The sequence below is a fragment of the Sphingobium mellinum genome (genome assembly GCF_037860795.1).
Classification (GTDB): domain Bacteria; phylum Pseudomonadota; class Alphaproteobacteria; order Sphingomonadales; family Sphingomonadaceae; genus Sphingobium; species Sphingobium mellinum.
This window is the reverse complement of sequence record NZ_JBANRK010000001.1, coordinates 375,619-598,994: the sequence shown is the minus strand read 5'-3', so window position 1 is coordinate 598,994 and position 223,376 is coordinate 375,619. Positions and strand designations below refer to the sequence as shown.

Sequence of the window (223,376 nt, the reverse complement as noted above, 5' to 3'; positions counted from 1 at the left end):
AGAAGGCGGTCCCGGAAAAGACCTTCATCGGCGCGCCCGGAGCGGACGGCAACTGCAACTGCAATATCTGCCCCTATATGGCGCTCAATACGATGGAAAAGCTTTACCTTGCGCTCCGCGACCTGCGGCCGCGCATCGAAATGGACGAGCAACTGCGCCTTGCTGCCAAGAAGAGCCTCGACCGAATGCTCGAAATGGCGAGCAACACGGTCGGCCAGGGCGATTTGGGCGCCCGATGACCTTCGCTCTTTCGGGTTTCGACCTTGACGCCTTCGTCGCCTCGACCCTTGCCGAGGATCTCGGTCCCGGCGGGCGGGATGTCACCAGCGAGGCCGTGATCCCGGCCGACGCGGTGTTCGACGGGGTGATGGACAGCCGCGACGCGGTCACGCTCGCCGGCCTGCCCATCGCTGCCGCCTTCTTTCGCGCGCTTGACCCGGATGTCGAAATCGAACTGCTGAAGCAGGATGGCGATCGCGTTGCGGCCGGCACCGACATCATGCGCATCCGGGGAAGGGCTCGGGCGATGCTGACCGCCGAGCGGTCGGCGCTGAACACTGTGCAGCACCTGACCGGCGTCGCGACGATGACTCGGGCCTATGTCGACGCGATCCTGGGCACGGGCGCGATCCTGCTCGATACCCGCAAGACGATTCCCGGCCTTCGCGTGCTGGAAAAATATGCGACCCGGATGGGCGGCGCGACCAACCATCGCATGGGCCTGTGGGATGCGGCGATGATCAAGGACAATCATGTCGCCGTTGCCGGATCGGTCGAGGAAGCGGTTCGCCGTGCCGCCGCCGCCGGTATTGAACGCATCATCGTCGAGGTCGATCGCGTCGACCAGATCGAACCCGCGCTCGCCGCCGGAGCCACGCACCTGCTGCTCGACAATATGGACGCACCGACGCTGCGCGGCGCTGTGACGCTCGTCGGTGGGCGCGTGCCGACCGAAGCGTCGGGCGGCGTTACGCTCCAGTCGATACGCGGCAAGGCGGAAACCGGCGTCACCTATATCAGCGTCGGCCGCCTGACCCAGTCCGCGCCCGCCGCCGACATCGGCCTGGATTTCGCCTTTGCCTAGCCAGGCCGTTCGGTCGAAGATCTAACGTCGATCGTCGCGGTCGAGGGATGATGCCGATCGAGATGTCGGCGAATGATTCGCAGATTTTTCGTATTGGACTTGAACAGGAAGTCGAACACGTCGCCGGCGAAGGGGATGGCGCCGATCAGCGTGTCGACGCCGACATTGGCGGCCATGCGCGCCAGCTGCCATTTGGGCATGCCCAGGTTCCGGGCTTCCCATATGATCCAACCGCCCATCGCTGCGGTAGCAAGGTCGCCTACCACCGGAATCAGCCCGACCAGGCTGTCGAGGCCGACGCGACGCTTCGTGCCGGGAATGACGAACAGCCCTTCCAGCACCGCTTCCATCGCCTCAATGCGCCGCCGTACCGACAGGGGGTCGCGCCCGAAGCCGGGCAGATCGCCAACCAGCCGGTCGAACTGATCCTGCGAAAAGGCCATGCTTTCAATCCTCCTGGCACCCTAGGTGGGTCGGCGGAACAGATGGTTCAATGGGTGACGTGCCCGGGGGGAGGGGAGGAAGCCGGTCAGCCGTCGCGAGACGAGCGACCAACGGATCGGGGCGCCCAGCGCGATATAGCCGTTATGCGCCTGCATCAGGTTCGCGGCCTCGGCTACCCGCGCCAGGCGCTCGGCAAGGGTGGTGGACAGACTGGCCCCCTGCAGCTGTGCCTCGGCCAGGTCGGAGCAATGGACTTTCCGGGCGCAGCCGATTCGTCCCAGATACCACAGCGCGCTGTCATAGGCGGCAACCTCATCCACCAGCCGCAGGTCGGCATTCTCCTTCAGCGCCACCCGCTGGACCTGAAGCCCGATCAGCCCGAGGTCATGACGCAAAAGGCCGAACAGCATCGTTGCGCCCGGTCCTTCGGGGAGCGCCACGCGCAGGGCAGGCGGATCGCCATGTTCGCTGCGCCAGCGCGTGATCACGGCCGCCGCTTGCGCCCATCGATCCTCCTGCGACAGGTCCGCCCAGTCGGGCCGGGCGGGGGGTACGGGCAAGTCCATCTGCGTGGGCAGAATCTGTTCGGTGATGGCCCAGCCACCCAGCGGGAACAGCGTGGGCAGCTGGCTGCGATCGACCGCCATGTTGATCGCGCGGCGCACCCCGTCATCATTCAGCAGCGGACCATCGCCAGTCACGGCCAAACCCAACAACCCCTGTGCGGGGTCGATGCGAACCGCGTCCCTGTCGATCCCGGCGGGTAGCAGCAGCGGCAGATCGGCGAAGCGGCCGCCCAGCACCATGGCGGCCTTCCCCTCCCGAAAGCGGATGATCGCCAGCGCCGCGCGTTCAGCCCGCAGGATCCGCTTTTGCGAGGCTGGAGGGGATCGCTCCTCGCCCTCATCCGTCACGCTGCTCACCGGGGTCAGCGCCAGCCCCTTTCCCCAGCGGGTCCGCCGATAGGGTCCGGTGCCGCCGGCCCTTGAAAGAAGTCCCATCTGCGGCTGGGCAAGCAGTTGCAGCAGATAGGGCCGTGGCGCCGACAGCCGGATTTCAATAACCTCCCCGGTCATGGGCACGACTTTTTCGACCGCTTGCAGCGGGCCATCGGGGTCGACCTGCCGCAGCGACTCGATGCGCGCCGTCAGCAACCGCGCGATGTCACCGGCTGTCACCTTGTCGCCGTCAGGCCAGGTCGCGCGGCGCAGGCGAAAAATATAGCTGCGCCCGTCATCCTCCACGATCCAGCGCTGGGCGAGCGCGGGCAGGATTTCGCCGCTGGCGTCGAACGCGACCAGTCCCTGGGCCGTGGCTTCCATGATCAGCTTTGCCCCCGGATCGGGCAGGCGATCAAGCGGATCGGTGAAATCGGCGGCGCTGCCGATCACGCTGACGGTCACGGGCCCTCCGGCATCCTGCGAGCAGCCTGACAGAATTGCCGCGCCCAGCAGGACCGGACCGAAGATCATGCGTGGGAACGAAAAGGTCATGCGTGGGCGTAGCTTAGGCTGGATCAGCTTGCAGCTCAACCAGCGAAGGTCGCTCGCCGACCTCAGGCCGCGGGCGCGCATGTGGGCGAAAGGGTTTGCCGCCGACCTGTCCCATCGCGGCACAAGAGGTTGTTAACCATGGCTTTGCATTGGCCCGGCGGTCGCGGGCCTCTATGTCTTTCGATATGCGCATCCTGACAACCACGCTCCTTGTCTCCGCCGCAGTGGGCGCTACCGCGCTCGCGCAGGTCGTGCCGACACCCTTCACCGTGGTGGAGACCGGGCGCAGCTATGCCATGCTCAAGGACGCGGTGGCGGCCATTGGCAACGGGCGCGGAACGGTGCTGATCGCGCCGGGCAGCTATGCCCAGTGCGCGGTGCAGGAAGCGGGCGATGTCACTTTCCGCGCCCGGACACCCGGCAGCGTCACGCTGAACGGCATGCCCTGCGAGGGGAAGGCAGCGCTGGTGCTGCGCGGTCGATCGGCCAGCGTGGGTGGCATCATCTTCCAGAACCTGCGCGTGCCGGACGGGAACGGTGCGGGGATCAGGCTGGAAAGCGGCAACCTGACCGTAACCAACAGCCTTTTCCGCAACAGCGAGGAAGGTATTTTGAGCGGGGACTCGCCTGGCGGCACCGTCATCATCGATAAATCGACCTTTCGCCATCTGGGGCGCTGCGACCGCGATCTTGCTTGCGCGCACGGCATCTATATCGGCCGCTATGGCAGCCTGAAGGTCACGCGATCGCGCTTCGACCAGGGTGACGGCGGCCATTATCTGAAAACCCGCACGCCGCGCGTCGCCATCACCGACAACAGTTTCGACGACAGCGGCGGCAAGCTGACCAATTATATGATCGACCTTTCCAACGGCGCGAGCGGAGAGATCAGCCGCAACGAGATGGTGCAGGGGCGCGACAAGGACAATTACAGCGCCTTCATCACGGTCGCTGCGGAGGGGCGCGAACATGACAGCGCCGGGCTGACGATCACGCATAATCGTGCATCCTTCGTACCGGGCCTCCAGCGCGGCAGCAGTTTCGTCGCGAACTTCACCAACGATGCCGTCAGGATCGACGGCAACCAGTTGGCGAGCGGCATCAAGGTCAGCGACCGGCGCTGACCGCCGCTGTTGCATGGGGCCGTCGATAGCCCGATAATGGCGCCATGCGCACCACCTATGGCTCGGCGACCGTTCGCCTTTATTTTCTGAGCGACGGCCAGGACGGCGGCGCGGCGACGACGCTCTTCTACGGTCCGCTCGATGAAGCGCTGCGCCTTGCGGCCCAGCAGCCGGACGATGTGCAGGACGGGCTCTTCCTCGCCACTGACAATGATGTTGTGGCCTATCTCGACCTGATCGACCAGTGAAAGGGGGCGCCCGGCAGGGACGCCCTTTGTCCCGATCAGCCGTCGGCGAATCCGAACGGCGCGTAGCCACGGCGAAAATCTTCCGGCAGCAAATCACGTCCGATCGGCGGCACCGACCGGGCCATGCACTGGCTGCGGTGGCACAGGCGGCAGGTCACGCCGATCGGCGTCGGTTCGGGTGGCGGGACGCCCTGCGTGTAAATCAGCCGAGGGGCATGTTCGGCCGCGCAAGCGAGCGCTATGGCGCGTTCGACACGGCGCGCGCCCCAACCGCCGCCGCCCGCCGTCACGGTCCGTGCGATCGAAAAGAAGCGCTGGCCATCAGGCAATTCCAGCCATTGCGTGAGAACCTCGCGCGGCCGCTCGAAGGCATGATGGACTGACCAGAGCGGGCAGGAGCCGCCATGCCGCGCAAAGGGGAAGCCGGCGCCGTCCAGCCGCTTGCTGACATTGCCGGCCTGGTCGATCCGCAGGAAGAAGAAGGGCACGCGCTCCTGCCCCGGCTTCTGCAGGGTGGTGAGGCGATGGGCGGTCTGTTCGAAGCTGGTGCCGAACTGCCGTGCCAGCGCCTCGACATCATAGCGGCGCGCCTCGGCCGCCTTGGCAAAGGCGCCATAGGGCATCAGGATTGCGGCCGCGCCATAGCTCGCGAGAGCGCGCCGCGCCAGTCGTCGGCTGCCTTCACTGGCGAAATGCCCGTCCTTCATTATCAGGTCGAAGTCGTTCCGTAGCTCCAGATAGGCGATCTGTAGCGCCAGTTGGAAATCGGTGCTGGCACGGTCCAGCGTGTCGTCGATGAGGACGGCTTCGCGATGGCGGTCAAATCGCCGCATTGATCCGGCCATCACGTCCGCGGGCAGCCGCCGCACGCGCAGCCCGTGCTTCGCCTTCAGCCACTCGTCAAGGCCGCCGGCCTGACGCGCCTCATCCGCCAGACGTTCGCCGGCATCGTCGAGCAGCGGGAAGCTGTTGCGGCGGGCAGCCAGAAAGCGGCGCGATTCGGCGACGGGATCGGGCGCTTCCAAGGTCGTGTCGCCGCGTTCGACCCCGCGGTCGGCGAGCGCCATCTGCTCTTCGCGATACGCCGTGTGCAGCCGCAGCAACGCTTCGGTGATGCCGGGATAGTTCATGGCGACGTCTTGCGTGGCAAGGGCCGGCAGGTCGATGTCGGCGAACATCGGGTCCTTCAGCACGGCCTGGAGTCGCGCTGTCTGTTCAGCGCCGCCATCGCCGGCCAATTCGCTCATGTCCATGCGGTAGGTACGGGCCAGGCGCAGCAGCATGTCGGCGGTCAGCGGCCGCTGGTTGCGTTCGATCAGCGCGACATAGGAGGCCGAGATTTCCAGGTCCGCAGCCATGTCCGCCTGGGTCAGTCCCAATTCGCGCCTCAGCCTCCGCAGGCGCGGGCCCATATAGACTGGTCGATCCTTGGCCATGCCGGCAAGCTCCTGTGCAGTTCCTTACAACTGTACATGGATTTTCTGTAAAGATCGACAACTGAACCGCAGGGCCTCTGCCGCTTGCCGCAATGCCCGCCTAGATCGCCTTCATCCCCATATCGAGCGATCGAGGACCGAGAAATGAGCTACCAACAGGAAATCACAAGGGCAGACGCCACGATCGGCGGCCAAGGCCATTGGGACGGCATCGCGCCCGAATCGGTCGCGCGCATGCGCCTGCAGAACCGTTTCCATACCGGCCTCGACATTGCTCGCTATACGGCCGCGATCATGCGTCGCGACATGGCGGCCTATGACGCCGACCCCGCCAACTACACGCAGTCGCTGGGTTGCTGGCACGGTTTCATCGGCCAGCAGAAGATGATTTCCATCAAAAAGCATTTCGGCACGACCAAGGGCCGCTACCTCTATCTGTCCGGCTGGATGGTGGCTGCGCTGCGCAGCGAATTCGGCCCGCTGCCGGACCAGTCGATGCACGAAAAGACCAGCGTTCCCGCGCTGATCGAGGAGCTTTACACCTTCCTCAAGCAGGCCGACGCCCGCGAACTGGGCCTGATGTTCCGTGACCTCGACAAGGCGCGTGAGGCCGGCAACGAAGTCGAAGTGCACCGCCTGACCCAGGCGATCGACAATTACGAAACCCATGTCGTTCCGATCATTGCGGACATCGACGCCGGTTTCGGCAATGCCGAAGCGACCTACCTGCTCGCCAAGAAGTTCATCGAAGCGGGCGCGTGCTGCATCCAGATCGAAAATCAGGTTTCCGACGAAAAGCAGTGCGGCCACCAGGACGGCAAGGTCACCGTTCCGCACGAAGACTTCCTCGCGAAGATCCGCGCGGTCCGCTACGCCTTCCTCGAACTGGGCGTCGACGATGGCATCATCGTCGCCCGTACTGACTCGCTCGGCGCCGGCCTCACCAAGCAGATCGCCTTCAGCAAGGAACCCGGCGACCTGGGCGACCAGTATAACAGCTTCCTCGATGTCGAAGAGGTCACGGACATCAACAGCCTGCGTGGTGATGTGGTCCTGGCGCGTGAAGGCACGCTGTTCCGTCCCAAGCGCCTGGCGTCGAACCTGTTCCAGTTCCGCGCGGGCACTGGCGAGGACCGCGTCGTGCTCGACTGCATCACCTCGCTGCAGAACGGTGCCGACCTGCTGTGGATCGAAACGGAAAAGCCGCACGTCGAACAGATTGCCGGCATGGTCGACCGCATTCGCGAAGTCATCCCCAACGCGAAGCTGGTCTACAACAATTCGCCCAGCTTCAACTGGACGCTGAACTTCCGTCAGCAGGTGTTCGATGCCTGGAGCGCGGCGGGTAAGGATGTCAGCGCCTATGACCGCGCCAGGTTGATGAGCGTCGACTATGACGACACCGACCTTGGCCGTGAAGCCGATGAGAAGATCCGCACCTTCCAGAAGGATGCGGCGGCCCGTGCCGGTATCTTCCATCATCTCATCACGCTGCCGACCTATCACACCGCGGCGCTCAGCACCGACAACCTCGCCAAGGAATATTTCGGCGAAGCCGGCATGCTGGGTTACGTCGCTGGTGTGCAGCGTCAGGAAATTCGTCAGGGTATCGCCTGCGTCAAGCACCAGAACATGTCTGGCTCCGACATCGGCGACGATCACAAGGAATATTTTGCCGGTGAAGCCGCTTTGAAGGCTGGCGGTGTCCACAACACGATGAACCAGTTCGCGGCCTGACGGCTGCTCAAGGACCTGATCGCGGGCGTGCCCGCGATCCGGGTGGAAGGAAACTCGCGGCCCGGGGCATTCGCTCCCGGGCCGTCTTTTTGTCTGCCGCCCAGCCGCCAATCCCGGTACGCGCAGCGCGGCTATCGGCGGAAACATCAAATATTGAGGCGCTGCCCCCTTTCGCGCGATGCGCTGTGGGGGTAGGGGGATGAGGCTATGGTCAAGCCCCGCACCTTGTATGAAAAGATCTGGGACGCGCACGTCGTCGAGCGCCGCCCGGATGGAACCTGCCTCATCTATATTGATCGCCATCTCGTGCATGAGGTGACGAGCCCGCAGGCGTTTGAAGGCCTGCGCCTTGCCGGACGGAAGGTCCGCCGGCCCGATCTGACGCTGGCGGTGCCGGACCATAATCTGCCCACCACCCCGCGCCGCGACGCGCAGGGCCATCGCATTCCGATCGCCGATCCGGAAAGCGCGCAGCAACTCGCCGCGCTGGAAAGGAATGCACCCGAATTCGGCGTGCGCCTGATCGGCGACGCGGATCCCGAACAGGGCATCGTCCATGTCGTCGGCCCGGAACAGGGCTTTACGCTGCCGGGGACGACATTGGTCTGCGGCGACAGCCACACCAGTTCGCATGGTGCGCTGGGCGCGCTGGCGTTCGGCATCGGCACGTCCGAAGTCGAACATGTGCTCGCCACCCAGACGCTGCTTCTCAAGCAATCGAAAACGATGGAAGTCGTGATCGAGGGCGAACTGGGCCACGGCGTGACGCCCAAGGACGTGGCGCTGGCCATCTGCGGCCGCATCGGCACCGCTGGCGGCACCGGCTATGTCATGGAATATCGCGGCTCCGTCTTCCGCGATATGTCGATCGAGGGCCGGTTGACCGTCGCCAACATGTCGATCGAGGCGGGTGCCCGGTCAGGCCTGTTCGCGCCCGATGAAAAGACCTTCGCCTATCTGAAGGGCCGTCCGATGGCGCCCAAGGGTCCCGAATGGGACGCGGCGGTCGCCTATTGGAAGACGCTGCACAGCGACGAAGGCGCCGTGTTCGACAAGACCGTCGTGATCGACGCCGCCGACATCGTGCCCAACGTGACCTGGGGCACCAGTCCCGAAGACGTGGTGCCGGTGACCGGCGTGGTCCCCGACCCGGACAGCTTCTCCGACGCATCCAAGCGCGCCGCCGCGCAGAAGTCGCTCGATTATATGGGGCTCACCGCCGGTCAGCGGATGGAGGATGTCGAGATCGAGCATGTCTTCATCGGCAGCTGCACCAACAGCCGGATCGAGGATCTGCGCGCCGCTGCGGCGCTGCTCAAGGGGCGGCACATTGCGAGCGGCATCAAGCAGGCGCTGGTGGTGCCCGGATCGGGCCTCGTCAAGCGTCAGGCCGAAGCCGAGGGCCTCGACCGCATCTTCACCGAGGCAGGCTTCGAATGGCGCGAGCCGGGCTGTTCGGCCTGTCTGGGGATGAACCCGGACAAGGTGCCGGCCGGCGAGCGCTGCGCCTCGACCAGCAACCGCAACTTCATGGGCAGGCAAGGTCCCGGATCGCGGACCCACCTTGTCTCGCCGGCCATGGCAGCTGCCGCTGCCATCACCGGCCATCTGACCGACGTGCGCGAACTGTTGGGCGAAAAAAGGGGAGAGGTGGTCGCATGAAAAAGATATTCTGGGTGCTGGCGCTGGGCGCGCTGGCGAGTGCCGCGATGGCGGCGGGCCTGGGTCGCGCGCAAAGTGCGCCGCGCCCGGAGATCAAGCGGACGCATTGATGGAAAAGCTCAATATCGTCGAAGGGCGCGCCTATCCCTTCGGCATGAAGAATGTCGACACGGACATCGTGATCCCGGCTCATTGGCTCAAGACGATTTCGCGCGCGGGCCTGGGCAAGGGCGCGTTTGAGGTGCTGCGCAAGGAGCCAGGCAATGTGTTCGACGATCCGGACTATGCCGGCAGCCCGATCCTGATCGCGGGCGACAATTTCGGTTGCGGGTCGAGCCGCGAACATGCGGCCTGGGCGCTCGCGGATCTGGGCATCAAGGTCGTGATCGCGCCGAGCTTTTCCGACATCTTCTCCGGCAACGCCTTCAAGAACGGCATCCTGACGGTGGTGCTGCCGCAGGAGGCGATCGACCGGCTGCTGGCGGTCGCAAAGACCGATCCCATCCATGTCGATCTGGAACATCAGACCGTCACGACCCAGTTCCAGGATCGTTTCCAGTTCGAAATTGATCCGTTCCGCAAGCATTGCCTGCTGGGCGGGCTTGACGAGATCGGATTGACGCTGGGGCAGGCGGACGCGATCGGCGAGTTCGAGGCGAAGGATGCCACGCGGCGTCCCTGGCTCACGCCTGCCGTTGCGTAAGCGTCGCGATCGCCCTATTTTCAACCAGGTTTCCCTTTTAATCTTTTCCGTTTGCGACAGGGCACAAGCATGACGACTTTCGACGATCGCGAAAAAGCCTTCGAAAATATGTTCGCGCACGACCAGGAAATGCAGTTCCGTATTCAGGCCCGGCGCAACCGCCTGCTTGGCGAATGGGCCGCGGCGCGCATGGGCCTGACGCCTGAAGAGTCCGACGCTTATGCCAAGGCCGTCGTGCAGGCGGATTTCGAGGAAGCGGGCGATGAAGATGTCATCCGCAAGCTGCTGGGCGACATGACCCAGGCCGGCATCGATATCGATGAAGCCGGCGTGCGCAGCGCGCTGGAAGAGCAGCAGGTCGTTGCCCGCCGCCAGTTCATCGAAATCCAGTAACCAAAGCGCAGTAAGAAAGCAGGTTAGCGTCCATGCCGATGGCTTCTCAGGACATTGCGGACATGATCCGGGCAGCGATCCCGGACGCCGACGTGGAAATTACCGATCTTGCCGGCGACGGCGATCATTATGCGGCGCGGGTTGTTTCCGAAAGCTTCCGGGGCCTTAGCCGCGTGGCGCAGCAGCGCGCCGTCTATGCCGCGCTGGGCGGACGGATGGGTGGCACGCTGCATGCCTTGCAACTGACCACGGCCGTTCCCAACTAACTGCTTTCAATTTTGATGCGTCCGGCCGATCCGGCGCCTGACAGGATGGACTGACCCATGACCGACGCCGTGCAGCAGCGGATTGCCGAAATCGTCAACGGCAATGACGTGGTGCTCTTCATGAAGGGCACGCCCCTTTTTCCGCAATGCGGCTTTTCCAGCCGGGCGATCGCCATCCTTGAGCATCTGGGCGTCGCCTATGAAACGGTCGACGTGCTGCAGGATCAACTGATCCGCCAGGGCATCAAGAGCTTTTCCGATTGGCCGACCATCCCCCAGCTCTATGTGAAGGGCGAATTTGTCGGCGGCAGCGACATCATGATGGAGATGTACGAGGCGGGCGAATTGCAGCAGCTGATGGTCCAGGAAGGCGTCGCTGCGGCGAACTGATCACCCTTGTCGATCGAAGAGGAGCGCCTCGGCCTTGGTCGGGGCGCTTTCCTTTTTGGGCGAGGCCGGCAAGACAGGCCGCCGCGATGCAGCGGGCCATATACCTACCCGAGAGCGATGCCGCGCGGGATGCCGACGATTTCAGACCGCCACGATCTCCGGCAGTATGGCGTCGAGCAACAGCATCGCCGGCGCAGTGACGCGCAGGCGGTCCCCATCGCGCTCGACCAGGCCCATGCCCTTCAGCCTGTTCAGGGCCCGGCCGTCAACCAGATCGGCAGTCGCGATTCCGGACAAGGCGGCGATGCGGCCAAGATCGACGCCCTCCGCCAGCCGCAGCCCCATCAGCAGTGCCTCCCGGGCGCGGTCGGCATCGGCGAGCGGTTCCTCGCTCCGTAGCCCCTGACCGTTGCGCGTGACGGCGCTCATCCAGTTTTCCGGCTTCCTGTGCCGCACCGTCGCCATTCCGCCCCGCCTCCCGTGGGCGCCAGGGCCAATGCCGGCATAGTCGCCATAGCGCCAATAGGTGAGGTTGTGGCGGCTTTCCTGCCCCGGCCGCGCATGATTGCTGATCTCATAAGCGGGGATGCCGGCCTCCAGCGTCATCGCCTGGGTCAGTTCGTATAGCGTCGCCGCGTGATCCGGATCGGCGGGCCTCAGCTTGCCCTGCGCCACCAGCGTGGCAAAGCGTGTCCCCGGCTCGATCGTCAACTGATAGAGCGAGAGATGATCCGTGCCGAAGGACAGCCCGCGCAACAGTTCCGTCTGCCAGTCCGACTCGCTCTGGTCGGGGCGCGCATAGATCAGGTCGAAATTGACGCGGTCGAAGACGGACTGCGCCACATCCAGCGCGCCCAGCCCCTCGCGCACGTCATGCGCGCGGCCCAGAAAGTGCAATGCCTGATCGTCGAGCGCCTGAAGCCCCAGTGAAACGCGGTTGACTCCAGCCAGAGCAAGGTCGGCGAACCGCGCGGCCTCGACCGAACTGGGATTGGCCTCCAGCGTGATCTCGATGTCCCCCGTCGGTGTCCATTGCGCTGTTGCCGCCTCGATCAGGGCCGCCACGATCGCGGGCGGCATCAGCGAAGGTGTGCCGCCGCCGAAGAAGATGGATGACAGCGGCCGTCGCCCGTCGATCAGCGCGGCTTCATGCGCAAGATCGCTCAGCAGCGCGTCGCGCCAGCGATCGACATCGATATCCGCCCGGACATGACTGTTGAAGTCGCAATAGGGACATTTCGAAACGCAAAATGGCCAATGCACATACAGGGCCATGGGTTCGGGCGCGGTTGCCGGAGACTGGGGAGGAGGCTGGGTCATGAGCGGGAGCATGGTCCGACGGCTATGGCCGGCCCGGTCGGCAAGCCCGGGGGCATAGCGCGATACCCTAGAAGACCGCCGCGACCAGTTGCGCGAAGGCGTCGGCCCGATGGCTCATTGCATGTTTCCTGTCCGGCTCCATCTCGCCGAAGCTGATTATATGGCCATGCGGCTGGAAGATCGGATCATAGCCAAAGCCCTTGTCGCCCCGTGGCGGCCAGGTGATGGTGCCATCGACCCGGCCTTCGAACACCTCGACATGACCGTCCGGCCAGGCGAGGGCGAGGGCGCAGACGAAATGCGCGTCATGGCCCGCGTCCGGTCTCTGCGCCTCGATCGCGTCCCACACCCGCTGCATGGCCAGATTGAAATCCTTGTCCGGCCCGGCCCAGCGCGCGGAAAAGATGCCGGGATCGCCATTGAGCGCCTCGACACACAGCCCGCTGTCATCCGCCAGCGCGGGCAGGCCGGACAGATCGGCCGCCTGCAGCGCCTTCAATTCGGCGTTGGCAATGAAGGTCGTGCCGGTTTCGTCCGGTTCGGGCAGTTCCAGTTCCGCCGCCGACACCGCCTCGATGCCGTGGGACGCCAGCAGGTCGCCGATCTCGCGCACCTTGCCGGGATTGTGGCTGGCGATCACCAGCTTGCCCGGACCCAGCTTGCGGATCGCCTGTTCCTGACCGAAATCGTCGCTCATCAATCTGCCTTCGCTTCTTCGTCTCGGCCTTGGGCCGGGGTCCCGCTTCCTTCTTCCACCAATCGAGGGCAAAGGAAAGCGCGACCCCCGTCCAGCCGGGTTTGACGGTAGGGGTAGGGCCGCCCCTAGCGGCCCGAAGCCTTGTCCTGCGCGGCGAAGATCTGGGCGCAGCCGATACGGGCGAGGCGCAGCAGGCGCAGCAGCTCTTCCTCGTCATAGGTGGCGCCCTCGGCCGTGGCCTGCACCTCGGCGAACTTTCCGTCACCGGTCAGGATCAGGTTGGCATCCGCTTCGGCATTGCTGTCCTCGGCATAGTCGAGGTCGAGCACGGGGGTGCCCTTGTAGATGCCGCAACTGATCGCGGCGACCTTCTGCACAATCGGGTCCTCGGTCAGCGCGCCGCTCGCCAACAGCTTGTCGATCGCGATGCGAAGCGCGACCCAGCTGCCGGAGATGGCGGCCGTGCGCGTCCCGCCGTCTGCCTGGATCACGTCGCAATCGACGACGATCTGCCGTTCGCCGAGCTTCTTGAGGTCGACGACGGCGCGCAGGGACCGGCCGATCAGGCGCTGGATTTCCTGGGTGCGGCCCGATTGCTTGCCCTTGGCGGCCTCGCGGCTGCCGCGTGTGTGGGTGGCGCGGGGGAGCATGCCATATTCGGCCGTGACCCAGCCCGATCCCTTGCCGCGCAGGAATGGGGGCACCTTTTCCTCGACCGACGCTGTGCACAGCACCCGCGTATCGCCGAAGCTGACAAGGCAGCTCCCTTCGGCATGAATGGTGAAACCAGGTTCCATGGTGATATCGCGCATCTGGTCGGGCGCGCGGCCGGAAGGACGCATAAACTCATTCTCCGAAGCGTTAAGTCGGTGCGGCTTAGCGCCCACTGTGCCGTCATGCCAGTGGCGATGGCCGGGAAAGATGGTAGGAAGCGCGCATGCGGTTGCGATCGATGACGATTTTGGGCGTGGCGGTGCTGCTGGCGGGATGCGCCATGCAGAAGGCCGAGCTGGAGCAGCCCGTCACGGCGGGCGACACGATTCGCTTTGCGGCGGGCCCCTGCTTCGGCCTGTGCCCCAGCTACAGCCTGCGCGTGACGCCGGACGGGTCGGGCCTGCTGGAGCCTGAGCGCTTCACCGCCGTTCCGGGGCCGACGCGCTTTACCGTCACGCCCCTGCAATATCGCCGCTTTCGCGCGGCGCTGGTGCCGTTTCGTCCGCAGGCCGGCACGGTGAAGCGCATCACCCAGGGCGAGAATTGCGCCCGCTTTGCAACCGACATGCCGAGCTACACGATAGAATGGACGCGCGGCGACGCGCCGGTAACACGGCTCGAATTCCAGTCGGGCTGCATGGACCCTGTCTATGGCAAGCTGCGGGCCACCATCGCGACGATCCCCCGGATGCTCGATATCGCGCCGATGGTGAAGCCTTCCAATCGTCGTTAGCGCTTGCGGCTTGAGTGCGGCCGATTGCTTGCCTAGATAGGGGCCATGTCGGTCCCACCGATCACCGAACTGAATGAACGGGCGCGTGACGTCTTCCGTCTGGTGGTTGAGAGCTATCTCGGCACCGGGTTGCCCGTTGCGTCGCGCACGATCAGCAGGATGGCGTCACTCAGCCTCTCGCCCGCCTCCATCCGCAATGTCATGCAGGATCTGGAAGAATTGGGGCTTCTGGCCGCACCGCATACGTCGGCTGGGCGCATGCCGACCGAAACGGGCCTCCGCCTCTTCGTCGACGGCATGATGCAGGCGGCCGAGCCGTCCGTGGAGGAACGGCGCGCCATCGAGGCGGGCGTTGCCGAGGGCGGACCGATCGAGGAAGCGCTTTCCGCCGCCACTGCCGCGCTTTCGGGCCTGTCGGCCTGCGCCGGCATCGTCCTGGTGCCCAAGCGTGAGCCCGTGCTGCGCCAGTTCGGCTTCGTGCCCCTCAACCAGCGGCAGGCCCTGGCCGTGCTGGTGGGACAGGATGGGTCGATAGAAAATCGGGTGCTCGACCTGCCCGAAGGCGTCACTCCGATGATGCTCAATGAATCGGCCAATTACATGTCCGCCCGCTTCGCCGGCATGACATTGGCCGAGGCGGGCGAAGCGCTGCGGCGGGAGATGGAAGGCGAACGCAACGCGCTGCACGGCGCGGCGCGGGAATTGGTCGAACGCGGCATCGCCGTCTGGTCGCAGGATGCGGATGATCGCTCGGTCCTGATCGTACGGGGCCAGGCGCATCTGCTGGACGACGGGACGGCGGCGGACCTGGAACGGGTGCGGCAATTGCTGGAACAACTGGAAGGCAAACAGGAAATTTCCCGCCTGCTGGAAAGCGCGCTCGCGGGAAGCGCGACCAAAATCTTCATCGGATCGGAAAACAAGCTCTTTTCCCTGTCCGGTTCTTCGGTCATAGCCGCGCCTTATCGGGGGGGCGATGGCCGGGTGGTTGGCGTGGTCGGCGTCATCGGGCCGACGCGCTTGAACTATGCACGGGTGATCCCCATGGTGGATTTCACTGCGCAGACGTTGTCGAGATTGATGAGATGAGTGAAGAAAAGCAGAATATCGAAAATAGCGAACTGGTGGACGAACTGCCGGAAGACACGGCGCCCTCTGGCGACGCCGCGGCCGAGCGCATTGCCGCCCTGGAAGGCGAACTGGCGGGCGCGAAGCAGGAGGTGCTCTACGCCCATGCCGAAACGCAGAATGTCCGGCGCCGGCTGGAAAAGGAACTGGCCGACGCCCGTTCCTATGCGGCGACGGCCTTTGCCCGCGACATGCTGTCGGTAGCGGACAATCTGGGCCGCGCGCTCCAGACTATCCCCGCCGACCTGCGCGAGGACGAAAAGTTCAAGGGGCTGGTCGCGGGGCTGGAAGCCACCGGCCGCGAGCTTGAGGCGGTCTTCGGCCGCAACGGGATTGAAAAGCTGGTGTCTGTCGGCCAGCCGCTTGATCCCAACAAGCATCAGGCGATGATGGAAGTCCCCTCGGCCGATGCCGAGCCGGGCACCGTTCTGGTGGAAATGCAGTCTGGCTACATGATCAAGGATCGGCTGTTGCGCCCGGCTCTGGTCAGCGTGGCGAAGAAGCCGGACTGACCCCCGCCGCGCCTTGCTGAAGGGATAAAGGCCCGCCGGACATGGTTCGGCGGGCTTTTTTGCGTCCGGGCAGGCGCAGCGTAAAAAGGAAGGGCCGATGCCCGGACCATGTTCGACGTCGCCTCCCCCTCATACAACTTGGCCTAACGCGCTACACTGGCAAGGCTTCGTATCTTTTCCCATCAAGGAAAAGAACGTCATAGAGGGGTGGGTAGCGGAATGGCGGCTTTAGAAAGCAATTGAGCGATATCAGCCATCATATTTACTCGCTGAGGTGCATTTTCTCCCAAGTTGCGAAGGGTGGTGCGGGAGATTCAGAAGCGTAAGCGATGAATAATTCTCGCACTTCCTCGAAATCAAACAAATCATTATGGCGTTCGGCGAGTCGCAAATTATCGTTGGGGCGTAACGCGCGGAAATGCTCAAAACTCCCTCCATCTCGCTTTTCCACGATATAGGCACCGTCGCGAGAGGCAGTCTGTATGTAAGTTTCTGGACCTGCCTCCAAGATCACAAAACTACCGGTTCCAACCGCGATTAACGCATCATGGATCGCATTGGGCGTGACTACGCCTGAAAACCTCTCCCCTCCGATAGACATGACCAACTCTCTGGAGATGACGGCGGCGTCTGATTTCCGTCGAAGCGTTCTCCCAGAGACAGTTAGAGTGTCGCGAAGAAACCGGATGAGAGGTTCAGCTTCTCGTCTATCTTTGTGCGCCAACCAATAAATAAGTGGCGCTCCAAGAAGGAAAACCACAGCGATCACCAGTAACTGACGAAATGATGCCGTCCCGTCCAAAATTAGTTTGTATACCAAGAAAATCATAAACGGAATAAGGAGCGAAAACATGACCACGCCGTTGAGGTCGGAACCCGCTCTGCCGCGCACTCGCGTCCCTGCGGCATCGTTGGAAATCACCCCGAACAACATCGGGCCGTGTTGGTCAAACGCACTAAACCAGAGACATATCAAGGGTCCGACAATCCAACCGCGCGCTCCATTCTTGGCGTCGAACCACCCCTTCTTACGCGACTTAATGGCGATTTTTACTTCGCTCGGTAACATCGGCGAGTTGATTTCAAAGCGATAGCCAAAAGGTTCAAATGGCATATGATATTGGTCCCCAGACGCAACGTTATCCACATCTGAGCCAGTGGCCGGTTTCGGACAAGCACAAGGTGAAGCGGAACGGCAACAAATGGTCGTAACCCGACGCTCCTGCATCCCTGCCGCCGTTCTGCTTCGCCGAGTGTAGCCAGCCGGCAACGCCTCGTGCGAAATCCATCCTATTTACCCGCCCGCATCCCGTTCCTGGCTGTCCTACACGCCCTGGACGCGCCTATCCTCACCCCGTCTTTGAAATGTCGAATCTTCTCCGCTTCACGCCTACGCGCGCCCGCGCTCGCGCGCGCATATGGTGTGAACTTCGGCGGAAAACGGCGGCTTTTGCGCTGTTCGGGCCGGTAGGCGGTCCTATTTTCGCGGGATGCGCCGGGCGCTCGCGAGATGATGCGCGTGGGTGATCGCCACGGCCAGCGCGTCCGACGCGTCCGGTCCCGCGACCTTGGCGCCGGGCAGCAGCCGGGCGACCATCGCGTGTACCTGGTCTTTCGATGCATTGCCGACACCGACCACCGATTTCTTGACCAGCCGGGCCGCATATTCGCCGACTTCCATGCCGGATCGCGAAGCGGCCAGGAGCACGACGCCGCGCGCCTGGCCGAGCTTCAGCGTCGACTGCGGGTTCACGTTGACGAACACCTCCTCGACGGCGGCGGCGCTGGGCTGATGTTCGAGTATGAGGTCGGTCAATGCCAGATCAAGCACCAGCAGGCGGGAGGCCAGCGCCATCGCCACGTCGGTCTTGATCTGGCCGTTGGCGATATGCGTCAGCCGATTGCCGTCCGCGGCGATCAGACCCCAGCCGGTCGTGCCAAGTCCCGGGTCAAGGCCAAGGATGATCATTCAATCAGCTCAGCTTCTCCATGACCTCGTCGGACACTTCATAATTGCCCCAGACGGTCTGGACGTCGTCGTCATCTTCCAGCGTGTCGACCAGCTTCATGAGCGTGGCGGCATTGCCTTCGTCGACCTCGACCGTGGTCTGCGGCTTCCAGGCGAGCTTGGCGCCCTCGGCCGGGCCGAGCTTGGCTTCGAGCGCCTTGGCGACTTCGTGGAGCGCGTCCATCGCGGTCCAGATCTCGTGCTCGTCCTCATTCGACACGACATCCTCGGCGCCCGCTTCGAGTGCGGCCTCGAAGATCGCGTCGGCATCGCCCGCGCTCGCCGGATAGGTGATGAGGCCCATGCGGTCGAAGCCATGGCTCACCGCGCCCGACGCGCCCAGATTGCCGCCATTCTTGGAAAAGGCGGTGCGGACATTGGTCGCGGTGCGGTTGCGGTTGTCGGTCAGCGCCTCGACGATGATGGCGACACCGCCGGGGCCATAGCCCTCGTAGCGGATTTCCTCATAATTCTCCATGTCGCCGCCCGACGCCTTGTCGATCGCGCGCTGGATATTGTCCTTGGGCATCGACTGCGCCTTGGCGGCGTTGATCGCGAGGCGCAGGCGCGGGTTCATGTCCGCATCGGGCAGGCCCATCTTCGCCGCCACCGTGATTTCGCGGCTGAGCTTGGAGAACATCGACGAGCGCTTCTTGTCCTGCGCGCCCTTGCGATGCATGATATTCTTGAATTTGCTATGGCCGGCCACGGCCTGCTCCTAAACTTGTCGGTGATCTGAAGCGCGCTCTCTAGCGACCACGGCCGCCATGCGCAACTAGACGAGGATGGCGGTGCCCGACGCCGATACCATCAGCATCGACCCGTTGGACCCCAGCACTTCATAATCCAGGTCGACGCCCACCACGGCATTGGCGCCCAGGGTCGCGGCGCGCATTCGCATTTCGCCGATCGCCTGTTCGCGTGCGCGCTGGAGCACGTCCTCATAGGCGCCGGAACGACCGCCCACGATGTCGCGCACGCTGGCGAACAGGTCGCGGAACAGGTTGGCGCCCACGATCACCTCGCCGGTGACGATGCCGAGATATTCCTTGGCCGGCCGGCCTTCCAGCCGGCTGGTGGTGCTGACGATGATCTCGGACATGGGCGCTCTCCTTGTTTGGACTGGATGTTACTCCATCCCCAGCGCGGCGAGATAGGTCTGGAGGATCGCTTCCATTTCCTGTCGGTCGTGCTGCGGCATTTTCCTCAGCCGGACGATCTGGCGCATGATCTTCGCGTCATAGCCGGTTGCCTTCGCTTCCAGATACACGTCCTTGATATCATCGCCGATTCCCTTCTTTTCCTCCTCGAGCCGCTCGATGCGCTCGATGAGAAGGCGTAGCTGATCAGCGGCGACGTTGCCCTCGCTCATTATTCATGGTCTCCAGATGCGTGTGAATCGGTTTCGCCTACGCCTCTAATGCGTGTCGGCGTTCTTCGCCACACTCTCCTGCATGCGCGCGACCTGTTCCGGCGCGGCTTCGCTCTGATAGCGCTTCTTCCACTCGGCAAACGGCATGCCATGGATGATTTCGCGCGCCTCATCCTTCGTCAGCGTGCCGTCGGCCTCCGCGATCCAGTCGGCCAGGCAGTTGCGGCAAAATCCCGCCGTGCCCATCAGGTCGATATTCTGCACATCCGTGCGATGCTGCAAATGCGCGACCAGCCGGCGGAAGGCGGTTGCGGCGACGGCATCTGTGAGTATGGTGTCGGGCACGGCGATCCTTTCGCTGGTCTACATCATCCTGTCGTAAGCCACGGATAATCGAAAACGTCGCCCTGGCAAGCCAGCGGCTTCCCGACGATCAGGAGCATCGAGAAGAATGACGAAGCTGCCGCCCCGTTCGCGCAAGGTGCGTATCCTGGCGACCCTGGGCCCCGCGAGCGACAGTCCGGAGATGATCCGGGCGCTTTTCATTGCCGGGGCCGACGCGTTCCGCATCAACATGAGCCATGGCGCGCATGAAGACCATGCCGCCCGGATCACCGCGATCCGGGGACTGGAAAGGGAATTCAGCCGGCCGACCACGATCCTGGCCGACCTGCAAGGTCCCAAGCTGCGCGTCGGCACGTTCGAGCGCGGGCTGGCGGTGCTGGAACCCGGCGCGGGCTTCGTGCTGGATGGCGATGTGGCGCCGGGCGACGCGCGCCGCGTGAACCTGCCGCATCCGGAAATCTACGCGGCGGTGCTGCCCGAAACGCGGCTTCTGCTGGACGATGGCAAGCTGGTGCTGCGCGTCAAGTCGGTCACGCCCGACCGCATCGAAACCATCGTCGAAGTGGGCGGTACCCTGTCGAACCGCAAGGGCGTCAACGTGCCCGACGTGGTCGTGCCGGTGCCGGCGCTGACCGACAAGGATCGCCGGGACCTCGCCTTTGCAATCACGCAGGGTTGCGACTGGATCGCGCTCAGCTTCGTGCAGCGGCCCGAGGATTTGGCGGAGGCACGCAAGCTGATGGGCGGCTATGGCGCCCTCATGGCCAAGATTGAAAAGCCATCGGCGGTTCAGCGGCTGGAAGAAATCATCGAGCTGGCCGACGGGGTCATGGTGGCGCGCGGCGACCTGGGCGTCGAACTGCCGCCCCAGGCCGTGCCGCCCTTGCAGAAGCAGATCGTCGCGACGGCGCGGCGCATGGGGCGGCCGGTGGTGGTGGCGACCCAGATGCTCGAATCGATGATCAAGGCGCCGACGCCGACCCGTGCGGAAGTGTCGGACGTGGCGACCGCCGTCTATGACGGGGCGGACGCGATCATGTTGTCGGCTGAAACGGCCGCGGGCGACTGGCCGGAGGCGGCGGTGGCGATGATGGACAGCATCGCCCACAGCGTAGAGCGCGACCCTGGCTATTTCGCCCGGCTCCATTTTACCGAAACGAAACCCGATTCCACCACGGCCGATGCCCTGGCGGAGGGGGCGGCGGGCATCGTGTCGGTCGTGGGGGCGAGCGCGATCACCTGCTTTACCTCATCGGGCAGCACGGTCCGCCGGGTAGCGCGGGAGCGGCCGTTGACCCCTATATTGGCGCTGACCCCGCGCGCGGATACGGCGCGCAAGCTGGGGCTGACCTGGGGCGTACATGCCGTGCGGACCAAGGACATCGGCACGTTCGAGGAAATGGTCGGCAAGGCGCGGCGCATGGCGTTGCGGCACAACATGACCCATAAGGGTGGCAAGATCGTCGTGCTGGCGGGGGTGCCGTTCGGCACGCCGGGGTCAACCAACGTGCTGCATGTCGCCACCATTCGCGGCGATGAGCTCAAGGGGCGGGATTAGAGCGTTTTCCAGGCAGATGGCATCATCTGCTGACTTGGAAAATGCGGAAAATACAAGAGGAATTGAGCATAATCCGATCCAGTCAGATCGGATTATGCTCTAGAGCAGGCCGATCGCGCCCAACTGGCCGCGCAGCGTCGCCGCGTCCCGGAACTGATGCGATCGTATGCCGAGCGCCTGCGCCGCCGCGACATTCTCCTCGCGATCGTCGATGAAAAAGCTTTCGTGCGGCGCAAGGCCGAAGCGGTCGAGCGCCAGGCGGTAGATGGCGGGATCGGGCTTGACCAGTCCTTCCACGCCCGACACCAGTATGTCGCGGAATGGCGCGAACAGCTCGGCTTCGCGGGCATGGAAGGGCGCCCAGAACTCGGCACTGAAATTGGTGAGGCCATAAAGCGGCACCCCGCGCTGGTGCAGGTCGGCCACGAGTTCGGGCATTCCCGCCACGGCCGGCTGGACGCTGTCGATGAACCGCTCGCCCCACAGGCGAATCAGCGGTGCGTGATCGGGATGGCGGGCGATCAGTTCCGCGCTGGTTTCCGCGAAAGGCCGCCCCACGTCATGCTGGGCGTGCCATTCCGTCGTGATGACATCGCGCAAAAACGCATCGAGCGCCTGATCATCCTGGATCAGGCGCTCGTAGAGGAGCCGGGGCTCCCAATGGTACAGGACATTGCCGACGTCGAATATGACGGCGACGATATCCGCCAAGGGATCAGCCCTGGCGCGCCTTGAAGCGGCGATTCGTCTTGTTGATGACGTAGGTGCGGCCGCGACGGCGGATCACGCGGTTGTCCCGGTGACGGCCCTTGAGCGACTTGAGCGAGTTGCGGATCTTCATGGAAGCCAGCCTTATGAATCTGTACGTGATCGTAAAATCGAAGCGCAGCCCCTATGGGGGGGGCGGCGGAAAGTCAAGGGCGCGACACCGCTCTTTTGCCCGCGTTCATCCTGCGTGCAGCAAAGATAGGGCTTCACGCGTTGAGGGAAATGCCTGGCCGGCGCCGTGTATGGGGCAAGGCAACCGTCGGAGATGACCATGATGAAGCAGTTTCTTCTTCCTTCCATCCTGCTTGCTTCGCTGGCCGGCTGTGCGACGGCGGTGCCGCCCGTGGAAGTGACTCGCTTCCATGTGGGCGATCCGGCGCGCAGCGGCGCGATCGCGGTGGAGGAAATGCCCGGCAATCCGGACGTGAGCCTGGAATTCCGTACCTATGCCGCCGCCGTCGACCAGGAATTGCAGCGGGTCGGCTTCACCTCGGCGGCGCCCGGCGCGCGCAGTGACTATGTCGCTTTGGTGGGCTTCCGCCGCAGCTTCCGGCCGACCGGCTATGGCGATGATGGCCGCCCGGTCAGCGTCGGCGTTGGCGGCGCCGTTGGCAGCCGGGGCTATTCCGGCCTGGGCCTCGGCATTGGCATCAACCTGTCGGGACGGCCCAAGGATGAGGTGACGACAGAGCTTCAGGTGCAGATCCGCCGGCGGTCCGATTCGAGCACCATCTGGGAAGGGCGGGCGCTGACGCAGGCGCGCGAAGGCACGCCCGCCGCGCAGCCCGGCCTTGCCGCGCAAAAGCTCGCGGCGGCGTTGATCGGGGGCTATCCCGGTGAATCGGGGCGCACTATAACCGTGCGATGACCATCTCGATCACGAGCGCCTTCGACAGCGGCAATATTCGCCTCCTCTCCCTTTCCGAAACCGCCGCCGGCGTCCGGGTCGAACTGGAAATCCTCAAGGATCGGCAGAGCGACTTCTACCAGTGGTTCCATTTCCGCGTCGCGGGTGTCGAGGGGCGGGCAGTGGAACTGGCGATCCGCAATTGCGGCACGGCGGCCTATCCCGACGGCTGGCCGGGCTACAAGGCGCGCGCCAGCGAGGATCGCGAAAGCTGGCGGCAGGTCGACACCAGCTATTCCGGCGGTACGCTGACCATCAGCCTCAAGCCGCGGGTCAATGCGGTCTGGATCGCCTATTTCGCGCCCTATTCGATGGAACGGCACCATGACCTCGTCGCCTGGGCGGCGAGCCAGCCCGGGGTGGTGCACCGCGAACTCGGCCTATCGCTGGACGGCCAGCCCATCGACCTGCTGACGCTGGGGGATGGGCCGAAGAGGGTATGGCTCTACGCCCGCCAGCATCCGGGCGAAAGCATGGCGGAATGGTGGGCCGAAGGCGCGCTGGAACGGCTGTGTGATCCCGAGGATGCGGTGGCGAGGCTGCTGCGTACGAAAGCGACATTCTACATCCTGCCGAACATGAACCCGGACGGCAGTCGGCGCGGGCATCTGCGCACCAATGCGGCGGGCATCAACCTCAACCGCGAATGGCATGACCCGTCGATGGAACGGAGCCCGGAAGTCTGTCTCGTGCGCGGGGCGATGGATGAGGCTGGCGTCGACTTTGCGATCGACGTGCATGGGGACGAGGCGATCCCGGCCGTGTTCCTCGCGGGGTTTGAAGGCATCCCGTCGATCCGGCCGGAACAGCTCGCCCTCTTCCACCGCTATCGCGACACGCTCGCCGCGCGGACGCCCGACTTCCAGACGAAGCGCGGTTATCCGGTGGCGGCCAAGGGCAAGGCCAACCTGTCCATGTCCACCAACCAGATCGCGGAACGCTTCGGCGCGGTGGCGATGACGCTGGAAATGCCCTTCAAGGACAATGACGACTTGCCCGACCCCGAATATGGCTGGTCGCCCGCGCGATCGATGCAACTGGCAAAGGACTGCCTCGCGGTCCTGGCGGAGATGATCGACGCTATTTGAGCGGGGCGGGCGAGAGGGAGGCCAAGGTGGCCGCCATCAGCCGAACAGATCGCCAAGGAAATCCGCCATCGACCGGAAACTGCGCCGATCCGCCTCGGGTTGATAGGCCAGCCCCTTGTCCGGCATCTTCGCATCATGGTCAGTAAAGGCGTGGCCAGTGTGGCCATAGGCGTGAATCTGCCAGTCGCAGCCCGCCTCGGTCAGCTCCCGCGCCAGCGCCACGGTCGCCTCGGGCGGCGCGATCGGATCGTCCCAGCCATGGCAGATCAGCAGTTTCGTCCTGATCCGTTCGCTGGGAAAGGGAGGCGCGTCATAGACGCCATGGAAACTCACCCCGCCCGCCAGATCGGCGCCGCTGCGCGCGAGATCGAGCACGCATTTGCCGCCGAAGCAGAAGCCGATCGCCGCCGTGCGCGCAGCGTCCACTTCCTCGCGCGAACGAAGCAGGTCGTGCGCAGCGGTCAGCCGCTCGCGCAACAGGGAACGATCGGCATTCAGTTCGGCCATGTAGCGGCCCATGTCGGGGTCGGCGCGGCTGGTCCGCTTGCCCTGGCCATACAGATCGGTGACCAGCACTGCATAACCCAGGGCGGCGACCTTTTCGGCATGGACGAAGTCCGCTTCCTTGGTGCCGAGCACATTGGGGAACAGCAGGATGCCGGGACGCGGCCCGTCCGCCCGATCGTCGAACACCGCCATGCTTTCGAAAGTGCCGCCAGGAGCTTCATGAAGGACGACGCGGCGGGCGATGGTCATGGTGCTGCTCCTTGGACGTGGGCGAAGCGTCGAATTTAGGGACTTTGATGCCGGTGGCAACCACGGTTCGGGCCAGCCGCCCGTCCTGCCTCCGTGCGCGCCGATCCTGTCGAGGCGGGCCTCAGAGGCTCCCGAAGCCCGGCGCCTCGCCCCGTGCGCCGCTGTCGATGCGCCTCGGGCGCTTCCAGCCGATCCGGGGGCGCTTGCGCAGGCGCAGCGTCGGCCAGTGGCCCCGGTCGATCCGCTCGGCAAGGCGCATCCCCTGCGCGCGATAGGCGGCCAGCACCGCGTCCGCCTGGCCTTCGAGCAGCCCGGCGAGCAGGAGGGTGCCGCCTTCGTCAACGAGCGCGCAGAGCGAGGGCGCGAGTTCGATCAGCGGGCCGGCGAGGATGTTGGCGATCAGCAGGTCGTAGGGCGCTCGCGTGGTGATCGCGGGATGATCTGCCCCTGCCGCCGTATAAAGGGCAAGCTGGCCCTGTCCTCGCCCTGCCGCAACGCCATTGGCTGCGGCGTTCTGAGCGCTGATCTCGACCGCGACGGGATCGATGTCCGACCCGGTCGCATAGGCGCGGGGCCAGAGATGAAGGGCGGCGAAGGCGAGCAGGCCGGTGCCCGTACCGATGTCGGCGACATTGCCGAACCGCATGCCGATTCGCCGCATCCGATCCAGCATGACCAGGCAGCCTGCCGTCGTTTCATGTTGTCCCGTGCCGAAGGCGCGGCCCGCTTCTATGAGGAAATTGACGTGATCCGGCCGTTCAGGATCGCTGGCGAGATTGCGGATATGGAAGCGGCCGGCGGTGACGGCCTCAAGGCCCTGCTGGCTTAGCGTCACCCAATCCTCGTCGGGCAACTGCTCGACCGTTGGCCTGGTGCCCGCGGCGCTGGGGACCAGCGATCGCAGCAGCTTGATGGCGGCTGGGCTTGGCTCGCCTTCGAAATAGGCGTCAAGCCGCCAGGCATTGTCATCGTCGGGCGAGGCTTCGCTCGTCATCAGCACGGGCGGCCGATCCATGAGCGCGAAAGCGGCGATCTCGCCGTCCAGGGCCTCCGCTTCTGCACGGGTGCAGGGCAGGGTGACTTTCCAGCTTTGCGACGACGAAGGAGCGGCAAGTTCGGTCATGCCGCTGCCTCTACTCCAGCAAGGGCAGCAGGGGAAGCGAGTCGGTCGCCGCGCGGGTGGCGGCGAACCTCGCCTCAGGCCACCTGCCGGCCGAAGTCCGAAGAGGCGTGACGCAGGCTCGTCAGCTTGCCTTCCACGCTCATGAAGCCTCGTTCCAGCTGATCGATTTCGGACGCGACAACCTCTGTATCCTGCCGGATCGCGGATATGGTGGTCGACATCGAATCGGCGGCCAGCGCGGTTTCGTCCACTGCTGCGGTGATCATGGTCACGGTCTGCGCCTGGGCGTCCATCGCATGGCGGATCCGGTCTGCGCTCGCCTGCACTTCGCCCACCGTTTCGCGAATTCGTTCATTGGTTTCGACCGATTGGCGCGTCGACGCCTGGATGTCGGCGATCTTGCCGGCAATCTCGTCGGTCGCGCGCGCCGTCTGGTTGGCGAGGCTCTTCACTTCCTGAGCGACGACCGCGAAGCCCCGGCCGGCGTCGCCAGCGCGGGCGGCCTCGATCGTGGCGTTGAGCGCAAGCAGATTTGTCTGCCCGGCGATGTCGCGGATCAGGCCCAGGATCGATTCAATCGACTTGGCATGTTCCGACAGGGTGGCGGACATCGTTACGGCGTCGCCAGACTGGCGAGCCGCGCGTTGCGCCACGCCCGCGGCGCTTTCCACCTCGGTACGGGCATCCTCGATCGCCCGGATCAGACCGGCTGAGGTGCGGGCCGCTTCCCGCATCGCCAGCGCGGACTGTTCGGCGGCTGCGGCGACTTCCGATGCCTTGCCCAGCATCCCGCGGGTCGCGGCCGACGCGTCCTTCGCCTGTTCGCGCAGCGATTCGCCCAGATGCGAAGCGCTGTCGATCTCGCCCATGATGCGCTGTTCGAACATCGTGCCGAACCGTTGCCGCTCGCTGCGCTGTTCCGCCGCTTCGTCGAGCGCCTTCACATTGGCCATGAGGCTGGCATCGACCATGGCGACGTTCATCATGATGCTGACCAGGCGCCGCAGCGTCGCCGGGTCGTCCACGCGCTGCCACAGCAGGTCCACCATCACTTCATTGGCAAGCGACATCGGCAGGAGCACCGCCTTCAGCGGTGCGCCATGCTTGCGCGCGTGGCGCACGCATTCCGTTGTGGATAGTGCCCAGTCACCGGCTTCATAATGGTTAAGCTTCTGGCGCACATACTCATGCGCTTCGGTCTCGATCTTCGCGACGGTCGAGGCGGCCAGGCGTGAGCGCAGGCCGGTCTGTTCCATATAGGATTCGTAGAAGGTGCGCGCGGCCGCGGAAGCCTCGTCGCCGATGATCGCGCGTATTTCTTTCATGCCTTTGGCCAGATCGCCCTGGGCGTCTGCGTCCTTCAACATTTCTAAGATGGAGTTCTTGGACGTGGCGGAAGTCATGTGCGGCAGCATCCCAATCTTTTTCCCGTTGCTCGCCTGATAACGCAATCTGGTTAATCACTTCTTAGCCGCGATCGGCCGAACGCTCGGACGGGGCGGCTTGCCCTCTTGTCCGTTCGCTCTTAAGGGGACGGGAATCAGGGACAAGCATCAGGGACGGAATTGACATGGCGCGAACCAAGAGCCGGCCGCTCTCGCCGCATTTGACGATCTGGAAATGGGGGCCGCACATGGCGATCTCCATCCTGCACCGCGTGACCGGAAACGGCCTCGCCACCGTCGGAATCCTGGGCGTGGTGTGGTGGTTGATGGCAACCGCCATGGGCCCCGACGCCTATGCCCAGTTCGTCAGATGCGCCACCTCGCCGCTTGGCTATCTGGTAATGATCGGGATCAGCTGGTTCTTCTTCCAGCACATGATGTCGGGGCTGCGCCATTTCGTGCTCGACATGGGCGCGGGCTATGAACTGAACACCAACAAGACCTGGTCGCTTGTCATCCCGGTCCTGTCGACGCTTGCCACCGTGGCGCTGTGGGCCACCATCTTCTCGGGGAAAATCTGATGGGAAACGGAACCGGAATCGGTCGCGTCCGTGGCCTTGGATCGGCCAGGCATGGCGCGCATCACTGGTTGGCGCAGCGTTATACCGCCGTGGGCAACCTGCTGCTGGTCCTGTGGTTGATCTTCAGCCTGGTGAGCCTGCCCGGCCTGGACTATGAAAGCGTCCGCAACTGGATTGCCAATCCGCTGGTCGCCGTGCCCCTGATGCTGATGCTGGTCAGCATCTTTTATCATCTCCGCCTGGGCATGCAGGTCATGCTGGAGGATTATGTTCACGACAAGGGCCTGAACTTCTTCTCCATCCTGCTCTTGAACTTCTACACCATCGCCGGCGCGGCCGCCGGCATCTTCGCCATCGCGAAGATCGCATTCACGGGAGCAGCTTCCTGATGACCGAAGCCTACAAGATCATCGATCATACCTACGATACGGTCGTGGTGGGCGCGGGCGGTTCAGGCCTGCGCGCGACCATGGGCAGCGCCGAAGCCGGCCTCAAGACCGCTTGCATCACCAAGCTGTTCCCCACTCGCAGCCACACCGTGGCGGCTCAGGGCGGTATCGCGGCGAGTCTGGGCAATAATTCCCCCGATCACTGGACCTGGCATATGTACGACACCGTCAAGGGGTCGGACTGGCTGGGCGACCAGGACGCGATCGAATATATGGTGCGCGAGGCGCCGGCGGCGGTTATCGAGCTGGAACATGCCGGCGTGCCGTTCAGCCGCAACGACAATGGGACGATCTACCAGCGTCCGTTCGGCGGCCACATGCAGAATATGGGCGCTGGCCCGCCGGTGCAGCGCACCTGCGCCGCTGCCGACCGTACCGGCCACGCCATGCTGCACGCGCTGTATCAGCAGTCGCTGAAATATGACGCAGACTTCTACATCGAATATTTCGCCATAGACCTGATCATGGAAGATGGGCCGAACGGCAAGGAATGCCGTGGCGTCATCGCCATCTGCATGGAAGATGGCTCGATCCACCGCTTCAAGGCGCATGCGGTCGTGCTGGCCACCGGTGGCTATGGTCGCGCCTATTTCTCGGCGACCTCGGCGCACAGCTGCACCGGCGACGGCGGCGGCATGGTGCTGCGCGCTGGCCTGCCGCTCCAGGATCTGGAATTCGTGCAGTTCCACCCGACCGGCATTTACGGCGCGGGCGTGCTCATCACCGAAGGCGCGCGCGGTGAGGGCGGTTACCTCACCAACTCCGAGGGCGAGCGTTTCATGGAGCGCTACGCCCCTTCGGCAAAGGACCTGGCATCGCGCGACGTCGTGTCGCGTTCGATGGCGATGGAAATGCGCGAGGGGCGCGGCGTGGGTCCCAACAAGGATCACATCTTCCTGCACCTCGACCATATCGATCCCAAGGTGCTGGCCGAGCGTCTGCCCGGCATCACCGAAAGCGGCAAGATTTTCGCGGGCGTCGACCTCACCCGCCAGCCTCTGCCGGTGACGCCGACCGTGCACTATAATATGGGCGGCATCCCCTGTAACTATCATGGTCAGGTGGTGACGAAGGTCGGCGACGATCCGGAAGTCGTCGTGCCCGGCCTCTATGCCGTCGGCGAAGCGGCCTGCGTGTCCGTCCATGGCGCGAACCGCCTGGGCTCCAACTCGCTGATTGACCTTGTCGTCTTTGGTCGCGCGACCGGCCTGCACCTCAAGGAAACGCTCAAGCCCAACGGCGCGCACAAGCCGCTGCCCAAGGAATCGGCCGATCTGGCGCTGAGTCGCCTCGACCACTACCGCAACGCCAAGGGCGGGTCGCCCACGGCGAAGATTCGCCTGGAAATGCAGCACACCATGCAGAAGCATGCCGCCGTGTTCCGCGACAGCGCGCTGCTCGCCGAAGGCGTGTCCAAGATGGCGCACGTCAACCAGAGCTTGCAGGACGTGGCCGTCACCGACCGGTCGCTGATCTGGAACACGGACCTCATCGAGACGCTGGAACTGGACAACCTCATGTCCCAGGCGGTCTGCACGATGGTCAGCGCGGAAAATCGTAAGGAAAGCCGCGGCGCCCACGCGCATGAGGATTTCCCCAACCGCGACGATGAAAACTGGATGAAGCACACGGTCAGCTGGTTTGACGGCTGGGGCGGCAAGGGTGGCAAGGTGTCGCTCGATTATCGCCCGGTGCATGACTATACGCTCACCGACGATGCTGAATATATCAAGCCGAAGGCGCGGGTTTACTAATCGATCGCGTTCCTGTGACGGATGTAAAGGGCGGGCCGCAAGGCTCGCCCTTTTTGTTGCCGTATCGCGTTCGACGAGGAAGTCGGTCGCCGAGGTGAAAGATTATCCGGCCGATCTGACCGTGTAGAGCGTGGCCGGGAATTGACCTTCTCGACCCTGCCTACCTGTATTTGGGCCTCCGCGAACGCTGAACGACCATCTCGGAAATCGAAAGCACGGCCCCTCTGGCGCCAGTGCAATCCTCCGGCTAAATCTCTGGCGATGACGATTGATCCGCTGGTGTTGTTGCAGGCTTATGCCATCGGCGTGTTCCCCATGTCCGACGACCGCGACGCCGAGGATGTCTACTGGATCGAGCCCAAGCGCCGAGCGATCCTGCCTCTCGACGGTTTCCACCTGTCCCACTCGCTTGCCAAGACGATACGCCGCGACCGGTTTCGGGTGACCGCAAACCGCGACTTCACGGGCATCATGCGATTATGCGCCGAGGCAGCGGAGGATCGGCCATCTACCTGGATCAATGCAGAGATCGAACAGACCTATCGCCACCTGCATGATATTGGCTTTGCCCATTCCATCGAAGTCTGGGAAAGCGAGGACTTGGTGGGCGGGCTTTATGGCGTGGCCCTGGGGCGCGCATTTTTCGGCGAAAGCATGGTGTCGCGGCGCACCGACGCTTCGAAGGTGGCGCTGGCCTGGCTGACGGCGCGGATGCGCTTTGCGGGCTTCACCCTGCTCGACTGCCAGTTCATGACCGATCATCTGCGATCGCTCGGCGCGATCGAGATCAGCCAGCGCGACTATCTCTCGCTGCTGGACGTGGCGGTCGGCGACGTGCCGCTGGGTTCCGGGCGCGGCGCATTGGTTGGCGGCTCGGGCGTTTGCGCGGAAATGGCGTTCGCGCCACTGGCGGGCGCGGCTTGGTCCGGCGGCTCGCCCTTGGCGCCCAGCTTCACTGTGCCGGGGCCGCTTTCCGGCCAGGACATCGCGCAGCTTCTGACCCATAGGTCGTAGATCGGGTGCTGGACGACGTTGCGGTCCGGCCGTTCCTTGAACAGCCAGCCCGAAAAGTTGCGGCGCCACTTGTTGTCCGCGGTGCTGCGAACGTCAAGCTGGACGAAAGCGCCGGTTTCCTGGACATTTTCCCAGGGCGCGGTGGTTTCGCATGCCTGCAGGCGGACGATCGCGTCCCCTACGCGCAGGGCGTCCCCCGGTTTCATGCTAAGGTCGGTGGTGATGCCGTTGCGCTTGTTGAGCAGTCCGATCACCGCCACCCGCTCGGCCATCGGCGTGCCCGGCAGCGCACCATCCACGCCATTGCGGATCTTCTGCCCTTCGATACGGACCGGCCCGCTCTGGTTGGCGGTGGGCAGGTCGTCGCCACCGCAGCCTGCCAGGAACGTCAGGACGGCGACAGGCAGAATCGGCAGGAATGCCCCCGCCCGGCCGCGAATCATGACGCGTCGGGGCTCCAGGCCTCGTAATCGCCGGTTGCCTTCTGCCGCTGGCCGCCTTTCTCGAGCGCTCCTGACGGGCGATAGGCATTGGCCGTGCCGGTGGCGTTTGGCGTGAAATCCCTTTCCCAGATGCGCGGCGGCGGCAGGAAGCTTTCCGGCGTTCCCTCAATCGAATGATGCAGCCAGCCATGCCATTCTGCCGGCACGCGGCTTGCGTCATTGCTGCCGTTGTAGATTACCCAGCGCCGGGCGCGGCCGTTTACGTCCTTGCCGCCCTCATAATAGATGTTGCCCTGATGATCCTCCCCCACCTTGGTGCCGTTGCGGGCGGTGAAGAGGGAGGTGCCGACGGTGGCGCCGTTCCACCAGGTAAAGATCTTGCCAAGGATTCCCATGGCCGAAGCGCTTAAGCCCGGGCCAGGGGATTGGCAAGGCGGATATGGCGTCAGCGCGTCGTCGGCGGGCAGAAATCCCGATTGGCCGGCGGCGTCCCGGCGTCCCCCGCGCACTCCCCCCATTCGACCGTGTCGCCTTCCTTCGCGCCGATGGCTGCGGCGCGTCCACCCGCCAGCTCAAGGACGGCCGAAACAGGCACGCCCGCCGATATCGGCTCACGCGAATAGGGCATGGTGTTGGCCGCGATGAAGGCGATCGTGCCGTCGGTGCGGACGAAGACCATGTCGAGCGGAATGAGCGTGTCCTTCATCCAGAAGCTGGCCGTGCGCGGCGGGTTCATGGGGAACAGCATACCGCCCCGTGGGTCGAGCGACTTGCGGAACATCAGCCCCCGTTCCTGTTCCTGCGCCGTCTGCGCCACTTCGACCGTGAAGCGCTGCGTGCCGCTGGAGGTATGGATCGCCAGAGGCACGCGGGTGAAGGTCTGGGCGGTTGCGCGGACGGCTTCTTCCGCCTTGGGCGCCGGCTGCGAGCAAGCGCCGAGCAGGGCGAGGCACAGGATGGTCAGTCGTGTCATAGGTGAAGAAAACTCGGAAGGTCGTGAGGGGCGACATCGGGGTACAGCGCCAGTCTTAATCATCTCTTTCCGGTACTTGACCGGGCATCGCGTCGGTCCAGCGGCGGGCGATGGCGTAGCTATGCCCCGCGCGCAGGAAAGCGGCGATCCATTTTTCGCGTTGCGCGGGATCTGGGCGCGTGCTGGCAAACGGTCCCAATCGCTTGCGCCGGGCGAAGCGTTCGGCCGCCGTCCAGCTTTCGTTCATCGCCTGATCACCGGCCTGGGCGCGGTCGGACTCGCCTATGCCTGCCGCGCGCAGGCTTTCATCGACCCGACGCGGACCGTAGCCGCGCCGTGTCAGCGCCGCCCCCTTCATCACGGCATAGCCGTTGTCGTCGACATAGCGCAGCTCGGCAAGGCGCTCGACCAATTGCTCGGCATCGGGGGGGGCTTCATCGCTCCAGCCGCGTTCCTGCACCTTGCGTTGCAGATAGGCCAGCAGCTTTGCGCGGCTGGTGGCGAAGCGGCCGACATAGCGCAACGCCAGTTCGCGAAGGCTGTCCTGATCCAGTGGAGATACGGCGCGTTTGCCTTTCATACCGGTGATCATGCGCGATGCGCCATCTTTATGCCACAGTAGGGCCGGAATTTTACCGCGCCTTGTGGGGTAGAAGTCCAGGCTGGAACGCAACTATCCGGTGCAAAGCGCATGCAAAGCTGTTAGCGGCGCGCTGAATAGGAAAAATGATGACATTGGGTGACACCAATATGACGGGTTCGCGAAGCATGATGGCACCAACGCCGACGATCGATACGCTGCCGCGCCGCTTCTCGGATTTCGAGACGCTGGGCGAGGCGCTGGATTATGCGGCCCAGGGGCATCGAGGCCTCAATTTCCATGATGCGCGCGGCAATCTGGCGCGGCCCTATTCCTTTGCCGAACTACGTCGCGACGCCATCGCCTGTGCTCATCGGTTGATCGCCCACGGGGTCAAGCCGCAGCATCGGGTGGCGCTGGTCGCGGAGACCGGACCGGAATTCGCCCAGATGTTCTTCGGCATCGTCTATGCCGGGGCCTGGCCGGTGCCGCTGCCGCTGCCGACCAGCTTCGGCGGCAAGGAAAGCTATATCGACCAGCTCAACGTCCAGCTGTCCAGCTGTGACCCGATGCTGTTCCTCTTCCCCAAGGAACTGGAAGAGATGGCGGGCGAATCCGGCCGGCAGAAGGCGGTCGAAAGCATCGCCTTTGAGGATTTCATCGCGCGCGAGGTCGTGCCCTGCGAATTGCCGCAGGCGCAGCCGCACGAAATTGCCTATCTGCAATATTCCAGCGGATCGACACGCTTTCCCCACGGTGTCGCCGTCACGCACCATGCGCTTCTCAGCAACCTGTCGGCGCACAGTCACGGCATGCAGGTGCAGGACAGCGACCGCTGTATCAGCTGGCTACCCTGGTATCATGACATGGGCCTGGTCGGCTGCTTCCTGTCGGTCGTCGCCAACCAGGTATCCACCGATTATATGAAGACAGAGGACTTCGCCCGCCGGCCCCTGGCGTGGCTGGACCTGATCAGCCGCAACGAAGGCACGTCCATCAGCTATTCGCCGACATTCGGCTATGACATTTGCGCGCGCCGCATGTCCAGCCAGACCAAGGCGCAGGACCGCTTCGACCTGTCGCGCTGGCGGCTGGCGGGAAATGGCGCGGACATGATCCGTCCGGACGTCATGCAGAGCTTCGTCGACGCTTTCGCCGATGCCGGGTTCAGCCCGAAGGCATTTCTGCCCAGCTATGGTCTTGCCGAGGCGACGCTGGCGGTCACCATCATGCCGCCGGGCGAAGGCATCATCGTCGAGCTGGTCGAGGAAACGGACCTGTCCGGCGGCGACGCGACCGAGGGTCGCCCGCAGCGTTTTCGTTCGATCGTGAATTGCGGCAAACCCGCCAAGGACATGATCGTCGAAATCCGCGACGAGGACGGCGCCGAGCTGAACGAACGCCAGATCGGCAAGGTCTGGACAACAGGTCCCAGTCTGATGGTCGGCTATTTCCGGGATCAGGAGGCGACCGATGCCTGCCTGGTCGACGGCTGGCTCGACACGGGCGACATGGGCTATCTCAGCGATGGCTATCTCTACATTGTCGGCCGTGCCAAGGACATGATTATCATCAACGGCAAGAATCACTGGCCACAGGACATTGAATGGGCGGTGGAGCAGCTGCCGGGGTTCAAGCAGGGGGACATCGCTGCCTTTGCGATCACCACGCCCGGCGGCGAGGAAGCGCCCGCCGTCCTGGTCCACTGCCGCACCTCGGACAATGACGAGCGCACGCGCCTGCGCGACCAGATCCGCGAGCGGGTTCGGGCGATCACCGGGATGAACTGCGTGGTTGAACTGGTGCCGCCCCGCACCTTGCCGCGCACCAGTTCAGGCAAGCTCAGCCGGTCCAAGGCTCGCAACCTGTATCTGGCAGGTGAAATTCGGCCCTACGACATCGCCGCCTGATTTAGCTTCGAGCACAGGTTACGGATTGCTAACCGCTGCCTGCTAAGGCGGGCGGATGCTAGGCAAATATCGCTCGTCGTCCCATCAGGCTCCACAGGAACGTGTTCCCTTGCGTGCGATGATGGGTCTTGCCAGTGTGGCGAACGAGGCGGGTCTTCGCGTCATGGGTGCGCAATTGCGCTCGGCCGACAGCGCTGCCCTGCTGCGCCGATCGATGAACCTGTTCGGCATATTGTTCCTGTGGCAGGTTTTCGGCAGGTCGATTTCCATCCCCATATTGGCGGTGTGGACGGGTGCGATGATCCTGTCGATGCTGATGTGCATCATCACGGGCCGACGCCGAAATGGTCGCCCGCGACGAGAGGTCAATGCACGGGATCTGCGCCTCCATGGCCTGGGGGGGCTCGGCCAGGGCATTCTCTGGGCGAGCGGAATGTTGCTGCTCTCGACCGAAGGCGGTGCGACTCAGCTGGTGGCGATCTGGACGATCTTCAGCTGCATCATGGTGTGTGGCGCGATCAGCTATGCCACGACGCCGCTCGCAGCTACCGGCTTCCTGCTGTCTTGCATCGCCGGATTGCCGGCGCTGTTCCATGCGCCGGGCCATTTCCCGCTGCTGATGCTTGCTACGAGCTATGCCCTGTCACTGCTGGTCGGCTGCTTCCTCTACGCCCGCACATTCGCCCGCCAGCATAGCGCCAGTGTGCAGCTGGAAGAAAAAAGCGAGGTGGTCAGCCTGCTGCTGCGCGAATATGAGCAGGAGGGGTCCGACTGGCTGTGGCAGACCGACGCCAGCCGTCGTCTGAACAGCGTGTCGCCCCGCCTGGCAGAGAGCCTGGGCTGCGCCCCCGCCGAGCTGGACGGAATGCTGCTGGTCCAGATCCTTGCGGGCTCTGCCTGGGAAAGCGGCCTTTTCCATCCCGGCCTTCATGCCCTGGCCGACCATCTCAAGCGGCGCGAGAGCTTCAGCAACCTTGTCGTCCCGGTGGACGTGAAGGGGGCGAACCGCTGGTGGGAATTGTCGGCGTCGCCACGATATGATGATGCGGGCGTGTTCCTCGGCTTTCGCGGGGTGGGATCGGATGTCACGGTGCAACGGGAATCCGCCGACCGTATTGCCCAACTCGCCCGCTTCGATCCGCTGACGGGGCTGCCCAACCGCGTCCATCTGCGCGACGTGCTCGACAAGTCCCTGGCGGATTCGCGCAAGCAGCGGTCGATGAGCTGCGCCTTTCTGATGATCGACCTTGACCGTTTCAAGGCGGTCAACGACACGCTCGGTCATCAGGTGGGTGACAAGCTGCTGACCCAGGTGGCGCGGCGTCTGCGGCAAATCTGTTCGGGCGCCGAATTTTGCGGGCGCATCGGCGGCGACGAGTTCGCCGTCGTGATCCCTCAGCTTTTCGAGGAACAGGCCATAGCCCGCCTCGCCGGCGCCATCATCGGCGGACTGTCGGTTCCCTATCAGGTCGATGCGCACATTCTGCATGTCGGAGCGTCCGTTGGCTCTGCGATATCGCCGCAGGATGGCGCGGAATCCGAAGCGCTCATCCGCAGCGCCGACTTGGCGCTTTATCGTGCCAAGGGCGAGGGCGGGGGCACCCACTGCGCCTATGAGCCGCAGCTCCATGCCCAGGCGGAGGAACGGCGCAAGCTGGAACTTGCGCTGCGCGATGCGCTGGAGCGGGACCAGTTGCATGTGGTCTACCAGCCGGTGGTCGATGCCGAGGAGGGCACGGTCTTGGGGTTTGAGGCGCTGCTGCGCTGGACCCATCCGGAAATGGGCGCGATCTCGCCCGCGAAGTTCATTCCCGTTGCCGAAGAGGCCCGGCTGATCGCGCCGATCGGTGAATGGGTGCTGCGGACCGCCTGCATGGAGGCGGTGTGCTGGCCGGACCCGGTTCGGGTCGCGGTCAATGTATCCGCGGAGCAGCTGGTCCACCCCAGCTTCGTCGCGGCGGTGATGTCGGCGCTGGCGCAAAGTGGGTTGGATGCGCAGCGGCTGGAATTGGAAGTCACCGAAAGCGTGTTCATGAACGCCGATACGGGTGCGCTCAAGATATTGGACCAGTTGCTGTCGCTCGGCATCCAGCTGTCGCTCGATGATTTCGGGACCGGCTATTCCTCGCTCGGCTATCTCAGCCGGACGCGCTTCAACACGATCAAAATCGATCGCAGCTTCGTGGTCGGCGCGTCCAACAACAAGGCCGAAAGCCTGGCCATCATCCGCGCGGTCGTGACGCTGGCCGACAGCCTGGGGATGGCGACGACCGCCGAGGGCGTCGAAACCGAAGCCGAGCTGGCGATGGTCAGGCGCCTGGGCTGCCGCAAGATCCAGGGCTATTATTTCGGGCGGCCGATGCCGGCGAAGGAGGCGGCGGCGCTATTCCCGGCCGATCCGCTGCGGGCGCGGTCCTGAGAGAGGTTGGAATTACGGCCCTGTTATGGAGAACGGCTAGAGCATTTTCGAAGCAGATGAGATCATCTGCTGACTGGGAAAATGCGTTAAAGCAAAGATGTGGACCAGTCAGTCTGATGCAATCAGAACGGAAACGGCTCTAGCGGCTCAGCAACTGCCGTTCGATGCTCGTCCAGAGGCCCGAGAAAGCCTGCGCCGATGGAGACGACGCGGCGAAGGCCCCCAATGGCTTGCGGCGCACGGCCATTTGCTCGACCGCGCTCGCCATCGGGATTGCCGGCCAGTTGGGCTGCGCGTCCAGTGCCGTGCGATGCAGCGCCCGCCGGCGATCGACCATGGAATAGACCGGCAATATCGGCGGATGGCTGCCGCCGCGCTGGACGAGATAACGCGCGACTTCCCCCATCGCGCGTTGGGCGAGGGGGGATGGTATCACCGGAATGACGATGAGGTCGGCGGCGCGAAGCACCTGCTCGCTCGTTTCGGTCAGACCCGGCGGGCAGTCCAGGATGATGCGATCATAATCCTTGCCCAGCCCTTCGATCAGTTTGGCGAGTCGCTTCTTCTTGTCCATCTCGCGAAAAAGATGGTCCAGGCTGCGGAGCGAGGTGTCGGCGGCGATCAGGTCCAGGTTCTGTACGCTGGACGGCTGGATCAGCTTTCGGACGTCCACATCCTTGCTGAAAATCGCTTGCGCGGCATCGCGGCTTGCCAGGTCGGTGGAGAGCAGCCAGCTCGACGCTGCCTGGGGATCGAGGTCCCACAACAAGGTGCGTCGCTTCGAAATATTGGCTGATGCCCAGGCAAGGTTGATCGCGAAGGTGGTTTTACCCACGCCTCCCTTGAGGCTGTAGACGGCGATGGTCGCCAATTGCGGTTCCTTTGCCATGAGCGGAAGCTATAGGGATGCGCCGCCAAAGCAAGGGTCCAAATCACGGCCTTGTTACGTTCGTGTGACGAACTGTGGGCAATGAGGATGAAGGCCGCCCGACCCGTCGAGCGGCGCCATCAGGCGGGACGATGGATGGCATAGACTTTCTTGACATGCACGCGGCTGTCCCAGCTGCAATGCGCGCCCTGTTCGACCAGGAAGATGTCGCCCTTTCGGAACGTCCCTTCGCGACCGTCGCCGTCGACGAAGGTTACGCTGCCTTCCAGCAGCTGCATCAGTTCATAATGGCGATAGGGCATGGACAGGCGATGATAGGGGGTCGAATCCCAAGTGCCGCAGACAAATTCCCCGTCGGCCGAGCGATAGTCGGTGAAGTTGCGGCAGTCGGGCGTCGGACCCACAAGCAGTTCGGCGAGCGGAGCGGCCGACGGTTCCAGTGGCGCGTCCTGGTCGATCGGGATGACGGCGGACGACCCGCCCGGGCTACCCTTGCGGCGCATTGCGATGATCCGCGCGCCTTCGCGCGAAGACCAGGAAAATCCCGTTCCCTTGGTGATGACGAAACTCTGGTCCGGGGCGAACTGACGGGTGCGATCGGCACTCTTCAGCGCGAGAGCGCCGTCGAGCAGGATCAGAAATTCATCCTCGGGCAGCGCGTCGACGCGCCCGCGTCCTTGGGGCAGGACGATGAGGTTGATTGAAACGGACCCCTCCGGCAGGTCGAGCGCCACGCGGCTGGCGAGGAATGGGTCGCCCTGCGCGTCATCGGGAATGGTGGCGACCGCTGCAAAGGCGCGCAGATCGCGAAAGCTGCGGGTTTTGGTGGCCAGTGCTTGGGTCATGGGATCCTTCATCCTGTCAGGCAGGCTTCGGGATTAGACCGGAGGCAGCGATATTTTTCGCTCAAAGCCAGTGTCGCGGCTCAACATTGTGCCGTTTCGATCGGCATATGGGGACAGCGTGCTCCGGCTCGCGCAGGAGCACGCTTCCTTCACCTCATGCCGCGGCGCGGCGTTCCTTCAGTTCCTCGTTCAGCATTTCCGCGAGCAGGAAAGCGAGTTCGAGGCTCTGCGCCGCGTTGAGGCGCGGGTCGCAATGGGTGTGGTAGCGATCCGCCAGCCCCTCGTCGGTGATGGCGATGGCGCCGCCGGTGCACTCCGTCACGTTCTGGCCGGTCATCTCGGCGTGGATGCCGCCACCGAAGCTGCCTTCGGCCCTATGGACCGCGAAGAAGCCGCGCACTTCGGCAAGGATGCGGTCGAACGGCCGCGTTTTGTAGCCATTGGCGGCCTTGATGACATTGCCGTGCATCGGATCGCAGGACCACACCACCGGATGGCCCTCGCGCAGCACCGCCCGGACCAGCTTGGGCAGGCCTGCTTCGATCTTGTCATGGCCATAACGGGTGATGAGCGTGATGCGCCCTGCTTCGCGGGTCGGGTTCAGCAGGTCGAGCAGGCGAATGAGCGCGTCCGGCTCCAGGCTGGGACCGCACTTCATGCCGATCGGATTGCCGATGCCGCGCAGATATTCGACATGGGCCGATCCCTCGAACCGGGTCCGGTCGCCGATCCACAGCATATGGGCGGACGTGTCGTACCAATCGCCGGTCAGCGAATCCTGCCGGGTCAGGGCCTGCTCATAGGGAAGCAGCAGCGCTTCATGGCTGGTGTAGAAGCTGGTCCCGCCAAGCTGCGGCACGGTTTCGGGCGACAGGCCGCAGGCGCGCATGAAGTCGAGCGCCTGGCCGATCTGGTCCGCCATCGCCTCGAATTTCGCGGCCCACGGGCTGCGGCCCATGAAATCGAGCATCCAGCCATGCACCCGGTCGAGGCTCGCATAGCCGCCGGTCGAAAAAGCGCGCAGCAGGTTCAGCGTCGCGGCCGACTGGTTATAGGCCCGGACCATGCGCTGGGCATCGGGCTCACGCGCTTCCGGCGTGAAGGCGATGTCGTTGACATTGTCGCCGCGATAGCTGGGCAGCTCAATCCCGCCGATCGTCTCGGTATCGGCCGAGCGCGGCTTGGCGAACTGCCCCGCCATGCGGCCGACCTTCACGATCGGCAGCTTGGACGCGAAGGTCAGCACCACCGCCATCTGCAACAGCACGCGGAAGGTGTCGCGGATATTATTCGGATGGAACTCAGCGAAGCTCTCCGCACAGTCGCCGCCCTGTAGCAGGAAAGCGTCGCCGGTCGTGACCTTGGCGAGTTCGTGCTTGAGGCTGCGCGCTTCGCCGGCAAAGACGAGCGGGGGAAACTGGCTGAGCTGTGCCTCCACGGCGCCAAGCGCCTGGGCATCACGATAGACGGGCATCTGGATGCCCTTATGCTCCCGCCAGCTTTCCGGCGTCCACTTCGCCGCCACGTCGAGTCTCCTAAAGCTACAAAAATAGGGGCCGCACCTACGCTTATGTAGGGACTAAGGCAAGTTTATACACAAGCCGTGGCCAGCCCGTCTAACGAGCCGTGACGATCACAGTGATCGGCGTCATTTCTGGCACGGATAGCGGCTGTTGAGCGCGACGCTGACCAGCACCGACGCCGGTGCCTTGCGCTGGTCGGGATAGCGTTCGAGATAGCTGACGACCGTGCGGCGGACCTCGTCCGCATCCATCTGCGCCGGCCAGCAATTGGGCTGGGCGCGGCCGATGAACACATCCTTCTTTATGCCGTCCACCGCGCCCACGATGTAGGCCGTGCAGGCCAGCGCATATTCCGGCGCCTTGTTGCGGCATTTGGCAAGCAGGGTCGCGCCGGTTTCGAACATGAAATTCTGCGCTTGCGCGGGCGGTGGTGTCACGCTGCCAAGGGCGACGACCGCTATCGCCGGGAAAAGCCATCTCATGGCGGCGGAAGGTGCGCCTTCGCGCGTGGCCTGTCCAGATAAACCAACGCGGGTCCGCCTCGGTTCGTCTCATTGTGACGGAGGCGTAACACATTGGTAAACCGTGATTTTACTCTAATATCAAGCGCCAGTCCCAGCGCAGCGGATCACCGTCCATGACTTCGACGCCGCGCGCGAGCAGCCCGTCGCGGATCTCATCCGACAGCGCGAAGTCCTTGTCCGTGCGGGCGGCCTGCCGGCGCTCCACTTCCGCCTCGATCTCCTCGGGGGTGATCTGGGCGCTGCGGGGCTGGATCCGCAGATCGGCGCGGGTCAGTTGCAGCAGGTTCAGGCCCAGCGCCTGGTCGAAAGCAGCGAGCAGGCAGAGCTTTTCATCGACCGGCACCTTTTTAAGGGTAATCGCTTCCTCGAGCAGCGGCAGCGCGCGCGGTGTCATGAGATCGTCGCTGAGCGCGGCGTCGAACTGTTCCAGCAGCGGGGAGAGCTTGGGATGCAGGTTCGCTCGCAGATATTCGAGGCGCGGCGACTGCCAGGTGACGCCCTCCGCGCGCGTTTTCAGCGCCTCGACCGCCATGACGAGGCGCTTCAGCCGCGTGAGTGCGGCCCTCACGCTGCCGGCGCTGAATTCCAGTTCGCTGCGATAATGGGCGCCCAGGCAAAGCAGGCGATAGGCAAGCGGATGGACGCCGGCATCCATCAGCGAAAAGAGGGTGGTGAAGCCGCCCTTCGACTTGCTCATCTTGCCTTGGCGGTCGACCAGGAAATTATTGTGCATCCACCAACGCGCGCCGGTGAAGCTACCGGTTGCCGCGTCTGCATCGCCGCCGCAGCAGGCGGACCGGAAGGCCTGGTTCTGTGCGATTTCATTGGGGTGATGGATCTCGCGATGGTCGATCCCGCCGGTGTGAATATCGAACGGGTAACCCAGGCGCGCCTCGCTCATCACCGAACATTCCAGATGCCACCCCGGCGCGCCCTTGCCCCAGGGGCTGTCCCATTCCATCTGCCGCTGTTCGCCGGGGGGCGACTTGCGCCAGATGGCGAAATCGCTGGGATTGCGCTTGCCCGCGACCGGATCGATGCGGGCGTGGGCGGCGTCGTCGCGCCCACCGGCCAGCGCCCCATAATCGGGCACGCTGCTACTGTCGAAATAGAGGCCGGTTTCCAGCTCGTAGCAATGCGCGGGCGCGATCTTCTGCGCAAAGGCGATCATCTGCGGCACATAGTCGGTCGCGACCGTCCATTCGCTGGGCGGCAGGATGTTGAGGTCCGCAATGTTGCGTTTGAAGGCGTCGGTATAGTGCGCCGCGATGTCCCAGATGCTCTTGGCTTGAGCGCGGGCCGCCGCTTCCATCTTGTCGTCGCCGGCGTCCGCGTCGCTGGTCAGGTGCCCGACATCGGTGATGTTGATGATGTGCGTGACCGCCACTTCCTTCCACAGCAGGGTCCGGCGGAGCGTGTCCGTGAAGATATAGGCGCGCAGATTGCCGAGATGGGCATAGTTATAGACCGTCGGCCCGCAGCTGTAGATGCGGGCGTGATTGGGTTCGATCGTGGTGAAGGCCTCGACCGTGCGGCTCAGGCTGTTGAACAGGCGCAAAGGAGCGCCGATATGCTGTTGGGCTGGGGTGAACTGGTCGCTCATGCGGCAGCCATGCGGCGGTTCGTTGGAAGCGTCAACAACGGTGTGAATTTGTAACAAATTGTTGCTGGCGGGGCGATCCCTTGCATTGGCGCGTTGGCCCACCGATATTGTTGATGCGGGCCGGGCCCCTCTGGCGGTTGGACGAATTACCATGTTCAGCCGTGATGTCGGACCGCATCGAGTGTGCTCGGTGCAGGTTCGTGAGCGTTTTGTCCCCCCTCTGCCTCACGAAGACCGCGCCGGGCCACTCGATCCACGATAGACGTTTGGTTGGAGTATAGACGCCGTGAACAATCCCGTTCGTATGCCGGGCTATGGTGCGAGCCACACGGCGCAGACCGATGCAGGGCTGCGCGCGCACATGCTGGGCGTTTTTCGCAATATGGGCATTGGCCTGGTTATCACCGGGCTGGTCGCTGCCTTTATCGGCAATACGCCGCCGCTGGCCGCCGCGATTTTCGGCACGCCGCTCAAATGGGTGGCGATCTTTGCGCCACTCGCCTTTGTGTTTTTCTTCAGCTTCCGCATCGAAAAAATGACGACGGCGGGCGCGCGCCTGGCTTTCTACGCCTTTTCGGCGGTCATGGGCGTGTCGCTGGCGAGCATCTTCTTGGTCTTCACCGGTGGATCGATCGCGCAGGCCTTTTTCTCGGCTGCGGTGATGTTCCTCGCGATGGCGCTGTGGGGTTATACCACCGGGCGTGACTTGTCGAAGTTCGGATCGTTCTTGATCATGGGCCTGATCGGCATTCTGGTCGCGAGCCTCATCAACATCTTCATCGGCTCGTCGGCCATGGCAATGGTGATCTCGATCATTGGCGTGGTGGTGTTCACTGGTCTCACGGCCTGGGACGTGCAGCGGATCAAGTCGGAATATTTCAATTATGCCGGCCAGGAAGTCGCGCAGAAAATGCAGGTCATGGGTGCACTGTCGCTGTACCTGAACTTCGTCAACCTTTTCCAGATGCTGCTCAGCCTCACCGGCGAACGGGAATAAGCCGGTGCGCGATGCTCAGGCAGTGTCGGCGATGCTCTGCCCGGTCTGTCATGCGGCCCTCTCCATGACGGACCGGTAGGGACTCGAAATCGATTTGTGCCCGCAATGCCGGGGCGTTTGGCTCGACCGGGGAACTCGACAAGATCATAGAGCGATCCGGGCGGGACGCGGCGCTAGTTGCAGCTTCGACCGCTGCGTCCAGCTATCGCCGAACGTGACTATCGAGACGATCGGCGATATTCCACGAAGCGCAAGAAAAGCTTTCTCGAAGCGCTTTTCGACTGAACAGGTGAGCCGGGTGTGCATAGGTCCGGCTCTTTTATGTCGCCCAGTGAATGTGCCGATTGAAATGTCGTGCTTTTGCCGGTTAGACGGGTGGCTCATTCCCTCGCCGGAAGAGTTGATCCATGTCACATGATGCCGCCGTGCCAATTCAGGATGTTACGCCCGTCATATTGGCCGGGGGCAGTGGGACGCGGCTGTGGCCCTTGTCACGCAAATCCTATCCCAAGCAGTTCGTGCCGCTGCTGGGCGAGGGCACGCTGTTCCGCGCAGCAGCGTCGCGCCTGACCGGATCGGGCGAAAGCTTCGCCTTTTCCCGACCGATCGTCCTTACCAACTCTACCTTCCGATTCATTGTCGCCGAGCAGCTCGCGCAGGAAGGACTCGACGCGGAAGCGATATTGATCGAGCCGGCGGTACGGAACACGGCGCCGGCGATATTGGCGGCCGCCCTTTATCTGGTCGAGCGACGTCCCGATGCGATGATGCTGGTCGCGCCGTCCGACCATGTGGTGCCGAACGCGGCAGCATTCCGCACGGCCGTGGACAAGGGCGTTCCTGCGGCGCTCGCAGGGGATTTGGTCACTTTCGGCATCAAGCCGACCCGGCCGGAGACCGGCTACGGCTATCTGAAGCTCGTCGCCAAGCCGGATGTGACGGGCGAACCCGTCAAGCTGGCGCGCTTCGTCGAAAAGCCTGATGCGGAGCGGGCTGCGGCCATGCTGGCGAGCGGCGATCATCTCTGGAACGCGGGCATCTTCCTCTTCGCCGCCAAGGATCTGATCACCGCGTTCGAAACGCATGCGCCGGCTGTTCTGGATGCCGTCAGGGCCGCCATTGCTCAGGCGGAGGGCGATCTGGGTTTCTGTCGGCTGGGGACCGAACCCTGGGAAGCCTGTCCAGACATATCGATTGACTATGCGATCATGGAACGGGCGGCAAACCTTGCCGTGGTACCATATGCTGACCAATGGTCTGACCTTGGCGGGTGGGACGCGGTTTGGAGCCACCTGCAGCCGGACGAGCAGGGTGTCGCGCTGTCAGGCGCGGCGACGGCCATTGACTGTCGGGATACGCTGCTGCGGTCGGACAGCGAGGGGCTGGAACTGGTGGGTCTTGGTCTCGACAATGTCATCGCCATCGCGATGAACGACGCCGTGCTGATCGCCGACAAATCGCGGTCTCAGGATGTTCGCCTGGCTGTTGATGCCCTCAAGAAGAAGGGTGCCCCACAGGCGGAGAATTTTCCCAAGGATCACCGGCCCTGGGGCTGGTATGAAAGTCTGTTGGTCGGCGGACGCTTTCAGGTGAAGCGCATCACCGTGCTGCCGGGCGCTTCACTCAGCCTGCAGAGCCATTTCCATCGGTCCGAACACTGGATCGTGGTGGAGGGGACTGCGAAGGTCACCGTCGAGGAGGATAGCACGCTGCTGTCAGAGAATCAGTCAGTCTACATCCCGGTTGGGGCGAAGCACCGAATTGAGAATCCTGGCCGCATCCCGCTAGTGTTCATAGAGGTGCAGACCGGCTCCTATGTGGGCGAAGACGATATCGTCCGTTATGAGGACCGGTATGCGCGGGGATAGCACCGTTCGTCATGCCACTTCCCACGGTCATGATGGATGGGTCAATGTGCCGCGCCCCAGCTTGGTCCGTGGCCGATTTCGACGCCAAGGGGCACGCTGAGCCTGACGATCGGTTCGGCCGCTGTTTCCATCACCCGGCGAATGATGGCGCCCGCCTGGTCGACTTCACCTTCCGGTACTTCGAACACCAGTTCGTCATGCACCTGCAGCAGCATCTTGACCTGATGCAGTCCTTCGGCGGCCAGGGCCGGACCCATGCGGACCATGGCGCGCTTGATGATGTCGGCGCTGGTTCCCTGGATCGGAGCATTGATCGCCGCGCGTTCGGCGCCCTGACGCTCGTGCTGGACCGGCGCCTTGATGCGCGGGAACCAGGTTTTCCGGCCGAACAGAGTTTCGGTATAGCCGCGTGATCGCGCCTTTTCGATGGTCTCGCTGATGTAGAGGCTGATGCCAGGGAAGCGCTCATAATAGCGGCTGATCATGTCCTGCGCTTCGTCGGCGCTGATTTCCAGCCGTCCGGCAAGGCCCCAGCGGCTGATGCCGTAGAGGATTGCGAAGTTGATCGTCTTGGCCCGCCCGCGCGTGTCGCGATTGACCTCTCCGAACAATTGCTGAGCCGTGGCGGCGTGGATGTCCTCGCCATTGGCGAAGGCCTCCCTTAGCGCCGGGACATCAGCCATATGCGCTGCGAGGCGCAATTCAATCTGGCTATAGTCCGCTGCCAGGATGACGTTCCCCGGCTCGGCGACGAAGGCGTGGCGAATCTGGCGGCCGACTTCGGTCCGGATGGGAATGTTCTGGAGGTTTGGATCAGTCGAGGACAGGCGGCCGGTCTGCGCGCCGGACAGCGAATAGCTGGTGTGAACGCGGCTCGTGTCCTTATTGATCTGGGCCTGCAGAGCGTCGGTGTAGGTCGACTTGAGCTTGGTCAACTGCCGCCAGTCAAGGATCTTGCCTGCGATTTCGGCGCCTTGGACCTTCAGTTGTTCGAGGATGGTGACATCGGTCGAATAGGCGCCCGATTTGCCCTTCTTGCCGCCCTTGTATCCCAGCTTGTCGAACAGGATCGCGCCTAGTTGCTGGGTCGATCCAATCGCGAAGGGCTGCCCGGCAAGGGCGTGGATTTCGCTTTCGAGCCTCGCGATCTCCGCTGTGAATTCGGACGAAAGGCGGGAGAGCGCTTCTCGGTCGACCTTGATGCCTTCATGCTCCATGCCCGCGATGATCGACACGAGCGGCCGGTCGACAAGTTCATAGACACGATTAGCGCCTTCACTGGCGATCCGGCTCTTGAACAGCTTCCACAGCCGCAGCGTCACGTCGGCGTCCTCGGCGGCATATTCGGTTGCCTTGTCGAGTGGAACTGCGGCGAAGCTGATCTGGCTCTTGCCGGTGCCGCAGACCTCCTTGAAACTGATGCATTTGTGGTTGAGGTGAACTTTTGCCGCCTCGTCCATGCCATGGCCGGCCAGGCTTTGCCCGGCGTCGAGGTCGAAGCTCATGACAATGGTGTCGTCATAGGGCGCGATTTCGATCCCATGGCGGCGCATGACCGTCAGGTCATATTTCAGATTCTGCCCGACCTTGAGGACACTGTCATCCTCCAGCAGCGGCTTTAGTTTCCCGAGTACGAAATCCTTGGCGAGTTGCTGCGGCTTTTCGGCGAACATGTCCGTGCCGCCGTGGCCGATTGGTATGTAGCAGGCCGCGTTGGGACCGATGGCGAGGCTGACGCCGACCAGCGCGCAGGATACGCAATCGAGCATGTCGGTTTCGGTGTCCACCGCGACGATGCCCTCGGCATGAGCGGCGGCGATCCAGCGGTCGAGCGCTTCTTCCGTCACCACCGTTTCATAGAGGCTGCGATCAATAGGGGGGGCCACTTCAAGGACCGGGGCGGCCGGCGCTGTAACCTCGGTCACGGCGGCTGCGGCGGTCGCGATCGCTACCGCCGCGGCGGGCGCGCCTGCGCGAGCGAGCAGCGATTTGAAGCCATGATGTTCGAGGAAGGCTTGCAGCGGTTCGGGTGGAATGCCCTTGAGCGTCAGATCGTCCAGCGGTTCGGGCAGGTCCATTGCATCGTGCAGCGCGACGAGGCGGCGTGAAAGCCGCGCCATATCGGCATGGGCGATGAGATTTTCCTGCATCTTCGATTTCTTCATGGAAGGCGCCGCTTCAAGGGTCGCTTCCAGACTGCCATATTCACTGATGAGCTTCGCCGCGGTCTTGGGGCCGATGCCGGGCACGCCGGGAACATTGTCGACGCTGTCGCCCATGAGGGCAAGCACATCACCCAGTTGCTCGGGCTGAACGCCGAACTTGGCCATCACATAGTCGGCGCCGCGCCGCTCATTCTTCATCGTGTCGTACATGTCGACGCCGGGCTGGATGAGCTGCATCAGGTCCTTGTCGGAACTGACGATGGTGACGTGCCAGCCCTGCGCCACGGCGGCCTTTGTATAGCTGGCGATGATGTCGTCGGCCTCGAACCCCGCTTCCTCGATGCAGGGGAGAGAAAACGCGCGGGTCGCGTCGCGGATCATCGGGAATTGCGGGATAAGGTCCTCGGGCGGCGGCGGACGGTTTGCCTTGTACTGGTCGTACATGTCGTTGCGGAAGGTATGGCTGCCCTTGTCTAGCACCACGGCGAGATGGGTCGGCCCCTCGGCTTTGCCCAGTTCATCGGCCAGCTTCCAGAGCATGGTGGTGTAGCCATAGACCGCGCCGACGGGCTGGCCATGCTTGTTGGTGAGCGGCGGAAGCTGGTGATAAGCGCGGAAGATATAGCCGCTGCCGTCGACAAGATAGAGATGATTCTGAGGCATGGCGCAGGGGATAGCGGGTTATGCGGAGTGGCTCCAGTGGGGAGCCGATGTCGCTGTGCTTGGTTCGTGACGTTCTATATGGTCCGGGATCGAAAGGAATATGACATCATGAATGGGGCAAAGGCGCTGTGCGCCGGGATATTGATGGCGGCGGTCACGGCTCCCGCAGCCGGGCAGCAAGCAGACAGAAGCTTCTGCGCAGATCGCCCCGGTATCGGTACGCCGCCTTGTACCCTGTCCCCAGGCACGGCGCAGGCGGAAGTTGGCATTGGCGACTGGGCATGGGACAAGAGCAGGGACGGGCGAACTGACACCATCAGCTTGGGGGAGATGCTGCTGCGTCTCGGTATAGCGGACCATTTGGAAGCCCAGATGGGCTGGACCGCATATGGCCATGTCCGGGAGCGGGAAAGCGGATCGGTGGCGAACAGGGAAGGCGTTGGCGATGTAACGCTGGCCCTCCGACGCAACCTGCAGAATCCGGACGGATCGGGCATCTCGATCGCCGTGATGCCTTACGTCACGTTGCCGACCGGCGGGCAGGCGATCGGAGCGGGGGACTGGGCCGCCGGCATCCTAATTCCGTCCTCCTTTGATCTGGGCAATGACCTGAGCTTCGAAGCCACTGGGGAAGTCGACGCTGCGGTGGACAAGGATCGCACGGGGCGTCATCTCGCGTGGGGCGAGACAGCCGGCCTGCAACTGGCGATCAGCGAAGGGGTCTCGGCCAGCCTTGAGGCGTCCGCGCTGCGAGACGAAGACCCTGCCGGCCACGATACCCGGCTGCTCACCGGCGTGTCGATGGCTTGGCAGGCCTCCAAGATCGCTCAACTGGACGCTGGGGTGAACCTCGGACTCAACCGCGACAGTCCGGACGCAGAAATCTACATAGGTTATTCACGCCGGCTTTGATGCGTGAGGGGATTAGAGGACGTCGTTCACTCGTTCCGGGGGACGAGCGATGACGGCGCCCTTGTCGGTGATCAAGATCGCGCGCTCGATCAGGATGGGATGCGCTGCCATCGCATCCAGCACGGCTTTGTCATCCGTCACGTCGAGGCCGATTTCCTTGACGACTGCCTCGCCTTTGCGGACGGCCTCCGACGCACGGACGCCCGCCTTTGCCAGCACGGCTTCGATTTCGGCGCGGCTGGGCGGGGTCTTGAGATATTCCACCACCTCGACCTCAACCCCCGGTGTTGCTTCGAGGATCGCGAGCGCGGCCCGCGATTTAGAGCAGCGGGGGTTGTGCCAGATGGTCGCCTTCACGCCTCGTCTTTCGCCAGCCACTCTTCCAGCCACTTGATCGTATAGTCGCCGTTGAGGAAATCCGCATTCTTCAGCAGCTTCTGGTGGAGCGGGATCGTGGTCTTCATGCCCTCGATCACATATTCCTCCAGCGCGCGCTTGAGGCGCATGATGCACCCTTCGCGGGTGCGGCCATAGACGATCAGCTTGCCGATCATGCTGTCATAATAGGGCGGCACCCTGTAGCCCTGGTAGAGGCCACTATCGACGCGGACGTGCATGCCGCCTGGCACATGATAGCTGGTGACGGTACCGGGCGAAGGCGCAAAGGTGCGTGGGTCCTCGGCATTGATGCGGCATTCGATGGCGTGGCCGTGAAACTCGATATCCTGTTGCTCGACGGACAGCGGCTTGCCCTCCGCGACGCGGATCTGCTCGCGGACAAGGTCGACGCCCGTGATCATCTCCGTCACGGGATGCTCCACCTGCAGGCGGGTGTTCATCTCGATGAAGTAGAATTCGCCATCTTCCCACAGGAACTCGATCGTGCCCGCGCCGCGATAGCCCATATCGGCCATCGCCTTGCGCACGACTTCACCCATCCGGTCGCGCTCGGCGGCGGAAAGGACGGGGGAGGGGGCTTCCTCCAGCACCTTCTGGTGGCGGCGCTGGAGCGAGCAGTCGCGCTCGCCCAGATGGATGGCGTTGCCGTTGCCGTCACCGAAGACCTGGAATTCGATATGCCGGGGGTTGCCCAGATATTTTTCCATATAGACGGTGTCGTCACCGAAGGCGGCCTTCGCCTCCGAACCGGCCTGCTTCATCGAGGTTTCGAGCAGGTCTTCGCTGGGCACGACCTTCATGCCGCGGCCGCCGCCGCCCGATGCGGCCTTGATGAGGACGGGGTAGCCGATCTTCGCGGCCACTTCCTTGGCTTCCTCTACGCTGGAGAGCGCGCCGTCGGAGCCGGGGACCAGCGGCAGGCCGAGCGCGCCGGCGGTGCGCTTCGCTTCCACCTTGTCGCCCATGATGCGGATATGTTCGGGTTTGGGCCCCACGAAGGCGATGTTGTGCGCCTCGACGATTTCGGCAAACTGGGCGTTTTCGGACAGGAATCCATAGCCGGGATGGATTGCGTCGGCGCCGGAGATTTCGGCCGCGGAAATAATCGCGGCAATGTTGAGATAGCTGTCCTTCGCCGCAGGAGGGCCGATGCATATCGCTTCGTCGGCCAAGCGCACATGCATCGCGTCGGCGTCGGCGGTAGAATGCACGGCTACCGTCTTGATTCCCATTTCATGACAGGCGCGATGGATGCGAAGGGCGATTTCGCCCCGGTTCGCGATCAGCAGCTTTTCAATGGCCATGTGTGAAGCGGCCCTTATTCGATGACGATCAGCGGCTGGTCATATTCGACCGGCTGGCCATTATCGACCAGCACGGCCTTGACCGTGCCTGCATTGGGCGCGGTGATGGCGTTCATGACTTTCATCGCTTCGACGATCAGCACGGTGTCGCCTGCCTTGACGGTCGCACCCACCGGCGCGAAAGGCGCGGCGCCCGGTTCTGCGGCCAGGTATGCGGTGCCGACGATCGGTGAGCGGACGGCATTGGCGGCGACGGAGGTCGTCTCGGCAGCGGGGGGCGCGATAGGAGCGGCAGCGGCAACGGGGGATGCTGCCAACGGGGTGGGGGCATAGGCCACGGCGGCGCCGGCCTTCCGAGCGACGCGGATCTTGCGATCGCCGTCCTCGACCTCGATTTCCGTCAGGTTGGTGTCGTCGAGCAGCGCGGCCAAATCCCGCACCAACTGCACGTCGACCTGCATTGCGCCCTTTTCAGCCTTGTCGTTCATTTTCAGTCCCTGGACGGTGAATGTCGTTTATCCAGCCCGCGCCTATGCTGATTTGAGCCGGAGCGCAACTTTTGAGCGTCGAGCTACAGTTCGAGTGCCGCTTCCAGCGCCAGCATGTAGGACAGTGCGCCAAACCCGGCGATCGTGCCCCGTGCGGCCATGCCGACATAGCTTTTGTGGCGGAACGGCTCGCGTGCGTGCGGGTTGGAGAGATGCACTTCGATCACCGGCAGGCTGATCCCCTTGATCGCGTCGTGCAGCGCGATCGAAGTGTGCGTCAGTCCGCCGGGATTGAGGATGACGGCATGGGCGCCTTCTCCATGCGCTTCCTGCAGCCAGTCAATGAGATGGCCTTCATGATTGGACTGACGGAAATCGATCTCGACATGCGCTCGCTCTGCGGCGTCCTCCATTCGCTCGGCGATGTCGTCCAGCGTGTCATAGCCGTAGATTTCCGGCTCGCGCGTGCCCAACATGTTGAGGTTGGGCCCGTTCAGCACGTAGATTTTGCGCGGATCGGCCATGACGCTTGCCCCTTATAGTTGCGACAGGGGCCCCGTCGCCCCTATATGCGCGGTGATCATTAGCCTTTCGTGTCGCGCCAAGTCGAGACACGTTCTTTCGATTGAAGACAGGACAGAGCATTGCACGTCGACGGAACCGTTTCGATCCACATCAATGGCGAGCATCGCCGCGTTCGTGCCGGCCTGACCATCGCGGAGCTGGCGAGTGAATTGGGCTTCGCGCCCGAGAAGGTCGCTGTGGAACGAAATCTGGAGGTGGTGCCGCGCTCTACGCTGGGCCAGATCTGCGTCGAGGACGGCGACGAGTTGGAGATTGTCCATTTTGTCGGCGGCGGCGATGTTGCCACGGTCGATGAGGACAGCTGGACGGTGGCGGACAGGACCTTCCACTCGCGGCTGATCGTCGGCACGGGCAAGTACAAGAATTTCGAGCAGAATGCAGCGGCGGTCGCGGCGTCAGGGGCGGAGATCGTCACCGTGGCGGTGCGGCGCGTCAATGTGTCTGATCCCAAGGCGCCGATGCTGACCGATTTCATCGACCCGAAGAAGATCACCTATCTGCCCAATACCGCCGGCTGCTTTACCGGCGAAGAGGCGATCCGCACGCTGCGCCTCGCGCGCGAGGCCGGCGGGTGGGAACTTGTGAAGCTTGAAGTACTGGGCGAAGCCCGCACGCTCTATCCAGACATGGTGGAAACGCTGCGCGCGACCGAGGTCCTGGCCAGCGAAGGCTTCAAGCCGATGGTCTATTGTGTCGACGATCCGATCGCCGCCAAACGATTGGAAGATGCCGGCGCCGTCGCAATCATGCCGCTAGGTGCGCCAATCGGATCCGGCCTTGGCATACAGAACAAGGTGACAATCCGACTTATCGTTGAGGGCACAAAGCTGCCCGTACTGGTCGATGCGGGCGTGGGCACGGCGTCGGAAGCGGCGCAAGCGATGGAACTGGGCTGCACGGGCGTCCTGATGAACACGGCGATCGCCGAGGCGAAGGACCCGGTGCTGATGGCTGCGGCGATGAAGGCGGGCGTGGAAGCCGGCCGAATGGCCTATCGCGCCGGGCGCATGGGCAAGCGCATGTATGCCGACCCTTCCAGCCCGTTGGCAGGGTTGATCTGAGCGCCGTTGGCTACGGCCGCCGCGCTTATTAGGGGCGCGCACAAGCGGAATGAAGATCTGTTTCGTGCGCGCGGCAAATTGACCTCTCGCCTGCTTCCTCCTATTCGGCCGAGTCAGGTCAAGGAGGATGGTCGATGGTGAAGAAGCTCTACCCCGATGCAGCGTCTGCGCTGGAGGGTCTCCTCTTCGATGGAATGCACATCTGTTCGGGTGGCTTTGGGCTGTGCGGCATTCCAGAGCGGCTGATCGACGCCGTCCTCGAAAAAGGCACCAAGGACCTTACCGTCGCGTCGAACAATTGCGGTATCGATAATGTCGGGCTGGGCAAGCTGCTGCGTGCGCGCCAGATCAAGAAAATGATCGCGAGCTATGTCGGTGAGAACAAGGAGTTCGAGCGGCAGTTCCTGTCGGGTGAACTGGAGGTGGAATTCTGCCCCCAGGGCACACTTGCCGAACGTTGCCGCGCCGGTGGGGCCGGCATCCCCGGCTTCTATACCCGTACCGGCGTAGGCACTGCCGTTGCCGAGGGCAAGGAAGTCAAGGTCTTCGACGGGCAGGAATATATATTGGAACGCGGTATCGTGGCCGACCTTGCCATCATCAAGGGGTGGAAGGCGGACGAAGCGGGGAACCTGATCTTTCGCAAGACCGCGCGCAACTTCAATCAGCCGATGGCAGCCGCGGCGAAGGTCTGCGTCGCTGAGGTCGAGGAAGTAGTGCCGGTTGGCAGCCTCGATCCCGACGCGATCCATCTGCCGGGCATCTACGTCAAGCGCATGATCGTGGGCGCACCCTATGACAAACAGATTGAATTCCGCACTGTGCGCCAGAGGGAGACCGTATAATGGCCTGGACCCGTGATGAAATGGCCGCGCGCGCGGCGAAGGAATTGAAGGACGGCTTCTACGTGAATCTCGGCATTGGCATCCCGACGCTGGTGGCCAATCATATCCCGCCTGGCGTCGAGGTGACTCTTCAGTCGGAAAACGGGATGCTCGGCATCGGTCCCTTTCCCTATGAAGGCGAGGAGGATGCCGACCTCATCAACGCAGGCAAGCAGACGATCAGCGAACTGCCCAACTCCGTTTATTTCTCCAGCGCCGACAGCTTTGCGATGATCCGCGGCGGCCATATCGACCTTACTGTCCTGGGCGCCATGGAAGTGGCGGAGAATGGCGACATCGCCAACTGGATGATCCCGGGCAAGATGATCAAGGGCATGGGTGGCGCGATGGACCTCGTCGCGGGCGTCAAGAAGATCATCGTCGTCATGGAACACACCTCCAAGGACGGCGCACCCAAGTTCATTCCCGCCTGCACACTCCCGCTGACCGGCAAGAATGTGGTGGACATGATCATCACCGACCTGTGCGTCTTCCAGCGGCCCGATCATGACAACCCGTTCAGACTGATTGAACTCGCGCCCGGTGTGACGGCGGAGGAAGTCGCCGCCAAGACCACCTCGCATTATGTAAGCTGAGGTCAGCGGTATGAGCCTGGACGGCGCCTATGATGAGGGCAATGTCTTCGCCCTCATCCTGCAGGGCAAGATTCCTTCGACGCGATTGTACGAGGACGCTCATACCTATGCGTTTCTCGATATCCAGCCTCAGTCGAAGGGGCACAGCCTCGTCATTTCCAAATGGTCGAAGGCGCGCAATATCCTGGAGGTGGAGGATGAGGCGCTGTCGCAAGTGATGACGACAGTGAAGAAGGTCGCCAATGCCACCCGAAAGGCGATAGACCCCCACGGCATCCATATCGCACAGTTCAATGGCGCGCCGGCGGGGCAGACCGTGTTCCACCTGCATTTCCACATCGTTCCGCGCTGGGAAGGGCAGCCGCGGGGCTTCGTCGCTCATGCCCAGGGCGATTTCGCCGATCAGGCCGAGTTGGAAGCGTTGGCAGAAAAGATTCGCGCTCAATTCTGATGCGATATTCCATCAACACGGGGTGGGGCGCCTGACATGGCGCTCAAGCCCTTCAAGGCATCCAGCGCGTGGCTGGCGCTGCGCGCCAAGCGCGAAAGCCGGCGTCACTCTGGTGGCGAGCGGCCGGTTGAGATTATCCTCGACATTTCGATATCGTCATGAAAGTGCTGGGCGAGATTACCGCGACGCGGGTCGCTTGACCGGGGGGCTCGGGCGATCATGAAAGTGCTGGTGAATATTGCCTTGTCCGATCCGGCGGAAAGCCTGTGATGAGGGGGCGCCCTTTCCTGCGCTCGCCGCCCTTTCCCGGCATCGCTCCCTCGGTTGCGGCCGTCAGCCTTGCGGCTGATCGCAATCAGGCTTCGCCTCCCTCCGATCAGTTGCTGGACCAGATCGTCCAGGCTCGGGTCGGGGGTGAGTTCTGGGGCGCTCAACTAACCGGCGTTGTGTGCGTGGTGCGCGCGGGGGTGTCGGTCGCTCCTGAAATGCTGAAGGGCTTGGTGCCCGAACAGATTGCGGTGCTGCCGGGCCTGCCTGGCGGGCGAGTACCCGGACGGCGGCTTTCGGGACCGGTCGATCCATGGTCACTAATGGCTCAAGCGCGCTCCGTTCATGCGCCGCCCGACGATGAGCTGGCGATCGTCGCCGGCATGGTCGGCGTGCCGGTTCATGGCCCCGACGGCGCCGTGGTTTCGCCGGAGAACTTGCGGAAGGCGGCGCGCAGGGTGGTCGCCGCCGCTGCCTATCGCGACTGTTTCTTCGGGCTGCCAAGCGACGTGGCAGAGGTGGTGGAGCAGCTCGCCGACTGGCGACGGCATATCGATGGCAATCGCGGTATCGTGGCGGCGAGCGGAATGGCTTATTGGAAGCGGGAGGCGATACGCCATTTCCTCTGGGACGGGCGCAGATGTCCACCTTTCTTGTCCCCCCCCAAGGGGTTGCGCCGGGCGGAGCGGACCGGTGGAACGCTCGCTGTCTGGCCGTCGCGCGTGCCTACGACATTAGAGCAGGACGCCGCTCAGCGAGGCGTCGCGATCGCAAAAGTCGAGGACGGGTTCCTGCGGTCGAAAGGATTGGGAGCTGCGCTGACCCCGCCGGGTTCGATCGTGGTCGACAGGTCCGGCATCTATTATGATGCACGTTCACCCAGCGACCTGGAAACGCTGCTCGCAACCCATGACTTTGCGCCCGGGTTGATCGATCGTGCGCGGCGGTTGCGGGCGGCGATCTCTACGAGCGGCGTCACCAAATATGGACTGGAAGCGGGGCAGATGCCGGACCTGCCGACGGGCCGGCGCCTGGTGCTGGTGGTGGGTCAGGTGGAGGACGATCTTTCGGTACAGCAGGGCGGCGCCGGGGTGACAGGCAATCTGGACCTACTAAGGCGCGTCCGCAGCGCTGAGCCGGACGCGCACATCATCTATCGGCCGCACCCTGATGTGCAAGCAGGATTGCGCCGGGGGCATTTGAGCGAGGCAACGATATTGGAGCATGCCGATGTCGTAGATTCGGGCGCGCCGCTGATGACGCTGGTCCAGGTGGTCGACGAAGTGCATGTGCTCTCTTCGTTGACCGGGTTCGAGGCGCTGCTGCGCCGTCGGCCGGTGACGGTACATGGCATGCCGTTCTTTGCAGGCTGGGGTCTGACGCGCGACATGGCGCCGATCAATCCACGGCGAGGGCGGTCGTTGACGATCGATCAGCTAGTCGCCGGGGCCCTCATTCTCTATCCCCGTTATCTGGACCCGGTTACGCGCCTGCCATGCGGCCCGGAAGTCATGGTCGCGCGACTGGGCGGCGGATCGGCACCGCCGACCTCCTGGCTGAGCCGAGTACGGACGTTAGAGGGGAAGATCAGACGTTTTATGACATTGTCCGCTGAGTACCTACGTGGCTGATGTTCCAGCCAAGACCTTCGGAACTTTTCCCCCGACCCAGGAAAATCCAGTTGTCGCTTTTCTCATATAACAGGGTTTGTGGAGCTTCCTTCGGGGCTTGCGTGGTATCGGTCTATTCACCTTCCGCGCGCATTTGCCGATCGATATTTTGATGCTAACTGCGATCACTCTAAAATCTGGAGCTGGCTCATGAAAGACTTGATCGCCTTCGACCTCGACGGCACGCTGGCCGAAAGCAAGCAGCCCGTGGGCGAAGCGATGGGTGAGGCGATCGCTGAACTGCTTTCGGTCGCTCATGTCGCGGTCATTTCAGGAGGCGATTGGCCCCAATTCGACAAACAGGTTGCGAGCCGACTGCCCGCGCGTGCCGACCTGTCCCGTCTCTGGTTGATGCCGACCACCGGCACCAAGCTCTACATCCATGGTGAGCATGGCTGGTCATCCGTCTATGCCGAGCTGTTCGACGAGGCGCAGAAGGCCCGGATTTTGGCGGCCTTCGACGAGGCGCTCGAGGCGACCGGATTCGTTCCGGAAGAAACCTGGGGAGAGCGGATCGAGGATCGCGGCAGCCAGATCACCTTTTCCGCCCTGGGCCAGCAGGCGCCCGTCCACGCCAAGGAAGTCTGGGACCCCGATTTCGCCAAGCGCCGGATCATCCAGGCTGACCTGCGCCAGCGGCTTCCCGGCATGTCGATCAACATGGGGGGCGCGACGTCCATCGACATTACGCGGGAAGGCGTGGACAAGGCTTATGGCCTCAGGAAACTCCGCGACGCGAGCGGCATTGCGCTTGAGGGGATGTTGTTCATCGGCGACGCGATCTTCCCCGGCGGCAATGACTATCCGGCCAAGCAACTGGGACTTGATACCGTGCGTGTGCGAGATCCGCAGGAGACGCTTGCGGTGATCGACGCCATCGTCGCCTGCCAGCGATAAGGGCGCGTTCCGCTAACCCAGCCGGTTACGCGCGATGCCGCGCAGATGGTGCAGCAGCGTGTCGCCATTTGCTTCCCAGGTAAAGCGCAGCGCGGCATCCCGAACCGCTTCCCGCTCGGGCGGGTGGGTAAGGAGTTCGCCGATCGCGGCGGCAATTGCATCGGGGGCGCGCTCGACGATGCGGCCGGCCTCCGGCCGGTCCACCAGCTCGCGCGCGCCGCCGACATCCGTGATGACGACCGGCGTTCCGCAGGCGAGCGATTCTACCCAGGCATTGGCGAGGCCTTCTGACGAGGAGGGGAGCGCCATCACGTCGGCGGCGGCATAGATGCGCGGCAATCGGTCATGCGGCACGGATCCCAGAAAGCCGATGCGTCGGTCCACGCCAAGTTCTTCCGCCTGCTTTTCAAGCGCGCGGCGATGTTGCCCCTGTCCGGCAAACAGCAAGGTGATGCCGGGAAGGCGGGGGAGCGCCTCGACCAGCAGGTCTTGCCCCTTGCGCGGAACGAGCGCGCCGACGCACAGCACCACAGGACCCTCGAAGCCCAGCACGTCCTTGGCGGCAGCGCGGTCGGCGAGTTCGAAGCGGTCCAGGTCGACGCCGGTGTAATGAACGCGGATCTTGTCGCTGTCCATGCCCATCCGGGCCATGGAGCGGCGCATTGCAGCCGATACAGCGAGCAGCCCGTCGGCATCGTCCGCCGCGCGCTTGACCAGCGGGCGCGTGTCGCGCCGATTGCCCCAATAATGAATGTCGGCACCGCGCGCCTTGACCGAATAGGGGATGTTGAGCGCCTGTGACAGGCTCCGCGCGACCGGCCCGTCAGGAAAAAAGAAGCTGGCGTCGATGACGTCGAAGGGTTGTTCCCCGTGCAGACGGCTGACCAGCGGAAGGATCGCTCGCGTCATGTTCCCGACGTTGAGGCGGGCGCCGATCTTGGGGATGGTAGCGAAGGTCGGACGATAGACAGTGAGGTCCTTCCACCGTTCCTTGTACGCCAGCGCGCGCAGGGCGGCGTGCTGGCCGGAGGCGCCGAACGGCCAGATGGGAATGCCTAGAGGCGCCACAACTGTTACCTTTACGCCAGGCCGGCTAGCGAGCTCCCGGGCCTGTCGTTCGACAAACACGCCGAAGTTCGGCCGGCTCATGTCGGGAAACAGGGTCGATAATGTCAGGACATTCAGCGTCATGGCGCCTTCCTACAGCATCGCGGTTAATCGAGGGTTAGGGACGAAATGCGGGGCTGGCTATAATTGTCTTACCAATTGAACCGCGACCGCGCCCCATGGTGGGTCGGTGATGATCTGTTGCCGACTGCCACTGCCCAATGGCAGAATGTGCAGCCGGTCTCCCTCGCGCCCGATCAGCCGGCCGAAAAGAAAGCGTCCCGCATGCCGTGGCAGCAGCATGTCGCGGTTGATCGCGCTGGCAAATTCGTCGGGCGCGATTCGTCGGCACCAGATTTCATCACCGCTGCGGTAATCACCGATGCTGGCGGACACCTGCACGCCCACCATGGCATCCAGCGGCGCTGGCGGCGGGAAGGACAGGGGCCTGGTCGGTGCACGTGCACCGTCTGGGCCCAGCAGGGCGGCGACTGGGACCACTCGCTGCCCAGGTAATGCGACCAGATCTGAAGAGTCTACGCCGAGCGCCTTGGCGATGCGGTTCAGCCAGTTCACCGATACGGTTCGCGTTCCCGTTTCAAGCCGGCCGATCGTTTGCGCCGTGGTTGGTGGCTGACAGCGTGCCCCGACCTGTTCTAGCGTCAGTCCCTTTGCTTTTCGGACTTCACGAATACGGGTGATCATAGCCGATACATCTTTACCTATTTGGTTTTTAATCTTTCCTACAAAGCGGCGTTCGTGGCAAGGCCCATGTCAAGCAAAGTAGGAGGTGGCGAATGCGCATGGCCTATGTGGAACAGAAGATCGAAGATCCGGCAGGTCGTATTCAGACCCTGGCGGTGAATGTGGGCGAATCGCCGATCGCTTGGCTGCATTCGCGCGGCCATTTGTCCGACCGCCATTATCGGGCGGGCGAACAGCTGCGCGCCGATTGGGAGAAAGCAGGCCTTGGGCCGCAGGTGACGATGCGATGGGATGCGGCGGCGCCTCGGGGCAGCCGGAGCGTGGGAGGTGGCCCGGCCGATCCGACGGCGGCGCAGTTGGCCGCGCGCGACCGCTTTCATGCCGCAATCGCTGCTGCCGGCCCTGGCTTGGGGGACATATTGTGGCGGGTCGCCTGCGCGGGCGAGGGGCTGGTAGCGGCCGAACGTGCGCTTGGCTGGCCCAGCCGGGCCGGCAAGCTGGTGTTGACGCTCGCGCTTGATCGCATCGCGGCTTGGTACAAGGTGACATGAGCATGAGCCGTTTCGTCGGGTAGCGGCGCCGCGCGAATGTTCTTCTTCCTTCGGTGCGGGGGTGCACCACTCGCCCTAGGCGGCAATCCCCGCGCCCAGAAGAAGGAGAAGCTTCACATCGACGGCAAAGCCATCCGCGCGCCATGCGGCGACCTGATCCGCAAGGTCGTCAAGCCGTACGCGATGAACCTTGATATCCTCCTCGCCCACGCCGCCGCCTTCGCCCGTCCTGACCAGATCATGCGCGCGGAATAGCAAGAAGCTTTCAGACACCATGCCCGGGGAACTATAAAATTCCCCCACCATCTCCATCCGGCCAGCCCGATAGCCGGTCTCCTCCTCAAGCTCGCGTGCGGCGGCGCCGGCCGCTTCCTCATTTTCTTTTTCGTCACCGACCAGCCCGGCGGGCAATTCGATACAACGGCGTCCCAGAGGCACGCGGAACTGGTCGACCAGCAGTACGTGGCGCGTTCCGTCTTCATCCTCGTCGATCGCAAGGATGACGGCGGCGTGGATGCCGCCCGAGCGGCCGACATATTCCCACCGCCCCCGCCGCTTGGCGGTAATGAAGCGGCCGGCCCACATGATTTCCTCATCCCCGGCCATATCCTCTTCGATCATAATTCTATCAACCTGTCGGGCAGTTCATTGGGATTGTCGCCAGTGTTGGGAAAATGGCTGGCCAGTACGGCCCCTACCTGCCGTACCGCCTCCACCATGCCGTCGACAGCTTGGCCGCGTTTGACCCCCTCGATCAAGCTGGCCATGGCGTCGCCCCATGTTTCACCGTGGACTTTGGCGTTGATCGACGCATCGGCGACAATCTCCGCGCGATGCTCGTCGAGCGAGAGGTAGATGAGAACCCCGGTTTTCGCCCGCGTGCGTCCCTGGGCTACGGCGCGAAACAAGGTGATAGCTCGCCGCCGCACCCGGCGCGCCTTGGTGCTTTCGGGCGTCAGCGCGAGGCGCAACGGCATCCATGCGAGAGCATAGCGTACGACCAGGAATTTAAGGATGAGCAGGCCCAGAAGAATCGTCAGCAGCTTCCAATCCTCGACCTCATGCTCCCAACTCTGCAGCAGCCAGGTGCAAAGCGCCCGAAATTTCTGGGGGAAAGCCGCGGCGATCGACAACGCCACGAAAACGGCCCCTATGGCCCAATGCAACCCCGCATCATGATAGGCGTCTGATCGGCGCGCAACAATGGTGACGATCTCGCCATCTGTCGCCGCTTCTGCCTGTGCCACCGCGTCCGAAATGCGCTGATGGTCGGCGTCGCTGAATCGCGGGCGCATCACCAACTTCCCGATGCGCCGCCGCCGCCGCCACTTCCGCCGCCGCCGGAAAAGCCGCCTCCGCCCCAGTCACCGCCACCGCCGCCCCAGCCGCTACCTGACCCCCATCCAGGACCGCTTCCCGGCCCCCAGATGATGACCGGACCGCCGCCGCGATAGCGCCGGCCGCCGCGACGACCGAAGATCATCGGCACGATCACGAAGAGTGCGATTGCGCCCCAGAAGATCAGCATCACGCGACTGCCATTATCCGACGTCTGCCGCTGCTCCCGTTCCGCCGCCAGCGCGCGCGCGTGCGCCTGATCGGGCGGCAGTTTCAGGATCGTTACCAACGCGTCAGTGCCGGCGTCGATACCGCCGGCCAGGTCGCCTGCCCTGAAGCGAGGGGCAATGGCGTTGCGGATAATCTGGGAAGAGAGTGCGTCGGTCAGCGTTCCTTCAAGGCCGTAGCCGACTTCGACTCGTATCTTTCGCTCACTTGGCGCCACGATCAACAGCGCGCCGTCGTTGCGTTCCTTGCTGCCGATGCCCCAGGCGCGCAGCAGCCAGTAGCCATAATCGGCGATGTCATAGCCTTGGAGATTAGGCAGGGTGACGACCACGAGCTGTCGTCCGCTCTCCTGCTCTAGCGCCGCCAGTTTGCCGGTCAGCGCCTGCTCCTGCTCTGGGGAGAGCAAAGAGGCGTCGTCGACCACGCGGCCGGTCAGCTTGGGAAAGGTCTGTGCCTGCGCGGGCGGCGCATGTCCAAGAACCGCGGCGCCCGCTGGCATCAGGACCAGCAGGGCTACGATCAGGAGCAGGCGACGCAGCATCGCTCTCAGTTGCCGAAGTCGACCTTCGGCGCCTCCTCTGCCCCGGGCGTCGTCGCCTGGAACGGCGTCATCGGCTTGGCGCCATGGATAATCTTCGCGCCGATCGCGTCCGGGAACGTGCGTATGCGGGTATTATAGGCGCGCACCGCCTCATTATAGTCGCGGATGGCGACGGCTATCCGGTTCTCGGTCCCTTCCAGCTGGGATTGCAGGTCGAGGAAATTCTGGTTGGTCTTTAGGTCGGGATAGGCTTCGACCGAGGCCAGCAGCCGGCCAAGCCCTTGGCTCAACTGCGCTTGCGCCTGTTGGAACTGCTGCACCTTGGCTGGGTCGGAAAGGTCTGCGGCGTTGACCTGGACGGAGGTCGCCTTGGCGCGCGCCTCGGTCACGGCGGTCAACGTGGCCTGTTCCTGCTTGCCCGCCGCCTTAACGGTCGCGACCAGATTGCCGATCAGGTTGGCGCGGCGCTGATATTGCGCCTGGACATCGGCCCATTTGGCCTTCGCGACTTCCTCGGCCGCCGGCACGCTGTTGATGCCGCATGCAGAAAGGGTAAGGGCGAAGAACAGGGGCAGGATGAATACAGGGGAAAAACGGCGCAGGATCGTCATGGACCAACCTCGGCTTTGTTACGGCATCGGAAATAGGCGGTTGTGGACAGGCGCGCAACGGCCCATTCTATGTTCAACTTCAATCGGGGCGAAGGGTTCACCATGGGTCTGATTTCCGAATTCAAGGCATTCATCAATCGCGGCAATGTCATTGACCTGGCCGTCGGCGTGATCATCGGCGGCGCCTTTGCCACCATCACCAAGTCGTTGACCGACGACATCATCATGCCGGTAGTCGGCTATATTTTGGGGGGCGCCGATTTTTCACGCTACTTCATCCAGCTGGGGGACATTCCTGCCGGGTTCAAGGGCAATCCTCACAGCTATGCCGATCTTAAGGCCGCAGGCGTCGCCATGTTGGGGTGGGGGCAATTTTTGACCGTACTGGTCAATTTCTTGATCCTCGCCTTCATCATCTTTCTGATCGTGAAGCTCGTAAACCGGATGACGGCCAAGCCCCCGGAGGAGCCGGCGGCAACGCCTGAAAATATCGCGCTGCTGCGCGAGATTAGGGATAGCCTGAAAAAATAATCGTTTCTGCGACGAAAAAAGCGTGCGGCGGGAACCATCCATTGTGCGACCAGTTGATGGGCGTCAGGGTTCCGGGCGCAGGGCGCGGCCGAGGACCCGTGCCGACTGACGTCAGCCCTTGGGGGCGCAACAGGAGAAAACGCCGTGAAAACCATTGTATCAGTCCTCGGCCTGGCCAGCTTGATCGCGCTCGGTGCGTGCGATTCCAAGAAGGAGAATGCGGTCGAGAACGCATACGAGAACAAGGCGGACGCAATCGACAATCAGGCTGCTAATATGGAAGCAATGGCCGATAACCTGTCGGGCAATGCTGAAAATGCCGCTGAAAACGCAGCTGACAAGCTGGAGAACAAAGCGGATGCTACCCGTGAAGCTGGCGAGAAGGCTGCTGACAAGGTCGAGGAAAAAGAGAAGCACTAAGCTTTCTCCCAATTCTGCCGATCAGGGGCGCCGCGACATATCGTCGCGGCGCCCTTTTTGCTGCGGCGCCACCGTCTTTAACGGCCCTTTAACCACGCATCCTCATGTTGCCCTCTCGCGCGGATCCGTGAAGGCGTGGGGAATGGACGAACTACTTCAGGAATTCATAGCGGAAACGCAGGAGACGCTGGAGGCGCTGGCCGGAGAGGTCGTCGCCTGGGAAGCCGACCCCACGGACCGCGACCGGCTGGACGCCATATTCCGCTTCTTCCACACGGTGAAAGGCAGTTGCGGCTTCCTCAACCTACCCCGTTTCGAACGGCTGAGCCACGCCGCCGAGGACGTGCTGTCCGACATCCGCGCGGGCAAGCGGTCTGCTGATCCCGCGACGGTCAGCGGCGTTCTGGGCATCATGGATCGGATCGCCGAACTGGCCGAAGCGGTGTCGATCGGCGCGGCCCTACCGAGCGAGAATGACGAACATTTGATCGCTGCGCTGACTGCGCGACCTGATGAGCAGCCGGCACAAGGAGAGAACCCGTCGCTTGAGGCGCCGGCCCAAAATGTCCGGCAGGGTGGCGCCCAGGCAGTGCCCCGCAGCATCCGCCTGCCCTTGTCGCTGATAGACCAGATGATGAATGGCGTGTCTGACATGGTGCTGGCGCGCAACGAACTGTCACGAAAGTTGCGCGAGCGCGGCGTTGATCCCGAGCTGGAAAGCGCGTTTGAACGGCTATCGACCTGTGTTGCCGACATGCGCGACGCAATTTCTAAGACCCGGATGCAGCGCGTCGACCGCCTGTTCACGGCCATCCCGCGCATGGTGCGCGATCTGGGTCGCGATCTTGGGAAGCGCATCGACCTCCATCTGGACGGTGGCGATGTCGAGATGGACCGCGAGATGGTGGAGATGGTGGTCGACCCCTTGACCCACATCGTCCGCAACAGCATCGATCATGGCATCGAAACGCCAGACCGCCGTCGCGCGCTGGGCAAGCCCGAAGCCGGCACTCTCAAGGTCGAGGCGCGGCAGTCCGGCAATCAGATTGTCATAGAGATCAGCGACGACGGGCAGGGGATCGACACCGGGCGGCTGGTCGAAAAGGCTGTTGCGGCAGGCAAGCTAACACGTGAAGCCGCTAGCCGCATGACCGAGGCCGAGAGGCTTGAGCTGATCTTCCAGCCGGGGCTTTCGACCGCGAGCCAGATCACGGCCATTTCAGGGCGGGGCGTCGGGATGGACGTCGTGCGCGCGAATGTGGAGCGGATCGGCGGAATCATAGCTCTCGACAATCGACCCGGCGCGGGCTTGCGGATCATGCTGCGCGTGCCGCTGACCCTGACGATCATACCGGGTCTGATCATAAGAGCCGGGGGGCTGCACTTCGCGATCCCGCGCGCCGCAGTCGTCGAGATCCTGCACGACAATAACGAGACATTGCGAATCGCCGAGGTCGGCGGCGCGAAGATCGCGACGATCCGCTCGATTCGTCATTCGATGATCGACCTGGAAGATGTGTTGGGAATGACGAAGGCGGAGCAGCCAGGGCCGCGCGCGATCATGATCGTGCGCTCCGCGACAGGCGTTCCCTATGCGATGGGCGTGGCGGCGGTTGAAAATCATGAGGAACTGGTTATCCGTCCCGCTTCTCCGCTGATCATGGCGACGGGCGTCTATGCCGGCATGACCCTGCCAGACAATGGCAAGCCCATGCTGCTGTTGGATGCAGCCGGCCTGGCCCAGGCGGCGCAGTTGCCCAACATCGCGGATGACAGCTCGTCGCGATTGGCGGAGAATGAGCAGCAGGGCGTCAGCGGCGTGGAGATGGTGCCAGCGCTGCGCTTCGAGGAGTTGACCGGCGAGCGGCGGCTGATCCAGCTGTCCCTGGTTGAGCGGGTCGAGGATGTCGACGCCTCTCTTTTCGGGCGATCGAGCGGCCGGCCCTTCGTGAGACTGGAGGGACGGTTGATGCCGGTCGCCAACAGCGTCCAAAGCTTTGACGGCGCGAGCGTCTCCACCCTGCGCCTGCGCGACGGGCTGCGCGAGGTCTGCTATCCGGTCGCGGCCGTTATTGACATCGTGGACATGCCGGTCGTGCCCGATCTGGTGGCGATGCACGGCGTGTTGAGCGGCGTTGCCGTAATCGAGGGCGAACATCTGGAGGTCATCAACCCCTTCGCCCTGTTCGCCGCGCTCGTCGAAGGCGCTATCCCCGAACACTCGCGAAGCCGTTGCGTCCTGGCCGACATTGGGGACGGGTGGACCCGCGATATATTGGCGCCGCTGCTGCGACAAGCTGGGCATGAGGTTGTCATCGGCCTGCCTTCGGACGGCGCCGTCGATCCCGCCGACGTGGTGCTCAGCTCGACAACCGATGTCAGCGATGCGGCCGGGATGCTGGGTTGCCGCGTCGTTCAGCTGCGCGCTTCGCCAAGACCGGCGGGGCCGCAGGATGGCAGCATCTATCGCTACGATCAGGACGCCCTGATGGCAGCCATTTCCGGCACCCGCTGATAAGGAGGCAGCCCATGGACCAGCTTTATCTTCTTGCAACGCTGGCCGGCACCCGGGTCGCTGTCTCCACCCAGGAGGTCGAGGCGGTGGTGAAGCTTGCAGACATTTCCCACGTGCCGGGCATGGCGCCCCATGTCGCGGGCCTGTCGGCGCTGCGCAGCCGCGTGCTCACGATCATCGACGTGCCCGCGCTGATCCGCCGGGAGTCAACAACCCATGCCGACCGCTGTTTTGCCATCATCGCTGACATTAGCGGCCACAGCTATGGCCTGATGGTCGACGCTGTCCATGATATCTGCCAAGTGCCCGAAGGCGAACTACCGCTGCGGGGCCAGCTGGATCAGGCATGGGCGCCCTATGCGCGGGGCATCGTGGAACATGACGGCCAGCCTCATCTTCTGGTTTCGCTCGCTAGTTTCGTAGACATCGGTGCGCTTCCTCAGGCCGCATAAGAGCCGCCCGTCGTTTACTAATTGATCGGCTTTGTCCGCTAAGCCTGTTTGCCGGGACGCAAAACGCAAGGGACGCTTCATGAAAAATTGCCTGGTAGTTGATGATTCCAAAGTCATTCGCAAAGTCGCGCGCCACATACTGGAATCGCTGGATCTTTCGGTGAGTGAAGCGGTCGATGGCCAGGACGCGCTGACCCAGTGCGAGGCGTCGGCACCCGATGTCGTGCTGCTTGACTGGAACATGCCGGTGATGAGCGGGATGGAATTTCTGCAGGCGCTGGCCACGGCCAAGGTCAGCGCGCGTCCCAAGATCATCTTTTGCACTACTGAAAACGGGATCAGCCATATCAAGGCGGCGGTCGAAGCCGGTGCCGACGAATATGTGATGAAGCCGTTCGACCGGGAAACGCTCGAGAGCAAGCTGACGATCGTCGGCGTGATCTGATCAGGTCCAGCCCGACACTCTGAACATTTGATTCACTGAAGGCCCGTTGATGACCCTCGTTTCCCCGACCATCGCCCAGCAGGACGGACGGCTTACGGTCCGCACCATGGTCGTCGATGATTCGGTCGTGGTGCGCACTGTCATCGAACGGATATTGAACGCCGATCCGGGCTTTTCGGTCGTCCACAAGACCGGCAGCGCTGAACATGCGCTGGGCTATCTGGCCGAGCATGGGGTCGACTTGATCCTGCTGGATATCGAGCTGCCCGGACAGAGCGGGCTCGCCGCGCTCCCAGCGCTGCTGCGCGCCAATCCGCGCGGCAAGATCGTCATCCTGTCGGGCAATTGCGGTGAAGGGAGCGCTGCGGCTGTCGAGGCGCTGGCGCTGGGCGCGAGTGACATATTGGCCAAGCCTGGAAGCGGGAGTTTTGGCGAGCAGTTTCCACGATCCCTGATCGACCGCCTCTCGCGCCTGTTCGGCGGGCGGGAAACGGCGTCCAGTAACGAAGCCCCGGTGATCGCCGTCAACCCCAACCGCCCCCAGGCGCCGCTCGCCTGCCTGGGCGTCGGGGCGTCGACCGGGGGGATTCATGCGCTCGGGCAGCTCTTTGCCGGCCTCACCGAGCCGCTGGGCGTTCCGATCCTGCTGACGCAGCACCTGCCGGTGAGCTTCACCTGCTATTTCGCGCAGCAACTGGCCCGCATGACCAGCCTGCGGGTCAAGGTCGCTGAGCAAGGTGAAATGTTGGCTCCCGACGTCGTCTATGTGGCGCCTGGCGACGCCAATCTGCTGGTCCGGCGGAGTTTGCATGGTCGAGTGATGATCATGCTGGACGATCAGCGCACCCCAGCGGGTAACCTGCCCGGCGTCGACCCGATGTTCGCGAGCATGGCCGAAGCCTATGGAAAAGGTGCGGCGGGCATCGTGCTGACGGGCATGGGGCGGGACGGCACGATGGGCGCGCGCGAGATCGTTGCCGCTGGCGGCTGGATCGTCGCGCAGAATGAAGCCAGCAGCGTGGTCTGGGGTATGCCGGGGTCAGTCGCCGGAGCGGGGCTGAGCTGCGCCTTGTTGGAGCCTTACGCTATCATGGAATTCGTCGCGCGGCGCGGGAAGAGCAGAGGTTGAGGCATTGATCCATTCAAGCGAACCATCATCACCCGGAGCGGCCCGCGTCTTTTCTGCCCTGCTGGAGGCGCGCACCGGGCAGATCCTGTCCGAAAGTCGGTCGTGGCGCATGGAAACGGCATTGAAGCCGGTGATGCGGGCCTACGACATGTCGGACATGGATGAACTGGCATCAAGGTTGCTCAGGAAGTGCGATCCAACGTTGGAAAACGCGGTGGTCAACGCGCTGCTCAATAATGAAAGCAGTTTCTTCCGTGATCTCCAAATCTTCGACATGATCCACCGCCAGATCTTGCCCTCCTTCCAGGCGGCGGCGCGGCGAGAACGGGTGCTGCGCATCTGGAGCGCAGGGTGTTCGACGGGGCAGGAGGCTTATTCCATCGCCGTTCAGTTGCGCAATGACATGGCCCGCTGGCGGAACTGGCGGATAGAGTTCCTGGCGACCGACATTTCGACTGCCGCCATCGAGCGGGCGCGCGCGGGCGTTTTTTCGCAGATGGACGTGCAGCGCGGCTTGGGCGTGGGCGACCTCATCAAATGGTTCGAACCCGTGCGCGATGAATGGCACGCCAGTCCGGAATTGCGGCGGATGATCGATTTCCGCACCGACAATCTTTTCGATCCCCGCGCGCCAGCCGGAGAATATGACCTGCTGCTGTGCCGGAACGTCCTCCTCTATTTCACGCAGGAACGACGGCAGAACGTCTTCCGCTTGCTTTCGCGTCACAGTCATGAGGGGTCCGTGCTGCTGCTGGGCGCTGGTGAAACGGTAATCGGGCATAGTGAGGACTTCGTCCCGCACCCCGAATTCCGGGGCGGATACGGGCGGCGCCGTACCGCATCATCCCGCGAGCACGAGCCAATCCGCCGCGCTATCTGACGGTCGCGGCGTGGCGCGCTTGATAACAGCGCCGCTCTCGGCCATTCTTCGCCCGGATGTCTGTCGCAACCTGGTGCGATAGCGGCGAAGGTATAAGGGTGGTGACTGGCTGTTCCCAATGACCGACATTCCCATAATCGATACGCCGTCGCCCAATTTCGACGATCGCAAGCTGCCGGTGTCCATGTTGGTGCTGCACTATACCGGCATGCCCGACGCTGCGAGCGCTATACGCTGGATGGCCAGCCGGGAATCCAAGGTGTCAGCGCATTATGTGGTGGGCGAGGACGGGCAGATCGTCCGCATGGTCGAAGAAGGCAAACGGGCCTGGCATGCCGGACGGTCGCACTGGCGCGGCATCGACGACGTCAATTCCGCGAGTATTGGCATAGAAATCGTCAACCCGGGGCATGAATGGGGCTATCGCCCCTTCACTGATGCTCAGATGGGGGCTCTCATACCGCTTATGCATGACATCGTGCAGCGGCATCGTATCACGCGTGGCAACATCGTCGGGCACAGCGACGTGGCGCCCGCCCGCAAGCAGGATCCAGGCGAGCTATTTCCTTGGGGCCAGCTGGCGCGACTGCGTCTCGCTCTGCCGCGTCCAACCAAGAATCTCATGGACCCGCTATGGAGCGACAGCGCCTTCCTGCTGGCGCTGGAGCGATTCGGCTATGACATTGCCGAGCCGCAGGCTGCGGTGGTCGCGTTCCAGCGGCGCTTCCGCCCTGAACTGATCGACGGTATCATTGACGGCGAATGTCGCGCGATCCTGCTTGCGCTGTTGCTGCCCAAGCCCAGGGGCGACGAATAAGCAGGGTGACGCGGGCCTCGGGCATATGTATAGACGCCCGTGCCAGAGGGCTGGGCGGCCGCGGCGTGGCGGGTAACTGCCATGGCGAGGAAAGTCCGGGCTCCACGAAACAACGGTGCCGGCTAATGGCCGGCTGGAGCGATCCAAGGGACAGTGCAACAGAAAGCAGGTCGCTAGGGCCTAGGCTCAGCGAAATTGAAAGGGTGTGGTAAGAGCGCACCGCGTCTCCGGTAACGGCGGCGGCACGGTAAACCCCACCGGGAGCAAGACCGAATAGGGGCGGCGCGCAGCTTGTCTGCTAGGCCAGTTTCGGCCGAGACCGCCCGGGTTGGTTGCTTGAGGGACGGAGCAATCCGCCCCCTAGAGGAATGGTCGCCCATCCCCGGCAACGGGGTGGACAGAACCCGGCTTACAGGCCCTCTGGCATCATATCTTTCCCCCTCAACTGGAGGAGAGGGATTGAAGAACAACAATTTCATCGCTCGCCGGGGTGGCGCATCGCCGGCGGCTTGCCTAACTTGGACCGATGGCACGAAGCAGCCGATCAAATGACTGGGGCTTTCCCCGCTGGCGTGGCTATGGTTCGACGCGTGACGCACAGCAGGTGCGGCTGTGTGATCGCCATGGCTGCGACCGCGCCGGCGAGTGCCCCGCGCCCAAGTCGCCCAATAGTCGCGAACGCTGGTATTTCTGTTCCGACCATGCGGCCGAATATAATCGCAACTGGGACTATTTTCAGGGTCTGGACCAGGAGGAGCGGGAACAGCGTGAGCGCACTGAACGCCGGGACGCGAGCGGTTATCAAAGCAGCGCCTATCATGGCTGGGGCGGGCCGGGCGATGGCAGCAGGTCCCGGGACGAGCTTCACGCCCTGCAGGCGCTCGAGCTGGAGGACGACGCCGATTTCGAGGCGATAAAGAAGAGCTGGCGTCGGCTGGCCAAGGAAAATCATCCCGACGTAAGGCCGGGCGATGCCGACGCGGCCGTCCGCTTCCACACGATTCAAGCCGCCTATGAAGTGCTGCGCGCCGCAGAGGAGCGGCGCAGCTGGCGCCCGCGCGAGGCTGCCGATTGAAGGACCATGTCCGGTCCAACTGGCAGTCGGCGATCCTGATCTGTCGCAAATGTTCCAAGCGGCTGGATGGCGGTTTCGGTCGTAATGGCGACGAGCGCTTGGCCAAGGCGCTGCGTCGGCATCTTTCCTTCAAGAAGGGCCGACAGGCTGCGGCGGGGATTGTAGAGGTTAATTGCCTTGGCGTGTGCCCGCGCGGTGCGGTGACGGTGGTGAACGGGGCCGATGCGAGAGACTGGCTGTTGGTGCGCCCGGATGCCGATTTGGAGCGCTTGGCGCAGGAGCTGGGACTTACGGCCCAGGATTCGCGGTCGCAAGCGGCGTCCGGCTGCCTGTCCTCTCAATCCTGAGGATTGTTCACCGATGTGGGCCCGGCGGGTGCGGGGTTACTCTGCGCAAGCCAGGCCTGCCGCAACTACGCCGACTTGCTCATCGCCATCGCTTGGCGATGTGCGGCCTCGGCTATGGGGTAGAGCAGCCGTTCCTCCTGCTCCATTCGAGCCTTGAGCATCGTCAGGACGTCGCGCGTCTCGGAGCAGAAATCCGGCCAGAAACGAGCGATCTGATCGTCATTCCATCGCTGCATGTAAGCGGAGAAGTTCTGCGCGAGCATGCCCATCTCGGACTGGAGCCGCTGCGCCATCGTGCGGGCCTGCTCGTCCGCCGATCGCTGCACGGCTGGATAGAATATCCGGTCCTCCAGAGCGAGGTGAGACATGAGCTGGCGAGCGAGCTGCCATCGGATGGCGCCTACGCTCTGCTGGATCTGGCTGTCCTCAACAGCTTGAAGTAGCTGTCGGGAAAGCAGGCTCAACTGCTGATGCTGCCTGCGCAGTTCATCGACATCCATCTTTGTTTTCCTTTTGCGACCCTGCCAAGAGTCTGGTCACATCCGGGTTAACAAAGCATTGCGAGACCTATCAGTGGGAATACCGTCCGCCGGGCGATGCAACGACGGACGGCGACCCGCATCAGACCGTCTGGTCAGCCCGGCTTGCGCCCTGGCCATCGAGGTTCAGCGCGGCGAAATCCCAGTTGAGCGCGTCCTTGAGGATGCGGTCGGCATAATTGGGACGGGCGTTGCGATAGTCGATATAATAGGCATGTTCCCATACATCGACGATCAGCAAGGGCAGGTGACCATCATGCGCGACCGGCGTGTCCGCATCATGATAGCTGGTGACTTCCAGCTTGCCGTCCTTGAGGATCAGCGCGGCCCAGCCGCTGGCGAAATGGCCGACGGCCTCCGTCTTGAGCTTTTCAACCAGCGCCTCGACCGATCCGAAGGCTTCTTCGATCTTGGCCAGCAACGCGCCGCTCGGTTGCGTCTTGGTCGGCGAAAGCGACTGCCAATAGAAAGTATGATTCCATATCTGCCCGACCTGGTTGAACAGACCGCCCTTCGCGGTCTTGATCAGTTCGACGAGCGACTTGCCCTGCAGGGTAGGATCGGCCGCGACCAGTTCATTGGCCTTCACGACATAGGCGTTGTGGTGCTTGCCATGATGATAGTCGAAGGTTTCGGCAGACAGGATGTCGCCGAAGGCATCCTTTGCGTAGGGCAGATCGGGAAGAACAAAGGCCATGTCGAAACTCCTCGGGTTCTTGAATGAGATGGCCGCATAACGATGGCGCGGCCGGAAGGCTCCGTGGCCCTAGCAGCCTTATTGCGTTGCAGAAAATAGGATATTTTCATCCAAGCGGGTGGATTATCTATGTGACAGTGGCGAAACGATGACCTAGCATCGCTGGCCGGGCAGCCCGCTAGCGGCGGCCGAAAATGGGGGAAGGATCAATGGCAAAATTCTTTGGCAATTTGCATCTTGTGTTAGTCGCTGCGCTCCTGCTGGCGCTGGTGGTCATCTTCGCAGTGCCAGCAAACACGACGGGCGAGCAGGCCGTGTTGCGGTGGCTGCACCTGTTCTTCGGCATTACGTGGATCGGCCTGCTCTATTATTTCAACTTCGTGCAGATCCCGACCATGCCCAAAGTACCTGCGGAACTGAAGCCCGGTGTGTCGAAATATATCGCGCCATCGGCCCTCTTCTTCTTCCGCTGGGCAGCCGCGCTCACCGTGCTGACCGGCCTCATCATCGCCTGGCGGAGCGATTATCTGGTGCAGGCGCTCACGCTTGATCCAGGACATCGGCTGATCGGCATCGGCATGTGGCTGGCCCTTATCATGGCGTTCAACGTCTGGTTCGTCATCTGGCCGAACCAGAAGAAGGCTCTTGGCCTGGTGCCGGCGGAAGATGCTGCGAAGGCAAAGGCCGCCACCACCGCCATGATTTTTTCGCGCACCAACACGCTGCTGTCGTTGGCAATGCTGTACTGCATGGTCAACTTCAACGGCGGCTGACGCGCGAAACGAGAGCGCGCCCCCGCCGGTGGCGCGCTCTACCCCTGGGGCGGGGTGGTTTCGCCCAATTCGTCGCCGTCCAGCTTTTCGCCTAGCGTCAGCCCGTGGCGCATCAGCATAGGGATGTTGGCGGCGGCGAACAGGACCGACACGATCGTTACGCCCCATACCTTGATCGCCAGCCATGAATCGAAGCTCATCGACCGACGCATCGCTTCATTGACGATGGCCATGGCAGCGAAGAAGACTGCCCAGTTGCGCGACAGCTTGCGCCATCCTTCCTCGGTCAATCCATCATAGGCGGCCTGCAGCAGATATTTGAGCAGAGCCTTGCCGCGCAGGAGACCTCCGAACAGCATTATCGCGAAAAAGCTGTAGATGATCGTGGGCTTGATCTGGATGAAGCGCTGGTCGTGGAAATAGATGGTGAGCCCGCCGAAGAACAGGATCAGGAGTGCGGACAGCCACAGCATCGGCGATATGCGACCCAGCTTCACCTTGGAGATGATCACGGCCAGCACGATCGCCGCCATGAAGGCTCCGGTGCCGAACGTCATGGCTGTTATGGGATTGTGGGCGCCCCAAAGCCAGCCGGCGCCCTTGTAGGTCAGGAAGAAGACCAGGAGCGGGCCGAAGTCGAGGGTGAGGCTCAATGAGCCGCCATGAGCGGGCTTTTGGGGGTCAGCCATGATCGATATCCGTCAACCCTGTGCCCATGGTCTCGATCCGGACCAGGGCCGGGAGGATGCGGGGCCGGGTGGAGCCATCGAGACCCGAGACAGCAGCCTGCGTCGGCATGACGGACAGAAGATTAGCGCGCATAGGCCGTCCCCGCTATCGCCCGCGCCATGTCGCCCGGGTCGAAGGGCCGCAGGTCCTCGATCTTCTCGCCGACGCCGATTGCATGGATCGGCAGGCGATATCTGTCGGCCGCCGCCACCAGGACACCGCCGCGCGCCGTGCCGTCCAGCTTGGTCATGACAAGACCCGTCACCTGAGCAAATTCCTTGAATACTTCGATCTGGTTGAGCGCGTTCTGGCCCGTGGTCGCGTCCAGCACCAGCACGACATCATGCGGCGCGGCCGGATTCAGCCGGCCCAGCACGCGGCGGATCTTGGCCAATTCGTCCATCAGCTCGCTCTTGTTCTGTAGCCGTCCCGCGGTGTCGACGATCAGCACGTCGATGCCGGTAGCCGTCGCCTGCTTGACTGCGTCAAACACGATGCCGGCCGCATCGCCGCCTTCCTTGCCGGCGACGATGGGAACGCCCAGCCGATCGGCCCAGACCTTGAGCTGTCCGATGGCTGCGGCGCGAAACGTGTCGCCCGCTGCCAGCATCACGCCATAATCCTGTTCCAGGAACAGGTTGGCGAGCTTGGCGATCGTCGTTGTCTTGCCCGAACCATTGACGCCGATCACCAGGATCACCTGCGGCCGGGGAAAGGCTTCGATTTCCAGCGGGCGGGCGACCGGGGTCAGGACCTTCTCAATCTCCTCGGCGATGATCTCGCGCAGATATTCCTCGGTCAGTTCCTTGTTGAAACGCCCATCGGCCAGGCGATCACGCACCCGCGCCGCCATGGCCGGGCCAAGGTCGCTGACGATCAGCGCTTCCTCGATCTCGTCGAGCGTCTGCTCGTCGAGCGCGGCCTTGGTGAAAAGGCCGGTGAGGTTTTCCCCGAGCTTGTCGGAGGTGCGCTTGAGGCCGCCGAAGAGCCGGTCGCGCCAGGATGTTTCAGCCATGTCTATCCACCATCGTCATCCCCGTGAAGCCAGGGATCCATCCGCCACGCGCTGTCCCAAGCGGGACAGTAGGCAGTTGGGTTCCCGGTGTCGCGGGAATGACGGAAAATGATTGCTACTCACGCCGCCTCTTGCGCGATCAGCGCGCCATTCTCAAGGCCCGTGATCGTCGCCTGCACGATGGAGGAGGGCGCCTGCAGCTGGGTGAAACGCACGGGCGCGAAATTTTCCGCATGTCCCGAAACGCCGTTTCGCTCGACCAGCACCGACTGGGTCGAGCCCACCAGGCTCCGAAGCCAATGCTCGCGCTGCGCGTCGCAGGCCTCCCGGAGGCGGGCGGCGCGGGCCTTGATCGTGGCGCGATCGACCTGCGGCATGCGGGCCGCAGGCGTTCCGGCGCGCGGCGAATAGGGAAAGATATGGCCATGGACGATGGCGCATTCGCCGACCAGCCTCAGGCTATTTTCGAACATCGGCTCATCTTCTGTCGGAAAGCCGGCGATGATGTCGGCGCCGATGCTGATGTCCGGGCGAGCGCTTTTCAGCCGCTCGACAACACGGATCGCGTCGGCCCGCACATGGCGTCGCTTCATGCGTTTCAGGATCAGGTCATCGCCTGCCTGCAGCGACAGGTGGAGGTGCGGCATCATGCGTGGTTCATGCGCGAGGAGATCAAACAGACGCTCATCAATCTCCACGCTGTCGAGTGAGGACAGGCGGAGGCGGGGAAGGTTGGGCGCGGCTTTGAGGATACGCTCGATCAGCAGGCCAAGAGAGGGCGCGCCGGGCAGGTCCGGGCCGTAGCTGGTGACATCGACGCCAGTCAGCACGATTTCCCGATAGCCGCCGTCGACCAGTTCGCGGGCCTTGTCGATGACGGCACCGGCGGGAACCGAGCGGCTGTTCCCCCGGCCATAGGGGATGATGCAGAAGGTGCAGCGGTGATCGCAGCCATTCTGCACCTCCAGGAACGCGCGTGCATGTTCCGCGAAGGCGCTCGCCATGTGAGGCGCGGTATCGCGGACCGCCATGATGTCGGAGATGCGGACAGTCGCGGCGTCTCTTCCGCTTCGCGCGAAGTCGAAAGGACCATCGACGTCATTATTCCGGCTGTGCTCGACACGAACAGGGGGAGAGTAGGAGCGGGCCTCCATCTTCTCCCGGTTGCCGATCACCGCATCGACTTCGCGCATTGTCGCGAAGGTTTCGGGCTCGGTCTGGGCGGCGCAGCCTGTCACGATGATGCGCGCGTCAGGTTTGTCGCGCCGGGCTCGGCGGATGGCCTGGCGCGTCTGGCGCACGGCCTCGGCCGTCACCGCGCAGCTGTTGACGACGACCAGGTCCTCCCTGTCGCCCGCTATCTCGCGAATGGCCTCGCTTTCCGCGATGTTGAGGCGGCAGCCCAGGGTGATGATCTGCGGCCCGCCCATGGTCAGAAGCGCGCCCAGTCAGCCTCGCCGTCGAAGACATGAGTCGCAGGGCCGGTCATGTGGATGTGTCCGCCGGGCGCCCAGTCGATCACAAGGTCGCCACCCGGCAGGGTGACGCGCGTCGGGCCGCTCACCAGCTTGCGCCGCACCGCCGCGACGGCCGTCGCGCAGGCGCCGGTGCCGCACGCGCGCGTCAGACCGGCGCCGCGTTCCCAGACGATCAGGCGGATGTGATTGTCGCCCACAATCTGCGCGAAGTTCACGTTCACGCGTGCGGGGAAGAGCGGATCGGTCTCGATCAGCGGGCCGAGATGGCCGAAGTTCACACCGTCCAGAGTGTCCACGAAGAAGATGACATGGGGGTTGCCGACATTGACGGCGACAGGCGCGGGCAGGTCTTCCCAGCTGACGGGCATGGCGAGCGTGTCCATCGCGTAGGCGAGGGGAATCACGTCCCATTCCAGCCGGGGTTGGCCCATATCCACGCTGACGCCGCCCTCGACGCCCTTCGCGTCGAGCAGGCCCGCCCTGGTTTCGATCAGCACGTCCCGCCCGACGAACAAAGGCACGCAGCGGGTGGCGTTGCCACATGCCTCCACTTCGCCGCCGTCGGCGTTGAAGATGCGCATGGACACATCGGCCCTGTCGCTATTGCCAATCAGGATCAGCTGGTCGCAGCCGATGCCGGCATGGCGGTCGGCGATCGCGCGTGCGCGCGCCTCCGTCATGTCGACGCCCTCCGTTCGCGCGTCTATCACGACGAAGTCGTTGCCCAGCCCATGCATTTTCGAAAAACGGCCCATGATGGCCGCGCATGTAGGGGTTGCGAGGGCAAAAGGCCAGTCCCCGGCACGGCGGACCGGCCAGGCCGGTTGCATCGGCTGCTCCCATGCGCTAAGGGCCCCCCAAGTCATCGGGCGGTCCGCCGCCTGATACCCTGACAGATCCAGGACGCCCGCAGGGGGCTTCGGATGGACGCTGGCCGGCGAGTTTCGCCCGCCGGCGATTTTGTCGTTTGGCGGGGTAGGTGCTGTTTCCGGGCTTTTCGGCCCAATGAGGTGATGATGTTCGATTCGCTAAGCGATCGTCTGGGTGGAGTATTCGACAAGCTGCGTGGGCGCGGTGCGCTCACGGAGGACGATGTCCGCGCCGCGATGCGTGAGGTGCGAATCGCGCTGCTCGAGGCCGATGTCGCGCTTCCGGTGGTTCGCCAGTTCGTCGATCAGGCCACGGAGCGCGCGGTCGGCAGCGACGTGCTGCGTTCGGTTACGCCGGGCCAGATGGTCGTCAAGATCGTTTCGGATACGCTCACTGAAACACTGGGGTCGGAAACCTCCGACCTGCTGATCGATGTCACCCCGCCCGCCGTCATCATGATGGTCGGCCTGCAGGGTTCGGGCAAGACCACCTCCACCGCCAAGATCGCCAAACGCCTGAAGGAAAAAGAGCGCAAGAAGGTGCTGATGGCGTCGCTCGACGTCCAGCGCCCGGCAGCGCAGGAGCAGCTGGCGATCCTGGGGCAGCAGACGGATGTGGCGACGCTGCCGATCGTGCAGGGCCAGCAGCCGGTCGAAATCGCGAAGCGCGCGTTGCAGGCGGCGAAGCTCCAGGGTTTCGACGTGGTGATGCTCGATACCGCCGGCCGCCTGCACGTCGATCAGGCGCTGATGGACGAGATGAAGGCGGTCGCCGAGGTCGCCAACCCGGCCGAAATCCTGCTGGTGGTCGACTCGCTGACCGGCCAGGACGCGGTGAATGTCGCGACAAGTTTCACCCAGCAGGTCCCGCTGACCGGCGTGGTGCTGACCCGGATGGACGGCGATGCGCGGGGTGGTGCGGCGCTGTCGATGCGGGCTGTCACCGGCCGTCCGATCAAATTTGCAGGCACCGGCGAAAAGCTCGACGCGATCGAGCCTTTCCACCCGGCGCGCGTGGCGCAGCGCATCCTTGGCATGGGCGATGTCGTGTCGCTGGTCGAGCGCGCGGCGGAGACGATCGACGCGGAGGAAGCCGACAAGCTCGCCAAGAAGATGGCCAACGGTCAGTTCGACATGAACGACCTGCGCGCCCAGCTCAATCAGATGCGTCGGATGGGCGGCCTTGGCGCGCTGGCCGCCATGCTGCCCGGCCTCAAGAAAGCGCAGGCGGCGATGGCGAACAGTGGCGCCAACGACAAGACGCTGATCCATCTCGACGCGATGATCGGATCGATGACGCCCAAGGAGCGGGAGAAGCCCGCGATCATCAACGCCAAGCGCAAGATTCGCATTGCCAAGGGTTCCGGCCGCACCGTGCAGGACGTGAACAAGCTCCTGAAAATGCATCAGGAGATGGAAACGGCGATGAAGAAGATCCGCAAGATGGGCGGCCTCAAGGGGCTCGCCAAAATGTTCACCGGCGGCGGCATGGACAAGATGCTGGGCGGTGCCGGTGGGGCCCCCGATCTTGGCGGCCTCGGCGGACTGGGCGGCAACATGCCCAATCTGCCCCCGGGCTTTCAGAATTTCATGAAGAAATAAGCAATCCAACAGTTTGAAGTAGAAAGGTAAGGTCAAGGTTCATGGCAACGTCCATTCGTCTTTCGCGCGGTGGTTCCAAGAAGCGCCCCTATTATCGTATCGTCGTGGCCGACAGCCGCGCTCCGCGCGACGGCAAGTTCATCGAGCGCATCGGCAGCTACAATCCCGTCCTGCCCAAGGGCGATGAAAAGCGTGTCGTTCTGGACGTTGAGCGCGCGAAGCACTGGGTTGCCGCTGGCGCACAGGCGACCGACCGCGTCGCCCGCTTCCTGGACGCCGCCGGCGTGAAGGAACGCGCCGTTCGCAGCAACCCCAAGAAGGCTGAGCCGGGCCAGAAGGCCAAGGATCGGGCCGAAGATCGGGCCGCGAAGCTGGCCGAGGCCGAGGAAGCCCGCAAGGCCGCCGAGGAAGCCGCGAATGCTCCGGCCGAAGCGCCTGCTGAAGAAGCCGCGCCTGCTGAAGAGTCGGCTGAAGGCTGATCGACTTGACCGACAAGCCCGTCACTCTCGCCGTCATTATCGGCGCGCATGGGGTGACGGGCGAAGTCCGTCTGAAGCTCTTTGGGGAGGGTGCCGAGACGCTCAAATCCTACAAGGGTTTCGATGCCGCCGGACGCACGCTGACGCTGAAGTCGGTGCGCCCCGGCCCAAACGGCGCGGTCGCGCGCTTCGCCGAAATCGCCGATCGATCGGCCGTCGAAGCGCTGCGCGGGACGGAACTTACCGTGCCGCGTTCAGCCCTGCCACCGCTGGGCGAGGGCGAATATTATCATGCCGATCTCATCGGCTTGCCCTGCTTTTCCAGCGAGGCAGAGCCATTGGGCACCATCGTCGCGGTCGAGAATTTCGGCGCCGGCGACATCATCGAGGTCGAGCGGCCCACGGGCAAGCGTTTCATGGCACCTATGCACGCGGTCACGATCGCGGATGAGCGGGCGGTCATCGACGCGGCCTTCGCCGTCTGACGCAAAAATAGACGGGGCCGCTCCATGCCGAAAATCCTAGCCGCCCTCTATCTGCTCCTCATGGTCGCGGCTGGCTGGCGGCTGTTTTCGATGCCTTGGTCGCAAGCGAGGAAGGCGGCCGCGGCCCTGGGACTGGTCCTGCCGATCCCGATGTTCTTTCTGTTGCCGGCGCTCATCAATCCCGATCGGCCCTTCGCCGACTTGCTGCGCGCCATCGGCATCGCCTTGATGCTGGGGGGAGCGGTGTCACTCATGGGCGGCATGGCCGGGGCCTGGCTCAAGGCACGCAAGGCGTGAACTTTCGCGCGCAGATCCTGACCCTCTATCCTGAAATCTTTCCGGGGCCGCTGGGCCTGTCGCTGGCCGGACGGGCGCTGGCGGAGGGCAGATGGTCCTGCGACCCGATCCATATCCGCGATTTTGCCACCGACAAGCACCGTACCGTCGACGATACACCGGCGGGCGGCGGCGCGGGCATGGTGCTGCGCGCCGACATTCTGGCCAGGGCCGTCGATCACGCGATGGCGAAAGCGCCCGACCTGCCCGTCATTGCGATGACTCCGCGTGGCACGCCGATCACGCAGGGGCGCGTCCGCGAGCTTTCTGCCGGTCCCGGAGCGACCATTTTGTGCGGCCGGTTCGAAGGGTTTGACGAGCGCATTTTCCAGGCGCGTCCCATCGAACAGATCAGCATGGGGGACGTCATCCTGTCGGGTGGAGAGATGGGCGCGCTGATGCTGCTGGATGCTTGCATCCGCCTGCTTCCTGGGGTAATGGGCGCGCCTTCAAGTGGGGATGAAGAGAGCTTCGAAAGCGGCCTTCTCGAATATCCGCACTATACCCGACCCGTTGAATGGGAAGGGCGCACGATCCCTGAAGTGTTGCGATCGGGGGATCATGCGAAAATCGCCGCCTGGCGGAAACAAAGGGCGGAAGATGACACACGGCTAAGGCGGCCGGACCTTTGGGAACGTCATATCGGCGTTCGGGACCAGTCGCCCTCTGGTGCGCAACGCGAAAAGTAGGACTAAGCTCATGAACTTGATCCAGCAGATCGAGGCCGAAAACATCGCGGCCCTTGCCAAGGATATTCCGGATTTCCGTCCGGGTGATACGCTGCGCGTCGGCGTGAAGGTCATCGAAGGTGACCGCAGCCGCGTCCAGAATTATGAAGGCGTCTGCATCGCCCGCTCGAACAAGGGCATGGGCAGCAACTTCACCGTGCGCAAGATTTCGTTCGGTGAGGGTGTGGAACGCGTATTCCCGCTCTATTCGCCGAACATCGATTCGATCACCGTCGTCCGTCGCGGTGTCGTGCGTCGTGCGAAGCTCTATTATCTGCGTGGCCGCACCGGCAAGCGCGCTCGCATCGCCGAGCGTCGCGACGTGCGCAGCGAGGATTGATTTCCTTGCTCCGTCGCTGACGGGTGGAAAAAAAGCAGGCGGCGTCTCGATGGGACGCCGCCTTTCTTGTGGCTTATGCTGCTCGCTGTCGTTTGCCTGTTTGTGGCAATATCTTTGGCGGCCTTGTCGTATCCCGACTTCGCCTATGTCCGGCTGGTGAACCAGAGCCCGCCGAGGCTGATCGCGGCCGCCGCCGACATGTAGAGCCCGACCAACTGCACGCCCTGCACCTGGATCAGCCAGGTGGCGACGATCGGCGCCAGCGCGCCGCCGATGATTCCGCCGAGGTTGAAGCTGAAGGATGCGCCGGTATAGCGCAACTGCACCGGGAAGAGGTGCGGCAGATAGGCGCCCAAGGGGCCGTAGACGAAGCCCATCAGGAACAGTGCGAGGCTGAGGATCAGGAAGATCGGCAGCAATTGCCCGGTGCCCATGGCGGGGCCGAAGATCACGCCCATCGCTACCGTGCCGATACAGCCGACGACCAGCACGCGGGTCGGGCTGGTCTTGTCCGCCCACCAGCCGGCGATGATGATGCTGAGCGCCATGAACAGGATGGCGCCCAGCTGGATGCCCAGAAATGTCTCGCGGTCGATCTTGAGCGTGGTCGTTCCGTAGCCGAGCGCAAAGGCTGTGGCGATGTAATAGACAGCAAAGCAGGCGACCACCGCGAAGGTGCCGGCGATCGCCGCGCCCAGATGATTGGTCAGCAGGGTGCCAAGCGGCAGGGTGGGCGGCGGTGATTCGGCCTGAGCGGCGGCAAATTCCGGCGTTTCCGTGAGCTTGAGGCGCACCCACAGGCCGAGGAACACCAGCACCGCGCTGCCCAAGAAGGGCAGGCGCCAGCCCCAGGCGAAGAAATCCTTGTCGGTAAGGAATATGCCGAGGATCAGGAACAGCCCATTGGCGGCGAGGAAACCGACCGGTGCGCCCAGCTGCGGGAACATGCCGAAGCGCGCGCGCCACCCGGGCGGCGCGTTTTCGACCGCCAGCAGCGCCGCGCCACCCCATTCGCCGCCCAGGCCGAAGCCCTGGCCAAAGCGCAGCACGCACAGGATGAGCGGCGCCCACCAGCCGATCATTTGATAGGTGGGCAGAAAGCCGATCGCCAGCGTCGACCCGCCCATCAGCATCAGCGATGTCACCAGTGTCGCCTTGCGGCCGATGCGGTCGCCATAATGGCCGAACACCGCCGCACCCAGCGGCCGCGCGAAGAAGGCGAGGGCGAGGCTACCATAGGCGGCGAGCAGCTGCGCGGAAGGGGAGCTGGCCGGAAAGAAGAGCGGGCCAAACACAAGGCTCGCGGCTGTGGCATAGATATAGAAGTCGTAGAACTCGACCGCCGTACCGATGAGGCTTGCCGCCAGAACGCGCTTGTGGCGCAGCATCGCGCCGACGCCGCTCCTGTCCCCGGATTCCGTGCTCATCCCCTGTTCGCCCCTCACCATCATTTATGTCTTCGCCCGCTTCTGGTTCAGCAATTCATACGCCATGACCGCGCAGGCGACGGCGGCGTTCAGGCTGTCCGCCTTGCCCAGCATCGGCATCTTGACCAGCAGATCGCATTCCGCCTCATAGGCTTCAGGCAGGCCCTGCGCTTCATTGCCGACCAGCAGGAAGCAGGGGCTTTGATAGCGGGGCTCCTGATAGTCATGGGTGGCTTTCAGGCTGGTGCCGATCAATTCACCGGGTCCCTGTCGCAGCCAGTGCAGGAAGTCGTTCCAGCGCGCCTGGGTGATCGACTGCGTGAAAAGCGCGCCCATCGAGGCGCGCACCGATTCGACCGAGAAAGGGTCGACGCAATCGTCGACCAGGATCAGGCCGCCCGCGCCGACGGCGTCGCCGGTCCGCAATATGGTGCCGAGATTGCCGGGATCGCGCAGTGACTGGGCGACGATCCAGAGGTCGGCGCGCGTCCGGTCCAGCTGGTCGAGCGGGGTCAGCCGGTCGCGATACACGCCGACCACGGCCTGCGGATTGTCCTTGCCCGAAATCTTGGAAAGAATGTCCGGCGTCGTTTCGATGACGTCGCCGCCCGCCGCCTCCATCGCCGCGATCAGTTCTACGGCGAGCGGGTGGGTCGACCCGGCGTGGAACAGCATTTCGGGAAGGACGCCTTCCTCGCGCGCTTCGGTGAGGATCCGCAGCCCTTCGGCCAGGAACAGGCCTTCGGCCTTGCGGAACTTCTTTTCGCGCAGGGATCGGACGCGCTTCACCAGCGGGTTTGAAAATCCGGTGATTTCGCGTGCCACTAGCGCCCAGCTTCCTCTCAAGCGATGAAGCGGCTTCTCTATCGGGGAGGGACGGTTGGTAAAAGGCCTATTCTTCGCCGAACTTGTCTTCGACCAGGGTCACGAGCCTGCCCAGTGATGTCTCCGCTTCAGGGCCGGTCGCGCTAATGATGATAGAATCGCCCAGCGCCGCGCCGAGCATCATGAGCCCCATGATAGAGGTGCCGGTCACTTCACTGCCGTCCTTGCGCACGGTGATCTGCGCCGGCAGCCCGCTGGCCAAGGTCACGAACTTGGCGCTGGCACGGGCGTGAAGGCCGCGCTTGTTGCTGATCCGGACCTCCTGGCTGATTTCGCTCATGTAGTGCTACCCAACAGTTCGGACGCGACGCTGATATATTTCTGCCCTGCTTCGCGCGCGGCGGCAACCGCCTGTCGCACGTCCATGACCTTGCGGGCGCTTTCCAGCCGGATCAGCATCGGCAGGTTGATCCCGGCGATCACTTCGATCTCACCGGCCTTCAGCAGCGAAATGGCAAGGTTGGATGGCGTGCCCCCGAACAGATCGGTGAGCAGGATGACCCCCGACCCGTCATTGACGCGGGCGACGGCCGCGGCGATGTCGGCGCGGCGTACTTCCATGTCATCCTCCGGGCCAATGCAGATGGTTTCGATCTGCTGTTGCGGACCGACCACATGTTCCATCGCCACGACGAATTCGGTCGCAAGCTGCCCGTGAGTGACGAGTACCAGTCCAATCATCTACTTATCTGGCCCAACTGTTTCATGATTATGCTTTCGGGCCTCCCGGTTCGCGCTTCTCCAGTGCATCCTGGGGCGCTGATTCCATATTGCGGTGCGAGACCGTGGGCGAAAAGCCCGCATCTTGCAAGTATTTGGCGACGCGATCGGCGACATGGACCGACCGGTGTCGTCCGCCGGTACAGCCGAAGGCGACCGTGACGTAACTTTTTCCGCTGTCCGCATAGCGGGGGAGCAGCGTCGCCAGCAATTGCTCGATCTGGCGCAGCGATTCCTCATAGGCGGGGTCCTGCGCAACATAGGCCGCCACATCCGGGTCCAGCCCCGTCTTGGGCCGCAATTCGCGCTCCCAATGCGGATTGCGCAGGAAACGCATGTCGAACATCAGGTCGGCGTCCTGGGGCACGCCGCGCGAAAACCCAAAGGACAGGATGGTCAGGACCGGTGCCGATCGCTCTTCAAGCGAAAATCGCTTGCGTATTTCCTGCTGAAGCGCGTTGCTGTTGAGGCCGGTGGTGTTGACCACATGGTCGGCCCAGCGGCGGAGCGGTTCGGTCAGTTCACGTTCGCGAGCGATGCCATCCGCCGCCGGACGGTCGCTCGCGAGCGGATGGCGACGCCGCGTTTCGGCAAAGCGCCGTTCCAGCTCGCGGCCCGAACAATCAAGGAACAGGGTTTCGACCTCATAGCCACGACGGGTCCGCAGCGCCTTGATCCGCTGGACAATGGCATTGGCGTTGAAGCCGCGCGTCCGCGCGTCGATGCCAAGAGCGAGCGGCCGATCGTCCACCTCCTCATGGCCGGCGGGCGGCGGGGCGTCGAGCAGCCGTTCAAGCAGTAGAAGCGGCAGGTTATCCACCACTTCCCAGCCAATATCCTCCAGCGTCTTGAGCGCGGTCGTCTTGCCCGCCCCGGACAGGCCGGAAACAAGAAGGATGGTCTTTGGCGTGGGCGCGCTCACGGAAGGCCCATGGTCTTGAGCGCCAGTTCCACCTTGATGGGCGCGGATGCCTCAAAAGGGACGATGCGGACGACCGGAACGTCACCGCCCGCGATGGCGCGACGAGCGGGATCGGGGGGCATGCGCTGAATATCCTGGACAAGGTCGATCAGCAGCGCCACGCGGACGTGGTTGACGACGGGCATGTCGACGACACCCATACCGCGCACCTCCATCTTGCCGATGATGGTGGCGGGGGCGCTCGCCTGCAGTCCTCTGTTGCCCAAGGTCACGACCGTATAATCATCGCTGATGAGGGTTGCACCGCGGTCGATCAGGCGCAAGGCGAGGTCCGACTTGCCCATGCCGCTTGCGCCGAAGAGCAGCACGGCGCGACCGTCGATCGCAACGCTTGTCGCATGCACTGTTTCGGTTGTGTCTAGCCGCGCCATATGCCCCCGTCTTCTTAGCCCCTGTGCGGCGCGGTGGAAATGGATTTGACGCAGCGCAGAGCGGCGCTCCGCCGAAATAATCACGATGCGTCCTATTGCGAGACAATCTGTTCGGAGACAATGGCCGCTATTCGGAGACAATGCCGGGGTCACGCTCGACAGCCATGGGCAGCCGCAGCATGAAACAGGCACCGCGCTGATTGCCCTCGCGATCGGCGATGCTGATCTTGCCCTGATGCCCTTCGACGATCGAGCGCGCGATGGCGAGGCCAAGGCCGGAATGCTTGCCGAAGCTTTCGGTTTCGGGCCGTACGCTGTGGAAACGGCGAAACACATGCTCGCGCTGGGATTCAGGGACGCCCGGTCCTTCGTCCTCGACGCCGACCAGCACTTCATGGTCGGCGACGGTCGCGACGATCTGGACCAGGCCGCCTTCGGGCGAGAAGGAAATCGCATTGTCGATCAGATTGTCGAGCACGCGCATCAGCCGCTGTTCCTCGCCCAGCACCACAGCGACATTCTTGCGCGGACGGGCGAAGGCCAGACGGACCCCGCGCGGAACGCCCCGCGTTTCGCGCGCGACCACCATCTTTTCGATCAGCATGCCAAGGTCGATGGGTTCAAAGCGGGTGCGCGAGAGTTGCGCGTCGATCCGCGAGGCTTCAGCGATGTCGGTCACCAGCCGGTCAAGCCGCCGCACATCGTCCTGCGCGATGGCCATCAACTGCGCGCGCAGTTCCGGCTTGTCGACGCGGTCGAGAGCGTCGAGCGCGGAACGCAGCGAGGCTATCGGATTCTTGAGTTCGTGACTGACATCGGCGGCGAAGGCGTCGGTGGCGTCGATGCGCTGGCGCAGGGCATGGCTCATGTCGGAAACGGCGCGGGCCAGCATGCCGATTTCATCGCGGCGATCGGGCAGGCGCGGGACGGTGACCTCGCGCGCGCGGCCGAGGCGGACCCTGACGGCGGCGCGGGCCAGACGCTGCAGCGGCCGCACGATCGTGCGGGCGAGGAAAAGCGAGAGCAGGACCGAGGCGAGCACGGCGGTCGCGATCACGATGCCCAGCCGCAACCGTTCGGCGCGAACGGTGCGCGTGATATCCCGGGCGTTTTCGGTCGCCAGCAGGCTGGTGCCATCCCGTGCGCGCACCGCCGCCGATATCATGAAGGTGCGATCCGGCGCATAGCGGTTCATTGCCTGGGGCTGGCCGGTCTTGCGCGCGAGCACCAATTCGGGCCACGCATCGGCGCGATCAACTGCTGGTTCCTCGAAATCGGGGGGTCGGTCGGCCGAGACGATCCGATCGACCACCTTGTCGAGAAAGCGCGCGACATGGCGCTGCCATTCTTCTTCGGACGGCAGTCGCAGCCGATAGCGTGGTGCGTTCATGGTGAAGCTGTCGGCGATCAGCCGGCCATCCGGCGCGTATCGGCGCACGCGATCTTCGGTCTGACGCGCATAGGCGGCGATCAGTGCATTTTCCCGGTCAGGGGGCGCAATGTCCAATCCGATCGCCAGCAGCTTCAGCTCTCGCGCGGATTGTTGCAGACGTGCGTCGACGATCCGTGTGCGATAGCTGTCCAGGTAGAAGAATCCGCCCGCCAGCAACGCCAGGGCGAACACGTTCACGGCCAGGATGCGCGGCGTCAGGCTGATCCGCCCGGACCAGCGCATGCCCCGCTCCGCCGCGTCATTCTTCCGAAAAACGGTAGCCGGCGCCATAGAGCGTGTCGATTGCGTTGAATTCTGGGTCGATTTCGCGGAATTTCCGGCGGAGCCGCTTGATGTGGCTGTCGATGGTGCGGTCGTCGACATAGACGTCATCCTGATAGGCTGCATCCATCAGCTGGTTGCGGTTCTTGACCACGCCGGGCCGCGTGGCAAGTGTTTCGAGGATGAGGAATTCCGTCACCGTCAGGGTGACATCCTGCCCGAGCCACTTCACCCGATGGCGGGCAGGGTCCATTTCCAGCCGGCCGCGGACGATAGGTTCCGAAACCGGCTCGTTCGAGGAATCGGGGGTCCGGGTCGCATCCGCGCGGCGCAATATCGCGCGAATGCGAGCGATCAGCAGACGCTGGGAAAAAGGCTTGGCGATATAATCGTCCGCGCCCATCGCAAGGCCCAGCGCTTCGTCCAGTTCGTCGGCCTTGGACGTCAGGAAGATGACGGGCATCTGGCTCTTTTCCCGCAGGCGCCGCAACAGTTCCAGCCCGTCCATCCCCGGCATCTTGATATCGAATACGGCGAGATCCGCCGGATTTTCCACCAGCGCCTTGAGCGCCGCTTCCGGATCCGAATAGAGCCGCGTCAGAAATCCTTCGGTCTGCAGCGCGATCGAGACGGAGGTCAGGATATTCTTGTCATCATCCACAAGGGCGACGGTGGGAGTCATGCGTCTTTCCAACGATCGGGACAGCCAGAAGTCGGGCCTGCTTTCACGCGTTAGACGATGGCAGGGCCGCCCGCAAGAAAGGGGTATGGGGATGATCTTGCGGCGCAACCTACTTAATCTGGGATAAACGCGGGGTCTCGCGGATTTGACGGTCGGGCGTCAAACGCCTATTGCCTCCCCCGTCTGCAGCAAATGACGCCGCGCGGAATCGACCGCGGCGCTGAGGGGCGGATCGGTCGTGAACGCTAGGTGTTGCGGTCCGGAGTTATCACATCAGGAGCTAAGGCGTGCAGGCCAAATCCTCTATCACCCTCGAACAGCAGGGTATTTCGACCAACGCTACCCAATATTGGAATCTCGGCACCGCGCCGCTTGTCGAAGCCGCTCTCGCCAATGGCGAGGGGATACTGTCGAAGGATGGCCCGCTGGTCGTCAAGACCGGCAAGCATACGGGCCGCTCGGCCAGCGACAAGTTCATCGTCAGGGATGCCGAAACCGAATCGACCGTCTGGTGGGGCAAGACCAACGTCCCCATGACCCCTGAACATTTCGCCGCGCTGAAGGCGGATTTTTTCCAGGCGCTGGGGGAAAAGGACAAGCTCTACGTCGCTGACCTGTTCGGCGGTTCGCAGCCTGAACATCGCGTCAACGTCCGCGTGATCAATGAGCGCGCCTGGCACAATCTTTTCATCCGTACGCTGCTGGTCCGGCCGAAGGCGGAGGAACTCGCTGGGTTCGCGCCCGAATATACGATCATCGACCTGCCCACCTTCAAGGCCGATCCGGCCCGCCATGGCAGCCGCAGCGAAACCGTCATCGCCGTGAATTTCAGCGAAAAGCTGATCCTGATCGGCGGCACCAGCTATGCCGGCGAAATGAAGAAGTCGGTGTTCGGCATCCTCAACTATCTGCTGCCGACCAAGGGCGTCATGCCCATGCACTGTTCCGCCAATATTGGCCCGAACGGCGACACGGCTGTCTTCTTCGGCCTGTCGGGCACGGGCAAGACCACGCTGTCGGCCGATGCCAGCCGCACGCTGATCGGCGATGACGAACATGGCTGGTCGGACACGGCCGTCTTCAACTTCGAAGGCGGCTGCTATGCCAAGATGATCAACCTGTCGGCAGAAGCCGAGCCGGAGATTTTCGCCACCACCAAGCGGTTCGGCACGGTGCTGGAAAATGTCGTGATCGACGAGGAAACGCGCGAGATCGACCTCGACGACAACAGCCTCGCCGAAAACAGCCGCGGTTCCTATCCGATCGACTTCATCCCGAACGCGTCGGAAAAGAATCTGGGCCCGGTGCCCAAGAACATCATCTTTCTGACCGCCGACGCCTATGGCGTGCTGCCGCCGATCGCGCGGCTGACCCCCGATCAGGCCATGTATCATTTCCTGTCGGGCTACACCGCGCGTGTTGCCGGAACGGAAATCGGCGTGACCGAGCCGACCGCCACCTTCTCGACCTGCTTTGGCGCGCCGTTCATGCCGCGTCACCCGTCGGTCTACGGCAATCTGCTCAAGGAGCGGATCAACAAGGGCGGCGTCACTTGCTGGCTGGTCAACACCGGCTGGGCAGGTGGTCTGGCGACGATGCCGGGCATCAAGCGCATGCCGATCAAGGTCACGCGCGCGCTGCTCAACGCCGCGCTGGACGGCAGCCTCAACACTGTCGAGTTTCGCATCGATCCCAATTTCGGGTTCGAAGTGCCGGTGGCCGTGCCGGGCGTGGACACGACCATCCTCGATCCGCGCGCGATGTGGGCAGACAAGCCCGCATATGACCAAACCGCAGCCAAGCTGGTCAAGCAGTTCGTCGACAACTTCGCCCAGTTCGAGGATCATGTCGATGCCTCGGTTCGCCAGGCTGCGCTGACCGCCGCCTGACGCTGACCTTATGGTTGAAGGAGAGCCGGGGAGGGAAACCTCCGCCCGGCTCTTTTTCTTTTCAGAATGCTGGCGGACAATGCTATCCTGCCTTCGGTTGCCGGATGTAGGGACAGGACCATGTTTGACGAATTCTTGCAAGGCGCAGGCGGACTGCAGGCGGTGGCCGCGCAGCTGGGGCTGGAGCCCGAGCAGATGCAGGCCCTGATGACCGAAATTGGCGGCAAGATTGCGGCGGGGGAAACCGATGTCGCCGCGCTTGCGACGACCGCTGCCGAGCATGGGGTTTCAGCCGACAAGCTGCAGGACCTGTTTTCGCAGTTCGGCGGTCCCGAAGCGATCCTGGGCAAGATCGGCAGCCTGTTCGACCGGGATGGCGATGGCAATCCTCTCAATGAACTTGGCAATCTGGCCAAGGGGCTGTTTGGCTGACCAGCGCCGCGCCTGCCCCTGCTGGATGGAGCATGCAAGCGAGCTATTGGGCGCCCAAGTTTTTTCACCTTGCCTTCCTGGGGGGTGCGGGCCATTGCCGCGCATCGCTTATTGCGAAAACCACGCAACTGACGCTTGGCGATGAGGCGTTCGCAGAATGGATTTGGCAGGAGAGAAGGTGTTGAGCGACGTGACGACCGATAATCCGGTGCTGGAGCCCACTGGCGCCCTGAGCGTGGAGACCGTGCTGTCAGTCCGGCACTGGAACGAGCATCTGTTCAGCTTCCGCATCAGCCGCCCGGCCAGCTTTCGCTTCCGGTCCGGCGAGTTCGTGATGATCGGACTGCCGGGCGACAATGGGAAGCCGCTGCTGCGCGCCTATTCGGTTGCGAGCCCGTCGTGGGACGAGGAACTGGAATTCCTGTCGATCAAGGTGCAGGACGGGCCGCTGACATCCAAGCTGCAACTCATCCAGCCGGGCGACCAGATCTATCTTGGCCGCAAGCCGACCGGCACGCTGGTTACAGACGCGCTGCTGCCCGGCAAGCGCCTGTTCATGCTGTCGACGGGCACGGGCCTTGCGCCGTTCCTCAGCCTGGCGCGCGACCCCGACGTTTATGAATTTTACGAGCAGGTTGTCGTCATTCATTCGGTGCGCCGCGTCAGCGACCTGGCCTTTCATGACGAACTGGCAGGCAAGCTGGCGGAGGACCCGCTGGTATCCGAACAGGCCGCCGGACAGTTCCATTATGTGCCGACCGTCACGCGGGAGCCGTTCCGTAACAATGCGCGGATCGACAAGTTGATGGAAAGCGGTGCGCTGTTCGAAGGCATTCCGGGCGACCAGAAATTCAATCCGGAAACCGACCGGGTCATGATGTGCGGCAGCATGGAGATGATCAAGCAGTTCGGCGCCTATTTCGAGGAGCAGGGCTTCCTCGAAGGTTCGAACGCCGCGCCGGGCGCCTATGTGATTGAACGCGCCTTCGTGGGTTGACCAGCTGGACAGATTTGGAAAGGAAGGGCTGGCGGAAACGCCGGCCTTTTTTGATTGTCCGCTTGCGGCCAAAAGGCGACCTTATAGTAGCAGAGATGATGCCCTAAAAGCAGCCGCTCAGTCGTGCGCTTCAGATCAGGTCCGCGACTATAAATCCCAGAAATAGTACCGAGGACGCGACCATGACCGCTGTGGCCACCCACCCGAAGGTCATCTGTCGAAGCGACACAGTCAAGCGCCCCATTGCCCGGGGATTGCGAACGATCAGCATCATTACGACCATCAATGGACCGGCGAGAATGCCGTTCACCACTGCCGCCCAGTACAGTGCGCGCGCCGGGTCGATGCCAATCCCGTTCAGGGATGCGCCGGCCAGCGTCGTTGCCGCAATCGTCCCGTAGAATAGGCGGGCAGAGAGCGGCTTCGCATCAAGGCTGCCAGAAATCCCCGCCATCTCGGTGACGGCATAGGCAGCCGACCCTGCAAGCACCGGAACAGCCAGCAAGCCGGTGCCAATAATACCCACCGCAAACATTGCGAAGGCAAATTGGCCTGCGATCGGCCGAAGCGCCTCGGCCGCCTGTGACGACGTTGCGATATCCCGCACGCCATTGGCATGCAGTGTGGCTGCGGTCGCGAACACGATCGCGAGTGATATAAGTGTGCTGAACCCCATGCCGGTTAGCGTATCGATTTGAATTCGTTTCAGTTCGGGGCCTGCGGCGGATGCCGTCAGGCACAGCGGTTTGACATGATGTCTATGCTGTTCCTCGATTTCCTGCCCGGCCTGCCAGAAGAACAGATAGGGGCTTATGGTCGTGCCAAGGATAGCGACGAAGGCGGTGGCATAAGCGGCGTTGAATTGCAGCTCGGGAACCACGAGCGAGCGCAGTGCCTGCGGCCATGGTACGTGGGCAACCGCCACCACAGCAACGTACGTGAACAAGGAAAGAGTCGTCCACTTCAAAATCGATGCATAGCGCGGGTAGCTAAGCCCAACTTCCAGAAGGATGCACACGATCCCGAATAGCAGCGTGTAAAGCGCCCCTTTCCCGCCGATGAGAAGGGTAAGTGCCGCACCCATCGCACTCAGATCGGCCCCAAGATTGACGATGTTCGCGATAAGCAACAGTGAGACCATGAACCACAACAGGGGGCGTGGGTAATGACGTCTCAGGTTTCGGGCGATGCCCGCACCCGTGACGCGGCCAATCTCTGCCGCAATCAGTTGTATCGCAACCATCAGCGGGAAACTGAGGACAAATGTCCAGGCCAAACCATAACCGAATTGAGCGCCAACCTGGCTATGCGTGCCTATGCCGCTGGGATCATCATCAGCCGCGCCTGTAACGAGGCCCGGTCCCAGAGCCTTCAAGAAAGTCCTAAATCCGCGAGGGCGCCCAACGTCATTTGGTGGAGATTTATTCACACACTGATAGTCGCACGCGCTCCGTTGAGGAGCAACCAGCACACGCCGACGGATTGGGATCCTGCAATTGCACTGTCCGATTTGTGATGCTGACAATCGAAATCCGACCGTCCGCAATCCACCCAGAACAGCCCTAAACCAGTTCCACCTTCAGCACGGAAGCCTCGGCACCCACCACCCGCACCCGCGTCCCTGCGGGCGCGTCGGGCCCGTGGCACGACCAGACGCTGTCGCCCACCTTCACCCGGCCCCGGCCGTTATCGATCGGCTCGACGACCGTCACGACCTCACCGATCAGACGGGCGGTGCGGTCGTTCAGCAACGGGTCCTGCGACGCCACGGGATTGGCGGAATACCAGCGGCGGCCGCCCCAGACGGACACGAGGCAGAGAAAGGCAAAGACCAGCAACTGAACCGGCACGGAAATGGGGAGGAGCAGCGCGACCAGCCCCGTAACCGCCGCCGCCAGCGCCACCCAGATGAGGAAGATGCCGGGCATCATCACCTCGCCAATGCCCAGCAGCGCGGCGAAGACGAGCCAGCCCCAATGATCGTCGAGGAGGCGCAGCCAGTCCATCAGCCCTGGCCCTGCGTGAAGGGGCTGCGCCGGGGCGGGTTGGGAGCCGACGGCGCGGGCGGCGTGCCATCACCGCCCAGCGCTTCCTTCGCCAGCGCGCCGATCCCGCCCAGAGTGCCGATGAGCTGCGTCGCTTCGACCGGGAAAAGGATGGTCTTGGCGTTGGGCGATGTGGCGAACTGGCTCACCGCTTCGACATATTTCTGGGCAATGAAGTAATTGATCGCCTGCGCGTTGCCGCTGGCGATCGCTTCCGACACCATCTGCGTCGCCTTGGCCTCCGCTTCCGCCTCGCGCTCACGCGCTTCCGCATCGCGGAAGGCAGCTTCCCGCCGGCCTTCGGCTTCCAGGATCTGGCTCTGCTTCTGCCCTTCGGCCTTCAGGATTTCCGAGGCGCGCAGGCCTTCGGATTCCAGGATCAGCGCCCGCTTTTCGCGCTCGGCCTTCATCTGGCGGCCCATGGCGTTGACGATATCGGCCGGAGGACGGATATCCTTGAGTTCGACGCGGGTGATCTTGATGCCCCAGGCGTTGGTCGCATGATCGACCACCGACAGCAGGCGTGCGTTGATCTCGTCGCGCTTGGACAGCGTTTCATCGAGGTCCATCGACCCCATCACCGTGCGCAGGTTGGTGGTCGCCAGCTGCATGATCGCGACATAGAGTTCGGACACTTCATAGGCCGCCTTGGCTGCGTCGAGCACCTGGAAGAAGACCACGCCGTCGACCGACACCATGGCGTTGTCCTTGGTGATGATTTCCTGCCCCGGAATGTCGACGACCTGTTCCATCATGTTGATCTTGCGGCCGACCCCATAGAAGAAGGCGGGATAGAAATTGAGGCCCGGCCGTGCCACCTCGGTGAAGCGGCCGAACCGCTCGATCGTATATTGATAGCCCTGCCGCACCACCTTGACGCTTACCGCCAGATAGAAGAGCACCAGCATCGTCACGGTTAGCGCAAATGTCGTCAGCATCTCATTTCCCCCTTGAAGCGCTTGACTATGACGCGGAATCGTTAACGGGAAAAGGCAAACCGTCGCAGGATGCCGATGCCCCGAGGAGATATGTCATGCTGTTGCGCCATGCCCGTTCGCTGCTGTTCGTTCCTGCTTCGAACATGCGCGCTGTCGCCAAGGTCCGGAGCCTGCCCTGCGACATGGTGCTGCTGGATCTAGAGGATGCGGTTCCCTACGATCGCAAGGATGAGGCCCGGAGCCATGCGGTGGGGGCAGTGGCGGAAGGTTTCGGCCGACGCCTGACGGCGATCCGGATCAATGCGGAGGACACGGACTGGCACGGGGCCGACATGGTCGCCGTCAAACGTTCCACCGTCGATTATGTCGTGTTGCCCAAGGTCGAGACGGTCAAGCAGGTGCAGTCGGTCTTCAGCGTCTGTCAGAAGCCGGTCATCGCGATGATCGAAAGCGCTGTCGGGGTTCTGGCCGCCCCGGCCATCGCGGCGGCGGAGGGGACGAGCGGCCTGTTCATGGGCACCAATGACCTGCGCAAGGATCTGGGCATCCCTCCATCGGCCGGGCGCGAGGGGCTGGGCTTCGCGCTCCAGTCCGTCGTTCTGAGCGGTCGCGCGGCGCGGGTCGCGGTGTTCGACGGCGTGTTCAACCGGCTGGACGATGAGGCCGGGTTCGAGGCGGAGTGCGCGGAGGGGCACATGCTGGGCTTCGACGGCAAGACGCTGATCCATCCGAGCCAGGTGACGGTCGCCAACCAGGTGTTCGGGCCGGATGCGCAGGCGGTGGCCGATGCGCGTCGGCTGATCGATGCGGCGACGGGCGGGGCGGAGCGCTTTGAAGGACGCATGATCGAGAGCATGCATGTCGAGGAAGCGAAGGCGCTGATCGCCCGCGCGGACGCGATGATGAACTGATGCCGGAGCGCGGCTGACCGCGGGGACCGTGATGGGGCTTCACCCCTGAGGGTGACGTGCCGTCAGCAGATAGTTGATCGCCTTGTTGGACGACAGCGTAAGGCCCCGTGCCGGGTCGAAGGCGAGGCCGGTGATGTCGGTGACCTCCATCCCCGCATCGACCACATGCTGACGCGTTTCCTCCGGCGTCAGGAACTTGTTCCAGTCGTGCGTGCCCCTGGGAATCCCGCCGATGCTTTCACCGATGGTGATCATCGCCAGACGCGAGAGCGGGGTGCGGTTGGGTGTCGAGAGGAGGAGCAGGCCGCCGGGCGCGAGCTTGGCCGCGAGCGCGGCGATGAAGGCGGCGGGATCGGTGACATGTTCCAGCACCTCCATGGAGGTGACGAGGTCGAACCCGCCTTCGTCCAGCTGCTCGACCGGAAGAGCGCGGTAGTCGATGGTAAGGCCCTGGCCCGCCGCATGCGCGCGTGCCACGGCGATATTTTCCTCCGCCGCGTCCAGCGCCGTGACGCTCGCGCCCAGGCGCGCCAGCGGCTCGGCGAGGAGCCCCGCGCCGCAGCCGACGTCCAGCGCGCGCCTGCCCTCCAGCGGACGGAAGCTGGCCTCATCGCCATGCCAGTGCGTATCGATCGCCTGGCGGATGTAGCGTAGTCGGACCGGATTGAGCTTGTGCAGCATTGCGCTGCTGCCCTTGGGGTCCCACCAGTCCGCCGCCATAGCGCCGAAATGCGCGGCTTCGCGCGGGTCGATCGTGCTTGGAACCATATGTGCCATGCCGCCTGCCTATCAAGCTTCGCAATCTGGCGCCACGGGCTTCTACCTGCGGCGGGGCGGCGGGCCTTCGCCGTTCAGATATTTGTCCTCCTCGTCCAGCTGGCGATGCAGTGCGCGGGTGGCTGCCTCGGTGCAGGCGAGGTCATGGGGCTTTCTGTGCCTGCGGTTGCTCATCATCGCGAAGGCGAGCGCAGCTGCCAGCAGGATCGGCGCGAGGTGGAGTCCCCGGCATGGTTGCCATATCCGCCGCTGCTGCTATAGCGGCGCCGTTTTTCTCCCCAGTGGGGAGAGGCTTTTTTCTTTCCAGATAGCAGGCAGGCTCGACAAGCAGATGGCGCGCATCGTGATGAAATTCGGCGGCACCTCGATGGCGGGGATGGAGCGAATTCGCAATGTGGCCGCGCGAGTCAAGCATGTCGTCGAGCAGGGCCATGAAGTCGCCGTTGTCGTGTCCGCCATGGCGGGCGAGACGGATCGGCTGGTCGGCTTCTGCAAGGAAGCATCTGCGCTGTATGATCCGGCGGAATACGACGTCGTCGTCGCCAGCGGAGAGCAGGTGACGAGCGGCCTTCTGGCCATGACGTTGAAAGCCATGGGCGTGGACGCACGCAGCTGGCTGGGGTGGCAGCTGCCCATCCGCACCAACGACGCGCATGCCAAGGCCCGCATTGGCGAGATCGACACGACCGATCTGCTCGCGTCGATGCGCTCGGGCATCGTGGCGGTGATCCCGGGCTTTCAGGGCATGATGGAGGACGGCCGCATTTCCACCCTTGGCCGTGGTGGTTCGGATACTTCGGCTGTCGCTATCGCGGCGGCGCTCAAGGCGGATCGTTGCGACATTTATACCGACGTCGACGGTGTCTATACCACCGATCCGCGCATCGTGGCGCGGGCGCGCAAGCTCGACCTCGTCACCTATGAGGAAATGCTGGAGCTGGCCTCCGTCGGCGCCAAGGTGCTCCAGACCCGCTCGGTCGGCCTCGCCATGAAGGAAGGCGTGGTCGTGCAGGTGCTTTCCTCCTTCGATGATCCCACCCAGGACGACCTCCCCGGCACGCTGATCGTCAGCGAGGAGGAACTGGAAGCCAAGCTCAAGGAAGACAAGATGGAACGTCAGCTCATCACCGGCATCGCCCATGACAAGAATGAGGCCAAGATCACCCTGACCCGCGTGCCGGACCGGCCGGGCGCGGTGGCGCACATCTTCGGCCCGCTGGCTGACAATGCGATCAACGTCGACATGATCATCCAGAATGTCGGCCGCGACAAGGGCGAGACCGACGTGACCTTCACCGTGCCGGGCGCTGACCTTGCCCGCGCGCTGGATGTGCTGGAAAGCCAGAAGGACGCGATCGGCTTCAACCGCGTGATCCCCGATACGAAGGTCGCCAAGGTGTCGGTGGTCGGCGTTGGCATGAAGAGCCATGCGGGCGTGGCTTCGACCATGTTCAAATCACTGGCCGATCGGGGAATCAATATCCTCGCCATCTCGACCAGCGAGATCAAGGTATCCGTACTGATCGACGAGGATGAGACGGAACTGGCGGTGCGCGTGCTGCATACCGCTTATGGCCTGGATGCGCCGGTCGCCGCCTGACTGTTTCAATACCCGTTCGCTTCGAGTAGCCGTCGAATGTCGAGACGGCGGATCGAGAAGACTGCGCGGGCTGTCCCGATACGGGCTCTCGCCAGGCTCGATCCCACCTCGACACGAACGGATATATGATGAGCGTCAACGCCAAACTCACCTCCTTGATGGCTCGCGGCACCGAATTTCTGGGCTGCGAGGTTGCGATATTGTGTGGCGCGATGAGCTGGGTGTCGGAGCGGAACCTGGTGGCGGCGATGTCCAACGCAGGCGGTTTCGGCGTGATCGCCTGTGGCGCCATGACCCCGGAGCTGCTCGATAAGGAGATTGCGGCGACCAAGGCGCTCACCGAAAAACCTTTCGGCGTCAACCTCATCACCATGCACCCGCAGCTGTTCGATTTGATCGAAGTGTGCGCGAAGCATGATGTCGGCCATGTCGTTCTGGCCGGCGGGCTGCCGCCCAAGCGCAGCATCGAGGCGATCAAGGAGAGGGGTGCCAAGCTGATCTGCTTTGCCCCGGCGCTCGCCCTCGCGAAGAAGCTGGTGCGCTCTGGTGTCGATGCTCTGGTGGTCGAGGGTATGGAGGCGGGCGGCCATATCGGCCCGGTCGCGACCAGCGTTCTGGCGCAAGAGATCCTGCCCGAAATGGCGTCGCAGCTGCCGGTGTTCGTCGCTGGCGGCATAGGCCGGGGCGAGGCCATCGCCGCCTATCTGGAAATGGGTGCGGCCGGCGTGCAGCTTGGCACCCGTTTCGCTTGCGCGACCGAGAGCATCGCGCATCCCAATTTCAAGAAGGCCTTCTTCCGCGCTTCCGCGCGCGAGGCGATCGCCAGCGTGCAGATCGATCCGCGCCTGCCGGTGATCCCGGTGCGTGCGCTCAAGAATGCGGGCACCGAAGCCTTCACCGCCAAGCAGCGCGAGGTTGCCAACCTGCTCGACAGCGGAGCGGTGGACATGGGTGAGGCGCAGCTGCAGATCGAACATTATTGGGCGGGGGCCCTGCGCCGCGCGGTCATCGATGGCGATGTGGAGGGCGGGTCGCTGATGGCGGGCCAGTCGGTCGGCATGGTGACGAAGGAAGAACCCGTCGCGGAGATCATCGCGCAGCTGATGGACGAGGCCGCGGTGGCGCTGGCGCGTCGCGGCTGATCCCTTTTTTTCAGCGGCTTGGCTGACGGGATGACGCGATCCCCGGATCGGTGAGCCGAGCGGCTCGGGCATCGTCAGGAACGCGCGGCCCCGCGATGAGTTTTCTTTCGACCGTAATTTGCAAAGAGGATGCAAGGTGCCCTCGCGTGCCGCTTTTCGTCGCTCCTGGCAGCTGGGCTGCCTGACCGTTCTGGCGCTCGTCACAGGTTGTTCGACGCCGGAGGGCGGCCCGCCGACGCCCCCGCCGCCCGTGGTGCGGACCATAAAGCCGCTGCCTCCCATGGGAGCGGTGGAGGGCATGAGCATTCCCGAAGTGGATGCGAGCGGCAAGTATCTGACGCCCAATCGCGGTGTCACGGCGAATACAGCGCTATGGCATGTGCGGATGGCGCTGAATGTCGCGGCCCTGTCCTGCCATGGGGTGAACGAGCCGGCGCGGGTGCAATATAATCAGATATTGCATGTCCATGATGCCGTCCTGCGGGAAGCCAATGCGGCGGTCGATCGCAATTATACCGCTGCCTATGGCAGCGGCGGGTTGCAAGCGCGCGAGCTGCTCAACACCGTGGTCTACAATTTCTTTGCGCTGCCGCCGGTGACGAAGAGCTTCTGCCCGGTGGCGATCGAGGTTGGCGCGAAGATCCTGGCGATGCCTTCGAGCCAGTTGCTGGCCTATGCGCCCGAAGCGCTGGCCGCGCTGGAAAAGCCGTTCCAGGAATTTTACCAGGCCTATGCCGACTATCTGCGGCGCCTGGCGGAATGGCAGTCGCGCTTCGGCGGAACTGTCACGGTGGTGGTATCGCCCACGCCGCTGCCGCCGCCGCCCTTGCCGCCCAAGGAGATCGGCGCCGGATTCGTGCCACCCCCCAGCACGATCCCGATGCCACGGCCGCAGGAAGAAAGCGGGCGGCCGCTGGTGCCGCCGACGACACAGGTGATCGTGCCGACATTTCCATTAACGAAACCGTGAATTGAGCGCGAATCTTGCCGTCAGGCGGGAGGGTAGGTCGCGGGCGCCCGGGGTGGCAGGGGGAACAGGCGGACGAAGCGTTCGGCCAGGGTCCTGTCGCCCTCGACCACCAGCGCGCCGGCAACGTCCTGGAAGCGGGCGCCGCCATAGACGACGGCCGCCAGGGCATTCTGGTCGCCGCGGATGAGGGCGTCGGCCCCGGTGGCGGGACCCCGGTCGATGCGGAAGTCGCCATGCTTCAGCTGGACGAGAAATTCCTCCTCGCCGAAGCGGAGGCCGATGGTGGCGTCGAGATCGCCGATGCGGGTGCGGTCGATCATCGTGCGCATGGACAGGATGACCGACACGCTGCTCATCGGCATACCCGGCTGCATCGTCGGGGAGCGGCAGGCCCAACGGCCCAGCACCTGGAACAATATTTCCGACTCGCGACCCCAGTCGGTCAGTTCGTAGATCTGGCTGGCAGCGGGCGGGGGCAGGCGGCGGCGGACAAGCACGCTGGCCGCCTCCAGTTCCTCCAGCCGCTGCGTCAGCACGTTGGCGCTGATTCCGGGCAGGCTGGCGCGCAGATCGGTGAAGCGCTTGGGTCCCAGCATCAATTCCCGCATGATCGGCATCGCCCAGCGGTCGCCGATGAGATCCAGCGCATGCGCGGTGGCACAACCGTCCTGATAGGCCCGCTTCTTCACGTCCTGTTCCTTAGTTATATTTTATAACTTATATGTTGCATAAGATAATCATCGAGTTCACAAAGATCAAGGCGGTGAGTCGCTGTTCCTTTCGAGGACGCATGCCGCCGGACCAATCCCAAGGAGATGTGCGATGGTGCAAGCCACTACTCCCAAGATGATCTTCGTGAACCTGCCGGTGACGAACCTGCCCGCCTCAATCGCCTTCTATGAGGCGGTCGGTGCGGTGCCGAACAAGGACTTCGCCGACGAAAGCGCGCAGATGCTGAGCTTTTCCGAGACGATCCACGTCATGCTGCTGACGCAGGAGCGGTTCCGCAGCTTCACCCCGCGCGCCATCCCCGACGCGCATGCCACCGCCCAGGTGCTGCTGGCCCTGAGCGAGGCAAGCCGCGCCGATGTCGACACGACCGTGGAAAAGGCGCTGGCGGCGGGCGGCACCGAACCCAATCCGCAGCAGGATCATGGCTTCATGTACGGCCACAGCTTTGCCGATCCTGACGGCCATATCTGGGAAGTCAGCTGGATGGATCTGGAGGCGGCGCTGGCCGTTCACAAGGAAGCAGCGGCCTGAGCAAGCCTGCAATCCTGCCGAAGCATGCAATGAGGAGAGATGCGATGGCCTATATGGACGGGTTCGTGGTGCCTGTGCCCAAGGGCAACAGGCAGCGCTACAAGGAGGTGGCGGCCTATGCCGCGCCGATCTTCATCGAACATGGCGCCTTGCGCGTGGTGGAATGCTGGGCCGATGATGTCAAGCCGGGCAAGGTCAACGATTTTCGCACGGCGGTGATCGCCGAAGAGGGCGAGGAGGTCGTCTTTTCCTGGATCGAGTGGCCGGACAAGGCGACCCGCGACGCCGGCGCCGAAAAGGTGATGAAGGATCCCCGGATGCAGCCCAAGGAGGGGGAGGACATGCCCTTCAGCGGGGCGCGGCTGATCTATGGCGGCTTCGAGGTGCTGCTCGACGAGCGGGCCTGAACGGGAGAGAAAAGATGACCGATCTGAATGGCAAATTCTTCTGGTATGAACTGATGACCAGCGATCCGGCGGCGGCGCTGGCTTTTTACGGCGATGTCGTCGGCTGGACCGCGCAGGCCTTTGGCGGAGAGCATGACTATCAGGTGATCTCGGGCAGCGCGGGGCCGCTGGGCGGCGTCATGGCTATCCCGGCCGAAGCCAAGGCATGCGGCATGCGGCCCTGGTGGGGTGGCTATATCGGATCGGCCGATGTCGATGCCGATGCCCAGCGGTTGAGCGCGGCCGGCGGCAGCATCAAACGCGCGCCGGAGGATATTCCGGGCGTCGGGCGCTTCGCGGTGATGACCGATCCTGGCGGCGCCGTCTTCATGCTGCTCAAAGGGTCGAGCCCCGAGGGCATGGAGCCGGCCCCGCCGATGGCCAAGGGGCATGTCGGCTGGCATGAACTGTATAGTGGCGATTTCAGCGCTGATCTCGCCTTCTACACATCGCAATTCGGATGGGGCACGGGCGAGGCGATGGATATGGGCGAGATGGGCAAATATCAGCTCTTCTCGCTGTCGGGCGCGACCGATTTCCACGCCATGAGCGGCGGCATCATGCCGCGACCCAAGGAAGTGCCGATGCCGCTATGGCTATTTTATTTTGCGGTGCCCGATATCGACCTGGCGAAGGACAAGGTGGAGTCGGGCGGCGGCATGGTGCTGAACGGACCCATGGAGGTGCCGGGCGGTGCCTGGATCATCCAGGCGGCCGACCCGCAGGGCGCGATGTTCGCCCTGGTCGGCATGCGTCCGGGCCAGCAGTAAGGAGAGGATCAATGTCGAAGATTTCACCCTGCCTGTGGTTCAACGGGCAGGCGGAGGAAGCCGCGCGCTTCTATGTCTCCATCTTTGGCGACGGGTCGGTCGACGCCGTCAGCCATTATCCCGAAGGGTCGCCGGCGCCGGGGCCGTTCAAGGCGGGTGACGTGCTGGTGGTGGAGTTCACGCTGTTCGGGCAAAGCTATCAGGCGCTGAATGGCGGGCCGGAATTCGGCTTCACCGAAGCGTTGTCGCTGTCCGTTTCGTGCAAGGACCAGGCGGAACTCGACCGCTATTTCGACGCGCTGACCGCCGATGGCGGCTCGCCGGGCCCGTGCGGCTGGCTCAAGGACAAATATGGCCTGTCCTGGCAGCTGGTGTCGCAGGAGATCATGGACCTTTACAAGACCGGCAACGGGCCCGCCATCCAGCGGATGATGGCGGTGATGATGACCATGCAGAAGCTGGACCTCGGCCGGATGAAGGCCGCATTTGAAGGAGAGGCGCAATGAGCGGCGCGGAACATGAACTGTCGGTCAGCTGCCACATCGCGGCGCCACGGGACATTGCGTGGAAAGTGTGGACGGACCTCAAGGACCAGTGGTTCTGTCCCAAGCCCTGGCGCGCGGAGGTGATCGAGGAGGATCTGCGCCCCGGCGGGCGCAGCGCGGTGCGGATGTTCGGCCCTGACGGCGAGGATACCGGCCCGATGGAAGGCATCATCCTGGAAGTGGTGCCCGGCGAGCGGGTGGTGGCGACGGACGCCTATGCGGTGGGCTGGATGCCGCAGCCGCCGTTCATGACGTCGATCTGGAGCTTTGCCGACGAGGGCGAGGGGACGCGCTTTACCGCGACGGCGCGGCACTGGGATGCCGAAGCGCGCAAGCGCCACGAGGATATGGGCTTCCATCCGGGATGGGACCAGATGGCCGAACAGTTCAAGACCTTGTGCGAGACGTCGGCGGCGACCGCCTGAGGTATATCCCCCCCATGCCCGGCATGGGGGGGATTTTCGCCATGGTCAGGCCTTCATCACCTTGTCCACGGCCGCGCGGAACTTGGCCATGTCGTCGGCCGAGCCGACCGTCACGCGCGATACGGTGGGCCAGATCGGCCAGGCACGGCCGATCTGTATCTTTTCCGGCGTGGCCAGCATGGCGGCCTGCATGTCCTTGGCCGGCTTTTTCCAGTCCATCATGAACATGTTCGCCTGGCTGCCCGGCTGTACGGGGACGCCTTTCTTCATCAGCCAGGCGATGGTTTCCTCGCGATTGGCGATCATCTCCTGCCGCCGCGCCTTGATGAGAGCGGCTTCGGGATAGACCGCGTTCCCGCAGGCCATCGCCGTGATCGACAATCCGCCCGCCGTCGGACCGAAGAGCATGATACGCTTTTGCACCTCGGCATCGGCGAAGGTGAGGCCCAGGCGCACACCCGCCATGCCGAACAGCTTCGAGAAGGTTCGCATGACAATGATGTCCTTGCGATTCCCGATCAGGCTGACGGCGCTCGGCGCTCCGGAAAAATGGAGATAGGCTTCGTCGACCAGCAGCATGGCGTCGGCCGGCTTGTTGTCGAGCAGCCATTTGATGTCGGCGAGCGGCGTGATCGTGCCGGTGGGGTTGTTGGGCGAGCAGATATAATAGAGGCCCGCGTTGGGATTGGCGGCCAGCATGGCTTTCACGTCATGGCCCTTGCCGATTGTCTGGGGCGCCTTGGCGATGGGAGCCTTGACATAGTCGGCGGTGCGCCACGCGGATTCAAAGGTCGGATCGGCGGTCACGAGGCCCTTGGTAGGCGAGCAGTAAGCCGCGACGGCGCTGACCAGCGCGCCGCCCGAACCCGGCCATACCATCACCTGCTCTTCCGCAATGCCCTCTACCTTGGCGACGGTGGTGACGAGGTCGCCGCGATAATTGTCCGGATCATACCAGTTGCCGACCGAACCGGCCTTGGCGATCGCCTCCACCCCGGACGGGAAGGGGCCGGTCCAGCATTCATTGGCGCCGATGCGTACCGCGCCCTTGACGCCGCGCGCGGCCTGCTGCTGTGCGAAGGCGGGCTGCAGCAGCAGCGACTGCGCGGCGGCGCCCGCGCTCACCAAGGCCGCCACCCTGCCGATCTGGCGACGGGAATATCCGCGATCCATAAGGTCTTCGCGGGCATGCGTTTCCAACATCATGGTCATGTCGTCTGTCCCCTAGTTTCACCAACCGCATATGTTTCCGACTGGCGAGACGAAGCAGCCGGCCGTTTCCGCAATATGTCCGATGCCCTTTTATCAGATTTCTTGAGATTGAAGCGTGATTAACCCCGACTGCCCCTTGGAAAGCAGGCCCGCGATCTGATAGCGCATATAACATGCCCAGCACGCCCGCCGCCGCCGCCCGACAGATACTCGTCCGCTTGCAGGAGGTGATGGCCGCCAGGACCAGCGCCCAGGCGAAGCTGAACAAGGTTGTCGAGATCATCGGCGAATCCCTGTCGAGCGAGGTCTGCTCCATCTATCTGGTGCGCGAAGGCGTGCTGGAACTGTTCGCGACCCGGGGCCTGAAGCAGGAAGCGGTCCACGTCACCCGCATGGCGATGGGCGAGGGGCTCGTCGGCCTGATCGCGACCAATGTGGAGACGCTGAACCTCGACGAGGCGGCGTCGCATCCCGACTACAGCTATCGCCCCGAAACCGGCGAGGAACTGTTCCACAGCTTTGCCGGCGTGCCGATCGTGCGGCGGGAGCGGGCGATCGGGGTGCTGTGCGTCCAGCATGTCGAGCCGCGCCGCTATGAGGAAGTGGAGATCGAGGCGCTGCAGACCGTCGCGATGGTGCTGGCCGAACTGATCGCGCATGCCGAACTGGCGGACGACGGGCCGGCGGATTCGCGGGTGCAGGATACGGGCACGATCGCGCTCAACGGCCTGCAACTGGTGATGGGCATGGCGCGCGGCCATGCGGTGTTTCACCAGCCGCGCATTCATGTCGAGCATACGATGGCCGAAGATACCGAGGCCGAGCGGCAGCGCGTCATTTCCGCGTTCACCAAGATGCGCGAGCAGATCGACCGCATGACCGGGGCGGCGGAATTCGGCATGGAGGGGGAGCATCAGGAGGTGCTCGAAACCTACAAGATGTTCGCCTATGACGAAGGCTGGGCCCGGCGGATCAACGAGGCGATCGACAGCGGCCTTACCGCCGAGGCGGCGATCGAGCGGGTGCAGCAGCGCACGCGGATGCGGATGCGGCAGATCGACGACCCGCTGTTGCAGGACCGGATGCACGACCTGGAGGATCTGGCCAACCGGCTGCTGCGGATCGTGTCCGGGCAGCTGGGGACCGCGGCGCAGCTGGGCCTGCGGCAGGACGCCATACTGATCGCGCGCAATCTTGGCCCGGCGGAGCTGCTGGAATATGACAGGCGGCGGCTCAAGGGCGTGATCCTGGAGGAAGGGTCGCTGACCGCCCATGTCACCATCGTCGCGCGGGCCATGGGCGTGCCGGTGCTTGGCCGCGTGCGCGACATTCGCCATCAGGTGAACGAAGGCGACCTCATCCTGATGGATGTCAGCGCCAATGCCGTGCTCATTCGCCCGACCGCCGACATGGACGAGGCGTTCGAAAACAAGTTGCATGTGACGCAGAAGCGCCGCGCCGAATTCGCCGCGATGCGCGACCTGCCTTCGGTGACCACGGATGGCCAGCGCATCGAACTGATGGTCAATGCCGGCCTGCGCGAGGACGCGCAGGCGCTGGACCTGGTCGGCGCCGACGGGATCGGCCTGTTTCGCACCGAATTCCAGTTCCTGGTGTCGGCCACGCTGCCGCAGCGCGAAAAGCAGCAGCGGCTCTACAAGGATGTGCTGGACGCGGCGGGCGACCGGCCGGTCATCTTCCGCACGGTCGACATCGGCGGCGACAAGGCGCTGCCCTATATGCAGCGGGGCGAGGACGAGGAACTGGAGGACAACCCGGCGATGGGCTGGCGCGCGCTGCGCCTGGCGCTGGATCGCGACGGCCTGATGAAGGCGCAGGCGCGCGCGCTGCTGGAAGCGTCGGCGGGCAAGGTGCTCAACATCATGTTCCCGATGGTGTCCGAACCCTGGGAATATGAGCAGGCGCGCGCGCTCGTCGAGCACCAGCGGGAATGGCTCGTCTCGCAGAAGAAGAAACTGCCGGTCGCGATCCGCTATGGCGCGATGCTGGAGGTGCCGGCGCTCGCCGAGGTGCTCGACCTGCTGCTGCCCCGGCTCGATTTCCTGTCGATCGGCACCAACGACCTGACCCAGTTCCTGTTCGCTGCCGACCGCGCGCATCCCCGGCTGGCGGAGCGCTATGACTGGCTGAGCATCGCCATCCTGCGCTTCCTCGACCGGGTGGTGCGGACCTGCGACGCCTACAAGGTGCCGGTAGGGGTGTGTGGCGAGATGGGCGGGCGGACGCTGGAAGCCATGGCGCTGATCGGCCTGGGCGTGCGGCGGCTGTCGATCACTCCCGCATCGGTCGGGCCGGTCAAGGCCATGATCCGGATGATCGATGTCGCGGCGTTGCAGCAGCGGATGCGCACGTTGCTGGACGACGGCGTCGTCGACATTCGCGCCGCGCTGGTCGAATGGGCGCGCGAGCGCGGGATTGAACTGAATTGAACCTGTTAGGGCGGCTGTCATGCCAGGCGTGGCGTTGACAATCCCCGTCCCGGAATGAGACAAGGCCGGCACCAAAGGTCGCGGAGCAGCATGGCAGATCAACCTGAACTGGAAGCCGGCGCGACGCCGCCGGAAACGCAGCCCCTGACACCCGGCGCAAAGCTGCGCGCCGCGCGTGAGGCGCAGGGCCTGTCGATACAGGATGTGGCGACGCGCACCCGCATCGCCCAGCGTCAGCTGGAGGCGATCGAGCGCGACGATTATGACGCCTTGCCAGGCATTCCCTACGCGGTGGGCTTCGCGCGCGCCTATGCCCGTGCCGTCGATGTGGACGAGGTCGCCATCGCCGCCGACGTGCGTCATGCGGTGCATCATTCGCAGCTGGGCACGAACCGCTACGAAGCGTTCGAACCGGCGGACCCGGCGCGGGTGCCCTCGCGCCTGCTGGCCTGGACGGCGGCGGCCATCGTCATCATCCTGGTCGCGGCCTTCACCGTGTGGCGCACGCAATTGCTGACGCCGCCCACCGGCGAGGAAATCGCCGCGCGGGAAGAGGCGAAGCCCGCCGCAGCCGTCGCGCCGCGCGCAACGGGTGCGCGCCCGGCCGCCGCTGCCGTGGCGCAGGCGGTGGTGTTCACCGCCAATGACGATGTCTGGCTGCGTATCTATGACGAGGCCGGCGAACGGTTGAAGGACGGCCTTATGAAGAAGGGGGAGAGCTTCGCCCTGCCGGCCACCGCGCGCAACCCGATGATCCTGACCGGCCGGCCGCAGGCGCTGACGGTGACAGTGGGCGGCAAGCCGGTGCCGCCGCTGGGCGCGCCTGATCGCACCATTGCCGACGTGCCGGTTTCGGCCGAAGCCCTGCTTGCCCGCGCCGCGCCGGCCACTGCCCCGTCCGCGCCGGCGGCCGCGCCCACCAGGCCGGCCCGCGCCGCGCCACAGCCAGCGCCGCAACCCGCGCCCGGGGCCCTGTCTCCGCCGGCGGCGGCGACTCCCGCGCCCGCCGCGTCCCCCGCACCGGCGAGCACGACAGCGCCGGTCGCTGACTGAGGCGCCGCGCCTTTTGGCCCCTTGAGCCATGCCACGTCCCGCTTTACGGCGGCGATTATCGCCTTATGGTTAAGGTGGAGATGAGTTTTCTGCTCCAAGTCGGGGAATAGCATGCGTCAGGTCTTGTTTGCGACTACCGCCCTGTTGCTGGGGGCGCCGATGCTGATCGCGCACGCGCCGTCGGCGGCCGCCCAGAATGTGGCGCTGGACGTGCGGGTCGATCGGCTGGAAAAGGAAATGCGCGCGGTGCAGCGCAAGGTTTTCCCGGCTGGCACCCCGCTGGAGGCGGAAATCACCAAGCCCGCCGTCCCGGCGGTTGCGCCGGGCACGCCTTCGTCCGCGCCGATCGCCGATCTGACGGCGCGCGTCGCCGCGGTGGAATCGCAGCTGGCATCGATGACCGGACAGGTGGAGGAGAACAGCTTCAAGATCCGCCAGCTCCAGGAAGCGTTCGACAAGTACAAGGCCGAGGCGCAGAGCCGGGCCGAGGTAGCGGTGCCGCCCGCCGTCACACCCAACGCCCCGGCCGAGGCGACGGCATCGACAGCGCACCGATCGACACCGGCAACCAGCGGCAGCGGCGGCAGCGCGGCGCGCAAAACGGCGGTGGCGGCGATCGAGCGTCCGTCGACGGGCGATGCCGCCGCCGACGCCTATACGTATGGCTATCGCCTGTGGGACGCCAAATTCTATCCCGAAGCGCAGGCACAGTTGAAGGCGACGGTCGACAAATATGGGGATGCATCGGTCGGCAGCCGCGCGGCCAACCTGTTGGGCCGCGCCTATCTGGACGACGGCAAGCCGGCGCTGGCATCGGTCGCCTTCTACGAAAATTACCAGAAGCGGCCCAAGGGCGACCGCGCCGCCGAAAGCCTTGCCTGGCTGGGCGAGGCGCTGATCCAGCTCAAGAAACCCGCTGACGCCTGCAAGGTCTATGCGGAACTGGAGCAGGTCTATGGCGCCGGCCTGTCCGCCAGCCAGCGCGGCATGATGGACAAGGGCCGCGCCAGAGCCAAGTGCAGCTAAGGGTGCATGGCGGCGGCTGACCCGCCCGCGCCCGATCTGGCGGCGCATCTGGCGCGGAGCGTCGCTGCGCTGGCCGGGGATGGCCCGAAGCAGCGGTTCGGTGTGGCCGTGTCCGGCGGGCCGGACAGCATGGCGCTGCTTGACCTTGCCGCCGCTGCCTTTCCGGGGCGCGTGGAGGCCGCGACCGTCGACCATGGGCTGCGGCCCGCGTCGGCGGAAGAGGCGGCCATGGTCGCGCAATGGTGCGCCGCGCAGTCCATTCCGCACGTGATCCTGCATCCCGCAGGGCCGGTGGAGGGCAATATTCAGCACTGGGCGCGCGCGCAGCGTTATGCGCTGCTGGCCGCATGGCGCGGGGAGCGGCGGATCGACTGGATTTTCACCGCGCATCATGCCGACGATCAGCTGGAAACGATGCTGATGCGGCTCAATCGCGGGGCGGGCGTCAACGGCCTTGCCGGCATTCGCGCGCGGCAGGGACATGTGCTGCGGCCGCTGCTCGCGACACGGCGGGCTGAGTTGCTGGCCCATGCCGAGCGTCGCGGCCTGCCCTATGTAGAGGACCCGTCCAACCGTGACCTTCGGTTCGATCGCGCCGCGATCCGCGCCCGGCTGCGGAGCGAGACCTGGCTCGACGCGCAGTCAGCGGCGCGAAGCGCGCGGGCGCTGGCCGAGGCGGAAGAGGCGCTCGACTGGATAGTCGAGGGGCTGGAGGCGCGGCATGTGCGGGCCGAAGGTTCCGCCTGGCTGATCGACCGCACCGACTTGCCGCGCGAGTTGCTGCGGCGCCTGCTGTTGCGGGTGATGGCCCGGATCGACCGCCAGGCGCCCGCGCCGAGAGGGGAGTCGCTCGACCGCGCGATTCTAGTGGCGGGCGAGGGGGGGAAGACGAGCCTTGGCAACGTGCTGCTGCAGGGGGGCGAGCGATGGCTTGTAGCGCCCGCTCCTCCCAGGAAGGGGTCGTTACGGAAAGGTTCCACGGATTGACGCGTCTGGATCACGGCCTGCCGAATTGTTGCGATGCGGTGAGCTTTCCTTAACGGGCTTCATGCTTAATAAGCCCGACCTCGAACCGGGAAGATCACTATGTTTGAATTTGCGGCGCTGAGCTATGGCCTGCTTGCCAGCGTTATCCTTTCGGCGGCGCAACGTAACCGGAAAATGGCCCGCCCCCATCCGCCAATGCTGCTTTATGCCGGTTATCTGCTGTGCGGACTGTCCGCCGGCGTCGCGGTGATCCTGGCCTATATCGCCCTGTCGCAATTTGTCGGCGGCTGAACGCCTGTCGCGCTGCTGCGCCAGCTTGCGATTTTGCCGCGGCATCCTATCTTGCGCGGTGAAAGAGAGTGCTGAATGAACGACGAGAAGGACCCGCAGGGTAATCCCTGGATCAAGAGCGCCATGATTTGGGCGGGCGTGATCGTCGCCCTGCTGCTCTTTGTCTCTATGTTCGACAGCCGCACCGCTTCGCAGGCGGGCAGTGGCATTGCCTATTCCGAGTTCCGGTCGAAGGTGCAGGAAGGGCAGGTCAAGGATGTCGCCATCGCGACCGACAAGATCACCGGCACGCTGACGAGCGGGCAGCGGTTCAACACGGTGCCGGTCAATGATCCGGGCCTGACCGGCCTGCTGGACGACTATAACGTCAAATATTCCGGGCAGAGCGAGGAGCAGCCGAGCTTCTGGATGATCCTGATCTACCAGTCTCTGCCATTCCTGCTGATCCTGGGCATCGCCTTTTTCGTGCTGCGCCAGATGCAGAAAGGCGGCGGCGCGGGCGGCGCGATGGGCTTTGGCAAATCGAAGGCCAAGCTGCTCACCGAAAAGCACGGCAAAGTGACGTTCGATGATGTCGCCGGCATCGACGAGGCGCGCGAGGAATTGCAGGAAATCGTCGAATTCCTGAAGGATCCGAGCAAGTTCGCACGGCTGGGCGGCAAGATTCCCAAGGGCGCGCTGCTGGTCGGTTCGCCCGGCACCGGCAAGACGCTGCTCGCTCGCGCGATCGCGGGCGAGGCGGGTGTACCCTTCTTCACCATTTCGGGTTCCGACTTTGTCGAGATGTTCGTCGGCGTCGGCGCGAGCCGCGTGCGCGACATGTTCGAGCAGGCCAAGAAGAACGCGCCCTGCATCGTCTTCATCGACGAAATCGATGCGGTCGGCCGCCATCGTGGCGCGGGTCTGGGCAACGGCAATGACGAGCGCGAGCAGACGCTGAACCAGCTGCTGGTCGAAATGGACGGGTTCGAGGCGAATGAGGGCATCATCATCGTCGCGGCGACCAACCGCCCCGACGTGCTGGACCCCGCGCTGCTGCGTCCGGGCCGGTTCGACCGCCAGGTCGTGGTGCCGCGCCCCGACATCGAAGGCCGCGAGAAGATCCTGGCCGTGCACATGAAGAAGGTGCCGCTGGCGCCGGACGTCAATCCGCGCACCATTGCGCGCGGCACGCCGGGTTTCTCGGGCGCCGACCTCGCCAATCTCGTCAACGAAGCCGCCCTGATGGCGGCCCGTCGCGGCAAGCGTCTGGTCGCGATGGACGAGTTCGAGGCGGCGAAGGACAAGGTCATGATGGGCAGCGAACGCCGCTCCATGGTCATGACCGACGATGAAAAGAAGATGACCGCCTATCATGAGGCGGGCCATGCCATCGTCGCGGTCCATGAACCGGCGTCCGACCCCATCCACAAGGCGACGATCATCCCGCGCGGCCGTGCGCTGGGCATGGTGATGCGCCTGCCCGAGCGCGACAGCTACAGCTATCACCGTGACAAGATGCACGCCAACATGGCCGTCGCCATGGGCGGGCGCGTGGCGGAAGAGATCATCTTCGGTCATGACAAGGTGTCGAGCGGCGCGTCCGGCGACATCCAATATGCGACCAAGCTGGCCCGCGACATGGTGACGCAATGGGGGATGTCGGAAAAGCTCGGTCCGCTCCAATATGAGGAGCAGCAGGGCGAGACCTTCCTCGGTTATTCGCAGAGTCAGCGCGTCCATATGTCGGACGAGACGGCCAAGCTGATCGACAGCGAAATCCGTGGTCTTGTCGAGCAGGGCTATGCCCGCGCACAGGAGATCCTGAACAGTCATGAAGACCAGTTGCACCTGCTGGCCAACGCCATGCTGGAATATGAGACGCTGAGCGGCGACGAGATCAAGACGCTGCTCGACAAGGGCGAGATCACTCGGGACGACGGCACCACGATCAAGCCGTCGACCATGCCGGCGGCGGGGTCGTCCATCCCGCGGACCCGCAAGCGCAAGGGACCTTTCGGGGAGCCTTCGCCAGCCGGGATCTGAAGTGCGTCAGAAAGAATGAAAAAAGGGCGTGGCGGGTGCCGCGCCCTTTTTTTCATGGCTTGGGTTTCCTTTCAGTGCAGGCAACCCTGATGCTCTGCCATCTGAATCGGCGGACTGATCGCGCGGACGCACGGCGCCTTCCGCGCGCCAGCGAAGAAAATGCGATCCAAGGTCTGGCCGTATTGCTGGTTAATGGTTACATGGGCCGCCACGAATCCCAGCGGGCCCCGCAGGCTCGCACAGCAGAAAGTGGCTTCACATGGATATCCGCCTAGGCCTCACCTTTGACGACGTGCTGTTGCAGCCCGCCGAATCCGATGTGTTGCCGAGCCAAGCCGATACCAGCACCCATGTGACCAAGGCAATCAAGCTCAACATCCCGATCCTTTCGTCCGCCATGGATACGGTGACGGAAGCCGACATGGCGATCGTCATGGCGCAGCTGGGCGGCATCGGCGTGCTGCACCGCAACCTGTCGGTCGAAGAGCAGGCAGCGGCGGTGCGGGCGGTCAAGCGCTTCGAAAGCGGCATGGTGGTCAATCCCATCACCATCACGCCCAATGCGACGCTGGCCGACGCGCAGACGCTGATGGCCCGCCACAGGATCAGCGGCATTCCAGTGGTCGAGGCATCGGGCAAGCTGGTGGGCATCGTCACCAATCGCGACGTGCGCTTCGCGGAAAACCCCGCGCAGCCCGTAAGGGAATTGATGACGAGGGATAATCTGGCAACGGTCAAGGTCGGCGTCGGCCAGGACGAGGCGATGCGCCTGCTGCACCAGCGCCGGATCGAAAAGCTGCTGGTGGTGGACGAGCATTATCATTGCGTCGGGCTCATCACCGTCAAGGACATTGAAAAGGCCGTTACCTACCCGCAGGCGACGAAGGATGGGTCCGGCCGTCTGCGCGTCGCTGCCGCCACCACCGTCGGCGACAAGGGGCTGGAGCGCAGCGAGGCGCTGATCGACGCGGAATGCGACCTGATCGTCATCGACACCGCGCATGGCCACAGCCGGCAGGTCGCCGTCGCGGTCGAGGCGGTGAAGCGCCTGTCCAACCATGTCCAGGTCGTCGCCGGCAATGTCGCCACGGCCGAAGCGACCAAGGCGCTGATCGACGCGGGTGCGGATTGCGTGAAGGTCGGCATCGGGCCCGGATCCATCTGCACGACGCGCGTCGTCGCGGGCGTGGGCGTGCCCCAGCTGACCGCCGTCATGGACGCCGCCAATGAAGCGGCGAAGCAGGGGGTACCGGTGATCGCCGACGGCGGCCTGCGTACATCGGGCGACCTGGCCAAGGCACTGGCGGCGGGAGCCGGGTGCGTCATGGTGGGGTCGCTTCTGGCCGGCACCGCCGAGGCGCCGGGCGAAACCTTCCTCTATCAGGGCCGCGCCTACAAAAGCTATCGCGGCATGGGCAGCGTCGGCGCGATGGCGCGCGGGTCCGCCGACCGCTACTTCCAGGCGGACATCAAGGACCAGATGAAGCTGGTGCCCGAAGGCATTGAGGGCCAGGTGCCGTTCAAGGGCCCGGCCAAGGATGTCATCCACCAGCTGGTGGGCGGCGTGAAGGCGGCCATGGGCTATACCGGCAGCCGCACGATCAAGGATCTGCAGCAGCGGGCCCGCTTCGTCCAGATCACCAATGCGGGCCTGTCCGAAAGCCATGTCCATGACGTGACGATCACGCGGGAAGCGCCCAATTACCCCACGCGCTGAGCACGGCGCGGCATGACGCCCGCCGCCCGCGTGCAGGCCGCGATCGAGTTGGTCGACGCCATCATCGCGTCCGCGCGCGACGGCGGTCCGGCGGCGGACACGCTGATCGCGCGCTATTTCAAGGAACGCCGCTACGCCGGATCGCGCGATCGGCGGGCGGTGCGCGACCATGTCTATGACGCGGTGCGCCGGGCGGCAGAGCGCCCCGAGAGCGGCCGTGCCGCCATGATCGGCCTCGCCCGGGAGCGGCCGGAGCTTGGCGCGCTGTTCGACGGATCGGTCCATGGGCCGCCGCCGATCGCGCCCGGTGAGGCAGAGGCCTTGCCGGGCAGCGTTCCTGGCTGGCTGGAGCCACTGCTCGCCGCGCCGGTCGAGCAGGATGCGCTGCTGGGACGCGCGCCGGTCGATCTGCGGGTCAATCGGTTGAAGGCGTTGCCGGACGCGGTAGCCCCGCTGTTCCCCGAAGCCGTTCGCATCGCCGGACTGCCGGATGCGCTGCGCCTGCCCGAGGGCTGGCCGGTCGAGCAGAGCGACCCCTGGAAACACGGGCGGGTGGAGGTGCAGGATGCCGGAAGCCAGCTGATCTCTGCCGCCTGCGGCGCGCAGCCGGGCATGACCGTCATCGACCTGTGCGCCGGGGCCGGGGGCAAGACGCTGGCGCTGGCGGCGGCGATGGCGGGGCGAGGAACGCTGATCGCCGCCGACACGATCCGCTCGCGGCTGGCGCGGCTCGACCCTCGCGCCGTTCGCGCGGGCGCGACCTTCATCGAAACGCTGCTGCTCGATCAGGGGCATGAGGCGGGCGCGCTGGAGAGTCTCAACGGCCGCGCGGATGTCGTGCTGGTCGACGCGCCCTGTTCGGGCACGGGCACCTGGCGGCGCAATCCCGAGGCGCGCTGGCGGCTCAACCCGGCGCGGCTCGACCGGCTGGTGCGCGAACAGGCCCGCATCCTGGATTTCGCCGCGCCGCTGCTGGCGCCCGGCGGCGTGCTGGTCTACGCTACCTGCGCGCTGACCGACAGGGAGGGACGGGATCAGGTGGAGGACTTCCTCGCACGGCATCCGCGCTGGACGGCCGATCCGGTCGCGATGGCGGCGGGACGGCCGCATGGGCCAGGACGGCTGCTGACGCCGGGCCATGATGCGACGGACGGCTTCTATTTCGCCCGTCTAAAAGCGCCCGCGTGAAAGAGGCGATGGACAAGCCCCTGCGAAATGGTGACACTGGCCCGGAATCAACGCCTGAAACATGGCTGGAGTTGTGCATGCGTTTTACCCCTGCTTCGATCGCCCTGGCCGTCGTCCTTACTACCGTTTCCAGCGTCGGTCTGACCCAGCGCCCGGACACGCAGATTTCGCCGCTGTCGGTCGAATGGCAGCAGGCGGGCGCCGCCGCGCGCAAGGCCGGCAACTATCAGGCAGCGACCGATGCGCTGGAAACCGCGCTGTCGGTCGACCCGCGCAATCGCGGCGCCTATGTCGAACTCGCGCAGGTGGCGCGGGCGCAGGGCTTGCAGGGCAAGGCGATCCGCCTGTATCGCGAGGCGCTGCTGCTGGACCCGACCGACGTCAACGCGCTGGTCGGTCAGGGCGAAGCGATGGTGGAAAAGGGCGCCATTGCCAAGGCGCGCGAGACTCTCGCCCAGGCCAAGAGCCTCTGCAAGACGGACTGCGCCGCTGTCGGCAAGCTCGCCGCGGCGATCGAAAAAGGGCCGCCGTCGACGGTGCTGAGCGCGAAGGATGGGGTCGCGGTCCCGAAGGCCGCGACGACAGAGACGCCGTAAGACTGGCGGTCTTGCAGACCTGACATCGTCGAGCGACCATCGTTGTGGATGGCGAGGCGATGGCGCCATCGGGCTGAGCGAGGCGGCGGCTTGCGACCGGTTCTTGCCGTCGCGTTAGCATCCGAGCATATCTTATTGCGGACGGTTTGTATCATGATAGCGTGCGCGGATGAACATTTGGCGGATAATCTGCTTGGCGGCTTCCGCTATAGGTTTGGCGACACAGCTTTCGGCTCAGACACCTCCGCCCCAAGAGGACTTAAGCGACCAGATCATCACCGGAGCATGGGGCGATCCGGCGAAGTGTAATTTCACGAACGCCACACCCATCACGTTCATGGACGCGGCGCGAGATGGAGGAGCAGCGAACGGAGCCTGTGTTTCGATCACAGCATATTGGAAAGGCGGAGCGATCTACGCCACCGAAACCGATGCGGACCTGTCTAAATCTGTCGTGACACCTAGGTTGAAGGATAAGCGCGTTGGCATCTACGCAGACGAACGCACCTTTCAGAATGCTCCCCGGCGACCGAAACCCTTCACCGTCATCGGATCCTACGCCTCCTGTAAGACCTAGTGGTCCGGCGCAATGATGGTGCTCGGGTACTGTCATTTCTCAGATGGGCCGTTCTTGAAGGTCTCGCAAACCCGGCCCGCTCACCGACGCGATGTCCGCTAATTGATTTCCCCAACCGGAACCCAACAGTCTCCTACCCACCCTTTCGGGTCATACATGCCTTCGCCCGGATGACGGCATGGCATTTCCTCCCGTCCATCCCAACCCAGCGCCTTGCCTCAGGTCTGCCCCAACACCCGCGCGACGTTCACGAACTCTTCGACGCTGAGGGTTTCCGCCCGACGCTGGGGATCGATGCCCACCACGTCCAGCGCGTCGAGCGCGCCGGGCAGGCCCTTGAGGCTTTGGCGCAGCATCTTGCGGCGCTGGCCGAAGGCGGCGGCGGTAAGGCGTTCGAGATGCTTGAGCTGCACGCCTTCGGGCGCGGGCCGGGGGGTGATGTGGACGACAGCCGACATCACCTTGGGCGGCGGGGTGAAGGCGCTGCGGTGGACTTTCATCGCGATGCGCGCCTCGCCGCGCCATTGGGCGAGGACGGCGAGCCGGCCATAATGGTCGCCGCCCGGCCTGGCGACGATCCGTTCGGCCACTTCCATCTGGAACATGAGGGTGAGGGACGACCACCAGGGCAGGGGAACCCAGTCCGCCGACAGCCAGCCGATCAGCAGCGCGGTGCCGACATTATAGGGGAGGTTGGCAATGATGTGCGCGCCCTCGCCGGCTTCGGAGCGGGCGTCGACCTGCATCGCGTCGCCGGAGATGACGCGCAGCTGTCCGGGGAAAGCTTCCGCCAGCTGGGACAGGGCGGGCAGGCAGCGATGGTCGCGCTCGACCGCTACGAGCCGCGCCCCGGCGCGCAGGATGGCGCGGGTGAGGCCGCCGGGGCCGGGGCCGACCTCGAATGCGGGCCGGTCCCGCAGCGTGCCGGGTATCGCGGCGATGCGATCCAGCAACTGCTCGTCCAGCAGGAAGTTCTGGCCCAGCGCCTTGCTCGCCTGCAGCCCGTGCGCGGCGATCACCTCACGCAGCGGCGGTAGCGAAGGTCGGTTTTCAGCCGTCATGCGTCAGGCGGGCGCGTGCGGCTTCGGCAGCCATCTTGAGCGCCGCCATCATCGCGCCGGGATTGGCGCTGTCGGTGCCGGCTATGCCGAAGGCGGTGCCATGGTCGGGCGAGGTGCGCACGACCGGCAGGCCCAGCGTGATGTTGACGCCTTCATCGAAATGCAGCGTCTTGAGGGGGATGAGCGCCTGATCGTGATACATGCACAGCACCGCGTCATAGGTTTCGCGCGCGCGGGCATGGAACAGCCCGTCAGCAGACAGCGGGCCGACAATGTCCATCCCTTCGTCCCGCAAGGAGTCCACGGCAGGCCGGATGACATCCACCTCTTCGCGGCCGAGCGCGCCGCCTTCGCCCGCATGGGGGTTGAGGCCGGCAACCATGATGCGGGGACGCGCGATGCCGAAATTGCGCTGCAAGCCCTTGACCGTGGTGAGCGCGCGGGCGCGGATCAGATCGACGGTGAGGACCGATGGCACGTCCGCCAGCGGGATGTGAACGGTGACCGGCACAACCTTGAGCGAGGGGCCGGCCAGCATCATCACCGCATTGTGCGGCGCCACGCCGCAGCGTTCGGCGACGAATTCCGTCTGGCCCGGATGGGTGAAGCCGACGCCGTAGAGCTGTTCCTTGCCCACCGGAGCAGTGACGATGCCGGCGGCCGATCCGGCGCGTGCCAGGCCCACGGCGACTTCGAGCGCCTCGAAAGCGGTGCGGGCGCCATCCATGCTGGGCACGCCGGGCACGATTTCTCCCGCTTCGGCGATCTGAAGGCAGGGAAGCGCCGTGTCGAAGACCGCCGTTGCTTCCTGCGGTGTCGCGATCCGCTGGATCGGGCCGGCCCACACTGCGCGCAGCGAGGCGGCATCGCCCACCGCGAAGAAGCAAGGCAGGCCGCGCGCGGCGCGCATGACCCAGCTTTTCGCCACGATTTCCGGCCCGATCCCCGCCGGATCACCCAGCGTCACCGCGAAAGGCCGCAAGTCCGGCCGGGACGCGGCCGGGTCAATTATAGTCGATGACGGCATCGCGGCGAAGATCGCGCAGATAGATGCGCGCGCGCTTGTTGACCCGTTCTTCCTCAAGCTGGGCCATGATCTGTTCGGGATTGGGCGCGGCGGCGGATGACGCATCGTCGCGGCCGCAGACGACAAGCACGCGCACGCCATCCTTGATCGAACCGAAGGGCGGGGTAGCTTCGCCGACCTGCAGGTTCAGCAGGATGTCCTGCAACTGCGGCGGCAGGTCGCGGACCTTGACATTGTCATTGTCGACCACGTCGGCGCCCATCTTGCCGCCGATCTCATTGGCCTGGCCGCAACCCTTGATCGCCTTGGCCTGCGCAGCGAAGGCGGCCGCCTTTGCGCTCGCCTGCTCCTTCGTCGTGCCTTCCGGGAAGCTGACCGACAGCTGCTTGAGGCTCAGCAAGGCGTCGCGCGGATCGGCGGTCAGCACCTTGCGCTTGTCCATCACGTAGATCAGCGACATGCCGCCGGGCACCGGGATGGGACCGGCGATCTGGCCGACCTGCATTTGGGTCGCTGCCTTGGCCAGTTCGTCGGGCAACTGGGCAGGGCGCACCCAGCCCAGGTCACCGCCTACCGCGGCGGTCGATGCTTCGGAAAACTGCCGCGCATAGGCGGCGAAGCTGCCGCCCTGCTTGATCTGTTCGATGATGTTGCGCGCGTTGGCGGCGATCTGTGCCTGGTTTTCCGGGGTAGCCGACAGATAGATTTCGCCGATGCGGAATTCTTCGCTGCCCTTCGCGGCGTTCATCCGGTCGACCACCGACTTGACCTCGTCCGCCGACACATTGACGAAGGGCTGGATGTTGCGACGGAGCAGGCGGCTCCAGGCCAGTTCACCCTCGATCTGGCGCTTGATGCTGGCGGGCGCGCTGCCCTGGCTGCGCAGATACTGGTCGAACTGGGCGGGCGACTGGTGGAAATTGGCCGCGACCCGCTCATAGCTCTGGTCGATTTCCGCCGGGTCGACCTTGATGTCGTGGGCGGCCGCTTCCTGGATTTGGAGCGTTTCGTCGATCAGGTTGCGAAGCACCTGGACGCGCAGCCGCTCCTTTTCATCCGGCGAGACCTTGCCACCATTGGCGGTGATGATGAGCGCCAGGCGCTGGTCGACATCGGTGCCGGTGATGATGCGGCCGTTGACGATCGCCGTCGCCTTGCGCACGTTGGGATCGCTCTTGCCAAAGATCGTGACGTCCTTGGGCAGATTCAGCTGCTGCGTCGCGACCTTGTCGTCATCGTCAACCGTCTGCGCGGCGAGGTGCGTGACGCTCGACCCCAGCAGGATCGAGGACAGGAGCAGGGCGTGCACACCGGCGCGAACGGAACGACAGAGGCGGGAAGACGGGGAAACGACAGGCTGCATCGTCGGCTAAACTCTCCAATACGGTACGGCGCGTGATGCGCCGGTCCGCCTTAACCGGTCCTGAGCGGCCAGGACCGGCCCTGATCGGGAAGGCTGATCCTTATATGCCGATATTGCGAAAAGCCAGCCGTAGTTGGAAGCTGTTGCCCTTTCGCGCATCCCCGGCGGCGAGATAGTCGCGGCGCCAGGTGAAGCCCAGCGTCAGGCAGTCATCCTCATAGGCTATCCCCAGCCGATGGCGCACGGGCTCATAGCCATCGGCGGCGCTCAGCGGATCTTCCTTCTTGTCGGTCAGGTCGATGACGGTCGATCCGAACACCGACCAGAAGCGTGCGAACTGCACCCGGCCGCCCAGCCGCAGTTCCTCGCGATCGCGCAGATCCTCCAGCCCCGCCGCGGCGTTGCGGTTGAGCTTGAGATAGCCAACCATCGCATAGGTCTTGCGGCTGCCGATGGTGGCGTCGATTTCGTTACGCCGGATCGCGAGGCCGTCCTTGTCCAGGCGGAAGCGGTGCGTCAGGCTGACGAAATCCTTGTAGCGCACGGTGGTGCGGCCGACGATGTCCGACAGCCGGTCGGACAGGCCGGTGCCGTCGGGCAGGATGCTTTCGCGATTGTTGAGCCGGTAGCTCTGGCCGATAACCGATTCCAGCGAGAAGTCGGGCAGCGACAGGCTATATTCCAGGCCATAGGTGATGCGGGTCGAATCTTCGAACCGGTCGTAGCCCGCGAAACGGTTGAGCGCGAAGAGGTTGCTGTCCTCCAGGTCGATCGCTCGCGCGTCTTCATTGGGGACGGACAGGTTGGCGAGCCTGGGCGCCGCGACGATCTGAACGCGCGGGGCGATCCGCTGTACCCCGCCGAATGCCTCGCCGATGAAGGGCCAGCGCACGTCGATGGCGGCGGCCGCGATGCCGCGCGCCTGCCAGCCCGGATTGCCGGCATAGCCGGTGATGTCATTCAGCAGATTGTCGCTGCTGTGGTAGATGTCGCCGCGCAGATAGGTGGTGAAATTCACCTCCTGTCCCATGCCGGTCAGCTTGCGCAGGTTCCATTCGAAGGCAGCGAAGGCGCGCTGCGTGTCCTGACCCTGTGTGCGGGTGATGGCGAGCGTATTCGCCTGAAGCTGGATGCGCCCGCCCAGCAGCGGGTCGGCCAGGCGCAGCCGATAGTCGATGACAGGCAGCGCGATCGGCGTGCGCCCCTGCGAATCGCCCAGGCGCAGGGTCTGGACCGCCCATCCGGCGATCGAGAAATAGCTGTTTTCGCCGATCCGCTGCGCGCCGATGGTCGAGCGCAGCCGGTCATCCCGGTTGATGTCGTAGCGGCGCAGGAAGGTGCGGTCGCTGGCCACGCGGATCGACCCGTTGATGCTCCATTCCGGCGTCAACTGCATGGCGCCGCTGGCATCCAGATAGCCGCGAAAGTCCTTCTGCGAATTGGCCGCTATGCCGGTCGTGTCGGTGCCCGGGTCGAGGCGGCTGCCGTGCGTCACGTAGCCGGTGACCTGATAGGCGCCGCGATCCCAGCGATGGCGGAAACTGGCCTGTAGCATCGGCAGCGTGTCGGAATAGACGTGCGGCGTGATCGTCAGGTCGCGATTGGGCGCCAGCTTGATATAATAGGGCAGCGCGACTTCAAGCCCGTTGGTGCGGTTGTAGCGCAGGTCGGGCACCAGCAAACCCGTGCCGCCATTGTCACCCACCGGATGGGAGAAGCCGGGCAGCGGGATCAGCGGCAAGCCGAACAGTTCGACGCTGGCGTTGCGATATCTTACCCGGGCGCGGACCGGATCATAGACGACCTTGACCGCCTTGATCTGCCAGGTCGGCTCCTTGGGGCAGCCATCGCTGTCCTCGACCTGGCAGCCGGTATAGGCGGCCTTGTGCAGTGTGTAGACGCCGTTGACGCGCTGACCCGAGACGGCAGCGAGGCGGCCGCCGGACTGCAGCACCAGCAGCATATTTTCGACCGTGCCGTCTTTCAACGTATCGGTCACCTGGAACCGGTCGCCATAGGCGATATTGCCTTCCGGATCAGTGGCCGAGACATTGCCCCGGGCCTCGACCTGGCCGGTGGTGCGGTTCCATACCACCTTGTCGGCGCGCAGCCGGTTGCCTTCGCGCAGCAGTTGCACATTGCCGGTGGCGGTCACGATTTCCGAATTGCTGTCATATTCCAGCGCGTCGGCGGCGAAGCCAATCTGCTCATCGCTGGCCGGCACGGGCGCGTCGGGCGCGCTGACCGGACGCTGGGGCGTCTGGAGTTCCTGGGCCATGGCAGGGGCGGCAGCGACGATGCAGGCAAGGGCGGCGCCGGCACAGAGCAGATGTTTAAGACGCAGGGGGGACGCTGTGAGCAAGGGATCGGGCCTCTTCAAGGGCGCTTTGTTGCCCGCCTATCGCATTGCTTTGCCAGCGCCGCAATCATTCGTCAGCCCCTTTTGTCGGAAATCGGCCGAACGGCTTTGCCAGAATGGACAATGAACATTATCTGACAAAGGACGGTCCTCCCCCTAATCAAGACAAGGAAGAAGAGCCCTTGATGGAAATCGCGTTCAGCCCGGTGCGTCCCGACGCCGACACTCTGGTCTTTGCCGTTCCCAAGGGCGGCTTCGATGCCCTGCCGCTTTCCGCGGCGCCGACGCTGGCAGCCGGCGCGCAGGCGGCCCGCTTCACGGGTGAGGGGGGCAGCAGCTTTGAAAGCTTTGTGGAAGAAGGCGGCAAGGTGCTGCGCGTTGTTCTGGTGGGCACCGGGGCGGGCAGCGAGAATGATTTCGAGCGCGCGGGCGCGGCGCTGACCGCCAAGCTGCTGACGAGCGGCGCGGCCCACGCGGCGGTCGAATTCTTTGGCGGCGCGTCCGGCGAGAATGCGGCGCGCCTTGCCGCCGGGGCGCAACTGCGAGCCTGGCGCATCGACACCTACCGCACTCGCCAGCCGGAAAAGGCCAAGCCTACGCTCACGAAGATCACGCTGGTTGCCAATGGCGCGGAAGCGGCGTGGGAACGGTTGTCCGCTGTCGCACAGGGCGTGGCCTTCACCCGCGAGCTGGTCTCCGAGCCGGCGAATATCCTCTACCCCGAAAGCTTTGTCGAACGGTGCCGTCATCTGGAAGGGCTGGGCATCAAGCTGACGGTGCTGGACAAGGCGGCGATGGCGGAACTGGGCATGGGCGCGCTGCTCGGCGTGGCGCAGGGCTCGGTGCGCGAACCGCGCCTGCTGGCGATGGAATGGGACGGCACGGGCGGGCTGGCCGACAAGCCGGTCGTCTTCGTCGGCAAGGGCGTGACCTTCGACACCGGCGGCATTTCGCTGAAGCCCGGCGCCGGCATGGAAGACATGAAGTGGGACATGGGCGGCGCTGGAGCGGTCGCGGGCGCGATGAAGGCGCTGGCAACGCGCAAGGCCAAGGCGCGCGTGGTCGGCATCTGCGGCCTTGTCGAGAACATGCCCGACGGCAATGCACAGCGGCCGGGCGACATCGTGACCTCCATGTCCGGGCAGACGATCGAAGTCATCAACACCGACGCCGAGGGGCGGCTCGTGCTGTGCGACGTCATCACCTGGGCGCAGAAGACCTATGCGCCCGAGGTTATCATCGACCTTGCGACGCTGACCGGCGCCATGATCGTCGCGCTGGGCGATCAATATGCCGGCCTTTTCGCCAATGATGAAGGCCTCGCAGAGGACCTGATCGCGGCGGGCAAGGCCTGTGGCGACCAGCTGTGGCGCTTCCCGCTGTCGGATGCATACAACAAGCTGATCGACAGCCCGATCGCCGACATGAAGAATATGGGCGCGCGCTATGCCGGATCCATCACCGCCGCGCAGTTCATCAAGCGGTTCGTCGACGATGGCGTCAAATGGGCGCATCTGGATATTGCCGGCATGGTCTGGGCCGACAAACCCGGTGCCACCTGGGACAAGGGCGCGACCGGCTATGGCGTGCGGCTGATCGACCGGCTGGTGACGGACAGGTTCGAGAAATAAGGGAAGCCCTGCCGCTGTTCGCGCCGTTTGAACGAGACGGGTCTCGTCCGAACGGCGGGAACAGGGTAGGGATCAATGATGCAGGTCGATTTCTATCAGCTGAGCCGCGACCCGGTCGAACAGGTTTTGCCCGCCATAGCCGGACGCGTGCTGGCGCTGGGCGAGCGGCTGCTGGTGGTGGCGCGGGATGGCGCGCAGCTTGACCGCATATCCGCTGGCCTGTGGGCGGGGCCGCCTGAAAGCTTCCTTGCCCACGGCCGGGCCGGGGAGGGGCGGGAATCCCTTCAGCCGGTGCTGCTCGCGTCGGATTGCGTCGCTGCCAACGGCGCGCGTCATATCGCGCTGGCCGACGGCCTGTGGCGCGAGGATGCGCTGGCGTTTGAGCGCGCCTTCTATTTTTTCGACGCCTCTTCCATCGATGATGCCCGCGACAACTGGCGGGCGCTGGCCAAGCGGGACGGCGTCAGTCCGCGCTTCTGGCGGCAGGATGGTCGCAAATGGGTGCAAGGCCCCTGAAGCGCGGCTGGCCGACGCCCCTTGCGGTGCCGAACGGCCCGGTCTAAAGGGCGCGCCATTCCAATTCCAACAATTCGGAGCTTTTGAGCCTCATGGCCGTCACCCGCACCTTTTCGATCATCAAGCCCGACGCGACTCGTCGCAACCTGACGGGCGCCGTGACCAAGAAGCTGGAGGAAGCGGGCCTGCGGGTCGTCGCGTCCAAGCGCATCCGCATGAGCCGCGAGCAGGCCGAAGGCTTTTACGCCGTTCACAAGGAACGCCCTTTCTTCGCCGATCTGGTTGCCTTCATGATTTCCGGCCCGGTCGTCGTCCAGGTGCTGGAAGGCGAGGACGCCGTGAAGCGCAACCGCGACATCATGGGCGCCACCAACCCCGCCAATGCCGACGAAGGCACGATCCGCAAGGAATATGCCGAGTCGATCGAAGCCAATTCGGTCCATGGTTCCGACAGCGACGAAAATGCGGCGATCGAGATCGCCTATTTCTTCAAGGCCGACGAAATCGTCGGCTGACGGGCGGGTTCGTTCAAAAAAAGGGCCGGGGATGAAAATCCGCCGGCCTTTTTTGTTTGGCATCGTGGGTGAGGAACGGAAAGGCGGCTTTTAGCTCGCGAGCGGGATAAGCGGACATAGCTAATCGGACCATGCGGGTCATTGAATGTGAAAGGGCCTGGAAGATCGAGATTTCGTTCTTCGAGAAAAGGCAGCGAGCCCGCTTATAGCTATCGCTTTTACCAGTTCCGTGCGCGCGACGGTCATTGCTAACAGGAGCGCCTGTACTCCGTCGATCCCACGCGTGTGGCGTTTCCTCTCGCCTTTCCCAGTCGATCGTTCACTGGAAACCTATTCTCCGGCTGGTTGAACCGATGGAGGGTAAAAGCGGTGCCATTGGTCCCTTCCTGACCAATCAAAGTCCGGCAATGGTTTCATCCGAACTGCGGCGGTGTTTCGAATCGGTCGATCACCCATTCCTCCGCCTGCGCGCCGCCGATCCATTCCTGCATCCAGGGATGGGCGATCACGGCCTGCATATAGGCCTGCGCGAAGCGGGCCACGGGCAACTGGTAGGTGATGAAGCGGGTGACCACCGGCGCGAACATGACGTCGGCCGCGCCGAAGGCGCCGAACAGGAATTCGCCGTCGCCGCCATGGCGCGCCCGCGCCTGAGCCCAGAGTTCCATGATCCGGCCGATATCCTGCGCGACCGCCTCTGAAGGGGGGACCGCGTCGTAGATCTGGCGGATGTTCATACTGTGCTCGCGGCGAAGCGCCGCGAAGCTGCTGTGCATTTCGGCGGCCATCGACCGCGCCATCGCGCGCGCGGCGGGATCGGCCGGCCAGAATTTGTCGCCGCCCGCTTTCTCATTGAGATATTCGATGATCGCCAGGCTGTCCCAGACGACGATGTCATCGCCATCCCACAGAATCGGCACCTTGCCGGACGAGGGGGCGAATTCGTCGCCTTCGCGCCGCTTTTCCCACGCTTCGTCGTAGAGCGGCACGACCACTTCCTCAAACGGAAGGCCGGAAAGCTTGCAGGCCAGCCACCCCCGCAGCGACCAGCTCGAATAGGCCTTGTTGCCAATGAACAGCTTCATCATGCGTCCTCCTTAGCCGCTCGCGCGTGGGGAAGTCGAGAGCCGCGCCGCGCATCTCCAGCAGGCAAATATAATCAACGCAGTTGACAAAAGCGGCCGGTGAGGCTGGATGCGGCGGCCGCTGGCGGATAAGCTGTCAGTCGGGACGGTTGCGGGAAGGGCATATATGGATTGGCTGCATGCGTTCGCAGGCCTGTTCGTCGGATTGATGGTGGGCATGACCGGCGTGGGCGGCGGATCCCTGATGGCGCCCATCCTCATCCTGCTGTTCGGCGTGGCGCCTGCCACGGCGGTCGGCACGGACCTGTGGTTCGCATCGATCACCAAAGCCGTTGGCGGCGTCATTCACCACCGGCATGGCGGCCCGGACGGCGGCCCGGACTATACGGTCGTGAAGCGCCTCTGCCTGGGCAGCCTGCCGGCCGCGCTGATCACGTTGCTGGTCCTGTCCCAGGCGCATGTCTCGCAGATCAAGGGCGGGATCGTCACCACCGCGCTCGGTTGCGTGCTGATCGGCACTGCCTTCGCCACGCTGCTGCGGGGACGGTTTCACCGCTGGGCACTGGCGCGCAGGGTGAGCACGGCCGACCGTTTCACACGAGTCCAGCCTGCGCTGACCGTGGTGGCGGGTGCGTTGCTGGGCGTCATGGTGACGCTGACGTCCGTCGGCGCGGGCGCGATCGGCGCCACGTTGCTGCTGGCGCTCTATCCGCTGCGGATGCGGATGCAGCGACTGGTCGCGACCGACATCGTCCACGCCGTGCCGCTGACGCTGGTGGCGGGGCTGGGCCATTTGTGGATCGGCAATGTCAACCCGATGCTGCTGGTAAACCTGCTGGCGGGATCGTTGCCGGGCATCATCATAGGATCGCTGCTGGCGACGCGCATTTCCGAAAACACGCTGCGGCCCGTGCTGGCGCTGGTGCTGCTGGTTGTGGGATGGCGTCTCATCGCCTGAACCGGCGGTCAACTCAGGCCTGTTTCCGAACGCCCTTCGCCGATGCCGCTCTATCCTGGAGGCGACGGAGGGATTATCCCGCGGGCTTGCGGAATTTCAGCGTCATTCGGTCGCTTTCGCCGATCGCGAGATATTTCGCCTTATCCACATCGCCATTTGTGAGGGTGGGGGGCAGGGTCCAGACACCCTTGGGCCAATCGGCCGTATCCCTGGGATTGGCGTTGATTTCCGATGCGCCGACATATTCGAAGCCCGCAGCCTCGGCCAGGCGGCGAATAGTCGACACCTTGAGATATCCGCTGCTCTTTTCCAATTTGCTGTCCCGGTCTTCGGGCAGTCGGTGATCGACGATGCCGAGCGTTCCGTTCGGCTTGAGAAGGTCGTAAAAAGCCTTGAAGGTGGCCGCTTCGGTTCCGGCCATCACCATATTGTGCACATTGCGAAAGGTGAGCAGCGTATCGACGCTGCCAGCCGGGATCATTCCTGTCTGTTCCGGGTAAGCAACCAGCTTCACCTTGTCATAGACCTCAGACTTTGTGGCGAGAAACGCACGATAGCCATCAAAGAAGCGACCCGATGGCTGGAGGGCATATAAGGTGCCCTTCTTACGCAGCAGAGGAGCGAGGATTTCGGTGTACCAGCCGCCAGCAGGGCTATATTCGACCACCGTCTGACCCGGTGCGACGCCGAAAAAGGCCAGAGTTTCCGCCGGGTGGCGATATCTGTCGCGAGCCCGGTTGGCGTCGCTGCGGCTTGGGGCGGCGACAGCGGCCGCGATCGGATCAACCTTTTGAGACGGGGCATGGCTTGCCTGACCGGCATATTGTGCCGCAAGGGGCAGGGCAGGGACGGTAATGGCGGTCAGGAGCAGACCGGCGCGCGCGAGACGGTTCATGGGGATCCTCTCATTCATCGGCATGGCATTGATGTGCCGCCTGCGCAGGCGAAGTGCAAGTGCCGCTTAGCCAACCCCCCTTGTGAAATCTCGCCTGATTTCAAGCTCAAGACGGCCGGGTTTCAGGAAGCATCCACAGCGCGGGAAGCACCGCCAGCGAAACCAGCGCGATCATGATGCCCGGTGCCGTGGTCGAGCCGGTCCATACCGTCAGCACCTGCGCGAGCCAGGGCGTAAGCCCGCCAAACAGCGCCGTTGCGGTCGTGGCGCCAAGGGCAAGCCCGCTTAGACGCCCGACGGCAGGGACCTGTTCGGCCGTCGCCACCGCGCCCACGGCACTGACGCCGCCGGCCAGGGCGGCGAGTAGCACGGCCCCGATCAGCACGGAAAATGCGCCGGCTCCGGCCAGCATGCGGAAAGACAGATAAGGCAGGATCGCCGACAGGATGGCGAGCGCTACCAGCACCCGGCGACGCCCGAAACGGTCAGCGAGCAAGCCGACGAAGGGCGTCACGACTATCACCGCGACGGCGGCGACCGTCGCCAGTTCGAGCGCGTCCGCTTCGCTGATCCCGTTTGCCGACACAAGATGGATCGGCAGGTAGGTGATGCCGATATAATAGGTGATCGATCCAAGAGCGGAAATTGCAAATCCTCGCGCTATGCCGGATCTGTGGTGTGACAATACATGCCTCAGCGGCCTGCGCGCCAGAGTCCCCGCAGCGCGATGGGCCTCGAACTCCGGCGATTCCCGCATCGCCGCCCGGGCCACCAGGATCGTGCCCGCCAGCGCCGCGCCAAACAGAAAGGGCAACCGCCAGCCCCAGCTTTCCAGCGCGGGGGCAGGAAGGAGGCTCACGGTCAACGCCGACGCGCCCGCCGCCAGCAATCCGCCGACCTCGCTGGTCGCCGCCGCCATGGAGGTGACGAGCCCGCGACGATGCGGAGCCGCGCCCTCTAGCAGATAGGCGACGACCCCGGTATATTCGCCGCCCACGGCAAAACCCATCAGGCAGCGCAGGAGCAGGAGCAATATCCCGGCGACCGGCCCGATTTGCGCCGCTGTCGGTAGCAGGCCGCTCAGCAGCATCGACACCGTCATCAACGCCATGGACGTAAGCAGCGTCGTGCGCCGTCCATGCCGATCGCCGAAATGCCCGAACGCAATGGCCCCCAACGGCCGCATCAGATAGGCGACGGCAAACCCTGCAAGTGTCGTGAGCGTCGCGTTGGGACCGACGAAGAACAGCCGTGCGAGCACGGTTGCGAGGTAGAGGAACAACGTGAAGTCATACCATTCGACCACGGTGGACAGCGCCGCAAGGACAAGCGAACGACGGTCCAGTGGCTTAGGGGCGATCATGCAGCCAACTTATCAACATCCTGCACTGCGGCAATCGCGGCATAAGTGCCTCGCCCCCAGGCGTGGTTCCCAATGAGTATCAAGGCGGGTTCGAACGGCCGGGCGAGGCCATCCTTGGCCGAGCGGGGAATGCAGAAGCAGAGAAATTTCATTGCCATTTGGAGGCCGAGCCGGAATCGAATTGGTAACAAATTTGTTTGATTTTTCAGTGATCTATCGATTGTCAGTCGAAAAATAGGCCCCCAAAAAGGCCACAGTTCGGTCACACTGCAATCGGGAATCACATTGATTTCCCAATACTTATACCACAAGGGTAGGCCGAAGGGAATGTCCCGCACATGGGGCTGGCTGGGCGGACCAAACAAGGTGGTCGCCCCTGTCCGGGGCGGCCTTGCTCATCGGCTGACTATGCCGCCTCTTTCTCTTCGTCGGGATTCGCCAGTTGATGCAGATAGGCCACGGCGCGCTCGGCATGGGTTGCGGCCTGCACAATGGCGCGCGAATCGTTTTGCAGCACCCTGATCCAACTCGCTATATAGCTGGCATGATCCGGACGAGGCTCGGCGGCCAAGCCAAGATCGGCCGCCAGGAACGCCGCGCCTAATTCCGCCACAAGCTCCTCGCGTGCATACCCTTCGTCGCCCCATTTCTCGCGGCCAAGGCTGCGATCAAGGCGGCTCTTGTGTCGAGTCCAGTGGCAAGTTTCATGACCTCGGGTGGCGTAGTAACCGTGGGCATCATGAAAGGCCGCAAGGGGCGGAAGCTGAATGCGGTCGGCCGAGGGTAACCCATGCGCCGCAAAGCCGCGTTGATCGTGTTATCGCTGATCGGCCTCGCCCGTGTCCGTATTGACGGGAAGGCGTAGCGCCCGGAGCCGGACAGGGAACGCATCTCCGAAAGGATGGCCAACGCTTGCCGGGACAAGGGCACCGAATGGGGCTGGCGCATCTTCATCTTCTCTTCGGGGATGATCCAGACCGCTTTGTCGAAGTTGACCTCCTTCCATTCCAACTGTCGGATTTCACCGGGGCGCTGGAACACATGGGGCGTGAGTTTCAGGGCATACATTACGGCGGGATCGCCCTGATAATCCTCTATTGCCCGGAGCAATGCGCCGAACGTCGCGGCATCGGTGATCGCCGGGAAGTGTTTGACCTTCGCTGTGGTCAGCGCGCCTATCAGCAGTTGAGCCGGGTCGCGCTCTGCCCGTGCCGTTGCCACCGCATAGCAAAACACGCGGCTGGCGAAGGATCGCAAGAGATTGGCCGTCTCCAGTCGGCCCCGCCGTTCATGTTTCCTAAGTTCATGCAGCAGTTCCTGCGGCGTGATCTCCGTTATGGGACGCTTGCCGAAATCGGTGCCAAGCAGCTTCACGAACCAGCGCATCTTTTCCAGCGTCGGTTCCGCCAGCCCCTCCCGCGTTTTCTTCTCGATCAGTTCCTGGGCCACGCAGCTGAAGCTGTTGCTGGCGCGGATGCTTGCCTCGATCCGCGCTTGCCGTTTGGCACTGTTCGGATCAATCGAATGAGCAAGCTGTCTGCGGGCGGCATCACGCGCCGCGCGCGCCTCGGCCAGCGTGATCTCCGGGTAGGACCCCAGTGCCAGTTTGCGCTCCACGCCATTCATTCGGTATTTGACGCGCCACAGCTTGCTGCCCTTTGGGTTGACCAGTAGGTAAAGCCCCTGAGAATCTGTCACCTTGTAAGGCTTCGCTTTTGGCTTGGAGTTTCGGATCGCCGTATCGGTCAGCGCCATTGGGGGCCTCGATGCTGTGGGGGCCTCGCGAGGCCCCCAAGGTAGGCCCCCATCGTCTGCGGTCACAGGCAAACAGAGGCAGTCGCTGCCAACCAGCGATTACCTGTAAACTAGCGGAAATCAGGGGTTTTTTCAATTATCAGCGAGCGTTGGCTGACAGCAATATGGAGGCCCGAGCCGGAATCGAACCGGCGTATACGGATTTGCAGTCCGCTGCGTCACCACTCCGCCATCGGGCCTCGCGCATGTGGGACGCCGCAGATGTGAGGCTTTCAATCCAAAGTCAAGCCAGGCGGGCACTGGCTGCCAAAATTCTCGGTCAAGACCGTGGAAACCCGCTTGGCGGGACCAGTTCGCTGATCTAGAGGTCCGTTAGTGCGAGCGCTGTATCGCGCCGCCAATACAGTCGTGCCAATCGAGGGTATGTCGTGACCGAGCATAATTTTTCATCGATGCGGGCCGCAATGGTCGAAAGCCAGCTGCGCACCAGCGACGTGGATGACCAGCGGGTGGTCGCGGCGATGGCGCGGGTGCCCCGGGAAGACTTCGTCCCTGCCGGGCGCCGGGCCATGGCCTATGTCGATCGCCCGATCCCGCTCGGAAACGGACGCGCGCTCAATCCGCCGCTCGTCACCGGGCGCCTGCTCAAGGAAGCGCGGATAGAGGCGGGCGACAAGGTGCTGCTGATCGGCGCTGCCACCGGTTATAGCGTTGCATTGCTGAGGGCGCTTGGCGCTGACATCACCGCGGTCGAGGAAGAGGGTGGCCCGCAGACACAGGCCGCCGGCGTGACGCTGGTGCGCGGGGCTCTCCATGCGGGCGCGCCGGCCGGCGCCCCTTATGACATTCTGTTTGTCGACGGAGCAGTGGAGCAAGTGCCTGCCGCGCTCGTGCAGCAACTGGCCGACGGTGCCCGGGTCGTGACGGGAATCGTGGAGCGCGGCGTCACCCGCCTGTGCAGCGGACGCGTGGCAGCCGGCGTGCTGGGCCTTGCCAGCCTGGCCGATATGGAGATGGTGGTGCTCCCCGGTTTTGCCGCGCCGGAGCGTTTCATATTCTAACCGACCGGGGGGGGGCATGACAGCAAGGCTACGGAATCTTCGGCGCTCTGCCGCCACGGTCGTGCTGCTCCTATCCTCCAGCCTGGCGGGAAGGGCGGGTGCGGAAAGCTTGCAGGGCGCGCTTGCCAAGGCCTATCTCGCCAACCCCACGCTCACCGCCGCAAGGGCGGAACAGCGCGCCAATGACGAGAATGTGCCGATCCGCGAGGCGGACGGGCGCCCGAGAATAGGAACAAGCGCCCAGTTCCAGGAACTTGTCGTCCGTCCTTCCAACCAGTTCCTGACGCCGCATCGCTCGGCCAACGCCACCGGCAATATTGACGTTCCACTGTATCAGGGCGGGGTCGTTCGCAACAGTGTCAGGGCCGCGAAAACGCGCGTGCTGGCGGGCCAGGCCAATCTGCGTGGCACGGAGGCGACGATCTTTTCCCGAGTGGTGGCGGCCTATATGGACGTCATCCGTGACAGCGCGATCGTGTCGCTCAACCTCGCCAACGTAAACGCGCTGAGCGTCAACCTTCAGGCGACGAACGACCGTTTCGAGGTCGGCGACCTGACTCGCACCGATGTCGCGCAATCGGAATCGCGGCTAGCGCTGGCCCGGTCCGACCTGCAGACGGCGGAAGCGAACCTGATCACCAGCCGCGAAAATTACATCGCACTGGTGGGAAGCGCGCCTGACGATCTTCAGCCTCCCCCACCGCTGCCTGGCCTGCCGGCGTCGCCTGACCTGGCGGTACAGGTGGCGCTGGCCGACAATCCGGACATCTTGGCGGCGCGCAAGGCGCGCGAGGCGAGGGGCTATGACGTGAAGGCGGCGATGGGGACCGTCCTGCCTACTGTCTCGGCCTTCAGCCAGAGTAGCTATACCGACTATCTGGACAGCAGCATCGGGGCCAACAAGCAGGTCGCGGTCGGCGCGACCGTGACGCTCCCCCTTTATCAGGGCGGTCGTCCGGCCGCGCAGGTGCGGCAGAGCGAGGCATTCCAGTCCCAGGCGATCGAGCAGGAGGTCGAGGCCGAACGTAGCGTCGTCGCCCAGACTCGCTCTGCCTATGCCAGCTGGCAGGCGGCCGTGCAGACGATCCAGTCGAACCAGAAAGCGGTGGAAGCGGCCAATTTGTCCCTGGAAGGCGTACGGGCGGAAAATTCCGTGGGTAGTCGTACCGTCCTGGACATATTGAACGCTGAGCAGGAGGCGCTGAATGCCAAGGTTCAGCTCGTGTCCGCCCGGCGCAACGCCTATGTCGCGGCGTTCAGCCTGCTTGCCGCCATGGGCCATGCGGAGGCCAAGGACCTGAACCTGGAAACCGGCGCTCTTTACGACCCGATGGTTAATTATGAACGAGTCAAAGGCAAGTGGTTCGACTGGGATTTCGACCCTGCCCCGAGGGCTCAGGCGACGCGAACCGTTGACACGCCTGCACAAAATGCCAATGTGCCTGCTGATCTGGCGCAGCGACCTTAGGTTAACAGGGGGTATTCATGGGCGACATGAGCAAGGAACCCTCGATGGAGGACATCCTTTCTTCCATTAAGCGTATCATCGCGGAGGAAGAGGATGAACCGGCTGCCCCCGCAGCGCGCCGTGCGAAAGCCGACGCTGCCGCCAAAGCCCCGGTCGAGGCCGAGCCGGTCGCCGCCGTGCAGCCTACCGAGGAAGTGCTGGAACTGACTAACGAGGTTGGAGTGGAGGAGCCGATGCCTGCCCACAGGACTTCCCGTGTTTCCCGCGTCGGGGCGGCACCTGAAGAGGGTTCCATTCTGTCCGTCGAAAGCGAGGTAGCGGCGCGCCATTCGCTCTCTGCCCTGTCCTCGATGCTCGTCGCTCCCAAGGATGGCGAGGACAATACGCTCGACGGGCTTGTCCGATCGATGTTGAAGCCGATGCTCAAGGAATGGCTGGACGACCGCCTGCCCGCGCTTGTCGAGGACATGGTGGCAAAGGAAATCGCCCGTATCACTGGGCGCTAGGCGCGTTTTGTCCGCCGGGCCACGGGTGCCGGGTCGCCCCGGCCAGGCGACCGAAGGCAGGAAAAGCGACGGATGCGGCGGAAGGGTACCGCCAAGCCTTGTGTTTTTATTTCTCCGTTGAGATTGATTGTTGCGCGCCTGATCTGGGGTTTCTACAACCTCTCCCATAGCTCTCGCGCCTCGCCGGCCAACCGTGCCCCGGCGCCACGATCCACGGGGACATGATCCATGAAATCTCTCCTTGCTGCTGGGCTTTCCATTGTTGCCCTTTTCCCGCTCGCTCCGGCTCCGGTTGCAGGCCGTCCCTTCACGCCCGGCGACATGGTCGCGCTGAACCGTGTCGGCGCGCCCGCCGTGTCCGCGGACAGCCGATGGCTGGCCTATCAACTGCGCACAACCGATCTCGCCGCTAACAAGGGGCGGACCGATCTTTACCTGATCGACCTGTCCCGCAAGGGCGCGCCACGCCGGATCGCATCGACGCCCGACCATGATGAGAGCGCGCCTGCCTTCTCGCCCGATGGCGCGACCCTTTATTACCTCTCCAATGCCAGCGGTGACGACCAGCTCTGGAAGATTCCAGTAGCGGGCGGCGACGCGATGCAATTGACCAACGCGCCGGGCGGTATCTCCGGCTTCCTGCCGAGTCCGGCCGGCGACCGGATCGCGCTCTGGGCGGACCGCCCTGTCGGCGCGAAAAGCCTGAACGAGACGAAGGCGGCCACACTGCCAGGTGCTGGCACCGGCAGGGTCTATGACCAGCTGTTTGTTCGCCATTGGGACACCTGGGCCGATGGTCAGCGTTCGCAGATTTTCATCATGCCCGCGACCGGGGGCAAGGCGGTGTCGATCATGGGCGGCCTGGTGGGCGACAGCCCGTCCAAGCCCTTCGGCGGCGCCGACGAGATTGCCTGGAGCCGCGATGGCCGGACGCTGTTCTTCGCGATGCGCGAGGCGGGCCGGATCGAACCCCTGTCGACCAACCTCGACATTTTCGCCGTTCCCGCCGAGGGCGGCGGCGCGCCTGTCAACCTGACCGACGCCAATGACGCTACCGATACGATGCCCACGGTTTCCCCTGACGGGAAGTGGCTGGCCTATGGCGCGATGAAGCGGCCGGGCTATGAAAGCGACAGGCTGGTGCTGATGCTGCGCAACATCGCCACCGGCGAGACGAGGGCGCTGACCGAAGGGTGGGACCGGTCGATCGGATCGATCGCATGGGATGCCGATGGCCGAGGGCTGATCGTCACCGCCGACGATATGCTCGACCATCCCGCTTTCCGTGTGGATGCCGCTACCGGCAAGGTCGAGCGGCTGACCCAGGGTGGCCATGTCTCGACACTCGTGCCGGTCGCGGGCGGCGGTTTTGTCTATGCGCTCGACAGCATCCAGTCGCCCGCCGATTTCTGGAAGATGCCACGAACCGGCAAGCCCGTCCGCCTGACCAGCGTCAACGCCGAAAAGATGAGCCAGGTGGATGACGTCTCTGTACAGCGCTTCAGCTTCAGGGGCGCGAAAGGCGACACTGTCTGGGGGCAGATCGTGAAGCCCAAGGGGGCGACGGGCAAGCTCCCCATAGCCTATCTGGTGCATGGCGGACCACAGGGCAGCTTCAACGACAGCTGGTCCTATCGCTGGAATCCGAAAGCCCTTGCCGCTCATGGCTATGCCGCCGTCACGGTCGATTTCCATGGATCGACCGGCTACGGCCAGGCCTTCACCGACAGCATCAACAGGGACTGGGGCGGCAAGCCTCTCGAGGATCTGAAGCTTGGCCTTGCCGCTGCCGCCGCCAAGGATAGCCAGCTGGACGCGACCAATGCCTGCGCGCTCGGCGCCAGCTATGGGGGCTATATGATGAACTGGATCGCCGGCCAGTGGCCCGACGGCTTCAAATGCCTGGTCCAGCATGACGGCGTGTTCGACGCCCGCGCCATGGCCTACGAGACCGAGGAGCTATGGTTCGACGAATGGGAACATGGCGGGCCCTATTATGAACAGGCCGAAGAGTTCGAGAAAGGGAATCCGGTCAATCATGTGAAAGCGTGGAAGACGCCGATGCTCGTCGTTACCGGCGAAAAGGATTTCCGCATTCCCTATACGCAAGGGCTGGCAGCGTTCAGCGCGCTCCAGCGGCGCGGCATTCCGTCCAGGCTGCTCGTGTTCCCGGATGAAAATCATTGGGTCCTGAAGCCACGCAATTCGCTGCAATGGTATGATGAGGCGCTCGGCTGGCTTGACCGCTGGACGAAGAAGTAAAAGCGCTGGAATGGTAGGGGCGGGCGCATTAAGGCCCGTCCCATGACCGAATTGCCGAAGACCTTCGACCCCGCCGAAATCGAGTCCCGCTGGTACGCCCATTGGGAGGAAAATGGCCTGTTCCGCCCGGAACGCCCAAATGCGGAACCTTTCACCATCGTCAACCCGCCACCGAACGTGACGGGGTCCTTGCATATCGGCCACGCGCTCGACAACACGTTGCAGGATATCGTCATCCGCTATGAACGGCTGCGCGGCAAGGATGCGCTGTGGGTGGTGGGCACCGACCATGCCGGCATAGCGACCCAGATGGTGGTCGAGCGGCAGCTGAACGCGCAAGGGCAGAAGCGCACCGATTTCAGCCGCGAGGATTTCGTCGCCAAGGTGTGGGAATGGAAGGCCGAAAGCGGCGGCGCGATCACGCGACAGCTGCGGCGGCTGGGCTGCTCCATGGACTGGGCCAACGAACGTTTCACCATGGATGAGGGCTTCTCGCGCGCGGTCGTCAGGACCTTCGTGGAACTGCACAAGCGTGGCCTGCTCTATCGCGACAAAAGGCTGGTGAACTGGGACCCGCATTTCCGCTCCGCCATCTCCGACCTGGAAGTCGAGACGCAGGAGGTGAAGGGCGGCTTCTGGCATTTCCGCTATCCTTTGGCGGACGGCGTCCGCCTGGCGAATGGCGCCGACCATATCGTCGTCGCGACCACCCGGCCCGAGACGATGCTCGCGGATATGGCGGTGGCGGTGCATCCCGACGATCCGCGTTACCGGCAGGTCATCGGCAAGGAGATTCTCCAGCCGATCACCGGCCGCCGCTTGAAGATCGTGGGCGACGACTATGCCGACCCGGAACTGGGGTCGGGCGCGGTCAAGATCACGCCCGGACATGATTTCAACGACTTCGAAGTGGGCAAGCGCGCCGGTTTCAAGGCCGCCGACATGCTCAACATGTTCGATGCCGACGCCAATGTGGTCCAGACCGCCGACAGCCTGATCCCCGAGCGCTTCCTGGGGCTGCACCGTTTCCGGCGCGACGGCGTCGACGGCGCGCGCGAACTGGTCGTGGCGGAGATGAAGGCGTTGGACCTGCTGGTGCCCCATGTCACGAAGAACAAGGACGGGGAGGATGTTTCTTCCGACGCCGAGCCGCGTACCATCCAGACGCCGTTCGGCGACCGGTCGGGCGTGGTGATCGAGCCATGGCTCACCGACCAATGGTATGTGGATGCGGAGAAGCTGGCCGTCGCGCCGATGCAGGCCGTGCGGGAGGGCCGGATCGAGATCGTGCCCAAGACCTGGGAAAAGACCTTCTTCAACTGGATGGAGAATATCCAACCCTGGTGCGTCTCCCGCCAGCTCTGGTGGGGGCATCAGATCCCGGCCTGGTACGACGAGGACGGCAATCCCTATGTCGCCGAAAGCGAGGAGGAAGCGCAGGCACTGGCCGGCAACAAGAAGCTGACCCGCGACCCCGATGTCCTCGACACCTGGTTCTCCTCGGCGCTCTGGCCCTTCGGCACGCTTGGGTGGCCCGAGCAGACAGCGACGCTCAAGCGCCATTATCCCAACGACCTGCTGATCTCGGGCTTCGACATCCTCTTCTTCTGGGATGCGCGCATGGCGATGCAGGGGCTGGAGTTCATGGGCGACGTGCCCTGGCGCAAGCTCTACCTCCACGGCCTGGTGCGCGCGGCGGACGGGCAGAAAATGTCCAAGTCCAAGGGCAATGTCGTCGACCCGCTAGGCCTGATCGACAAGTTTGGCGCGGACGCGCTGCGCTTCTTCATGGCGGCGATGGAAAGCCAGGGCCGCGACGTGAAGATGGATGAGAAGCGGGTCGAGGGTTATCGCAATTTCGCGACCAAGCTTTGGAACGCAGCGCGCTTCCTGCAATCCAATGGCGTCACCGCTTCGACGACGCATGAAGCGCCCCGCGCGGAGGCTCCGGTCAACCGATGGATCATCGCGGAAACGGTCGCGACCGTGCAGGCGATCGACACCGCCATGGCCGAACTGCGCTTCGACGCGGCGGCGAACGCCATCTACCACTTCGTCTGGGACCAGTATTGCGACTGGTATATCGAGCTGACCAAAGGGTCGATGGATGCGGAGACGAAGGCGGTCGCGGGCTGGGCGTTCGACCAGATCCTTGTCATGCTGCACCCCCTGATGCCCTTCATCACGGAAGAGCTGTGGAACCTGACCGGCCGCCGCGAAGGCGAGCTGATCGTCGCGCGCTGGCCGCAGGCGCTTTATGCCGTGGATAGCGAGGCTCAGGCCGAGATCGACTGGCTGATCCGCCTGATCAGCGCGATGCGCACCGCGCGGACGGAACTCAACGTTCCGCCGGGCGCGAAGCTGGCGGTGGTGGTCCATGATGCGTCCGAGGAAACCCGCCGCCGCATCGATCGGCAGGGCAGCGCACTGGCACGGCTTGGCCGGGTCGAAAGCCTGTCCTTTGGCGACACGGTCGAAGGTGGCGCGGCGCAGGTCGTCGTTGATGAGGCGACATTCATTCTGCCGCTGGAAGGCGTGATTGACATCGCCGCAGAAAAAGCGCGTCTCGCCAAGGCGCTCGCAGCGGCGGAAAAGGAACGGGATTCGCTGTCCGGGCGTCTTTCGAATCCCAGCTTTGTCGAGAAGGCCAAGCCTGAAGCCGTCGCCAAGGCGCGCGAGGACCATGCGGAAAAGGCGGCCGAGGCGGAAAGGCTGAAGGCGGCGCTCGAACGGCTGGCCTGACGGGTTTCCGTTCATCGAGGTTGCGAAGCATGAAGGAGAGACGATGAGCGGAGGGGCCAAGGGACGGGATCTGACACGGGGGCCGATCGGCCCCGCCTTGCTGGTCTTCGCCTTGCCGACGCTTGGCTCGAATATCCTGCAATCGCTCAACGGATCGATCAACGCGATCTGGGTCGGGCGCTTTCTGGGCGAGCGGGCGCTGGCGGCGACCGCCAACGCGAACATCATCATGTTCCTGATGTTCTCCGTCGTCTTCGGTTTCGGCATGGCGGCGACGGTGGTGATCGCCCAATCCTATGGTGCGCGGGACATGCCGGCCGCGCGCCGCGCGTTCGGGTCGGCCATCGGCTTCTGCACGATATTGGCGCTGGGTGTGGCGATGGTCGGATGGCTGGGCGCGCCCGCCTTGCTGCGGATATTGGCGACGCCGGCCGAGGCATTTGATCTCGCGCTGACCTATCTGCGCGTCATCTTCATCGCCATGCCCGCGACATTGCTTGGTGTCATGATCATGATGGGACTGCGCGGCACTGGCGACGCCAGGACGCCGCTGATCTTCATGTTCGTGAGCGTCGGCGTGGATCTGGTGCTGAATCCCGTGCTGATCCTGGGGATAGGACCCTTTCCCCGGATGGGTATAGCCGGCTCTGCGACGGCGACCGCCACGGCGGGCTTCATCAGTCTGATCGGCGTCATTCTCTATATCTACCGCAACGATCTGCCCTTGCGCCTGCGGGGCGCGGAACTCGCCTATCTGCGCCCGACCGCGGCGCAGATAGGCCAACTGGTCCGCAAGGGCCTGCCGATGGGATTGCAGATGATCGTCATGTCGGCGTCCGGCCTGGTCATGATCGGCCTCGTCAACCGCGAAGGATTGGTGACGACGGCCGCCTATGGCGCGGCGCAACAACTCTGGACCTATCTGCAGATGCCCGCCATGGCGATGGGTGGCGCGGTCAGCGCGATGGTGGCGCAGAATATCGGCGCGGGGCGCTGGGACCGGGTAGGGCGCATCGCATCCTATGGCATTGGCTATCTGTTGCTCGTCACCGGCACGATGGTCGCCGTCATGCTGACCTTCCATGAACCGCTGCTCGCGCTTTTTCTGGGATCAGGCAGCCCAGCCATAACGGTCGCCTGGCATATCCAGTTGCTTGCGAGCTGGAGTTATGTGCTGTTCGGCTGCTCCATGATTTTCTTCGGTGTCATGCGAGCGAATGGGGTGGTCATGGGGCCGCTGCTGATCCTGGTCTTCGGCCTGTTCGGTGGGCGGCTGAGCTTTTACGATCTGACTTACCATGCGCTGGGCGCGGACGCGCTTTGGCTCAGTTTCCCGGTGGGTGCAACCATCACCTTGCTATTCGCCATCGCCTATTATCTGCAAGGCGGCTGGAAGAAGGCGAAGCTGCTGGTGCCTCCCCATGAGGAGGAATGCCGAGAGACGATCAATGCGGAGAGCGAGCCTGCCGGTCGGATCGCACCGACCGGCTGACTCTGGCCATCGGCTTACCGCCCCTGGCTGCGCCAGCGCGTGATCGTGCGGTCGAGGATGTCCGCTTCGCCGCCGGCTTCGCGCCAGAGCGTCGTGAAGCTCGGGTCGCCGGATGCGGGGCGTCGTTCTTCTTCCAGATTGTCAAGCGCGACGCGGATCGGCACTGCGACACCTTCGCCGCAGATGATCGCTTCGCGATTGCGCAACGCCGGGATGGAATCGAGGAACCCGCGCGCGCCTTCGGGCATGGCTGCCTTCACAAACGCCTGGTCGCGATCGTTGTTGAGCCGCATGGAAATGATCGTGCCGCATTGCGACAGCACGCCTTCGGCCAAGTCCGACGGGCGCTGCGTTATGAGGCCCAGCGACACGCCATATTTGCGGCCTTCCTTTGCGATCCGCTCCAGAATGCGGCGGACAGCCTGGCCGGTGCCTGACGTGGTGCTGGGGATGTAGCGATGCGCCTCCTCACAGACGAGCAGGATCGGCCGTTGCGGCTCATCCCGCGCCCAGATGGCATAATCGAACACCAGACGCGACAGGACGGACACGACCACGGACGTGATGTCGGACGGCATGGCCGATACGTCGATGATCGAAATCGGTTTGCCGCCCGACGGCAGGCGGAAGATCTTCGCGAGAAATTCCTGCATCGTGTCAGCGACCAGCATGCCGGAGAACATGAAGCTGTAGCGCGGGTCGGCCTTGATCTCCTCGATCTTGGTCTTGAGCCGCATATAGGGTAGCGCGCCCGTGCCCTTGTCGAGCTTGCCCATCTCATTCTGAAGGATGTTGGTGAGGTCCGACAGCAGATAGGGGACGGGCGAATCGACCGTCAGCCGGCCGATGCTTTCAGCCAGCCGGTTCTTGTGCCGCGCAGCGAGCAGGCATTTGGCCAGGATGTCGCAGTCGATGGTGCGGTCGGAGCCTTCCGAGGTGACGAATACCTCGCAATGCTCCTCGAAATTCATTAGCCAATAGGGGAGGGCAAGGTTCGTGACATCGAACACCTCGCCATTCTGCTGGAAGGCCGCGCCATATTCGCCATGGGGATCGATCATCACGATATGGCCCTGCGGCGACAGGTCGCAGATGCGGTGCAGGATCAGCGCGGCGCTGGTCGACTTGCCGGTGCCGGTCGACCCCAGCAGAGCGAAATGCTTGCCCAGCATGGAATCGACATATAGCGCCGCCCGCGTGTCGACGGTGGGGTAAACGGTGCCGATCTGCACATGCGGCCGGTCGTCGGCGGCATAAATCTGCTGCATGTCCGCGCTGGAAACCGGATGGATTTCCGTGCCCGGAGCGGGGTAACGGGTGACGCCGCGGCGGAAGCGATAGATGCGCCCTGTCAGCTTTTCCTCGTCGCCTTCGCCCAGAAAGTCGATTTCCGCGACGATCGTCCCGCTGTCCCGCCGATCGAGCGCTATCGCGCGGAGATTGGCGATCAACCAGCTGTTGCCGACGCGCATCTTCACCTGGCTTCCGACCTGGCCCGCCATGGCGATGCACGTATCGGCATCCTGGGCCAGCGCGCTTACGAAGGCGGCATCGATCAGTACCTTGGAACTGGACCCCGCGATCTCGAACACGACGCCCATGGCGTTTCGGGCGATCGGCTGTGTCTGGCCGGTAATGAACTCTGCAGCCCCTGGCATGTGGCTCATATACTCTCTCAATCCCGCTAGGCCGTCGAATAGCCGGCATCCCGCCCTGTTTTAGTCGTCCAGAGGTAAAGAAATGGCTTATCCGGTGGCCAGCTTCGCCCGACCCGGCAAGGGAAGGGAGGATTTCCCCGCCGCTGATCCGCCCTAGGGGACGGCGTCCATCCACCTCGCCCTGGCCACTGCCCGCCGCCCCGGCGCTGGCGCGCAGCCTTGGGCGTGCTTATTGATCAGTCGGATGTCGAATGCCGGCCTTCCCTGCCCAGGGCGCCGGCCGCAAATCAGGACAGGCGTTTGGCGGAAACGATGACGGCCGACGCGGCGCGCCGATCGGATGCGATCGCCATTGCCCGCGTCATCTGCATATTGGGCGTGGTCTATGTCCATGCCTGGACCGGCCTCAATGGTCATGACCTGGAAATTGCCCGAGGGACGACGCAGGAAAATCTGCGATGGCTGCTGATGGAAATTTTCGGGCGCAGCGCCGTGCCGCTGCTGGGCGTCATATCCGGCTGGCTCGTGGGCGCTTCGGCACGATCGCAAAGCTGGCTCGGTCATGTGCTGAGAAAGGCGCGTACGATCCTGTTGCCGATGGTGATGTGGAACGGCCTTGCCATTCTGTTCGTGTCGGGAGCGGCCTGGCTGCTCCATCTGCCCGCTCCGGTGCCTGTCTCGTTCGACTGGCTGTTCCAGGAATTGTTCATTGTCAGCCGGAACCCGGACATCAATGTGCAGATGCCCTTCCTGCGCGACCTGTTCCTGTGCATGGTGGCGGCGCCGCTGCTGGTGCGGCTCCCCGGCTGGATGCTGGTCTGCGTTGCTGGCATGGCGGGGCTGGCCCAGCTGATGGGCTGGGGGCCGCCGTTGCTGATGCGGCCGGCGATTCTTTTTTTCTTCATCATCGGCATGATCGCGCGGCGCGGTGGCCTGGCTGAACGCGTCGCGGCGCTCTCCTGGCCGGTGGCTGCACTGCCCTTCGCGTCGCTGATGATGGTCCAGCTCTATTTCTCGCTGAATGTGGAGCGGGGATCTGGCGTGGGCGTCGGCTTGCTGGACCTCGCGGTTCGCATGGCGGCAGCGACCTGCTTCTGGCGGCTGGCCTGGGCGCTGGCGGCCAGCCCGGCGCGGGGCGTCCTGCTGCGGATAGAACCCTTTGCCTTCTTCCTTTTCTGTTCGCACCTCATCCTCATCTGGCTGGGTGGGCCGGTGCTGGGCGCCTTGTTCGGGAAGCTCGGCTCGCCGCTCTATCCTGCCTATCTGCTGGTGCAGCCGCTGCTGGTGCTGGTGGCGGTGCTGCTGCTGGGGTCGTTGCTCAACCGGGCGGCGCCGCGCATGACCAGACTGTTGAGCGGCGGGCGGTTGCGCGCGGCCTGACCTGTTAGCCCGCCACGGCCTTTGCCGCCGCCATGGCAATTTCTAGGCTTCGTTTGCGCGCATCGAAGTCGTAAATCTGTGCGGCTATCATCAACTCGTCCACGCCCGTGCGGTCGATGAAGGCGGCCAGGTCGCGTTCTACATCTTTCTGCGTACCGATGCTGCTCGCGCTGAACACATCGTCCAGCATCGCGCGCGCACCCGGCGGCAAACTTTCATAATAGCCAGGGATCGGCGGCTGCAATTTGCCGGTCTGACCCGTACGCAAGCGAACGAAGGTCTGCTGCATAGACGATGCAACCAGTTCCGCTTCTTGCATGCTATCCGCGGCGAATACATTATATCCTGCCATCACATAGGGTTGGCTGAGCCGCGTGGAAGGCCGGAAGTCGCGCCGGTAGACCGCGATGGCCTCGTCGAGAGCGGCGGGCGCGAAATGCGAGGCGAAGGCATAGGGCAGGCCAAGAGCCGCTGCGAGCTGCGCGCCGTAAAGGCTGGACCCCAGAATCCACATCTCCACTTGGGCGCCCGCGCCGGGCGTAGCCTGGAAGCCCAGCCGCTCGTCGCCCGCGAAATAGGCCTGCAGTTCCAGCACATCGCGCGGGAATTCATCCGGCCCGCCAGCGAGCGTGCGGCGCATCGCCTGCGCGACGCGCTGGTCCGACCCCGGCGCGCGACCCAGACCCAGGTCGACGCGGCCAGGAAACAGCGCGTCCAGCGTGCCGAACTGCTCGGCGATCAGCAGTGGCGCATGATTGGGCAGCATGATGCCGCCCGCGCCGATCCGGATGGAGGAGGTCGCCTGTCCGACATGTCCCAACACGACGGCGGTCGCAGCCGACGCGATGCCGGTGGTGCCATGATGTTCGGCGACCCAGAGGCGATGGAAACCCAATGCCTCGACATAGGCGGCTAAAGCGGCGGCGTTTGCGAGGGCGGCGCGCACGTCGCTGCCTTCGGTCACGGGGACAAGGTCCAGAACGGAAAAACGGATCATCGCCCGCATATGGGGCAATGATCCGTTTTACTTCAATACTTAAAATGCAAAAGGATCAGATGGCGCGCCCAAAGCCCTGCGGCCCCGCGTCGGTGCGCCGGCCGAAAGCCGCCGGACGCCGCGCCACCAGCGGGTTCGAATCCCGGTCCAGCATGGCCATCGTCTCGATGAAGCAGGGTCGCAGCCCGACCACGACCTCGATCAATTCTTCGGGTCCTTCATGCGTTTCCACGCACCGCCGCGCGACCATTTCGATCCGCTCCGCCATCTGGCTCAGCCGGTTCGCGCCAAACTGCGCCGATTCGCCCTTCAAGGTGTGCGCCGGCGTCACCAGCGCTACAGCGTTGCGCTCGCGCATCGCCTGCTCGATCTGGCTGATCGCCTTGTCGCCATCTTCCCGAAAATAGCCGAGAATCCGCAGGAACGCGCTGCCGAGTTCCGCCCGGGATTTGGCTAAGTCGTTCTGATTGACCAGTTCGGCCTCTTGATATGACACCCTTCGACACTCCCTAGTTCTGCCTGCACCATAGAAGGGTTGCGTAAACAGGGGGTTAAGCCGCGTCGTTCAAGGCGGGGCGGCTAAGAAGGAATCGATGTTCGCCAGCAGGACTGAACCGCCAGCCTTGCTGCCGCGCCAGTGCCTGCAGTTCACCCGGCGCGATCGGGTCGTCCGCTTCGACGATGACGGAGGCGGCGGTCCGCATTGCGCGTGCGGCCCGAAGGGCTGGCCAGGGGCATTTCATCCCCCGCGCGCCGACATGGATCGCATCATTTGCTGGCATAGGGATTTTTGGCACTGCGCAGCGTAAGGCGCACGGGGACCGCGCCGAAGCCCAGTTCCTTGCGGATCCCGTTGACGAGATAACGGCGATAGCTTTCCGGCAGTTCGTCGAGTCGGGTGCCGAACAGCACGAACGTCGGCGGGCGGGTCTTGTTCTGGGTGATATAGCGCAGCTTGATGCGCTTGCCGCCGGGGGCGGGGGGCGGGTTAGCCTCAAGCGCGCGCTCGAACCAGCGATTGAGGATACCGGTCGACACGCGCTGCGACCAGGCGGTGCGGGTTTCGAAAGCGACGCGGACCAGATCGTCCAGCCCTTTGCCCGTCGCGGCCGATACGGTCATGATGGGAACGCCGCGTATCTGGGCCAGACCGTCGGAGAGCGCCTGCTTGATCCCCTGATAGAGCGCCGACCCGTTGTCGACCGTGTCCCATTTGTTGAGCGCGATCACGAGGGCGCGCCCTTCCTCCAGCACCTTGTCGGCGATGCGCAGGTCCTGCGCCTCCAGCCCGCGCGTGGCGTCGAGCAGCAGCACCACGACTTCGGCGAAGTTCACAGCGTTCAGGCCATCCGACACGGCCAGCTTTTCGAGCTTGCCCTGCACCTTGGCGCGCTTGCGCATGCCGGCGGTGTCGATCAGACGAACGGCGCGTTCCTGGCCCTCTTCATCGCGCGGGTCGGTCCATTGCCAGTCGACCGCGATGCTGTCGCGGGTAATGCCGGCCTCGGGACCGGTGAGGAGGCGGTTTTCCCCGAGCAGCCGGTTGATGAGCGTCGATTTGCCGGCATTGGGGCGGCCGACGATGGCGAGCTTGAGCGGCGCTGATTCGAAGTCCGCCTCGGTCGGCTCCTGATCGGACTGATCCTCCTCTTCACGATCGATATAGGGGAGCAGCGCCTGGAACAGATCGGCCAGGCCCTGGCCGTGTTCGGCGGAAAACGGAATGGGGTCACCAAGGCCCAGGCTGAAGGCTTCCATTACGCCATCGTCGCCGGCCTTGCCCTCGGCTTTGTTGGCCATCAGCACGACGGGCGCATCGCCCTCGCGCAGCCATCGGGCAATTTCCTCGTCGAGAGGCGTGATGCCGGCGCGCGAGTCGATGACGAACAGGGCAACATCCGCATTTTCCACCGCCGCCTGGGTCTGGAGGCGCATCCGGCCGGGCAGGGTCTGCGGATCTTCATCCTCATAGCCGGCCGTGTCGATCACGGTGAAATCAACGCCCAGCAGGCTGGCCTGCCCCTCGCGCCGGTCGCGGGTGACGCCGGGCTGGTCGTCGACCAGCGCCAGCTTCTTGCCAACCAGGCGATTGAAAAGGGTGGACTTGCCGACATTGGGCCGCCCGACAATGGCAACTGTGGGCAGCATGATAATGACCCGTTCCTCTAAAAAACCGCTGCTCCGGAAAAGGGGAAAGCCCAGCGCCGATAAGGGAGCCGGACTCCTCCCTTCGCAGGAGCAGCCTTACCTAACATTATTCCAAGCGTCAGCGAAATGCCGTCAGCTTGCCGTCATCGGCAAGGATGTAGAGCATATTGTTCGCGACGACCGGCGAAAGCGACATCGACCGCTTCAAACGGACGTCCGTCTGAACCTGCCCCGTCGCGGGGTCGACATAGTTGAGATCGCCATGCGTGGAGACCAGGATCAGTCGGCCGCCGGCGAGCACCGGTCCCGTCCAGCGAATGGCGTTGACCTTCTTCTTTTCCTTTTCCCAGCGGCGCAGCTGGCTGATCCAGCGGATCTTGCCGGTGGCGCGGGACACGCAGAGCAGCTTGGCATCGCTGGTGACGACGAACACCCATTCCCCCGCGACCCACGGGGTCGAGATGCCGGCGATGTTGATTTCCCAGAGGCGCTGGCCGCTTACCAGCTCATAGGAGGCCATGCGGCCGCCCTGGCCGATCGCGAACACGCGACCACGATCGATAACGGGGTCTGCGTCAATGTCGGTGAGCGAGGCAACAGCCGTCGAGATGCTGGTGCGCGAAAGCGCATCGCCCCAGAGAGTCCGGCCATTTTCGTAGCGATAGGCGGTCAGTTCGCCCGAGCTGTAGCCGGCGATCACCGTCCCCTGAGCCGCGGCGGGCGCAGCGACGCCGAACACCCCGGTCACCTGGAGGGTGCCACTGTCGCTCCACTGCACTTCGCCATCGCCCTGGTTGAGGGCGAAGATCTGGTTGTCCTGACCCATGACGTAGACATGGCCGTTGGCGAGCGTCGGCGCCCCGCGCAGCGGTCCGCCGGGACGCTTCTTCCAAAGGATGGCGCCATTGGCGGCATTGAGCGCGGCGACATCGCCCACGCCGGTGCTGGCGTAGACCTTGTCGTCCACGATGCTGACACCGCCGCCGAAGAGGGCGCGACCGCTGCCTTCCGAAGGCAGCGAGGTCTGCCACAGCTTTGCGCCGCTGGTGGCGTCGAACGCCATGACATGGGCGCCCGCGTCGATCACGTAGAGCTTGCCATTGGCGATTACGGGCGAAGAGGCGAGCCGAGCGCGCGGCGTGCTGCCTTCGATCGAAGCTGTCCACACGCTTGCGGGGGAGGCGCCGAGCGCCAGATGACCCATCGCCTTGGACGGGTCGCCACCGGGCTGCGACCACTGGTCATTGGCATAGGGTTCGGGCAGAGAAACGGGCACGTCGGCAAGGGTCGGATCGACCTCCACGCCCTGCTCGTTGGTCAGGATCGAGACGCGATGGCCGACCACCGGAGTCTTGGGTCCACCTTTCTTGCCGCCGACGATGCCGCAGCCCGCCAGCAGCCCCACCATCGCTGCGACCGTCAGGACACGACGTGTGCCCGCAAATCTTGTCATGCTGTGCATCCCCATGGGTTTCATTATCCTTGGCCGGGGACGGCCGACGGTTCGACCGCATCTATCCCCAATAGGCCCGCCATCTGTCGCGCACGTGAACGGATCGATTGCGGTACGGTCTCATCCTTGGCCAGAGCGGCGAACATGGGTCCGGCCAGGTCGGGCTTGCGCATTTTCAGGTAGGCGATCGCCACCATTTCGCCGGTGCTGCCGAACCAGGGCGCCCCTTCGACGGCGAGCGGTTTCAGCCGGTCCACGACCTGCTGCGGCTTGAGGCCTTCAAATTCGAGCGCGGTCTGGCGGATCAGCGCCAGGTCGCGATAGGGTTGATCCAGCGCACTGTCCGCCGCCATCGCCTTGTAAGCGGCAATCGCGGCCTTGCTGTCACCCTGCCGCGCGGCAGTGCCGGCCTTGACCAGCAGCGCCCCGGCGCGGAAGCCTGGCTGGCTGGCCTTGGCAAGCGTGTCGAGTTCCCTGGCGTCGGGAGTGCCGCCGCCTATCGCGCTGGCGACCACCTTGTCCATCTGTTCGGAGACGGCTTCCGACTTCGTCCTGCTGTAATACTGCCAGTAGAGCGTCCCGCCGAACAGGGCGAGGCCGAGGATCACCGCGACGATGATCCAGCGGCCGAAGCGTTCCCAGAAGGTCAGCAACTGGTCCTGCCGGACGGCCTCGTCGACCTCGCGCATGAAGGCTTCGCTGTTTTGCGGCGTCAGGGCCACTTGGGTCTCCAGATTGCGTCAGAAAAAGCTCGCGGAAGGCGCGATCAATAGCGGCGGCGCGGCCACACGCAAATTACTTTTTGGGCCGGTACACCTGTTCTTCGGTCGGGAAGCTGCGGCTGCGGACTTCGGCCGCATAGCGACCGGCGGCATTCGAGATGGTCTCGGCGATATTCTCGTAGCGTTTGACGAAGCGCGGCGTGCGCTCGAACATGCCCAGCATGTCTTCCGCCACCAGCACCTGGCCATCGCAACGCGCCGATGCGCCGATGCCGATCACGGGGATGTCGAGACTGTCGGTGATGGCGATTGCCAGATCCTCCATCACGCCTTCCAGCACCACGGCGAAGGCGCCCGCCTGCGCCACCGCGCGGGCATCATCGATGATTTTGGCATGTTCTTCCTGACTCTTGCCGCGCGCTCCATAGCCGCCGAGCGCGTTCACCGCCTGGGGCGTGAGGCCGACATGCGCCATGACGGGGATGCCGCGACGGGTGAGGAACTGGATGGTGTCCGCCATGGCCTGGCCACCTTCCAGCTTGACCGCAGCGCATCCGGTTTCGGCCATTACCCGGCTGGCGCTGGCAAAGGCCTGGGCGGGGGAGGCTTCATAGCTGCCGAACGGCATGTCGACCAGCACGACGCTGTGATAGCTGCCGCGCACCACGGCGGCGCCATGGGCGATCATCATGTCGAGCGTGACCGGCAGGGTCGAGGGCAGCCCATAGATCACCTGGCCCAGCGAATCGCCCACCAGCAGCATGTCGCAATGCGGGTCGAGCAGTTGCGCCTGCCGCGCGGTGTAGGCGGTCAGCATCACCAGCGGTTCGGTGGTCTTCCCCTCCGCCTTGCGGCGCTGGATGGCGGGCACGGTGAGCCGCTTCATCGGCGCGGGCGTGGGGTTGGCGCGGCTGGTCGACGTGTCGAGCGTGAAGGTCGTGGACATGAAAAGGGCTGTACCCCAGCGGGGTCGCGGGCGCAAATTGGCCGCCGGTCCGGTTTCGCGGAAGGGGATGTAATGAAGGAAATCGCGAATTGAAAAAGAACGGGAGCGGCTGGCCTGAGCCGCTCCCGCAGGGGTGAACATCGTTACGACATCAGAACGAGAATTTGATCGTCCCGCCCCAGGTCCGCGGATCGCCGGGCGTGCCGGCGATCAGGCCGGTGTTGCCGGGCGCGACCTGCAGATTGTCGATATAGTTGACGTCGAAGGCGTTGCGGACCCAGCCGAACACATCGAAGCCATCACCCCGGAAACCGGCGCGGAAGTTGGTGAGGGCATAGCCCTTCACTTCCGTGTAGATGGACGGCGTGGCGTTGGAGTTCCAGTGCGAACGATAATTGCCGTCCACGCCCAGATAGGCCTGGCCTTCCTTGTTCAGCAGCGTGACCGGAATGTTATATTCCGCGCCGTAGGAGAAGGCCCATTTCGACACGCCGGGCAGATCCTGGCCGGAGATGTCGACAAATGGCGGGCTAACCGAGTTGGGGGTTCCAGCAGCGCCGATCGCGCCCGTGTATGCGCATTTGTCGGTCTGAGATACGACAATCCCGGTGCTCGACCCGCCGCTCAGTTCCGGCGGCGGCGGCGCGTTGCAGAATTTCACATATTTGGCGTCGGTATAGGCGCCGTTGGCATAAGCGGTGAAACGGTCGCTGGCGACAACCTTGAAATCGGCCTCGATCCCCTGCGACCGCACCTTGTCGGCGTTCGCGAGATAGCCGCGCGTCGTGCCAAACTGGCCACCATTGACCGTCGCCTGGAAATCCTTGATCTCGGTCCGGAACGCGGTGAGGTTGAAGGTCGCGCGGCGATTCCAGAACTGGGTCTTGAGGCCCGCCTCGAAATGGTTGACCGATTCCGGTTTCACCGTGCCGGCTGCGTAATTGACCGTGTTATCGGAGTTGAGCGGCAAGCCATTCTGGTTGATGCCCAGCGTCTTGAAGCTCTTGGCATAGGTCGCATAGACAAGGATGTCAGGCGCGATCTTGTAATTGACATTGAAGTCGTAGGTGAAGTTCCAGGCGCTGTCGGAGGGCGCGCTCAACTGCGGTTGATAGATGCCGCACTGCGCCGCCAAGACAGGCTGCGTGGTGGAGCTTGGCGCAGGCGTGCAGCTGATGACCTGGCCTTGGCCGTTGGTCACCACGCGCTGGTAGAAGCCCGATTTCTTGTCGTAGTTGAGGCGCGCGCCGGGCTGAATGGTCAGCGCATCCGTGACCTTCCAGCTCAACTGGCCGAACAGCGCCGCGCTCTCGCTCTTCAGCCATTGCGTGTTGGCTGCGGTCAGACCGGCCAGGGTCGCGGGATTGTTCGCGACATTGGTGGGATTGGTCGATGGCGTCAGGTTCCACTTGCTCGCCGCAGCGCCCTGCTGCTCGGTGCCCTGGGTATCGATCCGCTGCTTGAAGCCGAACAGGCCGACAACGAAGTCGATCTTCTGGCCGGAGTAATTATAGCGGAATTCCTGGCTATACTGGTCCTGCTGCGAGGGGTTCTGCGACTTGGACACGATCGGCAGGCCAGTGAAGTCGCGGTCGTTGGCCGGCTTCCAGTCCCAGAAGCGCCATGCGGTGACCGACGTCAGCGTGCCAGAGCCGAGGTTCCAGACCGCCTTGGCCGACACGCCGCCGATCTTGTTGCCAGCGTTCAATTCGCTGTCGAGATCGGTCAGCCGGTCATAGGGATTGCGGCTGGGGACGACATAGCCCTGCGCTGCGGCCAGTGCGTCATACTGGCGATTGGGCGGGCGCTGGGTTGTGCCGACGCGCACGAAGACGGTGCCGCAGCATTCGGGATCCTGCCTGCTGTAGTCGCCCGACAGGGTAAGGCTGAAATTGTCATTGGGCTTGAACAGCAACTGGGCGCGAAGGCCCAGATTGTCCTGTTCATTGATCCAGCGCCGGGTCGTCACATTGTAGATCGTGCCGCGCCGGCTGGTCGTGGCGACCGCAATGCGGGCGGCCAGCGTGTCGGAAAGAGGGCCGGAGACGGCGGCTTTCGCCTGCTTGTAGTTCAGATTGCCGGCGGTCAGTTCGGCGCGGCCCTCGAAATCGAAGGTCGGCTGGTTGGTCGTGATGTTGATCGCGCCCGCCGTGGTGTTCTTGCCGTAGAGCGTGCCCTGCGGCCCACGCAGCACTTCGACCTGATTGACGTCGAGGAAATCGAAGGTCGCGGCAGCGACGCGCGAATTATAGACATCGTCGACATAGATACCGACGCCCTGTTCGAACCCGTCGCTGGTCAGGCCGAACGGCACGCCAAGGCCCCGGATGTTGACCGAGGTGTTGCGCGGATTGGTCGTGTAGACCTGCAACGTGGGCGCAAGCTGCTGGAGCTTGACGACGTTGAAGTTGCCGGTCGCCTCGATGCTGTCGCCCTTAATGACGGAAATCGCCAGCGGCACTTCCTGCGCGGTTTCGGCGCGGCGCCGGGCGGTGACGATGATGACCTCGGCACGCGGGCTGGTCTGATCGGCTGCGTCGGTGTCGGCGGCGGCGGTGTCGGCCACAGGTGCGGGCACGTCCTTGGCATGAGCGCTGGACGCGATGATGGATGTGCTCGCCACGCCGGCGAGCAACAGGATACGCGCAATCATGATAATTCCCCTTCCGGAGGTCCGGTGAATGTTGATCGCGACTTTTCCGGTTCGTCCGGTGAAAGCCGATGGTCTGGGAATGGTGTCGGGCAGCTGGCGGCCCACCCCCCGCCGCCTGGTCGTCACCGCCTGCCCCGGCGGCTTATGCTTGCAACTTCCGTCTTGCCCTCTGGCGTCAGGCGCCCAGGCGGGTCTTTTCCGTAACGTCGATCTGCACGACGCGGGCGTCGTGCACGGTCAAGGTGATCGAACCGAAACGCAGCGCCTCCAGGACGCCGCGGACCTTGTCGATGCTGACCGCAATATCGTGGCGAAGGCCGTCTGCGCGGCCATTGTGCGCGAATTCGATCGGTCGATTATCACTCATAAGCACCTCTTGGCCCCGCTTTTATCTCAACTTATATGATAGACAAAAAAGCAAAAATTGGGGGCGCGCAAGTTTGCCTTGTCGCGCCCCTCGTGGTCAGCCGATCAGGCGCAGCGCTTCGAGCCTGCGTTCATTCTGCGCGAGGGGGATGGCTGGCCGCATCTGGCTCATGACCGAAGCCTGGTCATGGGCGTTGTCGATCAGCCGCTCCAGCAATGCCTGGCCAAATCCCCATTCGTCCAGCCCCGAGTCCGCATTGATATGGCCGCTGAAACCCGCGTCGACAAAGCCGCTGCCCCAGTTTTTCGCCATGCTGTGGGCGCGTTCGAAGAAGATATAGGGGTCGTTGCGGCTGGCCACGACAATGGAGGGGAAGGGCAGTTGCCCGCGTGGCGTGGGGCCGAACCCGCCGATCGTTTCCGGCGTTTCCATCCGGTCGCAATCGGGCGGCGCCACCAGCAGGGCGCCGGTCACGGGCCAGCCATAGGCCTGGCTTTGCAGCGCCCCCCACCAGGCGACGGCCAGGCAGCCAAGGCTGTGCGCGGCCAGGACGATGGGTCCGTTCGCTTCCCGGATGGCGGCATCAAGGCGCGTGACCCAACTGTTCCGGCTGGGGCGGGCCCAGCTTCCCAGATCGACGCGCTGGCAATCGCCGCGCTTTTGTTCCCACAGCGTCTGCCAATGGCCCGCTCCGCTGTTGTTGAGACCCGGTATCGTGAGCACGAGGGGTTGGCGCGCATCCTCCAGATGTCCGAATCGCTTCATGATCAGATCCTCGTCATTGTCCCAGCACCAGTATAATTCTATGGTAATGGTAGACAATGGACGAGCGCCCAAATGTGTCAAAATCTAGGCAGCCGGATCAGGAAATAACATTGCCCCTGGGCGGTTGCGATTGTGGTGAAATTGGCGCCAGGATCATGCAACCGCGAACCCCGGCCAGGGGTTCTTCGCGCGCGCAGAAGGAGGACGACATGAAGATCAATCGCAGTGGTTCGGCGGTATGGAGCGGCGGCCTGAAGGACGGCAAGGGCGCTGTGTCGACGCAGAGTGGCGCCCTGGACGCGCAGCCCTATGGCTTTGCCATGCGGTTCGAGGGGGTGCCGGGAACGAACCCGGAAGAATTGATTGCCGCTGCCCATGCATCCTGCTTTACCATGGCGCTGTCGCTCATCCTGGGCGAGGCGGGTCTCACTGCCGAGAAGATGGAAACCAATGCCGTCGTCACCCTGGAACAGCAGGATGGCGGCTTCGCGATCACCGCGAGCAAGCTGACGCTGCGGGCGCAGATTCCCGGCGCCACGGACGAGCAGTTTCAGGAACTGGCGGCGAAAGCGAAGGCGAACTGCCCGGTTTCGAAGCTGCTCAATGCCGAGATCAGCCTCGATGCCCAGTTGCTAGGCTGAGGAGGCCGCCGTCAATTGCCTGGCGCGGGCATGCTCGCGCCAGGCGATATAGAGGCCGCTGGCGGTGATGGTGGCGGCGCCGATCCATGTCGTCGCCATCGGCCAGACGCCCCAGAGCGCCCAGCCGAGGAGGGCGGTCCACAGCACGGTGCTGTAGTCCATCGGCAGCACGAGCGAGACCGGCCCCCAGCGCAAGGCGGCGGTCAGGCAGAGCTGGGCGATGCCGCCAAAGACGCCGATCAGCAGCAGCAGCCCCCAGGTGGCCGCGTCATGCGCCTGGCCGAAGAAGAGCATCGCGACCCCAAGCGGCGGCACCGAAAGCAGCGTGAACCAGAAGACGATCACGCCCGCATTTTCGGTGCGTCCCAGTTCGCGCAGAACCAGGCTGACGCTGGCGGTGACGAGCGCGGCGGCTACGGCGACCGCGACGCCGACCGGCGGAAAGTGGCTGCTGTCGGGGCGGATCATGATGAGCACGCCCACAAAGCCGAGCACGACGGCGCTCCAGCGGTGGATGCCCGTGGGTTCCCGCAGGATCAGCGCGGACAGGATGGTTCCGAAGATCGGCATGGTGAAGCCGATCACGGCGGCTTCCGCCGGCGGCAGCAGGATGTAGGAGAGAAAGTTGAGCGTCATGCCGGTAAGGCCCAGCACGGTGCGGCGCGCGTGGATGCCGATCCGGTTTGTGCGGATCGACCCCACGCCCCCCGTCGTTGCGATCCAGGCGAAGACGATCGGCAGCGCCAACGCCTGACGGTAAAACAGCGATTCCACGACATGGACGCCGCGGCTGTCGGCAAGCCGGACCGTCACGAACATCACCGACAGGCAGAGGACGGCGATGAGCCGCAGGCCAATGGCGAGCAAAGGACGATGCGGACGAGAAGGGGAGGCAGAGGACACGATGCCCCCTTAGGGGCTAAGCGGACAGCATTGAAGCGTGGATATGGGCGCGGGAACGGGGGAGCCGCGTTCCGCCATGTCGAGGCCGTCCCGCATGGCGGATATTCCGGGCCTTAGAGGCAGGCTTCAAGAAAGGGCTGGTCGAACCCGAATTGCCGCGCCTTGTCCAGCGTGTAGGGACGCAGACCCATGGAGCGATATTCGCCCACGATCTTGCCGCTTTCGTCTTCGTCATGATATTCGAACTTGAACAGTTCCTGGGTGACGATGACGTCGCCTTCCATGCCGATGACTTCGGTCAGGTTGGTGACCCGGCGCGAACCGTCGCGCAGGCGCTTGACCTGGACGATCAGATCGACCGAGTCGGCGATCTGCTTGGAAATGGCTTCCTTGGGGATCTTGATGTCGCCCATCAGAATCATGTTTTCCATACGGCCCAGGCATTCGCGCGGGCTGTTGGAGTGAAGCGTGCACATGGAGCCGTCATGGCCCGTGTTCATCGCCGCCAGCAGATCGAAACATTCCGCGCCACGGATTTCGCCCAGGATGATGCGGTCGGGACGCATACGCAGGGCGTTCTTGACGAGGTCGCCGATGGTGATCGCGCCTTGACCTTCCAAATTTGGCGGGCGGGTTTCGAGCGGCAGCCAGTGCGGCTGCTGCAATCGCAGTTCTGCCGCGTCCTCGATGGTCAGCACGCGTTCGCCGGGGTCGATCATCTTCGACAGGGCATTGAGCATGGTCGTCTTGCCCGAGCCCGTGCCGCCTGAAATCACGATGTTGAACCGGCAGGCGCCCGCGATCTTGAGTGCGGTACACATCTTCTGGCTCATCGCGCCCCATTGGGCGAGATTGTCGAGCGTGATCGGCTTGGCCGAAAATTTACGAATGGAAATGGCCGTGCCCCGCAGCGAGAGCGGCGGCACGATGACGTTGACGCGGCTGCCGTCGGGCAGGCGGGCGTCGGCCAGCGGCGTCGTCTGATCGACGCGGCGACCGACCTTGTTGACGATGCGCTGGGCGATCTGGAACAGATGCTCCTCGTCGCGGAACTTGATCGGCGCGACCTGCAGCTTGCCCTTTTTTTCGATATAGGTCTGGTCAGGACCGTTCACCATGATGTCGCTGACATCCGGGTCGGCAAGCAGTTCCTCGAGCGGCCCCAGACCCAGCAGTTCGTCGACGAGCACCTTTTCCAGCGCGAACTGTTCGCGCCGATTGAGGGTGAACTTCAGTTCCGCCAGCACTTCCATGATGATCGGCCGGAATTCCTCGGCCAGTTCATCCTTGCTGAGCGTTGCGGCCGCCTCAGGGTCGACGCGCTCCAGCAGGCGGGGAAGAACCTGTTCCTTGATCTTGTGGACCGACGCTTCGAAACCCTGCGGGCCGGCGTCGGGCAGATGTTCGGCATTGGCGCGGTCGGACAGACGCTGCATCGCGTCACTGTTGCGCTGAAGCTGGCTGGTGGGCGCGGACAGCGGATCGACAGCGCTGTCGGCCGGCAATGGCACGATGTCGAGCGGCGGGAACTGGTCGCCCCCGCGTGTTTCCTCACGGGGCGCGCCGCCCTGCATCGGCCGGGCCACGCCAAAGCCTGGCTTGATGCCGGCAGGTCCATTCTTCCTTCCAAACGCGCTCATGATTCTCCGCCGGAATGTCCCGATCGGCCCAGCCAATCACAAAGAGGCCGATCAAAAATGGCTGAAAATGGTGAATAGGGCGGAAACTTTGATAAAAGGCTAACGGGGCGGGGGCTGCCGGAGCGGCTGCGCGCAGAAGACAGGGGCGGATTTGACGTCGAAGGAACAACAGAAAAGGGCCAGGCAAGGCCCGGCCCTTTTTTGAAATGTTCAGATCGGCGCCTGTAGCGCCGTCAGGGCGCTGGCTCAGCCGGCATGCTCGGCGAGTACGGTCAGGCCCTTTTCATTGACTTCGGCAAAGCCGCCCCGGACGGGAATGACTTCGGGCGCCGCGCCCGCGCTGCTGAAGATCTGGATCGCGCCGTCGCGGACGGTCGACATGAAGGGCGCGTGCCCTTCGAGCACGCCGAAGTCGCCATCGGTGCCGGGAACGACCACCTGATAGACCTCTTCGGAGCGGACCAGCTTTTCCGGGGTCACGAGTTCGAAATGCAGTGCCATTTTCTCTTACTCCCCCCTCCCTTGAGGGAGGGGTTGGGGAAGGGATATTCGGGGGAGACGGCCTGACAGGCCTTCCCCCGGGCCCCTCCCGCAGGCAGGAGGGGAATTGCTCGTCGCTTAGGCGGCTTCGGCAGCCAGCTTCTTCGCCTTTTCGACAGCTTCGTCGATGCCGCCGACCATGTAGAAGGCGTTTTCGGGCAGATGGTCATATTCGCCTTCGACCACGGCCTTGAACGACTTCACCGTGTCCTCGATCTGGACGAACTTGCCCGAGATGCCGGTGAAGACTTCGGCGACGTGGAAGGGTTGCGACAGGAACTTCTGGATCTTGCGGGCGCGGGCGACGGTCAGCTTGTCCTCTTCGGACAGTTCGTCCATGCCCAGGATCGCGATGATGTCCTGCAGCGACTTGTACTTCTGCAGGATCGACTGCACCGCGCGGGCGGTGTCATAATGTTCCTGGCCAACGGTGCGGGGCTCCAGCACGCGGCTGGTGGAGTCGAGCGGATCGACCGCCGGGTAGATGCCCAGCTCCGAAATGGCGCGGTTGAGAACGGTCGTGGCGTCCAGGTGCGCGAACGAGGTCGCCGGTGCCGGGTCGGTCAAGTCGTCCGCCGGGACGTACACGGCCTGCACCGAAGTGATCGAACCCTTGTTGGTCGAGGTGATGCGTTCCTGCAGCGCGCCCATGTCGGTGGCGAGGGTCGGCTGGTAGCCCACGGCCGAAGGAATACGGCCGAGCAGAGCCGACACTTCCGCGCCCGCCTGGGTGAAGCGGAAGATGTTGTCGACGAAGAAGAGCACGTCCTGATTTTCGACGTCGCGGAAATATTCCGCGATGGTCAGGCCCGACAGGGCGACACGGGCGCGGGCGCCCGGCGGCTCGTTCATCTGGCCATAGACGAGCGCGACCTTGGAGCCTTCGCTGATCGCGTTGCCGTCGGCGTCCTTGGCGATAACGCCGGCGTCGAGGAATTCGTGATAGAGGTCGTTGCCCTCGCGGGTGCGCTCACCCACGCCCGCGAACACGGAGGTGCCGCCATGGCCCTTTGCGATGTTGTTGATCAGTTCCTGGATCAGCACGGTCTTGCCGACGCCCGCGCCGCCGAACAGGCCGATCTTGCCGCCCTTCGCGTAGGGGGCGAGAAGGTCGATGACCTTGATGCCGGTGACCAGGATCGAGCTTTCGGTCGACTGGTCGACAAACTCGGGAGCCTTGGCGTGGATCGGGGCGGAGAGGGTGGTGGCGACCGGACCGCGCTCGTCGATCGGTTCGCCGACGACGTTCAGGATGCGGCCGAGCGTCGCCGGGCCAACCGGAACGCGGATCTGCGCGCCGGTGTCGGTCACTTCCTGACCGCGGGTCAGGCCATCGGTCGAGTCCATCGCGATGGTGCGGACGGTGTTCTCACCCAGATGCTGGGCGACTTCCAGAACCAGGCGCTGGCCGTTGTTGCTGGTTTCCAGCGCCGAGAGGATGAACGGGACCGCATCGGGGAAGGTCACGTCGACGACAGCGCCGATGACCTGCGAGATGCGGCCTACATTGTTGGTGGTTGCCATGACTGCTTCCTTGCGTGCGTGATCTTAAAGGGCTTCGGCGCCCGAGATGATTTCGACCAGTTCGGTGGTGATCGCGGCCTGGCGGCTGCGGTTATACTGGATGGTCAGCTTGTTGATGAGGTCGCCGGCATTGCGGGTCGCATTGTCCATGGCGGTCATCGATGCGCCCTGCTCGGACGCGTTGTTTTCCAGCAGTGCCTTGAAGATCTGCACCGTCACGTTGCGTGGCAGCAGGTCGTCGAGGATCGCTTCCTCGCTCGGTTCATATTCCACCGTGGCGGCGATGGCGTTGCGGTCCGCGTCCGCCGGGATCTTGACGGGGATGATCTGCTGTTCGGTCGGGATCTGGGCGAGCGCCGACTTGAAGCGCGAGAAGAAGAGATGCGCGACGTCGAACTTGCCGTTCAGATACATGTCGGTCAGTTCGTGCGCGATGTCTTCCGCCTGATTATAACCCGGCTCCTTGACGCCGGTGGTGTCGAACTGGGCGACGATCATGCCAGGAAAGCTACGGTTGATGACCGGACGGCCCTTGCGCCCGATGAGGTAGAAGCGAACGGTCTTGCCCTGCTCGATCAGCTCATCGGCCTTAGCGCGGGCGGCCTTGACGATGTTGGCGTTGAACGCGCCCGCCAGGCCACGGTCGGAATTGGCGACGACCAGCAGGTGGACCTGGTCCTTGCCGGTGCCCGCCAGCAACGGCGAGGCGCCTTCGCCAGAGCCGCCGGCGATCTTTGAGGCCAGCGATGCCACGACCGCTTCCAGGCGGCTGGAATAGGGACGCGCGGCTTCGGCGGCGGCCTGCGCCTTGCGCAGCTTCGCGGCGGCGACCATCTGCTTCGCCTTGGTGATCTTCTGGGTCGATTTGACCGACCCGATGCGGATCTTCAGTTCCTTGAGGCTTGCCATCTCAATCCCGAACTCAGTGTAAGGAGGCCACCGGTTGCCCGGTGACCCTTATAATCAGGCGCCAATATCAGGCGAACGTCTTGCCGAATGAGTCCAGCGCGGCCTTCAGCTTTGCCTTGGGTTCGTCACCCAGATCCTTGCTGTCGCGGATCGCTGTCAGGATGTCGGCATGTTCGTGGCGCAGATAGGCGAGCATCAGCTCTTCATAGCGCGTCACGTCCTTGACCGGCACGCTGTCGAGATAGCCGTTGGTGCCAGCGAAGATCGACGCGGTCTGTTCCTCGAAGGGCAGCGGCGAGAACTGGGCCTGCTTAAGCAGTTCGGTCAGGCGCGCGCCGCGGTTGAGCAGCTTTTGCGTCGAGGCGTCGAGGTCCGATCCGAACTGGGCGAAAGCCGCCATTTCGCGATACTGCGCCAGCTCCAGCTTGATGCTGCCCGACACCTTCTTCATCGCCTTGGTCTGCGCGGCGGAACCAACGCGCGACACCGACAGGCCGACGTTGATAGCCGGACGAATGCCCTGGTAGAAGAGGTTGGTTTCGAGGAAGATCTGACCGTCGGTGATCGAAATCACGTTGGTCGGGATATAGGCCGACACGTCGCCCGCCTGGGTTTCGATGATCGGCAGCGCGGTCAGCGAACCGGCGCCATTGGCGTCGTTCATCTTGGCCGCACGTTCCAGCAGGCGGCTGTGCAGGTAGAACACGTCGCCGGGGTAAGCTTCGCGGCCCGGAGGACGACGCAGCAGCAGCGACATCTGGCGGTAGGCGACGGCCTGCTTGGACAGATCGTCATAGACGATTACGGCATGCATGCCGTTGTCGCGGAAAAATTCGCCCATGGTGACGCCGGTATAGGGCGCCAGATACTGAAGCGGAGCCGGTTCCGAAGCGGTCGCGGCGACGACGATCGAATATTCCATCGCGCCATTTTCTTCGAGCTGCTTGACGATCTGCGCGACGGTCGAACGCTTCTGGCCGACGGCGACGTAGATGCAGTAGAGCTTCTTGCTCTCGTCACCCGAGGCGTTGATGCCCTTCTGGTTGATGAAGGTGTCGATGGCGACGGCGGTCTTGCCGGTCTGGCGGTCACCGATGATCAGTTCGCGCTGGCCGCGGCCGACGGGCACGAGGGCGTCGATCGCCTTGAGGCCGGTCTGCACGGGTTCATGCACCGACTTGCGGGGAATGATGCCCGGCGCCTTGACTTCGACGCGGCGACGTTCGGTGTACTCGATCGGGCCCTTGCCATCGATCGGGTTGCCGAGGCCGTCGACGACGCGGCCGAGCAGGCCCTTGCCGATGGGCACGTCGACGATGGTGCCGGTGCGCTTGACGGTGTCGCCTTCCTTGATTTCGGCGTCCGAGCCGAAGATCACGACGCCGACATTGTCGGCCTCAAGGTTGAGCGCCATGCCCTGCACGCCATTGGCGAACTCGACCATTTCGCCCGCCTGGACGTTGTCGAGGCCATGGACGCGGGCGATACCATCGCCCACGGTCAGCACGGAACCGACTTCGCTCACCTGCGCTTCGGTGCCGAAATTGGCGATCTGGTCCTTGATGACCTTCGAAATTTCTGCGGCGTTGATATCCATGTTCAGCCTTTCATCGCCAAAGCGAGACTATTCAAACGGGTGCGGATGGAGGAATCGATCATCTGGCTGCCGATATTGACGACCAGCCCGCCCAGGATCGCGGGATCGACCTTGGCGTCGAGCGCGACATCACGGCCGACGCGCGAGCGAAGATTCTGCTGCAGGGCGGCAACCTGGTCCGCATCGAGCGGATGGGCGCTCGTCACCTCGGCCCGAACTTCGCCCCTGTGATTCGACAGCAGCGTTTCATAGGCGCGAATGATTGCGGGTAGTTGGGACAGGCGGCGGTTCTGCGCCAGGACGCCGAGGAAATTCTTCGTCAGCGGGTCAGTACCCATTGAGGATGCAACCGCCGCGATCGTCTTGTCAGCAGCATCGCGGCTAAGCACGGGATTGTTGATGAGCCCTTTAAAATCCGCCGACTGGGAGATCGCGGCCTTGATGTTCGCGAGGCTGCCCGCCACGGTGTCGAGCGTATTGCTGTCACGAGCGAGATCGAACAGCGCTACCGCGTAGCGGCCGCTGAGGCTTGCCTGAATGCCGCCGGTAGTCTCCACGCGCTTACCGTCCTCCACTTGATTTGCCGGTCATGCAAAAAGAGGGGATCAGTCGTGCCCCGGTCCCCTGTTGCCGGGCCGGTTAGCAGCGCCATTATGACTATGCAAGCCATGTAGCGAGATTCCATCGTTGCGACGGAATTCAGCCCGATCATCTGTGTCTTTTCCGCGTGAAAACGCGATCAGCCGGAGGAGTCGGGCGGCGCCAGTCGCCCCTTTCCGCAGTGATAGACCAGACGTTCGTTGGGCTGGGCCGGCAGCAGCGCGCCGAGGTCGGATTTCAGCGACGCGATTTTCGACTGTAATGCCTGATCGGTGCCGCACGTGCGGATCGGGCGATCCTTTACCAGTTCACGGACCTTGTCCATCGTGGCCATGTCGGGAAGCCAGCGCTGAACGCGCAGGATGCCAGTGGCGGGATCGAACCGGCTGACCGTGACGAAATTGCCGGTGTCCGGAATGCTCGCTCGTTCCCAGCCTGTGCCGACACTCACATATTGCATATTGCCGTTGGCGCAGCCGGTGTCCGCCCAGTTGAAGGGCATGTCGGTCGCCGGCGACACGGTGAGGCGGCTGCGGTCGAGATCCACCCGGCAGACATTGTCGCCGCTCCAGGCATAGGCATTGTTGCCGGTCACGCGATTATCTTCAGGCATCCGCGCGCGTTCATCGACGCTGGAGAAGCTGGGCTTGAGGAAGAACAGCGCGAGCGCGCCGAGCAGCAGCAGGCCGCCGCCCGCGAGAAACCAGGTCGCGCGCCGTTCCCGGCCCTGGCTGTAGAAAAGGCCCCCGCCGCCCAGGCCGAGCACGGCGAGCGCGAGCAGCACGGCCGCACCGGCCATGGCGTTTTCGCGCGCGGAGATCACGTCACGTTCGGCGTTGTCCCGCGCCTTTTCAATCGCCGCTTCGCGCGCATCGGCCCGCGCCCGCTCCGACTGTTCGCTCCGCTGTTGCTCCCGCTGCGTCACGGCGGCCTCCGCGGCATCGGCTTCGGCCATGGAGCGGCAAGGGATGACGGTATGGAGCGACGACACGCCCGCCTGGCGCAGGAAAGAGGCGACTTCCCGCCAGGAAATGGCAAAGCCGAATTCAGCGTCGTTGCCGTCGGAGACGGAGCCGAAGCTGTTGACGCCCAGTACTCGTCCGCAATCGTCGACCAAGGGGCCGCCGCTGTTGCCGGCCGCAAGGGGAGCGGTGTGGAGGATGGTGTCGAAACTCTGGCTGGAGCGGCCGGAGGAGATGTTGCCGCTCGTCTTCACGGTACTGAGCGGCTCGACCAGATCCTTGAGGCCCAGCCCCTGCGCCCGGTCGACCGTGCCGGGATAGCCGATCGCGGTCACATGCTGCCCATCCGTGACCGCGCCCCCATAGAAGGTGCTGACCGGGAGCCGTCCTTCCTCCAGCTGGATAAGCGCAAGGTCATTGCCCGGTGAATAGGCGATCACCCGCCCGCCATAGCTTTTCCGGCCTTCCGAAGGAATCACGCCGATGACGAGATTCTTCTCATCCCGCGTCAGTTCGACGACATGGGCGTTGGTCAGCACCTTGTCCGGCGCGACGGCGATGCCGCTGCCATGGCCGACAAAATAGGCCTGGGAGCCGTCCGTCGCGACCAGCGCGACCCGAACGACGCTGCGCGCGGCAGCGGCGATATCCTGCTGCTCCGCGCGAGCAGCGAACGGCATGGCAAAGGCCAGCAAAATGCAGAGGCGACGGAATATGGCGAGCATGACTGCGGGCATTCATATGCGAAGCCCCGACGGAGGCAATCTGTAATTGCGGACAGGGTTTTGGCAGCAAGGCGCGGGAAGCATACTGGCCCCGGCGGCGCTATGCCCTATCTATGACCAAGATGACCCATTTTCGCCCGTCCGCCGCGCCCCTGCCTGATCCCGACAAGTGCTGGGAGGCGTTCTCCCGCCGGGACCGCAGCCGGGACGGTACATTCGTCGGCGCGGTGCTCACCACCGGCATTTACTGCAAGCCAAGCTGCCCGGCACGGCGTCCACGGCGCGAAAACATGATCTTCATGGCCGACGCCGAGGCCGCGCGGGCGGCGGGCTTCCGCGCATGCCTGCGCTGCCGCCCGGATGAGGTGGGGCGAGACCGGCTTGCCGTCGAGGCGGCAATGGCCTTCATCGCCGCGGCGGATGCGCCACCCTCGCTCGATGCGATTGCGGCCCATGCTGGCTATGCGCCGCACCATTTCCATCGCCTGTTCAAGCGGGAGACCGGCATGACCCCGGCAGCCTATGCGCGTTCGCTGCGGGCTGACCGCTTCAAGGCCGCCCTGGGGCAGGGCGGGTCAGTGACGGACGCGATCTACGAGGCTGGCTATAATGCCCCAAGCCGCGCCTATGCCGACGCCGAACGGCATTTGGGGATGAGTCCCAGCGCGTGGCGGGACGGGGGGCGCGGCGTTCGGATTCGGCATCGCGTGATCGCGACCCTGCTCGGGCCGCTGCTGGTCGCCGCGACGGATCGCGGGATTTGCCGCATCAGCTTCGACGAGGGCGAAGCGGACCTGCGACGACGCTTTCCCAAGGCGCGGATCGAGCCCGCCGATGATCGGGTGGCGGGGCTGGCCGAACAGGTGGCGCGACTGATCGACGATCCGCGCGGGGCGACCGACCTGCCGCTCGACGTGGGGGGCACGGATTTCCAGCGTGCGGTTTGGGAAGCGCTGCGAGCGATCCCGCCGGGCGAGACGCGCAGCTATGCCGAGATTGCGGCGTCGATCGGCCGGCCCGGCGCGGTGCGGGCCACCGGCACCGCCTGTGGCGACAATGCGCTGGCTGTGGTCATCCCCTGCCATCGCGTGCTGAGAAGCGATGGCAGGCTTGGCGGCTATGCCTATGGAATCGAAAGGAAGAAGGCACTGCTGAACCGGGAAAGGATGAAGGAAGAGTGACGGGCGGGCAGCGTTACAGCCGTCATCCCGGCCCGCGCCGGGATGACGATGAGGCCGAACTAATCCCGCGTTCGTTTCAACCGTTCCATCACCGCCTGCCGCTGCGCCTTGCTCATCCCCCGCCAGCGCGCGATTTCGTCGACCGTGCGGCCACAGCCCAGGCAGACACGCCCGCTCCTGTCGAGCTTGCATATGTTGACGCAGGGGCTTTCCATCACATGAAACTGTAGGGGTCGACGTCCACGGCGACGCGCGTTCCCGATTTCCAGGTGAGATTGCCCAGCCATTCGCGGATCGCGGCCTGTATCTCGACCTGGCGCGTGGCATGGATCAGCAGCCGGTGGCGATGCCGGCCCCGCAGCACCGACAGGGGGGCTGGCGCAGGCCCATAGACGTGCATGCCGTCGATCTGCGGCGCGGACTTGCCGATCAGCCGGGCGACCTGCGCGGCTTCGTCGGCATCTTCGCTCGAGACAATGATTGCCGCGAACCGGCCGAAGGGCGGCGCGTTGGCGCGGCGGCGATTGTCCGTTTCCACTGCGTAGAATCTGTCCGAATCGCCGGCGATGAGCGCCTTGATGACTTCGGCCTCGGGCATGCGGGTCTGGATGTAGACCCGCCCCGGCTTCTGCCCGCGCCCGGCGCGCCCCGCGACCTGGACGATCTGTTGAAAAGTGCGCTCCGACGCGCGCAGGTCGCCGCCCTCCAGCCCAAGATCGGCGTCGATCACGCCGACGAGCGTCAGATTGGGGAAATGATAGCCCTTGGTGACGAGCTGGGTCCCGATGATGATGTCGACCGCGCCCGCCTCCACCGACTTCACGAACTCGGCGACCTTGGCGGGCGACCAGAGCGTGTCTGACGTGACGATAGCGATGCGCGCCTGTGGCCAGAGCGCCTTCACCTCGTCGGCGATGCGTTCGACGCCGGGTCCGCAGGCGACGAGGCTGTCCTCTTCCTCGCACTCCGGGCAGAAGCGGGGGGAGGGAACCACATGGCCGCAATGGTGGCAGGCAAGGCGGCGGGTCAGCCGATGCTCGACCATCCAGGCGGTACAGTTGGGGCATTGAAAGCGATAGCCGCAATGGCGGCACAACGTCAGCGGCGCGTAGCCGCGACGGTTGAGGAAGAGCAGGCTTTGCTCGCCCCTTTCCATCGTCTCGTCGATCGCCCTGACCAGCGGGGGGGCGATCCAGCGGCCGCGCTCGGGCGGGTCGGTGAGGAGGTTTATGCCCTCGATCACCGGCATTTCCGCGCCGCCGAAGCGGGAGGGGAGCTTGATTTCCTGATAGCGCCCCAGTTCGACCTGGTGGCGGGTCTCGATCGCCGGGGTAGCGGAGGCGAGGATGACGGGGAATTTCTCGATCAGGCCGCGCATCACCGCCACGTCGCGGGCGTGGTAATGGACGCCGTCTTCCTGCTTGAAACTCGCTTCATGCGCTTCATCGACGACGATCAGGCCGAGGTTCGGATAAGACAGGAAAAGAGCTGATCGGGCACCGACCACCACTGCGGCTTCGCCCGCGGCGATCGCGCGCCAGGCGCGGCGGCGCTCCGATTGCCGCAGCCCGCTGTGCCAACTGACGGGGAGGGTCCCGAACCGCTTTTCGAAGCGTTCGAGAAAAGGTTCGGTGAGCGCGATCTCGGGCAGCAGGACCAGCACCTGGCGTCCGCCGCGAAGGGCGGCGGCAATGGCTTCGAAATAGACCTCCGTCTTGCCCGATCCGGTGACGCCGTCGAGCAGGAAGGGGGTAAAGCTGCGCGCCTGCACCGCCTCGACGAATCGGTCCGCGGCGGCGGCCTGCCCGTCGGAAAGCCGCGGCGGCGCGTGGTCGGGGTCGGGCATCGGAAAGGGGGTATCGACGCTTACTTCGATGGCTTCGAAAGCGCCCGCCTTGACGAGGCCCCGGATGACTGCGTCGCTCACCCCTCCGATCGTTGCCAGTTCGCGGATCAGCCCCTGCCGCTCGCCGATCCGCTCCATCGCCTGGGCCCGCTGCTCCGTCATGCGTTCGGGGATGTCACCGGTCGCGCGATATTCAATGACGGTGCGGGCGCCCTCCAGCGCGCTCATCGACGCGAGGCTCATGCGCAGCACGGCGGCGACGGGGGCGAGATAATAGTCGGCCGTCCATTCGATCAGGCGGCGCAGAGTTTCAGGGATCGGCGGAGCATCGACCAGGCCGACCAGATTGCGGAGGCGGTTGTCGCCAACCGTGTCGACATCCGGGAAAGCGCCCTCATCCCAGACGACGCCGATCAACTGGCGCGGCCCCAGCGGCGCGACGACGATGCTGCCGGGCCGCACGTTCATCCCCTGCGGCACCCGATAGTCGAGCGGCCCCAGGGCGGCGTTCAGCAGGATGACACGGGCGCGCGAACTCATTTGCCCCTCCCTACCGGGCCGGGCGGGCGAGGCAAGGCAGGGCGTTGCGATTTTCCAGCTCGGCGTGGGCGAGCAGGATGCGCGCGGTCTGCCGGCGATGCCGATCGAATGGGCGCAAGGAGGGGGCATCATTGGGTCCGCTGGCAAGGTGCCGCCCTGATAAGGGTGCGCGGAGGTTCAGGTCAAAGGCATTGGTCCGTGCGCATGGCCAATCGCCGGATCACCCGCTAAACGGGTGGCGATTCGCATATCCCCCCGGAGCACATGGTCATGAAGTTTTTTGTCGACACCGCCGACACCGCCGAAATCCGCGATCTGGCCGCCACCGGGCTGCTGGATGGCGTCACCACCAATCCATCCCTGATCCACAAATCGGGCCGCAAGTTCCTGGAAGTGGTGGAAGAAATCTGCGGCTTGGTCGACGGACCGGTTTCGGCAGAGGTCGTCGCGCTCGATCACGAGACGATGATGAAGGAAGCCGCCGTCCTGCGGAAGATCGCGGACAATGTCTGCATCAAGGTGCCGCTGACTATCGACGGCCTGAAAACCTGCAAGGCGTTGACCAGCGAAGGCGTCCTGGTGAACGTGACGTTGTGCTTTTCGGCCAATCAGGCGCTGCTGGCGGCCAAGGCGGGTGCCAGCTTCATCTCTCCCTTCGTCGGGCGGCATGACGATAATGGCTTTGACGGCATGAAGCTGATCGAGGACATTCGCCTCATCTACGATAATTATCAGTTCGATACCGAAATCCTCGTGGCGTCGGTGCGCCATCCCATCCACGTGCTGGAAAGCGCGAAGATCGGCGCGGACGTCATGACCGCGCCCCCTTCGGTCATCAAGGCGCTGTTCAACCATGTGCTGACCGAGAAGGGCATTGCCGGCTTCCTGGCCGATTGGGAAAAGACGGGCCAGTCGGTTCTGTGATCCTGGAGTGAGGTGCTCCTGCCCTGCGCGGGAAGCACGGTCATTGCAACCTCGGGCGCCGCGCGCCATTCTCTCCTGAACGAAGGAGAGGGCCGATGTTTATCGCGGTCTATTGGTGGCGGGTTCATCCCGGCAAGGAAGAGCAGTTTCGCGCGGCATGGCGGCGCGGGACCGACCTCATCCGCGAAAGATATGGCAGCTATGGTTCGCGTCTGCACCGCGACGCCGACGGGCGCTTCGTGGGCTATGCCGAATGGCCCGACGAAGCGACATGGCGCGCCGCCTTCGACCAGAAGATGGTCTATGACGAGCCGGCCACGCGCGCGGCGTTCGTCGACGCGATCGCCGAAGTGCCGCCCAATGCGGACCCCATTTTCACCATGAAAGTCACGGACGACCTGCTGCTGCGAGGACGACCGTTCGACAGCGCGCTTGAAGGCGAATAGCGGTCTGGTGGCGACCCCGGCAGGATTCGAACCTGCGACCATTCGCTTAGAAGGCGAATGCTCTATCCAGCTGAGCTACGGGGCCGTGCGCGCGCTTCGATAGCCGGGGTTGGACGGCCATGCAATCGCGGCCATTGCATTTGCGTAGCAGACCGATATGCAGGGTCGCATGACCGACATGGGGGTTCGGAAAATCGATGCGCAGGCGCTCGCTGAGCGACCGATGCGCTATTTCGATTTCTTTGTCGCCGCGTTCGTCGCGATCCTGCTGCTTTCGAACCTGATCGGCGCGGCGAAGCTGTCGACGCTTTTCGGTTTCACCTTCGGCGCCGGCATCCTCTTCTTCCCCTTGGGCTATGTCCTGGGCGACGTGCTGACGGAGGTCTATGGCTATGCACGCGCGCGGCGCTGCGTCTGGGCGGGCTTCGGCGCGATGCTGTTCATGGCGCTGATGAGTTGGGTAGTGGTCAAGCTGCCGCCCGCTCGAGGGTGGCCGGACCAGGGCGCTTATGAGGCGGTGTTCGGCAGCACTTGGCGCATCGTGTTCGCGTCGCTGACAGCCTTTTGGGCGGGTGAGTTCGCCAACAGCTTCGTCCTCGCCAAGATGAAGCTGCTCACCCAGGGCAAGCATCTGTGGATGCGCACGATCGGGTCGACGATCGTCGGGGAGGGGCTAGACAGCCTGATCTTCTACCCGCTCGCCTTCTACGGGCAGTGGACCAACGCCCAGGTGCTGACCGTGATGGTGACGAACTGGCTGCTCAAGGTGACGTGGGAAGTGGTGCTGACGCCCGTTACCTATCTGATCGTCAACAGCCTCAAGCGTGCCGAAGGGCTGGACGTCTATGACGCGCACACCAATTTCACGCCCTTCAGGACGCGGCTCAGCTAGGTCTTTGTTTTAGCGCATTTTTCAATTCAGCAGACGATTCCATCTGCTTATGCTCTAGGCTGCGTCCTGCTCCGACGGGTAGGTGGCGCGCACGAAGTAGAGGCCGTCGGGCGGAGCGTTGAGGCCGAGCGCCGCGCGGTCCCTGGCGTCGCGCGCGATGCGCATGTCATCCACCGACCAGCGCCCCATGCCGACCAGGGCGAGGCAGCCGACCATCGATCGGACTTGATGGTGGAGAAAGGAGCGCGCCGCCGCACGGATGGCGATACGATCGCCTGTGCGCTCGACATCGAGGCGGTCGAGCGTCTTGAGCGGACTGTCCGCCTGGCAATGGGCGGAACGGAAGGTCGTGAAGTCATGGCGGCCCACGAGCAGTTGCGCTGCGTCCTGCATCGCCCTTTCGTCAAGCGGCTGGATGACCCGCCAGGCCAGGCCGCTCTCCACGGTGAGGGGCGCACGGCGGTTGATGATGCGATAGAGATAGGCTCGCCCGGTGCAGGAAAAGCGGGCGTGCCAGTCGTCGGGCACGATCTCGCAACCGAGAATCGCGACTGGCGACGGGCGCAGCCGCGCATTCATCGCCTCCATCAGGCGGAAGGGCGCGATCGGCTTCGCAATGTCGGCATGGGCCCGCATGGCGAGGCCATGGACGCCCGCGTCCGTCCGCCCGGCGGCATGGATCACCGCCTGTTCGCCGGTGATGGACCGGATGGCGTCCTCCAGCGCTTGTTGGACGCTGGGGCCGTGGGCCTGACGCTGCCAGCCCATGAAGGGGCGTCCGTCAAACTCGACGGTGAAGGCGAAGCGCGTCACGGGCAGGGCAGGACATGCGCGGCGAGATCAGGCATCGACGCGGCTCCCCGCGGGCATGTCATAGCCCCGGAGCAGTTCGCCGGGTGACATGGCGCCCTTGCCCGCGCGCTGGATCAGGGTGGGACGGATGGCGCCGTGGCCGCAGCCGATGAGCAGGCTGTTGTCGAGCATTTCACCCGCCGGACCGTCATGGTCCTCGACATGGGCGGCGAGGATGCGGAAGCGTTCTCCGCGATATTCGAGGAAGGCGCCGGGGAAGGGGTTGAACGCGCGGACCTGCCGCTCGATCTGATGCGCGTCGCGGGTGAAATCGAGGCGCGCCTCCATCTTCTCGATCTTGGCGGCGTAGGTGACCCCGTCCTCCGGCTGTGGCACGGGAGGGTGGGCGGGCAGGTCGTCCAGTACCTCCACCATCAACTCCGCGCCGGCCCGTGCCAGTTCCTCGGTCAGGGCGCCGGCGGTCTTGCCCTCGATCGGGGTGACATGCTTGGCCCGCATGGGCCCGGTATCCAGCCCTGCTTCCATGTCCATGATGGTGACGCCGGTGACATTGTCGCCGGACAGGATCGCGCGCTGGATCGGCGCCGCGCCGCGCCACCGGGGCAACAGCGAGGCATGGATGTTGAGGCAGCCCATGCGCGGCGCGGCCAGAATGGGGCGCGGCAGGATGAGGCCATAGGCGGCGACCACCGCCACATCGGCATTCAGCGCGACAAATGCGGCCTGCACGGCCTCGTCCTTGAGCGAGACAGGCGTGCGTACCTCTATCCCCCTTGCCTCGGCCTGCTGGTGGACAGGCGACGGGCGCAGCGCCTTGCCACGGCCGGCCGGGCGGGGTGGCTGGCTGTAGACGGCGGCGATCTCATGACCGGCACCTGCCAGCGCGGCCAGCGCCGGAACGGCGAATTCGGGGGTGCCCATATAGACGATACGCATGATGGCCTCTCAAACCCCTTGTGCCGATCACTTGCAAGCCCTTATCTCGGCCGATGGCTTCTCCCGAGATCGACGCGCTGACGCAGGCGCTGTCCCGCCTGCCGGGCCTTGGCCCCCGCTCGGCGCGGCGGGCCGTCCTGCACCTGCTCAAAAAGCGCGAGAGCGCGCTGGAGCCGTTGTTGCGCGCGCTGGATGCGGTCAACGAGCGGCTCGTGACCTGCGGCATTTGCGGCAATGTCGATACGGTGGACCCGTGTGGCATCTGCGCCGATCCGCGCCGCGACGCCCGGGCTCTGTGCGTGGTGGAGGATGTGGCCGACCTGTGGGCGCTCGACAAGTCGCGCCTGTTTCCGGGGCGCTTCCACGTGCTGGGCGGACGCCTGTCGGCGCTGGAGGGCGTGCGGCCGGAGGATCTGTCCATCGACGCGCTGGTCGCCCGGGTCGAAAAGGGCGGTATCGACGAAGTGGTGCTGGCGATGAATGCGACGCTGGAGGGGCAGACGACCGCCCATTATCTCGCCGAGCGGCTGGAGCGATTCCCTGTGCGGCTGACGCAGCTGGCGCATGGCGTGCCGGTCGGCGGTGAACTGGACTATCTGGACGAGGGGACGTTGGCCCAGGCGTTGCGGGCGCGGCGGCCGGTCGCTTGAATTTTCGCGGCTGTCGGGCTATTTTGCATCGATGGCCATTCTTCCGATCCTTGAGGCGCCAGACCCGCGCCTGCGTACCATTTCGTCTCCGGTGGAGGCGATCGATGACGATCTGCAGCGTCTGATCGATGATATGTTCGAAACGATGTACGACGCCCCGGGCATCGGTCTGGCGGCGATCCAGGTCGGCGTGCCCAAGCGTGTGCTGGTGATCGACCTGCAGGAGCCGGAGTCCGACGAGGAAGGGGCGCCGCCGGTCAAGAAGCCGCTGGTCTTCATCAATCCCGAGATCCTTGGCGGGTCCGAGGAGCTGTCAGTCTATAATGAAGGCTGCTTGTCGGTGCCCGACCAGTTCGCGGAGGTCGAGCGTCCCGCCTCCATCCGCGCAAGCTGGATGGACCGGGAAGGCCGCATTCACGAGGAGCAGCTGGAGGGCCTGCTGGCGACCTGCCTGCAGCATGAAATGGACCATCTGCAGGGCGTGCTCTTCATCGATCACTTGTCACGGCTGAAGCGCGACATGCTGATGAAGAAGCTGGTAAAGGCGCGCAAGGCGGCCTGAGACCCACATCAGGGTAAACCGAATCCGTCGGATGAACGGGCCGGGGCTTCGCTTTTTCGGGCGCCGGCTTACCCCACCCCATCCGTATCAAGGGCATAGCCGGCCGACCGGACGGTGCGGATGATGTCATGATATTTGCCATCGGCATTGATTGCCTTGCGCAGGCGACGGATGTGCACGTCGACGGTGCGCAGTTCGATATCGCTGTCCTGCCCCCAGACGCTGTCGAGCAGCCGCTCGCGCGAAAAGACCCAGCCGGGATGCTCCAGGAAATGCTTGAGCAGCCGGAATTCCGTGGGGCCGAGCGGGACCACCTGACCGTTACGACGAACCTTGTGGCCGACCGTGTCCATCTCCACGTCGGCAAAGGTCAGCGTCTCGCCTGCGAGCGCCGGACGGACGCGGCGCAGAACAGCGCCGACGCGGGCGACCAGTTCGCGCGGCGAGAAAGGCTTGGTGACATAATCGTCCGCCCCGGTTTCCAGGCCGCGGACGCGATCCTCTTCCTCGCCGCGCGCGGTCAGCATGATGATCGGCACATTGGCCGTGCCGTTCATGCGGCGCAGGCGGCGGCAGACCTCGATGCCCGAAAGGCTTTCGACCATCCAGTCGAGCAGCACGATGTCGGGTGCGGTTTCCTGCGCCATGAGCAGCGCTTCCTCGCCGTCGACCGTATGGGCAACGTCGAAATCTTCCCGCTTGAAGTGCCAGATCAGGAGTTCCGCAAGCGCGGCGTCATCTTCGACCAGGAGCATTTTGGCCCGCGCCATGCTCAGTTCTCCGACGGCTGGGCGCCGCCGCGTTCGCGGTCCGGCAGGGTCTGGCCCGTGGCCGCGTAATAGACCATTTCGGCGACATTGGTCGCATGGTCGCCGATGCGCTCGATATTCTTGGCGACGAACAGCAGGTGAGCGCATTCGCTGATCGTCTTGGGATTTTCGACCATGTAGGTGACGAGACTGCGGAAGACGCTGCTGTAAAAATCGTCGACCACCGTGTCGCGATCGACCACCGCCAGCGCCAGGTCCGCATCGCGCGCGGCGAAGGCGTTGAGCGCATCATGCACCATCTCGCCGGCGACCTGGCCCATGGAGGGAAGCAGCGAAACGGGTTCCAGCGTGCGCTGGTTGGCCGCGATCATCGGCACCCGCTTGGCTATATTCTTCGCATAGTCGCCGATCCGCTCGACGACGCCGACGATCTTGAGCGCGGCGATGACATCGCGCAGATCGTTCGCCATGGGCGCGCGCAGGGCGATAACCTGGATGACCAGCTTTTCCACCTCTGCCTCGATCGCGTCGATGCGCTTGTCGTCAGCGACGACTTGAGCGGCGAGCGCTCGATCATGGCGCTGCAGGGCCTGCATCGCGTTTTCGATCGCTGCTTCGGCGCGACCGCCCATTTCGGCGATGAGGCCGCGCAGCTTGTCGATATCCTCGTCGAATGCCTTGATCGTATGTTCTGCCATATGTCGGTACTCCGATGGTGTCGGCCCTGATGGGATCGATACCGGACTTCTTTGCCGTGATTTCCGAGCGCCAGATGCCACCATCCGGCTTGAAATCCCTCTGATCAGCCGTAGCGGCCGGTGATGTAATCCTTGGTCCGCTCTTGCCGCGGATTGGTGAAGATGTCCGAAGTCACGCCATATTCGACCAGTTCGCCCAGGTGGAAGAAGGCCGTGCGCTGCGACACGCGGGCGGCCTGCTGCATATTGTGGGTGACGATGACGATCGCATAGCGGCCGCGCAGTTCGTGGATCAGTTCCTCGATCTTTGCGGTGGCGATCGGGTCGAGCGCGGAGCAGGGTTCGTCCATCAGGATGACTTCCGGTTCGACGGCGATGGCGCGGCCGATGCACAGGCGCTGCTGCTGCCCGCCCGACAGCGCAGTGCCGCTGTCGTGCAGGCGATCCTTCACCTCTTCCCACAGGCCCGCCCGGCGCAGCGACTTTTCGACGATCACGTCCAGGTCGGCTCGCGAACCGGCGAGGCCATGGATGCGCGGGCCGTAGGCGATATTCTCGTAGATCGACTTGGGGAAGGGGTTGGGCTTCTGGAACACCATGCCGACGCGGGCGCGCAGCTGCACGACGTCCATGCTGGACGCGTAGATGTCCTCACCGTCGAGCGTGATCGTGCCTTCGGTGCGGGCGCTCGCCACCGTGTCGTTCATGCGGTTCAGCGTCCGTAGGAAGGTCGACTTGCCGCAGCCGGACGGCCCGATGAAGGCCGTGACATTGTCCATGTCGACGTCGATGGAGACGCCCTTGATCGCCTGTTTTTCGCCGTAGAAGACCTTCACGTCGCGCGCGGTCATCTTGGTTTCGGTGGCGGGCACCAGTGTTTGCGGTTCGTGCATCATGTTTACCACCGTTGTTCGAACTTGTTGCGCAGGTAGATGGCGAGCCCGTTCATCGCGAGCAGGAAGACCAGCAGGACGATGATCGCGGCAGAGGTCTTTTCGACAAAGCCCTTGGACACTTCGTCGGACCAGAGGAAGATCTGCACCGGAAGCACGGTCGCCGGATCGGTTATGCCGCCCGGCGGTGTCGCGATGAAGGCGCGCATGCCGATCATCAGCAGCGGTGCCGTTTCACCGAGCGCCCGGGCCATGCCGATGATCGTGCCCGTCAGGATGCCGGGCAGGGCGAGCGGCAGGACATGGTGGAAGACGACCTGCACGGGGCTGGCACCTATGCCGAGCGCCGCGTCGCGGATGCTGGGGGGCACGGACTTGATCGCGTTGCGCCCCGCGATGACGATGACCGGCATGGTCATCAACGCCAGCGTCATGCCACCGACGAGCGCGGCTGAACGGGGCAGGTGCAGGAAATTGAGGAAGATCGACAGTCCGAGCAGGCCGAAGATGATCGACGGCACGGCGGCAAGATTGTTGATCGACACTTCGATAATGTCGGTCAGCCAGTTCTTGCGCGCATATTCCTCCAGGTAGACGGCCGTCGCGACGCCGATCGGGAAGCTGAGCAACAGGGTGATCAGCATCGTGAGCAACGACCCCTTGAAGGCGCCCCAGATGCCGACCTGGGTCGGATCGGTGCCGTCGCTGGCGCTCAGGAAATTCCAGTTGATGCTGGTGGAGAGAAGGCCCGCCTTGTCGAGGCGGTTCACGGCAGCCTCGGCCTCGGGCGATCCATCGCTCTTGGCGGCAAGATCAAGGGCGGTCGCGGCGGGCAGCTTGATCGTCTCGGTTCGCGACAGAATCTTGGGATCGGCCTTGATGCGGTCGCGCAGCACGGTCCAGGCGGTCGGTGCCACCCACTCCTCTGCATCGGGGCCCAGCGCCTTTTTGACGACCTCGCCCGTCACCATCGGCAGGTTGGCATTGGCCAGCGCCTGGTCGGTAATGGCATTGGGATCGAGCAGCAGCGGCGAGGCGGGGAAGTCCACTTTCACCGCGATCTGCGTGGCGGTGAAGCCGCGCAAGCCGTTGCCCAGCATGGTGAAGAGGAGGAAGGCAAGGAAGGCGGCGGACAGCAGCACCGCAAAGAGGCCGGCGGCCTTGAAGCGGCGTTCGGCAGCATAGCGCCGCGCGATTCGCTTGCGCATCGCATCCGACGTCCAGTCCGTGGGAATGCGTTCGGCGGTCATCATTCGTATGCCTCACGGTATTTCTTCACGACCCGCAGGGCCACGATGTTGAGCAGCAGGGTGACGATGAAGAGGACGAGCCCAAGCGCGAAGGCCGCCAGCGTCTTGGCGCTGTCAAACTCCTGGTCGCCGGTCAGCAACTGGACGATCTGCGTCGTCACCGTCGTCACGCTGGCGAAGGGGTTGAGGGTGAGGTTGGCGGCAAGTCCCGCCGCCATGACGACGATCATGGTCTCACCGATTGCACGGCTGACGGCCAGCAACACGCCGCCGACGACGCCGGGCAGGGCAGCGGGGATCAGCACCTTGCGGATCGTCTCGCTGGTCGTGGCGCCCATCGCCAGGCTGCCGTCGCGCATCGACTGCGGCACGGCGGCGATGCTGTCGTCAGCCATGGACGAGACGAAGGGGATGATCATTACCCCCATCACAAGGCCGGCGGCGAGCGCGCTTTCCGAAGAGGCGCCGCTGATACCGATAGCGACGGCGAAATCGCGCAGCGCTGGTGCCACGGTCAACGCGGCGAAATAGCCATAGACCACCGTCGGCACGCCGGCGAGAACCTCAAGGATCGGCTTCATCCATTTGCGAACCTGCGGCCGGGCATATTGAGTAAGGTAGATGGCGCTCATCAGGCCGAGCGGTATGGCGACGGCCATGGCGATGATCGCCCCGATGAAGATGGTGCCCCAGAATAGCGGCACGGCGCCGAACGCATTTTCATTGCCATAGCCAAGCGCGGCCGATTGCGGGCTCCATTTGGTGCCGAACAGGAAATCGACCGGGCTCACCATCGAAAAGAAACGGAAACTTTGCCACAGCAGGGACGCGACGATGCCCAATGTGGTGACAATGGCGAGCAGCGAGGCGAGCAGCAGCACCGCCATGACGATGCGCTCGACCCGCGTTCGCGCGCGGAAATCGGCACGGACGCGAGTGAAGGCATAGGCGCCACCGGCAAAGGCAAGCACCAGCGCGAGCGCCGCGCCGGCCATGCCATATTTGCCGATGGCGGCCCTATAGGGTTCGACAAGGCCCTGCGAGAGCGGGTTGAATGCTGCAGCCTGGCTGCCCACGGCGATCGCCCGCGCTTCAGCCAGGACGGACGAACGGGTGAAGGAATCGGCAGGCAGGCTTTGCGCCGCCGGACTGCCCAGCACAGCCTGCGTCACCAGACCGGGAGCGACATTGGCCCACACCGCCAGGAAGATGCCGGCCGGGACCAGCGTCCAGAGCGCGACATACCAGCCGTGATAGCCGGGCAGGCTGTGCACGGCGTCACGGCGGCCCGATGCCCGCGCCGCGGTTTGAAGCCGCAGCGCACGGGCACGGGCGGTGACCCAGGCGATTGCGCCCAGGCCAGCCAGCAGCAGGAGGATTGCAGGACCTGTCATCTGGATTTCTTTATTTCAGCTGCGAACCGTCGAGGACGGGCAGCGACTTCACCGCTTCGGCGCTGGCCTTGCGGACGGTGTCGGGGGCCGCGACCATGCCGCGCTTCGTCAACGCGCCATTGGGATCCCAATTGGCCGCGAAGGTGTTGAGATAGGCCTGCAGGCCCGGAATGGCCGCCATGTGCGCTTTCTTCACGTAAATGAAGAGGGGGCGCGCGCCCGGATAGGTGCCCGACGACACCGTCTCATAGGTCGCTTCCACGCCGTTGATCGGCACGTCCTTCAGGGAATCCCTGTTTTCTTCCAGGTAGCTGAAGCCGAACACGCCCAGCGCGTTGGGGTTGGCCGCCAGTTTCTGAACGATGAGGTTATCATTCTCGCCCGAATCCACATATTTGCCATCCTCGCGAATGCGCGTGCAGGTGGCCTTGAATTCGTCCTCGTTCTTCTTCTTGAGCGTTCCCATCGCCGGATCGGTTTCGCAGCCCTTCGTCAGGATCAGTTCGGCGAGCGAGTCGCGGGTGCCGCTGGTCGAGGGGGGGCCGAAAACGGAAATCGGGGTGGCGGGCAGGCTGGGATCAACATCCTTCCAGGTCTGGGCCTTGTTGGGACCCTTGCCATAGGGATTGGCGGCCAGCGCCTCATAGACGATCTTCGGCGTCAGCTTGAAACCTGGGCCCTTGTTCGATTCCGCGAAAGCGAGGCCGTCGACGCCCACCTGGATCTCGACGATGTCCTTGACGCCATTCTTCTGGCAGTCCTCAAATTCCTTTTTCTTCATCCGACGCGATGCGTCAGCGATATCGGGATGCTGAGCGCCGACGCCCGCGCAAAACAGCTTCATGCCGCCGCCGGTGCCAGTCGATTCGATGATCGGGGACTTCATGCCGGGATTGCCCGACACGAACATTTCAGCAACCGCGGTGGCGAAGGGGTAAACCGTCGAGGAGCCCACAGCGCGGATCTGATCGCGCGTACCGCTGGACCCGCCGCCCGACTGTTGACCGCAGCCGGCGAGAGAGAGGGCGGCCGCAGCCGTGGCGGCGAACAAGACAAAATGCTTCACGGAAAACCTCCATAGTCCAGGCCGCGATTCGCATGTCGCTGCCCCCCATGGACAGCCGCCTAGCCGCGGTACATCGCGCCTTTGTGACAATCCAATTGCACTTTTATGACATCGAACGGGAAAGCGGCAGGGTGGACCGCAGAATTGCGATCACGTCCTTGCCGTTGCCCCTTTTTGTGCCTCCACCATGGGCGGCAGCAGCACCGATATCGTGGTGCCCTTGCCAACAATGCTGGCGATGTCGAGTCGGCCCCGGTGACGCTCCACGATATGCTTTACGATGGCAAGCCCGAGACCCGTGCCCCCTATCGCGCGGCTCCGCCCCGAATCCACACGATAAAAGCGTTCCGTCAGCCGCGGCAGGTGATCGGGTGCGATGCCATCGCCCTCATCCGCGACGACCAGCTTCGACATGCCGCTCGGCCCTTCGGTCACCGTCACCCGTATCGGGCTTCCGGGCTTGCCATATTTGACCGAATTGCCGATCAGATTGTGGAGCAGTTGGGACAGCTGCGCGCGATCCCCCTGCACGGGCCGCAGGCCGGCCGTCAGTTCCATCTCCACATCCTTGCCGCGCTCGCCATGACTGGTGCGGAAAATAGCCACCGTTTCGGCAACCAGTTCCGAGAGATCGACCGCGCTGTCGGGGGAGCGATATTTGTCGGCTTCGATGCGGGAGAGCGAGATCAAATCGTCAATCAGCCGCTGCATTCTGCGCGCCTCGCCCTCCATGATGGACAGGAAGCGTTGGCGCGTTTCGGTGTCGCGGCCCAGGTCCGGATCGGCGAGCGTTTCGATAAAGCCCAATATGCCGGCCAGGGGCGTGCGCAGTTCATGGCTGGCATTGGCAACGAAATCGACACGCATCCGCTCGGCCGCATAGGCCCCGCTATGATCGACCAGATGAACCAGTCGGCGCCCCTGACCGATGTCGCCCAGGGGTGCGATCCGCATTTGCCAGCGCTGGTCACGGGTGCCGAGACCGACCAGTTCGATCATGGCAGGCTCAGCCATGGCGGCCTGGCTGGCGAGCCGCTCCGCCGCGGCCGGGTGGCGGATGGCGATGCGCGCATCCTCTCCCTCGATGTGCGAGCCGAGCAGCCGCCGGGCAGAGCGGTTCGCGCGAATGATCCGTCCCCTTTCGATCAGCAGCAGCGGATCGGGAATGCCCTCAAGCAGGTCGGCGAAGGCAGGCAGAAGCACGATGTCGGGCGGAGGTTCGGCCGTTGGCGGTTGTGTGATAGCGGCGCCCTGGACCGTGATGAGCAGGACGGCGACCCCCGCCAGCGCTGGAAGGGCGACGGCAATGGGGGATACGCCGAGCAGCAGGGTGCTGCCTGAGGCAAGCAGCAATACGGCCAGCGAGGCAGTGATCTGAGAAGTCGTCAGTCGATTCATGGTTACCGTGCTGGATTCCCGTCGCATTTACTGCAATGGCTGCGGCCTTAGCGTCCAAACTTTACGCTTTGGCAAGCGCGATAGCGGATCATGAGGATATGAGCGAGCAATTGCCTGACCGGCCCCAGCCGCAAGACACGGACGATAGCGTCGCGCCGGGCGGGGCTTCCCGCCGTCAGCTGCTGATAGGGGGCGCCGTGGCGGCGTCCGCGATCGTGTCGATCCGGCCAGCACTCGCCAGCACGGCGGCCTCGGTGCTCAATTGCACCATTCCGGTTCCCGACCAGGCGCGCGCCGGCAGCTATATCGCCCCCAATGGTCAGGTGGTGCCGGCTGGCACGCCGGGCGCATACCCATCGGCCGGGCGGGCGTTCACCGGCGATCAGGTCCGCCAGGCGCTGGGAGGCCGGCCGCTGCCTGGCACCAGCTACGACCAGAATCAGGCCTATCTCAACTATATCCGCCGTCTCCAATCGGGGACGAGCGGCTTTACCTGCTACGCGTCATTGCAAATGCCGCGTTAGGCACCTGCTTACTCCTCTGCGCTACAGCAGGGGCGACGCATATCCGTAAAGGGCAGGTCGTGGAAGCAGAGCGCCGTTATGGCCCCTATGGCAGCGGGGCAATTATACCCTGCGTGCTGGAGGACATCACGCTGCTCTACCATCGTGCGTCGGGGCAGACGCATATGGTGATTAGTCCGGTGCCCGAGATATTGCAGGCGCTGCGCGACGGCACGTCGATGAGCGCGGCGGAGGTCCACGCGCGGCTGGCGCGTGATTATGACCTGGGGCCGGAAGCGGAGGCGATCGCCCAGATCGAGGCACATCTGCAAGAGCTGGCTTCGCTTGGACTGGTGCCGGCGCAGTGAAACATCAGCTTGCGCTCAGAATCGGACCGGCGACGTTCCGGATCGGGTCGGCCTGGCGGCAGCCGGTCGAAATGCTCGCAAGACTCTACGCCGACTATCCCCAGCCTCAGGGAGAGGTCGCGGATTTCAGCGTGCGGCTGGAACCCGCCGGGATGCTTCGGCGCTGGCTGCGGCCCTCCATCTTCATCACCGGCGACCACGGCCTTGCCGACGCCGCGCCGATGAGCCTCGCGCATGGGCTGCTTGCGGCGGAAATGGGCATGAACCTGCAGATGGCGCTGGGCTGGCGGCGGCATGTGCTGCTCCACGCGTCCAGCGTTGAAAAGCATGGCAAGGCGCTGGTGATGACCGGCGAGTCAGGGTCGGGCAAGTCGACATTGGCTGCCATGCTGGGGGAGCGGGGTTGGCGGCTGATGGGCGATGAGTTCGCCCTTCTGGACCTGGGCAGCGGCCATGTCTTCCCCTTTCCCCGGCTTGTCTCGCTCAAGAATGGCGCGATCGACGCAATGGCGGCGCATGCGCCGGCGGAGCGGATGGGGCCGATGCTTGCCGCGACGGCCAAGGGCGATATCCGCCATCTCGTGCCACGATCCGACGCGGTGGCCCGGATGGGGCAAGCCGCGCCGCCGGCCATGCTGTTGTTTCCTCGTTTCGGCTACGCGCCCGACATTCGTCCGGTGGGGCAGGGGGAAGCCTTCATGCGGCTTACCCAGGCGTCGACCAACTATGTCGCGCTGGGAGAAGGAGGCTTCACGGCGCTGACGCGCTTCGTCAAAACCGTGCCGGCGCGAGCGATCGATTTCCCGACCGGCGAGCAAGCCATCGCCATGGTCGAGGCGCTGTGGGAGGAACTGGCATGAGCGCGGCGGCGGTCGTGCGTGCGCTGCGCGATCCTGATTTCGTCGCCACTTTCGATGGCGTGCAGTGGAATGGAGTGATTGCCGCCGCGCGGGCCGAACGGCTGATCGGCACGCTGGCGTTGCGTGTTGACGACCGACAGGTGCCGGATGCCGTGCGGCCCATCCTTGCCGATGCCAGGCGCGAGGCTGGGCGAGAGGCGCGACAGGCGCTGTGGGAGGCGGATCGGGCGGCAGAGGCGCTGGCCGACCTCGACGTGCCGGTCGTGCTGCTGAAGGGCACGGCTTATGCAGCTGCCGAACTGTGGGCGGGGCAAGGCCGGTTCATTGGCGATCTTGACATATTGGTGCCGCGCGCGGCGATGAAGGCGGTCGAGGATCGGCTGATCCGCGCGGGATGGGAATGGGTCAAGGACGATCCCTATGACGATGCCTATTATCGCCAGTGGATGCACGAATTGCCGCCGCTGATCCATCGCGATCGCGACCGGATGATCGACGTGCATCATACGATATTGCCGCTGACCGCGCGCCAGACGCCTGACGCCGAAGCGATGCTGGAGGACGCGGTTCCAATCACTGATGGATTATGGGTCCTGACGCCGGAGGACCGGGTCTGTCATGCGGTAGCCCACATGTTGGCCGATGGTGATCTCGCCGGCGGGCTGCGGAACCTGTGGGACATTCATTGCCTGCTGGCGGAGGTGGAGCCCGACCGGCTGGATCGGCGCGCCGCACGGCACAGCCTTGTTCCGCATGTACGGCAGGCGCGACGGCTCGCGGACAGGCTATATGGCGAGGGCCGGGCGAGGTTGACCCTTTGGGATCGGCTCGTGCTGCTCCGACTGCTCGCGCGGGATGGGTGGGGGCGGGAACAGCGCAAGATGCTGCGTTTTGCCTTTTATATCCGCTCGCACTGGCTGCGGATGCCGCCGATGATGCTGGCGCGGCATCTTCTGACGAAGTGGCGCAAAGGGCACCGCCCTGCCTGATTCGTCCCCCGTCTGATTCGCTACAGCGGCGAGTATCAGGCTGTTACGGCCACTTCGATGGCACCCGCCGCGACCTTAGCCCTCGCGGGCGTGGAGGCCAACACTTCGCCGTCTATCGAGATGCGCTGGCTGGGACGGGTTTCGATGCGAAAGGACCGTCCGCGAAACTCCTCCGTATGGGAATCGCGGTCGCGCAGTTTGAAGAATTTGGCGTACCAGTCCCAGGCAAGCCGCGCATGGCTGCGGCCGACAACGGCCTGCACAACCAACTCGCCAGTGTCGACATCGGCGCGTTCGGACAGTTCGACCCCGCCATGATAGGAACCGTTCAGAATTCGTACCTCGGTCGACCACATCCGCTTTTCCCCTTGCCCGTCGTCGATCGTCAGGCGGAAGGCGCGGAAGGCGAAGGAGCATTTCACGGCCCAGAGCAGATAGCCGACCCGGCCGAGATAGCGCTTGAGCTCATGCGGCACCGTCCTGCCGATCATCGGTGAAAGACCCAGCGAGGCGGCATTGACGAAATAATCATGGCCGATCATGCCCAGGTCGATGCGCCGCCGACGGCCGGACGCGATCACTTCCACCGCGCCGTCAAGGTCGAGCGGGATGCCGAGCGTCCGTGCGAAGCTGTTCGCCGTGCCCAGCGGCAGTACCCCGAACACGCAGTCCTTGCCGACCAGTTCATCGACCGTGCCGGAAAGCGATCCGTCGCCCCCGCCGACGATCACCATGGGGACGCCGGTCGCCACCGCGTCGCGGACGGTCTGCTGCATTTGGTCGGGGTCATGCACGGCATGGGCGGCGATCAGCCGTACGCCGGCTTGCTCCAGCTTGTCCCTGGCCTGGGTGAATAGCGCCTCGCCCTTCCGGCTGTGGACGTTGACGATCAACACCGCTTCGCGCGGCAGGCTATTCGTTTCCATGCCGCTACAACTCGTCACCCGCCGATCGGGTCCAGCCGCAACAAAAGCGCGCGAATGCTCGTTGGAACGCCATGGCCCGCATCGCTCATCTGTCCGACATCCACTTCGGCGCGCATGATCCGAGGATCGTGTCCGCTGCCGAAGCCTGGCTCCAGCAGAACCAACCCGATTGTGTGATCATCAGCGGCGATTTCACGCAGCGGGCACGGGTGGAGCAGTTTCGCGAGGCGGCTGCCTGGCTTGGCAGGCTGCGCGCGGCAGGCATGCGGCTGCTTGTCATCCCCGGCAATCATGACGTGCCGCTTTACGACCTTGCCCGCCGCTTCGGCGCGCCCCTGCGGCGCTACAAGCGCTATATCAGCAGCGATCCCTGCCCCTGGTATGAGGATGGGGAGGTCGCGATCTTGGGACTGAATACGGCGCGGTCGCTGACCATCAAGGATGGGCGGATCAACCATGACCAGATCCGGATGCTGCGCGAGCGTTTCGCGCCTGTCCCGGCGGACAGGACGCGCATCCTGGTCACGCACCATCCGCTTTTTTCCATGCCGATCGGCAAGGGCAGTGAATTGAGCGAAGCGGTCGGACGGCATCAGGATGCGGTGGCCGCGGCGGCGGACGCGGGCATCCATATAGCGCTCGCCGGCCATTTTCACCGGACCTATGCCGCCGCCGCGCAGAAGATGGTCGCCCATGCCGGCGGCGCGCTGGTGATACAAGCGGGCACCGCCACCTCCACCCGATTGCGCAACGCGGAGCCGCAAAGCTTCAACTGGCTGCATGTGCGGCGCAACGACGAGATCGAACTGGAGGTGGTGGTATGGGACGGGGCCAGCTTCCAGCGGGGCCATCATGTCGCCTACCGACATGTTGAAGGCGACTGGATCGCCGAGGGACTGGCCGATCCGGCCGCGTGCCCGGGTATCCGGGTGGCGCAAGCCGCGCGGAGCGGGCCAGGTCAGACGAAGGCGGGTGCGGCCAACGCTCGACCATGATCGCAAATGGCGCGCGGCCAGCCTTCCGACGCCTGATCGAACCCGGCCCGATCCTTTGCATAGAGAGCGCGGATGGCGGCTTCATAGCCGGGACGGTCGCCTGCCATCACGGTCAGGAAATGATAGGCCGCATCCATCGCCGCGCGGGGTGATGGTCGTTCCTGCGCCGCCTTTCGCGCCGCCTCCACCAGGCGCCGCAACGTGACCGAGGCGCCGCCGGGCTGTGCCGCGAGCCATTCCCAGTGCCGGGGGAGCAGTGTCACTTCGCGTGGCTGTACGCCCAGCCTTGGCCTGCCCCGGCCGCGCGGGCTTACCTCTGCCGGTTCACGCAGATCGATGTCCACCTGCCTGCCCGTGGCATCATCGAACATCAGAAGATTCTGCGCGTCTCCACCCCCGGCAAGGAGGGCCGCGCGCACGTCATCTTCGTCGCCCATTGCGATCAGCCGTTCACCTGCAAAAACCGTCAAACTGCGGGTCATGCCGAATCTCCTTCGGCACGTTATTTATTACCCGGATGTTATTAAGGCAATATCACCCGGATAAATTTAGTCCGTCAGTTCCACCCATGTCGGCGCGTGGTCGCTTGCCTTTTCCCGGCCGCGAAAATCCTTGTCCACCTGGGCGTCGATCAGGCGGTCGGCGGCCGCGGGGCTGAGCAACAGATGATCGATGCGAAAGCCCGCGTCGCGGGGCCAGGCGTTCATCTGATAGTCCCAATAGGTCCATACCCCGCCGCCGGGATGGCGGCTGGCGATCGCGTCGGTCCAGCCATCGCCCAGCAATCGGCGATAGGCAGCGCGGCTTTCGGGCTGCATCAACGCATCGTCGGCCATCGCCTTGACGGAGTAGACATCCTTGTCGCGGGGAATGACATTATAGTCGCCGGCCAGGATCGCCGGCACTTCCTCGGCCCAGATCTGCGTTGCGCGGGAGCGAAGCCGCTTCATCCAGCGCAGCTTATAGTCGAATTTCGGCCCCGGTTGCGGATTGCCGTTGGGCAGGTAGATGCTTGCGACACGCACGCCTTTCACATCGGCTTCGATATAGCGGCTATGCTCGTCCTCGGGTTCCCCCTCCAGCCCGCGCCGGACCTCCACGGGCTTTTCGCCGCGGGCGAGAATGGCAACGCCGTTGAACCCCTTTTGCCCGTGCCAAATCGCGCCATAGCCGACATCCTCGATATCCTTGACCGGGAAGGTTTCGTCGGAGGTCTTGATTTCCTGCAGACAGGCGATGTCTGGCCGTGTTTCGTCCAGCCATTCCAGCAGCCGGGGGAGGCGCGCCTTGATACCGTTGATGTTGAAGGTCGCGATGCGCATGGACGAATTCTCCTTGCGCGCATCCCTAATGACTATCGGCCCCCTTCGACAAGGGCGGCCCGACGCTTAAATGGAGAAGCTGGACCCGCATCCGCATCCGGCGGTCGCGTTAGGATTGGTCACCTTGAAGGCGGCACCACCCAGGTCAGACACAAAGTCCACCGCCGATCCGCGGACCAGATCCAGGCTGACATCATCGACCACGAGCGTCACGCCGTCCCGCTCAACCGTGATATCGTCCGCCTCGACCTCTTCAGCGAGACCGAACCGATATTGGAAGCCGGAACAGCCACCGCCCTCGACCGCAAGGCGCAGTATGGCAGGCTTGCCCTGTTTGGCGGCGATCGCGGCGACGCGTGCAGCGGCGGAAGGGGTAAGGTCAATGTCGGCCATGGCGCCTAGATAGGATCAAGCGAAAGGCCCGGCAAGCCATGGCGCGCCGGGCCCTTGCGGAAACTGGTCATGACTGAAGTTATTCCGCCGCCTTTTCCTCGGCCTTGGTGGGGCCGCCCATGGCAACCGGGGGCTTGGTGCTCATCGCCACCAGAACATCGGGGCCGACGACGAAGGGCATCGGATTGATGGCCTGGCCATCGACGCGCACTTCATAATGAAGGTGGCTGCCGGTCGATCGGCCGGTCGAGCCCATCAGGCCGATCAGCTGGCCGCGATGAACATAGCTGTTGGCCGCGACGATCAGCTTCGACATGTGGCCGTAGCGCGTTTCGATGCCGCCGCCATGCGAAATCTGGACAAGATTGCCATAGCCGCTGGCCCAACCGGCGCGGCTCACGATGCCATCGGCGGTGGCGTAGATAGGCGTGCCCGTGGGTCCGGGTATGTCGATGCCCTTGTGCATGCGGGCGCCGCCGTTGAAGGGGTCGGAGCGGACGCCGAAGTTGGAGGTCAGCGAAAGCCTTTGCACCGGTCGGCCGGTGGGGATGTTGTTATTGCTCGCCCTGGTGCCGCCATCGAGCCGCTGCAGGCTGGCGAAAATATTGGAAAAGCCGATATCGGCCGGGCCGAGCGGGCTGGCATTGATTTCCGAAGCGTCACCATAGGGGTCGTCATCAACGCTTTTCGCCTGAGCCGGGATTGCAGCGCACAGTGTGCCCGCCATGCCCATTGCTCCGATCATTTTAAGCGCAGCCTGGAACCATCGCGCAGAGCGCGCATTATTCGTACGAACAACCAACATGCCGACCCCGACTTATCCCGGAGGCTCTATGCCTCTCGGCGCTCCCCGCGTTTCACATCATTGCGACCGAAATCGCCACCCGCGTCCGCAGAAGGGCATCTCGCGCCTCATTGTGCAAGCGCGCCGTAAAATTCCCGCGTTAAACCGGCTTGTCGACGCGCCGAGTCGTTGAATGGGGGTTTCAGCACCCCCCGGAAATGGCGCTTTACAAGGATTTGGTAATGATTAGCGGGCTCAAGCTCGGCTCTGTTCGTCGCGTGACGGAACCAGGCCGTCCCAGCGGCCACATGGCGAATCTCATCTGTCATAATGCGCCGCAACATACGTGCTGAAATCAGATCTCCGGCGGCTTCGAAACGTTCGACCGTGGCGGGGGTAATGTCCAGAGCGCGGGCCTCCAGCACCATCGGGACGATCGCCAGCCGCGCCATCGCGTCATGCGCCGTCTCAACCGCCGCCTGCCACAATCCCTCATGCGCGGCGAGGGCGCCATAGGCGCTGCCAAGCTGCTTCAGGCGGCGATCCAGCAGCGCGAAATGCATGGCTTCCTCGGCGCCCACCCGCATCCAGTCGTCGATGAAGGTCGCCGGAAACTCATCGCCGAACCTTCCGATCAGGTCGAAGGCGAGGTCTATCGCGACAAATTCTATATGCGCGAGCGCGTGCAGCATCGCGATCCGCGCGCGTTCCGACCCGATCTTGCCGCGCCTGGGCATCTGGTTGGGCGGCAGCAACAACGGCCGATCCGGCCGGGCGGGGCGATCCGGCATCCTCTTGTCGAAGCGGTGCGCGAGCCGACCTGCCTTCCAGGCCCGCGCCGTCGCTCGCGCGACCATCAGCTTGGACAGCGGATCGGCGGTCAGCAGCACATGGGCGCACGCCGCCCCCACTGAATCGATGGTTGCGGGCAGGCTCAAAGCGCGCGCCCAGCCTCCAGGACCTCGGCGGCGTGCCCCTTGACCTTCACCTTGGGCCAGACGCGCACGATCCTGCCATCGGCGTCGGCGAGGAAGGTCGCCCGCTCGATGCCCATATATTTGCGGCCATAGAGCGACTTTTCGACCCAGGTGCCGAACGCTTCGCACGCCTCCCCCGGCTCATCCGAGGCGAGGGTGACGGCGAGGCCATATTTGTCGGCGAACTTCTTGAGCTTCGCCGGCTTGTCCTTCGAAATGCCAACGACGGCCATGCCGAGCGCGGCGAAGTGCGGTGCCAGATCGGTGAAGTCCTTCGCCTCATTGGTGCAGCCGGGCGTGTCGGCCTTGGGATAGAAATAGACGACCAGCGGTTTGCCGCGATAGCGCGTGAGCGTGAAGTCGGCGCCATCGGCATCTTGCAGCGTGACATCAGGCAGGGCGTCGCCAACATCCAGCATCGTCAATCCTCCTTGAAGGGCGCGGCCAATGCGTCCCATGCGGTCCGCACCCTTTGCCGGGCCTGCGCGTAGCTTTCAAGCAGCGCATCCCAGCTTTCCGCGCCGCAGGCACGCGCAACGAGTGGACGCGCCGCTTCGGGCGGCTCGGTGGACTTGGGTGAGACCAGCCGCGAGACGATCAGGAAACGGGTGATGAGGTCATGGGCAGGGATCAACTCGGACGGGAGATGCCCTGCCGCGACTAGTTGCTCCAGCGCGGCGCGCAGGTCCGGATCAAAGGCCATGTTGTGTCGGAACTGGGTAACGTGGATCAGGAATTCGAGATCGACCAGGCCCCCGGGTACGAGCTTGACGTCCAGATCGCTGGCTGGCGGCTTGTGCCGCGCGATGTCGCTGCGCATCTTCACCGCGTTGGCGGCCAGCGCATCCAGATCGTGCGGACGCTTCAGAGTTTCGGTGAGAACAGCGCTCAGCGCGGCCCGTGCGGCGGGCGAACCTAAGACCGGGCGGGCGCGGGTGAGTGCCAGATGCTCCCATGTCCAGGCTTCCTCCCGCTGATATTTGGCGAAGCTGTCGATGCTGACGGCGAGCAGCCCCTGTGCTCCTGACGGGCGGAGCCGGGTGTCGACCTCATACAGGGGGCCTGCGGCTGTCGGGACCGACAGCGCGTTGGTGATCCGCTGGCCCAAGCGATTGAAATATTGCGTCGCGCCCAACGGTCGGGGACCGTCTGATTCGGTCAGGAAGTCGCCGGTGAACAGATAGACAAGATCAAGGTCGGAAGCATGGGTGAGCACGCCGCCGCCCATCCGGCCCAGCGCGAGGATCACCATTTCGCCGCCGGGCACCCGGCCATGCGCCGCTTCGAACTCAGCGATGGTCGCCTGGGCGAGCGCCTCGATCGCCGCCTCGGCGACGCGCGCATAGCCGCGCCCTGCTTCCAGCGGGTCGCCACCACGGATGATCTGCGCGCCCAGCGCGAAGCGGCGATCGTTGACCCGCTGCCGCACCCGGTCGAGCAGAGCCTGATAATCTTCGCCAGCCTCCAACTGCGCGAACTGTCGGGCCAGAATGTCGACCGCGGGCGGGGGATCGAAGGCCGATGTGTCGATCAGCCCGTCAAGCAGTTCGGCGCGCCGGCCCAGCGCGTCGGCGAGCGTCGGCGCGTAGCTCAGCAATTCCACCAACAGTTCCGACAGGCCGGGGCGCGCGGCGAGCAGCTTGAAGAAGTTGATTGCGCTCGGCAGCCGGCCGATCAGGTCGTCGAGCCGATTGAGCGCTCGATCCGGGTCGGGCGCTCGGGCGAGCGTGCGCATGAGACCCGGCAACAGATCTTCCAGCGCGTCGCGCGACGCGGCGCTGCGCAAGGCGCGGACCGCGCCGGTGCGCCAGCGGGTGATGCGCGCGACCGGCGTGTCCGGGTCGGCAAAGCCCATGTCCGTAAGTTGCGCGGCCAGCCTGTCCTCGTCCTGCGAAAGCGACTCCTCCTTTTCAGCTGGCGTCAACTGGTCGTAATTGCGTCCGACCCATTCGACGTGCGGACGCAGCAGGCCGAGCAGCTCGCCACCATCCTCCAGGCCATGCAGACGAGCGACATTGTCCATGGCGTCCCTCGATCGCGGCAGTTCATGGGTTTGCCGGTCCTCGACCATTTGAAGCCGATGTTCGATGGTGCGGAAGAGGACATAGGCTTCATCCAGCCTCGCGGCGACGTCAGGCGCGAACACGCCGGCGGCGGTCAATGCCCGGAGAGCTTCGCGCGTGTTGCCGGACCGCAGAACCGGGTCGCGGCCGCCATGGATCAGTTGGTGCACCTGCGCGAAAAATTCCACCTCGCGGATGCCGCCCCGTCCGCGCTTCAGGTCATAGCCCGGCCCGAAGGCCTGACCCTGGGCATAATGATCGCGGATGCGGCGGCTGATGTCGGTGATCGCGTCAATCGCTCCGAAATCCAGACTGCGCCGCCAGACGAAGGGCCGGATCTGCTGCATGAAATAGTCACCCAGGGCGATGTCACCCGCCGCCGGCCGGGCGCGAATGAACGCTGCCTGCTCCCAGCCAAGCGCCATTGATTCATAATAGCCGATCGCGGCCTCTATCGGCAGAGCGATTGGCGTTGCTTCCGGCGAGGGGCGCAGCCGCAGGTCGACGCGGAACACATAGCCGTCCCCATCGCGCGCGTTCAGCAATTCGCTCACTCTGCGGCCGATCCGGACCGCGGCGTCAGCCGGATCCTCCCGTTCGCCGTGAGGCAGCCGCTGCGGGTCGTAGAGAAAGATGGGATCGATGTCGGATGAGTAGTTGAGTTCGCGGCTGCCATGCTTGCCGAGCGCCAGCACGACGAACCCTTGCGGCTCCGCATCAGGATAGCGTTCCGCAAAGGCGGCGGCGATCGCCTCGTTCAGCGCCTGGTCGGCGAAGTCGGACAGGGTGCGCGTGACCCGGTCGAGGTCCCAGCTTCCCGAGAGATCCCCAGCCGCCGTTACAAGTGCCAACGCTGCCCTGCGCCGCCGGAGTGACCGCGCTATACCGCTGCCTGGCTCCGCGACGGCCTGCGCGGCAAAGAGGGCCGCGTCCACGTCTCCGGTCGCGAGAAGGTCGGTCACCGCCGGGAATCGATCCATCTGCCGCGTGAGAAAGGGGGAATGGGTTCGCATCCGCGTGGCGACCGCAGTCCAATCCGTCACGAGTATCTCTCCCATCCGTTTCAGGCGATATCGCCCCGGCAGGCGCCGAAGGCCAGAAACTTTTCCGCTATCCGGCGGTTGTACGATCATGGAAATGCACCGCAAACCAGCCAGCCGGGTGGCAGAAGGGCGCGAAGGGCCGCATCGCCGGGTACTGACGGTCGGCCTGCCTCAGCCTTATGAAGGCATTGGCAACGCGTTGCGTTCCACTTTCCGCGCGCGTCGCGACTGCTTGCCCGACGATATGATGGATCTTCTGGATCAGCTGGATCGTCATTGACAGGGCGTTCCACGCCGGCAGGAATTTATTTACCCATCCAGCGCTATTGCGATGCATCGTCTTCAGGATGCGTGCCTATGATGTACAAGGCTTTTGCCGCCCTCACCCTGATTGCGGCGCCATTTGTCGTATTGATTGCGCAGAGCGTTGTGCCGCAGCCCGCTCCGATCTCACCAGCCGCGCCCATCGCGCCCGCATCTGTTCCGGCTGCTGCGGCAGTTGTTCCTGCGGTTCAACCTGGACCTGGTGTCGGGCCTGCGCCGATGCCGGTCATGCCGCTTCCAGACCCTGCCTCATTCGGACAGCCTTTGCCTGACGCCGGCAAGCCCATGCTGGCTCCGGGGCATGGCTTGCCGGGAGGCGCTCCGACACCAGCCGCGCCCGAGGAAGGCGCAGGCGATGAAGGCCAGTAGTGGCCGCGCCCGAGTGGATTTTTAATACCCGTCCGCCTCGCCGCTTTACCCAGCCGCGAACGTGTCGCACTGGGCGGGGTCACCGCTTTCGAGGCCCTTGCGCAGCCAGTTCTTGCGCTGCTCGCTGGTGCCATGGGTGAAGCTCTCCGGCACAGGGCGCTGCCCGGCCGCCTTTTGCAGCGTATCGTCGCCGATCGCCTGCGCAGCCGTCATGCCTTCCTCCAGATCGCCCGCTTCGAGCAGGCCGGTCCGCTTTGCCCATACGCCGGCGTAGCAGTCTGCCTGGAGTTCAACCCTCACCTGTAAGGCGTTGCCTTCGCGTTCACCGACCGCGCGCTGACGCTGGCTCACCTGACCCAGCGTCCCTTCGAGGTCCTGGACGTGATGGCCGACCTCGTGCGCGATGACATAGGCCTGGGCGAAATCCCCCGGCGCGCCGAAGCGCTGGCGCAATTCGGTGAAGAAATCGGTGTCGAGATAAACCTTCTTGTCATTCGGGCAGTAAAAAGGACCCATGGCGCTCTGGGCCGCGCCGCAGCCCGAGCTGCCCGACTGCGAATAGAAGGAGAGGATGGTCGGGCTATATTGCCGTCCCTCCTGCTGGAACCATTGTCCCCAGACCCGTTCGGTTGAGCCGAGGACCTTTAGAGACCAGTGCTGTATGTCATTCAGCTTCTGTTGATCATGACTGACTGATGCGTCCTGCGGGACCGGACCGCCTCCGCCGCCGACAAGGCTCAGTGGATTGACGCCCATCACCGCCAGTATGATGAGCGCGACGACGATCCCGCCGCAGCCGAAGCGGCTGCCGATGAAGGGCAGCAACATGCCGAGGCCGCCTCCCAACCCTCCGCCGAAACCGCCAGCCCGGCCGTCCTGCACTTCGAAATTCGAACTTTCCCGTTCGTCGTCCAGCCGCATGTCGCCCTCGCTTTCCGCCCCTGACTACGCCATCTTGAGGCGAGTTGGAACGGCTGCGATACGGCGTTGGTTGCCTCGGCTCGTCAGATTGTTCATCACATTAAGTTGGCAGTGGCGCATCGTTGACTATATTGCACTGCGACATGGCTGATATCGAACCGCATCCTCACAGGCGCACGCCTCTTCCCCTGCCGCGCGACGTCGCATTGTTGTTGCAGGGGGGCGGGGCGCTCGGATCCTTTCAGGCGGGGGTTTACGAACGGCTCGACGAGCTGGGCGTCGATGTCAGCTGGGTCGCGGGCATTTCCATTGGCGCCATCAACGCCGCGATCATCGCCGGCAACCCGCCGCACCAGCGGCTTCGTCGCCTCAAGAAATTCTGGCGCACCGTGTCGGGCGGGATGCCCAATATCATCCTGCCCGAAATCGATCATATCCGCGAAGCCGTCCATCTGATGGCCGCCGGGGCGGTGGCGACTTTCGGTGTGCCAGGCATGTTCCGGCCGCGATTGTGGCCCGCCCTGCTGATGCCCGAAGGATCGCCTGGCGCGATCAGCTTCTATGACAGTGCCCCTCTCAAGGATACGCTCAACGCCTGTATAGACTGGGACTTGCTCAATAATGGGCCCGTTCGCCTGTCGGTGGGCGCGGTTGATGTCGAGAGCGGAAATTTCGCCTATTGGGACACACGCGGCCCGATCGTCAAAACTCGCATTGACGCGCGCCACATCATGGCGTCAGGAGCCTTGCCTCCGGGATTGCCCCCCGTCGAGATCGACGGGCGTTGCTATTGGGATGGCGGTATCGTCTCCAATACGCCGCTGGCGCATGTTCTGGAACATCAGACGGACGACATGCTGATATTCCAGGTCGATCTCTTCCCGGCGGAAGGGCCCAAGCCCCGGCAAATGACGGATGTCTATTCCCGCGCGAAGGACATTCAATATTCCAGCCGCACGCGTCAGGTAACCGATCAATATCTGCGCTTGCGTCGGGAGCATCGGGTGATCGCCAGGCTGCTCGACAAGCTGCCGCCGGAACTCAAGGAAGACCCCGATGCCCAGCGGCTGCGCCAGTATCTGGACCGGGGATCGGTGAACATCGTGCATCTCATCTATCGGAGCCGCGCCTGGGAAAGCGGCGCGCGCGACTTCGAATTTTCCCGCGCGACGATGCTCGACCATTGGAGCCAGGGGCGCGATGCCGTCGAGGAGGTCATGCACAAGGGGGACCTGATCGCCCGTAACATCATGAATGGCAAGAGCGCCACCTTCGACCTCGACTCGCCTGACCACCTCAAGGAGAAGAATGTATGAGCCAGTCGCTGACCGGGAAGACCGCCCTTATCACCGGCTCCACCTCCGGTATTGGCCTTGCCTACGCCAAGGCCCTGGCAGGCGAGGGCGCGAACATCGTCATCAACGGCTTTGGCGATGCCGCCGCCGTCGAGAAGGAGAGGCAGGCGCTCGAACAGGCGAGCGGGGCCAAGGCGCTCTATAGCGGTCATGATCTCACGAAACCGGCCGAAATCGAAGCGATGATGAAGGAGGCGGTGGAGGCTTTCGGGGGTGTCGACATCCTTATCAACAATGCCGGTATGCAGCATGTAGCGCCGGTGGAGGATTTTCCGGTCGACAAATGGGACCTGATCATCGCGCTTAATCTTACCAGCGCTTTCCACACGTCGCGGCTCGCCATTCCCTATATGAAGTCGAAGAAATGGGGGCGCATCATCCAGACGGCGAGCGCTCATTCCCTGACCGCCTCACCCTTCAAGAGCGCCTATGTCACCGCGAAGCATGGTCTTGCCGGTTTCACCAAGACTTTGGCGCTGGAACTGGCGACGTTCGGCGTCACCGCGAACTGCATATCGCCCGGCTATGTCTGGACGCCACTGGTGGAAAACCAGATCCCTGACACGATGAAGGCGCGGAACATGACGCGCGAGCAGGTGATGAACGACGTGCTGCTTGCCGGTCAGCCCACAAAGCAGTTCGTGACGGTGGAGCAGGTCGCCGCGATGGCGCTGTTCCTTTGCAGTGATGCCGCATCCAACATCACCGGCGCTAATATGAGCATCGACGGTGGCTGGACGGCGCAGTGATGTGTTGAGGGCGGCGTCAGGGCACCGCCCGTAGGCCTCCTGGAGATTTCAGGGAGAATAGCCGATGCCTCATGCGTTGACGGCCATCATGGCCGCCGCCAGCCTTTCCTCCATCCCACCCGCCAACGCCCAAGGCGTTTCGGCGGCGGTCGTCACGCCCCCGAACGAGGTCGCCGCTGCCATCGCGAAAGACATGGATGGGCTGCTGTCGCTTTATCGCGACCTGCATGCCAACCCGGAATTGTCGGAACAGGAGGACGCGACCGCCGCGAAGCTGGCTCGTCGACTGAAGGCGATGAAGTTCGACGTTACCGAAAAGGTCGGTGGCACCGGCGTCGTTGCTGTCATGAAAAATGGCGGCGGCCCTGTGCTGCTGATCCGCGCCGACATGGACGCGCTGCCGGTGACGGAGCAGACAGGACTGCCTTTCGCATCGAAGGTGCGCGCGAAGACGGCCGAAGGCGTGGAAACTGGCGTGATGCACGCCTGCGGCCACGACACGCACATGACGGCCTTCATCGAAACGGCAAGGTTGCTGTCGTCGATGAAGGACAAGTGGAAAGGCACGCTGGTCATGATCCTTCAGCCGGCCGAGGAAGTCGGGAAGGGCGCGCGGCTGATGCTGGAGGATGGCCTCTATACGCGCTTTCCGCGTCCGACCCACGCGATTGCCTTTCACGACGCCGCCAATCTGGAGGCGGGCGTCATCGGCTACACGCCGGGCTACGCACTGGCCAATGTGGATAGCGTTGATCTGCTGGTGCGCGGTACCGGCGGCCATGGCGCCTATCCGCAGGCAACCAAGGACCCGATCGTGCTGGGGGCAAGGATCGTGACGGCGCTTCAGACCCTGGTCAGCCGGGAACAGGACCCGCTCGATCCGGCGGTAGTGACGGTCGGCAGCTTTGTTGCTGGTGCCAAGCACAATGTCATCCCGGATGAGGCGCGGCTGCTGCTTACCGTGCGCAGCTATTCGGACGAAACCCGGGCAAGGCTGATCCGCGGGATCGAGCGCATCGCTCGCGGGGAGGCGATCGCCGCCGGCGTCCCCGACGATCGGATGCCAGTCATAACGGTAAAGGACGAATTCACGCCCTCCACCTACAATCCGCCGGTATTTGCCAATGATATGGCGGCGGTGCTGAAAGGGCACTTCCCCGTATCGAGAGTCGTTGAAGCGAAGCCATCCATGGGAGGCGAGGATTTCGGCCGCTATTATCGGGCGGACAAGAGCATCAACAGCTTCATCTTCTGGGTGGGTGGTGTGCCGGCCGACCAGATGGCGAAGGCGGCGGCGGGCGAGATAACGCTGCCGTCGCTGCACAGCCCCTTCTGGGCGCCGGAAGCCGACAAGGTCATTGCTACAGGCAGCGAGGCCATGACCGTGCTGGCGCTGAGCATCATGAAGCGGTAGGCATTAGCGCTCGCCGCCCCCCTTGGAAGGCGGGATTTTCCTCAGTCAGCGCCGCTCACAGGTCTTTTTCGTACAGTTGATAGACCTTGTTCACTTTGCTGCCGATGGCGTCCGCGATGGCGTTCATGCCTTGATTGTCATCCAGCACCCAACCGATTTCGCCCCGGCTCGCGCCATAATGGGCGATGGCGTTGCGACGGATATATTCGATCATCATGAAGGCGAGCTGGCTCGCCAGCCGGGACGACTGCAACCGTTGTACAACGCCCATCAGCGGCACCCGCATGGTGCGGACCTTTGGCTTGCGTAGCCACCACAGCAGCTTCGCCCAGCCGAAGGGGAGCAACGATCCATTGAGCGGGGCGATCGCTTCGTTGAGGTCAGGCAGCGTCATCATGAAGGCCACTGGCTCGCCGTCCAGTTCGGCGATCATGATCAGGTCCTCATAGACGATGGGTTTGAGCTTCTTGCCGGTGAAGGCGATTTCTTCATCCGTGATCGGCACGAAGCCCCAGTTGCGCCCCCAGGCGTCGTTGAGGATGGACAGGATCAGCGCCGCTTCCTGGTCAAACCTGCTCTTGTCGGCCTTGCGGATGCGGATGCGGTCATTCTTCTCGCCCGAGGCGACGATGCGCTGGATCAGCGGCGGAAATTCCTTGCTGATGTCAAGTTCATAGGTCTTGAGTTGCTTGACGGGCCGGTAGCCCGCACCCTCGACCATGGGCTGATAAGCGGCGCTGTTATGGCCCATCATGACGGTGGGCGGATGGTCATGGCCCTGTATCAGCAGGCCGGGCTCCTCCCAAATCGACAGCGATATGGGGCCCAGCGCCCTGGTCATGCCCTTGGCGCGCAGCCAGGCTTCGGCGGCAGCGATAAGGGCCGCGCCGGTTTCGGGATCTTCCGCCTCGAAAAGGCCGAAATTGCCGGTGCCCGGGCCCATGCCCTGCTCGGCCGGCATGGATGTGGCGAGATGGTCGATGTGTGCGGACACGCGTCCCACTACCCTGTCGCCACGGCGAGCGAGGAAATATTGCGCCTCGGCATGGCCGAAAAAGGGGTTCTTGCCCGGCGTGATGAGCCCGTGCACCTCGCTCTTCAGCGGGGCGACCCAGTTGGGATCGTTCGCATACAGACGCCAGGGCAAGTCGACAAAGGCCTTCCGATCGGCCTTGGAACTAACGGGAGTGATCACCAGATCGGATTTTGCCACGGCTGAGCCTTCGCTAAGATGTGGCGAAGCAGTTCGGCGCTTGTTTCCGGATTGTCAATCCGCACTTGGCCTGATGGCGCCCCCTTTACGAAGATGTCATTGCCTTGCCACGATTTCAGCGCATTTGCCGGTTAGGAGCGGTTGCATGACTGTGCATGAACCCATTTTGGCGGACGCGTCACGCGGCCGGGCGGCCATAGCGGACGATGCCGCGATGCTGCGCGCCGCCGCCGATCTGACGCGTGAATATTCCACGCCCAATCCCGCGATCTACTGGCCTGACATGCTTGGTTCGGCCTTTGTTGGCTATGCGGCTCTCGCCGCCGCGATCCTGATCGCTGATCGCGCGATAGCCGTTGCATGCGGGCTATTGGCCATGCTGGCGCTCTATCGTGGAGCAAGCTTCATCCATGAACTCACCCACATCCGCAAGGGTGCGCTGCCGGGCTTTCGTCTGGGCTGGAACCTGATCGTCGGCATTCCGCTGATGATCCCGTCCTTCATGTATGAGGAAGTGCACACCCAGCATCATGCCCGCACCCGCTACGGCACCGTCAATGACCCCGAATATCTGCCGTTGGCGCTGATGAAGCCCTGGTCGCTGCCGCTGTTTGTCGTTGTTGCGGCGCTCGCGCCCGTCGGGCTTATCCTGCGCTTCGGGCTATTGACGCCGCTCAGCCTGATCGTGCCACCGCTCCGTCGCAAGGTGATCGCGGAGTTTTCCGCACTGTCGATCAACCCCGCCTATCGCCGCCGTGCGCCCGAGGGGCATTTCCGTCTGCAATGGCTGTGGCAGGAGGCGGGCGCCTGCCTTTTCGCGCTGGGATTGGTCGGCAGCGTCTTCGTCGTCGGCTGGAAACCGCTGCTTGTCTATATGGCGGTGCATTCGGGGATGACCGTCATCAACCAGCTGCGGACGCTGGTCGCCCATCTTTGGGAGAATGAGGGAGAGGCGATGACGGTGACAGCACAGTATCTCGATTCTGTGAATGTACCGCCACCTTCGGCTCTGGCGGGGATCTGGGCGCCGGTAGGCCTTCGGTATCATGCACTGCATCACTTGCTGCCGAGCGTGCCCTATCATGCCCTGAGCAAGGCGCATGCCCGATTGATGGCAACCCTGGGGGAGGATTCGCCCTACCGGCGCGGCAACTATCCGGGCATGTTGCCCCTGGTTGGAAAGATTGCGCGGAGCACCATGAGTCGGCGCTGAGCCGAGGGTCGGATAGCCCTTCCGGCCGGAAGCAAAAGTCACCTGACGCCGATGAGCAGCCTATTCCTCTGTACGGAACAGAACCGTTTCGCCGACCAACAGGAACAGGAAAAAGGGCGCCCAGGCAGCCAGAATGGGCGGGTAGGCGCCGAGATTGCCCATGGCCAGCGAGAAATTGTCCGCCACGAAATAGGCAAAGCCCAGGGCCATGCCCATAACCGCGCGCACGAACAGATGGCCCGAGCGCGCCAGGCCGAATGCGGCAACCGAACCGAGGATGGGCATCAGCAGGGCCGACAGCGGACCCGACAATTTGTGCCACAGGCTTCCTTCCAGTTCGGCCGTGGGGCGCCCCGCATCGCGCAGGTCGGCAATGGCCGCCCGCAATTCGTTGAAGGTCATGGCGTCGGGATCGACCTTGGCCAAGGTGAACTGGTCCGGTCGGATGTCCCGGCCGAAGCGGACGGTGCCGACCATCCGCTGCGTGCCGCGGGCGACGTCGAACTGCTTGGCATCCTCCAGGAGCCAGCTGCGGCTCGCGACGTCATAATGGGCTCTGGGTGCCCTGATGATCGTGGTGAGGCTGTTGTTGACCCGGTTGAATATCTCGACCTTTCGCAACTGCACTGCATTGCCGCGTCCGGCAACGATTGCGGCGGTGACCAGATTGTTGCCATCGCGCACCCACGGGTTGCTCTTGACCCCGCGATTCTCAGGGATCGGGCCATATTCCACCGCCTGCCAGGCGCTGAGCGAGGCGGTCGATCGGGCGACGACCCGTTCGTTGAAAACGAAGCTGATGGCAGCGACCCCGAGTGCGGACGCGACCAGTGGCGCCAATATCTGGTGGGCGGAAAGGCCCGCCGCCTTCATCGAGATGATCTCGCTGTTCTGGTTGAGGCTGGCCAGCATGATCAGCGTGCCGAGCAGCACCGAAAAGGGCAGGAAGCGTGCAACGATCTGCGGGACGCGCAGGGCGACATAATGCCAGAGTTGGGCATCGCCATTGCCAGCATAGGCAAGGACATCGCCCGATTCGCCAAGCAGGTCGAGTGTCTGAAGGACCACGACCAACAGCGCCAGCACGGCGAAGGTCCGCGTCAAAAACAGCCGGGCCATGTACCAGCTGATCTGACGGGAGGGAAAGAAGTCGAACTGCATCGGCTCAAGCCGCTCCTTGTGCTGGGACATGTGCATGTCGCCGCTTGCCGAAGCGCAGCAACCTGCCAACCTGCTTGCCGAGCTTGGCGAAAGCATATTCAAGGGCGCCGATCGGCTGTCCACCCGGCCGGTGCGCGACGACATGGTACATCCAGAAGATCAGACCTGCGGTCAGCAGGAACGGCCCCCACAGCGCAATAACCGGGTCGATCTTACCGAGAGCGCCGACGCCCTGACCATATTCATTGATCTTGTGATAGGTGACGATGAAGACGATCGAAAGGAACACGCCAAGGGCCGAAGTGGAACGTTTGGGCGGAATGGCAAAGGCGAGCGCGGCCAGCGGCAGCAGCAGCATCATGGCCACTTCCACCATGCGGAAATGGAAATTCGCGCGGATTTCGTTGCGCAGCTTTTCCGGTGTTCCCGGATCATGCCCGATCACGGCGAGCTCCGGAATCGTCTTTTCCCGGTCCACGTCCCGACCGCGGAATCGTTCGATCTGCGGCAGGTCGATCGGCAGGTCATGGCTGGAAAAGGACAGGATTCGTGGGGACTTATATTGTGGTGCATCGTTCACCAGGACGCCGTCGCGCAGGCGGAAGATGATGGTGTCGGGATCATCCGTTGCCAGGAAGCTGCCCTGGGCAGCTGTGACAGCGACGGTTTGCCCCTTCTTACCCTGGGCGCGGACAAAGATGCCTTGCAGGTTGCGGCCTTCATCCAGACTCCGTTCGATGCGGAGCGTCATGCGCTTGCCAAGGCTGGTGAATTCGCCGACCTTGATGGATGCGCCGAGCGCGCCGGAACGCAGTTCGAACCGCAGGGCCTCATAGGCATGGCGGGACAAGGGCTGGACGAACCCCACGATGCCGAAATTGAGCAGCGCCAGCGCTATCGCATACATGTAAGGCACGCGCAGCAGACGGCCGTATGACAGCCCGACAGCCCGCATCACATCCAGTTCCGAGGACAGTGCCAACTTGCGGAAGGCGAGGAGGATTCCCAGCATCAGTCCGATCGGGATGCCGAGCGAGAGATATTCGGGCATCATATTGGCCAGCATCCGCCACACAACACTGACCGGCCCACCCTCCGCCGCCACGAAGTCGAACAGGCTCAGCATCTTGTCGAGCACCAGAAGCATCGCGGAAATCACCAGCGTACCGAGCATCGGCAGGGCAATCAGGCGGGCGAGATATCGGTCGGTGGCGGTCAGCATTTCTATATGTGGTCGTCCCAGCACCATGATTTGGCCGCAAACCCCACGCATAGCGGAATCACGGAGTAATTTCGCGGGGGCGAACAGGGGCTCGCCGTCCGTCTTGGGCGGCTATAGCTTCACGGAGTTGGATGGTCATGTTGAAAGTTGTCGTGGGTCTTTTGTTGATGGGGGCCTCGTTCACTGCCACCCCGGCGATGGCCCATGGTCAGGAGATCAGCAACGATCTCGACCGTTGCGGACCCTCGGCGACGGGGCCCGCGGTACTTGTGGAGGTGCGCGGGTTCGCTGCGGCGACCGGCACGGTGCGGCTGCAAAGCTACCCCGCCACTCGAAGCGCCTGGCTGGCCAAGGGGGCCTGGATCAATCGTATCGAAAGCGCCGTGCGCCCCAGCAGTGGAGCGATGCGTTTCTGCATGCCGGTGCCGGAGCCGGGCCGATACGGCGTCGCCGTGCGGCATGACCGGGACGGCAATGGCAAGACGGACATTTCCCGCGATGGCGGGGGTTTTTCCAACAATCCTTCGATCAGCATCTTCAACCTGGGCAAGCCTTCCGTTGACAAGGCGGCTTTTGTGGCGGGACCAGGCGTGACGCGGATCACCATCAACCTCAAATATATGTCCTGAGCCGATGATCCGCGTCGCGCTCCTGTCCAATCCCAAGTCGACCGGCAACCGGCAGACCCTGCCGCGCGTCCGCAGCTATTGCGCGAACAATCCCGACATATTTCATTATGAGGTGGAACAGGTCGAGCAGATTGGCCGGGCGCTGCAGACCATTGCTCGCGTCGATCCGGCGGTCATAGTCATCAATGGCGGTGATGGCACGGTGCAGGCGGCGTTGACCGAACTGTATCAGGGCGAGCATTTCAAGGGACGTGTGCCGCCGATCGCGGTGCTCCCCAACGGGAAGACCAATCTCATCGCGCTGGACCTGGGCATCCATGGCGACCCGATCAAGGCGTTGGAAAGGATCGTGCAGATCGCCAAGGTTGGTCTCGACGACCATGTGGTCGCCCGTGAACTGATCGCTCTCAGCGATGGCGCCGCCGATACCCGGCCGGTCCTTGGCATGTTCCTGGGCGGAGCGGGACTGGCGGATTATATGCTCTATTGCCGCAACCAGATATACCCGCTCGGACTGTCCAACGGGCTTAGCCATTTGCTGACGGTGATCGCGGTTCTGGTTTCGCTGGTGTTCGGCATCCGCGCACGTTTTCTGCCGCAATCGAGCCGCCCCGTGCGCATATCTCTTATACGCGACGGGCAGCTTGCCGGACGATTCGCGGTGCTGATCGTGACGACATTGGAACGGTTGTTGCTGGGTGTGCAACCCGGCGACAGCCGGCGGGGAAACATGAAGCTGATGGCCGTCGACCAGAGCCTGCCTGCGTTGCTGCGGTTGGGATGGGCGAGTATCACACGGCGCGTGGGCAAGGCACAGATGCAGGGCATCCACCTGGAACAGGGCGATGTCATCCGGATCGAAGGGGACCACAGCAGCGTGATCCTGGACGGTGAACTGTTTCAGGCATCCGAGGGCAAACCCATCGTCCTGCGCTCGACCGAGCCAGTGCCTTTCCTCCGTCTCGCGGCGTAAAGGCGCGGGAGCGAGAACGGCCGAGCCGGGGTACGGTTTGCAGAAAATGGCTTTCGCGGCTTTCCCTTCTTCCGTTCGTGATGAGCCGATACCAGGGACGAGCGCAAAGTCAGCCTCCGCCTAATGCGACAAGCCAAGGACGAAGGGTCTGTCAGGTAAAGGGTGTTATGCAGCGGTCCTTGCAGCCGTCAAGGATGAGTGGACCCGCATCCTACTGCCTCAGTCGTTCAATCGCCTGCGCCAGCGCCACGTAGAGCTTGCCCATGTCGGACGAGAGGATGGCGACGCCCAGCGCATTACCGTCTCGGGCGGTGAGTATGATCCGCAACATCGATTCGAAATCGTGAATATAGCGGTTCACATGCTCGCGGAATTCCTCGTCATTGTCGTAATGAAGCGCGATTTCCCGCGATTCGCCGGCATCGAGCAGCTTGACCGCCCGACGCGTGAAGACGCCCCGATCGCCCTTCAGATAGGCTGACCAGGCGGAATCGGTGACGTCGTTTGATAGGATCTTGGCGACGTCGATCGCGGTGCTGTTGAGCGATTCGATCAGCAGGGCGGAGCGACGGGCGAAATGGTCGCGGTCGCGATCCTCGGCAGCGCGTTCGGCTTCCTCTATACGGGATTGCACAGTGGCGCTCGTGTCCGCGATCGTCAGCAGTTGACGCGTAAGGCGGTCCGATGCCTGATGTGCGGCCTTGACCGCCTCCTCGGCGACCTTGGCGACCATTTCGATCTGTGCGGTCACCTTGCCGTCGATCGCCCGCTGGAGTGCCTCCTCACTGGCGTCGGCGAGCGACTGCGCGGCCTCGGGAATGGCACGGCCAAGGGCCTGGCGCGCGCGTTCCGCGGCTTGGTCCGCCGTGTCCTTGACCCGCAGCAGCGCCGTGACGAGTAGAGGACCCGCGCCTTCGGTGATGCGTGTGGCGTCCTGATGGGCATTGTCGAGCGCGGTGCGCAGTCGCTCGACAAGTTCGCGATTGGCCTCCACCCCGCTCTGGGTGCTTTCCAGCCATTCGGTCAGGCGGCGCCCCTGGCCGCGCAGCAGCTCCTCGGCCTCCTGCGTACGGCCGACAAGCGCCTCGGAAATCGCCTCCAGCCGCTCCATCTCAGGCGCGGCGCTGTCCAGCAGGACGCGGCTGGTGGAGATCCGTTGATCGAACCGCTGCAGCGCGGCGGGGAAGGTCTCGTCCAGTTCGCGCACGCTGGAATCGAGCGCCACCAACAGGGTTTCGGCGCAGCCTATCAGCTTTTCGGCAGTGATGCCCCCAGCAGCCAGCGCGCCGTCGATCCGCTGCGTCTCCTGGGTCAGGCGCGCCAGCGCGTCCATCAGCCTCCCATTACGGGAAAGGGCTGTTTCTTCCATCGCGGCAAAACGCGACTGCGCGGTCTCGACCGCGTCGTTGAGCGTGGAATGCAGGCTCGACACAAGCGAGCGTTGTCCTTCGACCAGATCGTTGATCTGATGCAGGCGGCTTTCTACTTCGTTCATGTGGTCGGCAATGGCAGAAACGCTTTCATCGCCGATGCTCTCGATATGCGCGCGTGAGCGGGCGACGAGGGCCTCAAGGGCCTCGGCCTGCCGGGACAGCCCGTCCTCGGTGAAAGCCATGCCTTCGCGCGCGTGGGCAAGGGCAGCTTCCGTCCGTTCGCGCAACTGGGCGTCGATCTCTTCGGCATCGCGCGAAAGCGCCGCCAGTGCGCCCTGGCTGGTTGTCGTGATGCCGGCTTGCGCGGTTTCTATCAGGGCATGGAGCGATTCCGCCTGAGCCGTAAGCCCGCGGTCGGCGGCCGCCATGCCATCCTGGGCGCGCTCCACGGCTGCTTCGAGTCTCTGGCGCATGTCGGTCTCGACGCGGTTCAGGTCCTGGGTAAGCAGATCCATCGTCGTCTGAGCGCTGGTCGTGATGCCGGCCCGCGCACGTTCCAGCAGGCTGGCAAGCGTGCCTGCCTGCCGGTCCAGCTCGGCCGCGCTCTCTTCCATCGCCTGACGCGCACTGTGCATTGTGGCGCCGATCCGGCCGGACGCGATGTCGGCCATGCCATTGACTTCCTCCGTCGCGGAACGCGTCGCTTCCTGCAACTGGGTGAGCTGGCTGGACAGGCTCTTGGTGGCCGACAAGGTGCGGGCGCGGGCGTCGTCGGACAGTTCGCCGAGCGCGTGCAGCCGCGCTTCGAGTGTGTCTATTCGCTCCGCCAGGGCGTGACCATTATCCACGATCCGCGCGGCCATGCGCTCGGCGCGATCCTCCAGGTCAGGCATGGAAGCGATCAGCGCATCCATGCGCGCAACCAGCGCATGGCCGGCGCGTTCGGCCGCTTCCGCCTTTTCGGTGGTGGTCTGAGCCCGGCTGGCGATGAGTTCGGCCGATGCTTCCATATTGCTGCTGGCGGCCGCGCCATAGCTGTCGAGCAGTTCAGCCTGATCGTGCATGGACTGGCGCGCGATAGCGAGCTGGTTCGTGATTCGGGCAAGCCGAACGTCCAGCATTTCCGCCTCGGCGCGAAGGGCGCGGGCTGTGTCCAGATAGCGGCGTGATTCCGACCGGCTGGTTCGGGCGAGAAGCAGGTAGCAGACGCCCAGCAAAACGACCGGAACAAGCATCGTAGCGACCAAGCCGGGCCAGGCCGCGGGGCCGGCGCGCCATTGCCCGGCGCTGACGGTCGCCCAAGCGGCAAAGCCCAGCCACAGCGCGGCAGCGGCGGCGAAGGCAAACTGCGTTCGGCGTGCCGCGCGCTCGCCGGATTCGGCGGCCTCGCTCTCAGCTTCCAGATTCTCGACCGCCTGCCTCAACAGCAAGCTGTCATCCGCCTGCGTCCCATCGCTGGTCGCAATGCTCTTGTTTCGCCAGAATTCGACGATGGTGCTGCCCCCGGTCATGCATTTCATCCTATCATCTTTTCGGCGCAACAAAATGCCTTGTTACCAAAACTTAACGCAAGCCCGATAGCGTTGACCCCATGTCCTATGATCCTGGCGCCCTCAATGCCGCTCTCGCCGCCGCCGTTGGCGAGGATATCGCGCTGATCGCTGACCTGCGCGTGGCCTTCATAGAGAGCGCGCAGCGCCATATCGACCTGCTGCAACGGGCGCGGTGTGACGCGAACTGGGAACTGGCGGCCTGGCGGCTGAAGGGGCTGGCGGCAAGCTTCGGGCTCACCAGCCTGATGGCGCTGGCCGACGAGGCGGCCGACAGCGCCCCGGGCGACCCCCGCGTGCTGCGGCAGTTGCGGATGGCGCTCGACCGGCTGCAGAACGGCTGACGTTCAGTCGGCTTGCGCGATCGCGCAAGCCTTGCGACAAGGCGGCACGTCAAAGAACGGGGTCGATTTCGTTACGGCATGACTTTCGCGGCTATTCTCAGCGCCAGCAGGGCAGCTTCGCAGGATTCGGCAGGGTCACTGCGCGCCAGCTTGCACTTTGCAGGCCAGACGCTGGTGGAATATCAGGCGCGGCAGGCGGTGCGGGCAGGGGCCGACAGGATCATGATCCTGGTCAGCGTCATCACCCCCGCGCTCTCGCAGGCGGTTGACCGGCTGAGCGCCGATGGAATAGCTGTCGCGCTCGTGCGCGACATGGTGTCGATGGTGCGCGATGCGCCGCGTGACAGCGACGTGCTGCTCGTCGCCGACGGGGTCATCGTCGGCCAGGATCATTTCAACGCCATGGCCGAGCGCGAGGGCGCTGCCCTGCTGGTCACCGATGACAGCCGCGCCAGTGCATCGCTGGAGCGGATCGACGCGGGGCAACGCTGGGCGGGCCTCGCGCGGGTCACGCCCGACTTGCTGTTCGGGACGCTCGACATGATCGGCGACTGGGACCTGTCGCTGACGCTGGTACGCGCGGCGGTACAGCATGGCGCCAGGCGCGTGACCGTGCCGCAGGATGATCTGATGACCGGTCGTGTGGCGCTGGTCGACGGTCAGCAACAGGCCGATCTGGTGGCGCAGGCCGCAATGTCCGGCGGATCGCGCTCGGCACGCGGTCGCGGCGCGGCAGAATATTATCTGCTGGGTCCCGCAGCACGAATGTTGAGCCCCGGGCTGATGCGCACGCAGGTCCCCGCGACGCAGGTGCGCGTCGCCGCGATGGTGCTGGCGGCGATCGCGCTGGTGCCGATCGAACTCCTTTGGCGAACCGGCGGCTTCGTCCTGCTGCTGATTGCGCTGTTGATGGCAGAAGTCGCCGATCGTCTGGATGAACTGGCGCTGCGATCGCCACCGGCAGGCTGGACCGCTTTCATCATTCCCTTCCTCGCCACAGGGGGCATATCGCTTGCAGGCGGCAGCACGTTGGCGACTTATCTCGCGCTGCTGCTGTCCGTTATCCAGTTGGCGGAGCGTTGGCAGAAGCTGGGGGGCGCTCGTCCATGGATGGTCTTGACGCCGGCGAGCGCGCTGTTGCTACTTTCCCTCACCTCACTGACGGGGACGCTGGCGTTCGGTTACGACTTGGCCATGCTGTTCGCGATCGCGTCGACGGGCGCCGTGATTTTGCTCAAGCGCAGCTGAAAATTTCCGGATCAGGGTTTAGTGCATTTTAAGGACGTGCGGCTATGCTGGCCGGCATGAGCGCCTTTTCGTTCCTTACCGGACCAACAGCGGGTGACTGCTGGCCCATGGCGCAAGTCATGGCGGACATGTCCGCTGTTCCGGTCGGTCATGCCATTGATCTGGCATTTTTCTTTCCTGACGAGGGGCGGGAGCGGAACGATGCGATGATGGCCGAGACGCGGCGGCACCTTGGCGCCTGCGTCACCGGGATCGAGGCGGAGCTGCGAATCAAGCTGGCAATGCAGCCGGAGATCGCCGGCTTGCTGGCACAGCGCCCCCAGCCGCTCTGCTGGCCAACCATATGCGCGCACCCGACGCTGCTTGGTCCGGGGCTGCTTTCCCATATGCAGATGCGGGCGGGTGTGACGCTGATGCTGCGGCAGTTCGGCCAACCTGACGATGGCGCCGACCATGGCGAAGCAGATGCGATCCTGCCAACGGATGATCCGGGCATCACGAAAGCGCTGGCCGCATTGGCCGGGGCCGAAGGGCGCTGGCTGGCGGCGGGCGCCGAGGATGAACCGATGTTGGCGGACTTGCCCGCTGAACATTTCGCCGAGCTGACGTGGACTGTCGCTGCTTGTCTTGCCGCCTTGGTGCAGCGCAGCGCAATGCCCGGGGCCGGCGCCGTCTTGCCGGCTTTCGAGAAGGCCGGCTGGGCGCTACTCGCTCAGCATGATGAAACAGCCAGCCCCATAATAGTTGCGGAGCGACTGGTTCGGCAGCTCGGCGCTGCGGCAGACGCGCCGGAGCTCTTGGGCGCGGCACTTGGGCAGCGACGATTCCTCCTGTTTGCCGCGCTGGCGGGCCACCGCCTGCGTATGGCAGCGTCGCATGTCGCGGACATTCTGGTGATGGGGCCGGTGATGGAACTGGCGGCTCTGTGTCGGTCTCTGGGCGGATCGGACGCCGATTACAGGCATCTGCTGTTGGCATTGCGGCCCGTACGGCCGACTTTGACCGACGCGGCGATTATCGGCGAAGCCGACCGCTACGAGACCCTCAGCCACGCGCAGGCGGATATCACCGTGAATACCCTTCGTGTGCCCAAGGCGTTGCGGGCGAAGCTTGATCACCTGTTGCAGGTCACGCGCTGATGAACATGTCGGCGCATCCCACCATCATCAGGGCGACAGTGGCTGCCAACGGCCTGTTGCTGAGCGCGGATGCGCCGCTGCTGGCCCTTCAGCGGGAGGCGGGTGCGGACCTGGGCGCGGTGCTTGCCATTCCTCAGCTGGCCGCGATGGTCCGCCTTGCCTCGCGTCTGGGGGTGACGGTATCCCGCCCGATCACGGCGGCGGCAGAACGCGGCGACATCGACATGTGGGTGCGTGCCAAGCCGGAGGCCGACGGTGTCCAGCTTTCGGTCATCGAATGGAGCGAGCGGCCGGCGGCAACCACATCGGTCGAGACCATGCGGCGGGATGCGGATATCGCGGCCGTCGCGGAAGGATGGAGCTGGCAGATCGATACGCAGCTTCGTTTCCAGATGGTCTTGGCGGGTTCCGGGCCGCAGAGCGCGTTGCCCGAGCTACGGCCGGCAGCGGGGAGCCGCTTTACCAGCTATTTTGACTTGCGCCCCGACGAGGAGGGAGATCTGGCGATCCTTCGCGGTTTTGCCCAACGGCGCGCATTCCGGGACCAGATTGCGACGCTGGTGGATGATGGGGGGCAGAGGTTTCGTTTATCAGGCTTTCCGCTGTTCGACCTGGCCGGTCAGCTCCTGGGATATCGTGGCAAGGCGTTCCCTATCGACCGGGCTGTTGTTGCGCCGCACGTATCGCCCGCGCCAGCCGTCGTGATCTATCCGGCCGAATTCGGCCGAAGGCTTGATCGGTCGCTGCGCCAGCCGCTGGGCCGGATTATAGCAAATGCTGATTCTATCGGCGCACAGTTGAACGGTCCGCTGCGCCAGGATTATGTGGGCTATGCTGCCGATATAGCGGCTGCCGGGCGGCACCTCATGGCGCTGATCGACGATCTTGCGGACTTGCAGGCGATCGATCGGCTGGATTTCACCGTTGCGACCGAAGATGTCGATCTGGCTGATATAGGGCGGCGCGCAGCGGGACTATTCATAGTCAAGGCGTCAGAGCGCAAGATCCGTCTCGCGCCCCCGGTGGCGGGCGTGACAGCCGTAGCGACTGGTGAATTTCGTCGCGCGCTGCAGATCCTCATGAACCTGGTCGGCAATGCGGTTCGCTATGCCCCCGAGGGGACGGAAGTCCGGATCGAAACGGGGCACGATGATGGCCACACCTGGATAGCGGTCATGGACGAAGGGGCAGGGGTGCCCGAAGACAGCCGCGAACGCATCTTCCACAAATTCGAGCGACTTGGTCGCAGCGACCCGGGGGGCAGCGGCCTGGGTCTTTATATATCCCGCCGTCTTGCATTGGCGATGGGCGGAGACATAAGGGTCGACGACGCGCCCGGCGGCGGAGCGCGTTTCACCTTGTCCCTCCCCAACGGGTGCTGAGCACAAGCTGCGGGGCAGGAACGGCGGATCGTTCGATCAGGGCAAGAAAAAAACGGCGCCCTTGCCAGGCGCCGTTTGCAATGGGTGTCGTCAGCGCCTGTCTAGCGACACATAGTCGCGTTGTGTCGGGCCGGTGTAGAGCTGGCGCGGACGGCCAATTTTCTGCGCAGGGTCCGAGATCATTTCGTTCCACTGCGCGACCCAGCCCACGGTACGGGCGAGGGCGAAGAGCACGGTGAACATTTCGGTCGGGAAGCCGATGGCCGACAGGATCACGCCCGAGTAGAAGTCAACATTCGGGTACAGCTTCTTTTCGATGAAGTAAGGATCGTTGAGCGCGATCTGCTCCAGTTCCTTGGCGACGTCGAAGACGGGATCGTCGACCCCGAGCTTTTCGAGCACGTCCTTCGCCGTTTTCTGCATCACCGTCGCGCGCGGGTCGTAATTCTTGTAAACGCGATGGCCAAAGCCCATCAGGCGGAACGGATCGTCCTTGTTCTTGGCGCGGGCGATATATTCCGGAATGCGATCGACGGTGCCGATCTCGCGCAGCATGTTGAGCGCGGCTTCGTTCGCGCCGCCATGAGCGGGGCCCCAGAGGCACGCGATACCCGCGGCGATGCAGGCGAAAGGATTGGCGCCCGAGGACCCCGCCAAACGCACGGTCGACGTAGAGGCATTCTGTTCATGGTCGGCGTGGAGGGTGAAAATCTTGTCCATCGCGTCGACGATCACCGGATCCAGCACATATTCCTCGGCGGGAACGGAGAAGGTCATGTTGAGGAAATTGGCGGTGTAGCTAAGGTCGTTGCGCGGATAGACGAAGGGCTGGCCGACCGAATATTTGTAAGCCATCGCTGCAATCGTCGGCATCTTGGCGATCAGGCGGTGGCTGGCGATCTTGCGCTGCTGCGGATCGTTGATGTCAGTCGAGTCATGATAGAAGGCCGACAGCGCACCAACCACGCCACACATGATCGCCATCGGGTGAGCATCCCGGCGGAAACCGCGATAGAAGGTGGTGAGTTGCTCATGCACCATGGTGTGGCGCGTGATCGTGCGCGTGAAGTCTTCCAGTTCCTTCTTCGAAGGCAGCTCGCCATTCAGCAGCAGGTAGCTGACTTCCATGAAGCTCGACTGTTCGGCCAGCTGGTCGATCGGATAGCCGCGATGCAGAAGGATACCGGCGTCGCCGTCGATATAGGTCAGACCAGAATCGCAGCTGGCGGTGGAGGTGAAGCCCGGATCATAAGTGAACATGCCGGTGTTCGCGTAGAGTTTGCGGACGTCGATAACCTTCGGACCGACCGTGCCACTCAGGATGCCATAATCCTTCGTTTCGCCTGCGACCGTCAAAGTGGCATTATTGTCCGACATCATGTTCTCCTCAATTGCCACGGTCGACCGATGCGTGCGCCACATCGGCCAGCCGTTTCAAGCTCTCGGCCTTTCCCAGAAGGAAAAGGACGTCAAAAATACCCGGCGAAACCGTGCGCCCGGTCAACGCCGCGCGCAAAGGTTGCGCAACCTTTCCAAGGCCAAGGCCAGCTTCCTCTGCCACGCGTCGGATGGCCTCCTCGATCGCTTCGGTCGTCCAGGTCGGGACGGACACAAGAGCGTCGGCTGTATTGCCCAGCAGCTCGCGCGCCGAGTCGTCTAGCAGAGCACTGGCCTTTTCGTCAAAATCGAGGGGGCAACTTTTGAACAGAAACGCGGCGCCCTCGGCAATTTCGTTAAGCGTCTTGGCGCGAGGCTTGAGCGAAGCCATCGCCCGGGTCAGCAACTCCTCGGCATCTTCCCGCAGGGACGCGCCGCCGATCTGCGCGGCGACCTGTGGTGCAACCAGGGCGGCCAGTCGCGCATCGTCCGCCTCGCGAAGATAATGTGCGTTCAGACTTTCGAGCTTCTTGATGTCGAAGCGCGAGGGCGAACGCCCGACTCCGGCAATGTCGAACAGTTCGATCGCCTGATCGCGCGAGATGATCTCCTCGTCGCCATGGCCCCAGCCCAGGCGCAGCAGATAGTTCAGTACCGCCTCGGGCAGCATCCCCATTTCATCGCGATAAGCGTCGACACCCAGCGCGCCGTGGCGTTTAGACAGCTTCGCGCCGTCAGAGCCATGGATTAGGGGAATGTGGGCGTAGATCGGCTCTTCCCAGCCCATCGCATTGATGATGCCCAACTGCCGGAAAGCATTGTTGAGATGATCGTCGCCCCGGATGACATGAGTGACCCCCATGTCGTGGTCGTCGACAACGACCGCCAGCATATAGGTTGGGGTGCCATCGGACCGAAGCAGGACCATGTCGTCCAGCTCGGCATTCTGGACGACCACGCGTCCCTGCACCGCATCCTCGATCACGGTCTCGCCTTCCCGCGGAGCCTTCAGGCGGATAACGAAGGGCGCACCTTGGGGCGCTTCGGAAGGGTCACGGTCCCGCCAGCGGCCGTCATAGCGCGTCGGCTGTTTGGCAGCGCGCTGCTCCTCGCGCAGCGCGGTCAATTCCTCCGGCGTGGCATAACAGCGATAGGCATGTCCCTGCGCCAGCAACTGGTCGGCGACTTCGGCGTGGCGCAGCGACCGTTCGAACTGGAAGACGGGCGGCTCATCGCCGGCAAGACCTAGCCAATCGAGGCCGTCGAAAATGGCGGCGACGGCTTCTTCGGTCGACCGGGCGCGGTCGGTGTCTTCGATACGTAGCAGGAACCTTCCGCCATGATGGCGGGCGAAGAGCCAGTTGAAAAGCGCGGTGCGCGCGCCGCCGATATGAAGAAAACCGGTGGGCGACGGCGCAAAACGGGTTACTACCTGCCTGTCTGCACCCGCTTCATTCACCGCTTCATTCCCTGCCATTCGCATTGCCCATCCATGAACGCGACGCCCCCTAGCATGGCTTTCGAGCCACGACAAACCTCCGTTGGCGGGAATATCCAACGGTGGGCGACCGGGCTTTTTGCAGCGATCGAACGGGGGTTGGAAGGGGAGAGGCAGCAGCTGCCGCTCTGGGTTCCGGTGCAGTTGGGCTGCGGAATCGCTGCGTGGTTTATCTTGCCTAACCAATTGCAATGGCTGGCGTTCTGCTGCGGGGCAATGGCGGTGGCGAGTGCCGCCCTGCTTCTGCCCGCAGGCGGACGATTGCGCCGGGCGATTATGATGAGCGGTCTTCTGGCTTGCGCTGGGTGCCTTCTCATCTGGAGCAAGGCAATAATCTGGGGCCAGCCGCCGCTGCCGCGCGCACTGTTCACAGAGGTCACAGGTGAGGTTGAGAGCGTGAGTCCCGTCCCCGCACAAGCCATGAGTCGCGTACTGGTCCGGCCGCTCGGGGCGCCCAATCTGCCCGCACGCATAAGGGTGAACATCGCAGCGCAGGATATGCCAGCGCGATTGGGGGAAGGCGCGGTGGTCCATTTTCGCTCGCGCCTGATGCCGCCGGCCGCAGCGGAACTGCCCGGCGCTTATGATTTCGCTCGGCGGGCCTATTTCCAGGGCATTGGCGCTACCGGTAAGGCGCTGAAGCCAATCGAGGTGCTGCACCCTTCGACAAGCGCGCCGCCGCTGCGTGGACGATTGTTCGCCCATATCCTGGCGCGGGTCGAGGGCGGCGGCGCCGGTATTGCTGCTGCCTTGGCTACCGGGGACCAGGGAGGCATTTCCGAAGCCGATGCCGAAGCCATGCGTCGCAGCGGCCTGGCGCATCTCCTGTCCATCAGCGGCCTGCATGTGACGGCGTTGATCGGAGCGGTCATCTTTCTGTTGATGCGCATCATGGCGCTCAGCCGTCGGGCTGCTCTCGACTGGCCCTTGATGTTGATCGCCGCGGCAGGCGGCGCCCTGGCGGGCATCGGCTATACATTGTTGACCGGCGCGGAGGTGCCCACCGTGCGGTCATGCGTGGCGGCGCTGCTGGTGCTGGGCGGGCTGGCGTTGGGGCGCGACGCCATTACGCTCAGGCTGGTCGCAGCAGGCGCGATGGTCGTGCTGCTGTTGTGGCCCGAAGCGCTGGTCGGCCCGAGTTTCCAGATGAGCTTCGCGGCCGTGGTGGCGATCGTGGCGCTGGGCGAGCACCCTCGCGTTCGCGCCTTTGCGGCGGCCCGGGACGAGGCGATGCCCCGCCGTCTGGCCAGACTGCTGGCGCACATGCTGCTGACGGGCTTTGTCGTGGAAATGGTGTTGGCGCCGATCGCGCTGTTTCATTTTCACAGGGCTGGCATGCTGGGTGCATTCGCCAATCTGATCGCCATTCCACTCACTACCTTCGTCGTTATGCCACTGGAGGCCGCCGCGTTGCTGCTCGATGCCGCAGGGTGGGGCGCGCCCTTCTGGTGGTTGACGGGGCGCGCGCTCGACCTGCTGCTGTGGATCGCACATGCGGTGGCCGCGAGCCCTTTCGCGGCGATGCGCGCACCGACAATGACTGGCGCGATCTTCGGTCTGATGGTCAGTGGCGGCTTATGGTGCCTCCTGTGGCGCAGCGAATGGCGGTGGATTGGTTTGGTTCCGATCATCGCGGGTGGCGCCGTGACGGCGACCGCTTCGCCTCCGGACATATTGGTCACGTCGGATGGGCGCCATGTGGCCGTGCGGACGTCAGGCGGCGGGATGGCGCTGTTGCGGGCGAGGGCGGGGGACTATATGCGCGACATGATAAGCGAGAGCGCGGGCCACGATGGAGCGCTGGATGCTTTGGAAAATCTTCCCGAAGCGCGGTGTTCGGTCGATCTGTGCGCGGTGCGCCTGCGGGTGGACGGGCGCGACTGGCGCTTGTTGGCGACGCGGACCGATGTGCTGGTGCGAAGGGAAATATTCGCGCGCGATTGTGCGGCTGCAGATATCGTCGTTGCCGACCGCCGGTTACCAGTCTGGTGCCGTCCACGCTGGCTAAAGGCGGACCGGTCAATGTTGGCAAGGACCGGGGGGCTCGCCATTGATCTTGATCACATGAAAGTGCGCACCAGCCAGCTTCCCGGCGATGCACATCCCTGGATCAACCGTCTGATTCCCCGGTCCGGCCGTCGTCGCGCCGATCAGTTGTAACGGCGCAGCAATCCAGCCAGCTTCCCCTGAATGCGGACCTGGCGCGGGTCGTAGACCTGCGGTTCGTAAGCGCTGTTCGCGGGGTCGAGCCGCACCTTGGGCCCTTCGCGGCGGAAATATTTGAGCGTCGCTTCATTCTCGTTGATGAGGGCGACAACAATCTGACCCTCACGCGCGACATCCGTGCGCTGGATCAATGCGAAGTCGCCGTCCAATATCCCGGCCTCCATCATCGAATCGCCGGATACTTCCAGCGCATAATGGTCGCCCGCACCGAGCAACGCGGCCGGGACGGAGAGCATATTCTGCCCTTCCATCGCCTCGATCGGAACACCCGCCGCTATCCGGCCATGGAGCGGGATATCGACCACGTCGTTCGCAGCTATCGGCGGTTTGGCGGCTAACTGAGGCCTCGGCGGCGCGACGACCTTCGGTGCGCGGTGCATGGCGTCAGGAAGCTTGAGCACTTCGAGCGCACGCGCGCGGTTGGGAAGGCGACGGATGAAGCCCCGTTCTTCCAACGCACTTATCAGCCGGTGAATGCCGGATTTGGAGCGAAGGTCGAGCGCTTCCTTCATCTCCTCGAAAGAAGGCGAAACGCCGGCTTCCTCCAGACGGTTTTGAATGAAGCTGAGCAATTCCTGTTGCTTGGGCGTCAGCATGCCTGCTTGTCCTCCATGGAACGGATGGAGAACGCATAGGAAACGGAAAGAGCCAAGTCAAGCGACTAACCGTTGGCCGTAACGAACGGAACGGAGCCGGGCGCCAGTCGTTTAAAGCCGGCCTTCTCCAAGAGGGCGAAAAGGAGAGTGACATGGCTAATCAAAACAATCAGGGCGATAATCAGCGCCGCCAGCAGGGTGGCGATCGTTCCAGTCAGGGCGGACGTCAGCAGCAGCAGGAAGATCGTCAGGGTCAGATGGGCGAACGCCACAAGGACAAGGGCGGCCAGGACAAGCAGCAGCGCTAGTCATAGCGGTTGAAATGAAGGAGGGGCCGCCACGCGGCCCCTTTTTCATGCGCTGATGGGCAGGATGACGACCTGTTCGCCGGATTCGGCAGGAGGCGAGCCAGCGGGACGGAGAATGAGGCTGTCGGCGCGGGCCAGGGCGGCGGTTGCGGCGCTGTCCTGGGAGGTTACGCTGATCATGCCTGATGGGGTATGGAAAGCCCGCAGATAATCATCGCGATCGCCGGTCGCGGGCAGGGGCGCGGCGAGCGGCGCCGTAGCTCTGCGAGGCATTGGGTCGAGCGCGCCAGCGAGATAGCGCACCAAAGGGAGCAGGAACAGGTTCGCGGTCACAAAGGCGGATACCGGATTGCCCGGAAGTCCAAGGAAGATCGCGCCGCCGAGCGTGCCGGCCATCAGCGGCTTGCCGGGCCGCATGCGGATCTTCCAGAAATCGAGCGTGCCGCCAGCCTGGGTGAAGGCGGGGCGCACCAAGTCGTGATCGCCCACCGAGGCGCCGCCGGTAGAGACGATGATATGGGCGGCGGCCGCTTTTTCAAACGCTGCGGTCATGACATCGAGATCGTCGGGCACGATGCCAAGGTCGACGACATCGCAGGGGAGGCTGGCCAGCAATGCTGCCAGCATCGGAGCGTTGGAGCAGGGGAGGGCACCCGGCGGCGTCGGCGCGCCGGGGGGCACCAGTTCGTCCCCGGTCGATAGCAGGGCGATGCGTGGGCGGCCGCCGACCGACAGGGCGCCGTGACCGCCGAGTACCGCAAGGGCGATTTGCGCCGCGCCCAACCAAGTCCCCTTGGCCAGCAGTTCATCACCGGAACGGAAATCGGAAGCGGCGGGGCGGACGTTGCGGCCCGGGGAGGGGGCCTTTCCGATTGGATGAAGGAGATCGCCCTCCAGCCTGGCATCTTCCTGGATCAGAACGGTGTCGGCGCCCTGCGGCAAAGGCGCACCAGTGAAGATGCGGCAGCTTTCGCCGGGTGAAAGAGCTGGAGGCACAGCCGCACCCGCCTTGCTTTCGCCGGTGACACGCCAGGGTCCCGGCCATTGGGCGACACGGATCGCATAGCCGTCCATCGCCGAGAGATCGTGCCAAGGCTGGTCACGCAGGGCGGGAAGGTCACTGGCGAGCCACCGGCGGGCGCAGGCAGAAACGGGTAGTTGCTCGCGGGGGAGCGGGGTCGCCAGTGCCAGCAGACGGGCCTGCGCCTCCGCTACGGCAAGCAGGCTCATGCCGCGCGCCAGTCGCCCGACTTGCCGCCGGTCTTCGCGAGCAGGCGCACGTCGCTGATCACCATGCCCTTGTCGAGCGCCTTCGCCATGTCATAGACGGTGAGCAACGCGACGGTCGCTGCGGTTAGCGCCTCCATTTCCACGCCTGTCTGGCCAGCGGTGCGAGCGGCGGCCGTCACGGCGACGCCATCGCCAGCCAGATCGAAGTCGATCGCGACCGATGTCAATGCGATGGGGTGGCACAGCGGAATGAGATCGGCTGTCCGCTTGGCGGCCATGATTCCTGCGACCCGCGCGACGGCCAGCACGTCGCCTTTCTTGACCAGTCCTTGCGCGATCGCGTGCGCGGCGTCCGCGCTCATCCTGATATGACCGGAAGCGACGGCTTCGCGCGCGGTAACCGCCTTGGCCGAGATATCGACCATGTGGGCCGAGCCGTCCTCGCCCAGATGGGTGAGCTTGCTCATGTCCCGGTCAGCAGCGCGCGGGTTGCCGCCTCAACATCGGCCTGGCGCATCAGGCTTTCGCCGACCAGGAAGCAGCGAACGCCGTGGTCGGCCATGGCGGTGAGGTCGGCATGGCTGCCGAGGCCGCTTTCGGCAACGAAGGTGCAGCCTTCGGGCGCCTGGCCTACCAGTTCATAGGTGCGGGCGAAATCGACGCTGAAATCGCGCAGGTCGCGGTTGTTCACCCCGATAAGGCGCGAGCGCAGCTTCATCGCGCGTTCCAGTTCATGGGCATCATGCACTTCGACAAGGGCGTCCATGCCAAGGCCTAGCGCCGCATCTTCTATCTCCGCCATCTGGGCATCATCCAGCGCGGCGGCGATGATGAGGATGGCGTCCGCGCCCAGCGCGCGGCTTTCCAGCACCTGCCAGGGATCGACGATGAATTCCTTGCGGAGCACCGGCAGGGCGCAGGCCGCTCGGGCAGCTACAAGATAGTCGTCATGGCCCTGAAAATAGGGTTCGTCGGTAAGGACGGAAAGACAGGCAGCGCCAGCGGCTTCATAGGCTCGAGCATGGGCCGGCGGATCGAAATCCGGGCGGATCAAGCCCTTGGAAGGACTCGCCTTCTTGATTTCGGCGATCAGGCCGAAGTCGTCGCGGGCCGCCTTGTCGAGCGCCTTGCGAAAGCCGCGCGGCGGCGTCTGTTCGGCGGCGCGGTCGTGCAGGGCTGAAATCGTGGTCGCGGCCTTGCGACGGGCCACTTCCCCACGTTTCGTATCACAGATTTCGATGAGCCTGTTCGTCATGTATAGGCAATCCAGCAATTGAGCAGGGCGTTGGCAATCCCGCGATCAAGGGTTTCGGCAGCCTCCTCGACTCCTTCCCGCAGATTGCCGACCGCGTCGGCAACGAGCAGGGCGGCGGCGGCATTCAGCAGCACCGCATCGCGATAAGGCCCTTCTTTGCCCTGAAGCAGTGCACGCAGCGCCGTGGCATTGTAGGCGGGATCGCCGCCACGAATAGCCTCTGCAGGATGGGTTGGAAGGCCTGCGTCAGCAGGGGTCAGGCGGCGCATGGCGATGACGCCCTTGCCTGTCACTTCCGCCACGTCGTTGCCGCCCGCGAGGGACAGTTCGTCCAGCCCTTCGTCCCCAGAGACGATCATTGCCCGGTCGACGCCGAGGTCGGCGAGCGCTTCGGCATAGATGGGTACATAGGCCGGTCGAGCGATGCCGACCAGTTGTCGGCGCACCCCGGCCGGATTGGCCAGTGGCCCCATGAGATTGAAGATCGTCCGCTGCCCGATGGCCTTGCGGATCGGGCCAAAACGCTTGAGCGCGGGATGGTACTTCTGCGCGAAGAGGAAACAGATGCCGAGGTCGGCGAGCGTCGCTTCAGCGGTATCGGTGGCGCGGTCCAGGTCGAGACCGAGTGCTTCGAGCGTGTCGGCCGCGCCCGCCTTGGAGGAAGCGGCGCGATTGCCATGCTTGGCGACCGGAACCCCTGCGGCCGCGACGACAAGGCTGACAGCCGTGGAGACGTTGAGCGTATGATGTCCATCGCCGCCGGTCCCGCACACGTCGATGGCACCGGGGGGTGCGCTGACAGGGATCATCCGGGCGCGCATGGCGCGCGCTGCGGCAGCGATCTCGACGGCGGTTTCACCACGCTGCGCCATGGCGACGAGGAAGGCGGCCATGTCCGCGTCCGACAGGTCGCCGTCGAACAGCAGGTCGAATGCGCAAGCGGCCTCTGATGCGCTCAACGGCGTGGAGGGATCGGGCAGGCGGGTCATCGCTGGTGCCTTAAGCGCAGGCATGGCGCGGAGTCGAGAATAATGGTGAAGCGCGCGTTGCTGGTCCCGCGCCGACCCGCGATCAGTCAGGCGCGCGCTCCGTAACAGGGAGTCCCGCGATCCGCATGAAATTGGCCAGCATTTCATGCCCATGTTCGGTCGCGATGCTTTCGGGGTGGAACTGCACCGAATGGATCGGCAGGCTCTTGTGGTGGAAGCCCATGACCGACCCATCCTCGCTTGCGGCGTTGACGGCGAGGCTGTCCGGAATTTCCTCGACGATCAGCGAGTGATAGCGCGTCGCGATAAACGGCGAGGGGAGCCCGACGAACAGGCCGGTGCCGTCATGGCTGACAGGCGAGGTCTTGCCGTGCATCAGTCCGCCGCGCACGACGTTGCCACCGAAATGTTGGCCGATCGCCTGATGACCGAGGCACACGCCAAGCAGCGGCGCGCCCGCATCGGCACAGGCGGCGACGAGGTCGAGGCTGACGCCGGCTTCGTTGGGCGTGCAAGGACCCGGTGAAAGCAGGAAGGCGCTCGCCCCGGTCGAGAGGGCCTGGCCAGCCGAAATGGCGTCGTTGCGGACAACCTCCACCTCTGCCCCCAGCTCCATCAGATAGTGGACGAGGTTCCAGGTGAAGCTGTCGTAATTGTCGATGACGAGGATCATGGGGTTGTCGCTATAGACCGTGGGGCGCTCGCGGCCAAGCCTTCGCGCGGAAGAATGAGGGCATGGCGGAACAGAAGCCGATCTCGACCGCTTCTGGACGACATTCGTTCGTGAGGAGGACAGTCAATGGCCAAGGCCGAGTTCAATAATGCGATCGCCTTGTTGAAGGCGGATCACCGCAAGGTCGAGGAATTGTTCGAACAATTCGAAAAGGCGAAGGGGGACAGCCGCAAGGAAAAGATTGCGCATGAAATCTGCATGGAGCTGAAGATCCACACGACGATCGAGGAGGAGATTTTCTATCCCGCTTTTCGTGGCAAGATAAAGGATGACACGCTGGACGAGGCCTATGTCGAACATGATGGCGCCAAGGTGCTGGTCAACGACATCGAGGCTGGATCGGCTGCGGACGACTTCTACGATGCGAAGGTCACGGTGCTGTCCGAAGAGATCAAGCACCATGTGAAGGAAGAGGAGCGGCAGTCCGACGGCATGTTCGCGCAATGCCGCAAGACCGATGTCGATCTGGTGGAATTGCGCGACCGCATGCTTGCCCGCAAGCAGGAACTGCTCGCCCAGGCCAAGGCGGGCGGATTGCCGGCGGCAAAGCCCAACGCCGTCAATCTGATGCCCGCCTGAGGAGTCAGTTGAAAAAGCCGACGCATTATCCCATATGCGTCGGTGCCGGGTTCGCCCGGCTATGGTGATAAATCGTGTCGTGCAATAGGCGCAGCGGACCCGGGGGCAGTACCCGGCGGCTCCACCATTTACCCCGTTGCGACGAGGTGATTGACGGGGCCGAACTAGGATCGACGTGTGTTGAAAAGCGATATCTTCACCCGGCCTGAGTAAGCCGTAAAAAGGTTCAAAACCTACAAGTGCCAACGATAACGAGGCTCTTGCTCTTGCTGCGTAATTGATGGCCTCACGGCCTGACATTACTCAAAAAGAACGCGGTTGAACCCACCGGGCAACAGAAGGGAATTCAGCGGCTTCCGGAGGAGCCGGGCAACAGAATCCTCCGGACTCCCTTCAAATTGCGTCGATGACCATGCGGTGTCGCGCGAATCCCGGTGGCTTCGGTCGTTCCATTTCCCACCGCGCTTCGTCGCGTGAGCCATCCGTGCTAAAGGCTGCCTCCGCAAACCCTGATGCAAAGGTGGAAGCCGCCGTGACACAGGAAGTCGAATTGAAGCTGGAGCTGGCCCACGAGGCAGTGGATAGCTTCCTCCAGTCCGCCATCCTGCCCGCTGAGAGCGAACAGGCCGACCTGCGGTCCATCTATTTCGACACGCCCGACCGACAGTTGCATGCCGAGGGGTTGAGCCTTCGTATCCGTCAGTCAGGCACAGAGCGGGTCCAGACGGTAAAGGCGGACGAGGGGGATGGCGGCGGCGGCCTTTTCGCACGCGCCGAATGGGAAATGAAGGTATCCGATGATGTTCCGGTGATCGATACGCGAACACCGGTCGCCGCGCTGTTGGGCGAGGAGGTGCACACGATCGAACCCGCCTTTGCCGTTGAGGTGGGACGGCGCAGCTGGCTGCTCAGCGAAGGAAGCGACCGGATCGAGATGGCGCTGGACCAGGGGATGGTGCGGGCGGGTGAGCGGCAGGCGCCGATCTGCGAGATCGAACTGGAGCGTAAGGCCGGCGAAGCAGCGGCATTGTTCCGGATCGCCCGCGACATCGACGCGCAGGTGCCGGTGCGGCTGGGCGTCATCGCGAAGTCGGAACGGGGCTATCAACTGCTGGAGGCAGTGCGCCATGCGTTCAAGGCTGAGCCGGTGCGACTGACGCCGGGCATGCGTACGGACGCCGCCTTCCAGACGATCGCGCGCGCCTGCCTGCGCCACTATCGGCTGAACGAGGCGTTGCTGCTTGAGCAATATGATCCGCTGGCGTTGCATCAGGCGCGGGTTGCGGTGCGGCGGCTACGTTCGGCCTTCACCATCTTCAAGCCGATCCTTGCGGAAGCTGACCGGACACGCTTCCAGGAGGAACTGCGCTGGCTGGCGGGGATGCTGGGAGAGGCGCGCGATCTCGACGTGCTGGCGGAGCAGACGAGCGCGGGAGACTTGCGCGACGGTATCGAGGCGGTGCAGCCCGAAGTGCATGCGAGGGTGATAGAGGCGTTGCATTCGCATCGTGTGCGAGGGTTGCTGCTTGATCTGCTGGAGTGGCTGACACTTGGGGCTGGTCAGGTGGACGGCGAGACACAAGAGCTTCGCAAGGAGGAGGCACAGCGCTTCGCCGCTCGCCGGCTCGCGCATTTGCGCCGGAAGGTCGTGAAGGACGGTCGCGGGATGAAGAGGCTGAACGACGCGGCCCGTCACGAGGTGCGCAAGGATGCCAAGAAGCTGCGTTACGCATCAGAATTCTTTGCGGGCCTGTTCCCGCAGAAAAGCCAGCATCGGCGCCACGCCAGATTCATCACGGCGCTCGAGGGTCTACAGGATGATCTGGGCGCGCTCAATGATCTGGTTAGCATGCCCCGCATATTGGCGCAGTATGGCTTGATCGACAGGGCGGAAGGCAGCGCCAAGCGCAGGAAGCGGCTGATAGCGGCTGCGGCCGATGCGCATGGTGAGCTGGCCGATGCGCAGCGCTTCTGGCGTTGAGGTCAGCTAACGGGCAAAGCGCCGACAGTGGCTGTCTAGCCCCAGGGCTTTTCGCGATACCATTTTGTGATGATATATTTGACGCCACTGCGCACCTTCATGCCGTGATGCAGGCTAGCGCCATTGTAACGGCCGGGACTGAGCCGGTTGTTCCAAGCGAGCAGCTTGCCGGTTTCGGGCTGCACCGTCTTGCCGATCTTGACGAAACGGGTGGCGCCTCCGGCTGCAGGCTGGTTGAGATAGACCATCAACGTCCAGGTGCGGTTGCCCGCCACCGAGCAATAACGCAAGAAATCCGCGCCGTCGGGTTCGAAATAGTCGGTATGCGCCTTGAATTCCTGGCCGACGGCGTAGCGCTGGCCCTGGATCGGCTCGCCATGGGCAGGATCGATGCCGGCGAAGGCGGCGAGCCGGGCATCGATCGCCGCGAC

At 64.0% G+C, this 223,376-nt stretch carries 226 protein-coding genes, 2 tRNA genes, 2 other RNA genes and 3 pseudogenes (2 of these 233 only partly in view); 111 read left to right on the top strand and 122 right to left on the bottom strand.

What is annotated here, in order from left to right; all coding sequences use genetic code 11:
• Positions 1-239, top strand: the 3' end of a protein-coding gene (gene nadA, locus AAC640_RS03055) for a quinolinate synthase NadA (RefSeq protein ID WP_340264596.1). Its footprint begins 748 nt before the window's first position; 239 of the gene's 987 nt are visible here — the last part of the coding sequence; its start codon lies off the left edge, out of view; the stop codon is at positions 237-239.
• The gene (gene nadC, locus AAC640_RS03050) at positions 236-1,084 is read left to right on the top strand and encodes a carboxylating nicotinate-nucleotide diphosphorylase (RefSeq protein ID WP_340264595.1); all 849 of its coding nucleotides are present in this window, start codon (positions 236-238) and stop codon (positions 1,082-1,084) included. Before nadA ends, nadC begins: the two co-directional genes overlap by 4 nt.
• Here nadC and AAC640_RS03045 read toward each other — a convergent pair.
• The gene (locus AAC640_RS03045; protein ID WP_340264594.1) at positions 1,081-1,527 is read right to left on the bottom strand and encodes a DUF4112 domain-containing protein; all 447 of its coding nucleotides are present in this window, start codon (positions 1,525-1,527) and stop codon (positions 1,081-1,083) included. The two genes, nadC and AAC640_RS03045, sit on opposite strands and share 4 nt — an antisense overlap.
• Before the next feature lie 21 nt (positions 1,528-1,548).
• Positions 1,549-3,021, bottom strand: coding sequence for an ABC transporter substrate-binding protein (locus AAC640_RS03040; RefSeq protein ID WP_340264593.1), 1,473 nt, complete (start codon positions 3,019-3,021; stop codon positions 1,549-1,551).
• Positions 3,022-3,206: 185 nt separating this feature from the next.
• On the opposite strand from AAC640_RS03040, the gene AAC640_RS03035 reads away from it, so the two are divergent.
• Together AAC640_RS03035 and AAC640_RS03030 are read left to right on the top strand one after the other, a co-directional pair.
• Complete coding sequence (locus tag AAC640_RS03035; protein WP_340264592.1) at positions 3,207-4,145, top strand: right-handed parallel beta-helix repeat-containing protein; 939 nt, start codon at positions 3,207-3,209, stop codon at positions 4,143-4,145.
• A gap of 44 nt (positions 4,146-4,189) precedes the next feature.
• Positions 4,190-4,393: a hypothetical protein gene (locus AAC640_RS03030; protein WP_340264591.1), complete on the top strand. Its 204-nt coding sequence runs from the start codon at positions 4,190-4,192 to the stop codon at positions 4,391-4,393.
• A 35-nt stretch (positions 4,394-4,428) separates the two neighbouring features.
• Here the strand turns inward: AAC640_RS03030 and AAC640_RS03025 are convergent, their stop codons facing one another.
• Positions 4,429-5,829, bottom strand: coding sequence for a helix-turn-helix domain-containing protein (locus tag AAC640_RS03025; protein ID WP_340264590.1), 1,401 nt, complete (start codon positions 5,827-5,829; stop codon positions 4,429-4,431).
• Between the two features lie 144 nt (positions 5,830-5,973).
• Between AAC640_RS03025 and AAC640_RS03020 the strand changes: the two genes are divergently transcribed.
• The 6 genes from AAC640_RS03020 to grxD all read left to right on the top strand — a co-directional run bounded on the left by AAC640_RS03020 (position 5,974) and on the right by grxD (position 10,980).
• Positions 5,974-7,566 (top strand): isocitrate lyase, encoded by a 1,593-nt coding sequence (locus AAC640_RS03020; protein ID WP_340264589.1) that lies wholly within the window; start codon positions 5,974-5,976, stop codon positions 7,564-7,566.
• Between the two features lie 207 nt (positions 7,567-7,773).
• Positions 7,774-9,228, top strand: coding sequence for a 3-isopropylmalate dehydratase large subunit (gene leuC / locus AAC640_RS03015; protein WP_340264588.1), 1,455 nt, complete (start codon positions 7,774-7,776; stop codon positions 9,226-9,228).
• Positions 9,229-9,337: 109 nt separating this feature from the next.
• Complete coding sequence (gene leuD, locus AAC640_RS03010) at positions 9,338-9,931, top strand: 3-isopropylmalate dehydratase small subunit (protein ID WP_340264587.1); 594 nt, start codon at positions 9,338-9,340, stop codon at positions 9,929-9,931.
• A 69-nt stretch (positions 9,932-10,000) separates the two neighbouring features.
• Positions 10,001-10,324, top strand: a complete 324-nt coding sequence (locus AAC640_RS03005; protein ID WP_340264586.1) for a DUF1476 domain-containing protein — start codon at positions 10,001-10,003, stop codon at positions 10,322-10,324.
• A gap of 32 nt (positions 10,325-10,356) precedes the next feature.
• Complete coding sequence (locus tag AAC640_RS03000) at positions 10,357-10,590, top strand: BolA family protein (RefSeq protein ID WP_340264585.1); 234 nt, start codon at positions 10,357-10,359, stop codon at positions 10,588-10,590.
• A 57-nt stretch (positions 10,591-10,647) separates the two neighbouring features.
• On the top strand, positions 10,648-10,980 hold the full coding sequence (gene grxD, locus AAC640_RS02995; protein ID WP_340264584.1) for a Grx4 family monothiol glutaredoxin: 333 nt from the start codon (positions 10,648-10,650) through the stop codon (positions 10,978-10,980).
• Positions 10,981-11,121: 141 nt separating this feature from the next.
• On the opposite strand, the gene hemW is transcribed toward grxD, so the two are convergent.
• From hemW to rph, 3 genes are all read right to left on the bottom strand, one after another.
• Positions 11,122-12,300 carry a radical SAM family heme chaperone HemW gene (gene hemW / locus AAC640_RS02990; protein WP_340264583.1) on the bottom strand — a complete coding sequence of 393 codons (1,179 nt, stop codon included), beginning with the start codon at positions 12,298-12,300 and terminating at the stop codon, positions 11,122-11,124.
• Positions 12,301-12,367: 67 nt separating this feature from the next.
• Positions 12,368-12,997, bottom strand: a complete 630-nt coding sequence (gene rdgB, locus AAC640_RS02985) for an RdgB/HAM1 family non-canonical purine NTP pyrophosphatase (protein WP_340264582.1) — start codon at positions 12,995-12,997, stop codon at positions 12,368-12,370.
• 125 nt (positions 12,998-13,122) lie between these two features.
• Complete coding sequence (rph, locus tag AAC640_RS02980; RefSeq protein WP_340264581.1) at positions 13,123-13,839, bottom strand: ribonuclease PH; 717 nt, start codon at positions 13,837-13,839, stop codon at positions 13,123-13,125.
• 95 nt (positions 13,840-13,934) lie between these two features.
• On the opposite strand from rph, the gene AAC640_RS02975 reads away from it, so the two are divergent.
• Genes AAC640_RS02975 through grpE form a run of 3 tightly spaced genes read left to right on the top strand, consistent with a single transcriptional unit; the run spans position 13,935 to position 16,084 of the window.
• Entirely contained in the window at positions 13,935-14,444 is a 510-nt protein-coding gene (locus AAC640_RS02975) for a DUF6438 domain-containing protein (protein WP_340264580.1), read from the top strand.
• Between the two features lie 45 nt (positions 14,445-14,489).
• Complete coding sequence (hrcA, locus tag AAC640_RS02970) at positions 14,490-15,533, top strand: heat-inducible transcriptional repressor HrcA (protein ID WP_340264579.1); 1,044 nt, start codon at positions 14,490-14,492, stop codon at positions 15,531-15,533.
• Positions 15,530-16,084 carry a nucleotide exchange factor GrpE gene (grpE, locus tag AAC640_RS02965; protein WP_340264578.1) on the top strand — a complete coding sequence of 185 codons (555 nt, stop codon included), beginning with the start codon at positions 15,530-15,532 and terminating at the stop codon, positions 16,082-16,084. The genes hrcA and grpE overlap by 4 nt, the downstream gene beginning before the upstream one ends.
• A 262-nt stretch (positions 16,085-16,346) precedes the next feature.
• On the opposite strand, the gene AAC640_RS02960 is transcribed toward grpE, so the two are convergent.
• The 6 genes from AAC640_RS02960 to AAC640_RS02935 all read right to left on the bottom strand — a co-directional run bounded on the left by AAC640_RS02960 (position 16,347) and on the right by AAC640_RS02935 (position 19,809).
• Positions 16,347-17,198, bottom strand: a complete 852-nt coding sequence (locus tag AAC640_RS02960; protein WP_340264577.1) for a hypothetical protein — start codon at positions 17,196-17,198, stop codon at positions 16,347-16,349.
• A gap of 363 nt (positions 17,199-17,561) precedes the next feature.
• Positions 17,562-18,053: a crossover junction endodeoxyribonuclease RuvC gene (ruvC, locus tag AAC640_RS02955; protein WP_340264576.1), complete on the bottom strand. Its 492-nt coding sequence runs from the start codon at positions 18,051-18,053 to the stop codon at positions 17,562-17,564.
• 4 nt (positions 18,054-18,057) lie between these two features.
• Complete coding sequence (locus AAC640_RS02950) at positions 18,058-18,801, bottom strand: YebC/PmpR family DNA-binding transcriptional regulator (protein WP_340264575.1); 744 nt, start codon at positions 18,799-18,801, stop codon at positions 18,058-18,060.
• A 66-nt stretch (positions 18,802-18,867) separates the two neighbouring features.
• Positions 18,868-19,194, bottom strand: a complete 327-nt coding sequence (locus AAC640_RS02945; RefSeq protein ID WP_174525906.1) for a heavy metal-binding domain-containing protein — start codon at positions 19,192-19,194, stop codon at positions 18,868-18,870.
• Positions 19,195-19,221: 27 nt separating this feature from the next.
• Positions 19,222-19,464: a DUF2312 domain-containing protein gene (locus AAC640_RS02940; RefSeq protein ID WP_340264574.1), complete on the bottom strand. Its 243-nt coding sequence runs from the start codon at positions 19,462-19,464 to the stop codon at positions 19,222-19,224.
• A gap of 45 nt (positions 19,465-19,509) precedes the next feature.
• A complete protein-coding gene (locus AAC640_RS02935) occupies positions 19,510-19,809 on the bottom strand; it encodes a DUF1244 domain-containing protein (protein ID WP_340264573.1) in 300 nt (99 codons plus the stop codon).
• A gap of 106 nt (positions 19,810-19,915) precedes the next feature.
• On the opposite strand from AAC640_RS02935, the gene pyk reads away from it, so the two are divergent.
• Positions 19,916-21,367: a pyruvate kinase gene (gene pyk / locus AAC640_RS02930; protein WP_340264572.1), complete on the top strand. Its 1,452-nt coding sequence runs from the start codon at positions 19,916-19,918 to the stop codon at positions 21,365-21,367.
• 99 nt (positions 21,368-21,466) lie between these two features.
• Here pyk and AAC640_RS02925 read toward each other — a convergent pair whose 3' ends face one another.
• Together AAC640_RS02925 and ykgO are read right to left on the bottom strand one after the other, a co-directional pair.
• Positions 21,467-22,078: an HAD family hydrolase gene (locus AAC640_RS02925; RefSeq protein ID WP_340264571.1), complete on the bottom strand. Its 612-nt coding sequence runs from the start codon at positions 22,076-22,078 to the stop codon at positions 21,467-21,469.
• A 4-nt stretch (positions 22,079-22,082) separates the two neighbouring features.
• Positions 22,083-22,208 carry a type B 50S ribosomal protein L36 gene (gene ykgO / locus AAC640_RS02920; RefSeq protein ID WP_004210176.1) on the bottom strand — a complete coding sequence of 42 codons (126 nt, stop codon included), beginning with the start codon at positions 22,206-22,208 and terminating at the stop codon, positions 22,083-22,085.
• Positions 22,209-22,406: 198 nt separating this feature from the next.
• Here ykgO and AAC640_RS02915 point away from each other — a divergent pair, with 198 nt between their 5' ends.
• Positions 22,407-23,003, top strand: coding sequence for a DUF4136 domain-containing protein (locus AAC640_RS02915; protein ID WP_340264570.1), 597 nt, complete (start codon positions 22,407-22,409; stop codon positions 23,001-23,003).
• Positions 23,000-24,130 (top strand): M14 family metallopeptidase, encoded by a 1,131-nt coding sequence (locus AAC640_RS02910; RefSeq protein WP_340264569.1) that lies wholly within the window; start codon positions 23,000-23,002, stop codon positions 24,128-24,130. The genes AAC640_RS02915 and AAC640_RS02910 overlap by 4 nt, the downstream gene beginning before the upstream one ends.
• A 36-nt stretch (positions 24,131-24,166) precedes the next feature.
• Here the strand turns inward: AAC640_RS02910 and AAC640_RS02905 are convergent, their stop codons facing one another.
• The 3 genes from AAC640_RS02905 to AAC640_RS02895 all read right to left on the bottom strand — a co-directional run bounded on the left by AAC640_RS02905 (position 24,167) and on the right by AAC640_RS02895 (position 27,376).
• The gene (locus AAC640_RS02905) at positions 24,167-24,886 is read right to left on the bottom strand and encodes a dienelactone hydrolase family protein (RefSeq protein WP_340264568.1); all 720 of its coding nucleotides are present in this window, start codon (positions 24,884-24,886) and stop codon (positions 24,167-24,169) included.
• 121 nt (positions 24,887-25,007) lie between these two features.
• Entirely contained in the window at positions 25,008-26,009 is a 1,002-nt protein-coding gene (locus tag AAC640_RS02900; protein WP_340264567.1) for a 50S ribosomal protein L11 methyltransferase, read from the bottom strand.
• 74 nt (positions 26,010-26,083) lie between these two features.
• Positions 26,084-27,376: a methyl-accepting chemotaxis protein gene (locus AAC640_RS02895; RefSeq protein ID WP_340264566.1), complete on the bottom strand. Its 1,293-nt coding sequence runs from the start codon at positions 27,374-27,376 to the stop codon at positions 26,084-26,086.
• Positions 27,377-27,579: 203 nt separating this feature from the next.
• Here AAC640_RS02895 and sdhC point away from each other — a divergent pair, with 203 nt between their 5' ends.
• The 4 genes from sdhC to aat all read left to right on the top strand — a co-directional run bounded on the left by sdhC (position 27,580) and on the right by aat (position 31,192).
• Complete coding sequence (gene sdhC, locus AAC640_RS02890; RefSeq protein WP_340264565.1) at positions 27,580-27,975, top strand: succinate dehydrogenase, cytochrome b556 subunit; 396 nt, start codon at positions 27,580-27,582, stop codon at positions 27,973-27,975.
• Positions 27,975-28,364 carry a succinate dehydrogenase, hydrophobic membrane anchor protein gene (gene sdhD / locus AAC640_RS02885; RefSeq protein ID WP_340264564.1) on the top strand — a complete coding sequence of 130 codons (390 nt, stop codon included), beginning with the start codon at positions 27,975-27,977 and terminating at the stop codon, positions 28,362-28,364. The genes sdhC and sdhD overlap by 1 nt, the downstream gene beginning before the upstream one ends.
• Positions 28,364-30,178 (top strand): succinate dehydrogenase flavoprotein subunit, encoded by a 1,815-nt coding sequence (sdhA, locus tag AAC640_RS02880; protein ID WP_340264563.1) that lies wholly within the window; start codon positions 28,364-28,366, stop codon positions 30,176-30,178. The genes sdhD and sdhA overlap by 1 nt, the downstream gene beginning before the upstream one ends.
• A gap of 261 nt (positions 30,179-30,439) precedes the next feature.
• Entirely contained in the window at positions 30,440-31,192 is a 753-nt protein-coding gene (gene aat, locus AAC640_RS02875) for a leucyl/phenylalanyl-tRNA--protein transferase (RefSeq protein WP_340264562.1), read from the top strand.
• 35 nt (positions 31,193-31,227) lie between these two features.
• Here aat and AAC640_RS02870 read toward each other — a convergent pair.
• From AAC640_RS02870 to AAC640_RS02855, 4 genes and pseudogenes are all read right to left on the bottom strand, one after another.
• Positions 31,228-31,398, bottom strand: a pseudogene (locus AAC640_RS02870) (DUF2155 domain-containing protein); the annotation flags it as partial.
• Positions 31,399-31,631: 233 nt separating this feature from the next.
• Positions 31,632-32,030, bottom strand: coding sequence for an NADH:ubiquinone oxidoreductase subunit NDUFA12 (locus AAC640_RS02865; protein WP_340264561.1), 399 nt, complete (start codon positions 32,028-32,030; stop codon positions 31,632-31,634).
• A gap of 50 nt (positions 32,031-32,080) precedes the next feature.
• Complete coding sequence (locus tag AAC640_RS02860) at positions 32,081-32,608, bottom strand: DUF192 domain-containing protein (protein WP_340264560.1); 528 nt, start codon at positions 32,606-32,608, stop codon at positions 32,081-32,083.
• A 55-nt stretch (positions 32,609-32,663) separates the two neighbouring features.
• Positions 32,664-33,188, bottom strand: coding sequence for a regulatory protein RecX (locus tag AAC640_RS02855; RefSeq protein WP_340264881.1), 525 nt, complete (start codon positions 33,186-33,188; stop codon positions 32,664-32,666).
• Between the two features lie 149 nt (positions 33,189-33,337).
• On the opposite strand from AAC640_RS02855, the gene AAC640_RS02850 reads away from it, so the two are divergent.
• Positions 33,338-35,098, top strand: a complete 1,761-nt coding sequence (locus AAC640_RS02850; protein ID WP_340264559.1) for a fatty acyl-AMP ligase — start codon at positions 33,338-33,340, stop codon at positions 35,096-35,098.
• 118 nt (positions 35,099-35,216) lie between these two features.
• Complete coding sequence (locus tag AAC640_RS02845; protein WP_340264880.1) at positions 35,217-37,517, top strand: putative bifunctional diguanylate cyclase/phosphodiesterase; 2,301 nt, start codon at positions 35,217-35,219, stop codon at positions 37,515-37,517.
• 139 nt (positions 37,518-37,656) lie between these two features.
• Here the strand turns inward: AAC640_RS02845 and AAC640_RS02840 are convergent, their stop codons facing one another.
• The 5 genes from AAC640_RS02840 to cysS form a co-directional block, all read right to left on the bottom strand.
• Complete coding sequence (locus AAC640_RS02840) at positions 37,657-38,406, bottom strand: ParA family protein (protein WP_340264558.1); 750 nt, start codon at positions 38,404-38,406, stop codon at positions 37,657-37,659.
• A 119-nt stretch (positions 38,407-38,525) separates the two neighbouring features.
• Positions 38,526-39,251, bottom strand: coding sequence for a cupin domain-containing protein (locus AAC640_RS02835; protein ID WP_340264557.1), 726 nt, complete (start codon positions 39,249-39,251; stop codon positions 38,526-38,528).
• Between the two features lie 154 nt (positions 39,252-39,405).
• Complete coding sequence (locus AAC640_RS02830) at positions 39,406-40,776, bottom strand: class II 3-deoxy-7-phosphoheptulonate synthase (protein ID WP_340264556.1); 1,371 nt, start codon at positions 40,774-40,776, stop codon at positions 39,406-39,408.
• A gap of 123 nt (positions 40,777-40,899) precedes the next feature.
• Positions 40,900-41,256: a Rap1a/Tai family immunity protein gene (locus tag AAC640_RS02825; protein WP_422794940.1), complete on the bottom strand. Its 357-nt coding sequence runs from the start codon at positions 41,254-41,256 to the stop codon at positions 40,900-40,902.
• A 109-nt stretch (positions 41,257-41,365) separates the two neighbouring features.
• Complete coding sequence (gene cysS / locus AAC640_RS02820; RefSeq protein ID WP_340264555.1) at positions 41,366-42,901, bottom strand: cysteine--tRNA ligase; 1,536 nt, start codon at positions 42,899-42,901, stop codon at positions 41,366-41,368.
• 304 nt (positions 42,902-43,205) lie between these two features.
• Here cysS and AAC640_RS02815 point away from each other — a divergent pair, with 304 nt between their 5' ends.
• The 3 genes and pseudogenes from AAC640_RS02815 to AAC640_RS02805 all read left to right on the top strand — a co-directional run bounded on the left by AAC640_RS02815 (position 43,206) and on the right by AAC640_RS02805 (position 45,766).
• Entirely contained in the window at positions 43,206-43,898 is a 693-nt protein-coding gene (locus AAC640_RS02815) for a Bax inhibitor-1/YccA family protein (RefSeq protein WP_340264878.1), read from the top strand.
• 88 nt (positions 43,899-43,986) lie between these two features.
• Positions 43,987-44,183 (top strand): annotated as a pseudogene (locus AAC640_RS02810) (TFIIB-type zinc ribbon-containing protein).
• A 122-nt stretch (positions 44,184-44,305) separates the two neighbouring features.
• Positions 44,306-45,766 carry a mannose-1-phosphate guanylyltransferase/mannose-6-phosphate isomerase gene (locus AAC640_RS02805; protein WP_340264554.1) on the top strand — a complete coding sequence of 487 codons (1,461 nt, stop codon included), beginning with the start codon at positions 44,306-44,308 and terminating at the stop codon, positions 45,764-45,766.
• Between the two features lie 41 nt (positions 45,767-45,807).
• On the opposite strand, the gene polA is transcribed toward AAC640_RS02805, so the two are convergent.
• Complete coding sequence (polA, locus tag AAC640_RS02800; RefSeq protein ID WP_340264553.1) at positions 45,808-48,594, bottom strand: DNA polymerase I; 2,787 nt, start codon at positions 48,592-48,594, stop codon at positions 45,808-45,810.
• Positions 48,595-48,702: 108 nt separating this feature from the next.
• Here polA and AAC640_RS02795 point away from each other — a divergent pair, with 108 nt between their 5' ends.
• On the top strand, positions 48,703-49,506 hold the full coding sequence (locus AAC640_RS02795; RefSeq protein ID WP_340264552.1) for a transporter: 804 nt from the start codon (positions 48,703-48,705) through the stop codon (positions 49,504-49,506).
• Between the two features lie 12 nt (positions 49,507-49,518).
• Here AAC640_RS02795 and arsC read toward each other — a convergent pair whose 3' ends face one another.
• The 4 genes from arsC to aroQ form a co-directional block, all read right to left on the bottom strand.
• Positions 49,519-49,863 carry an arsenate reductase (glutaredoxin) gene (arsC, locus tag AAC640_RS02790; RefSeq protein WP_340264551.1) on the bottom strand — a complete coding sequence of 115 codons (345 nt, stop codon included), beginning with the start codon at positions 49,861-49,863 and terminating at the stop codon, positions 49,519-49,521.
• Positions 49,860-51,209: an acetyl-CoA carboxylase biotin carboxylase subunit gene (gene accC, locus AAC640_RS02785; protein WP_340264550.1), complete on the bottom strand. Its 1,350-nt coding sequence runs from the start codon at positions 51,207-51,209 to the stop codon at positions 49,860-49,862. Before accC ends, arsC begins: the two co-directional genes overlap by 4 nt.
• Positions 51,210-51,223: 14 nt before the next feature.
• Complete coding sequence (accB, locus tag AAC640_RS02780; protein WP_340264549.1) at positions 51,224-51,697, bottom strand: acetyl-CoA carboxylase biotin carboxyl carrier protein; 474 nt, start codon at positions 51,695-51,697, stop codon at positions 51,224-51,226.
• A gap of 83 nt (positions 51,698-51,780) precedes the next feature.
• Positions 51,781-52,221, bottom strand: coding sequence for a type II 3-dehydroquinate dehydratase (gene aroQ / locus AAC640_RS02775; protein WP_340264548.1), 441 nt, complete (start codon positions 52,219-52,221; stop codon positions 51,781-51,783).
• Positions 52,222-52,341: 120 nt separating this feature from the next.
• On the opposite strand from aroQ, the gene thiS reads away from it, so the two are divergent.
• The 7 genes from thiS to AAC640_RS02740 all read left to right on the top strand — a co-directional run bounded on the left by thiS (position 52,342) and on the right by AAC640_RS02740 (position 58,108).
• Positions 52,342-53,343 (top strand): sulfur carrier protein ThiS, encoded by a 1,002-nt coding sequence (thiS, locus tag AAC640_RS02770; RefSeq protein ID WP_340264547.1) that lies wholly within the window; start codon positions 52,342-52,344, stop codon positions 53,341-53,343.
• 134 nt (positions 53,344-53,477) lie between these two features.
• A complete protein-coding gene (locus AAC640_RS02765; protein ID WP_340264546.1) occupies positions 53,478-54,188 on the top strand; it encodes a CoA transferase subunit A in 711 nt (236 codons plus the stop codon).
• Positions 54,188-54,823 carry a CoA transferase subunit B gene (locus tag AAC640_RS02760; protein ID WP_340264545.1) on the top strand — a complete coding sequence of 212 codons (636 nt, stop codon included), beginning with the start codon at positions 54,188-54,190 and terminating at the stop codon, positions 54,821-54,823. Before AAC640_RS02765 ends, AAC640_RS02760 begins: the two co-directional genes overlap by 1 nt.
• Positions 54,824-54,833: 10 nt before the next feature.
• Positions 54,834-55,274, top strand: a complete 441-nt coding sequence (locus AAC640_RS02755) for an HIT family protein (protein ID WP_340264544.1) — start codon at positions 54,834-54,836, stop codon at positions 55,272-55,274.
• A gap of 36 nt (positions 55,275-55,310) precedes the next feature.
• Positions 55,311-55,436, top strand: coding sequence for a hypothetical protein (locus tag AAC640_RS02750; protein ID WP_340264543.1), 126 nt, complete (start codon positions 55,311-55,313; stop codon positions 55,434-55,436).
• Positions 55,437-55,543: 107 nt separating this feature from the next.
• The gene (locus tag AAC640_RS02745; protein WP_340264542.1) at positions 55,544-57,172 is read left to right on the top strand and encodes a capsular polysaccharide export protein, LipB/KpsS family; all 1,629 of its coding nucleotides are present in this window, start codon (positions 55,544-55,546) and stop codon (positions 57,170-57,172) included.
• A 189-nt stretch (positions 57,173-57,361) separates the two neighbouring features.
• Positions 57,362-58,108, top strand: a complete 747-nt coding sequence (locus tag AAC640_RS02740) for an HAD-IIB family hydrolase (protein ID WP_340264541.1) — start codon at positions 57,362-57,364, stop codon at positions 58,106-58,108.
• A gap of 12 nt (positions 58,109-58,120) precedes the next feature.
• Here AAC640_RS02740 and AAC640_RS02735 read toward each other — a convergent pair whose 3' ends face one another.
• Positions 58,121-59,299 carry a glycosyltransferase gene (locus tag AAC640_RS02735; RefSeq protein WP_340264540.1) on the bottom strand — a complete coding sequence of 393 codons (1,179 nt, stop codon included), beginning with the start codon at positions 59,297-59,299 and terminating at the stop codon, positions 58,121-58,123.
• A gap of 57 nt (positions 59,300-59,356) precedes the next feature.
• Complete coding sequence (locus tag AAC640_RS02730) at positions 59,357-59,920, bottom strand: helix-turn-helix domain-containing protein (RefSeq protein ID WP_340264539.1); 564 nt, start codon at positions 59,918-59,920, stop codon at positions 59,357-59,359.
• 92 nt (positions 59,921-60,012) lie between these two features.
• Between AAC640_RS02730 and AAC640_RS02725 the strand changes: the two genes are divergently transcribed.
• Positions 60,013-60,471, top strand: a complete 459-nt coding sequence (locus AAC640_RS02725; RefSeq protein ID WP_340264538.1) for a DUF6456 domain-containing protein — start codon at positions 60,013-60,015, stop codon at positions 60,469-60,471.
• Positions 60,472-60,546: 75 nt separating this feature from the next.
• On the opposite strand, the gene AAC640_RS02720 is transcribed toward AAC640_RS02725, so the two are convergent.
• From AAC640_RS02720 to AAC640_RS02705, 4 genes are read right to left on the bottom strand one after another with little or no spacing between them, the layout of a single operon-like run.
• Positions 60,547-61,092, bottom strand: a complete 546-nt coding sequence (locus AAC640_RS02720) for an NUDIX hydrolase (protein WP_340264537.1) — start codon at positions 61,090-61,092, stop codon at positions 60,547-60,549.
• Positions 61,089-61,766 carry a TPM domain-containing protein gene (locus AAC640_RS02715; protein ID WP_340264536.1) on the bottom strand — a complete coding sequence of 226 codons (678 nt, stop codon included), beginning with the start codon at positions 61,764-61,766 and terminating at the stop codon, positions 61,089-61,091. The genes AAC640_RS02720 and AAC640_RS02715 overlap by 4 nt, the downstream gene beginning before the upstream one ends.
• Entirely contained in the window at positions 61,766-62,578 is an 813-nt protein-coding gene (locus tag AAC640_RS02710) for a TPM domain-containing protein (RefSeq protein WP_340264535.1), read from the bottom strand. The genes AAC640_RS02715 and AAC640_RS02710 overlap by 1 nt, the downstream gene beginning before the upstream one ends.
• Positions 62,579-62,583: 5 nt before the next feature.
• Entirely contained in the window at positions 62,584-63,189 is a 606-nt protein-coding gene (locus AAC640_RS02705) for a LemA family protein (RefSeq protein WP_340264534.1), read from the bottom strand.
• 102 nt (positions 63,190-63,291) lie between these two features.
• On the opposite strand from AAC640_RS02705, the gene mscL reads away from it, so the two are divergent.
• The 11 genes from mscL (at position 63,292) to AAC640_RS02650 (ending at position 71,800) form a co-directional block, all read left to right on the top strand.
• The gene (gene mscL, locus AAC640_RS02700; RefSeq protein WP_340264877.1) at positions 63,292-63,720 is read left to right on the top strand and encodes a large conductance mechanosensitive channel protein MscL; all 429 of its coding nucleotides are present in this window, start codon (positions 63,292-63,294) and stop codon (positions 63,718-63,720) included.
• Positions 63,721-63,864: 144 nt separating this feature from the next.
• Positions 63,865-64,140: a hypothetical protein gene (locus AAC640_RS02695; protein ID WP_340264533.1), complete on the top strand. Its 276-nt coding sequence runs from the start codon at positions 63,865-63,867 to the stop codon at positions 64,138-64,140.
• Positions 64,141-64,282: 142 nt separating this feature from the next.
• Entirely contained in the window at positions 64,283-66,655 is a 2,373-nt protein-coding gene (locus AAC640_RS02690) for a chemotaxis protein CheA (RefSeq protein ID WP_340264532.1), read from the top strand.
• A gap of 14 nt (positions 66,656-66,669) precedes the next feature.
• Entirely contained in the window at positions 66,670-67,107 is a 438-nt protein-coding gene (locus AAC640_RS02685) for a chemotaxis protein CheW (RefSeq protein ID WP_340264531.1), read from the top strand.
• Positions 67,108-67,186: 79 nt separating this feature from the next.
• Positions 67,187-67,552 carry a response regulator gene (locus tag AAC640_RS02680; RefSeq protein WP_340264530.1) on the top strand — a complete coding sequence of 122 codons (366 nt, stop codon included), beginning with the start codon at positions 67,187-67,189 and terminating at the stop codon, positions 67,550-67,552.
• Positions 67,553-67,601: 49 nt separating this feature from the next.
• Positions 67,602-68,681, top strand: a complete 1,080-nt coding sequence (locus AAC640_RS02675; protein WP_340264529.1) for a chemotaxis protein CheB — start codon at positions 67,602-67,604, stop codon at positions 68,679-68,681.
• A gap of 4 nt (positions 68,682-68,685) precedes the next feature.
• The gene (locus AAC640_RS02670; RefSeq protein WP_340264528.1) at positions 68,686-69,561 is read left to right on the top strand and encodes a CheR family methyltransferase; all 876 of its coding nucleotides are present in this window, start codon (positions 68,686-68,688) and stop codon (positions 69,559-69,561) included.
• 118 nt (positions 69,562-69,679) lie between these two features.
• Positions 69,680-70,378: an N-acetylmuramoyl-L-alanine amidase gene (locus AAC640_RS02665; RefSeq protein ID WP_340264527.1), complete on the top strand. Its 699-nt coding sequence runs from the start codon at positions 69,680-69,682 to the stop codon at positions 70,376-70,378.
• A gap of 42 nt (positions 70,379-70,420) precedes the next feature.
• Positions 70,421-70,806: RNase P RNA component class A (gene rnpB, locus AAC640_RS02660), an RNA gene on the top strand.
• Between the two features lie 98 nt (positions 70,807-70,904).
• Positions 70,905-71,453 (top strand): J domain-containing protein, encoded by a 549-nt coding sequence (locus tag AAC640_RS02655; protein ID WP_340264526.1) that lies wholly within the window; start codon positions 70,905-70,907, stop codon positions 71,451-71,453.
• Entirely contained in the window at positions 71,450-71,800 is a 351-nt protein-coding gene (locus AAC640_RS02650) for a (2Fe-2S) ferredoxin domain-containing protein (protein WP_340264525.1), read from the top strand. The genes AAC640_RS02655 and AAC640_RS02650 overlap by 4 nt, the downstream gene beginning before the upstream one ends.
• 65 nt (positions 71,801-71,865) lie before the next feature.
• Here the strand turns inward: AAC640_RS02650 and AAC640_RS02645 are convergent, their stop codons facing one another.
• Together AAC640_RS02645 and AAC640_RS02640 are read right to left on the bottom strand one after the other, a co-directional pair.
• On the bottom strand, positions 71,866-72,300 hold the full coding sequence (locus AAC640_RS02645; protein WP_340264524.1) for a hemerythrin domain-containing protein: 435 nt from the start codon (positions 72,298-72,300) through the stop codon (positions 71,866-71,868).
• A 121-nt stretch (positions 72,301-72,421) separates the two neighbouring features.
• Entirely contained in the window at positions 72,422-73,036 is a 615-nt protein-coding gene (locus AAC640_RS02640) for a superoxide dismutase (RefSeq protein WP_340264523.1), read from the bottom strand.
• Between the two features lie 209 nt (positions 73,037-73,245).
• On the opposite strand from AAC640_RS02640, the gene AAC640_RS02635 reads away from it, so the two are divergent.
• Positions 73,246-73,809, top strand: a complete 564-nt coding sequence (locus tag AAC640_RS02635; RefSeq protein WP_340264522.1) for a urate hydroxylase PuuD — start codon at positions 73,246-73,248, stop codon at positions 73,807-73,809.
• Between the two features lie 38 nt (positions 73,810-73,847).
• Here the strand turns inward: AAC640_RS02635 and ispZ are convergent, their stop codons facing one another.
• From ispZ to dapF, 5 genes are all read right to left on the bottom strand, one after another.
• Positions 73,848-74,498 (bottom strand): septation protein IspZ, encoded by a 651-nt coding sequence (gene ispZ / locus AAC640_RS02630; protein ID WP_340264521.1) that lies wholly within the window; start codon positions 74,496-74,498, stop codon positions 73,848-73,850.
• Positions 74,491-74,631 carry a hypothetical protein gene (locus AAC640_RS02625; RefSeq protein WP_340264520.1) on the bottom strand — a complete coding sequence of 47 codons (141 nt, stop codon included), beginning with the start codon at positions 74,629-74,631 and terminating at the stop codon, positions 74,491-74,493. Before AAC640_RS02625 ends, ispZ begins: the two co-directional genes overlap by 8 nt.
• Positions 74,621-75,553, bottom strand: a complete 933-nt coding sequence (gene ftsY, locus AAC640_RS02620; protein ID WP_340264519.1) for a signal recognition particle-docking protein FtsY — start codon at positions 75,551-75,553, stop codon at positions 74,621-74,623. Before ftsY ends, AAC640_RS02625 begins: the two co-directional genes overlap by 11 nt.
• 119 nt (positions 75,554-75,672) lie before the next feature.
• Positions 75,673-76,983 (bottom strand): tRNA (N(6)-L-threonylcarbamoyladenosine(37)-C(2))-methylthiotransferase MtaB, encoded by a 1,311-nt coding sequence (gene mtaB / locus AAC640_RS02615; protein ID WP_340264518.1) that lies wholly within the window; start codon positions 76,981-76,983, stop codon positions 75,673-75,675.
• Positions 76,984-76,985: 2 nt separating this feature from the next.
• Positions 76,986-77,789, bottom strand: a complete 804-nt coding sequence (dapF, locus tag AAC640_RS02610) for a diaminopimelate epimerase (RefSeq protein ID WP_340264876.1) — start codon at positions 77,787-77,789, stop codon at positions 76,986-76,988.
• Between the two features lie 255 nt (positions 77,790-78,044).
• On the opposite strand from dapF, the gene ffh reads away from it, so the two are divergent.
• Genes ffh through rplS form a run of 6 tightly spaced genes read left to right on the top strand, consistent with a single transcriptional unit; the run spans position 78,045 to position 81,870 of the window.
• Positions 78,045-79,502, top strand: a complete 1,458-nt coding sequence (ffh, locus tag AAC640_RS02605; RefSeq protein WP_340264517.1) for a signal recognition particle protein — start codon at positions 78,045-78,047, stop codon at positions 79,500-79,502.
• 41 nt (positions 79,503-79,543) lie between these two features.
• Complete coding sequence (rpsP, locus tag AAC640_RS02600; RefSeq protein WP_340264516.1) at positions 79,544-79,981, top strand: 30S ribosomal protein S16; 438 nt, start codon at positions 79,544-79,546, stop codon at positions 79,979-79,981.
• A gap of 5 nt (positions 79,982-79,986) precedes the next feature.
• The gene (gene rimM, locus AAC640_RS02595; protein ID WP_340264515.1) at positions 79,987-80,466 is read left to right on the top strand and encodes a ribosome maturation factor RimM; all 480 of its coding nucleotides are present in this window, start codon (positions 79,987-79,989) and stop codon (positions 80,464-80,466) included.
• 24 nt (positions 80,467-80,490) lie between these two features.
• The gene (locus AAC640_RS02590; protein ID WP_340264514.1) at positions 80,491-80,763 is read left to right on the top strand and encodes a hypothetical protein; all 273 of its coding nucleotides are present in this window, start codon (positions 80,491-80,493) and stop codon (positions 80,761-80,763) included.
• Positions 80,760-81,491 carry a tRNA (guanosine(37)-N1)-methyltransferase TrmD gene (gene trmD / locus AAC640_RS02585; protein ID WP_340264513.1) on the top strand — a complete coding sequence of 244 codons (732 nt, stop codon included), beginning with the start codon at positions 80,760-80,762 and terminating at the stop codon, positions 81,489-81,491. The genes AAC640_RS02590 and trmD overlap by 4 nt, the downstream gene beginning before the upstream one ends.
• 10 nt (positions 81,492-81,501) lie before the next feature.
• Positions 81,502-81,870: a 50S ribosomal protein L19 gene (gene rplS, locus AAC640_RS02580; RefSeq protein ID WP_340264512.1), complete on the top strand. Its 369-nt coding sequence runs from the start codon at positions 81,502-81,504 to the stop codon at positions 81,868-81,870.
• 143 nt (positions 81,871-82,013) lie between these two features.
• On the opposite strand, the gene AAC640_RS02575 is transcribed toward rplS, so the two are convergent.
• From AAC640_RS02575 to AAC640_RS02540, 8 genes are all read right to left on the bottom strand, one after another.
• Positions 82,014-83,297: an MFS transporter gene (locus AAC640_RS02575; RefSeq protein ID WP_340264511.1), complete on the bottom strand. Its 1,284-nt coding sequence runs from the start codon at positions 83,295-83,297 to the stop codon at positions 82,014-82,016.
• A gap of 24 nt (positions 83,298-83,321) precedes the next feature.
• Positions 83,322-84,122 (bottom strand): TrmH family RNA methyltransferase, encoded by an 801-nt coding sequence (locus tag AAC640_RS02570; protein WP_340264510.1) that lies wholly within the window; start codon positions 84,120-84,122, stop codon positions 83,322-83,324.
• 67 nt (positions 84,123-84,189) lie between these two features.
• Entirely contained in the window at positions 84,190-84,462 is a 273-nt protein-coding gene (locus tag AAC640_RS02565) for an HPr family phosphocarrier protein (protein ID WP_340264509.1), read from the bottom strand.
• Positions 84,459-84,863 (bottom strand): PTS sugar transporter subunit IIA, encoded by a 405-nt coding sequence (locus tag AAC640_RS02560; RefSeq protein ID WP_340264508.1) that lies wholly within the window; start codon positions 84,861-84,863, stop codon positions 84,459-84,461. Before AAC640_RS02560 ends, AAC640_RS02565 begins: the two co-directional genes overlap by 4 nt.
• Before the next feature lie 28 nt (positions 84,864-84,891).
• A complete protein-coding gene (gene rapZ / locus AAC640_RS02555; protein WP_340264507.1) occupies positions 84,892-85,824 on the bottom strand; it encodes an RNase adapter RapZ in 933 nt (310 codons plus the stop codon).
• On the bottom strand, positions 85,821-86,255 hold the full coding sequence (locus AAC640_RS02550; RefSeq protein ID WP_340264506.1) for an HPr kinase/phosphorylase: 435 nt from the start codon (positions 86,253-86,255) through the stop codon (positions 85,821-85,823). The genes rapZ and AAC640_RS02550 overlap by 4 nt, the downstream gene beginning before the upstream one ends.
• A 127-nt stretch (positions 86,256-86,382) precedes the next feature.
• The gene (locus tag AAC640_RS02545; protein ID WP_340264505.1) at positions 86,383-87,978 is read right to left on the bottom strand and encodes a sensor histidine kinase; all 1,596 of its coding nucleotides are present in this window, start codon (positions 87,976-87,978) and stop codon (positions 86,383-86,385) included.
• A complete protein-coding gene (locus AAC640_RS02540) occupies positions 87,947-88,651 on the bottom strand; it encodes a response regulator (RefSeq protein WP_340264504.1) in 705 nt (234 codons plus the stop codon). The genes AAC640_RS02545 and AAC640_RS02540 overlap by 32 nt, the downstream gene beginning before the upstream one ends.
• Positions 88,652-88,938: 287 nt before the next feature.
• On the opposite strand from AAC640_RS02540, the gene AAC640_RS02535 reads away from it, so the two are divergent.
• The 3 genes from AAC640_RS02535 to AAC640_RS02525 all read left to right on the top strand — a co-directional run bounded on the left by AAC640_RS02535 (position 88,939) and on the right by AAC640_RS02525 (position 91,969).
• Positions 88,939-90,540, top strand: coding sequence for a phosphoenolpyruvate carboxykinase (locus AAC640_RS02535; protein WP_340264503.1), 1,602 nt, complete (start codon positions 88,939-88,941; stop codon positions 90,538-90,540).
• A 120-nt stretch (positions 90,541-90,660) separates the two neighbouring features.
• On the top strand, positions 90,661-90,972 hold the full coding sequence (locus AAC640_RS02530) for a hypothetical protein (RefSeq protein ID WP_340264502.1): 312 nt from the start codon (positions 90,661-90,663) through the stop codon (positions 90,970-90,972).
• Positions 90,973-91,129: 157 nt separating this feature from the next.
• Positions 91,130-91,969 carry a ferredoxin--NADP reductase gene (locus tag AAC640_RS02525; RefSeq protein WP_340264501.1) on the top strand — a complete coding sequence of 280 codons (840 nt, stop codon included), beginning with the start codon at positions 91,130-91,132 and terminating at the stop codon, positions 91,967-91,969.
• A gap of 130 nt (positions 91,970-92,099) precedes the next feature.
• Here AAC640_RS02525 and AAC640_RS02520 read toward each other — a convergent pair whose 3' ends face one another.
• From AAC640_RS02520 to AAC640_RS02510, 3 genes are all read right to left on the bottom strand, one after another.
• Positions 92,100-93,344, bottom strand: a complete 1,245-nt coding sequence (locus tag AAC640_RS02520) for an NRAMP family divalent metal transporter (protein ID WP_340264500.1) — start codon at positions 93,342-93,344, stop codon at positions 92,100-92,102.
• A gap of 187 nt (positions 93,345-93,531) precedes the next feature.
• Complete coding sequence (locus tag AAC640_RS02515) at positions 93,532-93,975, bottom strand: NfeD family protein (RefSeq protein ID WP_340264499.1); 444 nt, start codon at positions 93,973-93,975, stop codon at positions 93,532-93,534.
• Positions 93,975-94,952, bottom strand: coding sequence for an SPFH domain-containing protein (locus AAC640_RS02510; RefSeq protein WP_340264498.1), 978 nt, complete (start codon positions 94,950-94,952; stop codon positions 93,975-93,977). The genes AAC640_RS02515 and AAC640_RS02510 overlap by 1 nt, the downstream gene beginning before the upstream one ends.
• A gap of 95 nt (positions 94,953-95,047) precedes the next feature.
• On the opposite strand from AAC640_RS02510, the gene AAC640_RS02505 reads away from it, so the two are divergent.
• Complete coding sequence (locus tag AAC640_RS02505) at positions 95,048-95,863, top strand: HpcH/HpaI aldolase/citrate lyase family protein (protein WP_340264497.1); 816 nt, start codon at positions 95,048-95,050, stop codon at positions 95,861-95,863.
• 39 nt (positions 95,864-95,902) lie between these two features.
• Here the strand turns inward: AAC640_RS02505 and ubiG are convergent, their stop codons facing one another.
• Positions 95,903-96,640 carry a bifunctional 2-polyprenyl-6-hydroxyphenol methylase/3-demethylubiquinol 3-O-methyltransferase UbiG gene (gene ubiG, locus AAC640_RS02500; RefSeq protein ID WP_340264496.1) on the bottom strand — a complete coding sequence of 246 codons (738 nt, stop codon included), beginning with the start codon at positions 96,638-96,640 and terminating at the stop codon, positions 95,903-95,905.
• A 331-nt stretch (positions 96,641-96,971) separates the two neighbouring features.
• Between ubiG and AAC640_RS02495 the strand changes: the two genes are divergently transcribed.
• From AAC640_RS02495 to AAC640_RS02485, 3 genes are all read left to right on the top strand, one after another.
• Positions 96,972-98,240: an aspartate kinase gene (locus AAC640_RS02495; RefSeq protein ID WP_340264495.1), complete on the top strand. Its 1,269-nt coding sequence runs from the start codon at positions 96,972-96,974 to the stop codon at positions 98,238-98,240.
• A 128-nt stretch (positions 98,241-98,368) separates the two neighbouring features.
• On the top strand, positions 98,369-99,382 hold the full coding sequence (locus AAC640_RS02490; RefSeq protein ID WP_340264494.1) for an NAD(P)H-dependent flavin oxidoreductase: 1,014 nt from the start codon (positions 98,369-98,371) through the stop codon (positions 99,380-99,382).
• A gap of 136 nt (positions 99,383-99,518) precedes the next feature.
• Positions 99,519-100,352: a hypothetical protein gene (locus AAC640_RS02485; RefSeq protein WP_340264493.1), complete on the top strand. Its 834-nt coding sequence runs from the start codon at positions 99,519-99,521 to the stop codon at positions 100,350-100,352.
• Positions 100,353-100,372: 20 nt separating this feature from the next.
• Here the strand turns inward: AAC640_RS02485 and AAC640_RS02480 are convergent, their stop codons facing one another.
• Positions 100,373-101,041 (bottom strand): winged helix-turn-helix transcriptional regulator, encoded by a 669-nt coding sequence (locus AAC640_RS02480; protein ID WP_340264492.1) that lies wholly within the window; start codon positions 101,039-101,041, stop codon positions 100,373-100,375.
• Positions 101,042-101,174: 133 nt separating this feature from the next.
• On the opposite strand from AAC640_RS02480, the gene AAC640_RS02475 reads away from it, so the two are divergent.
• From AAC640_RS02475 to AAC640_RS02455, 5 genes are read left to right on the top strand one after another with little or no spacing between them, the layout of a single operon-like run.
• Complete coding sequence (locus AAC640_RS02475) at positions 101,175-101,615, top strand: VOC family protein (protein ID WP_340264491.1); 441 nt, start codon at positions 101,175-101,177, stop codon at positions 101,613-101,615.
• Positions 101,616-101,659: 44 nt separating this feature from the next.
• Positions 101,660-102,022 (top strand): DUF1428 domain-containing protein, encoded by a 363-nt coding sequence (locus tag AAC640_RS02470; protein ID WP_340264490.1) that lies wholly within the window; start codon positions 101,660-101,662, stop codon positions 102,020-102,022.
• A 14-nt stretch (positions 102,023-102,036) separates the two neighbouring features.
• Positions 102,037-102,831, top strand: coding sequence for a VOC family protein (locus AAC640_RS02465; protein WP_340264489.1), 795 nt, complete (start codon positions 102,037-102,039; stop codon positions 102,829-102,831).
• An 11-nt stretch (positions 102,832-102,842) separates the two neighbouring features.
• A complete protein-coding gene (locus AAC640_RS02460; RefSeq protein WP_340264488.1) occupies positions 102,843-103,337 on the top strand; it encodes a VOC family protein in 495 nt (164 codons plus the stop codon).
• Positions 103,334-103,801 (top strand): SRPBCC domain-containing protein, encoded by a 468-nt coding sequence (locus AAC640_RS02455; RefSeq protein WP_340264487.1) that lies wholly within the window; start codon positions 103,334-103,336, stop codon positions 103,799-103,801. The genes AAC640_RS02460 and AAC640_RS02455 overlap by 4 nt, the downstream gene beginning before the upstream one ends.
• 45 nt (positions 103,802-103,846) lie before the next feature.
• On the opposite strand, the gene AAC640_RS02450 is transcribed toward AAC640_RS02455, so the two are convergent.
• A complete protein-coding gene (locus AAC640_RS02450; RefSeq protein WP_340264486.1) occupies positions 103,847-105,013 on the bottom strand; it encodes a pyridoxal phosphate-dependent aminotransferase in 1,167 nt (388 codons plus the stop codon).
• A 173-nt stretch (positions 105,014-105,186) separates the two neighbouring features.
• Here AAC640_RS02450 and ptsP point away from each other — a divergent pair, with 173 nt between their 5' ends.
• The 9 genes from ptsP to AAC640_RS02405 all read left to right on the top strand — a co-directional run bounded on the left by ptsP (position 105,187) and on the right by AAC640_RS02405 (position 116,346).
• Entirely contained in the window at positions 105,187-107,463 is a 2,277-nt protein-coding gene (ptsP, locus tag AAC640_RS02445; RefSeq protein WP_340264485.1) for a phosphoenolpyruvate--protein phosphotransferase, read from the top strand.
• Positions 107,464-107,553: 90 nt separating this feature from the next.
• Entirely contained in the window at positions 107,554-108,516 is a 963-nt protein-coding gene (locus AAC640_RS02440; protein WP_340264484.1) for a helix-turn-helix domain-containing protein, read from the top strand.
• Positions 108,517-108,627: 111 nt separating this feature from the next.
• Positions 108,628-109,542 carry a hypothetical protein gene (locus AAC640_RS02435; RefSeq protein WP_340264483.1) on the top strand — a complete coding sequence of 305 codons (915 nt, stop codon included), beginning with the start codon at positions 108,628-108,630 and terminating at the stop codon, positions 109,540-109,542.
• Between the two features lie 6 nt (positions 109,543-109,548).
• The gene (tilS, locus tag AAC640_RS02430; protein ID WP_340264482.1) at positions 109,549-110,529 is read left to right on the top strand and encodes a tRNA lysidine(34) synthetase TilS; all 981 of its coding nucleotides are present in this window, start codon (positions 109,549-109,551) and stop codon (positions 110,527-110,529) included.
• A gap of 99 nt (positions 110,530-110,628) precedes the next feature.
• Positions 110,629-110,820 (top strand): hypothetical protein, encoded by a 192-nt coding sequence (locus AAC640_RS02425; protein WP_340264481.1) that lies wholly within the window; start codon positions 110,629-110,631, stop codon positions 110,818-110,820.
• A 75-nt stretch (positions 110,821-110,895) separates the two neighbouring features.
• On the top strand, positions 110,896-112,845 hold the full coding sequence (gene ftsH, locus AAC640_RS02420; protein WP_340264480.1) for an ATP-dependent zinc metalloprotease FtsH: 1,950 nt from the start codon (positions 110,896-110,898) through the stop codon (positions 112,843-112,845).
• Positions 112,846-113,104: 259 nt separating this feature from the next.
• A complete protein-coding gene (gene guaB / locus AAC640_RS02415; RefSeq protein WP_340264479.1) occupies positions 113,105-114,562 on the top strand; it encodes an IMP dehydrogenase in 1,458 nt (485 codons plus the stop codon).
• 12 nt (positions 114,563-114,574) lie between these two features.
• Positions 114,575-115,750 (top strand): RsmB/NOP family class I SAM-dependent RNA methyltransferase, encoded by a 1,176-nt coding sequence (locus AAC640_RS02410; protein WP_340264478.1) that lies wholly within the window; start codon positions 114,575-114,577, stop codon positions 115,748-115,750.
• 77 nt (positions 115,751-115,827) lie between these two features.
• A complete protein-coding gene (locus tag AAC640_RS02405; protein WP_340264477.1) occupies positions 115,828-116,346 on the top strand; it encodes a tetratricopeptide repeat protein in 519 nt (172 codons plus the stop codon).
• A 795-nt stretch (positions 116,347-117,141) separates the two neighbouring features.
• Here AAC640_RS02405 and rsmA read toward each other — a convergent pair.
• From rsmA to AAC640_RS02385, 4 genes are all read right to left on the bottom strand, one after another.
• Positions 117,142-117,984 carry a 16S rRNA (adenine(1518)-N(6)/adenine(1519)-N(6))-dimethyltransferase RsmA gene (rsmA, locus tag AAC640_RS02400; protein WP_340264476.1) on the bottom strand — a complete coding sequence of 281 codons (843 nt, stop codon included), beginning with the start codon at positions 117,982-117,984 and terminating at the stop codon, positions 117,142-117,144.
• Positions 117,974-119,011: a 4-hydroxythreonine-4-phosphate dehydrogenase PdxA gene (gene pdxA / locus AAC640_RS02395; RefSeq protein ID WP_340264475.1), complete on the bottom strand. Its 1,038-nt coding sequence runs from the start codon at positions 119,009-119,011 to the stop codon at positions 117,974-117,976. The genes rsmA and pdxA overlap by 11 nt, the downstream gene beginning before the upstream one ends.
• The gene (locus tag AAC640_RS02390; RefSeq protein WP_340264474.1) at positions 118,989-120,374 is read right to left on the bottom strand and encodes a peptidylprolyl isomerase; all 1,386 of its coding nucleotides are present in this window, start codon (positions 120,372-120,374) and stop codon (positions 118,989-118,991) included. Before AAC640_RS02390 ends, pdxA begins: the two co-directional genes overlap by 23 nt.
• A gap of 100 nt (positions 120,375-120,474) precedes the next feature.
• Entirely contained in the window at positions 120,475-122,652 is a 2,178-nt protein-coding gene (locus AAC640_RS02385; protein ID WP_340264875.1) for an LPS-assembly protein LptD, read from the bottom strand.
• A 266-nt stretch (positions 122,653-122,918) separates the two neighbouring features.
• Between AAC640_RS02385 and AAC640_RS02380 the strand changes: the two genes are divergently transcribed.
• The 3 genes from AAC640_RS02380 to ndk all read left to right on the top strand — a co-directional run bounded on the left by AAC640_RS02380 (position 122,919) and on the right by ndk (position 125,395).
• Positions 122,919-124,364 carry a leucyl aminopeptidase gene (locus tag AAC640_RS02380; RefSeq protein ID WP_340264473.1) on the top strand — a complete coding sequence of 482 codons (1,446 nt, stop codon included), beginning with the start codon at positions 122,919-122,921 and terminating at the stop codon, positions 124,362-124,364.
• Between the two features lie 78 nt (positions 124,365-124,442).
• On the top strand, positions 124,443-124,880 hold the full coding sequence (locus tag AAC640_RS02375; RefSeq protein WP_340264472.1) for a DNA polymerase III subunit chi: 438 nt from the start codon (positions 124,443-124,445) through the stop codon (positions 124,878-124,880).
• Positions 124,881-124,972: 92 nt separating this feature from the next.
• The gene (gene ndk, locus AAC640_RS02370; RefSeq protein ID WP_340264471.1) at positions 124,973-125,395 is read left to right on the top strand and encodes a nucleoside-diphosphate kinase; all 423 of its coding nucleotides are present in this window, start codon (positions 124,973-124,975) and stop codon (positions 125,393-125,395) included.
• Between the two features lie 413 nt (positions 125,396-125,808).
• On the opposite strand, the gene AAC640_RS02365 is transcribed toward ndk, so the two are convergent.
• Positions 125,809-126,483, bottom strand: coding sequence for a glutathione S-transferase family protein (locus AAC640_RS02365; protein ID WP_340264470.1), 675 nt, complete (start codon positions 126,481-126,483; stop codon positions 125,809-125,811).
• Positions 126,484-126,646: 163 nt separating this feature from the next.
• Between AAC640_RS02365 and AAC640_RS02360 the strand changes: the two genes are divergently transcribed.
• Entirely contained in the window at positions 126,647-127,438 is a 792-nt protein-coding gene (locus AAC640_RS02360; protein WP_340264469.1) for a sulfite exporter TauE/SafE family protein, read from the top strand.
• 73 nt (positions 127,439-127,511) lie between these two features.
• Here AAC640_RS02360 and AAC640_RS02355 read toward each other — a convergent pair whose 3' ends face one another.
• From AAC640_RS02355 to AAC640_RS02330, 6 genes and pseudogenes are all read right to left on the bottom strand, one after another.
• Positions 127,512-128,333, bottom strand: coding sequence for a class I SAM-dependent methyltransferase (locus tag AAC640_RS02355; RefSeq protein ID WP_340264468.1), 822 nt, complete (start codon positions 128,331-128,333; stop codon positions 127,512-127,514).
• Positions 128,334-128,439: 106 nt separating this feature from the next.
• Positions 128,440-129,696, bottom strand: coding sequence for an MFS transporter (locus tag AAC640_RS02350; protein ID WP_340264467.1), 1,257 nt, complete (start codon positions 129,694-129,696; stop codon positions 128,440-128,442).
• Positions 129,693-130,061, bottom strand: coding sequence for a hypothetical protein (locus tag AAC640_RS02345; RefSeq protein WP_340264466.1), 369 nt, complete (start codon positions 130,059-130,061; stop codon positions 129,693-129,695). Before AAC640_RS02345 ends, AAC640_RS02350 begins: the two co-directional genes overlap by 4 nt.
• 41 nt (positions 130,062-130,102) lie before the next feature.
• Positions 130,103-130,465 carry a zincin-like metallopeptidase domain-containing protein gene (locus AAC640_RS02340; RefSeq protein ID WP_340264874.1) on the bottom strand — a complete coding sequence of 121 codons (363 nt, stop codon included), beginning with the start codon at positions 130,463-130,465 and terminating at the stop codon, positions 130,103-130,105.
• Between the two features lie 71 nt (positions 130,466-130,536).
• Positions 130,537-131,451: pseudogene (locus AAC640_RS02335) on the bottom strand (tyrosine-type recombinase/integrase); the annotation flags it as partial.
• Between the two features lie 165 nt (positions 131,452-131,616).
• Positions 131,617-131,690: transfer RNA gene (locus tag AAC640_RS02330), tRNA-Cys, on the bottom strand.
• Between the two features lie 189 nt (positions 131,691-131,879).
• Here AAC640_RS02330 and AAC640_RS02325 point away from each other — a divergent pair.
• The 6 genes from AAC640_RS02325 (at position 131,880) to AAC640_RS02300 (ending at position 140,982) form a co-directional block, all read left to right on the top strand.
• A complete protein-coding gene (locus AAC640_RS02325; RefSeq protein WP_340264465.1) occupies positions 131,880-132,512 on the top strand; it encodes a protein-L-isoaspartate O-methyltransferase family protein in 633 nt (210 codons plus the stop codon).
• 16 nt (positions 132,513-132,528) lie between these two features.
• Entirely contained in the window at positions 132,529-133,980 is a 1,452-nt protein-coding gene (locus AAC640_RS02320) for a TolC family outer membrane protein (RefSeq protein WP_340264464.1), read from the top strand.
• Positions 133,981-133,997: 17 nt separating this feature from the next.
• Positions 133,998-134,486, top strand: a complete 489-nt coding sequence (locus AAC640_RS02315; protein ID WP_340264463.1) for a DUF2497 domain-containing protein — start codon at positions 133,998-134,000, stop codon at positions 134,484-134,486.
• A gap of 228 nt (positions 134,487-134,714) precedes the next feature.
• Positions 134,715-136,748, top strand: a complete 2,034-nt coding sequence (locus AAC640_RS02310) for a S9 family peptidase (RefSeq protein ID WP_340264462.1) — start codon at positions 134,715-134,717, stop codon at positions 136,746-136,748.
• Positions 136,749-136,790: 42 nt separating this feature from the next.
• Positions 136,791-139,490 (top strand): valine--tRNA ligase, encoded by a 2,700-nt coding sequence (locus AAC640_RS02305; RefSeq protein ID WP_340264461.1) that lies wholly within the window; start codon positions 136,791-136,793, stop codon positions 139,488-139,490.
• 43 nt (positions 139,491-139,533) lie between these two features.
• Positions 139,534-140,982 carry an MATE family efflux transporter gene (locus AAC640_RS02300; protein ID WP_340264460.1) on the top strand — a complete coding sequence of 483 codons (1,449 nt, stop codon included), beginning with the start codon at positions 139,534-139,536 and terminating at the stop codon, positions 140,980-140,982.
• A 14-nt stretch (positions 140,983-140,996) separates the two neighbouring features.
• Here AAC640_RS02300 and AAC640_RS02295 read toward each other — a convergent pair whose 3' ends face one another.
• On the bottom strand, positions 140,997-142,649 hold the full coding sequence (locus AAC640_RS02295) for an ATP-binding protein (protein ID WP_422794939.1): 1,653 nt from the start codon (positions 142,647-142,649) through the stop codon (positions 140,997-140,999).
• Positions 142,650-142,952: 303 nt separating this feature from the next.
• On the opposite strand from AAC640_RS02295, the gene AAC640_RS02290 reads away from it, so the two are divergent.
• On the top strand, positions 142,953-144,020 hold the full coding sequence (locus AAC640_RS02290; RefSeq protein WP_340264459.1) for an acyltransferase family protein: 1,068 nt from the start codon (positions 142,953-142,955) through the stop codon (positions 144,018-144,020).
• A 4-nt stretch (positions 144,021-144,024) separates the two neighbouring features.
• Here AAC640_RS02290 and AAC640_RS02285 read toward each other — a convergent pair whose 3' ends face one another.
• From AAC640_RS02285 to AAC640_RS02240, 9 genes are all read right to left on the bottom strand, one after another.
• Positions 144,025-145,017: an LLM class flavin-dependent oxidoreductase gene (locus AAC640_RS02285; protein ID WP_340264872.1), complete on the bottom strand. Its 993-nt coding sequence runs from the start codon at positions 145,015-145,017 to the stop codon at positions 144,025-144,027.
• 55 nt (positions 145,018-145,072) lie between these two features.
• Positions 145,073-145,513 carry an Hpt domain-containing protein gene (locus AAC640_RS02280; RefSeq protein WP_340264458.1) on the bottom strand — a complete coding sequence of 147 codons (441 nt, stop codon included), beginning with the start codon at positions 145,511-145,513 and terminating at the stop codon, positions 145,073-145,075.
• 272 nt (positions 145,514-145,785) lie between these two features.
• A complete protein-coding gene (der, locus tag AAC640_RS02270) occupies positions 145,786-147,165 on the bottom strand; it encodes a ribosome biogenesis GTPase Der (protein WP_340264456.1) in 1,380 nt (459 codons plus the stop codon).
• A 118-nt stretch (positions 147,166-147,283) separates the two neighbouring features.
• On the bottom strand, positions 147,284-148,633 hold the full coding sequence (locus AAC640_RS02265; RefSeq protein WP_340264455.1) for a PQQ-like beta-propeller repeat protein: 1,350 nt from the start codon (positions 148,631-148,633) through the stop codon (positions 147,284-147,286).
• Positions 148,634-148,641: 8 nt separating this feature from the next.
• The gene (locus tag AAC640_RS02260) at positions 148,642-149,340 is read right to left on the bottom strand and encodes a tetratricopeptide repeat protein (RefSeq protein WP_340264454.1); all 699 of its coding nucleotides are present in this window, start codon (positions 149,338-149,340) and stop codon (positions 148,642-148,644) included.
• Between the two features lie 73 nt (positions 149,341-149,413).
• The gene (gene panB, locus AAC640_RS02255) at positions 149,414-150,286 is read right to left on the bottom strand and encodes a 3-methyl-2-oxobutanoate hydroxymethyltransferase (protein WP_340264453.1); all 873 of its coding nucleotides are present in this window, start codon (positions 150,284-150,286) and stop codon (positions 149,414-149,416) included.
• A 151-nt stretch (positions 150,287-150,437) separates the two neighbouring features.
• On the bottom strand, positions 150,438-152,939 hold the full coding sequence (locus AAC640_RS02250) for a TonB-dependent receptor (RefSeq protein ID WP_340264452.1): 2,502 nt from the start codon (positions 152,937-152,939) through the stop codon (positions 150,438-150,440).
• 175 nt (positions 152,940-153,114) lie between these two features.
• A complete protein-coding gene (locus AAC640_RS02245) occupies positions 153,115-153,306 on the bottom strand; it encodes a YezD family protein (protein WP_340264451.1) in 192 nt (63 codons plus the stop codon).
• 96 nt (positions 153,307-153,402) lie between these two features.
• On the bottom strand, positions 153,403-154,071 hold the full coding sequence (locus AAC640_RS02240; RefSeq protein WP_340264450.1) for an RBBP9/YdeN family alpha/beta hydrolase: 669 nt from the start codon (positions 154,069-154,071) through the stop codon (positions 153,403-153,405).
• Positions 154,072-154,280: 209 nt separating this feature from the next.
• Between AAC640_RS02240 and AAC640_RS02235 the strand changes: the two genes are divergently transcribed.
• Positions 154,281-154,712 carry an OsmC family protein gene (locus AAC640_RS02235; RefSeq protein ID WP_340264449.1) on the top strand — a complete coding sequence of 144 codons (432 nt, stop codon included), beginning with the start codon at positions 154,281-154,283 and terminating at the stop codon, positions 154,710-154,712.
• On the opposite strand, the gene AAC640_RS02230 is transcribed toward AAC640_RS02235, so the two are convergent.
• The 8 genes from AAC640_RS02230 to AAC640_RS02195 form a co-directional block, all read right to left on the bottom strand.
• Positions 154,704-155,618, bottom strand: coding sequence for a DMT family transporter (locus AAC640_RS02230; protein WP_340264871.1), 915 nt, complete (start codon positions 155,616-155,618; stop codon positions 154,704-154,706). The genes AAC640_RS02235 and AAC640_RS02230 overlap by 9 nt on opposite strands.
• A 110-nt stretch (positions 155,619-155,728) precedes the next feature.
• The gene (locus tag AAC640_RS02225; protein ID WP_340264448.1) at positions 155,729-157,255 is read right to left on the bottom strand and encodes a CpaF family protein; all 1,527 of its coding nucleotides are present in this window, start codon (positions 157,253-157,255) and stop codon (positions 155,729-155,731) included.
• 246 nt (positions 157,256-157,501) lie between these two features.
• The gene (locus AAC640_RS02220; RefSeq protein ID WP_340264447.1) at positions 157,502-157,756 is read right to left on the bottom strand and encodes an ATP synthase F1 subunit epsilon; all 255 of its coding nucleotides are present in this window, start codon (positions 157,754-157,756) and stop codon (positions 157,502-157,504) included.
• 117 nt (positions 157,757-157,873) lie between these two features.
• A complete protein-coding gene (atpD, locus tag AAC640_RS02215; protein ID WP_340264446.1) occupies positions 157,874-159,319 on the bottom strand; it encodes a F0F1 ATP synthase subunit beta in 1,446 nt (481 codons plus the stop codon).
• 24 nt (positions 159,320-159,343) lie between these two features.
• Complete coding sequence (locus AAC640_RS02210) at positions 159,344-160,228, bottom strand: F0F1 ATP synthase subunit gamma (RefSeq protein WP_340264445.1); 885 nt, start codon at positions 160,226-160,228, stop codon at positions 159,344-159,346.
• A gap of 67 nt (positions 160,229-160,295) precedes the next feature.
• Complete coding sequence (gene atpA, locus AAC640_RS02205; protein ID WP_340264444.1) at positions 160,296-161,825, bottom strand: F0F1 ATP synthase subunit alpha; 1,530 nt, start codon at positions 161,823-161,825, stop codon at positions 160,296-160,298.
• A gap of 2 nt (positions 161,826-161,827) precedes the next feature.
• Entirely contained in the window at positions 161,828-162,382 is a 555-nt protein-coding gene (locus AAC640_RS02200; RefSeq protein ID WP_340264870.1) for a F0F1 ATP synthase subunit delta, read from the bottom strand.
• A 182-nt stretch (positions 162,383-162,564) separates the two neighbouring features.
• A complete protein-coding gene (locus AAC640_RS02195; protein ID WP_340264869.1) occupies positions 162,565-164,112 on the bottom strand; it encodes a S1C family serine protease in 1,548 nt (515 codons plus the stop codon).
• A 113-nt stretch (positions 164,113-164,225) separates the two neighbouring features.
• Between AAC640_RS02195 and ada the strand changes: the two genes are divergently transcribed.
• A complete protein-coding gene (gene ada, locus AAC640_RS02190; protein WP_340264443.1) occupies positions 164,226-165,293 on the top strand; it encodes a bifunctional DNA-binding transcriptional regulator/O6-methylguanine-DNA methyltransferase Ada in 1,068 nt (355 codons plus the stop codon).
• 59 nt (positions 165,294-165,352) lie between these two features.
• On the opposite strand, the gene AAC640_RS02185 is transcribed toward ada, so the two are convergent.
• Positions 165,353-165,508: a DUF1289 domain-containing protein gene (locus AAC640_RS02185; protein WP_340264442.1), complete on the bottom strand. Its 156-nt coding sequence runs from the start codon at positions 165,506-165,508 to the stop codon at positions 165,353-165,355.
• Positions 165,508-167,679 carry a primosomal protein N' gene (locus AAC640_RS02180; protein ID WP_340264441.1) on the bottom strand — a complete coding sequence of 724 codons (2,172 nt, stop codon included), beginning with the start codon at positions 167,677-167,679 and terminating at the stop codon, positions 165,508-165,510. Before AAC640_RS02180 ends, AAC640_RS02185 begins: the two co-directional genes overlap by 1 nt.
• A 270-nt stretch (positions 167,680-167,949) precedes the next feature.
• On the opposite strand from AAC640_RS02180, the gene fsa reads away from it, so the two are divergent.
• Entirely contained in the window at positions 167,950-168,603 is a 654-nt protein-coding gene (gene fsa, locus AAC640_RS02175; protein ID WP_340264440.1) for a fructose-6-phosphate aldolase, read from the top strand.
• Positions 168,604-168,698: 95 nt separating this feature from the next.
• Positions 168,699-169,049, top strand: a complete 351-nt coding sequence (locus AAC640_RS02170; protein ID WP_340264439.1) for an antibiotic biosynthesis monooxygenase family protein — start codon at positions 168,699-168,701, stop codon at positions 169,047-169,049.
• 8 nt (positions 169,050-169,057) lie between these two features.
• Here AAC640_RS02170 and AAC640_RS02165 read toward each other — a convergent pair.
• Positions 169,058-169,134, bottom strand: a tRNA-Arg gene (locus AAC640_RS02165).
• 84 nt (positions 169,135-169,218) lie between these two features.
• Between AAC640_RS02165 and AAC640_RS02160 the strand changes: the two genes are divergently transcribed.
• Entirely contained in the window at positions 169,219-169,941 is a 723-nt protein-coding gene (locus AAC640_RS02160; protein ID WP_340264438.1) for a queuosine precursor transporter, read from the top strand.
• 54 nt (positions 169,942-169,995) lie between these two features.
• Here the strand turns inward: AAC640_RS02160 and truA are convergent, their stop codons facing one another.
• Both truA and fmt read right to left on the bottom strand, forming a co-directional pair.
• Positions 169,996-170,754: a tRNA pseudouridine(38-40) synthase TruA gene (truA, locus tag AAC640_RS02155; protein WP_340264437.1), complete on the bottom strand. Its 759-nt coding sequence runs from the start codon at positions 170,752-170,754 to the stop codon at positions 169,996-169,998.
• Positions 170,755-170,781: 27 nt separating this feature from the next.
• Positions 170,782-171,690, bottom strand: coding sequence for a methionyl-tRNA formyltransferase (gene fmt / locus AAC640_RS02150; protein WP_340264436.1), 909 nt, complete (start codon positions 171,688-171,690; stop codon positions 170,782-170,784).
• 53 nt (positions 171,691-171,743) lie between these two features.
• Between fmt and recR the strand changes: the two genes are divergently transcribed.
• On the top strand, positions 171,744-172,340 hold the full coding sequence (gene recR, locus AAC640_RS02145) for a recombination mediator RecR (RefSeq protein WP_340264435.1): 597 nt from the start codon (positions 171,744-171,746) through the stop codon (positions 172,338-172,340).
• 31 nt (positions 172,341-172,371) lie between these two features.
• Entirely contained in the window at positions 172,372-172,902 is a 531-nt protein-coding gene (gene def / locus AAC640_RS02140; RefSeq protein WP_340264434.1) for a peptide deformylase, read from the top strand.
• 68 nt (positions 172,903-172,970) lie between these two features.
• On the opposite strand, the gene phoB is transcribed toward def, so the two are convergent.
• The 7 genes from phoB to AAC640_RS02105 all read right to left on the bottom strand — a co-directional run bounded on the left by phoB (position 172,971) and on the right by AAC640_RS02105 (position 180,371).
• The gene (phoB, locus tag AAC640_RS02135) at positions 172,971-173,672 is read right to left on the bottom strand and encodes a phosphate regulon transcriptional regulator PhoB (RefSeq protein WP_340264433.1); all 702 of its coding nucleotides are present in this window, start codon (positions 173,670-173,672) and stop codon (positions 172,971-172,973) included.
• A 2-nt stretch (positions 173,673-173,674) separates the two neighbouring features.
• Positions 173,675-174,370: a phosphate signaling complex protein PhoU gene (phoU, locus tag AAC640_RS02130; RefSeq protein WP_340264432.1), complete on the bottom strand. Its 696-nt coding sequence runs from the start codon at positions 174,368-174,370 to the stop codon at positions 173,675-173,677.
• A 104-nt stretch (positions 174,371-174,474) separates the two neighbouring features.
• A complete protein-coding gene (gene pstB, locus AAC640_RS02125; protein ID WP_340264868.1) occupies positions 174,475-175,263 on the bottom strand; it encodes a phosphate ABC transporter ATP-binding protein PstB in 789 nt (262 codons plus the stop codon).
• A 5-nt stretch (positions 175,264-175,268) separates the two neighbouring features.
• Positions 175,269-176,513 carry a phosphate ABC transporter permease PstA gene (gene pstA, locus AAC640_RS02120; RefSeq protein WP_340264867.1) on the bottom strand — a complete coding sequence of 415 codons (1,245 nt, stop codon included), beginning with the start codon at positions 176,511-176,513 and terminating at the stop codon, positions 175,269-175,271.
• On the bottom strand, positions 176,513-177,907 hold the full coding sequence (gene pstC / locus AAC640_RS02115) for a phosphate ABC transporter permease subunit PstC (RefSeq protein WP_340264431.1): 1,395 nt from the start codon (positions 177,905-177,907) through the stop codon (positions 176,513-176,515). Before pstC ends, pstA begins: the two co-directional genes overlap by 1 nt.
• A 10-nt stretch (positions 177,908-177,917) precedes the next feature.
• Positions 177,918-178,973 (bottom strand): substrate-binding domain-containing protein, encoded by a 1,056-nt coding sequence (locus AAC640_RS02110; RefSeq protein ID WP_340264430.1) that lies wholly within the window; start codon positions 178,971-178,973, stop codon positions 177,918-177,920.
• 150 nt (positions 178,974-179,123) lie between these two features.
• Positions 179,124-180,371, bottom strand: coding sequence for an ATP-binding protein (locus AAC640_RS02105; RefSeq protein WP_340264429.1), 1,248 nt, complete (start codon positions 180,369-180,371; stop codon positions 179,124-179,126).
• A gap of 98 nt (positions 180,372-180,469) precedes the next feature.
• On the opposite strand from AAC640_RS02105, the gene AAC640_RS02100 reads away from it, so the two are divergent.
• From AAC640_RS02100 to AAC640_RS02085, 4 genes are read left to right on the top strand one after another with little or no spacing between them, the layout of a single operon-like run.
• Positions 180,470-180,895: a hypothetical protein gene (locus AAC640_RS02100; RefSeq protein WP_340264428.1), complete on the top strand. Its 426-nt coding sequence runs from the start codon at positions 180,470-180,472 to the stop codon at positions 180,893-180,895.
• Between the two features lie 59 nt (positions 180,896-180,954).
• Positions 180,955-181,242 (top strand): HPr-rel-A system PqqD family peptide chaperone, encoded by a 288-nt coding sequence (locus AAC640_RS02095; RefSeq protein ID WP_340264427.1) that lies wholly within the window; start codon positions 180,955-180,957, stop codon positions 181,240-181,242.
• Positions 181,239-182,102, top strand: coding sequence for an HprK-related kinase A (locus tag AAC640_RS02090; RefSeq protein WP_340264425.1), 864 nt, complete (start codon positions 181,239-181,241; stop codon positions 182,100-182,102). The genes AAC640_RS02095 and AAC640_RS02090 overlap by 4 nt, the downstream gene beginning before the upstream one ends.
• On the top strand, positions 182,099-183,091 hold the full coding sequence (locus AAC640_RS02085) for a nucleotidyltransferase domain-containing protein (protein WP_340264424.1): 993 nt from the start codon (positions 182,099-182,101) through the stop codon (positions 183,089-183,091). Before AAC640_RS02090 ends, AAC640_RS02085 begins: the two co-directional genes overlap by 4 nt.
• A gap of 35 nt (positions 183,092-183,126) precedes the next feature.
• Here the strand turns inward: AAC640_RS02085 and AAC640_RS02080 are convergent, their stop codons facing one another.
• Positions 183,127-184,017, bottom strand: a complete 891-nt coding sequence (locus AAC640_RS02080; protein ID WP_340264423.1) for a diacylglycerol/lipid kinase family protein — start codon at positions 184,015-184,017, stop codon at positions 183,127-183,129.
• Between the two features lie 71 nt (positions 184,018-184,088).
• Between AAC640_RS02080 and AAC640_RS02075 the strand changes: the two genes are divergently transcribed.
• Positions 184,089-185,012 (top strand): metallophosphoesterase family protein, encoded by a 924-nt coding sequence (locus tag AAC640_RS02075; RefSeq protein ID WP_340264422.1) that lies wholly within the window; start codon positions 184,089-184,091, stop codon positions 185,010-185,012.
• Here AAC640_RS02075 and AAC640_RS02070 read toward each other — a convergent pair.
• The 9 genes from AAC640_RS02070 to ypfJ all read right to left on the bottom strand — a co-directional run bounded on the left by AAC640_RS02070 (position 184,976) and on the right by ypfJ (position 193,208).
• Positions 184,976-185,494, bottom strand: coding sequence for a DUF2239 family protein (locus tag AAC640_RS02070; RefSeq protein WP_340264421.1), 519 nt, complete (start codon positions 185,492-185,494; stop codon positions 184,976-184,978). The two genes, AAC640_RS02075 and AAC640_RS02070, sit on opposite strands and share 37 nt — an antisense overlap.
• A gap of 66 nt (positions 185,495-185,560) precedes the next feature.
• On the bottom strand, positions 185,561-186,334 hold the full coding sequence (gene xth, locus AAC640_RS02065; protein ID WP_340264420.1) for an exodeoxyribonuclease III: 774 nt from the start codon (positions 186,332-186,334) through the stop codon (positions 185,561-185,563).
• 66 nt (positions 186,335-186,400) lie between these two features.
• On the bottom strand, positions 186,401-186,727 hold the full coding sequence (erpA, locus tag AAC640_RS02060; protein ID WP_340264419.1) for an iron-sulfur cluster insertion protein ErpA: 327 nt from the start codon (positions 186,725-186,727) through the stop codon (positions 186,401-186,403).
• 79 nt (positions 186,728-186,806) lie between these two features.
• Positions 186,807-187,532: a M23 family metallopeptidase gene (locus tag AAC640_RS02055; RefSeq protein ID WP_340264418.1), complete on the bottom strand. Its 726-nt coding sequence runs from the start codon at positions 187,530-187,532 to the stop codon at positions 186,807-186,809.
• Positions 187,533-187,639: 107 nt separating this feature from the next.
• A complete protein-coding gene (locus AAC640_RS02050) occupies positions 187,640-188,449 on the bottom strand; it encodes a ferritin-like domain-containing protein (RefSeq protein WP_340264417.1) in 810 nt (269 codons plus the stop codon).
• Positions 188,446-188,907 (bottom strand): thioredoxin-dependent thiol peroxidase, encoded by a 462-nt coding sequence (bcp, locus tag AAC640_RS02045; protein WP_340264416.1) that lies wholly within the window; start codon positions 188,905-188,907, stop codon positions 188,446-188,448. Before bcp ends, AAC640_RS02050 begins: the two co-directional genes overlap by 4 nt.
• Positions 188,908-188,909: 2 nt before the next feature.
• Complete coding sequence (locus AAC640_RS02040; protein ID WP_340264415.1) at positions 188,910-191,609, bottom strand: bifunctional [glutamine synthetase] adenylyltransferase/[glutamine synthetase]-adenylyl-L-tyrosine phosphorylase; 2,700 nt, start codon at positions 191,607-191,609, stop codon at positions 188,910-188,912.
• A 52-nt stretch (positions 191,610-191,661) separates the two neighbouring features.
• On the bottom strand, positions 191,662-191,871 hold the full coding sequence (locus AAC640_RS02035) for a hypothetical protein (RefSeq protein ID WP_340264414.1): 210 nt from the start codon (positions 191,869-191,871) through the stop codon (positions 191,662-191,664).
• A gap of 461 nt (positions 191,872-192,332) precedes the next feature.
• Positions 192,333-193,208: a KPN_02809 family neutral zinc metallopeptidase gene (gene ypfJ, locus AAC640_RS02030; RefSeq protein WP_340264413.1), complete on the bottom strand. Its 876-nt coding sequence runs from the start codon at positions 193,206-193,208 to the stop codon at positions 192,333-192,335.
• Between the two features lie 143 nt (positions 193,209-193,351).
• On the opposite strand from ypfJ, the gene AAC640_RS02025 reads away from it, so the two are divergent.
• From AAC640_RS02025 to AAC640_RS02015, 3 genes are all read left to right on the top strand, one after another.
• Positions 193,352-194,524, top strand: coding sequence for a DUF3734 domain-containing protein (locus AAC640_RS02025; protein ID WP_340264412.1), 1,173 nt, complete (start codon positions 193,352-193,354; stop codon positions 194,522-194,524).
• On the top strand, positions 194,521-195,312 hold the full coding sequence (locus AAC640_RS02020) for a 3-hydroxybutyrate dehydrogenase (protein ID WP_340264411.1): 792 nt from the start codon (positions 194,521-194,523) through the stop codon (positions 195,310-195,312). Before AAC640_RS02025 ends, AAC640_RS02020 begins: the two co-directional genes overlap by 4 nt.
• A 64-nt stretch (positions 195,313-195,376) precedes the next feature.
• Positions 195,377-196,726, top strand: a complete 1,350-nt coding sequence (locus AAC640_RS02015) for an amidohydrolase (RefSeq protein WP_340264410.1) — start codon at positions 195,377-195,379, stop codon at positions 196,724-196,726.
• 55 nt (positions 196,727-196,781) lie between these two features.
• Here AAC640_RS02015 and AAC640_RS02010 read toward each other — a convergent pair whose 3' ends face one another.
• Positions 196,782-197,939 carry an N-acetyltransferase gene (locus AAC640_RS02010; protein WP_340264409.1) on the bottom strand — a complete coding sequence of 386 codons (1,158 nt, stop codon included), beginning with the start codon at positions 197,937-197,939 and terminating at the stop codon, positions 196,782-196,784.
• 145 nt (positions 197,940-198,084) lie between these two features.
• Between AAC640_RS02010 and AAC640_RS02005 the strand changes: the two genes are divergently transcribed.
• On the top strand, positions 198,085-199,152 hold the full coding sequence (locus tag AAC640_RS02005) for a fatty acid desaturase family protein (protein ID WP_340264408.1): 1,068 nt from the start codon (positions 198,085-198,087) through the stop codon (positions 199,150-199,152).
• A gap of 60 nt (positions 199,153-199,212) precedes the next feature.
• On the opposite strand, the gene lptG is transcribed toward AAC640_RS02005, so the two are convergent.
• The gene (gene lptG / locus AAC640_RS02000; RefSeq protein ID WP_340264866.1) at positions 199,213-200,313 is read right to left on the bottom strand and encodes an LPS export ABC transporter permease LptG; all 1,101 of its coding nucleotides are present in this window, start codon (positions 200,311-200,313) and stop codon (positions 199,213-199,215) included.
• Positions 200,314-200,317: 4 nt separating this feature from the next.
• Positions 200,318-201,535, bottom strand: coding sequence for an LPS export ABC transporter permease LptF (gene lptF, locus AAC640_RS01995; protein WP_340264407.1), 1,218 nt, complete (start codon positions 201,533-201,535; stop codon positions 200,318-200,320).
• Between the two features lie 131 nt (positions 201,536-201,666).
• On the opposite strand from lptF, the gene AAC640_RS01990 reads away from it, so the two are divergent.
• Both AAC640_RS01990 and AAC640_RS01985 read left to right on the top strand, forming a co-directional pair.
• Positions 201,667-202,164, top strand: coding sequence for a DUF2141 domain-containing protein (locus AAC640_RS01990; protein ID WP_340264406.1), 498 nt, complete (start codon positions 201,667-201,669; stop codon positions 202,162-202,164).
• 4 nt (positions 202,165-202,168) lie between these two features.
• Positions 202,169-203,137: a diacylglycerol/lipid kinase family protein gene (locus AAC640_RS01985; RefSeq protein WP_340264405.1), complete on the top strand. Its 969-nt coding sequence runs from the start codon at positions 202,169-202,171 to the stop codon at positions 203,135-203,137.
• Positions 203,138-203,348: 211 nt separating this feature from the next.
• Here AAC640_RS01985 and AAC640_RS01980 read toward each other — a convergent pair whose 3' ends face one another.
• The gene (locus AAC640_RS01980; RefSeq protein WP_340264404.1) at positions 203,349-206,021 is read right to left on the bottom strand and encodes a coiled-coil domain-containing protein; all 2,673 of its coding nucleotides are present in this window, start codon (positions 206,019-206,021) and stop codon (positions 203,349-203,351) included.
• Positions 206,022-206,101: 80 nt separating this feature from the next.
• Here AAC640_RS01980 and AAC640_RS01975 point away from each other — a divergent pair, with 80 nt between their 5' ends.
• The 4 genes from AAC640_RS01975 to AAC640_RS01960 all read left to right on the top strand — a co-directional run bounded on the left by AAC640_RS01975 (position 206,102) and on the right by AAC640_RS01960 (position 210,173).
• Complete coding sequence (locus AAC640_RS01975) at positions 206,102-206,404, top strand: Hpt domain-containing protein (RefSeq protein ID WP_340264403.1); 303 nt, start codon at positions 206,102-206,104, stop codon at positions 206,402-206,404.
• Positions 206,405-206,482: 78 nt separating this feature from the next.
• On the top strand, positions 206,483-207,652 hold the full coding sequence (locus AAC640_RS01970) for a hypothetical protein (protein ID WP_340264401.1): 1,170 nt from the start codon (positions 206,483-206,485) through the stop codon (positions 207,650-207,652).
• A 44-nt stretch (positions 207,653-207,696) separates the two neighbouring features.
• Entirely contained in the window at positions 207,697-208,791 is a 1,095-nt protein-coding gene (locus tag AAC640_RS01965) for a DUF2336 domain-containing protein (protein WP_340264400.1), read from the top strand.
• The gene (locus tag AAC640_RS01960) at positions 208,791-210,173 is read left to right on the top strand and encodes a sensor histidine kinase (RefSeq protein WP_340264399.1); all 1,383 of its coding nucleotides are present in this window, start codon (positions 208,791-208,793) and stop codon (positions 210,171-210,173) included. The genes AAC640_RS01965 and AAC640_RS01960 overlap by 1 nt, the downstream gene beginning before the upstream one ends.
• Before the next feature lie 90 nt (positions 210,174-210,263).
• Here the strand turns inward: AAC640_RS01960 and AAC640_RS01955 are convergent, their stop codons facing one another.
• Together AAC640_RS01955 and gltX are read right to left on the bottom strand one after the other, a co-directional pair.
• The gene (locus tag AAC640_RS01955; RefSeq protein ID WP_340264398.1) at positions 210,264-211,550 is read right to left on the bottom strand and encodes a citrate synthase; all 1,287 of its coding nucleotides are present in this window, start codon (positions 211,548-211,550) and stop codon (positions 210,264-210,266) included.
• Positions 211,551-211,560: 10 nt separating this feature from the next.
• Positions 211,561-213,027, bottom strand: a complete 1,467-nt coding sequence (gene gltX, locus AAC640_RS01950) for a glutamate--tRNA ligase (RefSeq protein ID WP_340264397.1) — start codon at positions 213,025-213,027, stop codon at positions 211,561-211,563.
• Between the two features lie 36 nt (positions 213,028-213,063).
• Between gltX and AAC640_RS01945 the strand changes: the two genes are divergently transcribed.
• The gene (locus tag AAC640_RS01945; protein ID WP_340264396.1) at positions 213,064-215,208 is read left to right on the top strand and encodes a ComEC/Rec2 family competence protein; all 2,145 of its coding nucleotides are present in this window, start codon (positions 213,064-213,066) and stop codon (positions 215,206-215,208) included.
• On the opposite strand, the gene lexA is transcribed toward AAC640_RS01945, so the two are convergent.
• The gene (gene lexA, locus AAC640_RS01940) at positions 215,199-215,870 is read right to left on the bottom strand and encodes a transcriptional repressor LexA (protein WP_340264395.1); all 672 of its coding nucleotides are present in this window, start codon (positions 215,868-215,870) and stop codon (positions 215,199-215,201) included. The genes AAC640_RS01945 and lexA overlap by 10 nt on opposite strands.
• A 152-nt stretch (positions 215,871-216,022) precedes the next feature.
• On the opposite strand from lexA, the gene AAC640_RS01935 reads away from it, so the two are divergent.
• On the top strand, positions 216,023-216,178 hold the full coding sequence (locus AAC640_RS01935; protein ID WP_340264394.1) for a hypothetical protein: 156 nt from the start codon (positions 216,023-216,025) through the stop codon (positions 216,176-216,178).
• Between the two features lie 45 nt (positions 216,179-216,223).
• Here AAC640_RS01935 and AAC640_RS01930 read toward each other — a convergent pair whose 3' ends face one another.
• The 5 genes from AAC640_RS01930 to AAC640_RS01910 all read right to left on the bottom strand — a co-directional run bounded on the left by AAC640_RS01930 (position 216,224) and on the right by AAC640_RS01910 (position 220,325).
• The gene (locus AAC640_RS01930) at positions 216,224-217,408 is read right to left on the bottom strand and encodes a molybdopterin molybdotransferase MoeA (RefSeq protein ID WP_340264393.1); all 1,185 of its coding nucleotides are present in this window, start codon (positions 217,406-217,408) and stop codon (positions 216,224-216,226) included.
• Positions 217,405-217,875: a cyclic pyranopterin monophosphate synthase MoaC gene (moaC, locus tag AAC640_RS01925; protein ID WP_340264392.1), complete on the bottom strand. Its 471-nt coding sequence runs from the start codon at positions 217,873-217,875 to the stop codon at positions 217,405-217,407. Before moaC ends, AAC640_RS01930 begins: the two co-directional genes overlap by 4 nt.
• On the bottom strand, positions 217,872-218,663 hold the full coding sequence (gene trpC / locus AAC640_RS01920; RefSeq protein ID WP_340264391.1) for an indole-3-glycerol phosphate synthase TrpC: 792 nt from the start codon (positions 218,661-218,663) through the stop codon (positions 217,872-217,874). The genes moaC and trpC overlap by 4 nt, the downstream gene beginning before the upstream one ends.
• On the bottom strand, positions 218,660-219,652 hold the full coding sequence (gene trpD, locus AAC640_RS01915; protein ID WP_340264390.1) for an anthranilate phosphoribosyltransferase: 993 nt from the start codon (positions 219,650-219,652) through the stop codon (positions 218,660-218,662). The genes trpC and trpD overlap by 4 nt, the downstream gene beginning before the upstream one ends.
• Positions 219,653-219,734: 82 nt before the next feature.
• Complete coding sequence (locus AAC640_RS01910) at positions 219,735-220,325, bottom strand: anthranilate synthase component II (protein ID WP_340264389.1); 591 nt, start codon at positions 220,323-220,325, stop codon at positions 219,735-219,737.
• Between the two features lie 126 nt (positions 220,326-220,451).
• Between AAC640_RS01910 and AAC640_RS01905 the strand changes: the two genes are divergently transcribed.
• The 3 genes from AAC640_RS01905 (at position 220,452) to AAC640_RS01895 (ending at position 222,945) form a co-directional block, all read left to right on the top strand.
• Positions 220,452-220,964: a hemerythrin domain-containing protein gene (locus tag AAC640_RS01905; protein ID WP_340264388.1), complete on the top strand. Its 513-nt coding sequence runs from the start codon at positions 220,452-220,454 to the stop codon at positions 220,962-220,964.
• Between the two features lie 4 nt (positions 220,965-220,968).
• Positions 220,969-221,313, top strand: a transfer-messenger RNA (tmRNA) gene (gene ssrA / locus AAC640_RS01900).
• 183 nt (positions 221,314-221,496) lie between these two features.
• Complete coding sequence (locus AAC640_RS01895) at positions 221,497-222,945, top strand: CYTH and CHAD domain-containing protein (RefSeq protein WP_340264387.1); 1,449 nt, start codon at positions 221,497-221,499, stop codon at positions 222,943-222,945.
• A 35-nt stretch (positions 222,946-222,980) separates the two neighbouring features.
• Here the strand turns inward: AAC640_RS01895 and AAC640_RS01890 are convergent, their stop codons facing one another.
• Positions 222,981-223,376, bottom strand: partial view of a prolyl hydroxylase family protein gene (locus AAC640_RS01890; RefSeq protein ID WP_340264386.1) — the 3' portion only. The gene runs 252 nt beyond the window's last position; 396 of the gene's 648 nt are visible here — the last part of the coding sequence; its start codon lies beyond the right edge, outside the window; its stop codon occupies positions 222,981-222,983.

Excerpts from the sequence above, each read along its gene's own strand:
- AAC640_RS02665 (WP_340264527.1), top strand. The coding sequence starts at position 69,680 with ATGACCGACATTCCCATAATCGATACGCCGTCGCCCAATTTCGACGAT.
- AAC640_RS02075 (WP_340264422.1), top strand. The coding sequence starts at position 184,089 with ATGGCCCGCATCGCTCATCTGTCCGACATCCACTTCGGCGCGCATGAT.
- AAC640_RS02575 (WP_340264511.1), bottom strand. The coding sequence starts at position 83,297 with ATGAGCACGGAATCCGGGGACAGGAGCGGCGTCGGCGCGATGCTGCGC.
- panB (WP_340264453.1), bottom strand. The coding sequence starts at position 150,286 with ATGTCCACGACCTTCACGCTCGACACGTCGACCAGCCGCGCCAACCCC.
- fmt (WP_340264436.1), bottom strand. The coding sequence starts at position 171,690 with ATGCGTATCGTCTATATGGGCACCCCCGAATTCGCCGTTCCGGCGCTG.
- AAC640_RS02285 (WP_340264872.1), bottom strand. The coding sequence starts at position 145,017 with ATGATCCGTTTTTCCGTTCTGGACCTTGTCCCCGTGACCGAAGGCAGC.
- AAC640_RS02410 (WP_340264478.1), top strand. The coding sequence starts at position 114,575 with ATGACGCCCGCCGCCCGCGTGCAGGCCGCGATCGAGTTGGTCGACGCC.
- accC (WP_340264550.1), bottom strand. The coding sequence starts at position 51,209 with ATGGCCATTGAAAAGCTGCTGATCGCGAACCGGGGCGAAATCGCCCTT.
- AAC640_RS01980 (WP_340264404.1), bottom strand. The coding sequence starts at position 206,021 with ATGACCGGGGGCAGCACCATCGTCGAATTCTGGCGAAACAAGAGCATT.
- AAC640_RS02210 (WP_340264445.1), bottom strand. The coding sequence starts at position 160,228 with ATGGCAAGCCTCAAGGAACTGAAGATCCGCATCGGGTCGGTCAAATCG.
- lexA (WP_340264395.1), bottom strand. The coding sequence starts at position 215,870 with ATGCTGACGCCCAAGCAACAGGAATTGCTCAGCTTCATTCAAAACCGT.
- AAC640_RS02845 (WP_340264880.1), top strand. The coding sequence starts at position 35,217 with ATGATGGGTCTTGCCAGTGTGGCGAACGAGGCGGGTCTTCGCGTCATG.
- ruvC (WP_340264576.1), bottom strand. The coding sequence starts at position 18,053 with ATGATCATCCTTGGCCTTGACCCGGGACTTGGCACGACCGGCTGGGGT.
- AAC640_RS02220 (WP_340264447.1), bottom strand. The coding sequence starts at position 157,756 with ATGGCACTGCATTTCGAACTCGTGACCCCGGAAAAGCTGGTCCGCTCC.
- AAC640_RS02755 (WP_340264544.1), top strand. The coding sequence starts at position 54,834 with ATGAGCCTGGACGGCGCCTATGATGAGGGCAATGTCTTCGCCCTCATC.
- def (WP_340264434.1), top strand. The coding sequence starts at position 172,372 with ATGGCCATTCTTCCGATCCTTGAGGCGCCAGACCCGCGCCTGCGTACC.
- AAC640_RS02290 (WP_340264459.1), top strand. The coding sequence starts at position 142,953 with ATGACGGCCGACGCGGCGCGCCGATCGGATGCGATCGCCATTGCCCGC.
- AAC640_RS02865 (WP_340264561.1), bottom strand. The coding sequence starts at position 32,030 with ATGGGAATCCTTGGCAAGATCTTTACCTGGTGGAACGGCGCCACCGTC.
- AAC640_RS03005 (WP_340264586.1), top strand. The coding sequence starts at position 10,001 with ATGACGACTTTCGACGATCGCGAAAAAGCCTTCGAAAATATGTTCGCG.
- sdhD (WP_340264564.1), top strand. The coding sequence starts at position 27,975 with ATGGGAAACGGAACCGGAATCGGTCGCGTCCGTGGCCTTGGATCGGCC.
- atpD (WP_340264446.1), bottom strand. The coding sequence starts at position 159,319 with ATGGCAACCACCAACAATGTAGGCCGCATCTCGCAGGTCATCGGCGCT.
- ispZ (WP_340264521.1), bottom strand. The coding sequence starts at position 74,498 with ATGGCTGACCCCCAAAAGCCCGCTCATGGCGGCTCATTGAGCCTCACC.
- AAC640_RS02505 (WP_340264497.1), top strand. The coding sequence starts at position 95,048 with ATGCTGTTGCGCCATGCCCGTTCGCTGCTGTTCGTTCCTGCTTCGAAC.
- AAC640_RS02455 (WP_340264487.1), top strand. The coding sequence starts at position 103,334 with ATGAGCGGCGCGGAACATGAACTGTCGGTCAGCTGCCACATCGCGGCG.
- AAC640_RS02730 (WP_340264539.1), bottom strand. The coding sequence starts at position 59,920 with ATGATCACCCGTATTCGTGAAGTCCGAAAAGCAAAGGGACTGACGCTA.
- AAC640_RS02180 (WP_340264441.1), bottom strand. The coding sequence starts at position 167,679 with ATGAGTTCGCGCGCCCGTGTCATCCTGCTGAACGCCGCCCTGGGGCCG.
- AAC640_RS03030 (WP_340264591.1), top strand. The coding sequence starts at position 4,190 with ATGCGCACCACCTATGGCTCGGCGACCGTTCGCCTTTATTTTCTGAGC.
- AAC640_RS02405 (WP_340264477.1), top strand. The coding sequence starts at position 115,828 with ATGCGTTTTACCCCTGCTTCGATCGCCCTGGCCGTCGTCCTTACTACC.
- AAC640_RS02020 (WP_340264411.1), top strand. The coding sequence starts at position 194,521 with ATGAGCCAGTCGCTGACCGGGAAGACCGCCCTTATCACCGGCTCCACC.
- AAC640_RS02805 (WP_340264554.1), top strand. The coding sequence starts at position 44,306 with ATGTCACATGATGCCGCCGTGCCAATTCAGGATGTTACGCCCGTCATA.
- AAC640_RS02640 (WP_340264523.1), bottom strand. The coding sequence starts at position 73,036 with ATGGCCTTTGTTCTTCCCGATCTGCCCTACGCAAAGGATGCCTTCGGC.
- AAC640_RS02320 (WP_340264464.1), top strand. The coding sequence starts at position 132,529 with ATGACAGCAAGGCTACGGAATCTTCGGCGCTCTGCCGCCACGGTCGTG.
- pstA (WP_340264867.1), bottom strand. The coding sequence starts at position 176,513 with ATGACCGCCGAACGCATTCCCACGGACTGGACGTCGGATGCGATGCGC.
- tilS (WP_340264482.1), top strand. The coding sequence starts at position 109,549 with ATGGCGGCGGCTGACCCGCCCGCGCCCGATCTGGCGGCGCATCTGGCG.
- AAC640_RS02745 (WP_340264542.1), top strand. The coding sequence starts at position 55,544 with ATGAGGGGGCGCCCTTTCCTGCGCTCGCCGCCCTTTCCCGGCATCGCT.
- mscL (WP_340264877.1), top strand. The coding sequence starts at position 63,292 with ATGGGTCTGATTTCCGAATTCAAGGCATTCATCAATCGCGGCAATGTC.
- AAC640_RS02690 (WP_340264532.1), top strand. The coding sequence starts at position 64,283 with ATGGACGAACTACTTCAGGAATTCATAGCGGAAACGCAGGAGACGCTG.
- rph (WP_340264581.1), bottom strand. The coding sequence starts at position 13,839 with ATGCGTCCTTCCGGCCGCGCGCCCGACCAGATGCGCGATATCACCATG.
- trpD (WP_340264390.1), bottom strand. The coding sequence starts at position 219,652 with ATGACCCGCCTGCCCGATCCCTCCACGCCGTTGAGCGCATCAGAGGCC.
- AAC640_RS02305 (WP_340264461.1), top strand. The coding sequence starts at position 136,791 with ATGACCGAATTGCCGAAGACCTTCGACCCCGCCGAAATCGAGTCCCGC.
- fsa (WP_340264440.1), top strand. The coding sequence starts at position 167,950 with ATGAAGTTTTTTGTCGACACCGCCGACACCGCCGAAATCCGCGATCTG.
- gltX (WP_340264397.1), bottom strand. The coding sequence starts at position 213,027 with ATGGCAGGGAATGAAGCGGTGAATGAAGCGGGTGCAGACAGGCAGGTA.
- AAC640_RS02850 (WP_340264559.1), top strand. The coding sequence starts at position 33,338 with ATGACATTGGGTGACACCAATATGACGGGTTCGCGAAGCATGATGGCA.
- AAC640_RS01965 (WP_340264400.1), top strand. The coding sequence starts at position 207,697 with ATGCTGGCCGGCATGAGCGCCTTTTCGTTCCTTACCGGACCAACAGCG.
- sdhC (WP_340264565.1), top strand. The coding sequence starts at position 27,580 with ATGGCGCGAACCAAGAGCCGGCCGCTCTCGCCGCATTTGACGATCTGG.
- AAC640_RS02315 (WP_340264463.1), top strand. The coding sequence starts at position 133,998 with ATGGGCGACATGAGCAAGGAACCCTCGATGGAGGACATCCTTTCTTCC.
- AAC640_RS02915 (WP_340264570.1), top strand. The coding sequence starts at position 22,407 with ATGATGAAGCAGTTTCTTCTTCCTTCCATCCTGCTTGCTTCGCTGGCC.
- guaB (WP_340264479.1), top strand. The coding sequence starts at position 113,105 with ATGGATATCCGCCTAGGCCTCACCTTTGACGACGTGCTGTTGCAGCCC.
- AAC640_RS02710 (WP_340264535.1), bottom strand. The coding sequence starts at position 62,578 with ATGCTGCGTCGCCTGCTCCTGATCGTAGCCCTGCTGGTCCTGATGCCA.
- ndk (WP_340264471.1), top strand. The coding sequence starts at position 124,973 with ATGGCCGTCACCCGCACCTTTTCGATCATCAAGCCCGACGCGACTCGT.
- AAC640_RS02895 (WP_340264566.1), bottom strand. The coding sequence starts at position 27,376 with ATGTTGAAGGACGCAGACGCCCAGGGCGATCTGGCCAAAGGCATGAAA.
- ftsY (WP_340264519.1), bottom strand. The coding sequence starts at position 75,553 with ATGGCTGAAACATCCTGGCGCGACCGGCTCTTCGGCGGCCTCAAGCGC.
- AAC640_RS02855 (WP_340264881.1), bottom strand. The coding sequence starts at position 33,188 with ATGAAAGGCAAACGCGCCGTATCTCCACTGGATCAGGACAGCCTTCGC.
- aroQ (WP_340264548.1), bottom strand. The coding sequence starts at position 52,221 with ATGGCCGATCCGCGCAAAATCTACGTGCTGAACGGGCCCAACCTCAAC.
- lptG (WP_340264866.1), bottom strand. The coding sequence starts at position 200,313 with ATGCAGTTCGACTTCTTTCCCTCCCGTCAGATCAGCTGGTACATGGCC.
- AAC640_RS02715 (WP_340264536.1), bottom strand. The coding sequence starts at position 61,766 with ATGCGCCCGCGATTCAGCGACGCCGACCATCAGCGCATTTCGGACGCG.
- AAC640_RS02235 (WP_340264449.1), top strand. The coding sequence starts at position 154,281 with ATGAAGATCAATCGCAGTGGTTCGGCGGTATGGAGCGGCGGCCTGAAG.
- AAC640_RS03035 (WP_340264592.1), top strand. The coding sequence starts at position 3,207 with ATGCGCATCCTGACAACCACGCTCCTTGTCTCCGCCGCAGTGGGCGCT.
- leuC (WP_340264588.1), top strand. The coding sequence starts at position 7,774 with ATGGTCAAGCCCCGCACCTTGTATGAAAAGATCTGGGACGCGCACGTC.
- AAC640_RS02540 (WP_340264504.1), bottom strand. The coding sequence starts at position 88,651 with ATGACTCCCACCGTCGCCCTTGTGGATGATGACAAGAATATCCTGACC.
- AAC640_RS02685 (WP_340264531.1), top strand. The coding sequence starts at position 66,670 with ATGGACCAGCTTTATCTTCTTGCAACGCTGGCCGGCACCCGGGTCGCT.
- AAC640_RS02735 (WP_340264540.1), bottom strand. The coding sequence starts at position 59,299 with ATGACGCTGAATGTCCTGACATTATCGACCCTGTTTCCCGACATGAGC.
- AAC640_RS02515 (WP_340264499.1), bottom strand. The coding sequence starts at position 93,975 with ATGGACTGGCTGCGCCTCCTCGACGATCATTGGGGCTGGCTCGTCTTC.
- ftsH (WP_340264480.1), top strand. The coding sequence starts at position 110,896 with ATGAACGACGAGAAGGACCCGCAGGGTAATCCCTGGATCAAGAGCGCC.
- hrcA (WP_340264579.1), top strand. The coding sequence starts at position 14,490 with ATGTCGGTCCCACCGATCACCGAACTGAATGAACGGGCGCGTGACGTC.
- accB (WP_340264549.1), bottom strand. The coding sequence starts at position 51,697 with ATGAACGACAAGGCTGAAAAGGGCGCAATGCAGGTCGACGTGCAGTTG.
- xth (WP_340264420.1), bottom strand. The coding sequence starts at position 186,334 with ATGCGCATCGCGACCTTCAACATCAACGGTATCAAGGCGCGCCTCCCC.
- AAC640_RS02055 (WP_340264418.1), bottom strand. The coding sequence starts at position 187,532 with ATGTTGGTTGTTCGTACGAATAATGCGCGCTCTGCGCGATGGTTCCAG.
- grxD (WP_340264584.1), top strand. The coding sequence starts at position 10,648 with ATGACCGACGCCGTGCAGCAGCGGATTGCCGAAATCGTCAACGGCAAT.
- AAC640_RS02015 (WP_340264410.1), top strand. The coding sequence starts at position 195,377 with ATGCCTCATGCGTTGACGGCCATCATGGCCGCCGCCAGCCTTTCCTCC.
- AAC640_RS02725 (WP_340264538.1), top strand. The coding sequence starts at position 60,013 with ATGCGCATGGCCTATGTGGAACAGAAGATCGAAGATCCGGCAGGTCGT.
- lptF (WP_340264407.1), bottom strand. The coding sequence starts at position 201,535 with ATGCTGACCGCCACCGACCGATATCTCGCCCGCCTGATTGCCCTGCCG.
- AAC640_RS02225 (WP_340264448.1), bottom strand. The coding sequence starts at position 157,255 with ATGAGCGCGTTTGGAAGGAAGAATGGACCTGCCGGCATCAAGCCAGGC.
- AAC640_RS02825 (WP_422794940.1), bottom strand. The coding sequence starts at position 41,256 with ATGAGATGGCTTTTCCCGGCGATAGCGGTCGTCGCCCTTGGCAGCGTG.
- AAC640_RS03045 (WP_340264594.1), bottom strand. The coding sequence starts at position 1,527 with ATGGCCTTTTCGCAGGATCAGTTCGACCGGCTGGTTGGCGATCTGCCC.
- AAC640_RS02765 (WP_340264546.1), top strand. The coding sequence starts at position 53,478 with ATGGTGAAGAAGCTCTACCCCGATGCAGCGTCTGCGCTGGAGGGTCTC.
- AAC640_RS02425 (WP_340264481.1), top strand. The coding sequence starts at position 110,629 with ATGTTTGAATTTGCGGCGCTGAGCTATGGCCTGCTTGCCAGCGTTATC.
- AAC640_RS02450 (WP_340264486.1), bottom strand. The coding sequence starts at position 105,013 with ATGACCATGATGTTGGAAACGCATGCCCGCGAAGACCTTATGGATCGC.
- ffh (WP_340264517.1), top strand. The coding sequence starts at position 78,045 with ATGATGTTCGATTCGCTAAGCGATCGTCTGGGTGGAGTATTCGACAAG.
- AAC640_RS02905 (WP_340264568.1), bottom strand. The coding sequence starts at position 24,886 with ATGACCATCGCCCGCCGCGTCGTCCTTCATGAAGCTCCTGGCGGCACT.
- AAC640_RS02360 (WP_340264469.1), top strand. The coding sequence starts at position 126,647 with ATGGATTGGCTGCATGCGTTCGCAGGCCTGTTCGTCGGATTGATGGTG.
- sdhA (WP_340264563.1), top strand. The coding sequence starts at position 28,364 with ATGACCGAAGCCTACAAGATCATCGATCATACCTACGATACGGTCGTG.
- AAC640_RS02645 (WP_340264524.1), bottom strand. The coding sequence starts at position 72,300 with ATGGATGTCGATGAACTGCGCAGGCAGCATCAGCAGTTGAGCCTGCTT.
- AAC640_RS02435 (WP_340264483.1), top strand. The coding sequence starts at position 108,628 with ATGCGTCAGGTCTTGTTTGCGACTACCGCCCTGTTGCTGGGGGCGCCG.
- AAC640_RS02475 (WP_340264491.1), top strand. The coding sequence starts at position 101,175 with ATGGTGCAAGCCACTACTCCCAAGATGATCTTCGTGAACCTGCCGGTG.
- AAC640_RS01945 (WP_340264396.1), top strand. The coding sequence starts at position 213,064 with ATGGCTTTCGAGCCACGACAAACCTCCGTTGGCGGGAATATCCAACGG.
- AAC640_RS02390 (WP_340264474.1), bottom strand. The coding sequence starts at position 120,374 with ATGCAGCCTGTCGTTTCCCCGTCTTCCCGCCTCTGTCGTTCCGTTCGC.
- AAC640_RS02680 (WP_340264530.1), top strand. The coding sequence starts at position 67,187 with ATGAAAAATTGCCTGGTAGTTGATGATTCCAAAGTCATTCGCAAAGTC.
- AAC640_RS02740 (WP_340264541.1), top strand. The coding sequence starts at position 57,362 with ATGAAAGACTTGATCGCCTTCGACCTCGACGGCACGCTGGCCGAAAGC.
- AAC640_RS01930 (WP_340264393.1), bottom strand. The coding sequence starts at position 217,408 with ATGAGCCTGCTTGCCGTAGCGGAGGCGCAGGCCCGTCTGCTGGCACTG.
- AAC640_RS02560 (WP_340264508.1), bottom strand. The coding sequence starts at position 84,863 with ATGATTGGACTGGTACTCGTCACTCACGGGCAGCTTGCGACCGAATTC.
- AAC640_RS02675 (WP_340264529.1), top strand. The coding sequence starts at position 67,602 with ATGACCCTCGTTTCCCCGACCATCGCCCAGCAGGACGGACGGCTTACG.
- trpC (WP_340264391.1), bottom strand. The coding sequence starts at position 218,663 with ATGACGAACAGGCTCATCGAAATCTGTGATACGAAACGTGGGGAAGTG.
- AAC640_RS02375 (WP_340264472.1), top strand. The coding sequence starts at position 124,443 with ATGCAGGTCGATTTCTATCAGCTGAGCCGCGACCCGGTCGAACAGGTT.
- rsmA (WP_340264476.1), bottom strand. The coding sequence starts at position 117,984 with ATGACGGCTGAAAACCGACCTTCGCTACCGCCGCTGCGTGAGGTGATC.
- AAC640_RS01910 (WP_340264389.1), bottom strand. The coding sequence starts at position 220,325 with ATGATCCTCGTCATCGACAATTACGACAGCTTCACCTGGAACCTCGTC.
- AAC640_RS01970 (WP_340264401.1), top strand. The coding sequence starts at position 206,483 with ATGACTTTCGCGGCTATTCTCAGCGCCAGCAGGGCAGCTTCGCAGGAT.
- phoB (WP_340264433.1), bottom strand. The coding sequence starts at position 173,672 with ATGGCGCGGGCCAAAATGCTCCTGGTCGAAGATGACGCCGCGCTTGCG.
- AAC640_RS02025 (WP_340264412.1), top strand. The coding sequence starts at position 193,352 with ATGGCTGATATCGAACCGCATCCTCACAGGCGCACGCCTCTTCCCCTG.
- AAC640_RS02195 (WP_340264869.1), bottom strand. The coding sequence starts at position 164,112 with ATGCTCGCCATATTCCGTCGCCTCTGCATTTTGCTGGCCTTTGCCATG.
- AAC640_RS02840 (WP_340264558.1), bottom strand. The coding sequence starts at position 38,406 with ATGGCAAAGGAACCGCAATTGGCGACCATCGCCGTCTACAGCCTCAAG.
- AAC640_RS02550 (WP_340264506.1), bottom strand. The coding sequence starts at position 86,255 with ATGGCGCGGCTAGACACAACCGAAACAGTGCATGCGACAAGCGTTGCG.
- aat (WP_340264562.1), top strand. The coding sequence starts at position 30,440 with ATGACGATTGATCCGCTGGTGTTGTTGCAGGCTTATGCCATCGGCGTG.
- AAC640_RS01985 (WP_340264405.1), top strand. The coding sequence starts at position 202,169 with ATGATCCGCGTCGCGCTCCTGTCCAATCCCAAGTCGACCGGCAACCGG.
- AAC640_RS01935 (WP_340264394.1), top strand. The coding sequence starts at position 216,023 with ATGGCTAATCAAAACAATCAGGGCGATAATCAGCGCCGCCAGCAGGGT.
- AAC640_RS02945 (WP_174525906.1), bottom strand. The coding sequence starts at position 19,194 with ATGTCCGAGATCATCGTCAGCACCACCAGCCGGCTGGAAGGCCGGCCG.
- AAC640_RS03020 (WP_340264589.1), top strand. The coding sequence starts at position 5,974 with ATGAGCTACCAACAGGAAATCACAAGGGCAGACGCCACGATCGGCGGC.
- AAC640_RS02355 (WP_340264468.1), bottom strand. The coding sequence starts at position 128,333 with ATGAACCGTCTCGCGCGCGCCGGTCTGCTCCTGACCGCCATTACCGTC.
- AAC640_RS02510 (WP_340264498.1), bottom strand. The coding sequence starts at position 94,952 with ATGCTGACGACATTTGCGCTAACCGTGACGATGCTGGTGCTCTTCTAT.
- AAC640_RS02470 (WP_340264490.1), top strand. The coding sequence starts at position 101,660 with ATGGCCTATATGGACGGGTTCGTGGTGCCTGTGCCCAAGGGCAACAGG.
- AAC640_RS03000 (WP_340264585.1), top strand. The coding sequence starts at position 10,357 with ATGCCGATGGCTTCTCAGGACATTGCGGACATGATCCGGGCAGCGATC.
- AAC640_RS02185 (WP_340264442.1), bottom strand. The coding sequence starts at position 165,508 with ATGGAAAGCCCCTGCGTCAACATATGCAAGCTCGACAGGAGCGGGCGT.
- AAC640_RS01955 (WP_340264398.1), bottom strand. The coding sequence starts at position 211,550 with ATGTCGGACAATAATGCCACTTTGACGGTCGCAGGCGAAACGAAGGAT.
- AAC640_RS02005 (WP_340264408.1), top strand. The coding sequence starts at position 198,085 with ATGACTGTGCATGAACCCATTTTGGCGGACGCGTCACGCGGCCGGGCG.
- AAC640_RS02465 (WP_340264489.1), top strand. The coding sequence starts at position 102,037 with ATGACCGATCTGAATGGCAAATTCTTCTGGTATGAACTGATGACCAGC.
- AAC640_RS02300 (WP_340264460.1), top strand. The coding sequence starts at position 139,534 with ATGAGCGGAGGGGCCAAGGGACGGGATCTGACACGGGGGCCGATCGGC.
- AAC640_RS02490 (WP_340264494.1), top strand. The coding sequence starts at position 98,369 with ATGAGCGTCAACGCCAAACTCACCTCCTTGATGGCTCGCGGCACCGAA.
- rpsP (WP_340264516.1), top strand. The coding sequence starts at position 79,544 with ATGGCAACGTCCATTCGTCTTTCGCGCGGTGGTTCCAAGAAGCGCCCC.
- AAC640_RS02960 (WP_340264577.1), bottom strand. The coding sequence starts at position 17,198 with ATGCCATTTGAACCTTTTGGCTATCGCTTTGAAATCAACTCGCCGATG.
- AAC640_RS02750 (WP_340264543.1), top strand. The coding sequence starts at position 55,311 with ATGGCGCTCAAGCCCTTCAAGGCATCCAGCGCGTGGCTGGCGCTGCGC.
- AAC640_RS02365 (WP_340264470.1), bottom strand. The coding sequence starts at position 126,483 with ATGATGAAGCTGTTCATTGGCAACAAGGCCTATTCGAGCTGGTCGCTG.
- AAC640_RS02100 (WP_340264428.1), top strand. The coding sequence starts at position 180,470 with ATGAGCGAGCAATTGCCTGACCGGCCCCAGCCGCAAGACACGGACGAT.
- AAC640_RS02240 (WP_340264450.1), bottom strand. The coding sequence starts at position 154,071 with ATGAAGCGATTCGGACATCTGGAGGATGCGCGCCAACCCCTCGTGCTC.
- AAC640_RS02385 (WP_340264875.1), bottom strand. The coding sequence starts at position 122,652 with ATGGCCCAGGAACTCCAGACGCCCCAGCGTCCGGTCAGCGCGCCCGAC.
- AAC640_RS02795 (WP_340264552.1), top strand. The coding sequence starts at position 48,703 with ATGAATGGGGCAAAGGCGCTGTGCGCCGGGATATTGATGGCGGCGGTC.
- AAC640_RS02940 (WP_340264574.1), bottom strand. The coding sequence starts at position 19,464 with ATGAGCGAGGGCAACGTCGCCGCTGATCAGCTACGCCTTCTCATCGAG.
- ptsP (WP_340264485.1), top strand. The coding sequence starts at position 105,187 with ATGCCCAGCACGCCCGCCGCCGCCGCCCGACAGATACTCGTCCGCTTG.
- AAC640_RS01960 (WP_340264399.1), top strand. The coding sequence starts at position 208,791 with ATGAACATGTCGGCGCATCCCACCATCATCAGGGCGACAGTGGCTGCC.
- AAC640_RS02440 (WP_340264484.1), top strand. The coding sequence starts at position 107,554 with ATGGCAGATCAACCTGAACTGGAAGCCGGCGCGACGCCGCCGGAAACG.
- AAC640_RS01990 (WP_340264406.1), top strand. The coding sequence starts at position 201,667 with ATGGTCATGTTGAAAGTTGTCGTGGGTCTTTTGTTGATGGGGGCCTCG.
- ykgO (WP_004210176.1), bottom strand. The coding sequence starts at position 22,208 with ATGAAGATCCGCAACTCGCTCAAGTCGCTCAAGGGCCGTCACCGGGAC.
- AAC640_RS02655 (WP_340264526.1), top strand. The coding sequence starts at position 70,905 with ATGGCACGAAGCAGCCGATCAAATGACTGGGGCTTTCCCCGCTGGCGT.
- cysS (WP_340264555.1), bottom strand. The coding sequence starts at position 42,901 with ATGAGCGACCAGTTCACCCCAGCCCAACAGCATATCGGCGCTCCTTTG.
- polA (WP_340264553.1), bottom strand. The coding sequence starts at position 48,594 with ATGCCTCAGAATCATCTCTATCTTGTCGACGGCAGCGGCTATATCTTC.
- AAC640_RS02635 (WP_340264522.1), top strand. The coding sequence starts at position 73,246 with ATGGCAAAATTCTTTGGCAATTTGCATCTTGTGTTAGTCGCTGCGCTC.
- AAC640_RS02625 (WP_340264520.1), bottom strand. The coding sequence starts at position 74,631 with ATGCGCGCTAATCTTCTGTCCGTCATGCCGACGCAGGCTGCTGTCTCG.
- AAC640_RS02495 (WP_340264495.1), top strand. The coding sequence starts at position 96,972 with ATGGCGCGCATCGTGATGAAATTCGGCGGCACCTCGATGGCGGGGATG.
- AAC640_RS02080 (WP_340264423.1), bottom strand. The coding sequence starts at position 184,017 with ATGGAAACGAATAGCCTGCCGCGCGAAGCGGTGTTGATCGTCAACGTC.
- AAC640_RS02460 (WP_340264488.1), top strand. The coding sequence starts at position 102,843 with ATGTCGAAGATTTCACCCTGCCTGTGGTTCAACGGGCAGGCGGAGGAA.
- AAC640_RS02310 (WP_340264462.1), top strand. The coding sequence starts at position 134,715 with ATGAAATCTCTCCTTGCTGCTGGGCTTTCCATTGTTGCCCTTTTCCCG.
- pyk (WP_340264572.1), top strand. The coding sequence starts at position 19,916 with ATGACGAAGCTGCCGCCCCGTTCGCGCAAGGTGCGTATCCTGGCGACC.
- AAC640_RS02530 (WP_340264502.1), top strand. The coding sequence starts at position 90,661 with ATGTTTGACGAATTCTTGCAAGGCGCAGGCGGACTGCAGGCGGTGGCC.
- nadC (WP_340264595.1), top strand. The coding sequence starts at position 236 with ATGACCTTCGCTCTTTCGGGTTTCGACCTTGACGCCTTCGTCGCCTCG.
- AAC640_RS02760 (WP_340264545.1), top strand. The coding sequence starts at position 54,188 with ATGGCCTGGACCCGTGATGAAATGGCCGCGCGCGCGGCGAAGGAATTG.
- leuD (WP_340264587.1), top strand. The coding sequence starts at position 9,338 with ATGGAAAAGCTCAATATCGTCGAAGGGCGCGCCTATCCCTTCGGCATG.
- phoU (WP_340264432.1), bottom strand. The coding sequence starts at position 174,370 with ATGGCAGAACATACGATCAAGGCATTCGACGAGGATATCGACAAGCTG.
- AAC640_RS01905 (WP_340264388.1), top strand. The coding sequence starts at position 220,452 with ATGGCCAAGGCCGAGTTCAATAATGCGATCGCCTTGTTGAAGGCGGAT.
- AAC640_RS02160 (WP_340264438.1), top strand. The coding sequence starts at position 169,219 with ATGACCGACATGGGGGTTCGGAAAATCGATGCGCAGGCGCTCGCTGAG.
- hemW (WP_340264583.1), bottom strand. The coding sequence starts at position 12,300 with ATGACCCAGCCTCCTCCCCAGTCTCCGGCAACCGCGCCCGAACCCATG.
- ypfJ (WP_340264413.1), bottom strand. The coding sequence starts at position 193,208 with ATGCGGCTGGACGACGAACGGGAAAGTTCGAATTTCGAAGTGCAGGAC.
- AAC640_RS02295 (WP_422794939.1), bottom strand. The coding sequence starts at position 142,649 with ATGAGCCACATGCCAGGGGCTGCAGAGTTCATTACCGGCCAGACACAG.
- AAC640_RS02105 (WP_340264429.1), bottom strand. The coding sequence starts at position 180,371 with ATGAATCGACTGACGACTTCTCAGATCACTGCCTCGCTGGCCGTATTG.
- recR (WP_340264435.1), top strand. The coding sequence starts at position 171,744 with ATGGCTTCTCCCGAGATCGACGCGCTGACGCAGGCGCTGTCCCGCCTG.
- AAC640_RS02900 (WP_340264567.1), bottom strand. The coding sequence starts at position 26,009 with ATGACCGAACTTGCCGCTCCTTCGTCGTCGCAAAGCTGGAAAGTCACC.
- atpA (WP_340264444.1), bottom strand. The coding sequence starts at position 161,825 with ATGGATATCAACGCCGCAGAAATTTCGAAGGTCATCAAGGACCAGATC.
- ubiG (WP_340264496.1), bottom strand. The coding sequence starts at position 96,640 with ATGGCACATATGGTTCCAAGCACGATCGACCCGCGCGAAGCCGCGCAT.
- AAC640_RS02975 (WP_340264580.1), top strand. The coding sequence starts at position 13,935 with ATGCGGTTGCGATCGATGACGATTTTGGGCGTGGCGGTGCTGCTGGCG.
- pdxA (WP_340264475.1), bottom strand. The coding sequence starts at position 119,011 with ATGCCGTCATCGACTATAATTGACCCGGCCGCGTCCCGGCCGGACTTG.
- AAC640_RS02350 (WP_340264467.1), bottom strand. The coding sequence starts at position 129,696 with ATGATCGCCCCTAAGCCACTGGACCGTCGTTCGCTTGTCCTTGCGGCG.
- AAC640_RS02545 (WP_340264505.1), bottom strand. The coding sequence starts at position 87,978 with ATGGCGCCGGCTACCGTTTTTCGGAAGAATGACGCGGCGGAGCGGGGC.
- ada (WP_340264443.1), top strand. The coding sequence starts at position 164,226 with ATGACCAAGATGACCCATTTTCGCCCGTCCGCCGCGCCCCTGCCTGAT.
- AAC640_RS02590 (WP_340264514.1), top strand. The coding sequence starts at position 80,491 with ATGCCGAAAATCCTAGCCGCCCTCTATCTGCTCCTCATGGTCGCGGCT.
- rdgB (WP_340264582.1), bottom strand. The coding sequence starts at position 12,997 with ATGAGCGACGATTTCGGTCAGGAACAGGCGATCCGCAAGCTGGGTCCG.
- AAC640_RS02170 (WP_340264439.1), top strand. The coding sequence starts at position 168,699 with ATGTTTATCGCGGTCTATTGGTGGCGGGTTCATCCCGGCAAGGAAGAG.
- AAC640_RS02265 (WP_340264455.1), bottom strand. The coding sequence starts at position 148,633 with ATGGGGATGCACAGCATGACAAGATTTGCGGGCACACGTCGTGTCCTG.
- AAC640_RS03040 (WP_340264593.1), bottom strand. The coding sequence starts at position 3,021 with ATGACCTTTTCGTTCCCACGCATGATCTTCGGTCCGGTCCTGCTGGGC.
- AAC640_RS02035 (WP_340264414.1), bottom strand. The coding sequence starts at position 191,871 with ATGACGATCCAGCTGATCCAGAAGATCCATCATATCGTCGGGCAAGCA.
- pstB (WP_340264868.1), bottom strand. The coding sequence starts at position 175,263 with ATGCACGAACCGCAAACACTGGTGCCCGCCACCGAAACCAAGATGACC.
- grpE (WP_340264578.1), top strand. The coding sequence starts at position 15,530 with ATGAGTGAAGAAAAGCAGAATATCGAAAATAGCGAACTGGTGGACGAA.
- AAC640_RS02070 (WP_340264421.1), bottom strand. The coding sequence starts at position 185,494 with ATGACCCGCAGTTTGACGGTTTTTGCAGGTGAACGGCTGATCGCAATG.
- AAC640_RS02705 (WP_340264534.1), bottom strand. The coding sequence starts at position 63,189 with ATGACGATCCTGCGCCGTTTTTCCCCTGTATTCATCCTGCCCCTGTTC.
- AAC640_RS02720 (WP_340264537.1), bottom strand. The coding sequence starts at position 61,092 with ATGATCGAAGAGGATATGGCCGGGGATGAGGAAATCATGTGGGCCGGC.
- AAC640_RS02250 (WP_340264452.1), bottom strand. The coding sequence starts at position 152,939 with ATGATTGCGCGTATCCTGTTGCTCGCCGGCGTGGCGAGCACATCCATC.
- erpA (WP_340264419.1), bottom strand. The coding sequence starts at position 186,727 with ATGGCCGACATTGACCTTACCCCTTCCGCCGCTGCACGCGTCGCCGCG.
- mtaB (WP_340264518.1), bottom strand. The coding sequence starts at position 76,983 with ATGGGCGGGCCGCAGATCATCACCCTGGGCTGCCGCCTCAACATCGCG.
- AAC640_RS02245 (WP_340264451.1), bottom strand. The coding sequence starts at position 153,306 with ATGAGTGATAATCGACCGATCGAATTCGCGCACAATGGCCGCGCAGAC.
- AAC640_RS02525 (WP_340264501.1), top strand. The coding sequence starts at position 91,130 with ATGGATTTGGCAGGAGAGAAGGTGTTGAGCGACGTGACGACCGATAAT.
- AAC640_RS03025 (WP_340264590.1), bottom strand. The coding sequence starts at position 5,829 with ATGGCCAAGGATCGACCAGTCTATATGGGCCCGCGCCTGCGGAGGCTG.
- rplS (WP_340264512.1), top strand. The coding sequence starts at position 81,502 with ATGAACTTGATCCAGCAGATCGAGGCCGAAAACATCGCGGCCCTTGCC.
- AAC640_RS02380 (WP_340264473.1), top strand. The coding sequence starts at position 122,919 with ATGGAAATCGCGTTCAGCCCGGTGCGTCCCGACGCCGACACTCTGGTC.
- AAC640_RS02835 (WP_340264557.1), bottom strand. The coding sequence starts at position 39,251 with ATGACCCAAGCACTGGCCACCAAAACCCGCAGCTTTCGCGATCTGCGC.
- pstC (WP_340264431.1), bottom strand. The coding sequence starts at position 177,907 with ATGACAGGTCCTGCAATCCTCCTGCTGCTGGCTGGCCTGGGCGCAATC.
- AAC640_RS01975 (WP_340264403.1), top strand. The coding sequence starts at position 206,102 with ATGTCCTATGATCCTGGCGCCCTCAATGCCGCTCTCGCCGCCGCCGTT.
- AAC640_RS02040 (WP_340264415.1), bottom strand. The coding sequence starts at position 191,609 with ATGGGAGAGATACTCGTGACGGATTGGACTGCGGTCGCCACGCGGATG.
- AAC640_RS02815 (WP_340264878.1), top strand. The coding sequence starts at position 43,206 with ATGCCGGGCTATGGTGCGAGCCACACGGCGCAGACCGATGCAGGGCTG.
- bcp (WP_340264416.1), bottom strand. The coding sequence starts at position 188,907 with ATGCTGGATGTTGGCGACGCCCTGCCTGATGTCACGCTGCAAGATGCC.
- der (WP_340264456.1), bottom strand. The coding sequence starts at position 147,165 with ATGCTGCCCACAGTTGCCATTGTCGGGCGGCCCAATGTCGGCAAGTCC.
- moaC (WP_340264392.1), bottom strand. The coding sequence starts at position 217,875 with ATGAGCAAGCTCACCCATCTGGGCGAGGACGGCTCGGCCCACATGGTC.
- AAC640_RS02860 (WP_340264560.1), bottom strand. The coding sequence starts at position 32,608 with ATGACACGACTGACCATCCTGTGCCTCGCCCTGCTCGGCGCTTGCTCG.
- AAC640_RS02085 (WP_340264424.1), top strand. The coding sequence starts at position 182,099 with ATGAGCGCGGCGGCGGTCGTGCGTGCGCTGCGCGATCCTGATTTCGTC.
- AAC640_RS02910 (WP_340264569.1), top strand. The coding sequence starts at position 23,000 with ATGACCATCTCGATCACGAGCGCCTTCGACAGCGGCAATATTCGCCTC.
- AAC640_RS02565 (WP_340264509.1), bottom strand. The coding sequence starts at position 84,462 with ATGAGCGAAATCAGCCAGGAGGTCCGGATCAGCAACAAGCGCGGCCTT.